The 229,451-nt window shown below is 62.6% G+C and carries 207 protein-coding genes and 2 pseudogenes (2 of these 209 running past the window's edge); 59 read left to right on the top strand and 150 right to left on the bottom strand.

Annotated elements, in window-relative coordinates:
• From Q6A48_RS01475 to Q6A48_RS01465, 3 genes are all read right to left on the bottom strand, one after another.
• Positions 1-571: the start of an aspartate aminotransferase family protein gene (locus Q6A48_RS01475; RefSeq protein ID WP_304551390.1), read on the bottom strand. The gene continues 842 nt to the left of window position 1, outside the view; the window shows 571 of its 1,413 coding nt (coding positions 1-571); its start codon is at positions 569-571; its stop codon lies beyond the left edge, outside the window.
• A 103-nt stretch (positions 572-674) separates the two neighbouring features.
• Positions 675-2,006, bottom strand: a complete 1,332-nt coding sequence (locus Q6A48_RS01470; protein WP_304551388.1) for a sensor histidine kinase — start codon at positions 2,004-2,006, stop codon at positions 675-677.
• Positions 2,003-2,683, bottom strand: coding sequence for a response regulator (locus Q6A48_RS01465; RefSeq protein WP_304551386.1), 681 nt, complete (start codon positions 2,681-2,683; stop codon positions 2,003-2,005). The genes Q6A48_RS01470 and Q6A48_RS01465 overlap by 4 nt, the downstream gene beginning before the upstream one ends.
• 171 nt (positions 2,684-2,854) lie before the next feature.
• Here Q6A48_RS01465 and dsbD point away from each other — a divergent pair, with 171 nt between their 5' ends.
• Genes dsbD through dsbG form a run of 3 tightly spaced genes read left to right on the top strand, consistent with a single transcriptional unit; the run spans position 2,855 to position 6,194 of the window.
• Positions 2,855-4,582, top strand: coding sequence for a protein-disulfide reductase DsbD (gene dsbD, locus Q6A48_RS01460; RefSeq protein WP_304551384.1), 1,728 nt, complete (start codon positions 2,855-2,857; stop codon positions 4,580-4,582).
• A complete protein-coding gene (locus tag Q6A48_RS01455; protein WP_304551382.1) occupies positions 4,582-5,451 on the top strand; it encodes a TlpA family protein disulfide reductase in 870 nt (289 codons plus the stop codon). The genes dsbD and Q6A48_RS01455 overlap by 1 nt, the downstream gene beginning before the upstream one ends.
• On the top strand, positions 5,427-6,194 hold the full coding sequence (dsbG, locus tag Q6A48_RS01450; RefSeq protein WP_304551379.1) for a thiol:disulfide interchange protein DsbG: 768 nt from the start codon (positions 5,427-5,429) through the stop codon (positions 6,192-6,194). Before Q6A48_RS01455 ends, dsbG begins: the two co-directional genes overlap by 25 nt.
• A 101-nt stretch (positions 6,195-6,295) precedes the next feature.
• On the opposite strand, the gene Q6A48_RS01445 is transcribed toward dsbG, so the two are convergent.
• Both Q6A48_RS01445 and Q6A48_RS01440 read right to left on the bottom strand, forming a co-directional pair.
• Positions 6,296-7,102 carry an alpha/beta fold hydrolase gene (locus Q6A48_RS01445; RefSeq protein WP_304551378.1) on the bottom strand — a complete coding sequence of 269 codons (807 nt, stop codon included), beginning with the start codon at positions 7,100-7,102 and terminating at the stop codon, positions 6,296-6,298.
• 215 nt (positions 7,103-7,317) lie between these two features.
• Positions 7,318-20,298 (bottom strand): non-ribosomal peptide synthetase, encoded by a 12,981-nt coding sequence (locus Q6A48_RS01440; RefSeq protein WP_304551376.1) that lies wholly within the window; start codon positions 20,296-20,298, stop codon positions 7,318-7,320.
• Positions 20,299-20,588: 290 nt separating this feature from the next.
• On the opposite strand from Q6A48_RS01440, the gene Q6A48_RS01435 reads away from it, so the two are divergent.
• Positions 20,589-21,137, top strand: a complete 549-nt coding sequence (locus Q6A48_RS01435) for an RNA polymerase factor sigma-70 (protein WP_304551374.1) — start codon at positions 20,589-20,591, stop codon at positions 21,135-21,137.
• Positions 21,138-21,216: 79 nt separating this feature from the next.
• Here the strand turns inward: Q6A48_RS01435 and Q6A48_RS01430 are convergent, their stop codons facing one another.
• From Q6A48_RS01430 to Q6A48_RS01420, 3 genes are all read right to left on the bottom strand, one after another.
• On the bottom strand, positions 21,217-22,230 hold the full coding sequence (locus Q6A48_RS01430) for a GNAT family N-acetyltransferase (RefSeq protein ID WP_304551371.1): 1,014 nt from the start codon (positions 22,228-22,230) through the stop codon (positions 21,217-21,219).
• 67 nt (positions 22,231-22,297) lie between these two features.
• On the bottom strand, positions 22,298-23,074 hold the full coding sequence (locus tag Q6A48_RS01425; protein WP_304551416.1) for a substrate-binding periplasmic protein: 777 nt from the start codon (positions 23,072-23,074) through the stop codon (positions 22,298-22,300).
• Between the two features lie 115 nt (positions 23,075-23,189).
• The gene (locus Q6A48_RS01420) at positions 23,190-23,816 is read right to left on the bottom strand and encodes a TetR/AcrR family transcriptional regulator (protein WP_304551369.1); all 627 of its coding nucleotides are present in this window, start codon (positions 23,814-23,816) and stop codon (positions 23,190-23,192) included.
• Positions 23,817-23,994: 178 nt separating this feature from the next.
• Here Q6A48_RS01420 and Q6A48_RS01415 point away from each other — a divergent pair, with 178 nt between their 5' ends.
• From Q6A48_RS01415 to ppnP, 6 genes are all read left to right on the top strand, one after another.
• Positions 23,995-25,785 (top strand): acyclic terpene utilization AtuA family protein, encoded by a 1,791-nt coding sequence (locus Q6A48_RS01415; protein ID WP_304551367.1) that lies wholly within the window; start codon positions 23,995-23,997, stop codon positions 25,783-25,785.
• A gap of 29 nt (positions 25,786-25,814) precedes the next feature.
• Positions 25,815-27,431: an acyl-CoA carboxylase subunit beta gene (locus Q6A48_RS01410; protein WP_304551366.1), complete on the top strand. Its 1,617-nt coding sequence runs from the start codon at positions 25,815-25,817 to the stop codon at positions 27,429-27,431.
• Between the two features lie 39 nt (positions 27,432-27,470).
• Positions 27,471-28,628, top strand: coding sequence for a citronellyl-CoA dehydrogenase (gene atuD / locus Q6A48_RS01405; protein WP_304551364.1), 1,158 nt, complete (start codon positions 27,471-27,473; stop codon positions 28,626-28,628).
• A gap of 119 nt (positions 28,629-28,747) precedes the next feature.
• Positions 28,748-30,718, top strand: a complete 1,971-nt coding sequence (locus Q6A48_RS01400) for an acetyl/propionyl/methylcrotonyl-CoA carboxylase subunit alpha (RefSeq protein ID WP_304551362.1) — start codon at positions 28,748-28,750, stop codon at positions 30,716-30,718.
• Between the two features lie 62 nt (positions 30,719-30,780).
• The gene (locus Q6A48_RS01395) at positions 30,781-31,323 is read left to right on the top strand and encodes a 3'-5' exonuclease (RefSeq protein ID WP_304551361.1); all 543 of its coding nucleotides are present in this window, start codon (positions 30,781-30,783) and stop codon (positions 31,321-31,323) included.
• Between the two features lie 93 nt (positions 31,324-31,416).
• Complete coding sequence (gene ppnP, locus Q6A48_RS01390) at positions 31,417-31,701, top strand: pyrimidine/purine nucleoside phosphorylase (protein ID WP_304551359.1); 285 nt, start codon at positions 31,417-31,419, stop codon at positions 31,699-31,701.
• Positions 31,702-31,790: 89 nt separating this feature from the next.
• Here ppnP and Q6A48_RS01385 read toward each other — a convergent pair whose 3' ends face one another.
• Both Q6A48_RS01385 and Q6A48_RS01380 read right to left on the bottom strand, forming a co-directional pair.
• Complete coding sequence (locus tag Q6A48_RS01385; RefSeq protein ID WP_304551356.1) at positions 31,791-32,600, bottom strand: MOSC domain-containing protein; 810 nt, start codon at positions 32,598-32,600, stop codon at positions 31,791-31,793.
• 71 nt (positions 32,601-32,671) lie between these two features.
• Complete coding sequence (locus tag Q6A48_RS01380) at positions 32,672-33,595, bottom strand: chemotaxis protein CheV (protein ID WP_304551355.1); 924 nt, start codon at positions 33,593-33,595, stop codon at positions 32,672-32,674.
• Between the two features lie 482 nt (positions 33,596-34,077).
• Between Q6A48_RS01380 and Q6A48_RS01375 the strand changes: the two genes are divergently transcribed.
• From Q6A48_RS01375 to Q6A48_RS01365, 3 genes are all read left to right on the top strand, one after another.
• On the top strand, positions 34,078-34,548 hold the full coding sequence (locus tag Q6A48_RS01375) for a hypothetical protein (RefSeq protein ID WP_304551352.1): 471 nt from the start codon (positions 34,078-34,080) through the stop codon (positions 34,546-34,548).
• Positions 34,549-34,744: 196 nt separating this feature from the next.
• On the top strand, positions 34,745-35,638 hold the full coding sequence (locus Q6A48_RS01370; RefSeq protein WP_304551414.1) for a sensor histidine kinase: 894 nt from the start codon (positions 34,745-34,747) through the stop codon (positions 35,636-35,638).
• A complete protein-coding gene (locus tag Q6A48_RS01365) occupies positions 35,635-36,294 on the top strand; it encodes a response regulator (protein WP_304551351.1) in 660 nt (219 codons plus the stop codon). Before Q6A48_RS01370 ends, Q6A48_RS01365 begins: the two co-directional genes overlap by 4 nt.
• Here the strand turns inward: Q6A48_RS01365 and yegS are convergent.
• Positions 36,278-37,195, bottom strand: a complete 918-nt coding sequence (gene yegS, locus Q6A48_RS01360; protein WP_304551350.1) for a lipid kinase YegS — start codon at positions 37,193-37,195, stop codon at positions 36,278-36,280. The two genes, Q6A48_RS01365 and yegS, sit on opposite strands and share 17 nt — an antisense overlap.
• 348 nt (positions 37,196-37,543) lie before the next feature.
• Between yegS and Q6A48_RS01355 the strand changes: the two genes are divergently transcribed.
• Entirely contained in the window at positions 37,544-37,852 is a 309-nt protein-coding gene (locus tag Q6A48_RS01355) for a hypothetical protein (RefSeq protein WP_304551347.1), read from the top strand.
• Positions 37,853-37,909: 57 nt separating this feature from the next.
• Here Q6A48_RS01355 and Q6A48_RS01350 read toward each other — a convergent pair whose 3' ends face one another.
• A complete protein-coding gene (locus Q6A48_RS01350; RefSeq protein ID WP_304551345.1) occupies positions 37,910-39,136 on the bottom strand; it encodes a molybdopterin molybdotransferase MoeA in 1,227 nt (408 codons plus the stop codon).
• On the bottom strand, positions 39,120-39,659 hold the full coding sequence (moaB, locus tag Q6A48_RS01345; protein WP_304551344.1) for a molybdenum cofactor biosynthesis protein B: 540 nt from the start codon (positions 39,657-39,659) through the stop codon (positions 39,120-39,122). The genes Q6A48_RS01350 and moaB overlap by 17 nt, the downstream gene beginning before the upstream one ends.
• Positions 39,660-39,737: 78 nt before the next feature.
• On the opposite strand from moaB, the gene mobA reads away from it, so the two are divergent.
• Positions 39,738-40,337 carry a molybdenum cofactor guanylyltransferase MobA gene (mobA, locus tag Q6A48_RS01340; protein ID WP_304551342.1) on the top strand — a complete coding sequence of 200 codons (600 nt, stop codon included), beginning with the start codon at positions 39,738-39,740 and terminating at the stop codon, positions 40,335-40,337.
• A gap of 75 nt (positions 40,338-40,412) precedes the next feature.
• Positions 40,413-40,634: a YgdI/YgdR family lipoprotein gene (locus Q6A48_RS01335; protein ID WP_025212647.1), complete on the top strand. Its 222-nt coding sequence runs from the start codon at positions 40,413-40,415 to the stop codon at positions 40,632-40,634.
• Between the two features lie 263 nt (positions 40,635-40,897).
• On the opposite strand, the gene Q6A48_RS01330 is transcribed toward Q6A48_RS01335, so the two are convergent.
• The 3 genes from Q6A48_RS01330 to Q6A48_RS01320 form a co-directional block, all read right to left on the bottom strand.
• Entirely contained in the window at positions 40,898-41,818 is a 921-nt protein-coding gene (locus tag Q6A48_RS01330; RefSeq protein ID WP_304551341.1) for a pseudouridine synthase, read from the bottom strand.
• A gap of 39 nt (positions 41,819-41,857) precedes the next feature.
• Entirely contained in the window at positions 41,858-42,178 is a 321-nt protein-coding gene (locus Q6A48_RS01325) for a transcriptional regulator (protein ID WP_304551340.1), read from the bottom strand.
• A 74-nt stretch (positions 42,179-42,252) separates the two neighbouring features.
• Complete coding sequence (locus Q6A48_RS01320; RefSeq protein WP_304551339.1) at positions 42,253-42,492, bottom strand: glutaredoxin family protein; 240 nt, start codon at positions 42,490-42,492, stop codon at positions 42,253-42,255.
• 189 nt (positions 42,493-42,681) lie between these two features.
• On the opposite strand from Q6A48_RS01320, the gene Q6A48_RS01315 reads away from it, so the two are divergent.
• Entirely contained in the window at positions 42,682-44,394 is a 1,713-nt protein-coding gene (locus Q6A48_RS01315; RefSeq protein WP_304551337.1) for a cation:proton antiporter, read from the top strand.
• A 2-nt stretch (positions 44,395-44,396) separates the two neighbouring features.
• Here Q6A48_RS01315 and Q6A48_RS01310 read toward each other — a convergent pair whose 3' ends face one another.
• Positions 44,397-45,605, bottom strand: a complete 1,209-nt coding sequence (locus tag Q6A48_RS01310) for an ammonium transporter (protein WP_304551336.1) — start codon at positions 45,603-45,605, stop codon at positions 44,397-44,399.
• Between the two features lie 339 nt (positions 45,606-45,944).
• Here Q6A48_RS01310 and Q6A48_RS01305 point away from each other — a divergent pair, with 339 nt between their 5' ends.
• From Q6A48_RS01305 to Q6A48_RS01275, 7 genes are all read left to right on the top strand, one after another.
• Entirely contained in the window at positions 45,945-46,259 is a 315-nt protein-coding gene (locus Q6A48_RS01305; RefSeq protein WP_304551335.1) for an ElaB/YgaM/YqjD family protein, read from the top strand.
• Positions 46,259-46,651: a phage holin family protein gene (locus tag Q6A48_RS01300; RefSeq protein WP_304551334.1), complete on the top strand. Its 393-nt coding sequence runs from the start codon at positions 46,259-46,261 to the stop codon at positions 46,649-46,651. Before Q6A48_RS01305 ends, Q6A48_RS01300 begins: the two co-directional genes overlap by 1 nt.
• Entirely contained in the window at positions 46,648-46,983 is a 336-nt protein-coding gene (locus Q6A48_RS01295; RefSeq protein WP_304551333.1) for a hypothetical protein, read from the top strand. The genes Q6A48_RS01300 and Q6A48_RS01295 overlap by 4 nt, the downstream gene beginning before the upstream one ends.
• A 172-nt stretch (positions 46,984-47,155) precedes the next feature.
• A complete protein-coding gene (locus Q6A48_RS01290; protein WP_304551332.1) occupies positions 47,156-48,484 on the top strand; it encodes a deoxyguanosinetriphosphate triphosphohydrolase in 1,329 nt (442 codons plus the stop codon).
• A gap of 356 nt (positions 48,485-48,840) precedes the next feature.
• Complete coding sequence (locus Q6A48_RS01285) at positions 48,841-49,467, top strand: response regulator transcription factor (protein ID WP_304551331.1); 627 nt, start codon at positions 48,841-48,843, stop codon at positions 49,465-49,467.
• 10 nt (positions 49,468-49,477) lie between these two features.
• Complete coding sequence (locus Q6A48_RS01280; RefSeq protein WP_304551329.1) at positions 49,478-53,095, top strand: transporter substrate-binding domain-containing protein; 3,618 nt, start codon at positions 49,478-49,480, stop codon at positions 53,093-53,095.
• A gap of 115 nt (positions 53,096-53,210) precedes the next feature.
• The gene (locus Q6A48_RS01275; protein WP_304551327.1) at positions 53,211-56,162 is read left to right on the top strand and encodes an HD domain-containing phosphohydrolase; all 2,952 of its coding nucleotides are present in this window, start codon (positions 53,211-53,213) and stop codon (positions 56,160-56,162) included.
• Positions 56,163-56,221: 59 nt separating this feature from the next.
• Here the strand turns inward: Q6A48_RS01275 and msrC are convergent, their stop codons facing one another.
• Both msrC and Q6A48_RS01265 read right to left on the bottom strand, forming a co-directional pair.
• On the bottom strand, positions 56,222-56,704 hold the full coding sequence (gene msrC / locus Q6A48_RS01270) for a free L-methionine (R)-S-oxide reductase MsrC (protein WP_304551325.1): 483 nt from the start codon (positions 56,702-56,704) through the stop codon (positions 56,222-56,224).
• Positions 56,701-57,591, bottom strand: coding sequence for an ATP-binding protein (locus Q6A48_RS01265; protein ID WP_304551322.1), 891 nt, complete (start codon positions 57,589-57,591; stop codon positions 56,701-56,703). The genes msrC and Q6A48_RS01265 overlap by 4 nt, the downstream gene beginning before the upstream one ends.
• Before the next feature lie 163 nt (positions 57,592-57,754).
• Here Q6A48_RS01265 and Q6A48_RS01260 point away from each other — a divergent pair, with 163 nt between their 5' ends.
• Positions 57,755-60,076, top strand: coding sequence for a hybrid sensor histidine kinase/response regulator (locus Q6A48_RS01260; protein ID WP_304551320.1), 2,322 nt, complete (start codon positions 57,755-57,757; stop codon positions 60,074-60,076).
• Here Q6A48_RS01260 and Q6A48_RS01255 read toward each other — a convergent pair.
• The 3 genes from Q6A48_RS01255 to msrB all read right to left on the bottom strand — a co-directional run bounded on the left by Q6A48_RS01255 (position 60,060) and on the right by msrB (position 61,581).
• On the bottom strand, positions 60,060-60,521 hold the full coding sequence (locus tag Q6A48_RS01255; protein WP_304551318.1) for a MarR family winged helix-turn-helix transcriptional regulator: 462 nt from the start codon (positions 60,519-60,521) through the stop codon (positions 60,060-60,062). The two genes, Q6A48_RS01260 and Q6A48_RS01255, sit on opposite strands and share 17 nt — an antisense overlap.
• Positions 60,518-61,003 (bottom strand): glutathione peroxidase, encoded by a 486-nt coding sequence (locus tag Q6A48_RS01250; protein WP_304551317.1) that lies wholly within the window; start codon positions 61,001-61,003, stop codon positions 60,518-60,520. The genes Q6A48_RS01255 and Q6A48_RS01250 overlap by 4 nt, the downstream gene beginning before the upstream one ends.
• Before the next feature lie 182 nt (positions 61,004-61,185).
• On the bottom strand, positions 61,186-61,581 hold the full coding sequence (gene msrB / locus Q6A48_RS01245) for a peptide-methionine (R)-S-oxide reductase MsrB (protein ID WP_304551315.1): 396 nt from the start codon (positions 61,579-61,581) through the stop codon (positions 61,186-61,188).
• A gap of 220 nt (positions 61,582-61,801) precedes the next feature.
• Here msrB and Q6A48_RS01240 point away from each other — a divergent pair, with 220 nt between their 5' ends.
• Both Q6A48_RS01240 and htpX read left to right on the top strand, forming a co-directional pair.
• On the top strand, positions 61,802-63,013 hold the full coding sequence (locus tag Q6A48_RS01240; protein WP_095963474.1) for a pyridoxal phosphate-dependent aminotransferase: 1,212 nt from the start codon (positions 61,802-61,804) through the stop codon (positions 63,011-63,013).
• Between the two features lie 299 nt (positions 63,014-63,312).
• Complete coding sequence (gene htpX / locus Q6A48_RS01235) at positions 63,313-64,200, top strand: protease HtpX (protein WP_042730445.1); 888 nt, start codon at positions 63,313-63,315, stop codon at positions 64,198-64,200.
• Between the two features lie 109 nt (positions 64,201-64,309).
• Here the strand turns inward: htpX and Q6A48_RS01230 are convergent, their stop codons facing one another.
• A complete protein-coding gene (locus tag Q6A48_RS01230) occupies positions 64,310-64,963 on the bottom strand; it encodes a thiopurine S-methyltransferase (protein ID WP_304551313.1) in 654 nt (217 codons plus the stop codon).
• Between the two features lie 103 nt (positions 64,964-65,066).
• Here Q6A48_RS01230 and Q6A48_RS01225 point away from each other — a divergent pair, with 103 nt between their 5' ends.
• Entirely contained in the window at positions 65,067-65,834 is a 768-nt protein-coding gene (locus tag Q6A48_RS01225; RefSeq protein WP_304551312.1) for a DODA-type extradiol aromatic ring-opening family dioxygenase, read from the top strand.
• Positions 65,835-66,050: 216 nt separating this feature from the next.
• Here Q6A48_RS01225 and Q6A48_RS01220 read toward each other — a convergent pair whose 3' ends face one another.
• Together Q6A48_RS01220 and Q6A48_RS01215 are read right to left on the bottom strand one after the other, a co-directional pair.
• On the bottom strand, positions 66,051-67,724 hold the full coding sequence (locus tag Q6A48_RS01220; RefSeq protein WP_501991670.1) for a DEAD/DEAH box helicase: 1,674 nt from the start codon (positions 67,722-67,724) through the stop codon (positions 66,051-66,053).
• 398 nt (positions 67,725-68,122) lie between these two features.
• Positions 68,123-68,878 (bottom strand): spermidine synthase, encoded by a 756-nt coding sequence (locus Q6A48_RS01215; protein ID WP_304551311.1) that lies wholly within the window; start codon positions 68,876-68,878, stop codon positions 68,123-68,125.
• 128 nt (positions 68,879-69,006) lie between these two features.
• Between Q6A48_RS01215 and Q6A48_RS01210 the strand changes: the two genes are divergently transcribed.
• Positions 69,007-70,353, top strand: coding sequence for a class II 3-deoxy-7-phosphoheptulonate synthase (locus Q6A48_RS01210; RefSeq protein WP_304551310.1), 1,347 nt, complete (start codon positions 69,007-69,009; stop codon positions 70,351-70,353).
• A gap of 135 nt (positions 70,354-70,488) precedes the next feature.
• Here the strand turns inward: Q6A48_RS01210 and Q6A48_RS01205 are convergent, their stop codons facing one another.
• Positions 70,489-71,718: a winged helix-turn-helix domain-containing protein gene (locus tag Q6A48_RS01205; RefSeq protein ID WP_304551309.1), complete on the bottom strand. Its 1,230-nt coding sequence runs from the start codon at positions 71,716-71,718 to the stop codon at positions 70,489-70,491.
• A 64-nt stretch (positions 71,719-71,782) separates the two neighbouring features.
• Positions 71,783-72,001 carry a DUF1127 domain-containing protein gene (locus tag Q6A48_RS01200; protein ID WP_304551308.1) on the bottom strand — a complete coding sequence of 73 codons (219 nt, stop codon included), beginning with the start codon at positions 71,999-72,001 and terminating at the stop codon, positions 71,783-71,785.
• Positions 72,002-72,098: 97 nt separating this feature from the next.
• Between Q6A48_RS01200 and Q6A48_RS01195 the strand changes: the two genes are divergently transcribed.
• A complete protein-coding gene (locus Q6A48_RS01195) occupies positions 72,099-72,953 on the top strand; it encodes a LysR substrate-binding domain-containing protein (protein ID WP_304551412.1) in 855 nt (284 codons plus the stop codon).
• Here the strand turns inward: Q6A48_RS01195 and Q6A48_RS01190 are convergent.
• Entirely contained in the window at positions 72,943-73,692 is a 750-nt protein-coding gene (locus Q6A48_RS01190; protein WP_304551307.1) for a sulfite exporter TauE/SafE family protein, read from the bottom strand. The genes Q6A48_RS01195 and Q6A48_RS01190 overlap by 11 nt on opposite strands.
• 145 nt (positions 73,693-73,837) lie before the next feature.
• On the opposite strand from Q6A48_RS01190, the gene Q6A48_RS01185 reads away from it, so the two are divergent.
• Both Q6A48_RS01185 and Q6A48_RS01180 read left to right on the top strand, forming a co-directional pair.
• Positions 73,838-74,299 carry a MarR family winged helix-turn-helix transcriptional regulator gene (locus tag Q6A48_RS01185; RefSeq protein ID WP_304551306.1) on the top strand — a complete coding sequence of 154 codons (462 nt, stop codon included), beginning with the start codon at positions 73,838-73,840 and terminating at the stop codon, positions 74,297-74,299.
• Between the two features lie 421 nt (positions 74,300-74,720).
• Positions 74,721-75,734, top strand: a complete 1,014-nt coding sequence (locus tag Q6A48_RS01180; protein WP_304551305.1) for an alpha/beta hydrolase — start codon at positions 74,721-74,723, stop codon at positions 75,732-75,734.
• Positions 75,735-75,823: 89 nt separating this feature from the next.
• Here the strand turns inward: Q6A48_RS01180 and Q6A48_RS01175 are convergent, their stop codons facing one another.
• Entirely contained in the window at positions 75,824-76,393 is a 570-nt protein-coding gene (locus tag Q6A48_RS01175; RefSeq protein WP_003226785.1) for an elongation factor P, read from the bottom strand.
• Positions 76,394-76,441: 48 nt separating this feature from the next.
• Positions 76,442-77,575: an elongation factor P maturation arginine rhamnosyltransferase EarP gene (gene earP / locus Q6A48_RS01170; RefSeq protein WP_304551304.1), complete on the bottom strand. Its 1,134-nt coding sequence runs from the start codon at positions 77,573-77,575 to the stop codon at positions 76,442-76,444.
• A 121-nt stretch (positions 77,576-77,696) separates the two neighbouring features.
• On the opposite strand from earP, the gene Q6A48_RS01165 reads away from it, so the two are divergent.
• Together Q6A48_RS01165 and Q6A48_RS01160 are read left to right on the top strand one after the other, a co-directional pair.
• On the top strand, positions 77,697-78,083 hold the full coding sequence (locus Q6A48_RS01165) for a cytochrome b/b6 domain-containing protein (protein WP_304551302.1): 387 nt from the start codon (positions 77,697-77,699) through the stop codon (positions 78,081-78,083).
• A gap of 2 nt (positions 78,084-78,085) precedes the next feature.
• Positions 78,086-78,568 (top strand): GreA/GreB family elongation factor, encoded by a 483-nt coding sequence (locus Q6A48_RS01160; RefSeq protein WP_304551300.1) that lies wholly within the window; start codon positions 78,086-78,088, stop codon positions 78,566-78,568.
• Here Q6A48_RS01160 and cysB read toward each other — a convergent pair.
• The 4 genes from cysB to Q6A48_RS01140 form a co-directional block, all read right to left on the bottom strand.
• Positions 78,565-79,539, bottom strand: coding sequence for an HTH-type transcriptional regulator CysB (gene cysB, locus Q6A48_RS01155; protein ID WP_003183769.1), 975 nt, complete (start codon positions 79,537-79,539; stop codon positions 78,565-78,567). The two genes, Q6A48_RS01160 and cysB, sit on opposite strands and share 4 nt — an antisense overlap.
• A gap of 110 nt (positions 79,540-79,649) precedes the next feature.
• Positions 79,650-80,150: a universal stress protein gene (locus tag Q6A48_RS01150; RefSeq protein WP_042728320.1), complete on the bottom strand. Its 501-nt coding sequence runs from the start codon at positions 80,148-80,150 to the stop codon at positions 79,650-79,652.
• 96 nt (positions 80,151-80,246) lie between these two features.
• Entirely contained in the window at positions 80,247-81,152 is a 906-nt protein-coding gene (locus Q6A48_RS01145) for a 5'-nucleotidase (protein ID WP_304551290.1), read from the bottom strand.
• 17 nt (positions 81,153-81,169) lie between these two features.
• Entirely contained in the window at positions 81,170-82,123 is a 954-nt protein-coding gene (locus Q6A48_RS01140; protein WP_304551289.1) for a putative 2-dehydropantoate 2-reductase, read from the bottom strand.
• A gap of 245 nt (positions 82,124-82,368) precedes the next feature.
• Between Q6A48_RS01140 and Q6A48_RS01135 the strand changes: the two genes are divergently transcribed.
• Entirely contained in the window at positions 82,369-83,445 is a 1,077-nt protein-coding gene (locus Q6A48_RS01135) for a 3-deoxy-7-phosphoheptulonate synthase (RefSeq protein WP_304551288.1), read from the top strand.
• A gap of 85 nt (positions 83,446-83,530) precedes the next feature.
• Here the strand turns inward: Q6A48_RS01135 and Q6A48_RS01130 are convergent, their stop codons facing one another.
• Entirely contained in the window at positions 83,531-83,812 is a 282-nt protein-coding gene (locus Q6A48_RS01130; protein ID WP_042728324.1) for a GNAT family N-acetyltransferase, read from the bottom strand.
• A gap of 635 nt (positions 83,813-84,447) precedes the next feature.
• Here Q6A48_RS01130 and oprI point away from each other — a divergent pair.
• Positions 84,448-84,699, top strand: coding sequence for an outer membrane lipoprotei OprI (oprI, locus tag Q6A48_RS01125; RefSeq protein WP_025113130.1), 252 nt, complete (start codon positions 84,448-84,450; stop codon positions 84,697-84,699).
• A 123-nt stretch (positions 84,700-84,822) separates the two neighbouring features.
• Here oprI and Q6A48_RS01120 read toward each other — a convergent pair whose 3' ends face one another.
• The 3 genes from Q6A48_RS01120 to Q6A48_RS01110 form a co-directional block, all read right to left on the bottom strand.
• A complete protein-coding gene (locus Q6A48_RS01120) occupies positions 84,823-85,794 on the bottom strand; it encodes a L,D-transpeptidase family protein (protein WP_304551277.1) in 972 nt (323 codons plus the stop codon).
• A gap of 154 nt (positions 85,795-85,948) precedes the next feature.
• The gene (locus Q6A48_RS01115) at positions 85,949-86,242 is read right to left on the bottom strand and encodes a hypothetical protein (RefSeq protein WP_042728326.1); all 294 of its coding nucleotides are present in this window, start codon (positions 86,240-86,242) and stop codon (positions 85,949-85,951) included.
• A 56-nt stretch (positions 86,243-86,298) separates the two neighbouring features.
• Positions 86,299-86,904 (bottom strand): arylesterase, encoded by a 606-nt coding sequence (locus Q6A48_RS01110; RefSeq protein ID WP_304551275.1) that lies wholly within the window; start codon positions 86,902-86,904, stop codon positions 86,299-86,301.
• A gap of 10 nt (positions 86,905-86,914) precedes the next feature.
• On the opposite strand from Q6A48_RS01110, the gene Q6A48_RS01105 reads away from it, so the two are divergent.
• The 3 genes from Q6A48_RS01105 to greB are packed head-to-tail and all read left to right on the top strand — an operon-like array spanning position 86,915 to position 90,634.
• Complete coding sequence (locus Q6A48_RS01105) at positions 86,915-87,598, top strand: ABC transporter ATP-binding protein (RefSeq protein WP_304551274.1); 684 nt, start codon at positions 86,915-86,917, stop codon at positions 87,596-87,598.
• Positions 87,598-90,102, top strand: coding sequence for an ABC transporter permease (locus Q6A48_RS01100; protein WP_304551273.1), 2,505 nt, complete (start codon positions 87,598-87,600; stop codon positions 90,100-90,102). The genes Q6A48_RS01105 and Q6A48_RS01100 overlap by 1 nt, the downstream gene beginning before the upstream one ends.
• A gap of 34 nt (positions 90,103-90,136) precedes the next feature.
• Entirely contained in the window at positions 90,137-90,634 is a 498-nt protein-coding gene (greB, locus tag Q6A48_RS01095) for a transcription elongation factor GreB (protein ID WP_215006990.1), read from the top strand.
• A 12-nt stretch (positions 90,635-90,646) separates the two neighbouring features.
• On the opposite strand, the gene Q6A48_RS01090 is transcribed toward greB, so the two are convergent.
• The 3 genes from Q6A48_RS01090 to Q6A48_RS01080 all read right to left on the bottom strand — a co-directional run bounded on the left by Q6A48_RS01090 (position 90,647) and on the right by Q6A48_RS01080 (position 93,261).
• Positions 90,647-90,955, bottom strand: coding sequence for a class I SAM-dependent methyltransferase (locus Q6A48_RS01090; RefSeq protein WP_304551269.1), 309 nt, complete (start codon positions 90,953-90,955; stop codon positions 90,647-90,649).
• A 353-nt stretch (positions 90,956-91,308) separates the two neighbouring features.
• Positions 91,309-91,743: a DoxX family protein gene (locus Q6A48_RS01085; protein WP_304551268.1), complete on the bottom strand. Its 435-nt coding sequence runs from the start codon at positions 91,741-91,743 to the stop codon at positions 91,309-91,311.
• A 99-nt stretch (positions 91,744-91,842) separates the two neighbouring features.
• A complete protein-coding gene (locus tag Q6A48_RS01080; RefSeq protein WP_304551267.1) occupies positions 91,843-93,261 on the bottom strand; it encodes an MltF family protein in 1,419 nt (472 codons plus the stop codon).
• Positions 93,262-93,491: 230 nt separating this feature from the next.
• On the opposite strand from Q6A48_RS01080, the gene Q6A48_RS01075 reads away from it, so the two are divergent.
• The 3 genes and pseudogenes from Q6A48_RS01075 to Q6A48_RS01065 all read left to right on the top strand — a co-directional run.
• Positions 93,492-94,301, top strand: coding sequence for a TatD family hydrolase (locus tag Q6A48_RS01075; protein ID WP_304551265.1), 810 nt, complete (start codon positions 93,492-93,494; stop codon positions 94,299-94,301).
• Between the two features lie 161 nt (positions 94,302-94,462).
• On the top strand, positions 94,463-95,944 hold the full coding sequence (locus Q6A48_RS01070; protein WP_304551263.1) for a methyl-accepting chemotaxis protein: 1,482 nt from the start codon (positions 94,463-94,465) through the stop codon (positions 95,942-95,944).
• Positions 95,945-96,044: 100 nt separating this feature from the next.
• Positions 96,045-96,257, top strand: a pseudogene (locus tag Q6A48_RS01065) (terminase); the annotation flags it as partial.
• A gap of 18 nt (positions 96,258-96,275) precedes the next feature.
• On the opposite strand, the gene Q6A48_RS01060 reads toward Q6A48_RS01065, so the two are convergent.
• From Q6A48_RS01060 to Q6A48_RS01050, 3 genes are all read right to left on the bottom strand, one after another.
• Positions 96,276-97,073 (bottom strand): acyl-CoA thioesterase, encoded by a 798-nt coding sequence (locus Q6A48_RS01060; RefSeq protein ID WP_304551261.1) that lies wholly within the window; start codon positions 97,071-97,073, stop codon positions 96,276-96,278.
• Positions 97,074-97,309: 236 nt separating this feature from the next.
• Positions 97,310-98,065, bottom strand: coding sequence for a CHAD domain-containing protein (locus tag Q6A48_RS01055; protein WP_304551260.1), 756 nt, complete (start codon positions 98,063-98,065; stop codon positions 97,310-97,312).
• Positions 98,066-98,179: 114 nt separating this feature from the next.
• Positions 98,180-98,470, bottom strand: coding sequence for a hypothetical protein (locus Q6A48_RS01050; protein WP_304551410.1), 291 nt, complete (start codon positions 98,468-98,470; stop codon positions 98,180-98,182).
• A 206-nt stretch (positions 98,471-98,676) separates the two neighbouring features.
• On the opposite strand from Q6A48_RS01050, the gene Q6A48_RS01045 reads away from it, so the two are divergent.
• Positions 98,677-99,714, top strand: a complete 1,038-nt coding sequence (locus Q6A48_RS01045) for a patatin-like phospholipase family protein (protein ID WP_304551258.1) — start codon at positions 98,677-98,679, stop codon at positions 99,712-99,714.
• 117 nt (positions 99,715-99,831) lie between these two features.
• Here the strand turns inward: Q6A48_RS01045 and Q6A48_RS01040 are convergent, their stop codons facing one another.
• The 6 genes from Q6A48_RS01040 to kdpF form a co-directional block, all read right to left on the bottom strand.
• The gene (locus Q6A48_RS01040) at positions 99,832-100,530 is read right to left on the bottom strand and encodes a response regulator (RefSeq protein WP_304551257.1); all 699 of its coding nucleotides are present in this window, start codon (positions 100,528-100,530) and stop codon (positions 99,832-99,834) included.
• Between the two features lie 54 nt (positions 100,531-100,584).
• Positions 100,585-103,236, bottom strand: coding sequence for a DUF4118 domain-containing protein (locus Q6A48_RS01035; protein ID WP_304551254.1), 2,652 nt, complete (start codon positions 103,234-103,236; stop codon positions 100,585-100,587).
• 130 nt (positions 103,237-103,366) lie between these two features.
• A complete protein-coding gene (gene kdpC, locus Q6A48_RS01030; RefSeq protein WP_304551252.1) occupies positions 103,367-103,912 on the bottom strand; it encodes a potassium-transporting ATPase subunit KdpC in 546 nt (181 codons plus the stop codon).
• A 159-nt stretch (positions 103,913-104,071) separates the two neighbouring features.
• Positions 104,072-106,126 (bottom strand): potassium-transporting ATPase subunit KdpB, encoded by a 2,055-nt coding sequence (gene kdpB / locus Q6A48_RS01025; protein WP_304551251.1) that lies wholly within the window; start codon positions 106,124-106,126, stop codon positions 104,072-104,074.
• A 10-nt stretch (positions 106,127-106,136) separates the two neighbouring features.
• The gene (gene kdpA / locus Q6A48_RS01020) at positions 106,137-107,831 is read right to left on the bottom strand and encodes a potassium-transporting ATPase subunit KdpA (RefSeq protein ID WP_304551250.1); all 1,695 of its coding nucleotides are present in this window, start codon (positions 107,829-107,831) and stop codon (positions 106,137-106,139) included.
• A gap of 8 nt (positions 107,832-107,839) precedes the next feature.
• Positions 107,840-107,929, bottom strand: coding sequence for a K(+)-transporting ATPase subunit F (gene kdpF / locus Q6A48_RS01015; protein ID WP_047701565.1), 90 nt, complete (start codon positions 107,927-107,929; stop codon positions 107,840-107,842).
• Between the two features lie 300 nt (positions 107,930-108,229).
• On the opposite strand from kdpF, the gene Q6A48_RS01010 reads away from it, so the two are divergent.
• Positions 108,230-108,397: a DUF2897 family protein gene (locus Q6A48_RS01010; RefSeq protein ID WP_003183831.1), complete on the top strand. Its 168-nt coding sequence runs from the start codon at positions 108,230-108,232 to the stop codon at positions 108,395-108,397.
• A 182-nt stretch (positions 108,398-108,579) separates the two neighbouring features.
• Here Q6A48_RS01010 and Q6A48_RS01005 read toward each other — a convergent pair whose 3' ends face one another.
• From Q6A48_RS01005 to mtnA, 36 genes are all read right to left on the bottom strand, one after another.
• Positions 108,580-109,431, bottom strand: coding sequence for an urea carboxylase-associated family protein (locus Q6A48_RS01005; protein WP_304551236.1), 852 nt, complete (start codon positions 109,429-109,431; stop codon positions 108,580-108,582).
• Between the two features lie 151 nt (positions 109,432-109,582).
• Positions 109,583-109,918 (bottom strand): ComEA family DNA-binding protein, encoded by a 336-nt coding sequence (locus tag Q6A48_RS01000; RefSeq protein WP_304551234.1) that lies wholly within the window; start codon positions 109,916-109,918, stop codon positions 109,583-109,585.
• 114 nt (positions 109,919-110,032) lie between these two features.
• Positions 110,033-112,027, bottom strand: a complete 1,995-nt coding sequence (locus Q6A48_RS00995; RefSeq protein WP_304551408.1) for a polysaccharide biosynthesis protein — start codon at positions 112,025-112,027, stop codon at positions 110,033-110,035.
• A gap of 145 nt (positions 112,028-112,172) precedes the next feature.
• Positions 112,173-114,182, bottom strand: a complete 2,010-nt coding sequence (locus Q6A48_RS00990) for a polysaccharide biosynthesis protein (protein WP_304551232.1) — start codon at positions 114,180-114,182, stop codon at positions 112,173-112,175.
• A gap of 98 nt (positions 114,183-114,280) precedes the next feature.
• The gene (locus Q6A48_RS00985; protein WP_304551230.1) at positions 114,281-115,297 is read right to left on the bottom strand and encodes an MraY family glycosyltransferase; all 1,017 of its coding nucleotides are present in this window, start codon (positions 115,295-115,297) and stop codon (positions 114,281-114,283) included.
• The gene (locus Q6A48_RS00980) at positions 115,294-116,259 is read right to left on the bottom strand and encodes a UDP-glucose 4-epimerase family protein (protein ID WP_304551229.1); all 966 of its coding nucleotides are present in this window, start codon (positions 116,257-116,259) and stop codon (positions 115,294-115,296) included. The genes Q6A48_RS00985 and Q6A48_RS00980 overlap by 4 nt, the downstream gene beginning before the upstream one ends.
• The gene (locus tag Q6A48_RS00975) at positions 116,259-117,512 is read right to left on the bottom strand and encodes a glycosyltransferase family 4 protein (RefSeq protein WP_304551228.1); all 1,254 of its coding nucleotides are present in this window, start codon (positions 117,510-117,512) and stop codon (positions 116,259-116,261) included. Before Q6A48_RS00975 ends, Q6A48_RS00980 begins: the two co-directional genes overlap by 1 nt.
• A 14-nt stretch (positions 117,513-117,526) precedes the next feature.
• A complete protein-coding gene (wecB, locus tag Q6A48_RS00970) occupies positions 117,527-118,657 on the bottom strand; it encodes a non-hydrolyzing UDP-N-acetylglucosamine 2-epimerase (protein ID WP_304551405.1) in 1,131 nt (376 codons plus the stop codon).
• A gap of 22 nt (positions 118,658-118,679) precedes the next feature.
• Complete coding sequence (gene wbjC, locus Q6A48_RS00965; RefSeq protein ID WP_304551227.1) at positions 118,680-119,798, bottom strand: UDP-2-acetamido-2,6-beta-L-arabino-hexul-4-ose reductase; 1,119 nt, start codon at positions 119,796-119,798, stop codon at positions 118,680-118,682.
• Between the two features lie 5 nt (positions 119,799-119,803).
• Positions 119,804-120,838 carry a polysaccharide biosynthesis protein gene (locus Q6A48_RS00960; protein WP_304551226.1) on the bottom strand — a complete coding sequence of 345 codons (1,035 nt, stop codon included), beginning with the start codon at positions 120,836-120,838 and terminating at the stop codon, positions 119,804-119,806.
• A 31-nt stretch (positions 120,839-120,869) separates the two neighbouring features.
• Complete coding sequence (locus tag Q6A48_RS00955; protein WP_304551225.1) at positions 120,870-121,652, bottom strand: AglZ/HisF2 family acetamidino modification protein; 783 nt, start codon at positions 121,650-121,652, stop codon at positions 120,870-120,872.
• A gap of 1 nt (position 121,653) precedes the next feature.
• Positions 121,654-122,268: an imidazole glycerol phosphate synthase subunit HisH gene (hisH, locus tag Q6A48_RS00950; RefSeq protein ID WP_304551224.1), complete on the bottom strand. Its 615-nt coding sequence runs from the start codon at positions 122,266-122,268 to the stop codon at positions 121,654-121,656.
• Positions 122,265-123,410 (bottom strand): N-acetyl sugar amidotransferase, encoded by a 1,146-nt coding sequence (locus Q6A48_RS00945; protein WP_304551221.1) that lies wholly within the window; start codon positions 123,408-123,410, stop codon positions 122,265-122,267. Before Q6A48_RS00945 ends, hisH begins: the two co-directional genes overlap by 4 nt.
• A 22-nt stretch (positions 123,411-123,432) precedes the next feature.
• Positions 123,433-124,695: a hypothetical protein gene (locus Q6A48_RS00940; RefSeq protein ID WP_304551220.1), complete on the bottom strand. Its 1,263-nt coding sequence runs from the start codon at positions 124,693-124,695 to the stop codon at positions 123,433-123,435.
• Entirely contained in the window at positions 124,688-125,872 is a 1,185-nt protein-coding gene (locus Q6A48_RS00935) for an O-antigen ligase family protein (protein WP_304551218.1), read from the bottom strand. Before Q6A48_RS00935 ends, Q6A48_RS00940 begins: the two co-directional genes overlap by 8 nt.
• Entirely contained in the window at positions 125,859-127,142 is a 1,284-nt protein-coding gene (locus Q6A48_RS00930) for an MATE family efflux transporter (RefSeq protein WP_304551216.1), read from the bottom strand. The genes Q6A48_RS00935 and Q6A48_RS00930 overlap by 14 nt, the downstream gene beginning before the upstream one ends.
• A gap of 113 nt (positions 127,143-127,255) precedes the next feature.
• The gene (locus Q6A48_RS00925) at positions 127,256-127,957 is read right to left on the bottom strand and encodes an acylneuraminate cytidylyltransferase family protein (protein WP_304551214.1); all 702 of its coding nucleotides are present in this window, start codon (positions 127,955-127,957) and stop codon (positions 127,256-127,258) included.
• Between the two features lie 48 nt (positions 127,958-128,005).
• Positions 128,006-129,052, bottom strand: coding sequence for a nucleotidyltransferase family protein (locus Q6A48_RS00920; protein ID WP_304551213.1), 1,047 nt, complete (start codon positions 129,050-129,052; stop codon positions 128,006-128,008).
• Positions 129,053-129,061: 9 nt separating this feature from the next.
• Entirely contained in the window at positions 129,062-129,727 is a 666-nt protein-coding gene (locus tag Q6A48_RS00915; RefSeq protein ID WP_304551212.1) for an acetyltransferase, read from the bottom strand.
• Positions 129,724-130,809: an N-acetylneuraminate synthase gene (gene neuB, locus Q6A48_RS00910; RefSeq protein WP_304551210.1), complete on the bottom strand. Its 1,086-nt coding sequence runs from the start codon at positions 130,807-130,809 to the stop codon at positions 129,724-129,726. The genes Q6A48_RS00915 and neuB overlap by 4 nt, the downstream gene beginning before the upstream one ends.
• Positions 130,806-131,966, bottom strand: a complete 1,161-nt coding sequence (neuC, locus tag Q6A48_RS00905; protein WP_304551208.1) for a UDP-N-acetylglucosamine 2-epimerase — start codon at positions 131,964-131,966, stop codon at positions 130,806-130,808. The genes neuB and neuC overlap by 4 nt, the downstream gene beginning before the upstream one ends.
• Entirely contained in the window at positions 131,956-133,113 is a 1,158-nt protein-coding gene (locus Q6A48_RS00900) for a LegC family aminotransferase (RefSeq protein ID WP_304551206.1), read from the bottom strand. Before Q6A48_RS00900 ends, neuC begins: the two co-directional genes overlap by 11 nt.
• 12 nt (positions 133,114-133,125) lie before the next feature.
• Positions 133,126-134,106: an NAD-dependent 4,6-dehydratase LegB gene (locus tag Q6A48_RS00895; protein WP_304551205.1), complete on the bottom strand. Its 981-nt coding sequence runs from the start codon at positions 134,104-134,106 to the stop codon at positions 133,126-133,128.
• A gap of 72 nt (positions 134,107-134,178) precedes the next feature.
• Positions 134,179-134,373 carry a hypothetical protein gene (locus Q6A48_RS00890; protein WP_304551204.1) on the bottom strand — a complete coding sequence of 65 codons (195 nt, stop codon included), beginning with the start codon at positions 134,371-134,373 and terminating at the stop codon, positions 134,179-134,181.
• Between the two features lie 537 nt (positions 134,374-134,910).
• Positions 134,911-135,948 carry an LPS O-antigen chain length determinant protein WzzB gene (locus Q6A48_RS00885; RefSeq protein ID WP_304551203.1) on the bottom strand — a complete coding sequence of 346 codons (1,038 nt, stop codon included), beginning with the start codon at positions 135,946-135,948 and terminating at the stop codon, positions 134,911-134,913.
• Between the two features lie 188 nt (positions 135,949-136,136).
• Positions 136,137-136,361 carry a lipopolysaccharide assembly protein LapA domain-containing protein gene (locus Q6A48_RS00880; protein WP_304551202.1) on the bottom strand — a complete coding sequence of 75 codons (225 nt, stop codon included), beginning with the start codon at positions 136,359-136,361 and terminating at the stop codon, positions 136,137-136,139.
• Between the two features lie 20 nt (positions 136,362-136,381).
• Positions 136,382-136,678 carry an integration host factor subunit beta gene (gene ihfB, locus Q6A48_RS00875; protein ID WP_003199243.1) on the bottom strand — a complete coding sequence of 99 codons (297 nt, stop codon included), beginning with the start codon at positions 136,676-136,678 and terminating at the stop codon, positions 136,382-136,384.
• Between the two features lie 142 nt (positions 136,679-136,820).
• Positions 136,821-137,099 (bottom strand): hypothetical protein, encoded by a 279-nt coding sequence (locus tag Q6A48_RS00870; RefSeq protein ID WP_304551196.1) that lies wholly within the window; start codon positions 137,097-137,099, stop codon positions 136,821-136,823.
• A 197-nt stretch (positions 137,100-137,296) separates the two neighbouring features.
• A complete protein-coding gene (rpsA, locus tag Q6A48_RS00865) occupies positions 137,297-138,991 on the bottom strand; it encodes a 30S ribosomal protein S1 (protein WP_304551194.1) in 1,695 nt (564 codons plus the stop codon).
• 120 nt (positions 138,992-139,111) lie between these two features.
• Complete coding sequence (gene cmk / locus Q6A48_RS00860) at positions 139,112-139,801, bottom strand: (d)CMP kinase (protein WP_304551192.1); 690 nt, start codon at positions 139,799-139,801, stop codon at positions 139,112-139,114.
• Positions 139,798-142,005, bottom strand: coding sequence for a bifunctional prephenate dehydrogenase/3-phosphoshikimate 1-carboxyvinyltransferase (locus Q6A48_RS00855; RefSeq protein WP_304551404.1), 2,208 nt, complete (start codon positions 142,003-142,005; stop codon positions 139,798-139,800). The genes cmk and Q6A48_RS00855 overlap by 4 nt, the downstream gene beginning before the upstream one ends.
• Positions 142,006-142,033: 28 nt before the next feature.
• A complete protein-coding gene (hisC, locus tag Q6A48_RS00850; RefSeq protein WP_304551191.1) occupies positions 142,034-143,146 on the bottom strand; it encodes a histidinol-phosphate transaminase in 1,113 nt (370 codons plus the stop codon).
• A gap of 13 nt (positions 143,147-143,159) precedes the next feature.
• Entirely contained in the window at positions 143,160-144,254 is a 1,095-nt protein-coding gene (gene pheA / locus Q6A48_RS00845) for a prephenate dehydratase (protein WP_053146538.1), read from the bottom strand.
• Positions 144,254-145,339, bottom strand: coding sequence for a 3-phosphoserine/phosphohydroxythreonine transaminase (gene serC, locus Q6A48_RS00840; RefSeq protein ID WP_304551188.1), 1,086 nt, complete (start codon positions 145,337-145,339; stop codon positions 144,254-144,256). The genes pheA and serC overlap by 1 nt, the downstream gene beginning before the upstream one ends.
• Positions 145,340-145,570: 231 nt before the next feature.
• A complete protein-coding gene (gene gyrA, locus Q6A48_RS00835) occupies positions 145,571-148,237 on the bottom strand; it encodes a DNA gyrase subunit A (protein ID WP_304551186.1) in 2,667 nt (888 codons plus the stop codon).
• A gap of 443 nt (positions 148,238-148,680) precedes the next feature.
• The gene (gene mtnA, locus Q6A48_RS00830; protein ID WP_304551185.1) at positions 148,681-149,757 is read right to left on the bottom strand and encodes an S-methyl-5-thioribose-1-phosphate isomerase; all 1,077 of its coding nucleotides are present in this window, start codon (positions 149,755-149,757) and stop codon (positions 148,681-148,683) included.
• Positions 149,758-149,863: 106 nt separating this feature from the next.
• On the opposite strand from mtnA, the gene Q6A48_RS00825 reads away from it, so the two are divergent.
• From Q6A48_RS00825 to Q6A48_RS00805, 5 genes are all read left to right on the top strand, one after another.
• Positions 149,864-151,195, top strand: coding sequence for a TRZ/ATZ family hydrolase (locus Q6A48_RS00825; protein WP_304551183.1), 1,332 nt, complete (start codon positions 149,864-149,866; stop codon positions 151,193-151,195).
• 62 nt (positions 151,196-151,257) lie between these two features.
• Positions 151,258-151,956, top strand: coding sequence for a bifunctional 2-polyprenyl-6-hydroxyphenol methylase/3-demethylubiquinol 3-O-methyltransferase UbiG (gene ubiG, locus Q6A48_RS00820; protein ID WP_304551181.1), 699 nt, complete (start codon positions 151,258-151,260; stop codon positions 151,954-151,956).
• Between the two features lie 4 nt (positions 151,957-151,960).
• A complete protein-coding gene (mupP, locus tag Q6A48_RS00815) occupies positions 151,961-152,632 on the top strand; it encodes an N-acetylmuramic acid 6-phosphate phosphatase MupP (RefSeq protein ID WP_304551179.1) in 672 nt (223 codons plus the stop codon).
• Between the two features lie 221 nt (positions 152,633-152,853).
• Complete coding sequence (locus Q6A48_RS00810) at positions 152,854-153,594, top strand: YciK family oxidoreductase (RefSeq protein ID WP_304551177.1); 741 nt, start codon at positions 152,854-152,856, stop codon at positions 153,592-153,594.
• A gap of 362 nt (positions 153,595-153,956) precedes the next feature.
• On the top strand, positions 153,957-154,883 hold the full coding sequence (locus tag Q6A48_RS00805) for a GGDEF domain-containing protein (RefSeq protein ID WP_304551176.1): 927 nt from the start codon (positions 153,957-153,959) through the stop codon (positions 154,881-154,883).
• A 201-nt stretch (positions 154,884-155,084) separates the two neighbouring features.
• On the opposite strand, the gene Q6A48_RS00800 is transcribed toward Q6A48_RS00805, so the two are convergent.
• From Q6A48_RS00800 to Q6A48_RS00770, 7 genes are all read right to left on the bottom strand, one after another.
• Positions 155,085-155,855, bottom strand: coding sequence for an iron-containing redox enzyme family protein (locus Q6A48_RS00800; RefSeq protein WP_369811644.1), 771 nt, complete (start codon positions 155,853-155,855; stop codon positions 155,085-155,087).
• Between the two features lie 77 nt (positions 155,856-155,932).
• A complete protein-coding gene (locus tag Q6A48_RS00795; protein ID WP_304551174.1) occupies positions 155,933-158,392 on the bottom strand; it encodes an EAL domain-containing protein in 2,460 nt (819 codons plus the stop codon).
• A gap of 190 nt (positions 158,393-158,582) precedes the next feature.
• Positions 158,583-160,409 (bottom strand): ABC transporter ATP-binding protein, encoded by a 1,827-nt coding sequence (locus Q6A48_RS00790; protein ID WP_304551172.1) that lies wholly within the window; start codon positions 160,407-160,409, stop codon positions 158,583-158,585.
• A complete protein-coding gene (locus tag Q6A48_RS00785; RefSeq protein ID WP_304551171.1) occupies positions 160,402-161,037 on the bottom strand; it encodes a DsbA family protein in 636 nt (211 codons plus the stop codon). The genes Q6A48_RS00790 and Q6A48_RS00785 overlap by 8 nt, the downstream gene beginning before the upstream one ends.
• 3 nt (positions 161,038-161,040) lie before the next feature.
• Positions 161,041-161,982, bottom strand: a complete 942-nt coding sequence (gene trhO, locus Q6A48_RS00780; RefSeq protein WP_304551170.1) for an oxygen-dependent tRNA uridine(34) hydroxylase TrhO — start codon at positions 161,980-161,982, stop codon at positions 161,041-161,043.
• A gap of 289 nt (positions 161,983-162,271) precedes the next feature.
• Positions 162,272-162,571, bottom strand: a complete 300-nt coding sequence (locus Q6A48_RS00775) for a BolA family protein (RefSeq protein ID WP_014337210.1) — start codon at positions 162,569-162,571, stop codon at positions 162,272-162,274.
• 12 nt (positions 162,572-162,583) lie between these two features.
• On the bottom strand, positions 162,584-163,102 hold the full coding sequence (locus Q6A48_RS00770; protein ID WP_304551165.1) for a DUF2059 domain-containing protein: 519 nt from the start codon (positions 163,100-163,102) through the stop codon (positions 162,584-162,586).
• A 191-nt stretch (positions 163,103-163,293) separates the two neighbouring features.
• Between Q6A48_RS00770 and Q6A48_RS00765 the strand changes: the two genes are divergently transcribed.
• The gene (locus Q6A48_RS00765) at positions 163,294-164,688 is read left to right on the top strand and encodes a class II fumarate hydratase (protein ID WP_304551163.1); all 1,395 of its coding nucleotides are present in this window, start codon (positions 163,294-163,296) and stop codon (positions 164,686-164,688) included.
• A gap of 132 nt (positions 164,689-164,820) precedes the next feature.
• On the opposite strand, the gene Q6A48_RS00760 is transcribed toward Q6A48_RS00765, so the two are convergent.
• The gene (locus Q6A48_RS00760; RefSeq protein ID WP_304551161.1) at positions 164,821-165,783 is read right to left on the bottom strand and encodes a DMT family transporter; all 963 of its coding nucleotides are present in this window, start codon (positions 165,781-165,783) and stop codon (positions 164,821-164,823) included.
• Between the two features lie 190 nt (positions 165,784-165,973).
• On the opposite strand from Q6A48_RS00760, the gene Q6A48_RS00755 reads away from it, so the two are divergent.
• A complete protein-coding gene (locus Q6A48_RS00755; RefSeq protein ID WP_304551159.1) occupies positions 165,974-166,171 on the top strand; it encodes a DUF6316 family protein in 198 nt (65 codons plus the stop codon).
• Between the two features lie 139 nt (positions 166,172-166,310).
• Here the strand turns inward: Q6A48_RS00755 and Q6A48_RS00750 are convergent, their stop codons facing one another.
• Positions 166,311-167,495, bottom strand: a complete 1,185-nt coding sequence (locus Q6A48_RS00750) for a thiolase family protein (RefSeq protein WP_304551158.1) — start codon at positions 167,493-167,495, stop codon at positions 166,311-166,313.
• Between the two features lie 103 nt (positions 167,496-167,598).
• On the bottom strand, positions 167,599-169,119 hold the full coding sequence (gene pap, locus Q6A48_RS00745; RefSeq protein WP_304551157.1) for a polyphosphate:AMP phosphotransferase: 1,521 nt from the start codon (positions 169,117-169,119) through the stop codon (positions 167,599-167,601).
• A 121-nt stretch (positions 169,120-169,240) separates the two neighbouring features.
• On the opposite strand from pap, the gene mnmC reads away from it, so the two are divergent.
• From mnmC to Q6A48_RS00720, 5 genes are all read left to right on the top strand, one after another.
• Positions 169,241-171,223 (top strand): bifunctional tRNA (5-methylaminomethyl-2-thiouridine)(34)-methyltransferase MnmC2/FAD-dependent 5-carboxymethylaminomethyl-2-thiouridine(34) oxidoreductase MnmC1, encoded by a 1,983-nt coding sequence (gene mnmC / locus Q6A48_RS00740; protein WP_304551156.1) that lies wholly within the window; start codon positions 169,241-169,243, stop codon positions 171,221-171,223.
• 278 nt (positions 171,224-171,501) lie between these two features.
• Positions 171,502-173,274 carry an N-acetylglutaminylglutamine amidotransferase gene (locus Q6A48_RS00735; protein ID WP_304551155.1) on the top strand — a complete coding sequence of 591 codons (1,773 nt, stop codon included), beginning with the start codon at positions 171,502-171,504 and terminating at the stop codon, positions 173,272-173,274.
• A 3-nt stretch (positions 173,275-173,277) separates the two neighbouring features.
• A complete protein-coding gene (gene ngg, locus Q6A48_RS00730) occupies positions 173,278-175,026 on the top strand; it encodes an N-acetylglutaminylglutamine synthetase (protein WP_304551154.1) in 1,749 nt (582 codons plus the stop codon).
• Between the two features lie 159 nt (positions 175,027-175,185).
• Positions 175,186-176,376 (top strand): osmoprotectant NAGGN system M42 family peptidase, encoded by a 1,191-nt coding sequence (locus Q6A48_RS00725; protein ID WP_369811643.1) that lies wholly within the window; start codon positions 175,186-175,188, stop codon positions 176,374-176,376.
• A 203-nt stretch (positions 176,377-176,579) separates the two neighbouring features.
• Entirely contained in the window at positions 176,580-176,807 is a 228-nt protein-coding gene (locus tag Q6A48_RS00720; RefSeq protein WP_024778700.1) for a YheU family protein, read from the top strand.
• Here Q6A48_RS00720 and csrA read toward each other — a convergent pair.
• From csrA to Q6A48_RS00705, 3 genes are all read right to left on the bottom strand, one after another.
• Complete coding sequence (gene csrA / locus Q6A48_RS00715) at positions 176,796-176,996, bottom strand: carbon storage regulator CsrA (protein ID WP_042730428.1); 201 nt, start codon at positions 176,994-176,996, stop codon at positions 176,796-176,798. The two genes, Q6A48_RS00720 and csrA, sit on opposite strands and share 12 nt — an antisense overlap.
• Before the next feature lie 150 nt (positions 176,997-177,146).
• Positions 177,147-177,479 carry a YnfA family protein gene (locus Q6A48_RS00710; protein WP_304551152.1) on the bottom strand — a complete coding sequence of 111 codons (333 nt, stop codon included), beginning with the start codon at positions 177,477-177,479 and terminating at the stop codon, positions 177,147-177,149.
• Positions 177,480-177,536: 57 nt separating this feature from the next.
• On the bottom strand, positions 177,537-178,352 hold the full coding sequence (locus Q6A48_RS00705; protein ID WP_304551150.1) for an SDR family oxidoreductase: 816 nt from the start codon (positions 178,350-178,352) through the stop codon (positions 177,537-177,539).
• A gap of 290 nt (positions 178,353-178,642) precedes the next feature.
• On the opposite strand from Q6A48_RS00705, the gene Q6A48_RS00700 reads away from it, so the two are divergent.
• The gene (locus tag Q6A48_RS00700; protein ID WP_003183939.1) at positions 178,643-178,795 is read left to right on the top strand and encodes a DUF3309 family protein; all 153 of its coding nucleotides are present in this window, start codon (positions 178,643-178,645) and stop codon (positions 178,793-178,795) included.
• A 58-nt stretch (positions 178,796-178,853) separates the two neighbouring features.
• Here the strand turns inward: Q6A48_RS00700 and Q6A48_RS00695 are convergent, their stop codons facing one another.
• The 11 genes from Q6A48_RS00695 to ccmA all read right to left on the bottom strand — a co-directional run bounded on the left by Q6A48_RS00695 (position 178,854) and on the right by ccmA (position 188,735).
• A complete protein-coding gene (locus tag Q6A48_RS00695) occupies positions 178,854-180,947 on the bottom strand; it encodes an LTA synthase family protein (protein WP_304551136.1) in 2,094 nt (697 codons plus the stop codon).
• 382 nt (positions 180,948-181,329) lie between these two features.
• On the bottom strand, positions 181,330-181,737 hold the full coding sequence (locus tag Q6A48_RS00690; protein ID WP_003183942.1) for a hypothetical protein: 408 nt from the start codon (positions 181,735-181,737) through the stop codon (positions 181,330-181,332).
• 14 nt (positions 181,738-181,751) lie between these two features.
• Positions 181,752-182,972 carry a c-type cytochrome biogenesis protein CcmI gene (ccmI, locus tag Q6A48_RS00685; RefSeq protein ID WP_304551135.1) on the bottom strand — a complete coding sequence of 407 codons (1,221 nt, stop codon included), beginning with the start codon at positions 182,970-182,972 and terminating at the stop codon, positions 181,752-181,754.
• Entirely contained in the window at positions 182,965-183,438 is a 474-nt protein-coding gene (locus Q6A48_RS00680; RefSeq protein ID WP_304551134.1) for a cytochrome c-type biogenesis protein, read from the bottom strand. Before Q6A48_RS00680 ends, ccmI begins: the two co-directional genes overlap by 8 nt.
• Complete coding sequence (locus Q6A48_RS00675; protein WP_304551133.1) at positions 183,435-183,971, bottom strand: DsbE family thiol:disulfide interchange protein; 537 nt, start codon at positions 183,969-183,971, stop codon at positions 183,435-183,437. The genes Q6A48_RS00680 and Q6A48_RS00675 overlap by 4 nt, the downstream gene beginning before the upstream one ends.
• Positions 183,968-185,956, bottom strand: coding sequence for a heme lyase CcmF/NrfE family subunit (locus Q6A48_RS00670; protein ID WP_304551132.1), 1,989 nt, complete (start codon positions 185,954-185,956; stop codon positions 183,968-183,970). Before Q6A48_RS00670 ends, Q6A48_RS00675 begins: the two co-directional genes overlap by 4 nt.
• A gap of 3 nt (positions 185,957-185,959) precedes the next feature.
• Positions 185,960-186,415: a cytochrome c maturation protein CcmE gene (gene ccmE / locus Q6A48_RS00665; protein ID WP_042729136.1), complete on the bottom strand. Its 456-nt coding sequence runs from the start codon at positions 186,413-186,415 to the stop codon at positions 185,960-185,962.
• Positions 186,412-186,588 (bottom strand): heme exporter protein CcmD, encoded by a 177-nt coding sequence (gene ccmD, locus Q6A48_RS00660; RefSeq protein ID WP_042729135.1) that lies wholly within the window; start codon positions 186,586-186,588, stop codon positions 186,412-186,414. The genes ccmE and ccmD overlap by 4 nt, the downstream gene beginning before the upstream one ends.
• Positions 186,585-187,340 (bottom strand): heme ABC transporter permease, encoded by a 756-nt coding sequence (locus tag Q6A48_RS00655; protein ID WP_304551131.1) that lies wholly within the window; start codon positions 187,338-187,340, stop codon positions 186,585-186,587. Before Q6A48_RS00655 ends, ccmD begins: the two co-directional genes overlap by 4 nt.
• 94 nt (positions 187,341-187,434) lie before the next feature.
• Positions 187,435-188,103 carry a heme exporter protein CcmB gene (gene ccmB / locus Q6A48_RS00650; protein WP_003183957.1) on the bottom strand — a complete coding sequence of 223 codons (669 nt, stop codon included), beginning with the start codon at positions 188,101-188,103 and terminating at the stop codon, positions 187,435-187,437.
• Positions 188,100-188,735 carry a cytochrome c biogenesis heme-transporting ATPase CcmA gene (gene ccmA / locus Q6A48_RS00645; protein ID WP_304551129.1) on the bottom strand — a complete coding sequence of 212 codons (636 nt, stop codon included), beginning with the start codon at positions 188,733-188,735 and terminating at the stop codon, positions 188,100-188,102. Before ccmA ends, ccmB begins: the two co-directional genes overlap by 4 nt.
• 197 nt (positions 188,736-188,932) lie before the next feature.
• On the opposite strand from ccmA, the gene fliK reads away from it, so the two are divergent.
• Both fliK and Q6A48_RS00635 read left to right on the top strand, forming a co-directional pair.
• The gene (gene fliK / locus Q6A48_RS00640) at positions 188,933-190,504 is read left to right on the top strand and encodes a flagellar hook-length control protein FliK (RefSeq protein WP_304551128.1); all 1,572 of its coding nucleotides are present in this window, start codon (positions 188,933-188,935) and stop codon (positions 190,502-190,504) included.
• The gene (locus Q6A48_RS00635) at positions 190,501-190,830 is read left to right on the top strand and encodes an EscU/YscU/HrcU family type III secretion system export apparatus switch protein (protein ID WP_304551127.1); all 330 of its coding nucleotides are present in this window, start codon (positions 190,501-190,503) and stop codon (positions 190,828-190,830) included. The genes fliK and Q6A48_RS00635 overlap by 4 nt, the downstream gene beginning before the upstream one ends.
• Positions 190,831-191,126: 296 nt before the next feature.
• Here Q6A48_RS00635 and Q6A48_RS00630 read toward each other — a convergent pair whose 3' ends face one another.
• The 40 genes and pseudogenes from Q6A48_RS00630 to Q6A48_RS00435 all read right to left on the bottom strand — a co-directional run.
• The gene (locus Q6A48_RS00630; RefSeq protein WP_304551125.1) at positions 191,127-191,522 is read right to left on the bottom strand and encodes a DUF2802 domain-containing protein; all 396 of its coding nucleotides are present in this window, start codon (positions 191,520-191,522) and stop codon (positions 191,127-191,129) included.
• 1 nt (position 191,523) lies between these two features.
• Positions 191,524-192,009 carry a chemotaxis protein CheW gene (locus Q6A48_RS00625; RefSeq protein WP_024778681.1) on the bottom strand — a complete coding sequence of 162 codons (486 nt, stop codon included), beginning with the start codon at positions 192,007-192,009 and terminating at the stop codon, positions 191,524-191,526.
• A gap of 72 nt (positions 192,010-192,081) precedes the next feature.
• Complete coding sequence (locus Q6A48_RS00620; protein WP_304551119.1) at positions 192,082-192,954, bottom strand: CheW domain-containing protein; 873 nt, start codon at positions 192,952-192,954, stop codon at positions 192,082-192,084.
• 96 nt (positions 192,955-193,050) lie between these two features.
• On the bottom strand, positions 193,051-193,842 hold the full coding sequence (locus Q6A48_RS00615) for a ParA family protein (protein WP_304551118.1): 792 nt from the start codon (positions 193,840-193,842) through the stop codon (positions 193,051-193,053).
• A 49-nt stretch (positions 193,843-193,891) separates the two neighbouring features.
• Positions 193,892-194,776 carry a flagellar motor protein MotD gene (gene motD / locus Q6A48_RS00610; protein WP_304551117.1) on the bottom strand — a complete coding sequence of 295 codons (885 nt, stop codon included), beginning with the start codon at positions 194,774-194,776 and terminating at the stop codon, positions 193,892-193,894.
• A 15-nt stretch (positions 194,777-194,791) separates the two neighbouring features.
• Positions 194,792-195,532 carry a flagellar motor protein gene (locus tag Q6A48_RS00605; protein ID WP_304551116.1) on the bottom strand — a complete coding sequence of 247 codons (741 nt, stop codon included), beginning with the start codon at positions 195,530-195,532 and terminating at the stop codon, positions 194,792-194,794.
• The gene (locus Q6A48_RS00600; protein ID WP_304551115.1) at positions 195,532-196,665 is read right to left on the bottom strand and encodes a protein-glutamate methylesterase/protein-glutamine glutaminase; all 1,134 of its coding nucleotides are present in this window, start codon (positions 196,663-196,665) and stop codon (positions 195,532-195,534) included. Before Q6A48_RS00600 ends, Q6A48_RS00605 begins: the two co-directional genes overlap by 1 nt.
• Before the next feature lie 48 nt (positions 196,666-196,713).
• Positions 196,714-198,993 (bottom strand): chemotaxis protein CheA, encoded by a 2,280-nt coding sequence (locus tag Q6A48_RS00595; RefSeq protein ID WP_304551112.1) that lies wholly within the window; start codon positions 198,991-198,993, stop codon positions 196,714-196,716.
• A 31-nt stretch (positions 198,994-199,024) separates the two neighbouring features.
• Positions 199,025-199,810, bottom strand: a complete 786-nt coding sequence (locus tag Q6A48_RS00590) for a protein phosphatase CheZ (RefSeq protein ID WP_304551111.1) — start codon at positions 199,808-199,810, stop codon at positions 199,025-199,027.
• Between the two features lie 19 nt (positions 199,811-199,829).
• The gene (locus Q6A48_RS00585) at positions 199,830-200,201 is read right to left on the bottom strand and encodes a chemotaxis response regulator CheY (protein WP_003199125.1); all 372 of its coding nucleotides are present in this window, start codon (positions 200,199-200,201) and stop codon (positions 199,830-199,832) included.
• A 160-nt stretch (positions 200,202-200,361) separates the two neighbouring features.
• Positions 200,362-201,105: an RNA polymerase sigma factor FliA gene (gene fliA / locus Q6A48_RS00580; protein ID WP_042729121.1), complete on the bottom strand. Its 744-nt coding sequence runs from the start codon at positions 201,103-201,105 to the stop codon at positions 200,362-200,364.
• On the bottom strand, positions 201,102-201,932 hold the full coding sequence (gene fleN / locus Q6A48_RS00575; RefSeq protein ID WP_042729120.1) for a flagellar synthesis regulator FleN: 831 nt from the start codon (positions 201,930-201,932) through the stop codon (positions 201,102-201,104). Before fleN ends, fliA begins: the two co-directional genes overlap by 4 nt.
• A gap of 114 nt (positions 201,933-202,046) precedes the next feature.
• A complete protein-coding gene (flhF, locus tag Q6A48_RS00570; protein ID WP_304551106.1) occupies positions 202,047-203,396 on the bottom strand; it encodes a flagellar biosynthesis GTPase FlhF in 1,350 nt (449 codons plus the stop codon).
• Between the two features lie 11 nt (positions 203,397-203,407).
• Positions 203,408-205,537, bottom strand: a complete 2,130-nt coding sequence (gene flhA / locus Q6A48_RS00565) for a flagellar biosynthesis protein FlhA (protein ID WP_304551104.1) — start codon at positions 205,535-205,537, stop codon at positions 203,408-203,410.
• Positions 205,538-205,981: 444 nt separating this feature from the next.
• A complete protein-coding gene (flhB, locus tag Q6A48_RS00560; protein WP_304551102.1) occupies positions 205,982-207,118 on the bottom strand; it encodes a flagellar biosynthesis protein FlhB in 1,137 nt (378 codons plus the stop codon).
• A gap of 2 nt (positions 207,119-207,120) precedes the next feature.
• On the bottom strand, positions 207,121-207,903 hold the full coding sequence (gene fliR / locus Q6A48_RS00555) for a flagellar biosynthetic protein FliR (RefSeq protein WP_304551100.1): 783 nt from the start codon (positions 207,901-207,903) through the stop codon (positions 207,121-207,123).
• Between the two features lie 4 nt (positions 207,904-207,907).
• Positions 207,908-208,177, bottom strand: a complete 270-nt coding sequence (gene fliQ, locus Q6A48_RS00550; protein WP_304551099.1) for a flagellar biosynthesis protein FliQ — start codon at positions 208,175-208,177, stop codon at positions 207,908-207,910.
• Positions 208,178-208,198: 21 nt separating this feature from the next.
• The gene (fliP, locus tag Q6A48_RS00545) at positions 208,199-208,948 is read right to left on the bottom strand and encodes a flagellar type III secretion system pore protein FliP (protein ID WP_304551098.1); all 750 of its coding nucleotides are present in this window, start codon (positions 208,946-208,948) and stop codon (positions 208,199-208,201) included.
• A complete protein-coding gene (fliO, locus tag Q6A48_RS00540) occupies positions 208,948-209,385 on the bottom strand; it encodes a flagellar biosynthetic protein FliO (RefSeq protein ID WP_304551097.1) in 438 nt (145 codons plus the stop codon). The genes fliP and fliO overlap by 1 nt, the downstream gene beginning before the upstream one ends.
• On the bottom strand, positions 209,386-209,844 hold the full coding sequence (gene fliN, locus Q6A48_RS00535; protein ID WP_304551096.1) for a flagellar motor switch protein FliN: 459 nt from the start codon (positions 209,842-209,844) through the stop codon (positions 209,386-209,388). It abuts the gene before it with no gap.
• A 74-nt stretch (positions 209,845-209,918) separates the two neighbouring features.
• Positions 209,919-210,887 carry a flagellar motor switch protein FliM gene (fliM, locus tag Q6A48_RS00530; RefSeq protein WP_003184019.1) on the bottom strand — a complete coding sequence of 323 codons (969 nt, stop codon included), beginning with the start codon at positions 210,885-210,887 and terminating at the stop codon, positions 209,919-209,921.
• Positions 210,888-210,897: 10 nt separating this feature from the next.
• Positions 210,898-211,401 carry a flagellar basal body-associated protein FliL gene (fliL, locus tag Q6A48_RS00525; RefSeq protein WP_304551086.1) on the bottom strand — a complete coding sequence of 168 codons (504 nt, stop codon included), beginning with the start codon at positions 211,399-211,401 and terminating at the stop codon, positions 210,898-210,900.
• Between the two features lie 222 nt (positions 211,402-211,623).
• Positions 211,624-212,988 (bottom strand): flagellar hook-length control protein FliK, encoded by a 1,365-nt coding sequence (locus Q6A48_RS00520; RefSeq protein WP_304551085.1) that lies wholly within the window; start codon positions 212,986-212,988, stop codon positions 211,624-211,626.
• Positions 212,989-213,075: 87 nt separating this feature from the next.
• Entirely contained in the window at positions 213,076-213,420 is a 345-nt protein-coding gene (locus Q6A48_RS00515; protein ID WP_304551083.1) for an Hpt domain-containing protein, read from the bottom strand.
• A gap of 30 nt (positions 213,421-213,450) precedes the next feature.
• The gene (locus tag Q6A48_RS00510) at positions 213,451-215,157 is read right to left on the bottom strand and encodes an ATP-binding SpoIIE family protein phosphatase (protein WP_304551081.1); all 1,707 of its coding nucleotides are present in this window, start codon (positions 215,155-215,157) and stop codon (positions 213,451-213,453) included.
• A 76-nt stretch (positions 215,158-215,233) separates the two neighbouring features.
• Positions 215,234-215,545 (bottom strand): annotated as a pseudogene (locus Q6A48_RS00505) (STAS domain-containing protein); the annotation flags it as partial.
• A 96-nt stretch (positions 215,546-215,641) separates the two neighbouring features.
• On the bottom strand, positions 215,642-216,091 hold the full coding sequence (gene fliJ / locus Q6A48_RS00500; protein ID WP_304551079.1) for a flagellar export protein FliJ: 450 nt from the start codon (positions 216,089-216,091) through the stop codon (positions 215,642-215,644).
• A gap of 6 nt (positions 216,092-216,097) precedes the next feature.
• The gene (fliI, locus tag Q6A48_RS00495; RefSeq protein WP_304551077.1) at positions 216,098-217,456 is read right to left on the bottom strand and encodes a flagellar protein export ATPase FliI; all 1,359 of its coding nucleotides are present in this window, start codon (positions 217,454-217,456) and stop codon (positions 216,098-216,100) included.
• Positions 217,446-218,276 (bottom strand): flagellar assembly protein FliH, encoded by an 831-nt coding sequence (fliH, locus tag Q6A48_RS00490; RefSeq protein WP_304551075.1) that lies wholly within the window; start codon positions 218,274-218,276, stop codon positions 217,446-217,448. Before fliH ends, fliI begins: the two co-directional genes overlap by 11 nt.
• A 7-nt stretch (positions 218,277-218,283) precedes the next feature.
• Positions 218,284-219,303: a flagellar motor switch protein FliG gene (fliG, locus tag Q6A48_RS00485; RefSeq protein WP_024778656.1), complete on the bottom strand. Its 1,020-nt coding sequence runs from the start codon at positions 219,301-219,303 to the stop codon at positions 218,284-218,286.
• A complete protein-coding gene (fliF, locus tag Q6A48_RS00480) occupies positions 219,296-221,080 on the bottom strand; it encodes a flagellar basal-body MS-ring/collar protein FliF (protein WP_304551065.1) in 1,785 nt (594 codons plus the stop codon). Before fliF ends, fliG begins: the two co-directional genes overlap by 8 nt.
• Positions 221,081-221,095: 15 nt before the next feature.
• On the bottom strand, positions 221,096-221,422 hold the full coding sequence (gene fliE, locus Q6A48_RS00475) for a flagellar hook-basal body complex protein FliE (RefSeq protein WP_003199082.1): 327 nt from the start codon (positions 221,420-221,422) through the stop codon (positions 221,096-221,098).
• 212 nt (positions 221,423-221,634) lie between these two features.
• Positions 221,635-223,026: a sigma-54-dependent transcriptional regulator gene (locus tag Q6A48_RS00470; protein WP_304551053.1), complete on the bottom strand. Its 1,392-nt coding sequence runs from the start codon at positions 223,024-223,026 to the stop codon at positions 221,635-221,637.
• A 5-nt stretch (positions 223,027-223,031) separates the two neighbouring features.
• Positions 223,032-224,222 (bottom strand): sensor histidine kinase, encoded by a 1,191-nt coding sequence (locus tag Q6A48_RS00465; RefSeq protein WP_304551402.1) that lies wholly within the window; start codon positions 224,220-224,222, stop codon positions 223,032-223,034.
• 134 nt (positions 224,223-224,356) lie between these two features.
• Positions 224,357-225,832: a sigma-54 dependent transcriptional regulator gene (locus tag Q6A48_RS00460; RefSeq protein ID WP_042732558.1), complete on the bottom strand. Its 1,476-nt coding sequence runs from the start codon at positions 225,830-225,832 to the stop codon at positions 224,357-224,359.
• Positions 225,833-226,001: 169 nt separating this feature from the next.
• Positions 226,002-226,298: a flagellar protein FliT gene (fliT, locus tag Q6A48_RS00455; protein ID WP_304551050.1), complete on the bottom strand. Its 297-nt coding sequence runs from the start codon at positions 226,296-226,298 to the stop codon at positions 226,002-226,004.
• Between the two features lie 24 nt (positions 226,299-226,322).
• On the bottom strand, positions 226,323-226,727 hold the full coding sequence (fliS, locus tag Q6A48_RS00450; RefSeq protein WP_304551049.1) for a flagellar export chaperone FliS: 405 nt from the start codon (positions 226,725-226,727) through the stop codon (positions 226,323-226,325).
• Between the two features lie 154 nt (positions 226,728-226,881).
• Positions 226,882-228,270, bottom strand: a complete 1,389-nt coding sequence (fliD, locus tag Q6A48_RS00445; RefSeq protein WP_304551048.1) for a flagellar filament capping protein FliD — start codon at positions 228,268-228,270, stop codon at positions 226,882-226,884.
• Between the two features lie 83 nt (positions 228,271-228,353).
• Positions 228,354-228,704, bottom strand: a complete 351-nt coding sequence (locus tag Q6A48_RS00440) for a flagellar protein FlaG (RefSeq protein WP_304551045.1) — start codon at positions 228,702-228,704, stop codon at positions 228,354-228,356.
• Positions 228,705-228,778: 74 nt separating this feature from the next.
• Positions 228,779-229,451 carry the 3' end of a flagellin N-terminal helical domain-containing protein gene (locus Q6A48_RS00435; protein ID WP_304551044.1) on the bottom strand. Its footprint extends 773 nt past the window's final position, so 673 of the gene's 1,446 nt are visible here — the last part of the coding sequence; its start codon lies off the right edge, out of view — the gene reads right to left on this strand; the stop codon is at positions 228,779-228,781.

Raw genomic sequence — 229,451 nt, 5'->3', positions numbered from 1 at the left:
GCAACGCGCCCAGGGGGCGTTTCGGCCCCAGGCTGCCCATCAGGCTCAGTGCGCCCTGGCTCATGCCGTGGTAGCCGCCCTGGAACGACAGCACCGTGCTGCGTCCGGTGGCGGTGCGCACCAGCTTGAGGGCCGCTTCCACCGCATCGGTGCCAGTGGGGCCGCAGAACTGGATCTTCGCCTCGGCCGCCAGGGCCGCCGGCAACAGGCCGAACAGGTCCTGGACGAAGCGGTCCTTGACCGGCGTGGTCAGGTCCAGGGTGTGCAGGGGCAGTTCATCGGCCAGCACCTGCTGGATCGCCTCGATCACCACCGGGTGGTTATGCCCCAGCGCCAGCGTGCCGGCGCCCGCCAGGCAGTCGATGAACGTGCGTCCTTCGACGTCTTCGACATACAAGCCCCGCGCCCGCTTGAGGGCCAGGGGTATGCGCCGGGGGTAGCTGCGGGCGTTGGACTCCTGGCGGCTCTGGCGGGCCAGCAGCGGCGACTCGGTGAATTGATAGAGCGTCTCGGCCGGTTCCGGGCCGGGCCCGGCCGGGGGTGCTTCGATAAGGCGGTTGGCGACTGGCATCTCTGGACCTCGCTGTGCACACATGTGCAGTTTCCTGAATGTGGAAACGCACCAGCGAGGCCGGGATTTAGCCCCGGGGGAAAAAGCTTCGCCGCCGCCGGGATCAACCTGGCAGCGATTGCACCGGCATCGTCAATTCGACCCGCAGCCCGTCCGCCCGGCTGTCGAAATGCAGGTCGCAGCCGCAGCGCTGGACGATGGCCTGGACAATCGCCAGGCCCAAACCGCAGCCCGTGCTCTGGCCGTTGCGCCAGAAACGTTGGGTCAGGTGCTGGATATCCTCGGCGGCAATGCCCGGCCCGTGGTCACGCACCTGGAAGCGAACCCGCTGGCCGATCATCTCCAGGTTCAGTTCCACCTCGGTATCGCCCGGGGTATGACGCAGGGCGTTATCCAGCAGGTTACGCACGGCAGCGATGGACAGCACCGCCGGCATCTGCACCGGCGCCTCGGACAGCCCGGGGGCCAGGTGCAGCTTGATCCGCCGGGAATCCTGGCTGGCCGCGTCCTGGATCGCCAGCCGTGCGACCTGCTCGGCGTTGCACTGCACGCCATCGTCGAACGACAGGCTGCCTTCCACCCGCGCCAGCAGCAACAATTGCTCCAGGGTGCGGTGCAGGCGATCGGCGCCCTCCTCGGCCCGGGCCAGGGACTGGTCGCGGGCGGCGCCTTCGGTCATGCGCGCCACTTGCAGGTGGGTCTTGATGGCCGTCAGCGGGCTGCGCAGTTCATGGGCGGCGTCGCCGGTCAGTCGCCGTTCGCGCTCGATGGTCTTGCCGATGCGCTGGAACAACTGGTTCTGGGTCTCCAGCAACGGCCGCAGCTCGCTGGGCAGCGGATGGATCTGCAACGGCTCCAGGGAGTCGGCGTTGCGTCGCATCAGCGCGTCGCGCATGCGATTGAGCGGCGCCAGGCCCTGGCCGATACCCAGCCACAACAGGCACAGGCAACCGAGCAGCGCCACGCCCACCGGCACCGAGGCCGCCAGGAGGATCGACATGTTCAGGGCTTCGCGTTCGATCTGGCGGTCAGCGGTGGTGATGCGCACATCGCCCCGGGCCAGGGTGAAGCTGCGCCAGGGTGCGCCGTCGATCATCTGGTCGTGGAAGCCCATCTTCTCCGCCTCCAGGGCCTGCTCGGGGGTGCCGTGGCTGCGGGCCAGGATTTCGCCACGCAAGGAGCTGACCTGGCAGGCCATGCCCCCGGGGATACTCAATTGCTCGGCGCTGAAATGCGTGCCGTCGCCCTTGCTGGGCAAGGGCGGCAACTGCTCCAGCAGGCCGGCGACCATCCGGGCCGACGCTACCAGGCGCTGGTCGAGGGAAAACATCATCTGGTTGCGCAGGTCGCTGAGCATCCACGCCGCCGCCAGGGCCCAGATCAGGGCGAAGGCCGCGCCGAGGGTCAGGCTCAGGCGCAATCGCAGGCTCATCACTTGGACGACTCCCCGCCATCGGCAGGCCCCAGGCGATAACCCAACCCGCGCACGGTCTCGACGATCCCGTTGCCCAGCTTGCGCCGCAGGTGATGGATATGGACGTTGAGGGCGTTGCTTTCCAGTTCGTCGTTGAAACCGTAGACGCTGTCCTTGAGTTGCTCGGTGGACAGCACCCGGCCACGGCTGTGCAGCAGCGCCTGCAACAACGATTGCTCGCGCCGGGACAGGTCAACCGGCTGGCCGTCCAGGGAGGTTTCCCGGCTGCTCGGGTCGTAAGTCAGCCGGCCATGCTCGATCAGGTTGACGCTGCGCCCCGCCACGCGGCGCAGCAAGGTATGCAGGCGCGCCGCGAGTTCGCGCAGGTCGAAGGGCTTGAGCAGGTAGTCATCGGCGCCTGCCTGCAAGCCGTCGACCCGGTCGGTCACCGAATCCCGCGCGGTGAGGATCAACACCGGGATCTCCAGGCCTTGCTGGCGCAGTTGCTTGAGCAGCTTCAGGCCGTCCTCGTCGGGCAGGCCGAGGTCCAGCACCATGACGTCGAACTCGGCCACGCCGACCATCGCCCGCGCCGCCGACGCCGTGGCGACGTGCTCGACGGCCAGGCCCTGGGCCGTGAGGCCGGCGACAATGCCGCTGGCGATCAACTCATCGTCTTCGCAGACCAGTACGCGCATGGTAAGCCTCGTGGAAAAAGGTACATTAGGCCGCCGGCCGATTAAGCCGACATTATGCGACGAGTCCGCCCGGTTTGGGCGATCATCGCTGCCCGGGTGCCACCGGTTAATCGACGGTTAATCGCCAGTCGCCATTGTGCGTTCCACTTGCTTCGTTCTAAGGCTTTATCCATGCGTCGATTGTTTTTGCTGTGGCTGCTGCTGATTTCGGGCCTGGCCCAGGCCGCCAATCCCTTCGAAACCAAACCCGATTTCCTGCCGGTGGAAAAGGCCTTCGTGTTCACTTCCGAACGCCTGGACTCCGGCGAGACGCAGCTGTTCTGGCAGATTGCCGATGGCTACTACCTGTATCGCCAGCGGCTCAGGTTCGATGGCCTGGCCGAGGCGCAGAAGCCCCGGTTGCCGGAGGGCGAGGCCCACAGCGACGAGTTCTTCGGCGACCAGCAGGTCTATCGCCAGGCGTTGGAACTGAAGATCCCGGCCGGCGCCACCGGCAAGGTCAAGGTCGGCTTCCAGGGTTGTGCCGACGCAGGCCTGTGCTATCCGCCCCAGACGCAAATCGTCGACCTGGGCGGTGCCGCACCTGCCGCTGCCAGCGGCCAGGCGCCGGACCAGGCCCTGGCCAGCGGCCTGCAACAACGAGCCTTGGGCTGGAGCCTGCTGGTGTTCTTCGGCCTGGGCCTGTTGCTGGCGTTCACCCCTTGCTCCCTGCCGATGCTGCCGATCCTGGCGGGCCTGGTGGTGGGCAGCGGCGCCGGAGCGCGGCGCGGCCTGGCGCTGGCCGGCAGCTACGTGATCAGCATGGCCCTGGTGTACGCCGCCATGGGTGTGTTGGCCGCGCTGCTGGGCGCCAACCTCCAGGCACTGCTGCAGCAACCGTGGTTGCTGGGCACGTTCGCGGCCATCTTCGTGCTGCTGGCGCTGCCGATGTTCGGCTTCTTCGAGTTGCAGTTGCCGGCCGCCCTGCGCGACCGCCTGGAGAACGCCGGGCGCGAGCGCCGCGGTGGCAGCCTGGTGGGTGCCGGCATCCTCGGCGCGCTGTCCGGCCTGTTGGTGGGGCCATGCATGACCGCGCCACTGGCCGGCGCGCTGTTGTACATCGCCCAGGGCGGCAATGCGCTGCACGGCGGGCTGATCCTGTTCGCCATGGGCCTGGGCATCGGCCTGCCGCTGTTGCTGCTGGTGACCGTGGGCAATCGCTTCCTGCCCAAGCCCGGCGCCTGGATGAATCTGCTCAAGGGCCTGTTCGGCTTCCTGTTCCTGGGCACGGCATTGTTGATGATTCGCCCGGTGATCGATGGCTCGCTGTGGATCGGGCTGTGGGGCGCGCTGCTGTTGATCGCCGCCTACAGCGCCTGGCGCCAGACCGAAGGGTTCGGCCACGCCGCCTATGCCTGCGGCAGCGCATCGCTGCTGTTTGGCCTGTGGGGCAGCGTCCTGGTGGTGGGTGCGGCCGGCGGTGGCGATGATTTCTTCCAGCCGCTCAAGGTCTACAGCGCCGCGTCGGGCAGTTCGGCCGTCGACGCCCATGACGCCTTCGTCACGGTCAGCGAGCCCGCCGCCCTGCAACAGCAGTTGGACGAGGCCAAGGCCCAGGGCCAGTGGGTGCTGCTGGACTACTACGCCGACTGGTGCGTGTCCTGCAAGATCATGGAAAAACAGGTGTTCGGCCGCACCGAAGTGCAGGACGCCCTGAAGGGCGTGCGCCTGCTGCGCCTGGACGTCACCGCTGACAATGCCGCCAGCCGTGCGTTGCTGGGCCGCTACCAGGTGCCCGGGCCACCGAGCCTGTTGTGGATCGGCGCCGACGGCGAAGAGCGCCGCAGCCAGCGGATCACCGGGGAAGTCGACGCCAAGGCGTTCCTGGCGCGCTGGAACACCACCCGGGACGCACGCTGATGCTGACACTCACCCTCGGCACCTTCGCCATCGCCCTTAACCACCTGCTGTTGATCAGCGCCCTGGCGCTGGCGACGTTTGTCGGCTGGCGGGTGGCCAAGCGCGGTGGCGAGAACCCCGAGTCGGTGCTGTTCGTGCTGTTTTTGCTGGGGCTGCTGGCCGCGCGGGTCGGCTTCGTCATCGCCTACTGGAGCCATTACCAGGACGATGCCTGGCAAGTCGTCGACCTGCGCGATGGCGGTTTCCTGGCCTGGCCGGGGATCGTCGCGGTGTCGATCGGCGCGTTGCTGTGGGCCCGCCGTCGCCCGGCCCTGCGCCGGCCATTGGGGTTCGGTGTCGGCAGTGGCTTGCTGTTCTGGCTGGTGGCGTCGCTGTCGCTGACGATCTATGAACAAGGCACGCGGTTGCCGGACATCGACCTGCGCACCGCCGACGGGCAGACCGTCAAGCTCACCGACTACCAGGGCGGCCCCCTGGTGATCAACCTCTGGGCCACCTGGTGCCCGCCCTGCCGGCGTGAAATGCCGGTGCTGGAAGAAGCCCAGCAGCAGCGGCCGGACTTGACGTTCCTGTTCGTCAACCAGGCCGAAAGCATGCAGAGCGTCAGCACCTACCTCGCCACCCAGGGCTTGAGCCTGGACAACGTGTTGTTCGACGGCAGCGGTCGCCTCGGCCAGGCCGTGGGCTCCATGGCGCTGCCGACGACCCTGTTCTACAGCGCCGACGGTCGCCTGCTGGGCAGTCACCTGGGGGAATTGTCGGAAGCGAGCCTGGCCCGCGCCCTGGAAAACTTCGAAGCGCCGGGTTCGTCCGTGGCGCCCCACCCTGCCACAAGGAAATCCCCATGCCCCGCCTCCGCCACCTGCTGACCCTGGGCTTCACCGCCGCCTTGTTGCAGGCGCCGCTGCTCCAGGCCGAAGAGCTGCCTGCGGCGATCAAGAAGATCGAAGCCAAGGGCGCGAAGATCGTCGGCACCTTCGAGGCGCCGGATGGCCTGCGCGGTTACGCGGCGCAATACCAGAACCGCGGCATGGCGCTGTATTTGACGCCGGACGGCCAGCATGTGCTGCTGGGCAACCTGTACGACGCCGATGGCAAGGACCTGAGCGTGGAACCGCTGCAAAAACTGGTCTACGCGCCGATGGCCAAGGCCATGTGGGCGAAGATGGCCGCCAGCCACTGGATCGCCGACGGCAGCCCGGACGCGCCGCGCACGGTGTACCTGTTCAGCGACCCGAACTGCCCGTACTGCAACATGTTCTGGGAACAGGCGCGGCCCTGGGTCAAGGCCGGCAAGGTGCAATTGCGGCACATCATGGTAGGCATCATCCGCGAGGACAGCCCGGGGAAAACCGCGGCATTGCTGGCCGCCAAGGACCCGGAGAAAGCCCTGGAAACCCACGAGAAGGCCGGCAAGGGCAGCGCCCTCAAGCCCCTCAAGGACATCCCGGCGGCGATCCAGGCCAAAATCGACGCCAACCAGCAGCTGATGGACGAACTGGAACTGACCGCGACCCCGGCGATTTTCTACCTGGATGACCAGGGCGAGCTGCAACAGCAGCAAGGCGCGCCGTCGCCGGACAAGTTGGTGAAGATTCTCGGGCCGAAATGATGTCGACTGGGCGGGCCTCTTCGCGAGCAGGCCCGCTCCCACACCCTGGCCGGTGAACACCGAACTGTTGTGGGAGCGAGCCTGCTCGCGAATGCCGAACGTCAGCCAGGCAGGAACTCCAGCAGCGCCTGCGTCACGAAGCCCGGGTTTTCCAGGTTGGAGATATGCCCCGCCTCCGGGACCAGCACGTGGGGGCAACCGATCCGCTCGGCCATCTCCAGCGCTTCGGACGGGGGCCGTGGCTTGTCCTGGTCGCCGCACATCACCAGGGTGCGCCCGGCGTCCAGTTCGCCCAGGCGCGGGAGGATGTCGTCGCGGCCGAAAATGATCCGGCCCAGCGGCGCGATGCTGTCGCGCAGGCGCTCGGTCGGCAGCGCCGCCAGGCTCGCGCGAAACTGTTGGTACAGCGAGGATTGCGGATCGATGCCCGGCCGGAAGAAGATCGGCACGATGATGTCCAGCAGCGCTTCGGGAATGCTGCCGCTGGCCTCGATCTTGTCGAACAGCGAGAAGTAATACTGGCGGGTCGGCTCCGGCTCGACGCCCACGTAGGTGTCCATCAGCACCAGCTTCCTGACCCGCTGCGGCGCCGCCAGCGCCAACCGCGCGCCCCACATCCCGCCCACCGACAAGCCCACCAGGTCGAAGCAGTCAATGTGCAGGTGGTCCAGCAACGCCAGTGCCTGGCGAGCCAGGTCATCCAGCGACGCCATGCCCTCGGGCATGCGCCCGGACTGGCCGTGGCCCCACAGGTCCAGGGCGACGACCCGGTAGTGCCGGGACAACGCCTCGATCTGTGGCGCCCACATGGTGTGGTCCCACAAATAGCTGCTGCCCAGCAGCACCACCGGGCCATGGCCCCGGTCCAGGTAATGAAGCGGTTGTCCGTCAACGGTTGCAAAGGGCATCGGTGACCTCCTTGTTGTGTCTGGAAAAAGCCTTGGGGAGACTGAGCCGTGCAGGCGGAGCAGTCAACCTTTGAGCCAGCTGTACCTGTGCGGCCCCCATCGCGGGCAAGCCTTGCTCCCACAGGGTTGATGCCCGAACACAAATGTTCTGTTCACAGCTGATCGCTGTGGGAGCAAGGCTTGCCCGCGATGAGGCCTTGATAGACGCCGCAAAACTACATGCCTTCCAACTCCGCCATCAAATCATTCAACCGATCCACCTTCTCCCCGGTGATTTCGCGACTCGCCAGCCCCTCGATGTAGGCGGCCAGTTCCTGCACCGTGCTGCATTCGAACATCGCCCGCAGCGGCACCTCCCGTTGCAGGGCCTTTTGCACCCGCGAAGCGATTTGCGTCGCCAGCAGGGAATGCCCGCCCAGTTCGAAGAAGTTGTCGCGTACCCCCACCCGTTCGACCTTGAGCACCTCGGCCCAGATGTCCGCCAGGGTCTGTTCCAGTTCGTTGCCCGGCGCCTGGTAGTCCTGGCTGTGCAACTGGCCGATCTCCAGGGCCGGCAAGGCCTTGCGGTCGAGCTTGCCGTTGGCGTTGAGCGGCAAGCGATCGAGCCACAGCCAGTGCAGCGGCACCATGTAGTCCGGCAGTTCGGCCCGCAGGCACTGCTGGATGCGTTCGAGGCGTTGGTGGGGGCTCAGCGCCGAGTCGGCGGCGACCAGGTAACCCACCAGATGCTTGCCCTGGACGCCTTCCTGCACGCCCACGGCGGCCTCGCGCACCTCGGGTTGCTCATGCAGGCGCGCCTCGATTTCCCCCAGCTCGATGCGGTAGCCGCGCACCTTCACCTGATGGTCGATGCGCCCGACGTATTCCAATACGCCGTCGCTGCGCCGCCGGGCCAGGTCGCCGGTGCGGTACAGGCGCTCGCCCGGTGCGCCGAACGGATTCGGCACGAACACTGGCGCGGTGCGCAACGGATCGCCGACATACCCGCGCCCGACCCCGGTGCCGGCCACGCTCAACTCGCCCACCGCCCCCAGCGGCACCAGGTCCAGCGCGCCGTCGAGCAGGTACAGGCGGTTATTGTCGGTGGGCGTGCCGATCGGCAAATAGGTGCCACGGGTGGAGGCCAGGTCTACTCGGAAGAACGCCACGTCATCGGAGCATTCCGCCGGACCGTAGGCATTCACCAGGCCGATGGCCGGGTAACGCAGCAACCATTGACGGGCCAGCTCCGGCGGCATCGCCTCGCCGGTGGGCAGCATCCAGCGCAGGCCATCCAGGCCGATGCGGTCCTGGGCGAGCATGCCCTGGATCAGCGACGGCACGCTTTCCAGCACCGTGATGCCCTGCCGTTGCACGTGGTGCAGCAAGCCTTGGGGGTCGTGGGCGATGGCGTTGGGCACAATGTCCACCCGGGCGCCGAACAGCGGCGCGGCGAGGAACTGCCACACCGAAATGTCGAAACTCTGGGACGCTGTCTGGGCGATCACATCGGCCTCGCCCAGGGCCAGGTACGGCACCTTGCTGAGCTGGTTGTTGAGCATGCCGCGCTGCTCCACCATCACGCCCTTGGGCTGCCCGGTGGAGCCGGAGGTGTAGATGACGTAGGCCAGGTGATCCGGCCCGCTGTAGACACCGGGGTTTTCCACCGACGCGTCGCTGCCCTGCACGTCTTCCCACACCAGCAGCTTCGGCCGCTCGGAACAGGCGAACGCGTCCAGCAGGGCCAGCGCCTGGGCCTGGCAGGCTTGGCTGCAAACCAGCAGCGGCGTGCGGCTCAGTTCGATGATCCGCTCCAGGCGCTGGCTCGGCAGGCCAGGGTCCAGGGGCAGGTAGCCGGCACCGGCCTTGAAGCTGCCGATGATCATGCCGAGCAGGTCGGCATTCCGTTCGGCCAGCAACGCCACCGGCTGGTCGAACCCGACGCCAGCGGCGAGCAGCGCATGGCCGAGGCGATTGCCGCGGGCGTTCAATTGCCCATAAGTGAGCGTCACATCCAGGCAACTGACGGCGATGCGCTGCGCATGGGCCGCCACCTGGGCCTCGAACAGTTCGGCGTAGCCCTGCTCCAGCGGGTAGGCACGTTCGCTCTGGTTGCAGCCGTTCACCAGGAAATCCCGCTCCTGGGCGCCAAGCAACGGCAGCTCGGCCATGTCACCGTGGAACCCGTCCACCAAGGCCAGCAACAAGCGCTTGAATTCCGCCAGCATGCCCTGGACGGTGGTTTCGTTGAAGTAGCGCTGGTCGTAGGAAAGGTGCAGCCCCAGGTCATCCCCCGGGTAGCAGACCGCCGTCAGCGGGAAGTTGGTGTGGGTGCGGCCCGAGTCCGAGGTGGCGTTGAGGCTCTGGGCGCGGTCCAGCACCGAGACTTCCACCGGTGCGTTCTCGAACACGAACAGGCTGTCGAACAGCGGCTGGCCCTTGGGCAGCTCACTGACCTCCTGGAGGCTCACCAACGGCAGGTATTCGTACTCGCGCAACTGCATGTTGCTGTCGAGCAAACCGCCCAGCCACTGGCGCACGCTGCACGGCTGATGGTCCTCGGGCATCCGCACGCGCAAGGCGATGCTGTTGATGAACAGACCCACCGTGCGTTGCATCTGCGGCAGTTCCACCGGGCGTCCGGCCACGGTGACGCCGAACAACACGTCGCGCTCGCCGCTCACGCGCCGCAGCACCAAGGCCCAGGCGGCCTGAGCGAAGGTGTTGACCGTCAGTTGATGGGCCTGGGCCAACTCCCGCAGTCGCGCACCGTCCCGGGCATCGAGGCGGGTGTAGCAGTCGCCGACCAGCATGCCGCCGCTGTCACCGGCGTGCTCGCGCAACAGCGGCCTGTCGGTGGGGATCGGCGTGGTCCGCTCGAAGCCTTGCAGGTTGCGCTTCCACCACTGCCGGGCCTCGGCCAGGCTCTGGCGCTGCAACCAGCCGATGTAGTCGCGATAGCGCGGCGGCACGGCCAGCCGGGGTTCACGGTGTTCACCGAGGGCGGTGTAGATCTCGAAGAAATCGTCCATCAACAGCGAGCGGCACCAGGCATCGATGAGGATGTGGTGGTTGCTCATCATGAACCAGTAGCGCCCCGCCCCGACCCGGATCAGTCGCAAGTGGAACGGCGCCTGGCTCAACAGATCGAAACCGGCCTCGCGTTCCTCCTTGAGCAGGGTCTGCAACCTGGCTTCCTGCTGCTCCTGCGGCACCTCGCACCAGTCGAGGTAGTCCACCGGCGTGCTGCCGGGCTTGTGGATGATTTGCAGCATGTCTTCGCCCACGTTCCAGCAGAACGATGCGCGCAGGGCTTCGTGCCGGGCGATGACCGCCTGCCAGGCCTGGGCGAAACGCGCCGGATCGAGTTCGCTGTCGATGCGGTAACGGTCCTGCATGTAGTACAGGCCGGTGCCCGGCTCCAGCAGGGTGTGCAGCAACATGCCTTCCTGCATCGGCGTCAGCGGGTAGACGTCCTCGATCTGCGCGGCCGGCACCGGCAAGCTGTCGAGCTGGCCCTGGGTCAGTTTCGCCAGGGGGAAATCCGATGGCGTCAGGCCGCCCGCCGCGTCCGAGAGGCAATGGGCGATCAGGCGCTGCAATTCTTCGAGGTAGGCCTCGGCCAGGTCGGTGATCACCCGTGGATCATGGCGTTCGCGACTGTAGGTCCAGCGCAGCAGCAACTCGCCGCCACTGACTTGGCCGTCGACGCTCAGTTCGTTGGGCAGCGGCGCGTCGGCGTCGTGGATGGCCCCCAGGGGCGCGTCCAGGGCCCGGAACAGCGCGTCGTGGCCGAGGGTCTGGTCGAGCTGGCCCAGGTAGTTGAAGGTGATCGAGGCCTGCGGCAAGGCCGCCATGGCGTTGCGCGTGGCCTCGTCGGCCAGGTAGCGCAGCACGCCATGACCGAGGCCCTTGTGGGGGACGGCGCGCAGTTGTTCCTTGATGGCCTTGATCGACGCCCCGAGGTCGTCGGATGCCGGGCGCAGGCGCAACGGATAGACATTGGTGAACCAGCCCACGGTACGGGTCAGGTCGAGGTCATCGAACAGGGCCTCGCGGCCGTGTCCTTCCAGTTGTACCAGCACCGACTCATGCCCGCTCCAGCGACACAGCACCCGGCTCAACGCGGTGAGCAGCAGGTCATTGACCTGGGTGCGGTAGGCACTCGGAGCCTGTTGCAGCAGTTGCCGGGTCCGCTCGCGGTCCAGGCGCACGCTGACGGTTTCCGCGTGACGCACCTGGCATCCGCCGTCAGGGTGCGCGCACGGCAGCACCCGCGCCGGACCGTCCAACCGGTCCCGCCAGCCGTCCAGTTCTTCGCGCAGGGACTCGCTGCCGGCGTAGGCCTGCAAGCGTGCCGCCCAATCGCGGAACGGGCTGGTCTTCGCCGGCAATTGCGGCGCCTGGCCGGCCGCGACCTGGCGATAGACGGTTTGCAGATCGTCCATCAGCACTCGCCATGACACTGCGTCCACCACTAGGTGATGGATGACGATCAACAGCCGCTGCTGCCCCTCGGGTGACTGCACCAGCAATGCTCGCAACAATGGTCCGGTGGACAGGTCCAGGCTGCGCTGACACTCGGCGAACAGGCACTCGCAGGCGTCCAGGGAAGCGACCTGGACCGTCTGCAGCCGGCAGGCATCGGACAGCGGCCGGTGTTCGGCGCGCCAGTGTCCGGCACTGGCGTCGAAGCCCAGGCGCAAGGCATCGTGCTGTTCGACCACGCGGCGCAGTGCCTGCTCCAGGCAGTGCGGGTCAAGGGCGGTCGCCGGTTCCAGCAACAGCGCCTGGTTCCAGTGATGACGGTTCGGCATGGGTGTCTCGAAGAACCACTGCTGGATCGGCGTCAATGCCGACTCGCCGCTGACCAGGCCCTGCTCGGCGCGCACCTGCTCGACCTGGCTGGCGACAGCCGCCAGGGTCTGCACGGTCTGGTGCTGGAACACGTCCCGGGGCGTGAAATGGAGGCCCTGCTGGCGGGCCCGACTGACCACCTGGATGGACAGGATCGAATCACCGCCCAGCTCGAAGAAGTTATCGTCGAGGCCGACCTGCGGGACGTTCAGCACCTCGCCCCAGATCGTCGCCAGGGTCTGCTCCAGGGCCGTGCGCGGCGCCACGTACTGCTGGCGATTGAGCGCAGGGTCGGGCATCGGCAAGGCGCGACGGTCGAGCTTGCCGTTGGTGGTCAGCGGCAGGCTCGCCAGCAGGATCAGGTGGGTGGGCACCATGTAGTCCGGCAGTTGTGCCTTGAGCCGGGCCCGCAAGGCGTCGCGCAGCGCCGTCTGTTGCGCGGCGTCCTGTTCGGCGACAGCGCTCACCAGATAAGCGGCCAATTGCTTGCCCCCCGGCAAGTCGAGGGCCAGTACCACCGCCTCGCGCACTGCCGGGTGTTCCAGCAGGCGGGTTTCGATTTCCCCCAGCTCGATGCGGAAGCCGCGGATCTTCACCTGGTGGTCGATCCGCCCGAGGTATTCCACCAGGCCATCGGCGCGCTGGCGCACCAGGTCGCCGGTGCGGTACAGGCGCCCGCCATCGCCGGTGAACGGGTCGGCGACGAAGCGCTCGGCCGTCATGCCCGGACGCTGGTGATAACCCTGGGCCAGGCCCGCGCCCCCCACATACAACTCGCCGGTGGCGCCCTGGGGCACCAGCGCCAGGTACGCATCGAGGATGTAGGCCACCCGCGCGCCGACCACGCTGCCGATCGGCACGCTGGCGGCGCCCTCTTCCAATCGCTCCGGGGCCAGGCTCGCCAATGGCATCACCACGGTTTCGGTCGGGCCATAGGCATTGAAGAACAGGCTCGGGCTGAACGCCGCCCGGATCCGTTGCAGATGCTCCCCCGTCAGCGCTTCGCCACCGGTGATGCACATGCGCACCGGCAGGGTCTGTCCGTGGCTCGCCAACCACTGCGCCAACTGGCTGCCATAGCTGGGGGTGAAGCCGAGGATGTTGATCCGATGCGTACGAATCAGCCCGCAGATTTGCTCGGCATCCCATTGCCCCTGGGCCCGCAAGACCACCTGGGCGCCGCTGAGCAGCGGCACCAGCAGGCGCTCGGTGGCAGCGTCGAAGTTGATCGAATAGAAATGCAGCTCGCAATCGTCCGGGCGCATGCCGAAGCGGCGGATCACCGCCTGGCAATGCATGGCGATTTCACCGTGGGACACCACCACGCCCTTGGGCTGGCCGGTGGAGCCGGAGGTGTAGATCAGGTAGGCCTGGTGTTGCGGCAGCGTGCGCGACGGTGGCGCCTGCTCCGGGTACTGCGCCAGCGCCGGGCTGTCGTCCTCCAGGCACCAACGCGCGACGCCATCGGGCAGCGCACCGAGGGCCTGGAACATGGCCCGGTCGCTGAGCAACAGGCCGACGCCGCTGTCCTCGATCATGTAGTGCAAGCGGTCCAGCGGATATTCCGGATCCAGCGGCACGTAGGCGCCACCCGCCTTGAGGATCGCCAACAAGCCGACGACCATGTCCAGCGACCGCTCCAGCGCCAGGCCCACCCGCACCTGCGGCCCCACGCCGCGCTCGCGCAGCGCCCAGGCCAGGCGATTGGCGCGGCGGTCGAGTTCGCCGTAGCTGAGGGTCTGCCCGGCGAACGTCAGGGCTGGCGCGTCGGGACGGGCCTGGGCCTGCTCGCCGAACAGCCCGTGGATGCACAGGTCGAGGCGCTGTTCACCGGGTTCGACGCCGAGGCTGTCGAGTATCTGCCGCTGTTCGTCGACCGCCAGCAACGGCAGTTCACCCAGGCGCCGGGACGGATTGGCCAGCAAGGCTTCCAGCAGGTTGCGCCAGTGCCCGGCCATGCGGGCGATGCGCGGCTCATCGAACAGGTCGGTGCTGTAGGTCAGGCAGCAGCCCAGGCGCTGGTCGAGGTCGGTGACCTCCAGGTTGAGGTCGAACTTGGTCGCCCGGGCATCGTTGGCCAGGTACTCGACAGTCATCCCGGCCAGCGTGCGGCTCTGCTGGAATTCCCAGCGCTGCACGTTGCACATCACCTGGAACAGCGGGTTGTAGGCGGCGCTTCGTGGCGGCTGCAAGGCTTCGACCAGGTGATCGAACGGCAAGTCCTGGTGGGACTGGCCTTCGATCACCGTGTGCCGCACCTGCGCGAACAACTCGCCCACCGTCATCTGCCCGTCGAGCCGGCAGCGCAGCACCTGGGTGTTGAGGAAGGCACCGATCAGCCCTTCGCTTTCCGGGCGGATGCGGTTGGCCACCGGGGCGCCGATGCGCAGGTCGGTCTGGCCGCTGTAGCGGTAGAGCAGCACCGCGAGGGCAGCGGTCATGGTCATGAACAGGGTCAGGCCCTGTTCGGCGTTGAACGCCCGGACCCGGGCCGCCAGCTCGTCGCTGAGGTCGAAGCGGAACAACTCGCCGCGATGGCTCTGCACCGGCGGCCGCGGACGATCGGCGGGCAGCTCCAGCAGCGGATGTTCGTCACCCAGTTGCGCGGTCCAGTAGTCCAGTTGCCGTTGCCGCTCGCCGGACTCCAGCCACTGGCGCTGCCAGACGCTGTAGTCCAGGTACTGCACTGGCAAGGGTTCCAGGGGCGACTCGCGGTCGTCGACGAACGCCTCGTACAGCGCGCTCAACTCCCGGGCGAAAATGTCCATCGCCCAGCCTTCGGTGACAATGTGGTGCAAGGTCAGCACCAGGTAGTGCTCGCGTTCGGCGGTCTTGACCAGGCACGCCCGCAGCAAGGGCCCGGTTTCCAGGTCGAAAGGCCGATGGGCCTCGCTGTCCGCCAGTTGCTGCACGCGCTGTTCACGCACGTCGACGGCCAGGGTCGAGAAATCCTTCCAGTCCATGCGCAGGCCCGTCTCGGCGTGCACCTGTTGCCGGGCGACACCGTCAACGCTCGGGAACGTGGTGCGCAAGGTTTCGTGACGCAGGATCAACGCCTGCAATGCCGCCTCAAAACGCCCCACATCCAGCAGTCCGCGCAGGCGCGCCATGCCGCCGACGTTGTAGGCCGGGCTGTCCGGTTCCATCTGCCAGAGGAACCACATGCGTTGCTGGGAGTAGGACAGCGGCACCGGTTGGCGGCGGTCGACCTTCTCGATGGGCGGCTGGCGGTTGGTCTGGCCGCTGGCCTGGATCAAGCGCACCTGCTCGGCGAAGGCGCCCAGTTCACTGGCCTCGAACAATGCCCGCAACGGCAGTTCGACGTCACAGGCCTGGCGGGTGCGGGAGATGATCTGGGTCGCCAGCAGCGAATGGCCGCCCAGGGCAAAGAAGTCATCCCGCAGGCCAATGCGCGCCAGCCCCAGGACATCGCGCCAGATCCCGGCGACCTGCTGTTCGAGGGCGCTGGCCGGCTCGACGTGTTCGCGCACCTGCCAGTGCGGTTCGGGCAAGGCGCGCCGGTCGAGCTTGCCGCTCGGGCCCAACGGCATGGCGTCCAGGCGCAGCAACTGGGCGGGCACCATGTAGTCCGGCAACTCGGCGGCCAGGGCGGCCCTGAGCCGGGCCTGGGTGACGTCCTGGTCTTCGGTGGCATCGGCAGCGGTGTAATAACCGATCAATTGCGGGCCGGCCGGGGTATCCCGCACCAGGACCACGGCCTGGGCGACACCGGCCTGGGCCAACAGCCGCGCTTCGATTTCCTGCGGCTCGACCCGGAAGCCCCGCAGCTTGACCTGTTGGTCGAGGCGGCCGAGGTACTCGATCACGCCCTCGGCGGTCCAGCGCGCCCGGTCGCCGGTGCGGTACAGCCGTGCGCCCGCCTCCCCCAGCGGGTCGGCGACAAAGCGCTCGGCGCTCAGGCCCGGACGCCCTAGATAACCCCGGGCCAGCCCCAGGCCGCCGATGCACAGTTCGCCCGGCACACCGGCCGGCAGCGGATTGAATTCGTCATCGAGGATGCGGCACAACACATTGCCCAGTGGCCGGCCGATTGGCGCGCGCTCGCCATCGGCCGCCGTGCAGTGCCAGTGGGTGACGTTGATGGCCGTTTCGGTCGGGCCGTAGCGGTTGTGCAATTGCGCCGCCGGCAACTGCGCCAGCACCCGGTTGCGCAGCTCGGCCGACAAGGCTTCACCGCCGCAGAAGAGCCGCCGCAGGCTGGTGCAGCGGGCGCTCAGGGGTTCGTCGATGAACAGGCTCAGCAACGGCGGCACAAAGTGCAGCGTGGTCACGCCAAACTGTTGCACCAACTGCGCGATGCGATGCGGGTCGCGGTGTTCGCCGGGGCCGGCGAGCACCAATCGGCTGCCGGTGAGCAACGGCAAGAAGCACTCCCACACCGACACGTCGAAGCTGATCGGTGCTTTTTGCATCAGCACGTCGGTGTCGTCCAACCCATAGGTGGCCTGCATCCATTGCAGGCGCTCCGCCAGGGCGGCGTGGGTGTTGCCGACGCCCTTGGGCTGGCCGGTGGAACCGGAGGTGTAGATCACGTAGGCCAGGTGATCGCCGTGCACGTGCAGGCCCGGCGGGTTGCTCGGCCATTGCTCCAGGTGCAGGGCGTCCATGGCGATGACGCTGACGCCCGCGCAAGTGGGCAAGCGGTCGAGCAAGGCGGTCTGGGTCAACAGCAACTCGACGCCGCTGTCCTTAAGCATGTAGGCCAGGCGCTCGGCCGGGTAATCGGCATCCAGCGGCACGTAGGCACCGCCAGCCTTGATGATCGCCAGTACGCCGATGAGCAACGACGCCGAGCGCTCGGCGGCGATCGCCACGCAGACATCCGGGCCCACGCCTTTGTCCCGCAGGTAGTGCGCCAGGCGATTGGCCTGGGCGTGCAGCTCGGCGTAGTCCAGGCGCCCACCGTCCCACAGCAGCGCCGGGTGCTGCGGCGTGCGCCGGGCCTGGTCGTTCAACAGTTCCGGCAACCATTGGCTGGCCGGCGTGCACGGCGCCGCGCTCCACTGCCGTTGCTGGTTGTATTCATCGGCACTCAGCAACGGCAGGTCGCCGACGGCCTGTTGCGGGTTGGCGCAGACCGCTCGCAGCAGGTTGGCGTAGTGCTCGGCCATTCGCGCGATGGTCGCGGCCTCGAACAGCTCGTCGGCGTAGTCGAACGACAGGGTCAGCCGTCCATGGCGATCTTCTTCGCTGTGCAGTTGCAGGTCGAACTTGGCTTGGCGACTGTGCCACAGCAACTCATCGGCCAATAGCCCCGGCAAGCGGCGCAAGGCGCCCAGGTCGCGCTGTTGATGGTTGAACATCACCTGGAACAGGCCTTGTTCCCGAGCCTGGGGGAACGCTTCCAGCAACTGCTCGAACGGCAGGTCCTGGTGGGCCTGGGCGCCCAGGGTGGTGTCCCGCGCCTGGGCCAGCAACGCGGCGAACGGCTGGCGCGAATCGACCTGCCCGCGCAGCACCTGGGTGTTGATGAAAAACCCGATCAGGCCCTGGGTTTCCAGGCGTGGCCGGTTGGCGTTGGGCACGCCGATGCGGATGTCGGCCTGGCCGGTATAGCGCTGCAACAGCACCTGGAACACCGCCAGCAACAGCATGAATGGCGTGGCGTCGTGGGCCTGGGCCGTTTGCCGCAGCGCTTCGCCCAGGCTTTTTTCCAGGCGCACACCATGCCGCGCGGCGCTGCGCCGCTGGTGGGCGCGGCGGGGATAATCCGTGCCCAGCTCAAGGGCCGGGTGCTCATCCCCCAGTTGTTGCCGCCAATAACTCAATTGGCGCTCGGCCTCGCCCTCGGCGAGCCACTGGCGCTGCCAGGTGCCGTAGTCGGCGTACTGCAACGGCAGCGGCGCCAACGCGGCGACCTGTCCCTGGCACGCTGCGGCGTACAACCGGGAGAACTCCTCCACCAGCACGTTCATCGACCAGCCATCGGCGATGATGTGGTGCAGCGTCACCAGCAGGTGATGCTCATCGTCATCGAGACGCACCAGGATGACCCGCAGCAACGGCCCCTGTTCCAGGTCGAACGGCGTGGTCGCCTGCTCTTCCCGGAGCTGCCGTGCACGGGCCTCGCGCGGGTCGTCCGGCAGGTCGCGCAGGTCGACCACTGGCAGCTGGAACGCTGGCGCCGGATCGATCTGTTGCAGGGCAACGCCATCACGTTCCAGGAACCGCGTACGCAGGGATTCGTGGCGCTCGACCAGTTGCTGGAAGCTGCTGCGCAGGGCGTCTTCATCCAACTCGCCGCGCAGGTGCAAGGCGCCGGGGATGTTGTAGGCGCAGCTCGTTGGATCGAGCTGCCAGGTAATCCACAAACGGTTCTGGGCCAGGGACTGCGGCACCGCCTGGTGACGCGGCAAGGCGTCAATCGGACGGCGGGCCTCGGCCCGTGGCTGGTTGGCCACTGCCGCGGCGAAGGCGGCCAGGGTCGGGGCTTCGAACAGCAACCGCAGGTTCAGCGCCAGCCCCAGGGTTTCACTCAACCGGGCGATCACCTGGGTCGCGGCGATGGAATTGCCGCCCAGCAGGAAGAAATGGTCGTCGGCCCGGACCTGTTCGACCTGCAATTGCTCGCACCAGGCTTGGCCGATCAAGGTTTGCAACGGCGTCGAGGGCCCGGCCTCGTCGACCAGCCCAACCGTCGGCGCCGGGAACCGTGCATAGCTGTCGAGGCTGCCATCGGCCAACCGGGCAGCGCAGGCCGAACGCTGCAACTTGCCGCTGGAGGTCTTGGGCAAGGCGCCAGGGTTGAGCAGCGCCACCACGCTCGGGGCTTGCTGGCAGCGCTCGGCCACGGCTTGGCGAATGGCCTTGATCAAGGTGTCGGCGGGCACCAGCTTCTGCACGCTGCGGCTGATTTCCACGGCAATGCCGATGCCTTCCTCGCCGTTGTCATTGACGGCGAATGCCGCCACCCGGCCCTTGCGCACCGCCTCCACTTCGCGCTCGATGGTTTGCTCGATGTCCTGGGGATACAGGTTGTGCCCGCGCACGATCAGCAAGTCCTTCAGACGACCGGTGATGAACAGCTCGCCGTCGCGCAGGAAACCCAGGTCGCCGGTGCGCAGCCAGGTGCGACCGGCGCGCTGGACAAACGTCTCGGCGCTGGCTCGCGGGTTGCGCCAATAGCCATGGGCGATGCTGGGCCCGGTGGCCCAGACTTCGCCCACCTGGTTGTCTTCGCGCGCCTGCAAGGTCGTGGGCTCGACGATCAGCAACCCATGGCCCGGCTGGCTGATACCGCAACTCATCACCGCACTGCCCTGCCCCGGCTCGACCCGGTTTTGCGCCAGCGCCGCGTCATCCACCCGCAGCGAAGCAATGCCCTGGCGACGAGGCGTGCCGGCCACGAACAAGGTCGCTTCCGCCAGGCCATAGGAGGCCATGAAACTGTCTTCGGTGAAGCCGCACGGGGCGAACTTCTCGGCAAAGCGTCGCAGCGTGTCGAGGCGAATCGGCTCGGAGCCCGAATAGGCCACGCGCCAACCCCTCAGGTCGAGACGCCCGAGGGCCGCCTCGCTGACCCGCTCGCTGCACAGCCGATAGGCGAAGTCCGGCCCTCCGCTGATGGTGCCGCCGTACTCGCTGATCGCTTCAAGCCAGCGCACTGGCCGGGCCAGGAAATAGGCAGGCGACATCAGCACGCACGGCACGCCGCTGAACACCGGCTGCAACAACCCGCCGATCAGGCCCATGTCGTGGTACAGCGGCAGCCAACTGACGATGACGTCATCAGGGTTCAGGTCGATGCCGAAGCCATGGCGGATCAACAGCTCGTTGGCCACCAGGTTGCCGTGGCTGACCTGTACACCCTTGGGCGATGCGGTGGAGCCAGAGGTGTATTGCAGGAAGGCGATGTCATCGTCCTGCAACGCTGGCGGCAGCCATTGCTCGGCGAGGCTCGGCGACAATGTATCGACACACAGCACCGGCGGCGCCGATTCGAGCGCCTGCAAGGGCTCGCGCAAGTCGCCGCTGGTGAGCAACAGGCGCGGTTCGGCGTCGGCGATAATCGACAACAAACGCTCCTGGTGATGACGCCGTGAGGACTCCGGTGGATAGGCCGGCACCGCGATCACCCCGGCGTACAGGCAACCAAAGAACGCCGCGACGTAATCCGGACCGCTGGGAAACAGCAGCACCGCACGCTCGCCGAACGCCGCTTCGGCCTGCAAGGCGGCGGCGATGGTCCGGGCACGCACGTCCAGGTCGCGATAACTCAACACCACACTCTGTTCCTGGGTATCGGCAAGGAAGCGCAAGGCCACCCGGTCCGGCGTCAACGCCGCGCGGCGCTGGAGGGCATGGGCCAGGGTGCTGGGGAGTTCGAACGCGTCGGTCATGAGGTTTCCTGCCTGAAATTCGGCTTGCGAGTGGTATCGGGTGTTCCATCCAACCAAGGGAACGGATGCCACTGGCAAAGAATTAGTCGGCCGGTCGCTTGCACTCGCCCCGTCGGGGGCACGAACTGGCTGCGGCAATGGGTCGCGCTTCAAGGGCTGGACTCACACTCTGCAATAATTCTTTTTCTCAATTGACAATAATTATCATTAAGCCTAATTTGGCGCTCGATGCGTAGGACAGGTCGGAAAGATCAGTCGTCCTGCTAACTTTTTGCAGCAAGGTGAATTCCATGACGGAACAAGTATCCACAAGCAGGTGTGAGTCACCGTTACTTCAGGCGTTCGTCGATAACCGCTTGATTCTGGTCAAGATTGCAGCGCGTATCACCGGGTGCCGGTCGCGCGCGGAAGACGTGGTGCAGGATGCGTTCTTCCGACTGCAATCGGCGCCGCAGATCACGTCGTCGTTCAAGGCCCAGCTCAGCTACCTGTTCCAGATCGTGCGCAACCTGGCGATCGACCATTACCGCAAGCAGGCGCTGGAGCAGAAATACGCCGGGCCGGAAGAGGAAGGGTTGAACGTGGTGATCCAGGGCGCTTCGCCGGAAACTTCCCACATCAACTTCTCCACCCTGGAACACATCGCCGACGCGCTGACCGAACTGCCCAGCCGAACCCGCTATGCCTTCGAGATGTACCGCCTGCACGGCGTGCCGCAAAAAGACATCGCCAAGGAATTGGGCGTCTCGCCGACCCTGGTGAACTTCATGATCCGCGACGCCCTGGTGCATTGCCGCAAGGTGTCCGGGGTGCGCGGGGATACCTACGCCCGGCGTTAGGTACTGCGCTGGATCAGCTACCGCTTTCGCGAGCCCGGCAGTCAGCGCTGGAACTGCCAGGCTCGCCGCGCACGAAGTCCTACATCAACGAACACCGGTCAAAAAACCGCTCCCGCCCGAGGATCATCAACGCCGCGCGCTTGTGCGGGAAATCGAATTCCTTTTCGCAGTGGAAACACTGGTTGTGCAAATGCCCGATCATCCGTGCGTTGTCGGCCCGGGGCTCGGCCACCACGCGCTGGGTGCGCGGGTCGTCGAGGAACAGGTAGTGCACCAGCGCCGACAACCAGCTCGCCACCTTGTGCGGCCCGCGGTGCTGTTCCTCCCCCACCAGCATGTGGATGCCGCGATCGTAGTTCCCCGCCTCGTAGAACGGCGCAATGCGGTCTTCCTTGGCCCAATAGGCCTCGAAATAGGCAAACGGCTGGTCGTCGAAACAACCGATCAGGGTCAGCACCCGGGGATCGCCCGCCAGCTTGTCCAGGTACTCGCGATGCTGCGCCAGGCTGCCCTCTTCCTGCCAGAAACTGGCGACCCGGGGGCTGTTCTGCCAACGGTTGAAACGCTCCAGGTCCTGCTCGATCTCCAGGGTGCGCAACGACACCCAGGCCCCCAGTCGCGCATCGAAGCGCCGATACACCTCGCCGCGCGGCTTGACGGGCCGACGAGGATGGCGCTGGCCGTCGGTGATGATCATCTGCTGCGGGTAGCTGCCATTGAACGACTCCCCGAGCCAGGGCTGTGGCAGTTGCCAGAACATCGTGCGCTCGCAGACGTATTCGCCGGCACGCCCGGCATCGGTCAACAGGCCGCTGAGCAGGGCTTCGCCGGGGCGCTCCTGGAGGTGCCAGACCAGGCGCCGGCAGTCCGCATCACGGGCAAACAACCAGTAGCAGGCCGCCCAGAGTGCCGGGCCCATGGGGCGGTCGTGGATTTCCTGCAAATGGACATGCAACTCGGGACCGCGCTCCAGGCGCAGCCGGATCAGCGGTGCGCCTTCGAGCATCAGGCTCAGGTGGCGTTCGGTTTCATCGGCGCCGAGACGGCGACCGCCCGGCAGGGGCAGCGCCATCGGCTGGTTTAGGTTGGACATGGAGGGGCTCGCGTTGTCGTCGGTAGTCAACGAGGGACGTGAGCCGGCAAAGGAAATTTAGGGCCCGTCAATGGGCGTGCGTGGGCACCAGCTCGATCTGGTAGGGCTTGAAGATCTTCAGCAACTGGCCGTTGTCCCGCAGCGTCTGCAACAGTTGCTCGAACGCCTCGCCGGTGATGGGCGCCTGGGGCCGGATCAGGGCGTAATGGTGGTAGACCTGGTCGATCCGCTCGGACACCAGCAATTGCGGCCCGACCTCGGGGTTGCGCAGCACATAATCGTTGAGGTACGAGCGGGTCACCAGGGCGATGTCGGCCCGTCCCCGCAGGACCATCAGCAGGTTGCTGTCGTGGGAGTACGTCAAGGTGGCGTTGTACTGGCCGGCGAGGAACTTGGGGTCGGCGTTGAATTCGGCGAAGGCATAGTGGTAACCGCTAAACAGCGCCAGGCGCTTGCCCCGCAGGTCGGCGAAATAATCCTGCCGGCGATCCGGCTGCTGCTGGGCGACGAAGACCTCGGCGTCTTCCAGGCCCATGTCGACGGCGGTATGCGGCACACCCTGCCAACCCCAGTCGGGGTTCTCGAAGATCGCCATGTCGACCCGGCCCTGCTTGAAGTCGTTGAAGCGGCGCGGAATCGAGGTCGGGACCAGGACGAACTGATAAGCCGCCTGCGATTGATTCAAGGCCTCCACCATTTGCGGCAACAGGCCGGTGTCGGCACCGTTCTCGGGGCGAACGGTGTAGGGTGGAAAGTGCGCCGCGCCGATCCGCACCAATTGCGCCGCCGAGGCCGGCAACGCCAGGAAAGCGGCCAGGGCAGCCAGCAGCACACGCGAAGTCATCCCCATCGGCGAAAACGTCAAGATCACCACTCCCCAAAAGTACCCATCAATACAATCAAAGCTAGGCGGTTTCAGCTGCTTAGCCAGCCACGCGGCGATTTAAAGCGCCGCCTGATTATTGTTTTTCTTCAAGCACCAGGATCAGCGCCTGTTCGGCCAGCTCATCGAGACTCAGGTTGCCTTCGGCGCGAAACCAGGTGGTGGTCCAGGACAATGCACCCGTGAGGAAACGCCGGGTAATGGCCACGTCACCGCGAATATACCCGGCCTCCTTGGCCTGGCCCAGCACCCCGAGCCACAAGTCCTCATAAATGTCCCGCAGGGCCAGCACTTGCCGTTGGCCGTCCTGGGACAGCGAGCGCCATTCGTAGACCAGCACGGCCATCGCCTCGCCGGTGCCGCCCATGATCGACTGCAATTCGCAGCGGATCAGCGCCAGCACCCGCTCACGCACGCTGCTTGCCTCGGCCAGCGCGGCACGCATCAAGGCGGTGTTGTAGCGGACGGTTTCTTCCATCACCGCCCGCAGGATCTCGTCCTTGCTCTTGAAGTGGTGAAAGATGCTCCCCGACTGGATCCCCACGGCGCTGGCCAGGTCACGCACGGTGGTGCGTTCGAAACCCTTGTTGCGAAACAGGTGGGCCGCACTCTGGAGCAGCTTGCCGCGCGCGCTCTGGGGATCGGTCAGTTGCCCGTTGTCGACCAGCGCGTGCATCACGTCCAGGGCTTTTTGCTCGTCCACCCATTCTCTCCTACAGTCGATCAACCGATGCGCGGCGGTGTCCCTATCAACAGCGCCGCGCGGGCAATTTAAGCCGACCCAGGCCCCCAAGCAAGCGCTTGGGCAGAAGAACCCGCGGGCGTTTACAGACCAAGCGCTTGCTTGGTAGTCTCGAACCACGTTTGCCGGAGAAAGCGCCATGCCAAGAACGATCCGAATCGGTTGCGCCAGCGCCTTCTGGGGCGACACCAGCAGCGCCGCCGCGCAACTGGTCGAAGGGGGCGCGCTGGACTACCTGGTGTTCGACTACCTGGCGGAAGTCACGATGTCGATCCTGGCCGGGGCGCGCCTCAAGGATCCCCAGGCAGGCTACGCCACGGACTTCATCGATGTGCTCGCGCCACTGCTGCCGCGCCTGCACAGCGACCGGATCCGCGTCATCAGCAATGCCGGCGGGGTCAATCCCCTGGCCTGTGCCGCGGCGCTGCAAGCGGCGTGCGACCAGGCGGGCGTGCCGTTGAAGATCGCCGTGCTGCTGGGCGACGACCTGCAAGGACAATCCGATCGACTCGCCGGCCAGGGCATCCGCGAGATGTTCAGCGGCGAGCCCCTGCCCCTCGCGTGCGTGTCCAGCAACGCCTACCTCGGCGCGCCGGGCATCGTCGAGGCCCTGCGCCTGGGCGCGGACATCGTGATCACCGGGCGGGTGGTGGACAGCGCCGTGGTCAGCGCGGCCCTGGTGCATGAGTTCGGCTGGGCCTGGCACGACTACGACAAGCTGGCCCAGGCCGCCCTGGCGGGCCACCTCATCGAATGCGCAGCGCAATGCACGGGGGGCAACTTCACTGACTGGCGCGAGGTGCCGGACTACGAGCACATCGGCTTTCCCATCGTCGACGTCAGCGCCGACGGCCAGTTCATCGTCACCAAGGCGCCCGGCACCGGCGGGCTGGTCACGCCGCTGACGGTGGGCGAGCAACTGCTGTACGAGATCGGCGACCCGCAAGGCTACCTGCTGCCGGACGTGATCTGCGACTTCAGCCAGGTCAGGCTGATCCAGCAAGGCAAGCACGCGGTGCGCGTCCACGGCGCCCGGGGCCTGCCGCCCAGCGATCAATACAAGGCCTGCGCCACCTGGCTGGATGGCTACCGCTGCACCGCTACCTGCCTGATCGCCGGCATCGATGCGGTGGCGAAGGCCGAACGGGTCAGCCAGGCGATCATCGCCAAGACCTCGGAGATGTTCAGCCAGCGTGGCTGGGCGCCCTACAGCGAGGTGAACGTCGAGCTGTTGGGCAGCGAAGCCACCTACGGTCAGCATGGCCAGCGCCAGGACACCCGCGAAGTGGTGCTCAAGCTGGCGGTTCGACACCCGGACCGACAGGCGCTGGTGTTGTTTTCCCGGGAAATCGCCCAGGCCGCCACCGGCATGGCGCCAGGGCTCACCGGCATGATCGGTGGAAGGCCGACGGTGTCGCCGTTGATTCGCCTGTTCTCGTTCCTGACCGACAAGGCCCGCTGCCCCCTCGAGATTGAGTTCCAGGGCCGCCGCCACCCATGCGCCCTGCCCCCACTCGACGCCCTGCACGCCGGCGACCTGCCGCTCGCCGCGGACGTGCCCAAGCCCCAGGGCCGGGCCGATGCCAGCGTGCCGCTGGTCAAGCTGGCGGTGGCGCGTTCCGGCGACAAGGGTAACCACGCCAACATCGGCGTAATGGCGCGCGAACCCGAGTATTTGCCGTGGATCGCCGAAGCACTGACGCCGGAGGTGTTGGTCGACTGGATGAGCCACGTCCTCGACCCGCTGCTGGGCCGCGTCGAACGCTGGTACCTGCCGGGCACCCACAGCCTGAATTTCCTGCTGGAAAACGCCCTCGGTGGCGGCGGCGCCGCCAGCCTGCGCAGCGACCCCCAAGGCAAGGCATTCGCCCAGCAGTTGCTCGACATCCAGATACCGGTGCCACAGCCCATCGCCGATCAACTCGACTAGCGTGTTCGCATCGAAGAGGAGGACGGCCCATGCCGGTCATCGAAACGCGGCTTGACCCTCACGGCACCGACTTCGCTCGCCATCATGCGGCGATGCTGGCGAGCGTCGAGCAACTGCGGGCGATCGAACAGGCGGTGCTGGAAAAAGCCGCCCAGGCCCAGGCCACCTTCGACAAGCGCGGCCAGCTGTTGCCGCGCCAGCGCCTGAACCTGCTGCTGGACCCCGGCGCGCCGTTCCTCGAACTGGCGAGCCTGGCGGGCTACAAGCTGCATGACGACAAGGATGGCAGCCAGGCCGGCGGCGGCCTGATCGCCGGGATCGGCCACGTGTCCGGCGTGCGCGTGCTGGTGGTGGTCAACAACAGCGCGATCAAGGGCGGGACCATTTCCCCCAGCGGCTTGCAGAAGACCCTGCGCCTGCAACAGATCGCCATGGAAAACAAACTGCCGGTCATCACCCTGGCCGAAAGCGGCGGCGCCAACCTCAACTACGCCGCGCAGATTTTCGTCGAGGGCGCCCGCTGCTTTGCCAACCAGGCGCGGATGTCGGCCATGGGCCTGCCGCAGATCACCGTGGTGCACGGTTCGGCCACCGCCGGCGGCGCTTATCAACCGGGGCTGTCGGACTACGTGGTGGTGGTGCGCGACAAGGCGCGGTTGTTCCTGGCCGGGCCGCCGCTGCTCAAGGCCGCCACTGGCGAAATCGCCACCGAGGAGGAACTGGGCGGTGCGCAGATGCATGCGCAGGTGGCCGGCACCGCCGAGTACCTGGCGCAGGACGATGCCGACGGCATCCGCGTGGCCCGGGAGATCATCGGCCTGCTGCCCTGGAACGCCCAACTCGCGCCCGCGCCCGAACGGACCTGGAGCGATCCGTTGTACCGCGCCGACGAACTGTTGGGGCTGGTGCCCGACGATCCGAAGAAGCCCTATGACGTGGCGGAAATCATCGCCCGCATCGCCGACGGCTCGACGTTCCTGGCGTTCAAGCAGGCGTTCGACCCGCAAACGGTGTGCGGTCATCTGCACATCCGTGGCCATGCCTGCGGCGTGATCGGCAACAACGGGCCGATCACCGCCAAGGGCGCCAGCAAGGCCGCGCAGTTCATCCAGCTGTGCGACCAGAGCCGCACGCCGCTGCTGTTCCTGCACAACACCACGGGGTTCATGGTCGGTACCGAGTCGGAGCGACAAGGCGTGATCAAGCATGGCGCCAAGATGATCCAGGCCGTGGCCAATGCCCGGGTGCCCAAGCTGACCGTCGTGGTGGGCGGCTCCTACGGCGCCGGCAACTACGCCATGTGCGGTCGTGGGCTGGACCCGCGGTTCATCTTCGCCTGGCCCAACAGCCGCACGGCCGTGATGGGCGGCGCCCAGGCCGGCAAGGTCCTGCGCATCGTCACCGAAGCCACGCAGATCAAGCAAGGCGTAAGCCCCGACCCGACGATGCTGGACCTGCTCGAACAGACCACCGCGCAGAAACTCGACAGCCAGTCCAGCGCCCTCTATGGCAGCGCCCACCTGTGGGACGACGGGCTCATCGACCCGCGCGACACCCGCACGCTACTGGGCTACCTGCTGGATACCTGCCACGAGGCCGAGCGGCGGTCGCTGCAGGCCAACAGTTTCGGCGTGGCCCGTTTCTGACCCCGGTGATGGACTTGCGAACACGGAGAACAATAACAAATGATCTTCAGCCAGGAACACGAAGCACTGCGGCGTAGCGTTTGCCAGTTCGTCGAACGCGACATCAACCCCTACGTCGACGAATGGGAGAAAGCCGGGCGGTTTCCCATCCACGAGATCTTCCGCAAGGCCGGCGAGCTGGGCCTGCTGGGGATTTCCAAGCCCGAGCAGTTCGGCGGCATGGGCCTGGACTACAGCTATTCGATCGTCGCCGCCGAAGCGTTCGGCACGATTCATTGCGGCGGGGTGCCGATGTCCATCGGCGTGCAGACCGACATGTGCACCCCGGCCCTGGCGCGCTTTGGCTCCGATGCGTTGCGCGAGGAGTTCCTGCGCCCGGCCATCCGTGGCGAACAGGTGGGTTGCATCGGCGTTTCCGAGGTCGGCGCCGGCTCCGACGTCGCCAGGCTCAAGACCACCGCCCGCAAGGATGGCGACGACTATGTCATCAACGGCAGCAAGATGTGGATCACCAACGCCCCGAGCGCCGACTTCATCTGCCTGCTGGCCAACACCTCCGACGACAAGCCCCACCGCAACAAGTCGCTGATCATGGTGCCCATGCACAGCCCCGGTATCCGCCTCGGCGCGCCGCTGGACAAACTCGGCATGCGCAGCTCGGAAACCGCCCAGGTGTTTTTCGATGACGTGCGCGTACCGCAACGCAATCGAATCGGCCAGGAAGGCGCCGGCTTCATGATGCAGATGCTGCAGTTCCAGGAAGAACGGCTGTTCGGCGCGGCGAACATGCTCAAGGGCCTGGAGCGCTGCATCGACAGCACTGTCGAGTATTGCCGCGAGCGCAAGACCTTCGGCACCGCCCTGATCGACAACCAGGTGATCCACTTCCGCCTGGCGGAACTGGTCAGCGAAATCGAATGCCTGCGGGCGCTGGTCTACCAGGCCACCGAGCAGTACATCAACGGCCAGGACGTGACCCGCCTGGCGTCCATGGCCAAGCTCAAGGCCGGCCGCCTGGCCCGGGAAGTCACCGACAGCTGCCTGCAATACTGGGGCGGCATGGGCTTCATGTGGGACAACCCGGTCGCCCGGGCGTACCGCGACGTACGGCTGGTGTCCATCGGTGCCGGGGCCGACGAGATCATGCTGGGCATCATTTGCAAGCTCATGGGCACGATGCCGGGGAAGCCGGCGTGAGCCGTTTGCCTGATAAGCCGCCGTCGCGCCCACATGGGGCCGTGTCAGTCCTCCAGGGTGGGAGCGAGCCCGCTCGCGAAGAGGCCGCCCCGGACACCGCAGCCCCCAGGACCTGACCCATGCCTGCCTTCCACAAGCTCCTCATCGCCAACCGCGGCGAAATCGCCTGTCGCATCCAACGCACCGCCCAGGCCCTGGGTTATCGCACGGTCGCGGTGTTCAGCGAGGCCGACGCCGATGCGCTGCATGTACGCCTGGCGGATGAAGCGGTGCTGATCGGTCCGGCCTCGGTCCAACAGTCCTACCTCGCTCCAGCGGCCATCCTGGAGGCCGCCCGGCGCACCGGGGCCGACGCGATCCACCCCGGCTACGGCTTCCTCGCCGAGCACGCCGGGTTCGCCCGGGCCTGCGCGGCGGCCGGTATCGTGTTCATCGGCCCCAGCCCCGAGGCGATCGAGCTGATGGGCAGCAAGCGTCGTTCGAAAATCGCCATGCTCGCCGCCGGCGTACCCTGCATCGCCGGCTACGAAGGCGACGCCCAGGACGATGACAGCCTGCACCGGGAAGCTGCGCGCATCGGCTACCCGCTCATGATCAAGGCCAGCGCCGGTGGCGGTGGCCGCGGTATGCGCCTGGTACGGCGAGCCGAGGACCTGGCGGAACAATTGCGCACCGCCCGCTCCGAGGCACTGCACGGTTTTGGCGACGACGAGCTGATTCTCGAACAGGCCCTGCCCGACCCGCGCCACGTGGAAGTACAGATTTTCGGCGACCATCACGGGCATCTGATCCACCTCGGCGAGCGGGACTGTTCGATCCAGCGGCGCCACCAGAAGATCATCGAGGAGGCGCCCTGCCCGGTCATGACCGCCGAACGGCGCCAGGCCATGGGCGAGGCGGCGCTCAAGGCCGGCCGCGCGGTGGACTACGTCGGTGCCGGGACCGTGGAATTCCTGTTGGCTGCGGATGGCCGGTTCTACTTTCTGGAGATGAACACGCGCTTGCAGGTCGAACACCCAGTCACCGAACTGGTCACCGGCCAGGACCTGGTGGCTTGGCAATTGGACGTCGCCGCAGGCCGACCCCTGCCGCTGCGCCAGGACCAGGTGCACCTGGACGGGCACGCCATGGAAGTACGCCTGTACGCCGAAGACCCGGCGGCGGATTTCCTGCCGCAGGCCGGTCGATTGATCGGCTGGGAGCCGCCCGCCCGCGAAGGCGTGCGCATCGACCACGGCCTGCGGGAAGGCCAGGCCATCACGCCGTTCTACGACCCCATGCTGGGCAAACTGATCGCCCACGGCGCCACCCGCGAGCAAGCCCGGCGCCGATTGCTCCGGGCGGTGGAGGATTGTGTATTGCTGGGCGTGCAGAGCAACCAGCGGCTGCTCGCGGGATTGTTGGCGCACCCACGGTTCATCGACGGCGACTTCGGCACCGGGTTCATCGAGCAGCATCTGTCCGAGCATGCCGCCCTCCAGGCCCAGGTGCCCACGACCGAACAACTCGCCATCGCCACGGCGCTGTTCTATCAACGCGACCGCGCTCGGCACGCCACCGACCTGGGTGGCTGGCGCAATAATGCCAGCACGCCGCTGCGCTACCGCATCGGCCAGGACGAACGCGACTGGACGCTGGACCTGCTGGCCGAACCCGACGGGACGCTGAAGGTCCACCACGCCGGACGCTCGATCGAATTGAAATGGCTCGACGTCGACCCGTCCGGCGCCGCGCTGATGCTGGACGGCGTCCGTCAACAACATCGCTGGCGCCTCAAGGGCAGCGACCTGTGGCTGTTCACCCGCCCCGGCGGCCTGCATTTGCAAGACCGCACCCGCGCCGCCGTCGCCCCCGCCGCCAGCACTGGCGACGGCCTGCTCCAGGCGCCCATGGACGGCGCGATTGTCGAGGTGCTGGTCAGCGAAGGCACGGTGGTCCGCCAGGGCCAACTGTTGATGGTGCTGGAGGCGATGAAAATGGAGCACCCCCTCAAGGCCGGCCTCGATGGCGTGGTCAGGCAGGTGCAGGTCAAGCGCGGCGAACAGGTCAGGCACCAGCAGGTTTTGTTGCGAGTCGAAGCGGGACACTAGGCGGATTCGCCGGGTTTGACTACGCTCAAAGCCATCAGCACGCCGATACCGGGAACCCTGCGATGCCTCAATGGCTGGTGATTGATCTGGAGGCCACCACCGATGAAGGTGGCTGGCCGGTAACCGAAATGGAAATTATCGAAATCGGCGCCACGCTGGTGAATCGTGACGGGCGCGAGGTGGACCATTTCCAGCGCTTCGTGCGCCCCGCGAGACGGCCATTGCTCACGGCCTTCTGCCGCGAACTGACCCACATCACCCAGGCCAACATCGACAGCGCCGCGCCGCTGAACGAGGTCTGGCCGGCATTCGAACGCTGGCTGGCGCCCTATCATTCGAACCTGGAAGGCTGGGTCAGCTGGGGCGACTATGACCGCCAGCAATTGCTCCAGGAGTGGCAACTCCAGCACCTGCACAGCGTGCTTGGCCAGCTGCCGCACATGAACCTCAAGCAGCGCTTCGCCAAGGCCCGGCGACTGGAACGACCACTGGGCCTCAATGCCGCACTGCAGCTGGCTGGCCTGCAATTCTGCGGTCAACAGCACCGCGCGCTGGAAGATGCGCGCAACACGGCGCGTCTGCTGCCCCTGGTGCTGCCGGGTTGATACGCAGGCATGACCCCGCCGGGCAGATGACGAACGCCAACGCCTTGTGCATACTGGCCGGCCTTTTTCAGCCCCTTTTTCGAGGAATCGCCCATGTTCAAAGTCAACGAGTACTTCGACGGCACCGTCAAGTCGATCGCTTTTGGCACTGCCGAAGGCCCTGCGACCATCGGCGTCATGGCACCGGGCGAATACGAATTCGGCACGGCCCAGCGGGAAATCATGCACGTCGTTTCCGGCGCCCTGACCGTCAAGCTGCCGGACAGCAACGATTGGGAAACCTTCGAGGCGGGCAGCCAGTTCAACGTACCGGCCAACAGCAAGTTCCAGCTCAAAGTGGCCGTCGACACGGCTTACCTGTGTGAATACCGCGGCTGAGGCTGCTGCCCGGGCTTGCCACCAAGCACCGGTGTGAGAAATGAAAATGCCCGTGTCCAACGACACGGGCATTTTTTCAAGCGCAGGGTTTACTCCAACACTTCAACCGGCATGCCGACTTCCAGCCGGCCATTGCCGTCGTTGACCAGGTTCTGGCCGAACATCGCGCCGTCCGGTGTCGAGCGGTATTGCTGCAGGGTCGCGAAGGGTTCGCGATGCGGGTCGCGATCGCCGGTTTGCGGATCGACCGTGGTCATGATGCAACGCGAGCACGGCTTGACCAGCCGGAACTCCACCTCGCCAATACGGATGCGCTTCCAGCCATCCTCGGCAAACGCCTCGCCCCCCTCCACCACCAGATTGGGACGAAAACGCAGCATTTCCAACGGACGGCCAACCCGATTCGACAAGTCCTGCAACGAGGCCTGGCCAATCAGCAGCAGCGGGAAACCGTCGGCGAAGGCGACCTGGTCGTCATCCTTGCCATAACCGGAGGCAGTGGTGCGCGCCAGTTCCACCGGTACATGCACCAGGCGGGTGGGATGGCCGATGAACGCGCTGACCCAGGCCGCCGCTTCGTCGCCGGCGTCCGGGACCCTCAACGTATCGCGCCAGATGATCACCCCGCGCAGTTGCTCCTCCAGCGTGGAAGGCAACGCCACGTCGATGGCGCCGTGGCCCGGTGCGCTGAGCGTCAGCCCGCCCGCCTCATTCCACAGGGCCGAAAGCTGGCTCATCCTGGCCACGGCCCGCTGGGTCAGGAACCGTCCCGTGCCTGCGTCCACCAGCATCCAGCGTCGATCACCGTCCAACCCGAGCTTGTCCAGGCCAATCCCTTGCAGGGGCTGGCCCTTGCCGGACTTCAACGGATAACGGTAAAGCGCGCTCAGCCGCAACATGATCAACTTCCCCGGGGGCGAAAAAGTGCCACCTTATACGAGCCGACCGGGGAAGCAAACCACCATCGAACTCAGCCAAGCGAGAGGCGTTGGCGCACCACATCCACCAGTTTGTCCGGCTGGAATTTGGAGAGGAAGTTGTCGCAACCCACCTTCTTGACCATCGAGTCGTTGAAGCTGCCGGACAGCGAGGTGTGCAGCACCACGTAGAGCCCGCGCAGACGGGGATCGTTGCGGATTTCGGTGGTCAGGCGATAACCGTCCATTTCCGGCATTTCCGCGTCGGTGAAGATCATCAGCAACTTGTCGGTCATCACCTCGCCAGTGTCGGCCCAGGCCTTGAGCATGTTCAGGGCTTTCAAGCCATCGCTGGCGATGTGCATCTTGATCCCCAGCTGGCCCAAAGTGTCGCGCAACTGCGAAAGCGCCACATTGGAGTCGTCCACCAGCAGCACTTCGCGTCCGCGAGCGCGTTCCAACACCGGGTCTTCGAGCTTGTCCCGGGAGACCTTGGCGTTGTAGGGCACGATTTCGGCCAGGACCTTTTCCACGTCGATGATTTCCACCAACTGGTCGTCCACCTTGCTGATGGCCGTCAGGTAATGCTCGCGCCCCGCGCTGCCCGGCGGCGGCAGAATGGCTTCCCAGTTCATGTTGACGATGCGGTCGACGCCGCCCACCAGGAACGCCTGGACCGAGCGGTTGTATTCGGTGACGATGATGGTGCTGTTCGCCCCCGGCACCAGCGGCCGCATGCCGATGGCCTGGGACAGGTCGATCACCGGCAGCGTCTGGCCCCGCAGGTTGACCACGCCGCAGACGAACGGGTGGCGCTGCGGCATCAGCGTCAACTTCGGCAGTTGCAACACTTCCTGGACCTTGAAAACGTTAATGGCGAACAGTTGCCGCCCTGCCAGGCGAAACATGAGAATTTCCAGGCGATTCTCACCCACCAGTTGGGTTCGTTGATCTACTGTGTCGAGAATGCCGGCCATCGATGACTCCTGGGCTTTTGTTCGGATGAATCCAATACACGGGATATCGGCTGGGTCGGCCGGATCTTGACCCCTTGATAAAATACCAGTGCGGGGCATTGATGTCACATTAACATCATGCTTTACTGGCGCTACATTTTTATCTGCTATTTCCTTCGCTGCGCGACCTCGGTTTGCGCATTAGGTTCCCCTGCCTAAGGGATTCCCCTAGGCACAATCAGGTCCAACCTGATATTCCCGCTATCCAATAGCCATTAATGTGACGCCATTCTCATTGCTGAACGGAGTCAGGCTTCTGTGCGCGACCCCAGGACATCGGATTCCGTCCCCGTGACCGATCCCCGCCGTGCAATCGTTTGCGAGTTCGTTGCCGTTGAACGGCCCGGACTGTTCGCTGCGCGTGCGTCCGACGTCGACCTTGAGATCCAGCCGTTCGCTGTACGCGGTTTTCTTTCGCCTGACATGATGTTGTGGAGATAAGCATGCCGAACGATCGCAGGAACTGGAATGTGCGCCTGCCCGAACTCCTGATCGAGGCCGAGACCCTGTTGGCCAAGTCGGAAGAGTGCCTGAGCCATTTGCAATTGATCAGCAATGACAAGGATGCGATCGACTGCATGCTCAGTACCTTGCTGAAACTGGCAGGCAAGGCCAACGCCCTCGCCCTGGAAGCCCTTTCCGAATTCTCGCTGCACATCCACGGCTTGCTCAGCCATGCCCAGAACCACATGGAGCTGCATGACCAGGCCCTGGGCGCGCTGAAGGATTGCTTCACCCTCATGGCCTGGCAACTGGAGCTGGTCGATCACACCACCGGCACGCTGGGCCTGGATCGCAGCGAACAGACGTCGCTGATCGAAGCCTTTGCCTTCCAGGTCGGCCAGAGCCCCTGCGAGGCGCTGGCCGCCTCGCGCCCGCTGGCATTGGTGCACTACGCCCAGAAACACGCCTGATTTCGGTGCCGGCGGCTCGATGCCGAACGCGACCTGGGTTGCACGAAGTGGTAGTATCTCTCGCGTCAGTCGCTTCACGACCGCGCCGTCAGGGTCGCCAACCGAAGCGGCCCTCGACCTGTAACGTTTACCCAACCCGGCCTGTCAGATGCACTGACCGGCCAGCCCGCAGCGACCATCATTGGCTCCATCCGCTATGTACGCCAGCCTCAAGTCATTCATCACCTGGCCTCCCTCCCGAGAAAATGCCCGCCGCTTCACTTTGTTGTTGTGCATCTGCTCGGCCCTGGGCTGCCTGCTGACGTACCTGTTCGCCGACACGCTGCCGCTGGGCGTGGTGATCCTGAACCTGGCGGCCATGACCTGTGTCTGGGTCGCTCATCGACTGTCGCGCAAATCCATCAAGTTCCAGCCCCAGGAACTGGCCGACCGCTTGCTGGAAGTCCAGGAAAACGAACGCCGTCGACTCAGCCGCGAATTGCACGACGACATCGGCCAACTGCTGACCGCCGCGAAACTGCAAAGCGAATGGCTCAAGCAGCGGATGCCCGAAGAACTGCAAGGCCAGTGCGCCATCCTCTGCGACACCCTGGCCGAAACCCTCGACAAGGTCCGCGACGTGTCGGCGATCCTCAATCCCAGGCAATTGGCCAGCCTGGGACTTGAGGCCAGCCTGCGGGCGCATCTGCTCAAGACACTGGCCAACGCCCCGGTGAAATGGAGCCTCGATTGCCAACAGCGCATGACCGGCATTCCCGAGGAAATGTCGGTGGCCGTGTTCCGGATCACCCAGGAGGCGGTCACCAACATCCTGCGCCATTCCCGCGCGTCCAACCTGCTGGTGCGCCTGCAACGCCTGCCCGACGGCCTGACCCTGCTGATCAGCGACGATGGCCAGGGGTTCGCCCCGGCGCGCCATCCCGGGCGCGAAGGCCAACGGGGCATGGCCGGCATGTCGGAGCGGGTCGAGCAATTGGGCGGCACGCTCAAGGTCACCAGCGAGGCCGGCAAAGGCACTCACATCGAAGCACGCTTTCCCTGGGCGCCCCGCGCCCTGGAACGGGCCAGCAAGAATAAGGTTCTCCATTGATCTGTAATTTGCTTCTGGTCGATGACCATTCGCTGATCAGGGCCGGCGTCCGCGCCCTGGTCATGGATATCCCGGGCTACGCGGTCATCGGCGAGGCCAGCGACGGCAAGCAGTTGGTGGAGCTGGTGGAGCGGCTCGATCCGGACATCGTGCTGCTGGACATTTCCATGAAGGACACCGGCGGCCTGGAGGCCTTGCAGCAACTCAAGCGGGTGCGCCCCCACAGCAAGGTGCTGATCCTGTCCATGCACACGGATCCGACGCTGATCATGCAGGCGCTGGAATCCGGTGCCCACGGCTACCTGCTCAAGGACACCACCGTCAATGAGCTGAAACACGCCCTGGAGGCGCTGCGCAAGAACGAGCGCTACCTGAGCCCGGCCATCGCCCATACCGTGATCAACCAGGCACTGACCCGCGTCCAGAAGCGTCAGCCCGAACCCGCCCAGACCCATAACCTGACGGCACGCCAGCTGGAAATACTGCGGCTGATCGTGCGCGGCAAGTCCACACGGGAAATTGCCAACGGCCTGAGCCTGAGCATCAAGACCGTGGAAACCCACCGGGCGCAGATCATGAAGCGCCTGCAGATCCATGATGTGGCCGGCCTGGTGTTGTTCGCGGTGCGCGAGCAGATCATCAGCCTGGACGATTGAGCGCCATCGAACGGCCCAGCAGCGGTGAATCGGATGGCAGGTGCACCCGAAGCGCCTTCGGGCGCACCTCGAAACGCAACGTGTCGAGCTGCAACGGCTCGCCATCCAGGTTCATGTCCAGGCCTTGGGCGACCTTGATTTCCACCCATGGCAAGCGGGCGCGCACGAACATGTTGTCGATGCCCAGTCCGCCCGCCAGCAAATCCTTCAACGTGCCGACCACTTCCTGGGGCGCCGGCAGGATGCTGATGTCCAGCAGCCCGTCGTCGGCCAACGCCTGCGGGCACAGCACATGGCCTCCCCCCGCCTGCCGGCCGTTGCCGATGCCCAGCGCCAGCAGGTCCCCCGCCCAGTGGAAGTCGGGCCCCTGCAGCTCGCCATAGGCGGCACTCAACTCACTGAATCGCGACAGGCCGGTGAACAGGTAGGCCGCACCGCCGAGGACTTTCTTGAGGTCTTCGGAGGTGTTGGCGGTGACCTGGCTGCCGAAGCCGCCCGTGGCCATGTTCAGGAAAATCCGCCCACCGACGTCGCCCAGGTCCACGGCTTGCGCGGCCACATCCAGTAAATCCAGGGCCTGTTCCGGCTCCAGCGGGACGCCGGCCGCCCGGGCAAAATCATTGGCGGTGCCCAGCGGCAACAGCACCAGGCTGGCATCGCTGGGGTTGAGGGCCATCGCTTCGGCGATGTCGCGCAAGGTCCCATCGCCTCCGCCGGCAATCAGCTGCGTATAGCCCGCTTCCAGGGCCTCATCCACGCACCGTCGGGCGTCCCCGGCCTCCCAGGTCAGCCGCACCGCCAGGTCCCAGCCTTGCTCGCGCTTGAGCATCACGGCCGCGCGAACCTCTTCGTTGAGCGCTTGCTTGCCATGCAGAATCAACAGCGCCTTGCCCTTGCTCATCGTCGTCTCCGTCATTGGAAGGTTCAGGAAATGGGACCACTGGTTGCGCCGAAAAAGCCCGGCCCGTCTCAATTAAATGGAAAAAAACCAAGTGGCCGCCCGGGAGACACCTGCACAGCGGGTGGCCAGGCCGAGACTTCGGCATTCGAAGAGTTTTCTTACAAGACCTGGCGAATCCGCTCAATTGACCCTCCAGCGGTATTGAGACAACTTGGCAGTCGGTTCTACCAGACCGGTAGAACGCCCATCACCACACAAGGAAGTGCCAGACCATGAAGAGATGTGTCATGCCCCGCAGGGGCTGGATCAAGGGTTCTGAACGTAATGGCCAGGGGGATGAACCGTCCCATGCATAGCCGTGAATACAAGCTGTCGCCCCCACAGCTCGCGTCTCTTGGGAGCGGACGGGCCGACCCTCAAAACGATTGCAAGCATTGCAGTCATCCCGCTGGAGGAGTTGATTTGGAACCGCGCGTCGTTGAACTGGAAACCCACCTCAAGTACATCCGCAAGGACATGGACGAGATTCGCACCGACGTCAGGGTGATCCGCCACCGGCTGGCCTATTCGGCTGGCGCAGCGGCGGTGGTCCTCGGTCTGTTGGGCTGGGTGGCGAACAGTCGTTTCGACCAACTGGTCACGCTGCTCACGGGGTAATGACCGTGCGGGCGAAGGCCCGGGCATCCGTCCCCGGGCCTGGACATCTCCCCAGCGCTAGCCCAGGACTTCGCTCAGCGGGATGAAACCCACTTCGTCGCCCTCGACCAGCGTCCGGCTTTCCAATACCTCGACCAGCCCTTCGGCCCAGGCCGCGCTGCGCAGGACACCGGAGCTCTGGTTGCGGTAGATGATCGCACGACCATTCTCCATGCGGCCTCGCAGGTATTCCCGTCGGCTGCCAGCCTTCGGCCAGGCGAAACCGGCCGGCACCTTGAACTTGAGTGGCGCCACCGCTTGCACGCCCTGGCGCCGGAGCAGATAGGGCCTTGCCAACAACGCGAACGTCACCAGGGTCGAAGCCGGGTTCCCCGGCAGGCCGATCACCGGCACGCCACGGTAGTGACCGAACGTCAACGGCTTTCCGGGCTTGATGGCAAGCTTCCAGAGCGCCAGCTCTCCCTCCTCGCGCAAGGCGATGCCGAGGAAGTCCGCCTCCCCCACCGATACGCCACCGGTGGACAGGATCAGGTCGACATCAGACAGTTGCGCCAGGCGTTCGCGGGTTGCCGGCAACTCGTCGGGCAGGATTCCCGCGTCGACCACGTCACAACCCAGGCTACGCAACCAGCCACACAGCAGCACGCGGTTACTGTTGTAGATCTGCCCAGGCCCCAGCTCCTGGCCGGGCTCGACCAGTTCGTCGCCGGTCGACAGGACAGCGACGCGGACCCTGCGTACCACATCCAGCGATGCGCGCCCCAGGGAGGCCGCCAACCCCAGCTCGACCGGTCCCAGGCGCGTACCGGCAGCGAGGACCTGCTCGCCGACAGTGGCTTCCTGGCCTTGAGGGCGAATGTTCTGGCCAATGACCATGGGCTCGCCGAACCGAACTCGCTCGTCGGCTTCGACCACGGCATTTTCCTGCATCTCGACGCAATCGGCGCCAGCCGGCACAGGTGCACCGGTGAAGATTCGCGCACAGGTCCCGGCCGCCAGCGGCTCCGGGGCCTGGCCGGCGAAAACCCGCTGGCTGACCAGCAGCGGCTCGCCTTTCCAGTCAGCCAGGCGCAAGGCATAGCCGTCCATGGCGCTGTTGGGCCATGGCGGCAAGTCAAGGGTCGACACCAGGTCCTGCGCGAGCACCCGCCCTTGCGCAGCGGCCAGGGGCACTGTCTCGTGCTGGGTGATCGGTGTGGCTGCGGCCATGTCGAGCAGGCGCTGCAAGGCCACCTCGACCGCCATCAAGGCCCCGGCCTTGCCTGGTTTACCCACGGGATTCACACGGCGCCGCCTGTTTCAGGTGAGGCACGAAATTACACGGCCGGTGCCGTGCATCCAGTTGCTCGGCCAGGATCCCGTCCCACCCGGTGCGCACTGCGTTGGTAGAGCCCGGCAGGCAGCACACCAGCGTGCCATTGGCCAGGCCGGCCAACGCCCGCGACTGGACGGTGGAGGTGCCGATGTCCGCCACGGAGATCTGGCGGAACAATTCGCCGAAACCATCGACCTGCTTGTCCAGCAGGCATGTGACCGCTTCCGGGGTGCTGTCACGCCCGGTGAACCCGGTCCCCCCGGTGATCAACACCACTTGCACCACGTCCTCGGCGATCCAGGTCGCGACTTGCGCACGGATCTTGTACAAATCATCCTTGAGCAGGACCCGCGCCGCCAGGTTGTGGCCGGCGGCCTTGAGCCGATCGACGAAGACCTGCCCAGAGGTATCGGTCTCCAGGGTACGGGTATCACTGACGGTCAGCACCGCGATATTGAGCGGCACGAAAGGTACATCAGCCTTGGCTTTCATAGGCTCGTCCAGTTGTAGGGGAAACAGGCCGGTGTTATATCACAGCGCTTCATTTATTCGCCCGTGCGGAGACACAACATGACGAACACGCCCCTGCCCCCCTGCTCCATCCTGCTGCTGGCAGGTGGACGCGGCCAACGCATGGGCGGCCAGGACAAAGGCCTGCTGGAGTGGCAAGGCGAGCCCTTGATTGCCCACCTGCACCGCCAGACCCGCGCAATGAGTGATGACCTGATCATTTCGTGCAATCGCAACCCGGCCCGCTACGCGGAGTACGCCGACCAGTTGGTGCACGACGACGAGGGTGATTTCCCCGGCCCGCTGGCCGGTATCCGTGCCGGCCTCAAGGCGGCCAGGCATGAACATTTGCTGGTGCTGCCATGCGATGTGCCGCAAATCGACGCCAACCTGCTCGACAGCATGCGCCGCACCGCCAGCCAGCACCCCGGCAAGCCGCTGATGGTGCGTCATGGCGAGCATTGGGAACCACTGCTATGCGTCATTCCATTGGCACTGGCCGCCACCTTCGAGAAGGCCTGGCACGATGGCGAACGCAGCCCGGGCCGCATCATGCGCATGCTGCACGCCGCAGCCCTGCAATGCCCCGCCGACGATCCCCGACTGGCCAACCTGAATACGCCGGAACTATTGGCCCGGTGTAAAGGCGTGTCAGATTGACACTAGCCAGGAACTTGCGCGCGTTGTATACGTCTGAAGGTTAGTAACTTGAAGAATCCATTTCGGAGAAACACCATGACTCAACGGACCCTCGCCACTTTCATGCTTGCTCTGGGCCTCGCTACCCTCGCCGGGTGTGCCTCGCCCACAGTGATCACCTTGAATGACGGTCGCGAAATCCAGGCCGTCGATACGCCCAAGTACGACGAAGACAGCGGTTTCTATGAATTCGAGCAGTTGGATGGCAAGCAGACTCGTGTGAACAAGGACCAGGTCCGCACCGTCAAGGATTTGTAATCCTCGACGCTAGTGTGCTGCGGTTGGTTTTGAAGAACGACGCTTTCCTTTTTGAGGGAGCGTCGTTTTTTTGTGTCTTGTGCATCCATTGCTGCGGTAGCCGTGGCTCAGGATCCCACTCTTCCAATGGCTCACTTCCTGGAAGAGCACCCATTCCCTTGTGGGGGCGAGCAGGCTCGCGAAGACGGTGGATCAGCCGCACTGATTGACCTGACACCTCGCTTTCGCAAGCAGGCTCGCTCCCACAAAGCCCTGCCCCAGGTTCACCACTGCAAGGTGATGCCGCTCTCGAACACACGCTCCCGGCCGCTCAGCGGATCGGTAAAGCGCAGCCCCTGGGCCAGTAGCTTGAGTGGGTTGGCATAGTCATCCTCTGCATCCCGAAGCACGTCGGGGTAGAACGGGTCGTTGCAGATTCCCGCCCCAAGGGCATTCATGTGCACGCGCAGTTGGTGCTTCTTGCCCGTGACCGGATACAGGCCATAGCGCCACAGTTCGCCGTTTCGTTCCAGCACCTCGATGGCCGTTTCGGTATTCGGCTCACCCGGCCCTTCCTGCATGCGAAAGAACGGCTCGCCGTCGATCATCCGGCTCTTGTGCACGCGTGGAAAACCCAGCCCCGGCAGCGCGCGGGCGATGGCTTGGTAGCGCTTTTCGATCTGTCGGGTGGGGAACAGCGATTGATACGCCGAACGACTGTGGGGGTTGGCGGAAAACAGCACCAGCCCGGCGGTGTGTCGATCGATACGGTGCAACGGCACCAGGTGGGGATTGTCCAGGCGTCGAATCAGCCGCCGCAACAAGGTTTGCTCGACATACTCGCCCGCCGGCGTGACGGGCAGGAAATGCGGTTTGTCTGCCACCACCAGGTGGTCGTCGGCGTACAGGATCGACTCCACCACCGGGATCGGCTTCTCGTCGGGCACTTCGCGGAAGTAGTGGATGCGCAGGCCTTCACGGTACGGCAGGTCGACACGGATGGCCTTGCCCTCCCCATCCAGCACTCGCCCCCGCTCGATCCGGTCCAGCCATTGTTCGCGGCTGATGGCGCTGAAATGTTCGCACAGGCACTCCAGCACCGTCGGCCAGGAGCCTGGGGGCAGGTACAACGTGCTGGCCTGGTGCTGTGCAGCGGAAAATGATGAAACCATGGAAAACCCTTGGGCCTTTTTACAGGGCGGCATTATCCGCCACTCCTGCAAGCCCGCCCAGCGATGATTGCTTCAGGCCGGGACCGACGCCGGCCTCGCCGCCGCCTCGGTGAACTCCTTCAGCCAGCGCAACACCTCCACCGCCTCCCAGCGACCGGGGTCGTACAACGCGTACAGCAAGCCCTGGTAACCCACCACATCCAGTTGCTTGTGATAGCCGGCACGCTGGAACAACGCCTCGATCTCGGCGAAACAGGTGTTGAAATGCAATTTATTGAAGGGCGTCTTGCCTTCGGTAACCAACCCATCCAGGCGCAGCTCCAGGACGGCCTCGCGTACAACGTCCGCGGACATCCTGTTTACGCTGCTTTTCAGTTGTTCGACATTGACCAAGGGACGCACTCCAGATAGCTGTATGGGCATACAGTAACCGAAGAATGCGTTCTTCGCCAATGACCGCGCGTGATTCAACGCAGGAACGCGGCCACCCGGTCGGGATCATCGAAAGGCCAGTCCAGCTCCGCACCGGTATCGACCCGACGCAGGACCGGGATCCGTAGCCCATAGGCTTCGGTCAATGCCTCGCTCTCGGCGATGTCCACCAGCTCCACCAGCAATCCATGCTCGACGAACGGCATCAGCACGCCCTCCGCGACTTCACACAGGTGACAACCCAGGGTGCCGAGCAGCTGGCATTCAGGAGACATGGCAGGTAGACCCAAAAAAGATAGACGGTCATTCTAGGCCCGCCCCGGGAAGCCGTCGAGCCGCGGCCTCGCTTCAGGGTGTTTCGGCAAAACGCTGATGCAAATCACTGAAGGTCGAGGCCTTTGCGGCGAGGCTGGGTGCTTTTCCCCCGCTACGCTGTCAGTTGTCATCTTGAAACGGAGTGCCCCTTGTTCGCCAATCTGCTGATCATTCTTGCCTCGTCCCTGGTGGTCATCGCCCTGTTCCGGCGGCTGCGACTGCCGCCCGTGCTGGGCTATCTCTGCGTCGGGCTCGCCGTGGGGCCGACCGCGCTGGACTGGGTGAACGACAGCGAGGAGCTGCCCGACCTGGCCGAGCTCGGGGTGGTGTTCCTGCTGTTCTCGTTGGGCCTGGAGTTTTCCCTGTCGAAAATGCTCGAGCTGCGCCGGGTCGTGTTCGGCCTCGGCAGCCTGCAGGTCTTGGCGACGGGCGCGATCCTGGCAACCTTGCTGGTTTTTTCTGCTGCGCCGCTGGTGGCCGCGCTGTTGCTGGGTGCGGGGCTGGCCTTGTCCTCCACGGCCATCGTCAGCAAGGAGCTGAGCAGCCTGGGCGAAATCTTCAGCAGCCATGGCCAGAACGCCATCGGCGTATTGCTGTTCCAGGATGTCATCGCGGTGCTGCTGTTGACCTTGGTGCCGGTGTTCGCCGGCAGCAGCGAGCACCCGTGGTATTGGGCGCTGCCGCTGACCCTCGGCAAGACACTGGTGTTGTTCGGTGGCTTGCTGCTGGCCAGCCGCCTGTTGCTGCCACGCCTGTTCCATGAAGTGGCTGCCTCGCGGTCCGCGGAACTGTTCGTGCTGCTGGCCCTGGTGATCGTGCTGCTGACGGCATGGCTGACCCACCTGCTCGGCCTGTCCCCTGCCCTCGGGGCATTCCTGGCGGGCATGTTGCTGGGGGAAAGCCACTATCGGCACCAGATCGAAGCCGACATCCGCCCGTTCCGCGACATCCTGCTGGGGCTGTTCTTCGTCAGCATCGGCATGCTGATCGACCTGCAGTTGTTCGTCGACGACGGCTTGCTGATCCTTGGGCTGACGCTCGGCCTGATGCTCATCAAGGGCTGCGTGGTCGCCGCTTTGGTGAAGTGGCGCGGCAGCGACGGTGAAACCGCCTGGCGCAGTGGCCTGGCCCTGGCCCAGGGTGGCGAATTCTGCTTTGCCCTGATGGCACTGATGCAACAGAACCGCCTCATGCCCGCCGATATCAGCGGCCTGCTGCTGGCCGCGACATTCTGCTCCATGCTGCTGACGCCGCTGTTGCTACGTGCCGCCCCCCACATCGCCGCCCGCTTGCATCGCAAACCCAACCAGGAGGCACAGCTGGACCAGATCAGCGCGCTCAATGCCGGGCTGTCAGGGCATGTGGTCATTTGCGGCTATGGCCGCGTCGGCCAGTCCATCGGCCGATTCCTGCGCCGCGAAGGCCTGGCGTTCGTCGCCCTGGACGACGACCCGGTGATCATCCAGGAAGCCAGCGTCGGCGAACGCTGCGTGCATTATGGCGATTCGCGACGGGGCGACCTGCTAGCGGCGGTCGGGCTCAATCGCGCCAGGTTGCTGGTGATTGCCGTGGACAAGACCGACATCGCCATCACCGTGCTCAAGGAGGCGCGGCGGATCAACCCGCAGGTGCCGATCCTGGTGCGCACCCGCGACGACAGTCAACTGGCCGAGCTGCAAGCGGCCGGGGCCAGCGAAGTGGTCCCGGAACTGCTCGAGTCGAGCCTGATGCTGGCCTCCCACGCCCTGATCATGCTCGGCCTGCCCGAACAGCAGGTCCGGCATCATGTGGACCAGGTCCGGCACGACCGCTATCGCCTGCTGCACGGCTTCTATCCTGGCGACCAGGACAAGGCGCCCTAGGCTCAGTCCTGGCTGATGGCGCCAATCTTGTGGATCGACAGGTCGGCACCGTAATACTCTTCTTCCTGGGTCAGGCGCAGCCCCAGCAGCCCCTTGATGACACCGTACACCGCGAATCCGCCGGCCAGGGCAATGCCAACGCCCAGCGCCGTGCCGATCAACTGGCTGGCCAGGCTGACGCCGCCCAGGCCACCGAGGGCGCCCTGGCCAAAGATGCCGCAGGCGATGCCGCCCCAGACACCGCACAACCCGTGCAGCGGCCAGACCCCGAGCACATCGTCGATCTTCCACTTGCCCTGCGCCGCGGTGAAACACCAGACGAACAGCGCCCCGGCGATGGCCCCGGTGGCCAGCGCGCCCACCGGATGCATCAGGTCGGAACCGGCGCAGACCGCCACCAACCCGGCGAGCGGGCCGTTATGCAGGAAGCCCGGGTCATTGCGCCCCACGAGCAAGGCCGCCACGGTACCGCCGACCATCGCCATCAACGAGTTGACCGCCACCAAGCCGCTCACCCCGGGCAGGGTCTGGGCGCTCATCACGTTGAAGCCGAACCAGCCGACAATCAGGATCCACGAGCCCAAGGCCAGGAACGGAATGCTCGACGGTGCGAACGCCACCAGGCGACCGTCCCGGTAGCGGCCATTGCGCGGCCCGAGCAGGAGCACGGCGGCCAGCGCCAGCCAGCCACCCATGGCATGTACCACCACGGAACCGGCGAAGTCATGGAAACTGGCGCCGAAACGCGCTTGCAGCCAGGCTTGCAAGCCAAAGTTGCCGTTCCAGACCAGGCCTTCGAAGAACGGATAGACGAACGCCACGATCAGCACCGTGGCGCACAGTTGCGGAGCGAACCGGGCGCGTTCGGCGATACCGCCGGAAATGATCGCCGGGATGGCGGCGGCGAAGGTCAGCAGGAAAAAGAACTTCACCAGGCTATAGCCATGGTCGGCGCTGAGCACCGCTGCCGGTTGCAGGAAGGTCACACCGTAGGAGATCCAATAGCCGATGAAAAAATAGGCCAGGGTCGAGACGGCGAAGTCGCTGAGGATCTTCGACAGCGCATTGACCTGGTTCTTTTGCCGGACCGTCCCCACCTCCAGGAACGCAAAACCGGCGTGCATGGCCAGGACCATGACCGCCCCCAGCAGGATGAACAGTGTGTTGGAGCTATGGACCAGACTGTCCACGGCACTTTGCATATTTTCCATGGTGATGGCAGACCTGAAAAAAGTGAGAAAGGCACCAAACCGGTTCGCTCTTGCCGGCCACGCACCAAGTTGAAACGCCTCACCGGCTTTGGCAGGGCCGACGAACCGCTTTGGTGCATCAGAACGGCTAGAACGAGGTCCCGCTTCGAGGCGCTTCGCGGATTTTGATTATTTGGGTTAAGGTTTTCGGGCTTTCGCCCAGCTTCAGCGCACCGGGCGGGACAGATGCACCAGTACATGGCAAAAGCCAGAGCAAAAGTTGTACCAGTCACTTTCACTGAACCTTCCGGCAAGGCTCATACTCGAACGCTTCAGACGTCATTCACGGAGATTCACCCTATGGCCAGAACCCAGGCACAGACTGCTCAAGAAATCCTGAAGGAAGATTTTCAGACGCTGGTCAACGACACGGAACGGTTGCTGGACCACACCGCGACACTGGCGGGTGACCAGGCTGACGTGCTGCGTAGCCAGATCAAGGAAACGCTCCAGCGCGCCCGAGAAACCCTCAAGCTGACCGAAGACTCCATGCGCGAACGTGGCGAGGCGGCTGTCGTTGCCACCGAGGAATATGTCCAGGCCAACCCTTGGCAATCCGTCGGCATCGCGGCAGGCGTGGGCTTCCTGATCGGCCTGCTGGCGACCCGACGCTGATGATCGGCCTCGACGAATCCGGCTCGCCCGAAGCGGCCACCGCACCTACGGCACGTCGCCTGGGGGCGGCATTCCTTGGCTTGCTGCACAGCCATGTCGAATTGTTCGGCATTGAACTGCAGGAGCAAAAAGCGCGCACCGTCAGCCTGCTGCTGTTTGCCGGCCTCGCCCTGGTGTTCGCGCTGCTCCTGTTGGTGGGATTGTCGGCCCTCGTGCTGATCCTGGTATGGGACACCTATCGCCTGGCAGGCATCATCGGCCTGTGCCTGTTCTACCTGCTGGCGGCGCTGTTCTGCGGCCTGCGGTTGCGGGCGGCGATCTTCGACGAATCGTCCCCCTTCCATGCCACCCTCGAAGAATTGGCCAATGATCGGGAGCGCCTGCTGCCATGAGCCTGCCTGATATCCCGCAAGCCCAGACCCGACAGGAAATGCGCAAGGCGCTGGTGCGCCTGCGCATGGAGATGCATCGCCAGGAGATCCGCCAGGAAACGCGCCAGCTCATGCTGCCTCTGCGCCGGGTGCGTGGCCTGTCGCAGAGCTGGCATGAAGGCTTCGGCATCAAGCACGCGCCATTGTGGGGCGTCGCGGCGGTGTCCCTGCTGGGTTTCTTCACCGGCAGGCGCACCCGCGCCGGACGCACCGGAGGCCTCGCTGGCCTGGTCCGACTGGCCACGACGCTGCTGCCGTTGATCAAACTGGCCAAGAGTGCACGCAAACCCTGAGGCCGGGGGCTGGGGGCCTGCTGCGCAGTCCGGCGGCAGCAGGCCTCCTCGCCACCAACGGCGTGCGCTCGCCGGTTTTTTGCCTGGGCATTCCTGTCCGGCCAGCGCTTGCGCGGCGCCTCATGAACCGGGAAGCTAGCGTCACAACCCCCATCAAACGGAGCAACCGGCCTTGGATTGGCATACCCTGCTGACACGCGAACGCCTTGGAAAACCCCTGCACAGTCCGCAGGAGCTGGGCCGCAGCCCCTTCCACAAGGACCATGACCGGATCATCTTCTCCGGGGCCTTCCGCCGCCTCGGGCGCAAGACCCAGGTGCATCCAGTGTCCAGCAACGACCACATCCACACGCGCCTGACCCACTCGCTGGAAGTCAGTTGCGTCGGACGCTCCCTGGGCATGCGCGTGGGCGAAACCATTCGCAGTGCCCTGCCCGACTGGTGTGAGCCGAGCGACCTGGGCATGGTGGTGCAATCGGCCTGCCTGGCCCACGACATCGGCAACCCGCCGTTCGGTCATTCGGGCGAGGATGCCATTCGCTATTGGTTCCAGCAGGCCGCCGGCCGAGGCTGGCTGGACGCCATGAGCGAAGCCGAGCGCGGCGACTTCCTGAACTTCGAGGGCAACGCCCAAGGGTTCCGCGTGCTCACCCAGCTTGAATACCATCAGTTCGACGGTGGTACGCGGTTGACCTACGCCACCCTCGGCACCTACTTGAAATACCCCTGGACCGCCCGCCACGCCGACTCCCTGGGCTACAAGAAGCACAAGTTCGGCTGCTACCAGAGCGAACTGCCGCTGCTGGAGCAGATCGCCAACAAGCTCGGCCTGCCGCAGATCGAGGACCAGCGCTGGGCCCGGCATCCACTGGTGTACCTGATGGAGGCCGCCGACGACATCTGCTACGCGCTGATCGACCTGGAAGACGGCGTGGAAATGGAACTGCTGGAATACCCGCAGGTGGAGTCGCTGCTCCTGGACCTGGTGGGGGACGATCTTCCCGACACCTATCGCCAACTCGGTCCGCAGGATTCCCGGCGACGCAAGCTGGCGATCTTGCGGGGCAAGGCCATCGAGCACCTGACCAACGCCGCCGCCCGGGCCTTCGTCGAACAGCAGGAGGCGTTGCTCGCCGGCGCGCTGCCGGGGGACCTGGTGGAACACATGCACGGCCCGGCCAAGCGCTGCGTGCTGAACGCCAAGGACATGGCCCGCAAGAAAATCTTCCAGGACAAGCGCAAGACCCTGCATGAGATCGGCGCGTACACCACCCTGGAAATCCTCCTCAATGGTTTCTGCGGCGCGGCCCTGGAACAGCACGGCGGCCGTACGCCGTCCTTCAAGAACCGCCGTATCCTCGACCTGCTGGGCAACAATGCCCCCGATCCGAATGGCTCGCTGCACGCGGCTTTCCTGCGCATGATCGACTTCATCGCCGGGATGACGGACAGCTACGCCAGCGACATGGCCCAGGAGATGACCGGCCGCGGCCGCCAGTAGGCTGGCGTCCTGCCGCTATGGGCAGGCCTGCTCGCGAAGGCGTTCCATCCGTCAACGCCTGATGGATTGCCCCACCGCTTTCGCGAGCCGGCTCGCTCCCACTGTATTGCGGTGTGGGGAATTCGCATTCGCACTCTCCAATTAACAACACACCCTGCAATATCCCTACACACACATTCAACAAACTGCCTCTTTCCTATTACATCCACCTACTAAAACCTAATTACACCGTAATATCCTGCCTCTTTTTTTGTAGGAACTTTCTGAAATTGAAGTTGGGTGCCCGTCTCTTCGTACGACCCTGGCTGTAACTGGGCTAAGGTGCGCGCTTTATTAAGCTCGCAGGGTATTTATTCATGAACTCCGTTTTCATTGTCGACGATCATCCGGTCATCCGCCTCGCCGTTCGCATGCTCCTGGAGCATGAGGGCTATAAGGTCGTAGGGGAAACTGACAACGGCGTCGATGCGATGCAAATGGTGCGCGAATGCATGCCGGACCTGGTCATCCTGGACATCAGCATTCCCAAACTGGACGGGCTGGAAATCCTCTCGCGCTTCAACGCCATGACCACGCCCCTCAAGACACTGGTGCTCACGGCCCAGTCGCCGACCCTGTTCGGTATCCGCTGCATGCAATCCGGCGCGTCCGGCTACGTGTGCAAACAGGAAGACCTCAGCGAGCTGGTCAGTGCGATCAAGGCCGTACTGTCCGGCTACAACTACTTTCCCAGCCAGGCATTGAACCCGATACGCCCGGACGATCCACGCAGTATGGAGCTGGATCTTTTCAAGAGCGTCAATGATCGGGAGTTGATGGTATTGCAACTTTTCGCCCAGGGCCGCACCAACAAGGAAATCGCCAAGGGCATGTTTCTCAGCAATAAGACCGTCAGCACCTACAAGAAAAGACTGATGCAGAAACTCAAGGTCAAGTCCCTCGTAGAACTGATCGAAATGGCGAAACGCAACGCACTCGTGTGAGAACAACAGGATGCTCAGATGCATAAAGGAATGCCTGCTGCTATTGAGCGCAGGGTTATATGCAAGCGTCCTCGCGGCGACGCCGGCCATGCCCGAGACGTTGACGCTGCTGGGTCGCTCCACGGCGGCCGCGTCGATCCAGCTCGACGACGCCCAGAAGGCCTGGCTCCAGGGCCGGCGGGAATGGGTCCTGGGCACCTCTGCGCCCGACTATCCCCCCTTTGACCTCTCCACCAGCGGTCGCGACTACGAAGGCATGACCGCCGACTATGCCGGCATCCTCGCCCAGGCGAGCGGCCTGCCGATGAAGGTGGTGCGTTTCCAATCCCGTGACGCCGCCCTGGCCGCGCTCAAGGAAGGGCAGATCGACCTGCTGGGCACCGCCAACGGCTTTGAAGCCCGCGACCCTGACATCCTGCTGTCGACGCCCTATGCCGTGGACCAACCAGTGCTGGTCACCCGCGCCAACGAGAGCCGCTCCCTGGCGCAAGGCCTCGAAGGGCTGCGGCTGAGCATGGTCTATCACTACCTGCCCCTGGAGGAAATCGAACACCTCTACCCCAAGGCCAACCTGACCACCTACCCCTCCTACCAGAACGCGATCAACGCCGTTGCCTTTGGCCAGGCCGACGTCTTCCTCGGCGACACCCTTTCCACCCACTACATGATCAGCAAGGGCTACCTGAGCAACATCCGCATGGCCAGCTTCGGCCAGCATGAAGCCTTTGGCTTCGGTTTCGCGGTACGCCGTGGCGACAGCCGCCTGCTGGAAATCATCAACGCCACGCTGAACCAGATTCCCGTCGCCGAACACGCCAGCATCGCCAAGCGCTGGAGCGCCGGCAGCGACGTGTACCTCGCCGATCACCGGATCCAACTGACCGACCGGGAACAGCGCTGGCTGGCGGCCCATCCGGTGGTGCGGGTGGTGGTGAATGAAAACTCCGCGCCTTTCACGTTCTTCGATTCCGACGGTGCCTTGCGTGGGATCAGCGCCGACCTGCTGGAGTTGATCCGCCTGCGCACCGGCCTGCGCCTGGATATCCAGCGCCGCCAGAACGACAGCGAGATGATCGCCGCGATCCAGGAAGGCCAGGCCGACCTCATCGCCGCGTTCCTGCCCAGCCGCGAACGGCAGCAGAAATTGAAATTCAGCCGGCCCTACCTCGACAGCTCATTCGTCCTGCTGACCCGCAAGCAGTCCGGCGCCCCTGCCACGCTCGACCAGTTCGGCAGCAGGAGCCTGGCGATCGCCAAGGGCAATCCGCTGGTCGAATGGCTGCGCGAACACTTTCCGGACATCCGCATCGTCGAGGCGGATGGCACCCTGGGGGCCATGGAGATGCTCGCCCAGGGCCAGGTCGACGGCGGGGTGAGTTCGCTGGTCATGGCCAACTACTTCATCTCCTCCCATTCCTGGCGGGACACGTTGCAAATCAACAGCACCGTCGGCACGCAACCGGCGCTGTTCGCCCTCGCCAGCGCCAAGGACGCCAGCGAGCTGAACGCCATCCTCGACAAGGCGCTGATCAGCATCGACCCCGACCAGCTGGGGGTGATCAACAACCGTTGGCGCGGCTACGTCTCGGCATCGCAACATACCTGGCGCACCTACAACCGGCTGTTCTTCCAGATTGTCGCCGGCGTTGGCCTGCTGTTGCTGTTGTCCCTGGCCTGGAACGCCTATATGCAGCGCCAGATCCGGCAACGCCAACGGGCCGAGCTCGCCCTCAACGACCAGCTGGAATTCATGCATGCCCTGCTCAACGGCACCCCGCACCCGATCTACGTGAGGGACCGCAACGGCTGCCTGCAAAGCTGCAACGACAGCTACCTGGAGACGTTCGGCGCCCGGCGCGAAGACGTCATTGGCAAGAACGTGATGCCAGGCGCCATGAGCAACGCCTTCGAGGCGCAGGAGTACCAGGCCGACTATCAACGCGTGATGGCCGAAGGCAACGCATTGATCGTCGACCGGCCGCTGCACATCGGCGATAGGCAACTGACGATCTATCACTGGATCCTTCCTTACCGGAACTCGGCCGCGCAGGTGCAAGGCATCATCGGCGGCTGGATCGACATCAGCGAGCGGCGGCAGCTGTTCGAGGAGCTGCGGGCCTCGAAGAAGCAGGCCGAAGACGCGAACCGCGCCAAGAGCACGTTCCTGGCGACCATGAGCCATGAGATTCGCACCCCCATGAACGCGGTGATCGGCATGCTCGAACTGGCCCTGAAACAGGCCGACAAGGGCCCCGTGGATCGCTCGACCATCGCGGTGGCCTACGAATCGGCCTCCGGCATGCTGGAGCTGATCGGCGATATCCTGGACATCGCCCGCATCGAATCGGGCCACCTGAGCCTGGCGCCCGAGCGCGTCAACCTGCGGGCCATGCTGCAATCGGTGATCCGGGTGTTCGAAGGCGTGGCGCGGCAAAAGAACCTGGCGTTGTCATTGCAGTTCGATGCCGCCGAAGGCAACCCGGACGTGTCGATGGACCCGTTGCGCTTCAAGCAGGTGCTCTCGAACCTGATCAGCAATGCGCTCAAGTTCACCGAACAAGGGCGGGTGCTGGTCAAGGTGCGGTTGTCGCCAACCGAGCGCGACGACGTCCTGAACCTGCACCTGGAGGTCAACGACAGCGGCATCGGCATCAGCCCGGCCGACCTCAAGCGGCTGTTCGAACCCTTTGCCCAGGTCGACAACGGCGGTCGGATGGCCCGCAAGGGCGCGGGGCTGGGGCTGGTGATCAGTCGCAACCTGTGCCGCATGATGGGCGGCAGCCTGCACATGAACAGCCAACCCGGCCTGGGCACCCAGGTCCAAGTCCGGCTGCGGCTGGACGTCCTGCCCACGGCGCCGGCCTGCGCGCCCACCGAACCGGTGATCGAAACGGCAGCCGGCGTGCTGAATGTGCTGGTGGTGGACGATCACCCGGCCAACCGCCTGCTGATGTCACAGCAACTGGAGTACCTCGGCTACCCCTACCAGGTCGCCCATGACGGTGCCCATGGGCTCGAAGTCTGGCAGCAGGGGGATTTCGACCTGGTCATCGCCGATTGCAACATGCCCATCATGAGCGGCTATGAGCTGGCGAGGGCGATTCGCCGCAATGAGTCGGAACAACGACGCCCCCCTTGCACCGTCCTGGGTTTCACCGCCAATGCGCAGCCCGAGGAAAAACAACGGTGCCAGGACGCCGGGATGGACGACTGCCTGTTCAAGCCGATCAGCCTCAGCGCCCTGAGCCAATGGATCAAGGCCGTGAAACCCAGTCGCCAGCCCAGTGTTTTCAGCCTGCAAAGCCTGCAAGCGTTGACCGGCGACGACCCCTCGTCCACCCGCCGCCTGCTGGCCGAGATGCTCAACAGCAATCGCCTGGATCGCCAGGAACTGCGCGATGTCGCCGAAGGCGGCGAGCACCAGGCCCTGGGCGAGACGGCGCACAAGATAAAAGGCGTCGCCCGAATCATGCAGGCGACGGCGCTGATCCAGCACTGCGAGGCACTGGAAGAGGCCTGTCACCCGGCCTCGGCACCGGGGCGGATTCGCGACTGCGTCGAAGCCCTCGACCAGGCCATGATCGACGTCGGGGTCGCCCTCGAAACGGCGCTCGCCAAGGCACGATAACCCAGCGTTTACTATGCTGTTCGCTCAGCAGTGCGTACTTGGGGTGTTCTCGATCAGCGTCCCCGTTACGCGAAAACACTCACTGAGAACGCCCCTTACACTTGGAGTGACTGCAATGCCCAGCGCACCGCGTACGGAAAAACGCCGGTTCCCCCTGCACGTCCATATCAGCGTGATGTTTACCCTGCTCTTGCTGCTGACCGGGGTGGTGCTGGGCATCTTCAACTATCAGCAGACCACGCGAATCATCCTTTCCAGCAGCGAGAAACTGTTCAACCGCATCGAACAGGACGTACGCCTGGACCTGTACGACACCTACGAGCCGATCCGCCATCTGCTCGGCCTGCTGGCCGACTACCCGGCCACGCGCTTGCCCCGGATGGACCAACGCCTGGACTTGCTCGGGCCCTTCAGCCAGGCGCTGCGGGACAACCCGAACCTCGCATCGCTGTACCTGGGCGATGCCCAGGGCAATTTCCTGATGGTCCGGCCGTTGCGCACCACGGCCCTGAAAACCGCCCTGGACGCACCCGCCGGCGCGGCCTATCAGGTCTGGACCGTGGAACGTCCGGCGGCTGGCGGCCCGGTACGCGCCCAATCGCTGTTCTACGACGAGCGCCTGGCACTCATCGATCGCCGGGAGATAGCCGGCGAAACCTTCGATCCGCGCGACCGCGGCTGGTTTCGCAGCGCCGCCGGCTCCGCCGAGCAGATCACCACCGAGCCCTATGTGTTCTTTTCCACCCACAACATCGGCACCACCCTGGCCCGGCGCAGCGGCGAGCGAGCGGTCATCGGCGCCGACCTGACGCTCGCGGCCCTGTCCCAGACCCTGGCCAAGCACAAGGTCACCGCCGGCACCGAGATCGTCCTGCTCGACCCCCAGGGCAACGCGGTGGCCTATCCCGACAGCAGCCGCCTGGTGGCCGACGCCCAATCGGCGCGCCGGATCCAGGCCCGCGACCTCAACCCGGCCATCGCCGCCACCCTCGACGACACCACCGGCACCTCGCGGCTGGAAGCGGCTGGGCGGCGCTGGATCGTGTCCCGCAGCCACATGCAGGAAGGCGGGCCGCAGGGCTTGCAGCTGGCGTTGCTGGTTCCCGAGGATGAACTGCTGGACGACGCCTATCGCCTGCGTTGGCAAGGCGCGCTGATCACCCTGGCGACCTTGCTGATGTGCCTGCCGCTGGGCTGGCTGACCTCCAGGATCCTGGTCAAGCCGTTGCGCGCGTTGGTGCAGGAGGCCGACGCCATTCGCAGCTTCGACTTCAACTACCCGGTCTCGCGACGCTCCCCGGTGCTGGAAATCGACCAATTGAGCGTGTCCATGGCACGCATGAAGGAGACCCTGGCCAGCTTCTTCAAGATCACCGCCAGCCTGCGCGCCGAAACCCGCTTCGCACCGTTGCTGGAACGCGTGCTGTTCGAGACCGTGGCGATCGGCCAGGCCCAGGCCGGGCTGATCTACCTGCGTGAAAACGATGACAATCGGGTCAAGCCGTATGGGTTGGTGATCGAGGGCGTGCCCCGGGACCTGGCGGCCTTCAAGCTGGACAGCCATGAACTCCAGGCCGAGCGCAGCCCCCAATGGCTCCAGCAACTGGCGGTCTCGGACAACCTGGTGACGTCCCTGGGCTTCGAACAGGCGGCCGACCTGCAAGGCGTGCTGCGGGCGATGGACGCGCCACGGGTCCACCTGATCGGCATCCGCTTGCGCAATCGGCACCAGGAAACCGTCGGCATCCTGGTGTTGCTGATCAACGACAGTGGCACCGAAGCCGACCTGGAAAAACTGCAGCCGGACCGCATCGCCTTCCTCCAGGCCGTGTCCGGGGCCGCCACCGTCAGCATCGAAGGCCAGCGCCTGCAAGCCCGGCAGAAGCAATTGCTCGATTCGTTCATCCAGTTGCTGGCCGGCGCGATCGACGCCAAGAGTCCCTACACCGGTGGCCATTGCCAGCGGGTGCCGGCGTTGACGTTGATGATCGCCAAGGCTGCGGCGGCGAGTCAGGCGGCGGCGTTCGAGGCGTACCAGCCAACGGAAGATGAATGGGAAGCGCTGCACATCGCCGCCTGGCTGCACGATTGCGGCAAGGTCACCACCCCCGAATACGTCGTCGACAAAGCCACCAAGCTGGAAACCCTGAATGACCGGATCCACGAGATACGCACGCGCTTCGAAGTGCTCAAGCGCGACGCCTGGGTCGATTACTGGCAGGCCGTGGCGACGGGCGGCGAACCGATCGCCCTGGCCCGGCAGCGCGACGCGACACTGGCGGGCCTCGATGACGACTTTGCCTTTGTCGCCCGCTGCAACCTGGGCTCCGAAGCCATGGCCGACGCCGACCTGCAACGCCTCAAAAGCATCGCCCAACGCTCGTGGCAGCGCACGCTGGATGACCGCCTGGGGGTGTCCTGGGGAGAAAACCGCCGCCAGGCACGCACGCCCAAGCCCACGCTGCCGGTCACCGAACCGCTGTTGGCGGACAAGCCCGAGCATCTGTTCGAGCGTCACGAAGCCGAGCTGATCCCGGCGGACAATCCGTGGGGCTTCAAGCTCGATGTGCCACGCTGGAAATACAATCGCGGCGAACTCTACAACCTGAGCATTACCCGAGGCACGCTGACCCGCGAGGAGCGCTACGTGATCAATCATCACATGGTGCAGACGATCCTGATGCTCAGCCAGCTGCCCTTCCCCAGCCACCTGGACAACGTGGCGGAAATTGCCGGCGGCCATCACGAGAAGATGGACGGCAGCGGCTACCCCAAGGGGCTCAAGCGCGAGGAGATGAGCTTGCCGGCCCGCATGATGGCGATCGCCGACATTTTCGAAGCACTGACGGCAGCCGACCGTCCCTACAAGAAAGCCAAGAAGCTCAGCGAAGCCCTGGGCATCATGGCCACCATGTGCCGTGACGCCCACATCGATCCGCAGCTGTTCGGCCTGTTCATCGAGGAACAGATCTACGCACGCTACGCCGAGCAGTTCCTCGACCCGCAGCAGGTCGATGAAGTCGACCGGGACGCGCTCCTGGCCCGGGCCGGATTGCGCCCATGCTGAACCGCCTCGTCGCCTCGCCTGTGCCTGCGCGCTTTTTGACGAAGCGCAGGGTCATGGGCTCAGCAGTCGGTCAGGCGCAGGAAGATCGCCGCCAGCGCTTCGATGCCGGCCTGATCGTGCTCGGTGAAGCGCGCCAGCTTCGGACTGTCCAGGTCGAGTACGCCAACCAGGCGCCCGTCCTTGACCAGCGGCACCACCAGCTCGCTGTTCGACGCGCTGTCGCAGGCGATGTGCCCGGGGAACGCGTGGACATCCTCGACGCGCTGGGTCAGGCGGCTCGCCGCCGCCGTGCCGCACACGCCCCGGCCGAAGGGGATCCGCACGCAGGCGATCTGGCCCTGGAACGGTCCCAGGACCAACTCGTCGTTGCGATTGAGGTAGAAACCGGCCCAGTTCAAATCGTCCAGCTGACTGAACAGGAACGCCGAGAACTGCGCCGCGTTGGCGATGAAATCACGCTCGTCGGCCAACAGGGATTCCAGCTGTGCCGATAACAGACCGTAGCCGTCGAGGCCCTGGCCCGTGCTCTTCAAATCGATCATGCCTTGTGCTCCAACAATTTCAGGCCCACCCAATAACGGGCGAACTGGTAGGCGCAACGTCCGTTGCGGTTGCCACGGCCTGTGGCCCAGCGCACCGCCTGCACGTCCAGCGCCTCGTCACGCTGCCAGGCCAACCCGGCCTTGGCGGCCAGCTCGCCGACCCAGTGCTCCACCACGTCGAGGAAATGCTCCTGGGTAAACGGATAGAACGACAACCACAAGCCGAACCGGTCGGACAACGCGATCTTGTCCTCGACGGCTTCGCTGGGGTGCAGCTCGCCATCGACGCGCTTCCAGTTCTCGTTGTCGCTCTCCTTTTCCGGCACCAGGTGGCGGCGGTTGGAGGTGGCGTACAGCAGCACGTTGTCCGGCGCCTGTTCGAGGGAGCCATCCAGTACGCTTTTCAGCACGCGGTAGTCGCCTTCGCCGGACTCGAACGACAGGTCATCGCAGAACAGCACGAACCGCTGCGGCAGCTTGGCCACCTGCTCGACCACCCGAGGCAGGTCGGCCAAGTGATCGCGCTCGATCTCGATCAACCGCAGGCCGTGGGGGGCATGTTCGGCCAGCAGCGCCCGCACCAGGGACGATTTTCCGGTGCCCCGCGAGCCCCAGAGCAGCGCATGGTTGGCCGGCATGCCGTCGATGAATTGCCGGGTGTTGCGACCCAGCTGTTCGACCTGGCGATCCACGCCGATCAGGTCCGACAGGCGCATGTCGAGGCTGACCTGAAGGGGCAGCAGGAAACCGCTGCGCCCGTCCCGTTGCCAGCGCGCGGCCAAGGTCTGGGTCCAATCGACGGTCGGGCGCGGCGCAGGCAGCAACGGTTCGATCCGGGCCAGCACGGCATCGGCGCGTTCAAGAAAAGCATTCAATCGAGCGTCCACGTCTTTTCCTCGGACTGGTTCACAGTAATGATGGCGCCGCGACGACGAAACGTCGTCGCCAATGGCGGGTCTACCCCGAATAACACGAGCCGGCCACGCCGGATTTCAGCGATGATCGGCTATGCTTGAGCGGCGAAGGGAAACGTAAGTGGTTCATCACTCAATGGACATCAGATTCACCCAGCGGCTGTCCTACAAGCAGGCCCGCCTGACCGTCCTGGTGGGTTTCGTGCTGGGCACCTTGTTGAGCCTGATGCAGATCGGCATCGATTATGCCAGCGAAGACGCCTCGATCAACCGGGAAATCCTGTCGCTGCTGGAAATCAGCCACAACCCGGCCTCGCGCATCGCCTACAACATCGACGCGGAACTGGCCCAGGAGCTGTCCCAGGGCCTGTTGCGTTCACCGGCCATCATCGGCGCCGAACTGGTGGACAACAACAAGACCGTGCTGGCCAGCGTCAAGCGGCCTGAACTGCAAAGCAGCTATCGATTCATCAGCGACTTCCTGTTCGGCGCCCAGCGTCAGTTCGAGGACCGCCTCTACCTCGACCACCTGCCGGGCGAATCCCTCGGCGTGCTGCGCCTGGACGTCGACACCTATTCCTTCGGCAGCCGTTTCCTGCGCCGCGCCGAAGTCACCCTGCTCAACGGCTTCGCCCGCAGCCTGATCCTGACCGGCCTGCTGCTGGCGCTGTTCTATGTGATGCTGACCAAGCCTCTGGTACGGGTCATTCGCGAGCTGAGCAGCCGCGACCCGGGCAGCAGCGAACAGAGTCGCCTGGAATGTCCCGCCGGCCACCAGTACGATGAAATCGGCGTGCTGGTGTCGGTCGCCAACCAGCAGTTCGAAAATATCTCCACTGAAATCCAGCAGCGGCGCACGGCCGAAAACCGCCTCACCGAATACCTGGCGCAACTGGAAAACATCGTCTCGGCACGCACCGCCGAACTCAAGGCCATCAACGCCCGCCTCAGCCAGTCCAACGAGGAACTGGAAGTGGCCCGGCGTACCGCGCTGGACATGGCCGAGGCCCGCTCCGCCTTCCTCGCCAACATGAGCCACGAGATCCGCACCCCGCTCAACGGCCTGCTGGGCATGATCGCGCTGTCCCTCGACGGCCCGCTGACAGCCGAGCAACAGCAGCAACTCTCGATCGCCCATGATTCGGGCAAGGTCCTGGTGGAGCTGCTCAACGACATCCTCGACCTGTCGAAATTCGACGCCGGCCAGTTGGAGCTCGAGCGCATCCCGTTCGACCTCGGCTCGCTGGTCGAAGACACCGCCAACCTGCTTTCGCAAAATGCCGCCCCCAGCGTCGAGCTGGCCTGCCTGATCGACCCGCAGTTTCCGGCCCAGGTCCTGGGCGACCCGACGCGGGTCCGCCAGATCGTCAGCAACCTGTTGTCCAACGCACTGAAATTCACCCGCTTCGGCCGGGTCGATGTGCGCTTGAGCGCGCACGAAGGTGGCGTGCGGATCGAGGTCTGCGACACCGGCATCGGCATTCCCCAGGAGGCCCAGGCGCGGATCCTGCAACCGTTCACCCAGGCTGGCGCCGGCATCACCCGTCAGTTCGGTGGCACCGGGCTGGGCCTGGCGTTGACCTACAACCTCTGCGAAGCCATGCAGGGCCGATTGACGATCAGTTCCGAGGCCGGCTTCGGCAGCCAGTTCTGCGCCGACCTGCCGCTGCCCTGCCACACCCCGGCGTCGCCGGTCGAACCCTTGCGCGGCAAGGTCGTGGCGATCACCGACAGCAACAGCGGACTGGCCGAGTTGCTTGGCATGCTGTTGCCCGGTTGGGGCGTGGATTATCTGCGGCGCTCGGTGGATGACGGGTTGCTGGGGCTCAAGCCCGATGTGCTGATCACCGACTGCCCCGAGTGCCTGTTCAACCTGCGGCCGACCTTCGACGCGCCGATCCTGCTGGTGACCGCCTACGGCAGCTTCATGCCCAGCGAACAGGCCGCCGCCCTCGCGCCGCTGCTGCAACAGGCCCGGCCATTGGCGCGCCATGCGCTGTACCAGATCCTGCGCCGGGCCTTGCAAAGCGAGGAAACCACCATCAACGACGCTCGGATCGAAGCCGTGGCGCCCTCCAGGCGCGGCCGGGTGTTGCTGGTGGAGGACAATCCGGTCAACCAGTTGGTGGCCAAGGGCATGCTCGGCAAACTGGGCTGCGAGGTCACCATCGCGGCCCACGGCGTCGAGGCCCTGGACCAGCTCGAACAGCGGGTGTTCGACCTGGTGCTGATGGACTGCAACATGCCGGTGATGGATGGCTACGAGGCCAGCCGGCAGATCCGGCGCAGCGGTCGCTGGTCGGAGCTGCCGATCGTCGCGCTGACGGCCAACGCCATGCCCGAGGAGCGCGAGCGCTGCCGCGCGGCGGGCATGAACGACTACCTGTCCAAACCGTTCCGCCGCGAAGAACTGGCGGCGATCCTGGACCAGTGGGTGCCGACTACGCCAGCGCTTTGATCTGCCCCAGCAGGCGGTCGAGACCGTCGCGCAGTTCCCCCAGGCGGTCCAGGTCAATCCCGCTGTCGCACAGCAGGCGCGCCTTGAGCGGCGCCACCTGCTCACGCAAGGCCCCGCCGGCCTGCGTCAGGCTCAAATGCACCTCGCGCTCATCGCGGGGCGAACGCTGGCGCTGGACCAGCGCCAATTGCTCCAGGCGCTTGAGCAGCGGCGTCAACGTGCCGGAATCCAGCGCCAAGCGCTCGCCCAGGGCCTTGACCGTGGGATATTGCGGCGCGTTTTCCTGCCATTCCCACAGCACCAGCATGACCAGGTACTGCGGGTACGTCAGGCCGAGCTGGTCGAGCATCGGCTTGTAGCCGCGGATCACCGCCCGCGAAGCGGCATACAACTTGAAGCACAACTGGCTGTCGAGCTTCAGCGCATCGGCTGGCAGTGGTTTCATTTGAGCAGCGCTTCGATCTCGCGGGTGAGGTCCTGGGGCTTGGTGGTCGGGGCGAACCGCTTGACCACCTGGCCGTCCTTGCCGATCAGGAACTTGGTGAAATTCCACTTGATGCCCTTGGATCCCAGCACGCCGGGCGCCCGCTGCTTGAGCTGGACGAACAGGGGGTGGGCATTGGCCCCGTTGACTTCGATTTTCTTGAACAGCGGGAAACTCACGCCAAAGTTCAGCTCGCAGAACTCGCTGATCGCGCCCTCGTTACCCGGTTCCTGCTTGCCGAACTGGTTGCAGGGGAAACCCAGGACCACCAGGCCCTGGTCCTTGTAGGCCTGCCACAAAGCCTCCAGGCCCTTGTACTGCGGGGTAAACCCGCACTGGCTCGCGGTATTGACGACCAGCACGGCCTTGCCGGCGAAGTCGGCCAGGGTCTTTTGCTCGCCCTTGATGGTGGTACAGGGGATGCTCAGCAGGTTGTCGCTCATGGCAAGGCTCCAAAGGAATGGGACTGGCGTGCAAGATAGCGAGCAATTCAATTGTGTGCAATTTAATAATCACCCATATCCACGTCCCACACTGTGGGAGCAAGGCTTGCCCGCGATGAAGGCGACAGGGTCTTTCGGAGATCGAGGTGCCTGTTTCGCGAGCAAGCTTTGCTCCCACAGCGTTACCCTCGGGGCACCAGATCCAGGCACACCGAGTTGATGCAGTAACGCAGGCCCGTGGGTGGCGGGCCGTCGGGGAAGACGTGGCCCAGGTGGGCGTCACATTTGGCGCAGACAACCTCGGTGCGGATCATGCCGTGGCTGACATCCCGCACTTCCACCACCGCGCTGCCTTCGATCGGCGCATAGAAGCTCGGCCAGCCGCAGCCGGAATCGAACTTGGTCTGCGAATCGAACAGCGGTTCGTTGCAGCAGATGCAGTGATAGACGCCGTCGGTCCTGGTGGCGTTGTATTTACCGGAAAACGGCCGCTCGGTGCCCTTCAACCGGCAGACGTTGTACTGCTCCGGGTCGAGCATGGCATGCCATTCCTCAAGGGTTTTTTCCAACTTTTCCATCGTCCTACCTCGGCAATTGAAAAAGCCCGATCCGACGCTTTTCCGCAGATCGGGCGGCACGTATGATTGCGCCTCGTCAGACGCCAGTCTGGCAGTCACGCCATGCGCATTCAAACGGATTGTGACGTCCATACCGCGCCAGGCCCGGGCACAGGCGCAGGATTCCCAGTACGGTAGTTCACACGCCGCCTGGATCGTTCATTTTCGGGAACACATCGCCATGCAGGTCAGCAAATCGAACAAGCTCGCCAACGTCTGCTACGACATTCGCGGCCCGGTGCTCAAGCACGCCAAACGCCTGGAAGAGGAAGGCCATCGCATCCTCAAGCTGAACATCGGCAACCCGGCCCCCTTTGGTTTCGAAGCGCCCGATGAAATCCTCCAGGACGTCATCCGCAACCTGCCGACCGCCCAAGGCTACAGCGATTCCAAGGGTCTGTTCAGCGCTCGCAAGGCCGTGATGCAGTACTACCAGCAGAAGCAGGTCGAAGGTGTCGGCATCGAAGACATCTACCTGGGCAACGGCGTCTCCGAACTGATCGTGATGTCGATGCAGGCCCTGCTCAACAATGGCGACGAAGTGCTGGTGCCGGCGCCGGACTATCCGCTGTGGACCGCCGCCGTGAGCCTCTCCGGGGGCAACCCGGTGCATTACCTCTGCGACGAGCAGGCCAACTGGTTCCCCGACCTGGCGGACATCAAGGCCAAGATCACGCCGAACACCAAGGCCCTGGTGATCATCAACCCGAACAACCCGACCGGCGCCGTGTATTCCAGGGAAGTGCTGCTGGGCATGCTGGAGCTGGCCCGCCAGCACAACCTGGTGGTGTTCTCCGACGAAATCTACGACAAGATCCTCTACGACGATGCCGTGCACGTCTGCACCGCGTCCCTGGCGCCGGACCTGCTGTGCCTGACCTTCAACGGCCTGTCCAAGTCCTACCGGGTGGCCGGTTTCCGCTCCGGCTGGATCGCCATCTCCGGGCCCAAGCATCACGCCCAGAGCTACATCGAAGGCATCGACATGCTGGCCAACATGCGCCTGTGCGCCAACGTGCCGAGCCAGCATGCGATCCAGACGGCGCTGGGTGGCTACCAGAGCATCAACGACCTGGTGCTGCCACAGGGCCGCCTGCTGGAACAGCGCAATCGCACCTGGGAACTGCTCAACGACATTCCCGGCGTCAGTTGCGTCAAGCCGATGGGCGCGCTCTATGCGTTCCCGCGGATCGACCCCAAGGTCTGCCCGATCCACAACGATGAAAAGTTCGTCCTCGACCTGCTGCTCTCGGAGAAGCTGCTGGTGGTCCAGGGCACGGCCTTCAACTGGCCATGGCCGGATCATTTCCGCGTCGTGACCCTGCCGCGGGTCGACGACCTCGACCAGGCCATTGGCCGGATCGGCAACTTCCTCAAGTCCTATCGCCAATAAGCTCCAGCGTGCGAGGCCCCTCGCCTCGCACGCTGTCTGATTCAGCAACATATCCGTTCCGATGACTCTGGCTGGCCTTCTACACTCAAGGCAAGGCGGCCGGCGCGCACCCGCGTCCAACGTTCACGGGGGGCCGGCACCCCATTTCTTTTCCGTGGTTACTTTCAGAAAAGTCTTTCAATCATTTAGGACGTCTGTAGGACACAGTTTGAAATAGTCGCTCAGTTGAATCGCCTGCGGCAGCACCTTATATACCCCGCATGACGCTACATCTTAAGCATGAGGAGAATTCCACCACCATGATGCGCATCCTGCTGTTCTTGGCCACTAACCTGGCGGTCGTGCTGATTGCCAGCATCACCCTGAGCCTTTTCGGCTTCAACGGGTTCATGGCGGCCAACGGGGTTGACCTCAACCTCAATCAGCTGCTGATCTTCTGTGCGGTGTTCGGTTTCGCCGGTTCCCTGTTCTCGCTGTTCATCTCCAAGTGGATGGCGAAGATGAGCACCGGTACCCAGATCATCACGCAGCCGCGCACTCGCCATGAACAATGGCTGCTGCAAACCGTCGAGCAACTGTCCCGCGAAGCCGGCATCAAGATGCCCGAGGTCGGGATCTTCCCGGCCTATGAGGCCAACGCCTTCGCCACCGGCTGGAACAAGAACGACGCGCTGGTCGCCGTCAGCCAGGGCCTGCTCGAACGGTTCACACCCGATGAAGTCCGGGCCGTGCTGGCCCACGAGATCGGCCACGTCGCCAACGGCGACATGGTGACCCTGGCGCTGATCCAGGGCGTGGTGAACACCTTCGTGATGTTCTTCGCGCGGATCATCGGCAACTTCGTCGACAAGGTGATCTTCAAGAACGAAGAAGGCCAGGGCATGGCCTACTACATTGCGACCATCTTTGCCGAACTGGTCCTGGGTATCCTCGCCAGTGCCATCGTCATGTGGTTCTCGCGCAAACGCGAGTTCCGCGCCGACGACGCCGGTGCACGCCTGGCCGGCACCGGTGCCATGATCGGCGCCCTGCAGCGCCTGCGCGCCGAGCAAGGCCTGCCGGTGCACATGCCCGACACCCTGAATGCCTTTGGCATCAACGGTGGCATCAAGCAAGGCCTGGCGCGCATGTTCATGAGCCACCCGCCGCTGGAAGAGCGGATCGAAGCCCTGCGCCGTCGCGGCTGATTACGGGAGCTTCAAGAAAAAGCCCGCAGCGATGCGGGCTTTTTCTTGTCTGGGGTTATGTGTCGTTGATCAGGGGCCTGCTCGCGATGGGCCCACCCCAATCACACCTTCAATCACTTGAAATCCGATACACCCGCTCATCCAGCCGGGTCACCCCGGCCTGGAGGAATTTCCAGCTTTCCCCCAGCACATCCTGTTCCTGCAACACCGCCAGGCGCCATTCGCTTCCCAGCAACGCCAGCACTTCGTCGTGACTCACCGAAAAAGGCGGGCCAGGCATTTCGGCCTGGTTGTAATCCAGCGTGATCAGCAATCCGGCGCAGGCCGGCAGGACGTTCTGCAAATGGGCCGCGTAGCGCTCGCGCATCGGCGCAGGCAAGGCGATCAACGCCGCCCGGTCGTACAACGCCGCGCAACCGGCCAGGTCCCCTGGTTCCAGAGCGAAGAAATCACCGCAACGAATCTCGATATCCCCCGCGGTGAAGACCTTGAACGCCCCCGCCTCGCTGATCTTCGGCTCCAAGTGGTGCTCCTGGAAAAAATCGACCACGGCCTTTTCCGACAACTCCACGCCCAATACCGGATACCCTTGCCGGGCCAGCCACAGCAGGTCCAGGCTCTTGCCGCACAACGGCACCAGCACCCGGCTGCCCTGGCTCAACCCCAATTGCGGCCAGAAACGTTGCAGGTAAGGGTTCACCTCCGGCAAATGAAAGCCGATCTGGTTCGATGCCCAACGCTTGTGCCAAAACTCCGCTTCCATGGTTCGCTCCAAAAAATCGATCAAAACGGGCTAAAACTTATATTAGATTTCGATCATTGACCTGACAGAAGATGGTGACATCTTAACGCTCAGGAGCCCGCTCATGCTGCCCAGCCTGTTTATCTCCCATGGTTCACCGATGCTTACGCTGGAGCCGGGCGACAGCGGCCCGGCCCTGGCTCGCCTCGCCGCGCAGTTGCCCCGGCCCAAGGCCATCGTGATCGTGTCCGCCCACTGGGAGAGCGATGACTTGCTGGTCAGTGCCAACCCTCGGCCTCGCACCTGGCATGACTTCGGCGGTTTTCCTCCGGCGTTGTACCAAGTGCAATACCCGGCGCCAGGCGATCCGACGCTGGCTGCCCAAGTGGCAAGCCTGCTCGATGCCGCGCACTTGCCGGCGCGCCTCGACACCCAGCGGCCAGCCGACCATGGCGTCTGGGTGCCCTTGTCGCTGATGTACCCCGAGGCCGACATTCCGGTGGTCCAGGTGTCCCTGCCCAGCCGCGAGGGCCCGATGCTGCAAACACAGGTCGGCCGGGCGCTGGCGAGCCTGCGCCAGCAAGACATCCTGCTGATCGGCTCCGGCAGCATTACCCACAACCTGCGCGACCTGGACTGGAACGCCGGGCCTGACAGCGTCGAGCCCTGGGCGAAAGCCTTCCGCGACTGGGTCGTCGACAAGCTGGCAAGCGACGACGAAGTCGCGCTGCATGACTATCGTCGCCAGGCGCCGAACGCCGTGCGCAGCCATCCCAGCGACGAACACCTGCTGCCGCTGTATTTCGCCCGGGGTGCCGGAGGCACGTTCAGCGTTGCCCATGCGGGGTTCACGATGGGCGCGCTGGGGATGGACATCTATCGGTTCGATTGACTGGGACACCGAGGTGCTCCCTTCGCGAGCAGGCCCGCTCCCACGGGGATCACGGTGAACAAAGAATTTGTGTATCACCGCGGTCCAGTGTGGGAGCGGGCTTGCTCGCCAAGGGAACACCACCGGTAAAACTGAAAAAACACTGAAAGATAGGCATAAAAAATCCCCGAACCAGTCGGGGATTTTTTATGTTCGATTATTCAGCCCAAGGGCCGATCAATCTTCGCGATAGCGACGCAGCTTGAGTTGCTTGCCGGCCACGCGAGTGTCCTTGAGCTTGGTCAGCAGTTTTTCCAGGCCATCTTCCGGCAGTTCCACCAGGCTGAAGCTGTCACGCACCTGGATGCGACCGATGGCTTCTCGGGCCAGGCCACCTTCGTTGAGGATCGCCCCCAGCAGGTTCTTGGCCGCGATGCCGTCACGGGCACCCAGGGCGGTACGGCAACGAGCGCGGCCTTCGGCCAGCGGGATCGGTGCACGACGCTCGCGGTCGCCACGGTCCGGACGATCGCCACTGCGCTCGGGACGGTCGCCACGCGGCGCGCTGTTCGGCACCAATGGACGTTCCTTCTCGATCGCAGCCAGGTTCAGCGCCTGGCCATTGGTGGCCTTGCGCAGCAGGGCGGCAGCCAGGGCACGCGGGGTGCAACCGATGTCAGCGGTCAGGCGATCGAGCAGATCGCCGTGGGTCGACTCGGCGTCGGCCACCAGTGGCGCCAGGCTGTTGGTGAGTTTCTTGATGCGGGCATCGAGAACAGCCTGGGCGTCCGGCAGGCGGACTTCAGCCACCTTCTGCCCGGTCACACGCTCGATCACTTGCAGCATGCGGCGCTCACGCGGGGTGACCAGCAGCAGGGCACGACCTTCGCGACCGGCACGGCCGGTACGGCCGATACGGTGGACGTAGGACTCCGGATCGTACGGCATGTCCACGTTGAACACGTGGGTGATGCGCGGAACGTCCAGGCCACGGGCCGCGACGTCGGTCGCCACGACGATGTCCAGGCGACCATCCTTGAGGGAGTCGATGACGCGCTCACGCTGGTTCTGGGCAATGTCACCGTTCAGCGCGGCGGCCTTGTAGCCTTTGGCTTCCAGGGCGCTGGCCAGGTCCAGGGTCGCTTGCTTGGTGCGCACGAACATGATCAGGGCGTCGAAATCCTCGACTTCCAGCAGGCTCAGCACGGCCGAGGTCTTCTGGTCGGCGTGAACCAGCAGGTGGGCCTGCTCGATCGCGGTGACGGTCTGGGTCTTGCTCTGGATCTTCACGTGCTTCGGATCGCGCAGATGGCGTTCGGCGATGGCACGGATCGATTGCGGCAAGGTGGCCGAGAACAGGACGGTCTGGCGGGACTCCGGCATGGCCTTGAAGATGACTTCCAGGTCGTCCATGAAGCCCAGCTTGAGCATTTCGTCAGCTTCGTCGAGAACCAGGTGATTCACGGTGGCGAGGACTTTTTCGTCGCGACGCAGGTGGTCGCACAGACGGCCCGGGGTGGCGACAACGATCTGCGCGCCATTACGGATTGCTTTCAGTTGTGGGCCCATCGGCGCGCCGCCGTAGACTGCCACGACCGTCACGCCCGGCATTTGCTTGGCGTAGGTTTCGAAAGCGGTTGCAACTTGCAGCGCCAACTCACGAGTTGGGGCCAGGATCAGAGCTTGCGGCTCGCGCTTGGACGGATCAATGCGGTGCAGGATCGGCAGGGCGAACGCGGCGGTCTTACCCGTACCGGTTTGCGCCTGGCCAATCATATCGTGACCGGCGAGGATGATCGGGATCGACTGCTGCTGAATGGCCGAAGGCTCTTCATAGCCGGTAGCGACTACTGCAGCGACAATATTGGGATGAAGTTCAAGAGCGGCGAAGCCGCCGATTTCCTGGGTCATGGGTCTGCCTCTAAGTGCATCCGCAAAGACCCATGCTCCAAAGCTGCGCATGCCGTGTTGAGACTCAAGAGTCGCCCTGGCAGCTTTGTCGGCGGGGATTTGCGAAAACGAATGAATGAAAAAGAACGTCGTGGGTGTGTCCGTTGTGCGGACATGCAACCGGAGCAGGCTCCGAAATTGCGCTACCTTGACGCGGCCCGGCTAAAGGCCGGCGCGCACTATACCGGAATTCGCCTGGAAAGGGAGAATTTTTTGAACTAGCTAAACCGTTTCACCCGAGTATTGTGGCGAGGGGATTTATCCCCGCTCGGCTGCAAAACAGGCGCCCGGCGCTAAGCAACCATGGGCCTGCTTCGCAGTCCAGCGGGGATAAATCCCCTCGCCACGGAATCCACGCCTCAAGTGGCCGGTCGAATCGCCTTGATCAAAGGCAGCAACGAGTAGCCCAGCCGTGGCGCCAGCCCCTCGGCGCGGGCAACCAGGCCGGGCATGTCCAGCGTCTGGTCCAGGTCCGCCGGGACGATCAGGATCACGTTGCCCTCCTTCACCGGCAGCTCCCAGTAATGGCGGTGGTACAGGCCACGCAACAGCGCCGCGCCCAAGGGCTTGCCGTCGTCGGTGGCCCATTGGTTGATCACCAGCCAGCCGCCCGGGTTGAGGCGCTTCTGGCAATTCTCCAGGAACCCCCAGGCCAGGTGCCCGACGCCCGGGCCGACGTCGGTATACAGGTCGACGAAAATCAGGTCCGCCGGCTCGGCGGTTTCCAGCAGTTCGAGGGCATCGCCGACGCGGATGTAAAGGCGCGGGTCGTCATCCAGCCCCAGGTATTCAATCGCCAGCCGTGGCACGTCGGGGCGCAGTTCGATGGCCTCGACGTCCTCCAGCGGCAGGAACTTGAGGCAGGCCTGGGTCAACGTACCGGCCCCCAGCCCGAGGAACAGGGCACTGTCGGGCTGTTCATGGCACAGCGCGCCGATCAGCATGGCCCGGGTGTAATCGTATTCGAGCCAACTGGGGTCGGCCGTGAACACGCAGCTTTGCTCGATGGCATCGCCGAACTCCAGAAACCGGTAGTCGGCGACTTCGAAGACCCGGATCATGCCGAACTCGTCATGCACCTCGGCGAGCAGATGCTCGACGCGTTCCTCTGTCATTTCATCTCCTGATGGTTGCCGGACGGGTTGCGGCAAAGGTGTGATTGTCCGCGAAGCCACGCAAACAGGTCACGCACTAATTTGCTGATAACATGGCCGTCCGAGCGTAAACCACCTTAGAGATCATGATGAGCCAACCCTGGAGCCCTGACAGCTGGCGCGCCCTGCCGATCCAGCAACAACCCCGCTACCCCGACGCCGCGCACCTGTTGCAGGTGGAGCAGACCCTGGCCAGCTATCCACCGCTGGTGTTTGCCGGTGAAGCGCGGGAGTTGCGCCGTCAGTTCGCCGAAGTGACCCAGGGCCGGGCCTTCCTGTTGCAAGGCGGCGACTGTGCCGAGAGTTTTGCCGAGTTCTCGGCGGCGAAGATCCGCGACACCTTCAAGGTCCTGTTGCAGATGGCGATCGTCATGACGTTTGCCGCCGGCTGCCCGGTGGTCAAGGTCGGGCGCATGGCCGGACAGTTCGCCAAGCCGCGCTCGGCCAACGATGAAACCATCGGCGGCATCACCCTGCCGGCGTACCGGGGCGACATCGTCAATGGCATCGGTTTCGATGAAAAAAGCCGCGTGCCGGACCCGGAGCGGCTGTTGCAGTCCTACCATCAGTCCACGGCCACCTTGAACCTGTTGCGCGCCTTCGCCCAGGGCGGTTTCGCCGATCTGCACCAGGTGCACAAGTGGAACCTGGACTTCATCGCCAACTCGGCCCTGGCGGAAAAATACAGCCACCTGGCCGACCGCATCGACGAAACCCTGGCCTTCATGCGCGCCTGCGGCATGGACAGCTCGCCGCAATTGCGCGAGACCAGTTTCTTCACCGCCCACGAGGCGCTGCTGCTCAACTACGAAGAAGCCTTCGTGCGCCGCGACAGCCTGACCAATGACTACTACGACTGCTCGGCGCACATGCTCTGGATCGGCGACCGCACCCGTCAGTTGGACGGTGCCCACGTCGAGTTCCTGCGCGGGGTGAACAACCCCATCGGCGTCAAGGTGGGGCCGAGCATGGACCCGGATGACCTGATCCGCCTGATCGACGTCCTCAACCCGGACAACGACCCCGGTCGCCTGAACCTGATCGCCCGGATGGGCGCCAACAAGGTCGGCGACCACCTGCCGCCGCTGTTGCGGGCCGTGCAGCGCGAAGGCCGGCAGGTGCTGTGGAGCTCCGACCCGATGCACGGCAACACCATCAAGGCCAGCAGCGGCTACAAGACGCGGGACTTCGCGCAGATCCTTGGCGAGGTGAAGCAGTTCTTCCAGGCCCACGAGGCGGAGGGCACCTATGCCGGCGGTATCCACATCGAAATGACCGGACAGAACGTCACCGAATGCATCGGCGGCGCCCGACCGATTACCGAAGATGGGCTCTCGGACCGCTACCACACCCACTGCGACCCGCGGATGAATGCCGACCAGTCGTTGGAACTGGCGTTTCTGATTGCCGAGACGTTGAAGCAGGTTCGGCGGTGAGTCGGTAAGGCATTTATCGCCTGTTGGATTGCTATCGCGAGCAAGCTCGCTCCCACACTGGATTGGCTGTGAACACAAAAACTGTGGTCGCCCCAAATTCCTTGTGGAAGCGAGCTTGCTCGCGATAGCGGTACATCAGTCACCATCAATCCGGGCCAATGCCCCCGCCAACCGAACCCCACCCGCCCGCTGGCAATTGAGCTGCACCTGCGGCAATCCCAACCAGCCCGCCATGCACCGCAGGTTCACCGCCAGGGCCTGCATGCCTTCCTCGTCCAACCCCGGCGCTTCCTCGTGCACGGCATGCACCGCCAGTCGGCCCAGGGCCCGCTCCGCCCGCAGGTCGACCCGTGCCGCGATGCGCTCGTGGTGCAGGAACGGCAGGACGTAGTAGCCATACACTCGCTTGTGCGCCGGGGTGTAGATCTCCAGCCGGTAACGAAAGTCGAACAACCGCTCGGTACGGCTGCGCTCCCAGACCAGCGAATCGAAGGGCGACAGCAAGGCACTGGCCGCCACGCTGCGAGGAATTTTCGTCAACGGCCGGCACCAGGCCGGTTGCTTCCAGCCCTGCACCTGGCAGCGCAACAATTCACCGGCCTCCTCCAGTTCGGCCAGGCGCTGACGAGAGTCCGCCGGGTCGAGCCGAAAGTAGTCCCGCAGGTCCTTCTCCGTGCCAACGCCCAGCGCCTGCGCGGCGTGCACTAGCAATGCCCGCTGGGCCTCGGCCTCGTCCGGCGGCGCCTGTTGCAGGACGTCGGCCGGCAACACCCGTTCCGGTAAGTCGTAGAGTCGCTCGAAACCCCGTCGCCCCGCCACCGTCACTTCGCCCGCGGCGAACAACCATTCCAGGGCATGCTTCTCCTCGCTCCAGTCCCACCAGGGCCCGGCCTTTTCCTGGCGCGTGGACAAACTGCCGGCTCCCAAGGCGCCCTGCTCGCGGACGGACGCCAGCACCCGGCGGATGACGTCCTGGCGCTCCTGCCCGAACCGCGCCAACTGCTGGTAGATCCCCTCGCCACGGGAGGCACGCTCCATGCGCCAGCGCATCAGCGGATGCAGCGACATCGGCAACAACGACGCTTCATGGCCCCAGTATTCGAACAACGTTCGCCGCCGGCCCTGGCTCCAGGCCGCCTGGTCGAGCAAATCGGGGTTGTAGGTTCCAAGACGGGAGAACAGCGGGAGGTAATGCGAGCGCACCAGCGCGTTGACGGAGTCGATCTGCAGCACGCCGAGGCGTTCGATCAAGCGATTGAGGCGCGAGGGTTGCACCGAAGCGGGCGCTGGCCGTCCATCGAATCCTTGGGCGGCCAACGCCAGGCGTCGGGCCTGTTTGAGGGTAAAGGACAGCGTCGCGGGCATGGAGATCTCCTTGTCTGCTCGCAACCTACCTCACCAATAAGGGGTTTGTGTAGGAAAGGATGGCTCATTTGTGCATGGGGTCATCCCAGAATGGCCGGACCACTTCCCGTTCTACGTCGGCACGACTGACGCCGATGTCCTTGAGTGCCTCGTCGCTCATGCCGGCCAGCAGTTCGCGCTCGTGGTGCAATTCGTACCAGCGGCTAAACTTGTGCAACAGCGCGCTGAGCGAGAAGCCATGGGACAGTTTGTCTACCAGTAGATAACCTTTTTGACCTTTCATCGTGATGTCCTCCGTTGGGGATGGCTCAAGTCTCGCCCCAGCGCTAAGATCAATCCAACGAATGTTTCTTATGCAACACATCTCGGAGATTGATCCATTGTCGAGTTACCCGAGCATCGATACGGACGTGCTGCGAACCTTCGTCGCCATCGCCGACCAGGGCGGTTTTACCCGCGCCGGTGAACTGGTCAATCGCACCCAATCCGCCGTCAGCATGCAGATGAAGCGGTTGGAAGAGGACGTGTTGCAGCGGCGGCTGTTCGAGCGGGATGGGCGCCAGGTCAAGCTCACCGCCGAAGGCCAGGTGTTGCTCGGCTATGCCCGGCGGATCCTCAAGCTGCACAGCGAGGTGTTCAACACCCTGCGCGAACCGCACATGGTCGGCACGGTGCGCATCGGCACGCCGGACGATTATGTGATGCGGTTCTTGCCGGGAATCCTGCAGCGCTTCGCCCAGTTCTATCCCCTGATCGAAATCGAGGTGCACTGCGAATCGTCCAAGCAACTGCTGTTGCGCCAGGACCTGGACCTGTCCATCGTCACCCGCAAACCGGGGGACGAAATCGGCCAGCTGCTGCGCAAGGAGCGCTTTGTATGGGCCGAAGCCGCGTGCTTCAACGTGCATGAACAAACGCCGTTGCCCCTGGCGATGTTCAACAGCGATTGCTTCTGCCGGCAATGGGCCTGCAATGCGCTGGATGCCATGGGCCGCGAGTATCGCGTGGCTTACAACAGTTCGAGCTTGTCGGCGCTCATGGCGGTCGTGGGCGCAGGCCTGGCCATCACCGCCCAGCTGGAAAGCCTGCTAACCCCGGACATGCGCGTGCTGGGCGAAGCCGAGGACCTGCCGGAACTGCCCGAGGCCAGCATCATGCTGATCCGCAACCTGAACAATCCGTCGCCGATCACCGAGTGCCTGGCCGAGCACATTGTCGAAGGCTTCAAACTTTAAGGGCGAGCAGCACCGCGCACAGCACCAGGAAACCGCAGAACAGCCCGCGCAGCAGCCGCTCCGGCAAGGCGTGGGCAACCTTCACGCCCCAGCTGATGCTCAGCAGGCCACCGACCGCCAGCGGCAAGCCGATGCCCCAGTCCACCTCGTGGTGAAACGCATACGTGGCGAGGGTCACGCCGGTGCTGGGCAAGGCCAGCGCCAGGGACAGCCCCTGGGCAACGACCTGGGTGGTACCGAACAGGCTGGTCAGGATCGGCGTGGCCACGACGGCCCCGCCGACACCGAACAAGCCCCCCATGGCGCCGGACGCCGCTCCCAATACACCGAGCCATGGCCAGCCATGGCGCATCTGCGCCGACGGCGGCACCGTCGCGGTGAACATGCGGGCAAGGTTATAGAGAGTCAGCGCGACCAGGAACGCCACGAAGCCGATCCGCATGCTCTGGGCGTCGATGCCGACGGCCCAGATCGAGCCGAGCCAGGCGAAGCAGAAGCCCATGGACGCCAACGGCAGGACATGGCGCAATTCGATACGATTGCGCTGGTGATAGCGCCACAACGCGAGCATGACATTGGGCACCACCATGACCAACGCCGTGCCTTGGGCAAGTTGCTGGTCGAGACCGAACCATACGCCCAGTACCGGAATTGCAATCAACCCGCCACCGATGCCGAACAATCCCCCCAAGGTGCCCAAGGCAGCACCGAACAGCAAAAACACCACGAACTCGATCACAGATGATTCCCCTTTCACCAAGGCGCCTATCCTACGCAGTCACCGCCGGCGTGGGAACGCAACATCTGATCAGGTCGTCAGAATTATCTGGCGCATTAAAGATTCGCCCGCTAGATTCACCGTATCTCTGTTTGAAGGTTCTGCCATGACCACCCGACGCGACACCCCCGAAGCTTGCGAAGCCCTGTTACTCGACAATCAGGTCTGCTTCGCCCTGCACTCCACCTCGTTGATGATGACCAAGGTCTACAAGCCGTTGCTCCAGGCACTGGGCCTGACCTACCCGCAGTACCTGGCGATGATGGTGCTGTGGGAAAAAGACGGGCTGACGGTCGGTGAAATCAGCAACCGCCTGCTCACCGATCCCGGTTCCCTCACACCCCTGCTCAAGCGCCTGGAAGGCGAAGGTCTGTTGAGCCGTACCCGCAGCCGCGAAGACGAACGCGTGGTGATCGTCGAACTGACCGAACAAGGCCGCGCGCTCCGCGAAAAAGCCCTCGACATCCCCCAATGCATCCTCGCTGCCAGCGGCCAGACCCTGGAACAATTGCAGAAGCTGCAACTCGACCTCCAGGCATTGCGCAGCCACCTGCAAGGCAGCCTGTAGCCACACTGCTCCCCTGTGGGAGCGAGCCTGCTCGCGAAAAGGCCAGCCCATTCAATACCCCTACCGCTGCTGGCTGGCACGCCGCTTTCGCGAGCAGGCTCGCTCCTACCCTGGATTTCGGGTAGCCGCAAATCCACTGCTCACCCTTCCATCCTTGATCCCAACGGCCGCCAACGCACTCACCTGTGGGAGCGAGCCTGCTCGCGAAGGGGCCAGCACAGCCACCCCCCCCTACCCTTCAGAAAAAATTCCACACACCACAAACGCCTCTAAATCGGCCCTTCCAGCTCGATGAAGTGTCCATTCCAAGAACTTCCCTAAAAATTTAACTTGCGCGCAAAATATTTGCGATATACATTCTCTCCACACCTACTTAGCGCGCAAACATTTAGCGCAAATAACCCACCAAGGAATGACACACATGAACACGCTCAGCAAAGTCTTGACCGGTACCCTGCTCGCCCTCAGCGTCAGCAACGCTTTCGCCGACGGCATCGTGGAACACAACACCCAGGCGTTCCTCGATGCGCTGAACGCCGGTACCGGCAAACCCCTGGAACAACTCTCGCCCAAGGACGCCCGTGCCGTGCTGGTCGGCGCCCAGGCCGGGGTCAAGCTGACCTTGCCCCAGGCCGACGTCAGTGAAAAAACCATCCAGGCCGACGGCCAGTCGATCAGCCTGACCATCGTTCGTCCGGCCGGGGTCAAGGGTGAGTTGCCGGTGTTCATGTTCTTCCACGGCGGCGGCTGGGTATTGGGCGACTTCCCGACCCACGAGCGACTGGTTCGGGACTTGGTAGCGGGCTCGGGCGCCGTCGCGGTGTTCGTCAACTACACGCCTTCCCCCGAGGCGCATTACCCAGTGGCGATCAACCAGGCCTACGCCGCGACAAAATGGGTGGCCGAGCACGGCAAGCAGATCAACGTCGACGGCAAGCGTTTGGCGGTGGTTGGCAACAGCGTGGGTGGCAACATGGCCGCCGTCGTGGCGCTGATGGCCAAGGACAAGGGCACGCCGGCAATTCGCTTCCAGGCCTTGTTGTGGCCGGTGACCGATGCCAGCTTCGAGACCGCGTCCTACAACCAGTTCGCTGAAGGGCATTTCCTCAGCAAGAACATGATGAAATGGTTCTGGGACAACTACACCACCGATGCCGGTCAACGCAGCGAGATCTATGCCTCGCCACTGAAGGCCAGCACCGCCCAGCTCAAGGGCCTGCCGCCAGCGCTGGTCCAGACCGCCGAGGCCGATGTGTTGCGCGATGAAGGTGAAGCCTATGCGCGCAAGCTGGACGCCGCCGGGGTGCCGGTCACGGCCGTGCGCTACAACGGCATGATCCACGACTACGGCCTGCTCAACGTGGTCAGCCAGGTGCCAGCGGTGCGTTCAGCGATGCTGCAGGTGTCGCAGGAGCTCAAGCAACACCTGAAATAAGAAGGGTTGGCTTAACCGGTCCAGGCCGGGTCACCTCCCACAAAAAAGCCCGACTCAATGGTCGGGCTTTTTTGTGCAAAGGCCTTCGCTTATTTAGCGCGGCCTTTGTAGGAACCGCCTTCGCGGGTATCGATCTCGATCATGTCGCCGATTTCGATGAAGTCAGCTACCGACAGCTCGGTACCGTTCTTCAGTTTGGCAGGCTTCATCACCTTACCGGAAGTGTCGCCGCGAGCGGAACCTTCGGTGTAGTCAACCTGACGCACGATGGTGGTCGGCAGCTCTACAGAGACCAGGCGCTCTTCGAAGAACACGGCTTCGCAGACGTCGGTCATGCCTTCTTCAACGAATGGCAGAACGCTTTCGATGTCTTCGGCGTTCAGCTCGTACATGGTGTAGTCAGTGGTGTCCATGAACGTGTAGGTGTCGCCGCTGATGAAGGACAGGGTCGCTTCCTTGCGGTCGAGGATCACGTCGTCCAGTTTGTCGTCCGCACCGTAAACGGTTTCGGTCTTGTAACCGGTCAGCAGGTTCTTCAGCTTGGTCTTCATGATCGCGCTGTTACGACCCGACTTGGTGAATTCAGCTTTCTGAACCAGCCAAGGATCGTTGTCGATACGAATCACGGTACCGGGTTTGAGTTCTTTACCAGTTTTCATTGCGAATATCCGAATTTGGATGGGATTGACAAAAATCTAGGCCGCGTATCATATCCAATTTCCATAAAACTTCACCAGCGCCGCGGCAAGATCGGGCCGCGAAGCCTGTTCCAGACACCACGCCTGGGCATGTTGGGCCAGTTCCTGCTGGTGTTCACGGGTCGATTTCCAGTGTTCGGCCATGTCCTGGCCGGCATTCCAGGCCCGCCACAAACCGCTGATCGCCTGTTCCGCCGGCGCCGAGAGCCCCTCGCTGTATAGCCGGAGGAAGGCTTCGAGCTTCTCCAGGTGCACGTCCTCTTCCTGCTGGTAGATGTGCCAGAGCATGGGCCGGCCGGCCCATTGGGCGCGAACGAAGGAGTCTTCGCCGCGCACGGCATTGAAATCGCAGCACCACAGCAGCAGGTCATACTGGTCCTGTCGGACGAACGGCAGCACTTGCACGGTCAGGGCACCCCGCCGATGCACCGCCCCCACCGTCAGCCCCTCGATACCCAGCCAACGCTCGACGTCGCCCAATACCCGCCCTTCGGGCACCAGCACATGGAAAGCCTCGCAGCCGGTCGCCATGGCTTCGAACCAACTGGCGAGCCCGGCGTTTTCATAGGCAAACAGCGAGATCAACGAAGCGCCTGGCACGCGATCGACACCCAACCCTTGCAGGAAAACCGCCTGCGCCTCGGCATCCTGCTGAAATTTGCGACGACGTTCCAGGAGCCCGGCTTCACGCAACAGCCCTCCCGTGCCCTCACGAAAGCCGGGGAAAAAGAAGTATTTCTGCACCTGCTTGTACTTGACCGAGGGCAAGCCATGACACCCCGTGACCCAATCCTCGGCGCTCAGGTAATCCAGGTTCATCCACAGCGGCGCACGCGGGCGCTCGGCCATTGCGTCCATATAGGCACTGGGCAGTTGGCAGGCAAACGCGGCAATCACCACATCCGCCGCATCCGTGGGCCGCCACTGTGAAGGCCAATGACGCACCTCGACGCCTTGCTGCCATTGCGCGGCCAGCGTGACGTCGATCTCCGGGCACAACCGTTCGAACGCCCGCAGGTCATCGACCCATAGCCGAACCGCGCATCGATGCTCGGCCACCAATTGCCGAGCCAGGCGCCAGGTGACGCCAATGTCGCCAAAGTTATCGACGACGGTGCAAAAAATATCCCAGCGCACGGTCATTCCCGATTCCCTGTGGCAAAGGCCCGATTGTCCCGAATAAACCAGGCATGCAGAAGAGCCGACGGCGATTAATCTTCATGCGACAATCACCCCCTGTCCATGCCCCTGCCAGGAAGCAGCCATGCCCGATTACCCGCCAGCCCCTCGTCTTTCAGCCTTGAAGTTGACCGTCAGCATCGCCCTCGGCCTGTGGCTGGGGTTCCTTGCCATCGTCCTGACGGGTTGGCTCATGTCGCGATTCCTCTTCGGTGAAGCATTGGCGCCGGTCGCCGCCGCCGTGCATCAACTGGCGCAACCACCGGCGATGCAACCGGCCCCGGAACCGGCCACGCCAATGTTCGAGCAGTACCAGCAGAACCTGCAGCGCAACGAACAGCGGCAAGCCCTGGACCAGGCCCGCAGCAACCCGCGCAACCTGTCCAACCCCAAGTGCCAGTTCTGGTTGCAACAGGACCAGAACGCGCCCAGCGAAAAAAGCCGCGCCAACGTGCTGCAATTCTGCGAATGACCATGAACAAACAGACCGTCCACCAATTGATCCTGGACAAGCTCAGGGTCGATCTCGACATCGCCGAACGCGCGGCCCGGACCGCCTATGAAACCGCGACCCATGAAGAAAACATCGCCGAGAACAAATACGACACCCTTGGCCTCGAAGCGTCCTACCTCGCCGCCGGCCAGGCCAGGCGCGTGGAAGAAATCCGCCAGGCCCTCGCCCTCTGCCAGAACCTGGTGCCCAGGTCCTACAGCGAACAGCGCGGCATCGAGGTCGGCAGCTTGATCGGCCTGGAAGATGACGACGGCCGCCAGCAATGGCTGTTCCTGGCACCGGACGCGGCGGGGTTGAAGGTCTTTCTGGTGGGACAGCCGATCACGGTCATCACCCCTCGCTCGCCCTTGGGCCGGGGCCTGCTGGGCAAGTTCGAAGGGGATGAAGTGGAGATAATCGTGGCGGGCGCCCGGCAACGATTCGCAGTCACCGAAGCGATTTAGTGCACGGGCAGTTCGACGCCGTCGAACAGCTCTTCGAGTTCCTGCTTGTTGTGGCACTGGATGGCCTTGGCCATGACTTCACGGGTCAGGTGGGGGGCGAACTTCTCGATGAAATCGCACATGAACCCCCGCAGGAACGTGCCCCGGCGGAAGCCGATCTTGGTCACGCTGGATTCGAACAACTCGCTGGCATCCAGCACCACCAGGTCATTGTCGAGCTTGGTGTCGACCGCCATCTTGGCCACGATGCCCACGCCCAGGCCGAGGCGCACGTACGTCTTGATCACGTCGGCGTCGGCGGCGGTGAACACCACCTTGGGGGTCAGGCCGCGATGACTGAAGGCTTCGTCGAGCTTCGAACGGCCGGTGAAACCGAACACGTAGGTCACGATCGGGTATTCGGCCAGGGCTTCGAGGGTCAGCTTCGGCAGCTTGGTCAGCGGGTGACCCTGGGGCACGACCACGCAACGGTTCCAGCGATAGCACGGCATCATCACCAGGTCCCCGAACAGCTCCAGGGCCTCGGTGGCAATGGCGAAATCCACCGTGCCGTCGGCGGCCATCTCGGCGATCTGCATCGGCGAACCCTGGTGCATGTGCAGCGCCACGTCCGGGTATTGCTTGATGAAATTGCTGATCACCGGCGGCAGGGCATAGCGGGCCTGGGTGTGGGTGGTGGCGATCGACAAGGTGCCCTTCTTCTCGTTGGAGAATTCCTGGGCGATCTGCTTGATGCTTTCGACCTTGCGCAAGATCTCGCCAGCCGTGGTGATGATGCGTTCACCGGCCGGGGTCACGCGGGTCAGGTGCTTGCCGCTGCGGGCGAAGACTTCCACGCCCAGTTCGTCTTCCAACAGGCGGATCTGCTTGCTGATGCCGGGTTGTGACGTGTAGAGGCTCTGGGCAGTAGCGGAAACGTTGAGGTCGTGGTGCGCCACTTCCCAGATGTAGCGCAGTTGTTGAAGCTTCATATGTATCCCTCAAAGCAGTTGGACGCCACGGGCATCAGCGACGGTATATAACTATATGAAAGGTTATGACAATAAATCTAGAACTTTTTATTAAAGGCCATCATTTAGCCTCAAGCCTCGCCCTGGCGACGACGCTGCACCAGGGGCACGAGGTAGACCGGTACCCGGGATAACTGCAATACCCGGGCAGCGGTCCTGCCCAGGGGGCTTTCACCGTTGGCCCCCTGGCAATGACTGCCAACGATCAGCAGATCGACCGAAAGCTTCGCCGCCTGCTCGAGAATGACCTGGGAAGGATCACCCTGGAAAACCCTGACCGACTTGATCAGTTGCAAGTCCTGCTGCCCTTCACCCAACTCCTCGCGAAAACTGTCGAGTACCCGTTGCTCGATGTTGGCCATCACCGTATTCAGACCCTGGCGATGGAATTCGTTCAGCGCCTGCTCGTCGAGATAGCTTTGCAACACCGATTCGGCGAACAGCCCCATCGGTTCCACCGCATGCACCACATACAACTCGGCTTTAAACGTCCGTGCCAACGCCAAGGCATGCTGCATCACATAAGGGGCGTAGAGCCCCAGGTCTGTGGCGTACAGCATCGAACGAATCATGTGACCTCCTCGCGTGCCAGAATGGCGGAGATGGATTGAGCTTAGCAGCGCCTTCGCCAGCACGACGTGCGGCTTGGCGCGCGGAACAACCGGTCGTCAGGGCTTCACCTCGTTGCTGATACCGTGGGGGACGTGCCCCGTGGCGACCACCTCGCGGGCGAGTTCACAGTGGCCGGTCTGGTCGTCGAAAAACACGTCGGCGGCGAAGGCTTCGAGGAATGCCGACTTGGTCAGGCCGCCGAGGAACAGCGATTCGTCCAGGCGGATATCCCATTCGCGCAAGGTGCGGATGACCCGCTCGTGGGCCGGCGCCGAACGGGCCGTCACCAGCGCCGTGCGGATGGGGCAGGCGTCCTCGGGAAACTCGCGCTGCAACACATTGAGCGCCGCCAGGAAGCCCTTGAACGGCCCGCCTCGCAACGGCTCGCGGGCCGCCTGGCGCTCGCTGGCCTGGAACGCTTCGAGGCCACCGGCCTGATAGATGCGCTCCGACTCATCGGAAAACAGCACCGCGTCGCCGTCGAACGCGATGCGCAATTCCTCGCTGGCGGCGCGGCTGGCACCGCCCGAAAGAATGGTCGCCGCGGCGAACCCGGCGTCCAGGGCGCTGCGCACATCTTCAGCGTGAGTGGACAAGAACAGGTCGCAGCCGAAGGCCTTGAGGTACGGATAAGGACTGCGGCCACCGACGAACGCGGCACGTGAGATCGCCAGGCCATAGTGATGAATCGAGTTGAAGACCCGAAGGCCGGTGTCGGCACTGTTGCGCGAGACCAGCACCACCTCGACCCGCGCGCGCCCCAGGTGTGCATTGAGGCTCAGCAGTTTCTGCACGAGGGCGAAGGCGTCCCCCGGCGCCAGGACTTCGTCCTCATGTTCGATCTGGTATTGCCGGTAGGCCTCGACCCCACTCGACAGGTACACCTTGTGGCTTTCGCTCAGGTCGAACAGCGCCCGCGAGGAAATCGCCAGCACCAACCGGTCGTCAATGTTGTTTGCCATCTCGCCTCCCCCTTATCTCAGCGGTTATGCCGGTCCAGGAACGCCAATGCCTGGTACAAGGCTTCGATTCTTGGCAACTCGCACCCCACCGCCTTCGCCGCCGCCAACGGCCGGGCATAGATCACGTCCAGTTCCAGTGCGCGTTTATGAAGGTGGTCATGGTGCATGCTCGGCCAATAGTCGGGCATCTTCTCGGTCATCATGAACAGATACTCGGCGTAGCCCGGCGCGATGTGATGACCGCAGGCCTCGGCCCCCTGCACCACCTCCCCCATCAGCGCCTGGATCAATTCGCGACTGGCGGGATCGGCCATCAGCGGTGTGGTGCTGGCCCCCAACAACACGGAGAGGCCGTTATAAGGCACGTTCCACACCAGCTTCTGCCAGCGAGCCTGTTGCAGGTCCGCCATGGCCTGGGCATCGATCCCGGCCTGGCGGAACAGCGTCGCGGCCTCCTCGACAATCTCCATGCGCTCGGCCTGATCGCCGCAAGGGCCACTGTGATAGCCGATATTGACCGCGCCAAGGGCTTGGTGGGTAATGACGCCGGGGCCGGCCCGATGCACGCAGATCAGGCAAAGCCCACCCAACAAGTGCAACGAATCGGGCAGCAATGGACGCAGGGCTTCTTCGACATCCAGGCCGTTCTGCAACAACAGGACTTTCGCACCGTCAGCGGCCGCCTGGCGGATGACCGGGGCCAGTTCGGCATTGCTGGTGGTCTTGGCACCGACCAGTAACCAGTCGCAGGGCGGCATGTCGGCCGCCGAGCGATAGGCCTGGACCGGATTGAGGGCCAGCGCGCCATGCACCGCACTGTCGACCTGCAATCCGCGTTCGGCCACCGCGGCAAATTCGCTGCGCAACAGGAAATGCACGTCAAGACCGGCACGCGCCAGCATCACGCCATAGAACCCGCCAATGGCCCCGGTGCCGATTATCCCGATCCGCGGTTTGACAACTGCCTGCATCTTTGCGACTCCTCTGGTAAACGGCCCTGCACATCATTGCACAGGCCCCGGGACAAGGGGACTTATCCCACGGGGGATAAACCCCCTTGTCCCACAGGGGATAAATCCCTTGAAACCCGCGCCTGCCCATTGTCGAGCCACCTCGTAACGCGATAAGGTTCGGCTCCCCGACGCGCTTAAATCCGCTGTGCACCGCCGCGCGGGGATCGCTGGCGGCCGGCACCCGTGACCTGACGAGTAACACGATGGCTGATTTACCGATCAATGACCTTAACGTCGCCTCCAACGAGACCCTCATCACGCCTGACCAGCTCAAGCGCGATATTCCCCTGAGCGACGCTGCCCTGCGCACCGTGACCAAGGGCCGGGAAGTCATCCGCAACATCCTCGACGGCAGCGACCATCGCCTGTTCGTGGTCATCGGGCCCTGCTCGATCCATGACATCAAGGCCGCCCACGAGTACGCCGAGCGCCTGAAGGTACTGGCTGCGGAAGTTTCCGACACCCTCTACCTGGTCATGCGGGTGTATTTCGAGAAGCCGCGGACCACCGTCGGCTGGAAAGGCCTGATCAACGACCCGTACCTGGATGATTCGTTCAAGATCCAGGACGGCCTGCACATCGGTCGTCAACTGTTGCTGGACCTGGCCGAAATGGGCCTGCCCACTGCCACCGAAGCGCTGGACCCGATCTCCCCGCAATACCTGCAGGACCTGATCAGCTGGTCTGCCATCGGCGCGCGCACCACCGAATCCCAGACTCACCGCGAGATGGCCTCGGGCCTGTCCTCGGCGGTGGGCTTCAAGAACGGCACCGACGGCGGCCTCACCGTGGCCATCAATGCCTTGCAGTCGGTTTCCAGCCCTCACCGCTTCCTCGGCATCAACCAGGAAGGCGGCGTGTCGATCGTCACCACCAAGGGCAACGCCTACGGCCACGTCGTGCTGCGCGGTGGCAACGGCAAGCCGAACTACGACTCGGTCAGCGTCGCACTGTGCGAGCAGGCCCTGAACAAGGCCGGGATCAAGCCGAACATCATGGTCGACTGCAGCCACGCCAACTCCAACAAGGACCCGGCCTTGCAACCGCTGGTGATGGAGAACGTGGCCAACCAGATCCTGGAAGGCAATCAGTCGATCATCGGCCTGATGGTCGAAAGCCACCTGAACTGGGGCTGCCAGGCGATCCCGAAAGACCTCGCCGACTTGCAGTACGGCGTCTCCATTACCGATGCCTGCATCGACTGGAGCGCGACCGAGAATACCTTGCGCAGCATGCACGCCAAGCTCAAGGACGTGTTGCCCAAGCGCCAGCGGGGCTGATCGGCTTCTTCGGCACGTAGAACGTCGACAAAAAAAATGCCGGGCTCTTCAGCCCGGCATTTTCTATCTGGTAATCCGTCTTGTGTCAGAGCTTCGCCGCGTGCCGCTGGTGACGCTCCATGTAGCGCTCCACGTAGGAGCAGGACGGGATCACCGTATAGCCCATCTCTTCGGCGTACTGCAGCGCCTTTTCGGTCAGCGCCGCCGCAATGCCCCGGCCACGCAGGGCGTTGGGCACGAAGGTGCGATAGATGTCCAGGGTCTGCTTGCCCAGGTCCATATAGGTCAGATAGGCACGATGACCGTCCACGGTGGTCTCGAATTGATGACCAGCCTGGTCATGGTGGATGGACAACGCCTCGCTCATCACTACTCCTCGCGGGTCTGAATGCTGACCCCTACCTTACCGATGTTTTTCCGGCGAAGGAACATCTACGCCACCCCGTGCCTTCCTGGTCACCGAGCGCCAAAACCGATCCGCTCAAACCCGAGCACGTCGTGAATAGTAGGCACCAATGACGCAAATGCTCAAGACACACCTGTCATCGAAGGGCCAACCTCGTCGGTTTTATCGACTGGGGGCCTTCCTCGCGCTGTAGTCGGTGTCGCGGTGCAATAGCTGAACATCGCCAGTTGTTGAGTCTTGAGACGAGCGCCGGTAGTTAAAGTCACCGCCAAGACCCAATAAAGATGCCTGGGGCATTGCACAAAAAATGAGCAAAAGTCTAGGCGAATCAATAAACAACGACGTTAGCGGAGTCACGAAGAGTTCATCCGGGCGCGGAACTTTTCTTCATCTAGGCACTCCAGTCAGGGGGTTGGCGCTGACGCTTCTTCTACCGCCCACAGAAAAGTTGCTCGAAAAAGAATCACCGCCTACAATTTTTTTGCTTCTTGCGTTACGTCAGTTTACTTACTACAAGTAATGGGTAGTATGTACGCCGGCTAACTCCCCAGTCTGGGGAGACAGTCACTAATAGAAAGTCCTTGAAGGGGAACACGATGAACAACGTTCTGAAATTCTCTGCTCTGGCCCTGGCCGCAGTTCTGGCTACCGGTTGCAGCAGCGCATCGAAAGAAACCGAAGCACGTCTGACTGCTACCGAAGACGCAGCCGCTCGCGCCCAAGCTCGTGCAGACGAAGCTTACCGTAAAGCTGATGAAGCTCTGGCTGCTGCTCAAAAAGCACAACAGACTGCTGACGAAGCTAACGAGCGTGCTCTGCGCATGCTGGACAAAGCTAGCCGCAAGTAATAGTCCTTCGGGATTGTTATCGAGCCGACCCATTCTTGGGTCGGCTTTTTTATTGCCCGGTGTTTGGCCAGGCAATAAAAAACCCGCCGACCTCGCGAGACGCCGGCGGGTTGCTTTCCAGGGTTACTGCTGCAAATCGATCGGCGCGCTGGAAACCATCGGGGCCGACGTGCTCGGCACGGCAATCTCCACCGGCAGGCCGTCCTCGGCCGCCACCACGTCCCGCACCACATCCCAGTCCATGCGCAGGTTGCTGGTGATGTCTTCGCGCTTGAGCATCGCGTTGATCACCGCGGTGTGCTTGTCCACGACCGACGGGTTGCCGTTGTCATCCAGCGGCGTATGGGCCTCCAGGTAGACCTTGCCGCCGCTCAGGCCGAGCTTGTAGGGGTCGTTGATGATCCGCACCGACGTCCCCACCGGCACCATGCCGGCCATCTCCAGGACGTTGTTGTTGAACATCCGGAAGCAACCGTGGCTGGTTCGCATGCCGATGCCGAACTTCTTGTTCGAACCATGGATCAGGTAGCCCGGGGTGCCCAGGGTGAACTTGAAGGGCCCCAGCGGGTTGTCCGGGCCGGCCGGCACCACGTTGGGCAACGGATCGCCGTCGGCGGCGTGCTCGGCCTTGATCGAGGCCGGCGGGGTCCATGTCGGGTTCGGGGTCTTGGCGATGATGCTGGTGTGGGCGATCGGCGAGCCCCATCCCTCACGACCGATCCCCAGCGGGAAGGTGTAGACCACGTTCCGGCCCTTGGGGAAATAGTAGAGGCGGTATTCGGCCAGGTTGATCACGATCCCTTCGCGCGGCCCCGGCGGCAGGATGAAGCGGGTCGGCAGCACGATCTCGGTGCCCGCGCCGGGCAGCCAGGGATCGACGCCCGGGTTGGCCGCGACCATCTCGGTGTAGCCCAGGTCATAGGTCGTGCCCAGGTCGGCGAAAGTGTCTTCGTACTTGGCCTTGATGACTTGCACCTGGCCGATGATGTCCTCGCCTGGCGGTGGCAGGGGCAGCTCCAATGCTGCAACGGGGCCGGCCACACACAGGGCGGCTAGAGACAGGCAGCGGGCGACGGCAGGCAAGCGCGGCAACATCCGGGAAATCCTTCGCAGGTCGAACAGAGGGTATGGAAGCGCCGATTGTACACCGCGGCCCGTTATTTCGGGGAGGGTGGTACAGCGGCGTCCGATGCGCAGCATTTTTCGGGCCAGGAATGACGGCATCGCAAATCCTCCCACAGTAATGGGATTACAACTCGAACCGCAGCTCCGGCCAGATCGGCGAGGTGCCGCGCTTCTGGGATTCGAGGATCGCCCGGCACAGGGAACATAGGCGATGGTCCTGGAAGATCCGCCGGTCGACGCTGGACCAGCGCGGCTGGGCCGGCAGCAGGCTGCCACAGAGCGTGCGGTCGGCGGAGCCGCCGAGTTCCAGCTGCCGAGTCACCAGATGCACCCGCACTTCCTGGCAGGCGAACAGGTCCAGCTGCTCGTCAGGCTCGATCAGTTGGTAGGCAAACAGGGACCAGGCGGGACGCGGCATCGGGGGCTCCAAATCGGGGGCGCCACATTAGCCGAAAGCCCGCCTCTAGAAAAGCGTCAAAGCAGCGGTTTCAGCGTCGGCCAGACATTTTCCAGCAACTGGCCCTGGGCGGCGACGGACGGGTGCAATCCGTCGCCCTGCATCATCCCTGCAACCCCACCGATGTCCTTGAGGAAAAACGGTACCAGGGGGACTTTCTTCTCTTCGGCCAGGGTGCTGTAGACCTGGGCAAACGCATCGGTGTAGCGCCGCCCATAGTTGGGCGGCAATTGCATGCCCAGCAACAGGACCTTGGCACCGCTGGCACGCGCGCTGTCGATCATCGCTGCAAGGTTTTGTTGCAATTGTGTTGGCGGTTGTCCGCGCAAGCCATCGTTGCCCCCCAGCTCCAGGACCACGACGTCCGGCTTATGGGCTGCAAGCAGCGCCGGCAGCCGCGCCTGGCCTCCCGCACTGGTATCGCCGCTGATCGACGCATTGACCACTTTGTCGTCAAAACCCTCGGCCTTGAGCCGTTGTTCGAGCAGCGACACCCAGCCTTGCCGGGTATCCAGGCCGAAAGCCGCGCTGATACTATCGCCAACGATCAGGACTGTACCCGCCGCTGCGTTCTGGACCATGCACATCAAGGCCAGGCCGGCACTCAAAAACCACACACGCATCGGATTCTCCATGGGCTCAAGCATTCTCACCGCGACGGACCTTAGCAAAGTGGTCTCCAGCGCGGAAGGTGAACTGACCATCCTGCACGAACTCAGCCTGGAACTGAACCAGGGCGACAGCCTGGCGATCGTCGGCGCGTCCGGCTCCGGCAAATCCACCCTGCTCGGCCTGCTGGCCGGCCTCGACCTGCCCAGCCACGGTGAGGTGACCCTCGCCGGCCAGGCCCTGAGCGCCCTCGACGAAGACCAGCGGGCGCGGATCCGTGCCGAGCATGTCGGCTTCGTCTTTCAGTCGTTCCAGTTGCTCGACAGCCTCAACGCCCTGGAAAACGTCATGCTGCCGCTGGAGCTGGACGGTCGCAAGGATGCTCGCGAACGTGCCACCGAACTGCTACAGCGCGTCGGCCTGGGCCAGCGCCTGACCCACTCGCCCCGCCAACTGTCCGGCGGCGAACAGCAACGCGTGGCGATTGCCCGCGCCTTCGCCGCCGAGCCCGACGTGCTGTTTGCCGACGAACCCACCGGCAACCTCGACAGCCACACCGGCGAGCGCATCAGCGACCTGCTGTTCGAGCTGAACAAGGAACGCGGCACGACCCTGGTGCTGGTCACCCACGATGAACGCCTGGCCCATCGCTGCCGGCGCCTGATCCGACTTGAAGCCGGCCAGATGGTCGCGCCCCTGGAGCCTTGATGGCACGCCTGCCGCTGTTGCGCCTGTTCAGTCTTGCTGTCCGTCAATTGCTGCGCGATGCCCGCGCCGGCGAGTTGCGGGTGTTGTTCTTCGCCCTGCTGGTGGCCGTGGCGGCGAGTACCGCCATCGGCTATTTCGGGGCCCGCCTCAACGGCGCGATGATGTTGCGCGCCACCGAATTTCTCGGCGCCGACCTGCTGCTCGAAGGCAGCTCGCCAGCCCGCCCGGAACAGATCCGCAGCGGCACCGAGCTGGGCCTGGAACACGCCCGGGTGGTGGAGTTCTCCAGCGTGGTCGCCACCGACAACGGCATCCAGTTGTCCAGCGTCAAGGCAGCCGATGACATCTACCCCCTGCGCGGCGAGCTGAAAAGCGCCGCCGCGCCGTTCGCCCCGGAAGACACCGGTGGGCGTCCGAACCCGGGCGAGGCCTGGGTCGAGGCGCGGTTGCTGACGGCCCTGGACCTGAAGATCGGCGACAGCATCGATGTCGGCAACAAGACCCTGCGCCTGAGCCGGGTGCTGACCTACGAGCCCGATCGTGCCGGTAATTTCTACAGCCTCACGCCGCGGGTCATGATCAACCTCAAGGACCTGGACGCCACCGGCGTGGTGCAACCCGGCAGCCGCGTCAGCTATCGCGACCTGTGGCGCGGCCCGGCACCGGCGCTGCAAACCTACCGCGACCTGGTCAAGCCCGGCCTGGAGCCCAACCAGCGCCTGCAGGATGCCCGCGACGGCAACCGGCAGATCGGCGGCGCGCTGGGCAAGGCCGAGCGCTACCTGAACATGGCCAGCCTGGTGGCGGTGCTGCTGTCCGGCGTCGCTGTCGCGCTGTCGGCGAACCGTTTTGCCACTCGCCGTTTCGATGCCAGTGCCCTGCTGCGCTGCCTGGGTTTGTCCCGCCGGGAAACCATGGTGCTGTTCAGCCTGCAACTGGCGGTGCTCGGCCTGCTGGCGAGCGTCAGCGGCGCCCTGCTCGGCTGGATCGCCCAACTGGGCCTGTTCGCGCTGCTGCACGACCTGCTGCCCACGGCGGTTCCGCCTGGAGGCCTGCTGCCGGCCATCGCCGGAATCGGCACCGGGCTGGTCGCCCTGGCGGGGTTTGCCTTGCCACCCCTGGCCGCCCTGGGCCGGGTGCCACCGCTGCGCGTACTGCGCCGGGACATGCTGCCGATCCCGTCCAGCACCTGGGTGGTCTATGGCGCCGCATTGGGTGCCCTGGGCCTGATCATGTGGCGCCTGAGCCTGGACCTGGTCCTCACGTTCGCCCTGCTCGGTGGCGGCGTCGTGGCGGCGCTGGTGCTCGGCGGGCTGCTGCTCCTGCTGCTCCAGAGCCTGCGTCGCTTGCTGGCCCGCGCCGCCCTGCCCTGGCGCCTCGGCCTCGGCCAACTGCTGCGCCACCCCCTGGCGGCGGCTGGCCAGGCCCTGGCATTTGGCTTGATCCTGTTGTCCATGGCGCTGATTGCGCTGCTGCGCGGCGAGTTGCTGGACACCTGGCAAAACCAGTTGCCGAAGAATGCCCCCAACTATTTCGCCCTGAACATCCTGCCCGACGACAAGCAGGCCTTCACCGACAAGCTGCTGGCGCTGTCAGCGCAATCGGCGCCGCTCTATCCCGTGGTGCCGGGACGGCTCATCAGCATCAATGGCGAACCGGCCAGTGAGTTCGTCACCAAGGACTCCGCCGGTGACCGGGCGCTGCAACGGGACCTGAGCCTGACCTGGGCCGCAGACCTGCCGGCGGGTAACGTCGTCACCGCAGGGACCTGGTGGCCGCAGCAGCCGCCGGACGATATCCCGGGGGTTTCGGTGGAAGGCAAAGTCGCCGACAACCTCAAGATCAAGCTGGGTGATCGCCTGGTGTTCAGCGTGGGCGGCGTCAACCGCGAGGCGAAGGTCACCAGCCTGCGGGAAATCAACTGGGACAACTTCCAGCCCAATTTCTTCATGATCTTCCAGCCTGGCACGCTGAAGGACCTGCCGGCCACCTACCTCACCAGCTTCTACCTGGCGGCGGGCCACGACGCACAAATCGTCGAGCTGTCCCGGGCCTTCCCGGCGGTGACGATCCTGCAAGTCGAGGCCCTGCTCGAACAGTTGCGCAGCATCCTGGCCCAGGTGACCCTGGCCGTGGAATACGTGTTGCTGTTCGTACTGGCGGCGGGGATGGCCGTGCTGTTCTCCGGCCTGCAAGCGACCCTCGACGAGCGGATTCGCCAGGGCGCGCTGCTGCGGGCCCTGGGTGCCGAACGGCACTTGTTGGTCAAGGCGCGACGCATCGAGTTCGGCCTGCTGGGCGCGGCCAGTGGCTTGCTCGCGGCCCTGGGCTCGGAACTGGTGAGCCTGGTGCTCTACCGCTACGCCTTCGACCTGCCGTGGCATCCGCATCCCTGGCTGCTGCTGTTGCCACTGGTGGGCGCCTTGTTGATCGGCGGCGCCGGGGTGTTCGGCACCCGACGAGCGCTCAATGCCAGCCCGCTGACAGTGTTGCGCGAGGGTTGATAGACTTCCGGCTTCGCAATGACAAGAAGTTGCCATGAGCCGTTATCGCCCACCCCGCACCGCCGGCACCGCGCTGATCACCCCCGAGGGTGAAGCGCGGATGCGCGCTGAATTCCATGAACTGTGGCATGTACGCCGACCCCAGGTGACCCAGGCGGTCAGCGAGGCGGCGGCCCAGGGTGACCGTTCGGAAAACGCCGAATACACCTACGGCAAGAAAATGCTGCGGGAAATCGACAGCCGCGTGCGCTTTCTCACCAAGCGCCTGGAAGCGCTGAAGGTGGTCAGTGAAAAACCCAGCGACCCGAACAAGGTGTACTTCGGCGCCTGGGTCACCGTCGAGGATGAGGACGGCAAGGAATCGCGCTATCGCATCGTTGGCCCGGACGAGCTGGACCTGAAACAGAACCTGATCAGCATCGATTCGCCGTTGGCCCGGGCCCTGATCGGCAAGGCCCTGGATGCTGAGGTCAAGGTTCAGACGCCCACGGGCGAGAAGCGGGTCTATATCGTCGACATCGCTTATCCGTAGGAACTGGACACCTTAGCGGCGAGTGATCAACCCCTGCCGCGCGACGCGGGTCAGTTGCCGGATCATCTCGGGCGCGTCCTCCGCGCTGGGGCATTGGATAACGGCCAGGTCGAAGCTGTCATTGGCGAAACGCGCCAGGGATTCACCGTCTTCGACGAACTGGATCAGGAAAGCGGCCGGCCCATGATTACGTCGCGGCCAGCCGTCTAGGTAGCGCAGCAAGGTAGGCTGGTGGGTGCCGCCCAGGAGGATTTTCGGGTTGCGTTGCACAAGATTCGCCGTGATGGGCGCAAGACGTACAAGGGGGCTGGGTGCATTCATCGTGTCGTGTCTCTGCCTCAAAAGTCTGCATGGCAGGTGAGAGGCAACACCGAACCAGCGCTTTAGCGGTATTTCGAAGCCGCGTAACCCGGCTTCTGTCGGCAACTGGAGAGTCACCTGGCGCCCCGCAAGTAGCTGTTTAAATCGGCGCATGGGCGGCATCCTAGAGAAGCTGACCGGGCGGTGTCAAGAATCGCTGTTCCCTGGTCGCCATGCCGTTGAGTGCCTGTGGGAGCAAGCCTGCTCGCGCCCACAGGGGGTGTTGATCCCGATGCAGTCCGCGAGCTGCCAGCCTTCCAAAAGAAAAAGGCGCTTCCCCGAAAGAGGAAGCGCCTTTTTGTCTTTATTGACCATCAGCCAGCGATGGCGCGATCCACCGACAGCTTGCCCGCGCCTTCGATCAGGACGGCGACACTGCCCGCCAGCAACGCCAGGGCGAATTCATAGCCGTTGTTGGCCATGAACAAACCGTTACCGATGTGCACCGAAAAAATCGCCACCAGCGACAGGAACGCCAGGCCCAGTGCTGCCGGACGGGTCAGCAGGCCGATGATCAACGCCAGCCCGGCGAAAAACTCGGTACCGCCCGCCAGCGTCGCCATCAGGTAGCCGGGGGTCAGGCCAATGCTTTCCATCCATTGCGCCGTGCCTGCCAGGCCGTAGCCGCCGAACAGGCCGAAGAGTTTTTGCGAACCGTGGGCGGCGAAGATGATGCCGACGACAATACGCAGGACGGTCAGGCCGTAGCCGGCGCGGGTGGACATTACTTTATTGATCAGCGAGCTCATGCGGGTGATTCCTGGGTGTGTGAGGGTTGGACGCCATATTAATCAATAAAACTTGTGTAAAAAGCGCAAAAATTGCGACAAAACAATCAATTTAATTGATCACTTCCGTAAAGCAACTTTTTGCCCTGCCGGTTCCAGGGATTCTCGCTCCCGGTCAAAGGCCAGGTAGTATTTGTTCACGCTATTGACGTAGCTGACGGCGCCCATGCCGACCTGCTCCATGGCGATGCGCTCGACCTGGAAGAACCACTGGTTGGGGTTCAGCCCCCGCCGCCGGGCTTCGGCGCGCATGCCCTGGACACGCTCCGGCCCCATGTTGTAGGCGGCCAGGACGAAGGCCATGCGTTCACGCTCATTGAGCTTGGGGCTGGCGAAGAATTTGCGGCGAATCATCGCCAGGTACTTGGCGCCTGCCTGTACGTTGGCGTCCAGGTTCTGGATGTTGTCCACCCCGACCCGCTGCGCCGCCGACGGGGTGATCTGCATCAGGCCAGTGGGGCCGCCGCCACCACGGGCGCTGGGTTGCAGGGCCGACTCCTTGAAGGCCAGGGCCGCCAGGTTGAGCCAGTCCATGCCCTGGGCCTCGGCGTGTTTCTGCAGGACCGGGCGCAGCTTCTCCAGGCGCTGGCGGTCGGCGCGGGCCAGTGGATAATGAACCTGGTAGAGGCGCCGGTAGATGCGCAGGAACGCCGCGTCCTGGTTGTCCGGCACCTTGTAGGTGGCCAGGAACCGGTCGATGCTCGCCCGCAGCATGGCGGCATCGCGACGGACGAACCAGTACTCATCGCCGGGCTCGCCGATGAGCACCTGGCGATCGAAGCGCAGCTTGGGAAGAATCTTGCCCCAGCGTTCGGCAATGGGTTGCTCGACGATGGTCAGGTGGAAAATCCCGCCCTGGACCATCTCCAGCACATCCTCCACGGCCAGGGTCGGGTCGACCCATTCGACCTTCACCGGTGGCAACTTGAGCAACGCCAGCTTCTGGTTGATCTGGCTCACCGCATCCCCGGCCGCGCTGCCGTTAGGCAGGGCGAGGGTCTTGCCGGAGAGTTGCTCCACGCGGCTGTAGCGCTTTTCACCCTTGATGCCCACCAGCAGCAACGGCACATCGCTGCGGATCGGGTCACTGGGACTGACCGCATGGCCGGCCTGGTCGAGCAACTCGCCGGGGGCCACCAGGTCGCCCTCCCCGCGTTGCAAGGCGCCGAGCAGTTGGTCCTTGGCCTTGGGAATGATCTTGAGGGTGATTTCCTGGCCGTCCCGGGCGTGACCGTTGAGGTATTGCTCGAAGGCCCGCAACCGGTGGTATTCGACGCCAATGGGCTGGCCCTGGACTTCGCCGGAGCTGTTGCGGCTTTGGTTGACCAACACCTTCAGCACCCGGCTGCTGCGGATCTGCGCCAGGTCGCGCACCGTGCCGGGCGCCACGACTTGCACCGGCCCGGGCAGCCGCGCGTCTGCCGGTATCGGCATGAGCAGCGAGCAACACAGCAGTAGCAACGCCTGGGGACGTGTCATCCACTCTCCGGAAGGAACACTGCCGGCCGTCTCGAAAACGAGGCTGGGTCGACAGGAACAGAGCGCTTGGGGCGCTGAAAAGTGCGAAAGACTGGCACAGTGGTGGCATTTATACCAATCCGACCTGTCTCGCGGCCTCAACAGACAGCCACAACTCTTTGTAGTTCTTGGCTTTTCTTATAAATCTACAGCTCTGATATGCTTTCCGGCCTTTGGGCCGAGGTAGCACCATGCAACTCATCGATATCGGCGTCAACCTGACCAACCCCAGTTTTGCCGATAAACACCAGGCCGTGCTCGACCGCGCCTATGAATCGGGGGTCTGCCAACTGGTCTTGACCGGCACCAGCCTCGAGGGCAGCGAACAGGCCCTGGCGCTGTGCGAAAGCCTGGATGGCAGCGGCGAGCGGTTGTTCGCCACCGCCGGCATCCACCCCCATAGTGCCAGCGATTGGACGGCCGACAGCGCCCGGCAGCTCAAGGAGCTGCTGGCCCAAGAGCGCGTCCGCGCGGTGGGTGAATGCGGGCTGGATTTCAACCGCGACTTCTCCCCCCGGCTACAGCAGGAGAAAGTGCTGCAAGAACACTTGGCCCTGGCCGTCCAGTTGCAATTGCCAGTGTTCCTGCATGAGCGTGACGCCAACCAGCGACTGCTGGACATCCTGCGGGACTTCCGGGACCACTTGCCCGCCGCCGTCGTGCACTGCTTCACCGGCGAAAAAAAGGCCCTGTTCAGCTACCTCGACCTGGACCTGCACATCGGTATCACGGGCTGGATCTGTGACGAACGCCGGGGCACCCACCTGCATCCACTGGTGCGCGACATTCCCCGCGGTCGCCTGATGCTCGAAAGCGACGCCCCGTACCTGCTGCCCCGCACGCTCCGGCCCAAGCCCAAGAACGGACGCAATGAACCTGCCTACCTGACTGAAGTGCTACGGGAGGTGGCATTGCACCGTGGCGAAACCGAGGAGGACCTGGCGGCCCACAGCACCGCCTGCGCCCGGACGTTTTTTGGGTTGCCTGCCCTTTCCGATTGAACACACATCCCCGCTCCCACAAGGGCATCTGCTTGTCTGTTGGTTCGCATTGCCTCCCAGGCGGTATTGTCTGTTGACCCACATCAACACCCCGCTCCCTGGATAGCAGCACAATAATGGCACCTTGCCAAAACTGTTTCCGCTATCAGAGAAGACCTACCATGGGTGCCTGGCTTAGCAATATTTCATTGAAGTACAAATTCTGGGCGGTCAATGCGGTCGCCTTTGTCACCACCCTGTTGCTGGTGCTCTACGCGGTGCACCTGGAACAGCAGGCGCGCAATCACGCGGCCCAGGCGAATGCACAGGCCCAGGCGTCGCTGTTGAGTGCCTGGCCGGCCGGGCAGCCGCTGCCCAAGGCCGACGCCGTGCTGGCGTTCCAGCGCGACCAGGTACCGGTGTTCAACGAGCAACCACTGCCGGCGCTGGCGCAAGCCAGCGGCTGGGTCGAACTGGACGTCAACCCGCTGTTGGGCGATGACCCGCTGCTGGGCGCCGAGGTGATCCGGCGCGGCGACAGCCAATCCCTTGCCGTCCTGGCCCATGGCCTTAGCCTGGGCCAGGTGTTCGGCGAACGCTTCAGCCAATACGCCGTGGCGGTGTTCGTGCTGATGCTGGCCATGCTGGGGGCGTCGCAACTGTTGATCCGCTTCCTGCTCAGCCAGCTCAATACGTTGAAGGACGTGATGCTGCACGTGGAGAAAACCGGCGACCTGTCCGCCCGCGTACCCCTGGCCTGCAAGGATGAGGTGGGTCAGATGGCGGCCGCGTTCAATGCCATGCAGGCCGGTTACCAACGGGTCGTGGACACCGTCGCCAGCACGGCTCGGCAGCTGGACACCGGCGCCGCGCGCCTGGCGTCGAGCATGACCGATGTGCGCCACGGCATGCTCGGCCAGCAGAGCGAGACCGACCAGGCGGCCACGGCGATCAACGAGATGTCGGCCACGGTCTATCACATCGCCCAACATGCCAGCGCCACCCGCGACCTGTCGAAAACCGCCGACACGCTGGCCGGCAATGGCCAGAACGTGGTGAGCCGCGTACAGCAGTCGATCACCGGGCTGTCCTCGGGGGTGCAACAGACCGCCGAAATGATCCAGCGCCTGGCCGAAGACAGCCACAAGATCAGCGGCGTGGTCAGTGTGATCCACAGCATTGCCGAACAGACCAACCTGCTGGCCCTGAACGCAGCCATCGAAGCGGCGCGGGCCGGCGAGATGGGCCGGGGCTTCGCCGTGGTGGCCGACGAGGTCCGCAACCTGGCCAAGCGGGTGCAGATTTCCACGGACGAGATCACCACCATGATCGTCGCCTTGCAAGCCGGTACGCGGGATGCCGTGGATTTCATGCAGGAAAGCTCGTACAAGGCTGACGATTGCGTGCAACAGGCCCGCGAGGCGGGCGATGCATTGGCGCAGATCACCGCCGCCGTGGCGCAGATGCGCGAAAGCAACACCCAGATCGCCGTCGCGGCCGAGCAGCAAAGCCAGGTCGCCGAGGACATGAACCGGGCGGTGGTGAGTATTCGCGACGTGACCGAAAACACAGTACGCCAGACCGTGGACTCGGCCACCACCAGTCATGAACTGGCGACGTTGGCGGGTGAGCTGAACAAAGCGATCGGGCAATTGAAACTTTAAGCGTTCGCCCTATCACGCCGATAGCCAAGGGCGATTCGCCGCTTCACCCCGCCGCGCCTATGCTTGGGTCATTCGATGGATGAACTCAAGGATACGCATCATGGGCAAACGTCACCCTCACCTTCCGGCCTGGCAATGGCGCGCCTGGCCTGGCCCGGATCGCCAACCGACCCACACGGTGCTGCACCTGATGGCGGTGCCACTGTTCATCGTCGCGTTCCTGCTGATCGTGTCCGGGGTGTTCAGTGCCGAAGCGGCAGACATCGCCATCGGCACCCTCGGCGTGGTCGCCGCACTGGAGTTGCAGCGCCACAGTCAATGAGCCGAGGCCTCAGGCGAAGATCGTCACCGTCTGCCGGCTCAAGGCGATCAGGCGGCCATCGGCGCTCCAGAACTTCGCGGCGACGTGGCCGTAGCCATCCTGGGCATGCTCGATCTCGGCCAGGTACTTGCACCAGTCCAGGGTCGTGAGCGCCAGCAGCGGCTGGACAAACTCAATGGTCCAGGTCAGCGTGCTGCCCGGGGCCATCTGCTTGAGGTGCGGCAACAATGCCGGTGGCCAGGCATCCACCAGGGCCAGGATATGGCTCTCGTTCAATGGCTCTTCTTTCACATCACCGCGCAGGCGCACCCAGCCGCCCATGCTGCGCGACGTGTTGCCCGTGAACGGCAAGCCACCCACGCTCCAGCGCATGGCCAGGTGGCGCATGAACTCGGGGGTCCCGCCCTTGATGTAGGGCAACTCCTGGCATTGCTCGACATCCTTGAACGCCGGCGCGGGATCGGCCTGGACCGCCACCACGGAAGCACGCGAGGCGCCAAAACTGCCCTGCACCACCGTCACCACCTGGCCGTTCTGCACGGCCCGACCCAGCACCTGGCTTACCGCCTTGCCTTCGCGTAACACGTCGACTTCGAAACTGACCGGCACATCCGGCTCGACCGGGCCGACAAAGGTGATCGCCAGTGAACGCACCGGGCGATCCGCCGGCACCCGGGCGCGCATCGCTTCATATTGCAGCGCCGCCACCAGCCCACCAAACGTGGCGCGCCCCTGGCCCCATTCAGCGGCGATGGTGACGGCCTCTGGTTGGCGGCGCACGGCATCGATCAAATCGGAAAAGCGCATGACGACCTCGAGAGCATGGGAAAGAGATGCAGGGATCTTAACCAGCCCCGGCAAGCGGCACAGCGCTCATTCCGGCCAAAGAGACCGGCAGAAAAGCCGAGGCTCCTGAATTCACACTCATCCCTTGTGGGAGCGAGCTTGCTCGCGATGGCGGCGGGTCAGTTGACATAGGGGCTGACTGATACACCGCTATCGCGAGCAAGCCCGCTCCCACAGCGTATGTGGTGAATTCAGGATTAGTCGAAACAGCTGGCGATCAGCTTGTCGAGCACCTTGTCGGACTTGGCCTCGGCCCGTTCCATCGTGCGCTGCCAGGTTGGCACGCAGGATCGCAGGTCGGCCTCTTCCTCGGCCCTGGCCAGCCATTGCCAGCAGTCGTGCCAGTCGCCCAGCGCCCCTTGGGCGGACTTGAGCCGTGGCATGGCCGCTTCGGGCAGGCGGTCGAGTTCAGGGTAGGCTTCGAGGGCGTAGCGCACGCGCTTGATCAGCAGGCGCAACCGATGACGGTCATGGGCCGGATCGCGCAGGGCCTGACCGAGTTTTTTCCACTGTTTGTCCAGGCGCTTTTCGATGCGCTTGCGCAACCCCTTGAGCAGTCCCTCACGCTGGGCTGCGCGAATGAAGCGCGGGAAAGCGTCGAGGATCATCAACAACTGGCCCAGCTCCGGGCTGGCAGCCACGGCGGGGTACGCGTTGGCCATCTGCGCCCGGCGACGTTGCGCAGCCTCGACCTGGCCGTGTTGTTCGAGGTACGCCGCCAGGACCTCCCGGTCGCGCAGGGGCGTGGTCAGGGTCCCGACCGCCGATGCCGCGGTTTCCAGCTGTTCGACCCCAGGCAGGCCACGCAGCGGACGCAGCAGGCTGCGCAGCCGGCGGACCGTGGTACGCAGGTCATGCAGCGCTTCGCTGTCGGTATGGGCATCGAGGCGGGCCTGGCAGGCCAGCAGGCGGACTTCCAGGCCCAGTATCCGGGCCACCAGCCGATCGATCATGGAACGTACTCCGTACGTAGCTTTCGAGGCTCAAGCTGCAAGCTGCAAGCAGGAGCGGGAGCGACATGTCTCTCTCTTGCAGCTTGAAGCTCGAAACTTGCAGCTGCAGTTATCCTATCGTCCTGCGCGGGATTCACGAATGTAAAAGCGCGCCTTCTCGGCTTTCCTGGAACAGCCTTCGAACGCTTCGAATTGCTGCTGGGTCTTGGCGCCGGTCAGCAGCGACAGCGCCTTGGAGTAGCTGACGGTGCCGGCAAAGCCTTCGGCCTTGGCCAGGTCCAGTTCACGCCAGGCGGCATCGAGCTGGGTGCCGCAGCTGTCGCGGTAGGCGGTCTTGGCCGCGCACCCCGTCAGCGCCAGAACCATCAGGGAAGCCACCAGGGGCAGGCAGATCCGGGCTTTCATCATTACACCTCGATTCAGGTAAACAGTCGTGCAGGTAAGACGGTTCCGCCGGCAAAAAGTGCCAGGGCCAGCCGCCTATATTCCCGTGTCGGCGAGCATACGCAAATGCCACGACGGCGTGTCAAAAAACGACGCCTGCGCCGCAACGATTGAGCCAGGCCGCTGATCAGTGCATTGTTGGAGCCTGTTCGACAAGAGGCCGGGTCATGACAAAACGTGTCGCATTGGTATTGGGGTCGGGCGGCGCCCGGGGCTACGCCCATATCGGGGTGATCGAAGAAATCGAACGACGTGGCTACGACATTGCCTGCATCGCCGGTTGTTCGATGGGCGCGGTGGTCGGCGGGATCTATGCCGCCGGCAAGCTCAAGGACTACCGCAGCTGGATCGAAAGCCTCGATTACCTGGACGTGCTGCGGCTGGTGGACGTGAGCTTTCGCCTGGGAGCGATCCGTGGCGAAAAAGTCTTCGGCCAGATCCGCAAGATCGTCGGCGAACTCAACATCGAAGACCTGCGCATCCCCTACACCGCCGTCGCCACCGACCTGACCAACCAGCAGGAAATCTGGTTCCAGGAAGGCTGCCTGCACCAGGCGATGCGCGCCTCGGCGGCGATCCCCAGCCTGTTCACCCCGGTGATGCAGGGCAACCGCATGCTGGTGGACGGCGGCCTGCTCAACCCGCTGCCGATCGTGCCGGTGGTGTCGAGCCATTGCGACCTGATCATCGCGGTCAACCTCAACGCCACCAACCAGAAACAGTACAAGCTGCCGGTCATCCAGCGCCCCGCCGCGTTCCGCCGACGCTTCGACACCCTCGTCAGCTCCCTGGGCTCGCGCCTGCCGTTTCGCCGCAAGCAAGCCGAGCAACTGTTACTGCTGGAGCAGGAGGCGCTGAAGGCCGAGGCGGCCGAGATCAACCCCTGGCTGGAGTCGGCCGAGCCCGAAGGCCAGCAACCGGCGGCGGCACCAGAAGCCGAAGGCGCACCGAAATCGGCCACCGGTTCGTTCATCATCGACAACGTCGGCCCGGCCTCGCTGCTGGACTTGATCAACCAGAGCTTCGAGGTGATGCAGACTTCGCTGGCCCAGTACAAGATTGCCGGTTATCCGCCGGATGTCCTGATCAACGTGCCGAAACGGGTGTGCCGCTTCTTCGAGTTCTACAAGGCGCCGGAGCTGATCGCGCTGGGGCGTGAGATCGCCAGCGATACCCTGGACCGGTATGAGAATGAGCAGAAGTGAGAGATCTCGAGCGGCTGCCCCGGCCTCTTCGCGAGCAAGCCCGCTCCCACATCGGTCTACGGTGAACCCTGTGGGAGCGGGCTTGCTCGCGAATGCGTCAGCCCGGACAACACAGGGCTAAAGCCCACCCTCCTCCAACAATCGATACCCCACCCCTGCCTCGGTCGCGATGAAGCGCGGCCGGGTCGGGTCGTCGGCGAGTTTCTGGCGCAGGTGGCCGACCACGATCCGCAGGTAGTGGCTGTCTTCGGTGTGGGTCGGGCCCCAGATGTCCTTGAGCAATTGCTGCTGGGTGATGACCCGTCCCGGGTGACGCGCCAGTTGCGCCAGTACCGCGTATTCCTTGCGAGTCAGGGCCACTTCGGCACCGTCCAGCAGCACTCGCCGGTACGCCAGGTCGACCGTCAGCGAGCCAAACCGCAACGCCGCTTCCTCGGCCGCGCCCGCCGGGGCCTGGCGCAACAGGGCGCGGATGCGGGCGAGGAACTCCTGGATTCCGAACGGCTTGGTCACGTAATCATTGGCGCCGTTGTCCAGCGCCTCGACCTTCTGCGCCTCGCTGGCGCGCACGGAAAGCACCAGCACCGGCACGCTCGACCATTGGCGAAGCTCGCGCAACACGTGTTGGCCGTCCATGTCCGGCAACCCCAGGTCGAGCACCAGCAGGTCGGGCTTGTTCAGCGCCGCCTGGGCGAGCCCTTCCACTCCGGTGCCGGCCTCCAGCACCTTGTAGCCCTGGGAAGCCAGGCTGATGCGCAGGAACTTGCGGATCTGCGGTTCGTCATCGATGACCAAAAGGGTCGCGGTCTGGCTCATGGGGCTCGTTCAATGCGGGATCAGTGGCAAGCGGCAAGCATATCGCAGCGCCGCTCAGGCTTCATCGTCCAGGTCCGGTTGCGCCTGCAACGGCAGGTGCAGGGTGATGCAGGTGCCGCGCCCGTCCAGGCCGTCGCCCACGCTGATGCGACCGCCATGGGCGCCGACCATGCCCTGACAGATCGCCAGCCCCAGCCCGGTGCCCTGTCCGCCGCGGTCGCCTCGGGCAGCGGTATAGAACATGTCGAAGATTTTCTCCCGTTCCTCTTCGGGAATGCCCGGCCCCTCATCAGCCACGGCAAAGAACACTTCGTTGTCCGTCGTCCCGGCGCTCAGCAGAAGCCGCCCATGGGCCGGCGAGAAACGCGCGGCGTTCTCCAGCACGTTCACCAAGGCCTGCTCGATCAGTGCCGCATGGACGTACAGCAAGGGCAGTTCGGGGGCGACTTCGACCGCCAGCGCCAGGGGCGCCAACACCGCACGCAGGCGATTCAGCGCACTGCCGACGATATCGGCCGGCGATACCCAGTCCCGCGCCAGTTTCAGCGCACCGTGCCCCAGGCGGGTCATGTCCAGCAGGTTCTGGATGTAGCGGTCCAGGCGCTCGGCCTCATCGCGCGTCCCTTCGAGCAGTTCGCGGCGGTCCGCCAGCGGGATCGCCTCCCCCAGCGCCAGCAGGCTGTCGATGCTGCCGCGCATGGCGGTCAGCGGCGTGCGCAGATCATGGGACACCGACGCCAACAAGGCGCTGCGCAATTGTTCGGTTTCGCCGTGCAGGCGCGCCGCTTCCAGGTCCTGGGCCAGTTGCGCCCGGGCCAGCGCCTGGGCCAAGGGTTGGCTGAGGGCCGCCAGCAACCGGCGGCGCTGGCCACTGAGTGGCGTGCCCTCTTTCGGACACACGCCCAGCAAGGCCAGCGGGCCGCCCTCCGCCGACAACGGCCACCACCACCAGCGCCCGGAGGGCAGCGTACCGGTGCCCGCGCCAGCCGGTTGGTCGTGTTGCCAGGACCAGTCGGCGGCCGCGCGCTCGGCCTCGGTGAACGCCAGTGGCTCGCCGCTCTCGATCTTCCAACCGCCTTGGCCGTCGCGGTTGAGCAGGCACAGTTGCAGGTCGTGCCAACCGCCGAGGTGCTGTGTGGCGGCGCTGATGACGGCCTGGCGATCCGTGGCGGCGGTGAGCTTGCGCGACAGGTCGAGCAGTTCGCCGGTTTCTTCCTGGGTGTCGCGCAACGCTTGCAACTGGCGGCGCTGGCGGGCGGCAAGGTTGCCCGTCAGCGCCGCCATCAACAGGAAGAACACCAGGGTCAGCACGTCCTCTTCGCGCTGGATGGTGAGGGAAAAATTGGGTGGGATGAACAAAAAGTCGTAGGCCAGGAACGACAACGCCGCGCAAGCCAGCGCCGGGCCAAGGCTGCTGCGCACCGCCACCAGCAGCACCGCCAGCAGGAACACCAGGGAGATATTGGGCAATGCCAACAGCCCCGAAATCACCCAGGCCAAGGCACTGGCCGCCGCTGTCGCGACCAGCGCCAGCGCGTAATCGAACCCGGTCTGTACGCTGCTGGAACGCACCCGGGCCGGACGTGGTTGTTCGTCGCCGTCCAGCACGTTGATTTCCAGGCCACGGGCATCGCGCAGCAACCGGGAGGCCAGGCCGCCACCCAACAACCGCCGTCGCAGCCGCGGACGGGACTGGCCCACCAGCAGCAGGGTGGCGCGACGCTCGCTGGCATGCTGGACCAGTGTCCGGGCCACTTCGCCGGCCCGCAGCAACACCACTTCGCCGCCCAGGCGTTCGGCCAGTTGCTGGGCGTTCTGCAAGCGCTGGCGCGAGGCCTCGTCCCGGGCACTGCCGTCGTCCACGTGCACCAGGCTCCAGGGCAAATGCCGGCGCTGGGCGACGCGACTGGCGTGGCGCACCAGGCGTTCGGCCTGGTCGTCGCCGTCCACCCCCACCAGCAATCGCCCGCGCACCGCCGGAGCGGCCTGGCCCAGTTGTCGATAGCCCTGGGCGAGGTCGTTATCGACCTGGGCGGCGGCGGTCTGCATGGCCAACTCGCGCAAGGCGGTCAGGTTGGTCTGGGTGAAGAAAGCGTCGATGGCTGCGCGAGCCTGTTCCGGTACGTAGACCTTGCCATCGCGCAGCCGCTCCAGCAGCTCGCGCGGCGGCAGGTCGATCAGCAGCAACTCGTCGGCCTCCTGCAGGACCCAGTCCGGCAGCGTCTCGCGAACCTGCACGCCGGTGATGCCGCGTACCTGGTCGTTGAGGCTTTCCAGGTGCTGGACGTTGACGGTGGTGTAGACATCGATGCCGGCCGCGAGCAGCTCCTGGATGTCCTGCCAGCGCTTGACGTGGCGGCTGCCCGGGGCATTGCTGTGGGCCAGCTCATCCACCAGCACCAGGGCGGGCCGGGCCGCGAGCAGGCCATCGAGGTCCATCTCCTCGAGCATCACCCCGCGATACTCCGAACGCACCAATGGCTGCTGCGGCAGGCCGCCGAGCAGCGCTTCGGTTTCAGTGCGGCCATGGGTCTCGACCACGCCGGCGATGACCTTCACGCCTTGACGTAGCTGGCTGTGGGCCGCTTGCAACATGGCGTAGGTCTTGCCGACACCAGGGGCCGCGCCCAGAAAGACCTTGAGCCGGCCCCGGCCGTTACGCGGAAGATGGGCTAGCAGTGCGTCGGCGCGGCCGGAATCGCTCATGTGCAGAGGTTCTCTTTTCAGCTGTTGATCCAATATTTCGTGGAAGCGAGCCTGCTCGCGAAAGCGGCGTGCCAGTCACTATCATGGCGACTGATCCACCGCGCTCGCGAGCAGGCTCGCTCCCACCCCGTCAGAGCTTTTCCAGCGCCAGGTTCAGCGCCAGCACATTCACCACCGGCGGCCCCACCAAGGGCTGCTCGACATGGGCGTCGAGCAGTTGCTCCAACGTCGAGACCGGCAGGTTGCGCGCCGCCGCGACACGCGCCAGTTGATAGGCAATCGCGCCCGGTGGCAAGTGCGGGTCCAGGCCGCTGCCGGACGTGGTCAGCAGCGCCAGCGGCACCGGCCCTTCCCCGGGAACCTGCCACTTGCCGGCGTCGGCGATCACCCGCGCAGCCAGGGCCGGATTGCTTGGCGAAAGATTGCTCGCGCCACTGGCGACGGTGGCGAAGGCCGCGGCCGAGGGGCGTGGATGAAACCAGGCATCGCCGGTGAAATCCTGGGCGATCAGCGTCGAGCCACGGACCTTGCCTGCGGCATCGACGATCAGGCTGCCGTTGGCCTGAAGGGGAAAGGCGACCTGCGCCACGCCGGTGACCACCAGCGGGTACGCGACACCGGTAATCAGGGTCATCAGCAATAGCAGGCTCAAGGCCGGGCGTATCAGAGTGGACATTTCAAAACCCTCGAGTTGAAGTAGATATCGTGCAAGCAATACCTGTGGGAATCACCTTGTGGGAGCAACGCTTGCGCGCGACGCAGACACCTCGATCTCAAGCAAGACCGCATCATCGTTCATCGCGGGCAAGCCTTGCTCCCACAGGGAAGGGTGAACTCAAACCAGGTGCAACGCCGTCAGCAACATATCGATCGCCTTGATCCCCACGAACGGCACCACGATCCCGCCCAGGCCATAGATCAGCAGGTTGCGCCGCAACAGGGCCGCGGCGTTCGCCGCTTGCACCCGCACGCCGCGCAAGGCCAGGGGGATCAACACCACGATGATCAAGGCGTTGAAGACGATGGCCGACAGGATCGCGCTCTGCGGGCTGCCCAGGTGCATCACGTTCAACACGCCGAGCTGTGGATAAATCGAAGCGAACAAGGCCGGCAGGATGGCAAAGTACTTGGCGATGTCGTTGGCAATGGAGAATGTCGTCAATGCGCCGCGAGTCACCAGCAACTCCTTGCCGATCTGCACCACATCCAGCAATTTGGTCGGGTCACTGTCGAGGTCGACCATGTTGGCCGCTTCCCGCGCCGCCTGGGTGCCATCGTTCATGGCCATGCCGACATCGGCCTGGGCCAGGGCCGGGGCATCGTTGGCGCCGTCGCCGCACATGGCCACCAGCCGACCGTCATTCTGCTCGTGGCGAATGCGCGCCAGCTTTTTCTCCGGCGTGGCCTCGGCCAGCACGTCGTCGACTCCCGCCTCGGCGGCAATCGCCGCGGCGGTCAGCGGGTTATCGCCGGTCACCATCACCGTGCGAATGCCCAACTGGCGCAACTCGGCGAAGCGCTCGCGAATGCCCGGCTTGACCACGTCCTTGAGATGAATGACGCCCAGCAGCCGGCCGTCCACGCCCACCAGCAATGGTGTACCGCCGCTCTGGGCGATCTTGTCGACCTCCCGGGCCAGCGCCGGCGGCAGGTCCTCGCGCGCCAGGCCAATGAAGGCCAACAACGAATCCACGGCGCCCTTGCGGTACGTGCGCCCCTGGTAGTCGACACCGGACAAACGGGTCTCGGCGCTGAACGGCACCGCCGTCAGCGTTTCGACGCCGGGTTCGGGCAGCGCCTGCAAACCCCGCAGGTACTCGACGATGGACTTGCCCTCGGCGGTGTCGTCGGCCAACGAAGCCAACAGCGCCCCTTCGGCCAGCTCGTGGGTGCCTACTCCCGGAGCGGCATGGACCGCCGCGCAACGGCGATTGCCAAAGGTGATGGTGCCGGTCTTGTCCAGCATCAGCACGTGCACATCCCCCGCCGCCTCCACCGCGCGACCGGACTTGGCGATCACGTTCAGGCGCACCAGCCGGTCCATCCCGGCGATGCCGATGGCCGACAGCAACCCACCGATGGTGGTGGGAATCAGGGTGACCAACAGCGCCACCAGGAACACCAGCGGCAGGCTGCCATTGGCGAAATGGGCGAAGGGTTGCAGCGTCACCACCACCAGCAGGAAGATCAGCGTCAGGCCAATCAGCAGGATGTCCAGCGCCACTTCGTTCGGCGTCTTCTGGCGCCTGGCGCCTTCCACCAGCGCGATCATGCGGTCCAGGGTGGACTCGCCGGGGTTGCTGGTAATGCGCACCAGCAACCAGTCGGAAACCAGCCGGGTGTTGCCGGTGACCGCGGAGCGATCGCCGCCGGACTCGCGAATCACCGGTGCCGACTCCCCGGTGATCGCCGCTTCGTTGACGGCAGCGATGCCTTCGATGACCTCGCCGTCACCCGGGATCATCTCCCCGGCCGCGACACGCACCACGTCGCCCTTGCGCAGGCGGGTGGCGGGCACCACTTCAAAACCGTTGGCGGTCCGACGACGCGCACTCAAGCCTTCGCTGCCGGCCTTGAGGCTATCGGCCCGAGCCTTGCCGCGTCCCTCGGCCAGGGCTTCGGCAAAGTTGGCGAACAGTACGGTGAACCACAGCCAGAGGGCGATCTGCACGGCGACGAACGTTGGCACCGTCGCGTCGGGAACGAAACACAGCACGGTGGTGAGCATGGCGGTCAGCTCCACCACCAGCATCACCGGGGCCCGGTGCAACTGGCGTGGGTCGAGCTTGACGAACGCTTGCACCAGCGCCGGCCGCCACAAGGACGCGAAGTTGGTTTTCAGGGGTTCCGGCGCCTTGGCGACGACGGCTTTGCTCATCGGCATATTCATCATCAGTTCCTCAGAAACCCATGCTCAAATGTTCGGCGATCGGCCCCAGGGCCAGGGTCGGCAGGAAGGTCAGGCCGCCCACCAGCAAAATGGTCACGGTCAACAAGGTGACGAACAGCGGACCGTGGGTGGGGAAGCTGTTCTGCCCGATCGGCGCGGTTTTCTTCAGCGCCAGGCTACCGGCCAGCGCCAGCACCGGCAGGATGTAGCCGAAGCGCCCGATCAACATGCCCAGCCCCAGCATCAGGTTGTGGAAAGGGGTATTGGCGCCGAACCCACCGAAGGCCGAGCCGTTGTTCGCTCCCGCCGAGGTGTAGGCGTACAGCAACTGGCTGAAACCATGGGCGCCCGGGTTGCTCACCGCGGCCGCCGGCCCGGGCAGGCTTGCGGCGATCGCCCCCAGTACCAGCACGCTCACCGGCATCACCAGCAGGGTGACCACCAGCAATTGCACCTCCCGGGCGCCGAGTTTCTTGCCCAGGTATTCCGGCGTACGACCGATCATCAACCCGGACAGGAACACCGCGATCAGCACGTTCAACAACATGCCGTAGAGCCCCGCGCCGACGCCGCCGAAAATCACCTCGCCGACCATCATGTTCACCAGCGCGACCATACCGCTGAGGGGGTTGAGGCTGTCGTGCATGGCGTTGACCGAGCCATTGGAAGCGGCCGTGGTGGTCACCGACCACAGCACCGTGGCGGTGGTGCCGAAACGCGCTTCCTTGCCTTCCAGCGGCGCGGTTTGCTCGATAGCTGGGTGGTTCAACGCCGGGTTCGGCTGGTATTCGGCCCACAGCGACGTGGCGCCGCCGATCAGGAACAGCGCCAGCATGCAGGCAATGATCGCCCGGCTCTGGCGCAGGTCCTTGACGTAGTGGCCAAAGGTGAACACCAGCGCAGCGGGAATCAGGATGATCGACGTGACTTCGAACAGATTGCTCCAGGCCGTCGGGTTCTCGAACGGGTGCGCCGAGTTGACACCGAAGAAGCCGCCGCCGTTGGTGCCCAGTTGCTTGATCGCAATCTGGCTGGCCGCCGGGCCCAACGGGATGACCTGGTCGGCGCCCTGCAAGGTCACCGCGTGCACATAGTGCGCGAACGTTTGCGGCACGCCCTGCCACACCAGGAACAGCGCCAGCAACAGGCACAACGGCAACAGCCCGTAAAGGGTGGCGCGGGTCATGTCGACCCAGAAATTGCCCAGCGTTGCCGCGGACTTGCGCCCGATCCCGCGACACAGCGCCACCAGCACAGCCAGGCCGGTGGCGGCGCTGACGAAGTTCTGCACCGTCAGGCCGATCATCTGGCTCAGGTAGCTCACCGACGCTTCGCCGCTGTAGGACTGCCAGTTGGTGTTGGTCATGAAACTCACGGCCGTGTTGAAGGCCTGGGTCCATTCCATGTCCGGCAGTTGCTCGGTGTTGAGCGGCAGGTGCCCTTGCAACAACAGGATCGCAAACAACAGCGCAAAACCCGCCAGGTTGAACGCGAGCAGGGCCAGGGCGTACTTCTGCCAGCTCTGCTCAGCGCCAGGGTCAACGCCTGCCAGCCGATAGCACCCCCGCTCCACCGGCCCGAGGACCGGAGAAAGCCAGGTCCGCTGACCCTCCATCACCCGGTAATAAAAACGCCCCAGGAACGGTGCCGGAATCAGCACCAGGGCGAAGAAGGCGAGGATCAGCCCGAAATCATAACCGTGCATAGCCGCTCCTAATTCCGATCCGTGCGCAACAGCGCGACCAGCAGGTAGATGAACAGTGCCACTGCCAACAGCAGCGACACCCCGTCCAGAACACTCATGGGATTTCTCCGTGGCACGGCGTCATGCCGTGGGTGGAGTGATTGTCCGTAGGGAGGGTGTAAAGGAACGAGATCGAGGAAGGGCTTGGGGGATAAAGAATGCGTAAAGAATGGCGGCGGCGGCGACAATGCAGCCCTGTTCGCGAGCAGGCTCGCCCCACGCCAGCTTAAAAGGTCATCCGGCTACCCAGGCCGAACGGGCGTAGTATGGAACCACCGCGAACGACTTTCGCTCATAAAGGGTAGGCACGGCAGATCGGCGAACAGACGCCCACTGGCCGCGCCTTCAAGGAGAACGCTATGCCCTGGTATGCCTGGTTGATTCTGATTGTTGCAATCGGCTCGATCGTTGGTGGTCTGATGATGCTGCGCGACACCGCCAACAAGGTCGAACTGACCGATGAGCAGCGCAAGCGTGTGGCCGAACGCAACGCCGAGATGGATGCGAAGGAGGCCAAGGATCGTTGAACGCGTGGATGACACAGCGCCTTTGTGGCGAGGGGATTTATCCCCGCTGGGCTGCGCAGCGGCCCTAAACTGGCCACCCGGGAGTATCTGATGAACTGGGTGGGCTTTTGAAAGGGCGCTGCGCGCCCAGCGGGGATAAATCCCCTCGCCACAAGTGACCGCGCCCTTTTCGCCAACGGGTGTTACTTCTCCCAATCCGCCTTGGCGATGTGCAAGCCATGCAACCCCTTGTACGCCGCCCGCTCAGGCTGGCTCCAGCCCTCGAGCAACGAATCCTCCAACCGATAGATCTCCACCCCCAGTGGACGGCAGACACTCAGCGGGTCCTGCGCATCGGGGCCCCACATCGCCACCGACAGGTCGCCACCGGGACATGTGGACAGCGCACAGAGCAGGTCGATCTCGGCAAAAAACTCCAGGTAATCGCCCTTCTGCGCCGGACAGGCCTTCATGAAATACATATCGTCATGATTAAGCCCGGTGCACTGGAAGATATTCAGCACGTCGTGTACATCGAACTCGGTCAGGCCGAAAGGCAACACCGCACGGGTCAGGTTCGAATGGCAGTGATGATGGAAATCCTCGCCGGTCAGCATCTTGTTGACGTACGGATCGCAACGCGTGCCCAGCAAATCGTGCAACCGCCCCCCATGCTCATCGATGCCATAGCCGGCGAGGCTGTCATCGGTGATGGTCACCAGCGGTCGCAGGAATGGCAGGTTCGACCACAACCGATCATGGGTGCTGACATGGGCGCCCTGGAGCTGGCGGGTACGCGCCGCCCACAAGCGCTCCCTTGGATCGTGGGCATTCCAAACGTTGAAATCCCCCACCTGCGGGCCGACCGGGGTGGTGACGCGGAACACGTGGCCAGCGGGTACGTGCCAGGCGCGGCCGGTGCGGATGGGGACTTCGAACTGTTCGATCAGGGTGCGCTTGTCGTGTTCAGCGCGGATACGGTCGTAGAAGGGCTTGTCGACCTGTAGGGCGGAACCTTTGCTGACCTGGTAGGCGGCTGGGTAGTTTTTGTGCATGGCGCGGGTCCTTGGTCGGGGTGAGTCGCAAGTGCAAGCGTTACGAGAGCATATCCTGTCCCTGAGGCTCTGGCTTGAGGCTGCCTTGGCTATTACCGGCTAGCACGTAAAAAGACCAGTCGTCACGACCGGCCTTTTTCCCTATTACTCGTCAGTTCACTTCCAGCTTGTCGCGATTGCGGTCCAGGATTGCCTTTCCTATCCCCTTGACCTCCAGCAGTTCATCAACCGATGAGAATGGCCCATTACTCTCACGGTACGCAACAATGGCCTTGGCCTTCGCCTCGCCTACTCCTGTCAGGTCACGTTGAAATGTCGCGGCATCCGCCGCGTTGAGGTCCACCTTGATGCCCTCTCGCTTTGTTGACAGTTCCGTTGCCTGCGGCGCGACCGTGGCCTCGTTTTTTACCGCAGGCGCAGCGATAGCTGCTACGGAAGCACCGGCCAGCAGGGAAAAAACCAGCGAGTAGAAATAGCCTTTACGCATTAGTGAAGCTCCATGACGTCGTTTAGAAAGAAGCAGCTTTTCCGAAGCTGCCTCTCAAACTTAGGCGTTCATGGAGCGATGTCAAAGACAGGCAAGTTACAGCATGTGTAACAATCAGGGCTCTAGGCGACGTTGTTGATAGATCCAGTCGACGATCTCACCGTCCGGGGCGTAACCACTGACCGTATCGCGAAGCAATTGGCGGACTCGCGCGTAGTCATCCCGCTCGATGGCCGCCAACAGCCCGGTGAGCCTGACCTTGAGCACATCCCAGGGTAGAAAATCCTCATTGGCGCTCATGATCATCGGATGTTGGGTCGAAACAACGTTGTCACCGATCAGTAACTCTTCGTAAAGCTTCTCGCCAGGACGCAGGCCCGTGAACTCGATTGAAATGTCGCCATGAGGGTTCTTTTCCGAACGCACGCTCAAGCCAGACAAGTGGATCATCTTTTCCGCCAGCTCGACAATCTTCACCGGCTCCCCCATGTCCAGCACGAAGACATCCCCGCCCAAGCCCATGGAACCTGCCTGGATCACCAGCTGGGCCGCTTCGGGAATGGTCATGAAATAGCGAGTGATCTTGGGGTGGGTGACGGTCAATGGACCGCCGGACTTGATCTGCTTGTGGAACAGAGGAATGACCGAACCGGACGAACCGAGTACGTTGCCAAACCTGACCATGGTGAAGCGGGTCTTGTTGACGCGTGAAACATTGGCCTGATCACCGAACAACACCGGCGCCAGCTCTCGGCTGAGGGCTTGCAAGGTCAACTCCGCAAGCCGCTTGGTGCTGCCCATCACGTTGGTCGGCCGCACGGCCTTGTCCGTCGAAATCAGGACGAAGTTCGCCACGCCCGCCTGCAGCGCGGCCTGCGCGGTATTAAGCGTACCGATCACATTGTTGAGGACGCCTTCAGCGATATTGTGCTCGACCATTGGCACATGTTTATAGGCGGCGGCGTGATAGACCGTGTCAACGTTCCACGTCTTCATCACATCCAGCAACTTGTTCTGGTCTCGTACCGACCCCAGGATAGGCAACAGGCGAACGGACAGCGACTCCCGCGCAATCCGGGGCTCCAGCTCGGACAGGATGCTATAGAGATTGAACTCGCTGTGCTCGAAAAGCAGCAGTGTCGTCGGCTTCAGCGCCAGGATCTGCCGGCACAGTTCTGAGCCGATCGATCCGCCCGCCCCGGTCACGAGTACCGATTGGCCCGCGATGCAATGCTCAAGCAAATCAGCTTGCGCAGGTACCGAGTCACGCCCCAGCAGGTCGGCGATATCCACCTCCTGGATATCATCGACCTTGACCCGGCCACTGGCCAGGTCCATGAAGCCGGGAACGCTGCGCACATGCAGAGGAAACCCCTCGAGCAGTGTCAATATTTCCCGGCGTCGCCCACGGGAGGAGGACGGAATAGCCAGCAAAATCTCCTGGGCACCGGTTGTATCGATCATCTTCTGGATATTGCTCGGCTCGTAGACCTGCAATCCGGCAATCACCCGGTCGGCAATGCTGCTGTCATCGTCGATGAACGCTACCGGCCGCATGACACGCCCCATGCGCAAGGCGGCCACGAGTTGGTTGCCGGCGGCACCGGCACCATAGATCGCGACCTTGGGCAGGCCATCGTCGCGGCTCGTAAAGGGGACATGCTGCGCCGCAGCGAACCAGTCGCCCAGGAAATACTGCCGCATCATCAGGCGCAGGCCGCCAATCATGATTAGGCTGAGCCACCAATAATTGAAAATGATGGAGCGCGGAACGACAGTCTTATGATTGCTGTACCAATACACCACGAGGGCCAGCAATAATGCAGACAGACTGACAGCCTTGCAGATCGTGATCAGGGCGTCGTTACCGAAATAACGCATGACGGCGCGATACATGCCAAAGCGGATGAAGATCGGTATGGCAACCAGCGGTGCTGAACCAAATAGCCACAGGTGCGTTTCGATCGGGCTCGCCAATGCCTCGACACCAAGCCGAACGACGAATGCAAGCCACAGGGCGAACCAGACAAGGACGATATCTGTCGCCACCTGGATCGCCCGCTTGTGGCGTCTTGGCAATCCAAGCAAAGCTATTCTTAGCTTATCCATGAATCCTTTACGCACCTTGGCCCACTCCCGTCGCGAATCCGCTCCTATCGAACGTATAAGCGCAGCGCATCCTCGATAAAACGATCATCAGAAACGCATCCGTCTCAATACGTGAGAATAGACCCCTTCCAGCGTCGTGGCCTGGTCAGCGGTCCTTAAGTTTCGGCACCATGCGTCGTTGCTGGAATATCCAATCGACAATTTCTCCCTCCGGGGTATAACCGCTGACCACTTCGCGCAACTGCATGCGCACCCGCGAATATTCGTCCTTGGCAACGGCCGCCATCAGTTCATCCAGTTTGGCCTTGAGTACCTCCCAGGGCAGGTGGTCCTCGTTGGCGCTCATGATCATCGGGTGCGGGGTCGCGACCACATTGTCCCCGATCAGCAGTTCCTCGTAGAGTTTTTCACCCGGCCGCAGCCCGGTAAATTCGATCGCGATATCTCCGTGAAGGTTCTTCTCGGAACGCACGCTCAAGCCTGACAGAAGGACCATCTTCTCCGCCAACTCGGCAATCTTCACCGGTTCCCCCATGTCCAACACGAAGACATCCCCTCCGCGTCCCATCGAACCCGCCTGGATCACCAACTGGGCGGCTTCTGGAATGGTCATGAAGTAACGGGTGATATTCGGATGGGTGACGGTGATGGGTCCGCCGGACTTGATCTGTTGCCGGAAGCGCGGGATAACCGAGCCGGATGATCCCAGCACATTACCGAAGCGCACCATGACGAAACGGGTCTTGTTGACCCGGGCGACATTCCCGCTGTCCGCGTACAGCACCGGGGCGACCTCCTGGCTCAGGGCCTGCAGCACCATTTCCGCCAGACGCTTGGTACTGCCCATGATGTTGGTCGGGCGCACGGCCTTGTCGGTGGAGATGAGCACGAAATTTTCGACCTGGGCCTTCAACGCCGCTTGTGCGGTGTTCAATGTACCGATGACATTATTGAGCATGCCTTCGGCGATGTTGTGCTCGACCAGGGGTACATGCTTGTAGGCGGCGGCGTGATACACCGTATCGACCTTCCAGGAAGCCATGGTGTCGAACAGTTTATTCGCGTTGCGCACGGATCCCAGGATCGGCAATACATTGACCGGGAGCGATTGCCGGGTGATGGTCTCCTCCAGTTCGCTCAAGATGCTGTAGAGGTTGAACTCACTGTGATCGAACAGCAGCAATGTGGTCGGTTGCAAGGCGAGAATCTGGCGGCAGAGCTCGGAACCGATCGAGCCGCCCGCGCCCGTGACCAGCACCACCTTGCCCTGGATGCAGCGCGACAGCAGCGCAGGTTGCGCAGGCACCGCATCGCGTCCCAGCAAGTCGGCGATATCCACCTCCTGGATGTCGTCGACCTTCACCCGGCCGCTGGCCAGGTCCATGAAACCCGGAACGCTGCGTACGTGCAGCGGATAACCTTCGAGATAGCCCAGGATTTCACGTCGACGCGCACGGCTCGCCGAGGGAACGGCCAGCAGCACTTCCTGGGCCCCGGTGAGTTCGATCATCTTCTGGATGTGTTTCGGCTTGAACACCTGCAGGCCGGAAATCATGCGGTTCGCGATACTGACGTCGTCATCGATGAACGCCACCGGTTGCATGTCTCGACCAATGCGCAACGCCGCCACCAGCTGATTACCGGCAGCACCGGCACCATAGATCGCGACCTTGGTGAGCCCCGTGGTGCGGTTCACGAAAGGCACGTGGTGGGCCGGGATGAACCAATCGCCCATGAAGTACTGGCGCATGAGCAGTCGCAGGCCGCCGATCATCACCAGACTGAGCCACCAATAGTTGAAAATGACGGAACGTGGCACGGGGGCCATGTAGGCGGCACCCCAATACACCACGAGCGCCAGTACCAGGGCACTGAGGCTGACCGCCTTGATGATCGCGATGAGGGCATCGTTCCCCAGGTAGCGCATGACCGCCCGATACATCCCGAATCGGATGAACATGGGGATGGCTATCAAGGAAGCGCTGAGCATCAGCCATGGATGATGGATGAACGGGTTGACCATATCGTCCAGGCCAAGGCGCACCACGAATGCCAGCCACAAGGCGAGCCAGACCAACAGCACATCGGTCATGACCTGAAGCAGGCGTTTCTGCCGACGTGGCAGCCCCAGCAGTGCGACGCGAAGTCTATCCATGAATGTTTCCAACACCTTGTCGTTCCTACCCATTCTCGTGAAGGCTGTACGGCTACCGCCTTCTCTTTTCACTCACCTGCTCTCTGTTACCCAACTGCTCAGGCGCTCTCCAATTGACCCGCCTTGAACTTGAAGGCCAGCACCACCAGCGGTACGTATGCCAGCAACAGGCCTGTCAGCCCGTCGAGCTTCAACATCACGACGCACCACGCCACGGGGAACAACCACAACACATTGATTGCGGCCACCGCCAGCGTGACCGGGCGATGGCGACCATAGCGCCGCGAGGCGAATTGATAAGCATGGCTGCGGTGTGCTTCGTAGACCTTGTCACCCCGCAGGAATCGACGAATCAGTGTGACCGTCGCGTCGACGATGAATACCCCCAACAGGATCAACCAGGCCCAGAACAAGGCCGGAGAGGCCCAGGCCGCTTGCAGCGACATGATTCCCAGCGCGATGCCCAGGAAACCGCTGCCCGCGTCCCCCATGAAAATCTTCGCCGGTGGGAAATTCCAGAACAGGAAGCCCAGTACCGCAGCCGCCAGTATCAACGGCGGCCAGATCAGGTCGGTGAAACCCGACAAGACGTAGAGTACGCTGGCTCCGACGCAGGCCAGCACCGCCTCCACACTGGCAATGCCGTCAATACCATCCATGAAGTTATACAGGTTGAGGAGCCAGACCAGATAGACAGCGGCCAGGGCGTGCCCGACCCAGGAGAGGTCGACGCTGAAGCCAAACAGACTCAGGGGCGCCAGCCCTTCGAGCCACGTCAGCGCCCAGGCAGCCGCACTGAAATGCCCGAGCAATCGCCACCGTGCGGCAATATGACCATGATCGTCCATGAACCCCACAATGGCGACCAGCGCACCCGCCCCTCCCAACGCCACCAAATACCCAAGCGGCACCAACCCCAGCTGGCCCAGCAACGGCAGTGTCGCCAGGAACGCAACCACGATTGCCACGCCCCCTCCCCGGGGAGTCGGGATGCTGTGCGAGCTGCGTGCGTTCGGAATATCGATGATGCTGCGTGCCAAGGCATAGCGACGAAGGCCTGCCGTCATGAGCAGCGAAGCCATCGCGACAGGGAAAAACAACCAGAAGTACATCATTTCGCTTGATTCATCCTGAAATGCCGGGCGGTCCTGGCCAGGGCGTCATCGACACTCACAGGCGGGGTCCAATTCAAAAGTGTCCGGGTTTTCTCGATATCGACTTGCAGCGAACCGCACAAGCGCTGGGACAGCGCTTTTTTACCCAACAGGCTGGCACCCCGCTCGAGCATCCAACTGGGGACCGGTATCAGTCGGGCCGACTTGCCCAGCGCACGGGCCATCCGGCTGAGCAACGCCGTCGTCGACAGATCCTCCCCGTCACTGACCAGGAACGTCTGGTTCGCGGCCGCCGGATGGTCGATGCACGTGACGATCAGGTCGACCAGGTTATCGATACTCACCAGGCTGCGACGGTTATCAATGGCACCGAAAGGCAACGGCACGCCTTTGTCCAGCCAACGCATCATGCTCAGGAAGTTCGCCTTCACCCCTGGGCCGTATACCAGGACAGGCCGGACGACGACCACGTCCATCCCCGTCGCTTGCGCGAGCTGGCGCAGGCCCTCCTCGGCCTCCTGCTTGGACACGCCATACGGATCGGCCGGAGCGGGCAGATCGTCCGCGCGGTAGGGACGGCCAGGTGAAGTGCCTTCCCCATTGACCTTGATGGAACTGATGAAAATGAAGCGGCGCACACCGGCTTCAGCCGCCTGCCGCGCGAAGTTGAGCGTGCCCTCCACGTTGACCTGCCGAAAAGCGGCCAGTGGATCCGCTTCCGTATCATTCATCACGTGCACGCGCGCAGCACAATGAATGACCGTGTCCACATTGGCCAGGTGCGGTTGCCACTGGGTCTGTGGGGAAAATGCCTCGACCCGAACCGTATTGGCCGGCACCGGTAGCGGCCTGTCGCCACGAACCACCGCAGTCACCGAGGTCCCGGCCTGCGCGTGCAAGCGCTCGAGCAATGCACCACCGACAAACCCACTCGCTCCGGTCATGAGAATACTGTGCTGCATCAGCGATCTACCTTCCGTAGCGTGGCGTTTCTGAAGATGTCTTCCAAGCGTGCCAGCAATCGCTGCTTGGAGTAGTGCTGGAGGTAATAGTTGCGGCCGCTTTCACCCATCACCTTGAGTTCAGGAGCCGCCGTCTCGGCCAAGGCCTGGGTGATGCGCGCCAGCCCCTGGGCGTCACCGGATGCGCACGTGAAACCGGCACCCGACTCATCGATGACACGCGCAGCTTCACCATTGATCATGCCCAGCAGGGGCCTGCCCGAAGCCAGGTAGGCCTGGACCTTGCCCGGAATGGTTTTTTCAAATACATCGTTGGTTTTCAGTGAAACCAGTAGCGCGTCGGCGTTGGCGAACAGCGCCGGCATGGCTTCCAACGGATGCCGCCCCAGCAGCAATACGTTATCCAGCCCACGTGCGCTGACCTGTTGCCCCAGCCACTCACTCATCCGGCCGTCACCCACGATGGCCCAGCGCACGGCCACTTTGCCGCGCAGTTGCTCAGCCGCGTCCAGCACCGCAGGGAAATCCTGGGCCTCGCCCAGGTTCCCGGCAAAGACTACGGTAAAGACCGACTCGTCGCGGGCCAGTATCGAGGTCGAAGGATCCACTGCCGTCGAGAAATCGTCTTCAGCCCAACTGGGGAAATAGACCAGGCGTTCCGGCGCCATGGGCCGCGTGCAGTAGCCCTTGACGTTCTCGACGAAGCCGTTGGATTGCAGCAGCAAATAGTCGGCGCGGTTGTAGATCCACGATACCATCCGCCCTACCAGGGCCAACAACGCCGGCTTTTTCAATACGCCGACCGCCCTCAGCGTTTCCGGCCACAGGTCCAGGACCCAGATGAATACGGGCGCTTCCTTCAGGCGACCGATGACCAAGGCAGGGATCGCCGCCATGATGGGGGATACGGCATAGACGAAGACGGCATCGAAGCTTCGACCCCGCAACGCGTAGGCACCGAGGGTCGAGGCGCTGGTAAAGAAGCTCAGGTAGTTGAGGATCAACTGGAGGCTGCGCTTTCCACGCGTAACCATGGGAACCCTGACAATGCTTGCACCGTGATAATCGGCAAACTGGTGCGGTGCGCGTTTGTAGGCTTCGAACACCTGACCTTCCGGATAATTGGGCACCCCGGTGAGCACCGTGACCGAATGTCCTTTTTCGGTGAAATCACGCACCAGATCATTGATCCGCATGTTCTCCGGCCAGAAATACTGCGTGACCACCAAAATGTTCAGCTTGCTCTCAGGCATATTCACAACTCGACTCAATACCGCTTCCAGACGACACGGTTCACGTAGTCGGTGTAGCTGTGCACGATCCTGGCGACCTTTTCGGAAACGTTGGGCATGCTGTAGTCCGCCACCAGGCGCAGGCTGCGCTCGGTTCCCGACAGTTGCGCCTGGAGGATATTGAGCCCCTGCAGGACGCGTTCGACTTCCAGGCCGACCATCATCACTGCCGCTTCCTCCATCCCTTCAGGCCGCTCATGGGCTTCACGCAGGTTCAAGGCCGGGAAATTGAGGATGGAAGACTCCTCATTGATGGTGCCACTGTCAGAAAGGACGGCACGGGACTCGAGTTGCAGCTTGTTGTAGTCCATGAAGCCCAGGGGCTTGAGCAAACGGACGTTCTCATGAAAGACGATGCCCATCGCGTCCACGCGTTTCTGAGTACGCGGATGGGTGGAGACGATCACGGGCTGGCCGAAGGTACTGGCGACGGTGTTGAGCACCTCGACCATCTTGAGGAAGTTCTTGTCCGAGTCGACGTTCTCTTCCCGGTGTGCGCTGACCACGAAGAACTTGCCCGCTTCCAGGCCAAGCCGCTCCAGGACATCCGACGCCACGATGCTGTCGCGGTAGTGATTGAGCACCTCGAACATCGGGCTGCCGGTCTTGATCACACGATCGGCTGGCAACCCCTCGCCCAACAGGTAATCACGGGCGATGGTGCTGTAGGTCAGGTTGATATCGGCCGTGTGGTCGACGATGCGCCGATTGATCTCCTCCGGGACGCGCATGTCAAAACAGCGGTTCCCCGCTTCCATGTGGAAAGTAGGGATCTTGCGGCGCTTGGCCGGGATGACCGCCATGCAACTGTTAGTATCGCCCAGGACCAGCAAGGCCTCCGGCTGAATGCTCGCCAATACCCGGTCCACCGCGATGATCACGTTACCGATGGTTTCGGCACCGGTACTGCCGGCGGCGTTCAGGAAGTGGTCAGGCTTGCGAATGCCCAGGTCCTGGAAAAAAATCTCGTTCAATTCGTAATCGTAGTTCTGCCCGGTATGCACCAATACGTGCTCACAGTACTTGTCCAACGCAGCCATTACCCGGGACAGGCGAATGATTTCCGGACGCGTTCCGACGACGGTGACGATTTTCAGCTTTTTCAGTGCAGTGTTCATTGCTAATCCTTCAGGCCTGGGTGCCAACTGCCATGGTGTAGGTGTCTGGCCGTTCACGATCGAAAATCTCGTTGGCCCACAGCATTACGATCATTTCGGTATCGCCAGTGTTGGTAATGTCATGGGTCCAACCCGGCACCGTTTCGACAACTCGCGGGGTGTCGCCGTCCGTGTGGAGCTCATAGAACTCACCGCTGACGATATGCCGGAAACGGAAGCAGGCCTGCCCCTTGATGACCAGGAATTTCTCGGTCTTGCTGTGATGGTAATGCCCTCCCCGCGTGATACCGGGATGGGCAGTGAAGTAGGAGAACTGCCCTGCATCCCGGGTCTTGAGCATTTCGACGAATACGCCCCGCGCATCACCATGCTTGGGCAATTCGTAGGTGAATACCTCAGGGGGGAAATAGCTGAGATAGGTTGAATACAGCGCACGGACCAAACCGGTTCCGACCCGTTCGGTCACCATCGTTTCCCGGCTGTGCTTGAACGCCTGCAATTGATCCGCCAGCGCCCCGACCGTAGTGTCGTAGACCGGCTGGACATCCTGATAGGTGCCTGGCGCGGCCTTGCCATCCATCACGTCGATGAAGCTCTTGACCACATCGTCGATGTAGACCAATTGCAATGGCGCAGCCCGGTTATTGATGGTGATCGGCAGGTCACGCACGATGTTATGGCAGAACGTCGCTACCGCGGAGTTGTAATCCGGTCGCGCCCACTTTCCGAAAACGTTGGGCAAGCGATACAGATAGACCGGTGAGCCTTGCTGTTCTGAAAGCTCCAGGAGCGCGCGTTCCGCGTCCCGCTTGCTCGTTCCGTAGGGATTATCCACCTCGGCTTGTATGGACGAGGTGTAGATCACGGGGATCGCCCGCCCACTGGTCTTGATGGCGGCGCACAACGACTCGGTCAGGCCGCTATTACCTTCACTGAACTCTTCCACGCGCTGCGGTCGATTGACGCCCGCCAAGTGAAACACGAAGTCCACACCTTCCAGTATCGACAACAAGTCGCCAGCTGCTTGTTCGCGACCAAATCGAACCACCTGGACATCTCGGCGCTCCTGCAGGTGGGCAACCAGGTTCTTGCCGACAAAACCGTTGGCGCCGGTAACAAGGACTTTCATAGGCCTCACTCCTCGGGAGTGGCATGCTCGCCACGCTGGATGGCCCGCATGAATTCCAACTTCAACAGCAACTTCTGCATGCCTTCGACGTCCAGGCGCTCGGTGTTATGCGAGTTGTAGTCCTCGGTGTGGGAAATCTTCTCCTCGCCCTGCTCGACGAACTTGCTGTAGTTCAAGTCGCGCAGGTCCGGCGGGACACGGAAATAGTCGCCCATGTCTTCGGCACAGGCCATTTCCTCACGGCTGAGCAACGCCTCGTAAAGCTTTTCGCCATGGCGCGTGCCAATGATCTGGATGGGGTGATCGGGCAGTCCGAGCATGGCGGTCAAGGCTTGCGCCAGGGTTTGCACGGTAGCCGCAGGCGCTTTCTGCACGAAAAGATCGCCATTGTTGCCATGTTCGAAAGCATAGAGCACCAGGTCCACGGCATCGGACAGGGTCATCATGAACCGGGTCATGTTCGGATCCGTGATCGACAGCGACTTGCCTTCCCGAATCTGCTCGACGAACAGGGGAATGACCGAACCCCGAGAAGCCATGACGTTGCCATAGCGTGTACCGCAGATAACCGTCTTGCTCTCGTCGACGTTACGCGACTTGGCGACCATGACCTTCTCCATCATGGCCTTGGAAATACCCATGGCATTGATGGGGTACACAGCCTTGTCGGTACTTAGGCAAACCACCCGTCGAACACCGTTCTGGATAGCCGCCTCGAGCACGTTATCAGTACCGATGACGTTGGTTTTCACCGCTTCCATGGGGTGGAATTCGCAGGACGGAACCTGCTTGAGCGCGGCGGCATGGAAGATATAGTCAACACCGCGGGTGGCGTTCAGCACGCTTTGGTAATCACGCACGTCACCGATGTAAAACTTCAGCTTGGCGTTACTGTAACGCTTGCGCATGTCGTCCTGTTTTTTCTCATCACGGCTGAAAATGCGTATCTCCGCGATGTCGGTATCCAGGAAACGCTTGAGCACTGCATTACCGAAAGAACCCGTACCGCCGGTAATAAGAAGTTTCTTGCCGTTGAACATATGATCTGACCCTTGCAGCGAACCCGGGGAATTACCGGGCTCGTAGAGCTGAATAAATGATGTCGTCTTTCTGCTGGGCGCTCGGGTAGCTGATCAACACCGCCCGGTATGCGCCCTTGAACACAAAGAAGCTGCCTGCCGCCACACCTACCACGCCACACGCCGCCACCACGCCACGCATGTCCTCAAGCGAACCGCCGCCGCCCAGGATGGTAATGGGGATGCGCACGGTTTCACGAAGCTTGACGGCCAACTCGACATTGTACCCTTTCATCCTGCCGTCGTTTTCGATGGAATTGAGCACGATTTCGCCAGCTCCGAGCCTTTCAAACTCTTGAGCCGCTTCCAGGACACCACGCTTGGTGTTGCGCGTGCCGTTGTGCGTCCAGACCTCCTGCTGCTTACTCAACAGACGGGCTTTATGGTCCAGGACCACAACGACGCTCTGGCTGCCGATTTCTTCAGCGATCTGACTGATCAACTGAGGCGTCTCGAAGGCGGCCGAACTGATAGCGACCTTTTCCACGCCCAGCGCAATAATCTCCTTGGCTTGTTGCGCGGTACGAATGCCCCCGCCATAGCACAATGGCATACGGCACTCCGCCGCCAATTTGGCAATCTGGGCGTAATTGGGCTCGACAGAATTCACCGTGGCATCGATGTCGATCACGATCAATTCGTCGGCTTCTTTCTCGTTGAAGATCTTCACCGCGTTGATCGGGTCCCCAACGTATTTGGGATCCTTGAACTTCACTGTCTTCACCAGCCCGCCGTCTTGAATCAGCAAGCAGGGAATAATCCTGGGTCTCAACATGTCATAGTTCCGCGAAGTTTTTCAGCAATCCGACGCCGAAATGGTGGCTTTTCTCAGGGTGAAACTGGGCGCCATACACATTCCCAGCACGTACGGCACAGCTGAACGCCAAGCCATAGGAGGATGTCGCCTCGCTGTGCCGGGCTTCTTCGCATTCAAAAAAGAAAGAATGCAGGAAGTAAAAGCGTGCTTCGTTCTCGAAGCCCTTGAACAACGCGGAGCCCTCAGCCGGGCTGACATCGTTCCAGCCCATGTGCGGAAGGGCTAGCTCAGTCAATCCTGGAACGGACTTGAAGGATCGAACGCAACCGGGCACCCAGCCAAGGCCAGGCATGGAACCCTCGTCGCTGCGGTTTGCCAGTATTTGCATCCCCACGCAAACGCCCAGCACCGGGACCTTGTGTTCCAGGACCATTTCTTCCAGGGTGGGACGCATGCCCGAGGCGTCAAGCCGCTGAACGGCATGGTCGAACGCGCCGACCCCAGGAAGGATCAACTTGGTCGCACCGTCCAATTGCGCAGCCGTCTGAGCGACGGCGACCGGAATGTGCAAACGTCTATAAACGTTCACGAAGGCCTGGATATTCCCCAGGCCGTAGTCAATGATGGTAATCATCTGAACAGTCGTCTTTCCAATCCGATTGCACTGAGTATTCGGGCACCTATTCCGATCAGGAAACGCTTGTTCTTGTAATCACGGAAGGTTTTATTTTCGCCGTCGAAAATGCGCTGAAGTTCAGGCACAGTCAAGTCCAGCTTGTGCGCGACATACTCAAATTCGGAGGTCAGGAAATTCTCATCCAGCTCAGGCTTGGCGATGCGCTCCAGGGCGGCTTCACGCGTCAGCTGTCCGGTCATGATGAGGCTGGAGAAATGAGCACGGCGCTTCTCATAGCCAAACTTGCGCGGCATCCAATAATCTTCGTAGAAGCGGGTGAACCTGGATTCGTGGTGTTTGTGTTGAAAACGTTTCCAGCCAAACAGTCGTTCCAACGTATCTTCCGCGTCGCTCTTTATATAGGGCAACAGATTCAACGGCCGTACAACCTGCATACCCAAAACGTAGCGATAGTAAATCTTATAAGACAATATATCGATCAGTGGGAATGTCTTGAGCTTGCGCGAGCCAAATTTACCGTGGATGTCATTGATCAGTATTTTATCGATTCCCGGATAGGCACCCCATTCCTCCGGCTCTCGGCAACACTCCGTAGAGTAGTTAGCGCCCGTCAGAACGTACTTTATCTTGTTGGCCTTTGCAAACCGATAAAGCCCTGAAAAAAAAGCAGCATCTTGTGGAATGTCCTGGTCTGGAATTTGCGCTTTAAGAAAAGCCACTTGCAAACTCTTCATTTCCTCCCAATTGACCACGTCGGTATAGAGCTCCAAGCCAAGACCATCAACCAGCTTTTCGATATTGCCGACGGCCTGGTCGGTATTCCAACCGGCATCGACATGAAACAGGAGCGGTCGCAAGCCCATGATTTCTTTAGCAACATAGCACAGATAAGAGCTGTCAAGACCGCCACTGAGGCCAATAATGCAGTCAAAATCCCGCCCTACGCCGTCAGCTTTAATCTTGTCAGCCAGCGCCTTTAGCTCAGCCTGGCCGCGCCCATCGGTGTGCCAACTGGGCTTGATAACTTTCTCGAAATTATTGCAGTACTCGCAAACACCCTGCTCGTCAAAGCTTATATTAGGATCACTGGTATCCATAATACATCTTGAACAAATGGTGTACTCCCCAGCGCTCCTCATCTCCCCCCCTCCCATTAAACCGTTACTTCGCTGACTGCAGCTTATTAATTATCTTCGACAAAACCGCTTCGTATTCTTCAGGCTTAATGGCCAACGGGTGCAAAATCGCCCCTATACCGCTCCCCTCATACTCAGCAACCAGCGTAGAAGGGTAGGATATTAACAAATCGACCTTGGGAAAGAAATCAGTCTGCTCGATCATGTGCCACCCCCTCGCCCGGACCTCCCGACTCGGAGACACCGTTGGGTGCGGCTTGTAAAAAAAATCGATGGCGGAATTCGACACCATCTGGTCATACAGAAACAAGTGAAAGTTTTCACATATTGCATGCCCCACTATTAATACGCTGAAATCAGACGACACAGGGGACAGCGAAATTCTCGGCTTGAAATATTCAATTTCAAGCCCCCGCTTTAGGCTACCACAAGCCAGAATGTGTTTGCGAAACACCTCAGCTGCCCCTTCATTATAAACATACAGCTTATTTACACTTCTCAACCGCGTAGGGATCTGTACGGAAAAAGTGGTTTCCATACTTGTCGAAGACAAGCCAACTAGCGAACCATGCTGAACAATTGTAAGGCTTGATTGCGCTTTTTTCTTTTCAGCGACCAAGCGATCGACAAGCACCGCCCACCGATCATAATGGTCAGTTATGACAAATTTGTGGGAGGGCAGTTTTTCGATAGCTAAATAAAATGCAATCCATTTGAACGCTGTATAACTTTGCAGCCGCCAAATTTCAAAAGTGGGTTTGCACTTCATTCGACTAGAAATAATAAGAGAAAGCCTCAGCGCCTCAGCGCAGTCCCGCCAGGTCAAAAGGGACGAATAATTCAGCACAGTCACTTCAGGCCCCGTGAGCAGCCCCCCGCCACCTGGACCTCTCACCAGACAGCTTGAATAGCTCAATGCATCAACCGCCTCAAGCACACCTAAGGCCCGCGGAGAAAAAGAAAGTGCTACAGGCTTTTCCGAAGATAACACCAAGAAGCCCGCATTAAATTTTTCCTTGCCAATCAACAACCTTATAAAATCAAACAAAAACCAGCACTTATCAAGCCCCATACGCCAGAGAAAACTTACAAACTTAATAATAAATCGAGCAGCCACAGAGCCTGCCCCGATGACACTCAATAGTTTTGCAGGACGCGGTGCATATGCAAGCACAACGGGATCACTAGCACACAGCGAGTAAATGCTTTGATCAACCGCAATTTCATTTTTTGTAGCGGCGAGGTAATGAGCAAGCAACCTCAACCGCCTGCGCGCTTGATTATCCACGCTTCTTTTTCTCCTTTGACTCCCTAAATACAAAAAACACTCCCATCGAGACAAAGAACATCTGATTGTTTGGAAAGGAATTCAGGGTATTTTCGAATAAAGCACAAACAAGGTAATACACAAAAACCATCTTGAAAGATACATCGACCTCACTGCTCGAGCGACTTTTGAAAATAAAAACCAAAAAGGCCAGGAAGCACGCAAAACCAAGTAGTCCCATTGAATTCATCAGGGTGAAGTAGGCACTTTCGCTTACGAGCCCCAGTCTTGCACCCTCGGAATCAGGTAGAAAATAGGTCACATCAAAACTCTGCACAAACTCAAAATAGCGCTCGAACCTAATAAGTGCGCTGTCAAAATTCAGCATCCGTTCGGGGGCATAAAACTCTCCTACAGCTATGAAATATATTCCACCGCAGAACAGCAGGAAAAACCCCGCCCCGAAGACTGCAACAAGCTTGAGATTTACTCGTCTTACTTCAGTCAGGCAATAAAACCCGAGGACTACAACCAGCGCCACCCATGCGGTTCGAGACCCGCTCATACAAAAGCCATAGAAAATTGGAACGAAGAAGACTACACGTAACGCTATCGACGCTCTGTAACCTGCAAGTAAAATCAGCGCCGCCCCCATATAAAGACCAAAATTATTGGGATTGAACAACGTGGATATCGATCTTATGGTTCCGGTTTGCGCCCAATAGGGGGTATACAAGTCTACAAGATAGTGCATCTCATAAAATGACATGATCCCCGCAAGGAAAGCACCGAGCAAAATCGCCCCCACCAACGTATGGCGCTGTTCCTCGGAACAATTTGCCAACAATAGCGCCATGCCAGACATGGAAAGAAAAACGATCAGCGCTTCAATCAGCCACTGAGAATCAGGAAAAATAAGATAAATAATGGAAACGCTGAACAACCCCATACCATAGATAATGATGGTGAGATAGCATCCGGATCTCAGCATCAACGCTATGGAAAGAGATAATACCACCAGGTACTTGGCCATCTTATGAAACAAATGATCACCGCGACTGGCCAGAATATCTCCGGAGAATAGAAACTCGACATAATATATCGCAGAAACCAGGAACCATAGCGCTACCAACGCAATAAGAAAAGACGATAGCCTTGTACCGCCTGTTTCATGTAACGCACGGTTAGGCACTAGCATTACCAGCATCCTTCTTAATCAAGCGAAAGCCAAAAACATAAGCCAAGGATTTCCATATGAATATTGTTGCAAAAGCATTGCACATCCCCCAAAGCACAGCTGCCACCCCATCAATGTCAACCATGCGCATTGCGAAGTAAGACACGAGAAAAACCCCCAGCCCGCCGACTTGACTAAAAAATATGTGTGAATCCTTATGAAGTGCATATAGCCCAACATGAGGAATCATGCTGAGGGAATACAATGCTATTGCTAAAATCAACCACTTCAAGATGTAGAAATATTCCACGTAGACAGCCTTCTCCAACCATACCACCATGCCCCAGCCAAACAAATAGCAAGCAGCAGACAAAAACGCGGTAAAGCCAATGACATTGAAATTAAGTCCGCGCATATTGATGGAGAATTGGTAGTAATCCTTGGCCTTGGCAGAGAGAATTAGCTTTGGATAATAAAACACTATTACCGCAGCGTCCAAAAATGAAAGCACAGCCGTCGCCATACCTATGTACAGCACATACGCCCCCAAGACATCCAAACCGGCCACTCGCTCTACCCAGTAGCGGTCGATGGTAAATATCCCACGTATACAGAGACTGGCAATTAGCAGTGGCCAAACCAGCCTAAGGCCCTTTTTTATCCACAACCAATTTACCGGTTTAAAAAAGGAACTTCCGTTGTACGACCTCAAACCCCAAAGACCTATAAACAATGCCAAAAGACACCCCAAGAACCACAGCGCGAATACGAAGTTCAGATTGCGTGTGGCGGGTGATAAATACATAAACAATATGATGAGTAGACACCATATACCACTACGGACGAATAGGACTACGCTGGCCAGCATCTGCTGCGAAACGGCGACTAGGATCCTATTGAGTTCTTGTGCCAGATGCTCAACAATTAAGAGAACACCGAACCAATAGATATACTCAAACGTGATAAATCCATGCGAAAAAAATATCACTACCAAGGGAAAAGCAAGCAGGTAAGCAACCGCATAAAGCACGAGTTGATCCTTTAGATAGCCGTACAGCAGATCTGGATCAGAACCAATGATCTCGCGCGTGGAATAGTTATAAAACTCGAACCCAACCAGATAAATTGCATACCCTATCGTAGCCGCTATCAGGCCATAGATGCCGACATCCCTAGCATCTAGATATTTAGCCATAAAAAAAATAAGAGCAAATTTACTAACTAGAGTAGCCGCCCTTATATTTAAATTGATGAGCCGCTTGATTTTTTCACGGCCCACCAAAGTCAACATTATATTTAACAACCGAATCAACGCTCCCAAGCAAAACGGCGATGCTACTTTTACACAGCATCAATCGCAAGCGGTGTATAGCCCATCTAAGAGGCAACACCTCCGCCTTGACATCAGGCGTCTAATTCTTTGTTCAGATTTTCATCATGGACAAACATCTCGGCCATCTTAAAATCGTAAATATCATCAACATCAACAGCGCGCATGCGTGGAATCACAACGGATTTCAATCGCCCCCCAAACAACCCAGTTGACGCCTTGATGTAGGACGGGCGCGCCACATAAGCAACCCCTGTCATATCGTAGGCAGCCGGAGCGTCCTGACGGCGCGTAATGGTGCCGTCTCCGCACACAAGCCTACTGAAGCCAGCGTCATCCCGAATCAGCATTGCAAAATATGGGTTTGTTGCCGCCGGAGTCACCGTCACGACGACATCGGCGTCCTCAATAGAATCCAGACATTTGCGCACGTCACTGGCATTTCGCAATGGGCTGGTAGCGGGAAGGCTCAAGAAAATATCAAATTGATCACCGCGCTGTTCCAACGTTTCAATCGCATGCTGCCAGGATTTCCATTCTGCTGATGTATCCGCCGCCAAGTGCTCAGGCCGCTCAATCACTTCTGCGCCGTACTCTTTCGCAACGGCCGCTATCTGAGGACAATCCGTTGAAACGAATACTTTATCTATGCGCTCTACCTGCTTAGCGACTTTTATTGAATAGGCAAGTAACGGCTGACCCGCCAATTCTCGGATGTTTTTACCAGGCAGGCCCTTGGAACCACCTCTGGCAAATATAAAAGCGTACGTTTTCATGAATGGGTCCCCAGCGATCAGACATTCGAAAATCAGAATTGCAGAAGTTTACAAACTTAGAAACTCGCTTTGCGCCCGCTGGAAATCTTCCATGCGACCTATGTCAAGCCAATACTCATGCACAGGAAACATATTTACATTTCGATTCAGCTCGATTTCTTTCTCCAGCAGCGTAGGCATATCTATGCGCTCACCGGCCGGAACGCTCTTCACCAGTTCGGGCGATAGCAAATAAATACCAGCGTTGATAAAGAAGTGCTGAATCGGCTTCTCAACCATCGAAATTATCCTGTGCCCTTCGCTCTGAATAACGCCATAGGGGACGCGATACTCGAACTCCCTTACGCACATCGTGGCGGAGCCGTTGTGCGTTTCATGAAACTCCAAGAGATTCTGAAAATTCAATGTGGTCAACAAATCACCGTTCATCATGAATAATGGCATATCTATCTCATCATGAGGAAGCAGACCTAGCGCTCCCCCTGTGCCAAGAGGTACTTCCTCATGGATATAGGTAATGCTAACGCCCCATTGGCTTCCGTTGCCAAAGTATTCTCGAATCATCTCTGGCATGTAATGAGTAGAAATGTAGAACCGATGAAAACCAGAACTTATGAAACGTTCCAAAATCAGCTCTAAAATCGGCTTATCCCCAACCTTGAGCAGGGGTTTCGGGCAATTATGGGTCAGTGGCCTCAGCCGCGTTCCAAAACCGCCAGCCATTAGAAATACAGGATTGTCACGACGTGGCTTATCGAGCAGGTCGTGCAAAGTTTCAAGGCCAATCACTTTACCCTGCTCATCCAATACCGGAAGCTGCAGAAGCTTGTACTGTTCCATTATGGAAAGGATACGCGCCTTGGTCCAACCCAGCCGAGCCGTTTTCGGCGACAAGCACATGATGTCCTTGATAGGACCATTAAGCGGCAGCTTTTTCAGTAGTGCCCGCCTGATATCTCCGTCGGTCACGGTGCCTAGGAGATTTTGTTGATCATCTACCACCAATACAATACGCATCGCCACGCGATCTAGTGTAGCGATAGCCTCTTCCATAGTGATGTCTGGACTAACAAGCGTCAACTGCCACTGTTTCATTCTTGCCTCTTAGTTCTTTAGTCGTTGGGTAATATGAGGTTTGGTACCTAACGATATACGATCAGCTGGTAACGAACTCACCAGTACCGACCCGGCTCCAACCACGGAATTCTCTCCCACGGTCAACGACTGGATGATGGTAGCACCGGCACCAACGAAAACACCTTCACATAAGGTCGAATCCCCGCAAACCACGGCACCGGGCGCAACGTGCACATTGGCATGAACATGACAGTCGTGATCAATGCTTGCACGGGTATTGATGATCGTATTCTCACCGATCTTACAGTCAGCCTGTATGACAGCCCCCGACATGACCTGTACGCCTTGACCAAGGCTTGCAGTTGAATCGATCCACGCATTGGGATGAATCAGCACGGGAAATTCGAATCCCTTGTCTCGGTAGCGTCTGAAAATCGTCTTTCGAATACTGTTGTGGATGACTTGACCAATCCCGTTTATCAGACCTACTTCCTTGGGATCTAATTGCTCAATAAAACTATCGTCTCCCAGTACGTCAACGCCTCGCCACGTTTTTACTTCTCTTGATCTGAATTCTGGAGCGCATACACCCATGACATTAAAACCAGCGGACGTTGCTAGCGATAAAAGGACCTTGGCATGCCCCCCCGCACCGATTATTACCACTGATTTTATAGCCGCCGCTACGTTCACTTCTCTAAAGCCTCGCCCATGGCATATTCGCGAGGGCTGACTTTACCGATCAAACCCCACAGTTCAACAGCCGGTAACCCCCCGCCACTGCGTGCTGTGGTAAGGTCTTCACGCGACAAGACAGCCCCTTTTGCTATTGGACGATTTGCCACGACCTGTTGCCGAGCGGCCTTGCGCGTGTCCCACTCGCTAGCTTGCGGCGCTTTGCAGGCACTGCCGATAGCCTGCTCCAAGGCCCGGATGTCATCGATCATGCCTTTGAGCTCATTCGGCTCAAGGGATGCCTTGTGATCAGGTCCTGGCAGGGCCCGATCAAGCGTAAAATGCTTTTCAATGATTTTGGCTCCCCTTGCAACAGCGGCAATGGAGACCAACGCACCTTCCGTATGATCCGAATATCCAATTTCAAGGCCAAACGCATGCGCGAGCGTATCCATCGCTCTTAAATTAACCTCGGCCCAGGGGGTGGGGTACTGCGATGTGCAGTGAAGCAGGGTTACGTGTCCGAGCAATCTTTGCCTGTTTTGCGCAACGCTCCAGGAACGCCAAACCTCATCCATGTTCTCTGGCTCACGCTCATGCACCAAGGCATGGCTCACAATAGCCAAACCCTGTTCGACCTCACTGAGCGTAGCCATTCCAGTCGACAGGATCAGGGGCTTTCGTGTCCGCGCAAATTGCCAAAGCAACGGACCATTGGTCAATTCGCCGGAGGGCACCTTGAAGAATGGCATCCCCAGGTGGCTCAGGAAATCCAGGCTCTCTACATCGAAGGCGGTGGAGAGAAACTCGATTCCTAGTTGTCGAGCATGTCGTTGAATATCCTGATGCCACTCCTTTGGCAACTCGAGCTTCTTCAACATCGCCAACTGAGATTCAGTATTATCAGTATTCGTGACTTGGTAGGCGGCCTTGGGGGCGCTCTTGGAAGCCAACTTGGCAGCGTCGAACGTCTGGAACTTTACGGCATCAGCACCCGAGGCAGCAGCTGCCTCGACGAGAGCCAGAGCCATGTCCCGCTGACCGTTATGATTAACACCTGCTTCTGCAATTACGTACACACCTTGCGAGTTACTTTTCATAGTAAATCCAGGTCATAGAATTTTTTTGATGTGCCGCCGTTAAAGTTCATTAACTGCTGCACGATTTTCTGACTGGCATCACCCTTTCCATAAGGATTCTCCGCATGCCTGCACAGGCTGGAAAATTCCTTCGACAATGCGAGGGAAATAGCTTGGCGAATCGCGTCGGTGTCAGGTTCGCAGGAAATAACGGTTTCAGCAGCCAGTCTGCCTTTTTGACGTGAGCCGATATTGACCGTCGGTAGACCAAAAGAAGGCACCTCGATCACACCGCTTGAAGAGTTACCGACGACGACACTCGCATATTGCAGGATACTTAAATACCGCTTAAACCCAAGCGATGGAATCGCAAGCACCCTGCCAGGATGAGCCGCCGCATATTTTTCAATCAGCGATATTATGCTGCGACCACCATTGTCTGCATTAGGATAAGTAATGACCAGCTGGTAATCTGGAAATGTATCCAGCGCCGCCAGCAATGCACAAAAGCTTCGCTCAGGATCTTCCTCGGCAAGGGTAACTGGATGATAAGTTACCAACATGAACGGGCCTACAATATTGAAGTCCAGGCTTTGAGACAGCGCTTCGAGGGACAAAAAATCCCCACGTTTCACATGATCCAAGCCAACTGCGCCAACATTAAATACGCGCGCGGGATCTTCGCCCATCTGAATGACACGTTGCCTGTAAGGTTCAGCTGCTACAAAGTGCAGCATTGACAGCTTGCTTATGGCATGCCGAATAGCGTCGTCATAGGCCCCTTCCGTTATTTCTCCACCATGGATATGAGCCACCGGAATTTTCATGACAAGTGCGGCTTGGACCACCGCCAGCGCTTCGAACCGGTCTCCGAGCACCACCAGCACATCGGGAGACAGTCGCTGCAGGGCCTCGGCAAATCCTAACAGGCCCAGGCCCATGGATTTGACAACACCAACCGCCGTATCGGAAGACAACAGCATCTCGACCTTGGCATCAATCTCAAATCCATCATGGACGATCTGCTTCCAAGTCTCACCAAATTCAGGAGAGAGGTGCATGCCACTCACGAGAATCTGAAGATCCAGAGCGGGATTGTCCTTTATATCCCTCATCAACCAATATAAAAGGCCATACTCAGCCCTTGTACCGGTGAAAACCGCTATTTTACTGGCCACGCTGAAACTCCGGCAGCACGCTACTCGGCAAATTCACCACCCGCGACTCCAGCCATAGCGAATTGGTCAGATCTCCCTTCATACAGTTATGGTAAAGCGGCAGATGGCACATCAGTTTCCAAATCGGACGAGTCATCACGCCTTTATCGTTGGTCGCTTTGAGAAGAGCATCACGGCGCTCTACAGATTCACAAATTACGGTATTCAGCCAGTAATTTGAGCGGCATTCAGGCGGTTCGGAAAAAAATGTCAACTCACTGTTAGCCAGCAACGACGCGTAGCGAGACGCCAGCTCTCGCTTGGCAGAAACAAATAGGTCAAGCTGCTCAAGCTGAGCGCAACCCAAGGCGGCATTCAGGTTAGGCAACCTGTAATTAAAACCCAACTCGTCATGAACGTACTCGTAGGCATGAGGTTGTTTTGCGGTGGTCGTCAGGTGTTTCGCTTTGGCGCCAAGTGTCTCATTCGAGAGAATAGCCCCCCCGCCTCCTGTGGTAATGATTTTATTACCATTAAAGCTGAGTACCCCCAAGGCACCGAACGTTCCAGTATGCTGCCCTTTATAGAAACTCCCGAGCGATTCCGCCGCATCCTCCACCAAGGTAATGTTCCAGAGCTGACACACTTTGACTAGCTGATCAATGTCTACAGGGTGCCCAAACGTGTGCATGGGTAGGCAGGCCCTGATAACCTGATGAGTCGCTTTATGGCGACAAAATCCCTGGTCATCAAGATAGGCGTGCTCTTGAAGCCACGCACTCATGGCCGACGGTGAAAAACCCAAGGTATTTAAATCAACGTCAATGAAAACCGGCATGGCACCGCAGTAAGCAATTGCATTGCATGTAGCGACGAAGGTCAACGCTTGGGTCAAGACCAGGTCGCCTTGCTTGACCTCGGCCAAAACAAGCGCCGTGTGGAGAGCTGCCGTTCCGTTCATCGTGGCGGTCGCCCGAGGGCTCCCCGTATACGAGGCAAGGTCTTCTTCGAAACGATTAACAAAGGCACCTACGCTCGACACAAAGGTTGATTCAATTGTTTCCACTACATAATCACGCTCATGACCTTTAAAGACCGGCGCATGCAGCGGAATAAAATCATTGGTGGCGTACTCGTCACGCACGAACTTAATCAATGAATCGAACATGGTGCCCCCCCCTCAAACGTTATATATATCAGCTTTATACTTAGCCAAATTTTCGGGAATGAGAAGCCAGTCGATTGTTCGCTGCAAGCCTTCAGAAATAGAATGACTCGGCACGAAGCCGGTCAGCTTATTTATCTTGCTATTGTCGCACCACAACCTGAAAACTTCCGACTTACCTGGACGCATGCGCTGATCATCAGTCAAAAACTCTACATCACTGTTCATCAGCTTCTTTATGAGTTCAAGCGTGTCACGTACGGATATTTCATAATTTGAACCAATATTTACCGTCTCACCAATGGCCTCTTGACACCGCGCCAACTGCAGAAAACCCTGACATGTATCGGCCACGTAGTTGAAGTCTCGTGTTGGTGAGACATCGCCTAACTTGATCTGCTTCTGGCCACTTGCAATTTGAGTGATGATGGTAGGGATAACCGCCCTGGCCGACTGCCTAGGTCCATAGGTATTGAACGGCCTGGCAATAGTCAATGGTAAGTCGAAGGCATTGAAGAAACTCATGGCCATCGCGTCGGCACCGATTTTCGAAGCGCTGTAGGGCGACTGGGCTTGCAGAGGATGCTTTTCGTCGATAGGCACGTACTGAGCCGTACCATAAACCTCACTCGTAGAAGTATGGATCACCCGCTTGACATTATTTTCGAGGGCAGCCTGGCAGATATTCAATGTCCCCTTTACATTGGTATCTACATAACTGTCGGGAGCAACGTAGGAATATGGAATAGCGATCAATGCCGCAAGATGGAAGACAATATCAACATCTTTAGTGATGTGCTTGCAGAAATGCGGATCCCTGACATCACCACTAACAACTTCAACCTTATTGAGGCAATTTATATCCTCCAACCATCCCCAATAATTAAATGAATTATACTGCGACAGTGCTTTTACCTGATAGCCTTCCCGCACCAACAACTCAACCAAATGGGAGCCAATAAATCCGTCGGCACCCGTTACTAAAACTCTATTCACTTTCCACCTCAGTATTGGTTGAGTATTTAAATCAGCATGGGCGGTTTTAGACTCGCCAGCTTTTCAAATGCGTTAGTCCAGGATCAATCTATTAGGAACGTCAACGCTCCCGAAATTTACATTTTTTCCAAGCGGAAGATCGCCGAAGCGATTTGCATCGCCCGTAACATTGGGAATTTTGACAGCACCTAGCGAATCGGAGGACAGAGTAAAAATACAGCCTTTTTGCTGTGCAAGAACAGCTGCACGAATTTTTTCAGTGTTCATAATGCAACTCCCTCCGCTTCATAGCTCATCCGTCGCTTTGAAAAAATTTGTTACCTAATGAACATCCGTCCCGGGGATTACCTCAGTACCGGTGGATGGCGTCCACACCACAGGCTTTCAGCTAATGCAAAAATTCCAACCAGGCCCTTCAGCGCCAAAAACTCTCCCTGGCAACGATGAAATCCCTGCGAGACATGCGCCTCCTTGAGCCATTAGGGTGCCGCCGGGCTAGTTGCGCTGTTACTCGGTGCCGCATTGCTCGCCGGCAGGCGCAATGATAGCGAGGCCAAGCCATCGGGGAAAATGGTTTTTACCAATGCAGTCAAGGCGAGAACACCCGCGAGGTGATCAAGGCAGTATTTCAACACAAACTTAACCTTAGGCGAAGCTTGGTAGGATCAACAGGAAATGCCATCACTAAGCCACCACCAAAGCGAACGAATGCCAATTATTCTTCCCGCGATGATGAAAAAAGCCTGCGCATCATCTGCAACAGGCTTTCCGACAGCTGAAGCCCTGGCCAGAATATCAGGACCGTTATGAATTCCGCTTCAAGAAGAACCGAACCAGCGCTGTAAAGCAGCCCAAGATAAGTCCCGCGATGGCGCCTAATACCAGGATCAGGGCCTTATTTGGCTTGATCGGACTTTCAGGCACCTCTACGCTGCCATCTTGTCGATAAATGGAAATACTTTCAGGGTCGATATTCAATTTCCGATAAAAACTATATCGCATCTGCAATGATCGCAAATCGGATATGAATGCATCATCAGAGGGCCTGGACTCCAACGCTTCAACCTCTGCCATCAAGGCCTTGCTGCCACGCTGGTAATCCATCTTATTACCCGTATCCACAGTTATATCAACGGCAGCTGTCGAGTTGACAGTCGGGGTGGTCAGACCAATCGCCCTAGCAATCTTCAGTGCCTCACGGAGCTGCTGGATTCTGTCTTCGCGCACCCGCTGCGCTGTTTCGCGCAGACTGATAATGCGCTGTTCCAGGTTACGAGCTCTTACAGAGGCCTCCGAAGTGACGTTTTTAATCAACTCCGACTCAGCGGTTTCACTGGCACGCTGGACATAAGCCTTTGCCCACGCAGTAGCGCGAGCCGGATCGTCACCTTGGACAGTAATCGAAAAACGGTCCGGCGCATCCTTGCCAGGCCCTCTTATCGTCAGTTCCCGGGAGAAGCGTTCATACAGGCGATCAAGCGGCGCTTTACGCTGGGACTCGTCAAGCGAAGGAAGGTAAACCTCATTGAAGAATTTCTGACGAAGTGACTCACCTTGGAGATTCCGAGCGAATACATCATATACATATTGGATCGAGTAGGGTTCCAGCTCAGTGCTTTTCCCACGTCCATAGTTCAACTCAGCAATACCGTTCTGAGTAGGAGGAATGATGAACAGTTTTACTTCATAGACGGGTTTGCTAAGGAACGCAAAGGCCGCCGCACTGAGAAACACCAGGAGCGCAATGCTAACAATCAGCCACCTCTGCGCCAACACTCCCCGCACCAGCTCGATCAAGTCAACCTCATCGACCCCCTGCGTATTGATGGAATTATTTTGCATGCAGAACCTCGCCTCCTTTCTTTGACGTCCCATTCGCAAACGAACTCACTAAATGCAAAGGCAAGCCAAATGAGGTCCTGGCGGATACAGCCCTAAACTGATTTATATTAAATACGAACAAAACGCACCCAAAGTCAGAAAAATTGTAGACAGCGATCCTTACCAAGACTACTGGGCTCACGCATCCCTTACTTCAACCGTCGACGCACTCCCGCACACCAGGCGAGCAACGGCCCCAGCATCATACCAGCGAGCAGCGCGAGGAGCACGTAAACCGAAACAGGTAGCTGTGGGGCAGACCAGCCCAGAAACAGCAGCGTGGCAGGCTGAGTATTTTCCAGCATGAACAGGATAATTGCCGAGGCCACGAGCAGAGCACCTACGACAAGCGCCAGACGCTTAAAGTTCCGCATCTACCACCCTCCGATCCACGTCAAAGCTCATCCCCCTCCTCCTCGTTCACCCGATCCCTGAGCTCCTTGCCCGGCTTGAAGTGAGGGACGAATTTACCGTCGAGGCTGACGGATTGACCGGTCTTGGGATTGCGCCCAACCCGTGGAGCACGGTAATGCAGGGAAAAGCTGCCGAAGCCACGGATCTCGATACGATCACCAGTCGCCAGGCATTGGGACATTTGTTCAAGCATTGTCTTGATGGCCAGCTCTACATCCTTGGACGAGAGTAGCCCTTGATGGGTGACAATTCGTTCGATCAACTCCGACTTCGTCATATTTTTCCCTTCTTTTTCAAGCAGCTAGATCAGCGCTTCAAAGGTTTTAGCATGCCCGGAGGATTTTGAACAGCCCAAGTATTGACATATCGCCTACAAGCCCTGCCTGCCCCTTTTTCGGGCAGATGGACGTCATTTCATGCTACCGGCACATGACCAGCATGGTACGGGTCAGGTACCCTGCCGGATTGAAGCCAAAGGGGTATTGGTCCTCATCCTTGGCGTCGTCGGATCGGGTGATGACCTTGTAGCCGGCACCCTTGCATTCCTTCGCCGCGCGCTTCTGGCACTTCTCCCAGCCGGAACCCAGCCCCGAGCAATCGACCTCGATACCGCTGACGCCACGTACGGCATGAGTCTTCGCACTGGTAGAACAACCTGCCAGGATCACGACCAACAGCATGGGTAAGAGCCTGCTCATTCAAATTCCTCTATCACCCCAACTTCAAGGCAACCTTAGTCGTTATATAGATGATTGATCCGTATAACAAAACAGACAGCCTTGCCAAGGGATAGGTTTCATGACGCAACGTGAAGGCCCGCATTGAGCAACCGAGGCAAATCGCAGCCACAAAAAAGGGCGACCGAAGTCGCCCTTTTTCTATGGTCTGACAGAACTCAGTTCTGTTTTTCCATTTGTGCACGCAGCAGGTCGCCCAGAGTGGTAGGACCAGCAGCGACGCTGTCCGAAGCTGGCTTGTCGCGCAGGCTCTGGATAGCTTCTTTCTCGTCTTCAACGTCTTTCGACTTGATCGAGAGCTGGATTACGCGGCTCTTACGGTCAACGCTGATGATCTTGGCTTCTACTTCTTCGCCTTCTTTCAGGACGTTGCGCGCGTCTTCAACGCGGTCACGGCTGATTTCGGAGGCTTTCAGAGTCGCTTCGATATCGTCGGCCAGGGTGATGATGGCGCCTTTGGCGTCAACTTCTTTCACAGTGCCCTTGACGATTGCGCCTTTGTCGTTCTCCTGGACGTACTCGGAGAACGGATCGCTTTCCAGTTGCTTGATACCCAGGGAGATACGCTCGCGCTCTGGGTCAACCGACAGGATAACGGTGTCCAGCTCGTCGCCCTTCTTGAAGCGGCGTACGGCTTCTTCGCCCACTTCGTTCCAGGAGATGTCGGACAGGTGAACCAGGCCGTCGATGCCGCCGTCCAGACCAATGAAGATACCGAAATCGGTGATCGACTTGATGGTGCCGGAGATCTTGTCGCCCTTGTTGAACTGGCCAGAGAAGTCTTCCCATGGGTTGGACTTGCACTGCTTGATGCCCAGGGAGATACGACGACGCTCTTCGTCGATGTCCAGAACCATGACTTCCACTTCGTCGCCGACTTGTACGACTTTCGAAGGGTGGATGTTCTTGTTGGTCCAGTCCATTTCGGAAACGTGCACCAGGCCTTCAACGCCTTCTTCCAGCTCAGCGAAGCAGCCGTAGTCGGTCAGGTTGGTGACACGAGCGGTGACGCGGGTGCCTTCTGGGTAACGGGCCTTGATGGCGACCCATGGATCTTCACCCAGTTGCTTCAGGCCCAGGGAAACGCGATTGCGCTCGCGATCGTACTTCAGAACCTTGACATCGATCTCGTCGCCAACGTTGACGATTTCCGAAGGATGCTTGATACGCTTCCAGGCCATGTCGGTGATGTGCAGCAGGCCATCGACGCCACCCAGGTCGACGAATGCGCCGTAGTCGGTGAGGTTCTTGACGATACCCTTGACCTGCTGGCCTTCCTGCAGCGATTCCAGCAGAGCTTCACGCTCGGCGGAGTTCTCGGCTTCCAGGACACTGCGACGGGAAACGACAACGTTGTTGCGCTTCTGGTCCAGCTTGATGACCTTGAATTCCAGCTCTTTGCCTTCCAGGTGCGTGGTGTCGCGCACTGGACGGACGTCAACCAGGGAACCTGGCAGGAACGCACGGATGCCGTTAACGTCGACAGTGAAGCCGCCTTTAACCTTACCGTTGATAACGCCCTTGACCACTTCCTCAGCTGCGAAAGCCGCTTCCAGAACGATCCAGCATTCAGCACGCTTGGCTTTTTCACGGGACAGCTTGGTCTCGCCAAAACCGTCTTCAACCGAGTCCAGCGCAACGTGAACTTCGTCACCGACGTTGATGTTCAGTTCGCCAGCGTCGTTGTAGAACTGCTCAAGCGGGATGAGTGCTTCAGACTTCAGACCGGCATGAACGGTTACCCAGCGAGCCTGGTAATCGATATCGACGATAACACCGGTGATGATGGAGCCAGCCTGAAGGTTCAGGGTTTTTAGGCTTTCTTCAAAGAGTTCCGCAAAGCTTTCGCTCATTTTAATTCCTGATGATTGGGGCGAAGAATACGCCCGGCTCCACACCCCAGACGGTGTGGGTTAGTTTCATATGTAAGAAGCGCCGCAGGACTATGACTGGTCCCCTGCAGAGCTTCCTGGTCACCCGGCGAGATCGCGCAGTGCGATTTCGCTCATGATGCGTTGCAACACCTGGTCGATGGACAACTCCGTGGAATCCAGCTGTATCGCATCGGCCGCCGGTTTGAGCGGGGCCACTGCGCGCTGGGTATCACGCTCATCGCGTGCACGGATCTCATCTAGCAGACTCGACAGACTAACATCCTCACCTTTGCCCTTCAACTGCAAATATCGGCGACGAGCCCGCTCCTCCGCGCTGGCGGTGAGGAAAATCTTCAAGGGCGCATCGGGAAACACCACCGTGCCCATGTCGCGGCCATCAGCGACCAGCCCCGGCGCCTCCTGGAATGCACGCTGGCGTTGCAGCAACGCTTCGCGCACCGCCGGCAGCGCGGCCACTTGGGAAGCCCCGGCGCCAACGCTTTCGGTACGGATGACATCGCTGACTTCATCGCCTTCGAGGATGATGCGCTGCAACTGGCCATCGGTGGCCGCGATGAACTGCACGTCCAGGTGCGCGGCCAGCGCCTTGAGCAACTCTTCGTTGGTCAGGTCGACGCCATGGTTCGCAGCGGCGAACGCCAGCAGGCGATACAAGGCACCCGAATCGAGCAGGTTCCAGCCCAACTGCCTGGCCAGGATCCCGGCGACGGTACCCTTGCCCGAACCGCTTGGGCCATCGATGGTGATGACCGGTGCCTTGATGATCACGACTGCGCCTCTTGTGCTACTCGAATACCGACCTGCGCGCACAGCGCCAGGAAGTTCGGGAACGACGTGGCGACGTTGGCGCAGTCATGGATGCGGATCGGCGCGCTGGCGCGCAACGATGCAACACTGAAGGCCATGGCAATGCGATGGTCGCCATGACCATGGACTTCGCCGCCGCCGATCTGGCCGCCGTCGATGATGATGCCGTCCGGCGTCGGCTGGCACTTCACGCCCAAGGCCAACAGGCCATCAGCCATCACCTGGATACGATCCGACTCCTTGACCCGCAGCTCTTCGGCGCCGGTCAATACGGTGCGACCCTGCGCACAGGCGGCCGCCACGAACAGCACCGGGAACTCGTCGATGGCCAGCGGGACCAGCTCCTCCGGAATCTCGATACCCTTGAGTTTAGCTGCTCTGACGCGAAGATCCGCCACCGGCTCGCCGCCTACTTCACGTTGGTTTTCCAGGGTGATGTCGGCGCCCATCAGGCGCAGGATGTCGATCACGCCGGTGCGGGTCGGGTTGATGCCAACGTGCTCGAGCACCAGTTCGGAGCCCTCGGCGATGGACGCCGCCACCAGGAAGAACGCCGACGAAGAGATATCGCCCGGCACTTCGATGTGGGTCGCGGTCAACTTGCTGCCGGACTCCACCGACGCCGTGGCACCGTCAACGGTAACCGGGTAGCCGAAGCCACGCAGCATGCGCTCGGTGTGGTCACGGGTAGGCGCCGGCTCGGTCACGGTGGTCTTGCCTTCGGCATAGAGACCGGCCAGCAGCAGGCAGGATTTCACCTGCGCACTGGCCATCGGCATGGTATAGGTCAGCCCCTTGAGCTTGTTGCCGCCGCGGATGGTCATCGGTGGACGACCGTCGGCAGCCGTCTCGATGACCGCGCCCATTTCCCGCAACGGATTGGCGACACGGTTCATCGGGCGCTTGGACAGCGAGGCATCACCGGTCAGCGTACTGTCGAAATCCTGCGCGGCCAGCAGGCCGGACAACAAGCGCATCGAGGTCCCGGAGTTGCCCAGGTAGATCGGCCCCGGGGCCGGCTTGAGGCCATGCAGGCCGACACCGTGAATGGTCACGCGACCGTGGTGCGGGCCTTCGATGACCACCCCCATGTCGCGAAACGCCTGCAGCGTCGCCAGGGCGTCTTCGCCCTCGAGGAAACCTTCCACTTCGGTCACGCCTTCGGCCAGGGAGCCAAGCATGATCGAGCGATGGGAAATCGATTTATCGCCCGGTACACGAATACGCCCACTCAGGGAGCCACCAGGTTGTGCCAGGAAAATCAGATCGTTGGAGTTCATAGCGTCCACATAGGCCCGACGGGCCAGGATTTTACTGAAATGCTCGCGGGCCACCCTGGCGCGTGTGAAAACGCCCAGCAATTGGTGCCCGTCCCCTGCATCGACCGCGTCGCGCAAGGCGTCGAGGTCGCTGCGAAATGTATCGAGTGTGCGCAGGACAGCTTCGCGGTTGGCGAGGAAGATGTCGTGCCACATGACCGGGTCGCTTCCAGCGATTCTCGTGAAATCGCGGAAACCGCCCGCAGCGTAACGGAAGATCTCGAGATTTTCATTGCGTTTGGCCAACGAATCCACCAACCCGAACGCCAACAGGTGCGGCAAATGACTGGTGGCGGCCAGGACTTCATCGTGGCGCTCGACCTGCATGTGCTCGACGTCGGCACCCAGCTCGCGCCACAGCCGATCCACCACTGCCAGCGCCGCCGCATCGGTCTGCTCCAGCGGCGTCAGGATCACCTTGTGACGGCGGAACAGCTCGGCGTTGGAGGCTTCCACCCCGCTCTGCTCGGAGCCGGCAATCGGATGGCCAGGGACGAAACGCCCCGGCATCCCGCCGAAAGCCCGGGTCGCCGCGCGCACGACATTGCCCTTGGCACTGCCGACATCCGTCAGGATGGCACGCCCCAGGTCCATGGTCGCCAGGCGCGCCAGCAGTTTTTCCATGGCCAGGATCGGCACCGCCAACTGAATCACGTCCGCGCCCTGGCAGGCTATCGCCAGGTCGTCTTCGCAGCGATCCACCACACCCAGGTCAACCGCCAGCTTGCGTGACTGCGGGTCCAGGTCGACGCCGACCACCTCCCGGCACAGGCCGCTTTCACGCAGGCCCTTGGCGAACGAACCGCCAATCAGCCCCAGGCCGACCACCACCAGGCGACCGATCATAGGGACAGCAGGTTGCAGTGGAGTGACATCAACCACGAGCCAGGACCTTGCGCAACGCCTCGAGGAAACGGCTGTTTTCCGCCGCCAGACCAACGGTGACGCGCAGGTGGTTCGGCATGCCGTAATTGGCCACCGGACGCACGATCACGCCTTCGCGCAACAGGCCCTGGAACACCGGGGCGGCAACGCGCCCGAGGTCGACGCAGATGAAATTGCCTTTCGAAGGGATCCAGTCCAGGCCCAGCTCACGGAAACCGGCTTCCAGCTGTTGCATGCCGGCCTCGTTGAGGCGCCGGCTCTCGGCCAGGTATTGCTCGTCCTGCAAGGCGGCGCAAGCTGCCGCCAGGGCGAAGCTATTGACGTTGAACGGCTGGCGCACGCGGTTCAGCACATCGGCGACCACCGCGGTGGACAGGCCATAGCCGACCCGCAACGACGCCAGGCCATAGGCCTTGGAAAACGTGCGCGAGACCAGCAGGTTCGGGTAGGCGGCCAGGAAATCCAGGCCATCGGGCAGGTCACTGCCTTCGGCGTACTCGATGTAGGCTTCGTCCAGCACCACCAGCACGTGCTCCGGCACGTCCTGCAGGAAATCGTCCAGGGCCTGGGCGTCGAACCAGGTGCCGGTCGGGTTGTTCGGGTTGGCGATGAAGACCACCCGGGTGTTGGCGTCGATGGCTGCCAGCATGGCCGGCAGATCGTGCCCCCAGGCCTTGGCCGGCACTACATGGGCGTCGGCACCGACGGCCTGGGTCGCGATCGGGTAGACCGCGAACGCGTGCTCGCTGAACACGGCATTGAGGCCCGGCGCCAGGTAGGCACGGGCCACCAACTCGAGGATGTCGTTGGAGCCATTGCCCAGGGTCACCTGGTTCAGCTCGACGCCACACCGCTCGGCCAGCAGGCTTTTCAAGGCAAACCCGTTGCCATCGGGGTAACGGGTCAGCTCGGCCAGTTCGTCACGGATCGCCGCCAGCGCCTTGGGGCTTGCACCCAGCGGGTTCTCGTTGCTCGCCAGCTTGACGATGCTGGCCGGGTCCAGGTCCAGCTCACGGGCCAATTCGTCCACAGGCTTGCCCGGAACGTAAGGCGAGAGTTGTTGCACGCCTGGCTGTGCCAGCGCGAGGAAGTTGCCACTCATTTGCTATCCGCCCTTAAAGAACTGCCTTGGGGTAGGAACCCAGCACCTTGAGTGCCACTGCTTCCTGACTGATTTTCTCGAGCACACCCTTGACCAGCGGATCGCGGTGGTGGCCGACGAAATCGATGAAGAACACGTAGGTCCATTTACCGCTGCGCGACGGACGCGTCTCGATCCGGGTCAGGTCGATGCCGTTGTCATGGAAAGGCACCAGCAGCTCATGGAGCGCGCCGGGCTTGTTGCTCATGGACACGATGATCGAGGTCTTGTCGTCGCCGGTCGGCGGGACTTCCTGGTTGCCGATCATCAGGAATCGCGTGGAGTTATCCGGGCGATCCTCGATTTTCTCGGCCAGGCGAGTCAGCCCATAGAGGCCGGCCGCCATATCGCCAGCAATCGCCGCCGAGTTCCATTCGCCCTTGACCCGCTTGGCCGCCTCGGCGTTGCTCGAGACCGCCACGCGCTCGACGTTCGGGTAGTGGGCGTCCAGCCACTTGCGGCACTGGGCCAGGGACTGGGCATGGGAATAGATCCGGCTGATGCTGTCGGTCTTGGTGTTCTCACCCACCAGCAGGTGATGGTGGATGCGCAGTTCGACTTCGCCGCAGATCACCATGTCGTGTTCGAGGAAGCTGTCCAGCGTGTGGTTGACCGCGCCTTCGGTGGAGTTCTCCACCGGCACCACGCCGAAATTCACCGCGCCGGCCGCCACTTCGCGGAAGACTTCGTCGATGGCCGCCATGGGCTTGCTGATCACCGCGTGGCCGAAATGCTTCAGCGCCGCGGCCTGGGTGAAGGTACCTTCAGGCCCCAGGTAGGCGACTTTCAGTGGTTGCTCCAGGGCCAGGCACGACGACATGACTTCGCGGAACAGCCGCGCCATCTCTTCGTTGCTCAACGGGCCCTTGTTGCGCTCCATGACCCGCTTGAGCACCTGCGCTTCACGCTCGGGGCGATAGAAAACCGGCACTTCGCCTTCAGCCAGCGAGGCCATTTTCACCCGGGCGACTTCCTGGGCACAGCGGGCGCGCTCGCTGATCAACTCCAGGACCTTTTCGTCCAGGGCGTCGATGCGCAGGCGCAGCGCCTTGAGTTCCTGTTCAGACATCAGCCATGTTCCTTCTCGAACTCCGCCATGTAGGCGATCAGCGCGTTGACGGCGTCGATGTCCACGGCGTTGTAGATGGAGGCGCGCATACCACCCACCGAGCGGTGACCCTTGAGGTTTAGCAGGCCACGCTCGTCGGCACCGGCCAGGAATGGCTTGTCGAGACGGTCGTCGGCCAGGCGGAACGGCACGTTCATCCAGGACCGATCGGTCTTGTTGATCGGGTTGCTGTACAGGCCGCTGGCGTCGATGAATTCATACAGCGTGCGCTGCTTCACTTCGTTGAGCTTGCCGATGGCCTCGACACCGCCCTGCTCCTTCAGCCATTCGAACACCAGACCGGAGAGGTACCAGGCCAGGGTCGGCGGCGTGTTGTACATCGAGCCGTTGTCCGCGGCGACCTTGTAGTTGAGCATGGTCGGGCACAGGGAACGGGCGCGGCCCAACAGGTCTTCGCGGATGATGCTGACCAGGATGCCGCTCGGGCCGATGTTCTTCTGGGCGCCGGCGTAGATCATGCCGAAACGGGAAATATCCACCGGGCGCGAGAGGATGTCCGAGGACATGTCGGCAACCAGCGGCACGTCGCCGGTTTCCGGGATCCAGTTGAATTCCAGGCCGCCGATGGTTTCGTTCGGCGCGTAATGCACATACGCCGCGTCCTTGGACAGGTTCCACTCGTTCTGGCCGGGAATGGCGAAATAGTCGTAGGGCTTGGCGGTGGCCGCGACGTTGACGTGACCATAGCGCGAAGCCTCCTCGATGGCTTTCTGCGACCAGATACCGGTGTCGATGTAGTCGGCCTTGCCGTTTTCCGGCAGCAGGTTCAGCGGCACCTGGGCGAATTGCTGGCTGGCGCCGCCCTGCAGGAACAGCACCTTGTAGTTGGACGGGATGTTCAGCAGATCACGCAAGTCCTGCTCGGCCTTGGTGGCGATGGACACGAATTCATCGCTGCGATGGCTCATCTCCATGACCGACAGGCCCTTGCCGTGCCAGTCGAGAAGTTCGCCCTGGGCACGCTTCAGGACCGCTTCAGGAAGCGCCGCCGGGCCGGCACAGAAGTTATAGGCTCTCTTGCTCACATCCAATCTCGCTCTGATCTGGTGGTCACATAAATCTTGTTCAACACATCTTTTTCAATGTGGGAGCGGGCTTGCTCGCGAATGCGGTGTATCAGTCAACACCTGATTGGCTGATACACCGCATTCGCGAGCAAGCCCGCTCCCACAAGGGGGGAATGCGCAGTGTCGCAAATTTTCAAAAGGGACAAACAACAAGGGGCGAATCTTCATCCGCCCCCCTTGCGTGCCCGCTTAGTCCTGCGGTTCTTCTTCGTCTGCAGCCGCGTCGAGCGAGGGTTCGTCGCCCGCCAGGTCGCCTGCATCGGCACCCAGGGTGCCGTCGAACGTCGCGTCGTCTTCGCCTTCCAGTTCCTCGCCTTCGACTTCCGATGGCTCCTGGACCCGCTCGAGGCCCACCAGCGTCTCGTCGCTGGCCAGCTTGATCAGCGTCACGCCCTGGGTGTTACGGCCCAGGCTCGACACTTCGTCGACCCGCGTACGTACCAGGGTGCCCTGGTCGGAGATCAGCATGATCTCCTCGCCGTCCAGTACCTGGACCGCGCCGACCAGGCGGCCGTTACGCTCGTTGCTGACCATGGCGATCACGCCCTGGCCGCCACGCTTGTACTCGGGGAACTCGCTGATGGCGGTGCGCTTGCCATAGCCACGCTCCGAAGCGGTGAGGATCTGGCTGCCTTCTTCCGGGATCAGCATGGAAATCAGCTTCTGCCCTTCGGGCAGGCGCATGCCGCGCACACCGCGGGCGGTACGGCCCATGGCACGAACATCGGATTCCTTGAAGCGGGTCACCTTGCCACCGTCGGAGAACAGCATGACTTCACGCTCGCCGTCGGTGATGGCCGCGGAAATCAGCACGTCGCCTTCGTCCAGTTCCAGGGCGATCAGGCCGACGCTGCGCTGGCGGCTGAAGGATTCCAGCGGGGTCTTCTTGACGGTGCCGTTGGCGGTCGCCATGAAGATGTAGTGGCCTTCGGTGTACTCCTCGACCGGCAGCATGGTGGTGATGTATTCACCATCGTCCAGCGGCAGCAGGTTGACCAGCGGCCGGCCGCGGGCGGCACGGGAGGCCTCGGGGATCTCGTAGGTCTTGAGCCAGTACACCTTGCCCTTGCTGGAGAACAGCAACAGCGTGGTGTGGCTGTTGGCGACCAGCAGGTGGGCGATGTAGTCCTCGTCCTTGACGCCGGTCGCCGACTTGCCCTTGCCGCCGCGACGCTGGGCCTGGTAGGCAGCCAGCGGCTGGGTCTTGGCGTAGCCGCCGTGGGAAATGGTCACCACGCGGTCTTCTTCCGGGATCATGTCGCCCAGGGTCAGGTCCAGGCGCGCATCGAGGATCTCGGTGCGGCGCACGTCGCCATACTCGGCGCGGATCACTTCCAGTTCTTCGCGGATCACTTCCATCAGGCGCGTGGCGCTGTTGAGGATGCGGATCAGCTCGCCGATCTGGTTGAGGATCTCCTGGTACTCGGCCAGCAGCTTCTCGTGCTCCAGGCCGGTCAGGCGGTGCAGGCGCAGTTCCAGGATGGCTTGCGCCTGCTCCGGGGACAGGAAGTACTTGCCGTCGCGCAGGCCGTATTGCGGATCGAGGTTTTCCGGGCGGCAGGAATCGGCGCCAGCGCGCTCGACCATGGTCATCACCGCGCTGGATTCCCACGGCGTGCTGACCAGCGCTTCCTTGGCTTCCGACGGGGTCGGCGACGCCTTGATCAGGGCGATCACCGGGTCGATGTTCGACAGGGCGACGGCCTGGCCTTCGAGGATGTGACCACGCTCGCGGGCCTTGCGCAGCTCGAACACGGTACGACGGGTAACCACTTCGCGACGATGGCGCACGAAGGCTTCCAGCAGGTCCTTGAGGTTCAGGATCCGCGGACGGCCGTCGATCAGCGCGACGATGTTGATGCCGAACACGCTTTGCAGCTGGGTCTGGGCGTAGAGGTTGTTGAGGATCACCTCGGGCACTTCGCCACGGCGCAGCTCGATCACGACGCGCATGCCGTCCTTGTCGGACTCGTCACGCAGCTCGGTGATGCCTTCGAGTTTCTTTTCCTTGACCAGCTCGGCGATTTTCTCGATCAGGCGGGCCTTGTTCAGCTGGTAGGGCAGCTCGGTGATGACGATCTGCTGGCGACCACCGACCTTGTCGATGTCCTCGACGGTGGAGCGGGCGCGCATGTAGATGCGGCCGCGGCCGGTGCGGTAGGCCTCGATGATGCCGGCGCGACCGTTGATGATCGCCGCGGTCGGGAAGTCGGGACCGGGGATGTACTGCATCAGCTCATCGACGCTCAGCTCGGGATTGTCGATGAGGGCCAGGCAACCGTCGATGACTTCACCGAGGTTGTGCGGCGGGATGTTGGTCGCCATGCCCACGGCGATACCGCTGGAACCGTTGACCAGCAGGTTGGGGATGCGGGTCGGCATGACTGCCGGGATCATCTCGGTGCCGTCGTAGTTCGGCACCCAGTCCACGGTTTCCTTGTGCAGGTCGGCCAGCAGCTCGTGGGCCAGCTTGGTCATGCGCACTTCGGTGTATCGCATGGCCGCGGCGTTGTCGCCGTCCACCGAACCGAAGTTGCCCTGGCCGTCTACCAGCAGGTAGCGCAGGGAAAATGGCTGGGCCATCCGGACGATGGTGTCGTACACGGCGGTATCGCCGTGGGGGTGATACTTACCGATCACGTCACCGACGACACGGGCGGATTTCTTGTACGGCTTGTTGAAGTCGTTGCCCAGCTCGCTCATCGCGAACAGCACGCGCCGGTGCACGGGCTTCAAGCCATCGCGCGCATCGGGCAGCGCCCGCCCGACGATTACGCTCATTGCGTAGTCGAGGTAGGACTGTTTCAGCTCGTCTTCGATATTGACCGGGAGGATTTCTTTGGCCAGTTCGCCCATGAGAAGCCTGATTCCTTTTTCTGGTGAAACCTCGTCACATCCAGATGGGACGAACGAAGCTCGCCGCTGCAGAACAAATGCCGTGCAACGACTTACGACAAATCAACGAGTTATGCCATGGATCTGCGCAGTAAAGGCCACCTCGCGAGGCAGCCTTGGAAACCGCCGGATGTTATCACAAGAGCCGCCACGCACCTATCCCCCTGATGCGCATGGTGCGTAGTTAGTTGACCGGTGACAGGCTGATATGGGATCAGAGGGGCTTAGAGGCTCTGTGAATGGAGATTAAGGGGCCAAATGCAAGATATTTGTTGCCTGTAAGGCCTCTTCGCGAGCAAGCCCGCTCCCACAGGTTTTTATATGCCCCAGATTTCGGACATAACACGAATCCAGTGTGGGAGCGGGCTTGCTCGCGAAAGCAATGGATCAGACACCCAAAATCTTCAATGCAACCGCTTGCGGCACATCAACTGTGCCAGCTTCGCCGTGTCGGGGCGCTCGACGATGCCCTTTTCCGTGACGATGACATCGATCAGGTCCGCCGGGGTGACATCGAACAGCGGGTTGAAGGCCTCGACCCCGGCGCCGATGCGCTTGCCGTCGATCTCCAGCAATCCGCGCCCGTCGCCCTCCTCGACCGGGATGTCCTCGCCGCTGGCCAGGCTCATGTCGATGGCGGAGCTGGGCGCCACGACCATGAAGCGCACGCCGTGGTGCATCGCGCACACAGCCAGTTGATAGGTGCCGATCCGGTTGGCCACGTCACCGTTGGCGGTAATGCAATCGGCCCCGACGATCAACCAGGTCACGCCCTTGGTCTTCATGATGTGGGCGGCGGCGGAATCGACGTTGACGGTCACCGGGATGCCTTCTTCGGCCAGCTCCCACGCGGTCAGGCGCGAACCCTGCAGGCACGGGCGGCTTTCGTTGGCATAGACCCGCTCGACCATGCCCTCGATGAACGCGCCTCGAATCACCCCCAGGGCGGTCCCGAAACCGCCGGTGGCCAGGGCCCCGGTGTTGCAATGGGTCAGGATGGCCTGGGCATTGCCCTGGTGCTTGCGGATCAGGTCGACGCCGAGCTGGGCCATGGTCAGGTTGGCCTCGCGGTCGCTCTCATGGATCGCGACGGCCTCGGCCTCGAGCACCGCCAGTGGTTCGGCATGGTCCTTCAACCGGGCCAACCGATCACGCATCCGGTCCAGCGCCCAGAACAGGTTCGCCGCCGTCGGCCGGGTGGCGGCGAGCAGGGCAAAGTCGGCCTCCAGCGCGGCTTGCCAGTCACCGCCCTGGGCGATCCGGGTGCGGGCGGCGAGCACCACGCCATAGGCCGCGCAGATGCCAATCACGGGGGCGCCGCGCACCACTCGCGAACCAATGGCCTCGGCCACCTCGGCGGCGCTGGCGCAGGCGATCCAGTTCTGCTCGAACGGCAGCGTGCGCAGATCCTGCAGGTACAGGACGCCGTCGCGCCAATCGATGGCCTTCACCTTCTCCGCAGCCAACAGACGATCGCGCATCCTTCACCCCGCACTCATGAACAAAAGCCGCCGATTATAGCGATCCCTCCGCGAAGACGCTCGGGTATACTTCGCCCTCCTTTATACCCCATGGAACCGCTCCACGATGCCCAAGCCTGCCGTTGCGCTCGACTTATTACTGCTGCCGAGCTGGTTGGTGCCTGTCGAACCTGCCGGCGTAGTCTTCCAGAACCATGGCCTGGGCATTCGCGACGGCTGCATCGTGTTCATCGGCCCGCGGGCGGAAGCCCTCAAGTGTGACGCCGCGCAAATCCGCGAACTGCCCGGCATGCTCCTGGCCCCCGGCCTGATCAACGCCCATGGGCACGCGGCCATGACGCTGTTTCGCGGCCTGGCCGACGACCTGCCCCTGATGACCTGGCTCGAACAGCACATCTGGCCGGCCGAGGCCAAGTGGGTCGACGAGGACTTCGTCCGCGACGGCACCGACCTGGCGATCGCCGAGCAGATCAAGGGCGGCATCACCTGCTTCTCCGACATGTATTTCTACCCCAAGGTGGCCAGCGAGCGCGTGCACAACAGTGGCATCCGCGCACAACTCGCCATTCCCATCCTCGACTTCCCGATTCCCGGCGCGGCCAGTGCCGACGATGCCATTCGTCAGGGCATCGAGCTGTTTGGCGACCTCAAGCACCATCCACGGATCAAAATCGCATTCGGTCCCCATGCGCCCTACACCGTGGGCGACGAGAACCTGGAGAAAATCCGCGTGATCGCCGAGGAATTGGACGCCCCGATCCACATGCATGTCCATGAAACCGCCTTCGAAGTGCAGCAGGCCCTGGAAAGCAAAGGCGAACGCCCGCTGGCGCGCCTGGGGCGGCTTGGCCTGCTGGGGCCGCGATTCCAGGCGGTACACGTGACCCAGGTCAGCGATGAAGACCAGGCTTTGCTGGTAGAAAGCAACTGCAGCGTGATCCACTGCCCGGAATCGAACCTGAAACTGGCCAGCGGTTTCTGCCCGGTGGAGCGTTTGTGGCAAGCCGGGGTCAATGTCGCCATCGGCACCGATGGCGCGGCCAGCAACAACGACCTGGACTTGCTGGGGGAAACCCGCACCGCCGCCCTGCTGGCCAAGGCCGTGGCCGGTTCCGCCACGGCCCTGGACGCCCACCGGGCCTTGCGCATGGCCACGCTCAACGGTGCGCGGGCGCTGGGGATCGAATCGACCGTGGGCTCGCTGGAAGTCGGCAAGGCGGCCGACCTGGTGGCCTTCGACCTGTCGGGCCTGGCGCAGCAGCCGATCTACGACCCGGTGTCGCAACTGATTTATGCCACGGGGCGCGACTGCGTGAAGCACCTCTGGGTGGCCGGCAAGCCGCTACTGGAAGACGGCCGACTGACCCGCCTCGACGAATCGCAACTGACCGCCATGGCCCAGGCCTGGGGGCGCCGCATCAGCGGCCACGACGAATAACCACGCCCCTTGAGCCACCGGCTCGGGGCACCTGACTTTCCCAGCTTTTCGAGGATCTGCACATGAGCAACGTCGACCACGCCGAAATCGCCAAGTTCGAAGCCCTGGCCCATCGCTGGTGGGACCGTGAAAGCGAATTCAAGCCGCTGCACGACATCAACCCGTTGCGGGTCAACTGGATCGATGAGCGGGTCAACCTGGCCGGCAAGCAGGTGCTCGACGTCGGTTGCGGCGGCGGCATCCTCAGCGAAGCCATGGCCCAGCGCGGGGCGACGGTGATGGGCATCGACATGGGCGAAGCGCCGCTGGCGGTGGCCCAGTTGCATCAACTGGAATCGGGGGTCAACGTGGAGTACCGGCAGATCACCGCCGAAGCCCTGGCCGAGGAAATGCCCGCCCGCTTCGACGTGGTGACGTGCCTGGAAATGCTCGAACACGTGCCCGATCCGTCCTCGGTCATTCGCGCCTGCTTCCGCATGGTCAAGCCGGGCGGCCAGGTGTTCTTCTCCACCATCAACCGCAACCCGAAGGCCTACCTGTTCGCCATCGTTGGCGCCGAATACATCATGAAGCTGCTGCCGCGCGGCACCCATGACTTCAAGAAATTCATCCGCCCGTCCGAACTCGGCGCCTGGAGCCGCATGGCCGGGTTGACCGTCAAGGACATCATCGGCCTGACCTACAACCCGCTGACCAAGCACTACAAGCTGGCCGCCGATGTCGACGTCAACTACATGATCCAGACCCTGCGCGAGGAGTAAGGCGATGCGTCTCAAAGCGGTTCTTTTCGACATGGACGGCACGCTGCTCGACACCGCGCCGGACTTCATCGCCATCTGCCAGGCGATGCGCGCCGACCGCGGCCTGCCGCCGATGAACTCGCAGCACATCCGCGACGAGATCTCCGGCGGCGCCCGGGCGATGGTGGCGGTGACCTTTTCCATGGACCCGGAATCGCCCGGGTTCGAGGAACTGCGCCAGGAATTCCTCGACCGCTACCTCAAGGGGTGCGTGGTGCACAGCCACCTCTTCGACGGCATGGAACAGGTACTGGCCGACATCGAGGCAGCCAACCTGATCTGGGGCGTGGTCACCAACAAGCCAGTACGCTTCGCCGAACCGATCATGCAGCAGCTGGGCCTGGCGGAGCGCTCGAAAGTGCTGATCTGCCCCGACCACGTGACCCACAGCAAGCCAGACCCCGAGCCGCTGACCCTGGCCTGCAAGCTGCTCGGCCTGGACCCGGCCAGCGTGCTGTTCGTGGGCGACGACCTGCGGGACATCGAGTCCGGCCGTAGCGCCGGCACCAAGACCTGCGCCGTGACCTACGGCTATATCCACCCGGACGACAACCCCAGGCACTGGGGGGCGGACGTGGTGATCGATCACCCGTTGGCGCTGCGCGAAGTGCTGGATAACGCGTTGTGCGGTTGTTGATGCCGTTGATGTCACCTGTGTGACATCGCCTTTGTGGCGAGGAAGCTTGCTGTGGCGAGGGGATTTATCCCCGCTGGGTCGCGAAGCGGCCCCCTGCTTTCCCATTTAATGCACCTTGGTGACCGATATTTCTTGGGGGCGCTTCGCACCCTAACGGGGATATATCCCCTCGCCACAATTGCGCATCACCACGTATTTTTTATCTTTCGTGAGGTTCTTTCATGTTTGATTATTCCGCCCGCCCCGACCTGCTCCAGGGCCGGGTCATCCTCGTCACCGGTGCCGGTCGCGGCATCGGCGCCGCCGCCGCCAAGGCCTACGCCGCCCACGGCGCCACCGTGCTGCTGTTGGGCAAGACCGAAGCCAACCTGACCCAGGTCTATGACGAAATCGAAGCGGCGGGCCATCCGCAGCCGGCGGTCATCCCGTTCAACCTCGAAACCGCCCTGCCCCATCAATACGATGAACTGGCGGCCATGATCGAGACCGAGTTCGGTCACCTGGACGGCCTGCTGCACAACGCTTCCATCATCGGCCCACGCACGCCGCTGGAGCAGTTGTCCGGCGAGAATTTCATGCGGGTGATGCACATCAACGTCAACGCCATGTTCATGCTCACCAGCACCTTGCTGCCGCTGCTCAAGCTGTCGAAGGATGCGTCCGTGGTGTTCACCTCCAGCAGCGTCGGCCGCAAGGGCCGGGCCTACTGGGGCGCCTATGGCGTGTCCAAGTTCGCCACCGAAGGGCTGATGCAGACCCTGGCCGACGAAGTCGACAGCGTCGCCGCCGTGCGCTCCAACAGCATCAACCCCGGCGCCACTCGCACCAGCATGCGCGCCCAGGCCTACCCAGGGGAAAACCCGCTCGACAACCCGACACCCGAAGCGATCATGCCGGTCTACCTCTACCTGATGGGGCCGGACAGTACCGGTGTCAACGGCCAGGCGTTCAACGCCCAGTAAGCACACAGGTGCGTCGCGACGACTTCCCGTCGCGACGCGCCTTTGCCTGACCCACAGCCAGACGAACCGCCAAACCCTCGTCGCCCCACCTCCCCCCGGCAGGCTGACACGCATCCCCAAGACCTTGATTCCTAATCGGTTTTCATTGAAATGAACCGAATGGCACGACTTTCGCTCTAAATATCCTCAAAACACGCCATGTCTGGCGGGTAACGGACGTTGAGACGAGGTTTAGCCGGCCAGGTAAAGCGGACTAGACTTCTATTATCAGAGTCCTACGGGACTGAAGGACCAGTACGACGCGCAGCCCAAAGCCGCCACCCAACCTGCCGGGACAGATTTAGCTTAGGGGCTAACGCCATATGAAAACGCCCACGCAGATGAACGCGATTGATTTCGACAGCGCCAAGTTGCAGCGCCTGGGCCTTGGCCATCCGTCGCCGCTCGCGACACGCACGGTCAGCCTTTCGCAATTGCGCCAGCAACTGGGCCAGCAATTGCAGACCAGCCTGGAGCCGCAACGCATCCTGGGCCTGTTCTTTCGCGAAGTTCAGCGACTGGTGCCCCTGGATGCGCTGGCGTATCAACACAAGCCGAGCGATCTGCGCCTGGAGTTCGGCCAGCGCGGGCACCACACCGTCAGCTACAACCTCAGCCACGAAGGCGAACACCTGGGCGAACTGGTGTTTCGCCGCAACCAGCGCTTCACCGACGCCGAACAGGCCGACCTGGAAGCGATGCTCTCCACCCTGCTATATCCCCTGCGCAACGCCTTGCTCTACCGCGCGGCGACCCAGAGCGCCCTGCGCGACCCACTGACCGGCACCGGCAATCGCATCGCGATGGACCAGACGCTGACCCGTGAAATCGACATGGCCAAGCGCCATTCGCAGCCCCTGTCGCTGCTGATGCTGGACATCGACCATTTCAAGCGCATCAACGACAGTCACGGTCACAGCGTCGGCGACGAAGTGCTCAAGGCCGTGGCCGAATCGATCAAGAATCAACTGCGCAATGTGGACATGGTGTTCCGGTACGGTGGCGAGGAGTTCCTGATCCTGCTGGCCAACACCAGCCGGGACGCCGCGGCCATGGTCGGCGAGCGCCTGCGGCATGCCGCCCAGGTCCAGGATTACTTTGCCGGGGGCACCCGGATCGAACTGACGGTCAGCCTGGGTTGCGCGACCCTGCTGCCGGGTGAATCGGCCGAGAGCTTGCTGCGGCGGGCCGACGGCGCGCTGTACGTGGCCAAGCGCGAGGGACGCAATCGGTTGGCGATGGCGGGTTGAGTCCGCCGGGTTTCCTGAACATCCAGCCCGGGCTTTTCGCGAGCAGGCTCGCTTCCACGGGATCGTGACCCAGTCGTGAAAGAACAGTGGGAGCGAGCCTGCTCGCGATGAGGACCTGGCCGTCAACCTCCCCGTTGACTGTCCGACTCCATCGCAAGCAGGCGCGCTCCCACCTGGGTTCAGCTATGGGTGGAGAATGTATCAGCTCCCGGCCAGCGCGAGGCGCTCACGGGTGACTGGCGCCTTGCCCACCGACTCCGACTGCTCCAACTGCATACAGCGTTCCAGGAACAGGTACATGTAGTCATAGCTCTTGCACACGGCCTGGCGCAGCTCCATTTGCAGGGCTTTGCTCGGGTTCATGCCCGCCAGTGTGCAGATGATCTCCAGGGCTTCCCACGGATGGGCATCGTCGTACTGGGCGTGCATCTTCAGCCACTTCATGGCCCGCTTGCGTTCTTCTTCAGGGAACGCCGCCGCGTAGACGCCACTGGAGCACACCACGGCCGACCACTCCCCGGTGGCGCCCTCGATGGCATAGTTGGTCGCGGCGATCGCCACGATCAACGCGTCCGACGAACTGGTGTGCCAGCACCAGTGGCTCAGCGCATGTAGCTCCGGAGGCACTTGCTGGGCCTGCAGGTCTTCCAGGGTCACGCCGTGGGCGGCGCTCCAGTTGACCCAGTAGTCGGCATGGTTGAGTTCGACACGGATATTGCGCATCAGCCAACGACGGGCCATGTCCTCGCCGGGATGGCGGGCAAAGCGAGTCTTGGTGAGGTTCTGTGCCATGTATAAAGCGAACTGTTCAACGACCGGCCAACCACCGATGAGGTAGTGGCGCATGGTCTTGGCGCTGAGCTTGTTGTCGCGCATGCGTTGATACAGCTCGTGTTCGACAACCCGGCGCTTGCTCTCGCTGCAATCGAGAATGAGCTGCTGCGCCCATTTCGGATAGCTTTGGGGCTCCATGAGCGGGCCTGTTCGGTTGAATGTGTCGATCACTGTCTGGCTCCTTTTGATTGTGATTTTCCGGATCAACAAGAGGTTCAGCGGAACGTGCCGGGGGCCTTGAATAACAACGGCTGGGGCCGGGCCGGCCTACATTGCAACGTGTCGCAGGTAAACAATTGCGGGCGTTCAATCACATACCCTTGGGCGAAATCCACCCCGATTTCCAGCAATGCCTGCTCGATCTGGGCGGTTTCGACAAACTCGGCAATCGTGCGCTTACCCATGACGTGGCCGATGTGGTTGATCACTTCGACCATTGCACGGTTAATCGGGTCGTCCAGCATATCCTTTACGAAACTCCCGTCGATCTTCAGGAAGTCTACAGGTAAATGTTTCAGGTAAGCGAATGAAGACATTCCGGCGCAAAAGTCGTCCAGCGAGAAGTAACAACCCAAGCTCTTGAGTTCATTGATAAAGCGGATCGCACTGCCCAAATTCGAAATAGCGCTGGTCTCGGTAATTTCAAAACAAATCATTTCCGGGGGGATCGAGTAGGCCGCGAATTGTTTACGCAGGAAGTCGAGGAACGCCTGATCTCCGATAGTAGTACCTGACAGATTAATCGCACACATCGCCATCGGCCCCTGTCGCGAATCATTCAGGCACTGGCGAATGACCTTGAACACGTTCTCCACCACCCAACGGTCCAGCGAGGTCATCAAACCATAACGTTCCGCGGCGGGAATGAAGCTGTCGGGCAGGATCATCCGCCCCGCCTCGTCGTGCAGCCGCAGCAGGATCTCGATATGCCCGCCACCCTGGTCGCCCGGCCCCAGCGCGGCGATTTCCTGGGCATAGAGACAGAAACGGTTTTCCTCCAGGGCCATGTGCAGGCGTTGCACCCAGGCCATCTCGCCAAAGCGCAGGGACAACTCCGAGTCGTCGGCATGATAGACCTGGACCCGGTTGCGGCCCTTCTCCTTGGCCATGTAGCAGGCCATGTCGGCGGCCCGTAGGGACGCCTCCAGGGTCGTCGGGGTGTGCGCGATGTGCACCAGGCCGATGCTCACCGTGGTCACGAATGGCCGCCCCTTCCAGACGAAATGCAGGTTCTGCACGGTCTGGCGCAGCCCTTCGGCAATTTTTTCCGCGGCCTCGGGCGAGCAGTTTTCCAGCAGGATCCCAAACTCGTCCCCGCCCAGCCGGGCCAGGGTGTCGTTTTCCCGTAGCCCCGATTGCAGCAAAGCGCAGATGTGTCGCAACAATTCGTCGCCCGCGGCGTGGCCGCAGGTGTCGTTGACCAGTTTGAATTGGTCCAGGTCGAGGAACATCAAGGCATGGCGCCCGACCTGGCGCGTGAGGTTGTGCAAGGCCTGTTCGAGTCGATATTCGAACTCCCGGCGGTTGGCCAGCCCGGTCAGTGCGTCATGGGTGGCCTGCCATGACAGGTTGGCGATGTATTGGCGCTCCTGGGTCATGTCGTGCAACACCAGCACGGCGCCGCTGACTTTGCCTGCGTGGCGGATCGGCGCGCCCACCAGCGTGACCGACACCGTGCTGCCGTCCAGGCGCTGGATCAGCTTGGAGTGCTCGCTGGCGCCGCTGAGCCGACCGCTGAGGATGTGCTCGATCAGGGTCAGCCCTTCCGCCTGGGCGTTGTCATCGAGCAAATTGAACAGCGCCGCCAGGGGCAGCCCCATGGCGTGCTCGGCTTTCCAATGGGTCATCGCCTCGGCGGCGGGGTTCATGTAGGCGATGGCCCCTTCGACATCGGTGGTGATCACCCCGTCGCCGATGGATTGCAGGGTGATCTGCGCCCGTTCCTTCTCCAGCTGCAGCGCATTGGCGAAGACCTGCCGCTGGGCCAGCAGTTTATGGGTGCGCAATAGCGCCAGGACGATCAGCCCCAGCGCCGTGGCGAAGTTGGTCACCAGCAACAGCCGCAGGATGAAGCGCGAGCCCTCGCCCAGCGCATCGCTGAACGCCTTGGCCGCCGGGGTGACGGAATCGTTGATGGCGAAGATCCGCGCCTTCCAGCCCCGGACGTCGACCTCCGATGCCTGGCCCGCGCTGATGCTGGCGTGCATCTGCCGGGCGACGTTATCCAGCTCGATCAGGTAGCCGTCGCCCACGGTCCACAGGTCGATGGCCTCTTCCAGGTAGCTGAAGTGCCGAAAATTCAGGTAGAGCCAGATCAGGCTCGCCACGTCGTCCGGGTGGTTGCCGCCCTTGAGGATGGCCGCCCTGGCCGCTTCCAGGTCCGGTGGACGGCGGTCCAGCGCCACCCGCAGCTCATGGCCGCCCTCGGGAACGGCAATGGCCTGCTGGTACTTGAGGAAAATGGTTTCGTCGCGACTGTCGGCGTAGAGATTGAGGTAATAGATGGCGTCTTTCTGGCCCTTGGACCAGAGACTCTCCCCCGCCACGTAGCCGCGAACCGCCGACAATACATAGAGACTCACGCCGCCAAGCAATGCCTGAAATAGCACAACGGCAATAAAGGGCCAGACGATGCCCAACAACCGAGGCGTTCCGAGAGTCTGCTTTTGCTTCATGAGGTCCCTTGCACAGGCGTTGCCGATAAGCACCCGCGAGAAATCCGCTGCTAATCCCAGAGCCTAGGCTAGTTTTCGATCCTTGGAACGCCGGTTTGGACGAATCGAGGGGCTTTGGCTGGAAATTCAGTGACGTCGGAGTGTCTGGCTGATTTTTTTTGGATACTAAGCACAGAAAAGTGCCGGAAACTCAAGGCTGCTGTATCTGCTGCAAATGACCGTAGAGCCGAGCGTACAAGCCACCTTCGGCAATCAACTGCAAATGGTCGCCGTCCTCGGCGATCTGCCCCCCATCGAACACCAGGACACGGTCGGCCTGTTTTACCGCCGAGAGCCGGTGGGCGATGATCAGCGTGGTGCGTCCACTGAGGAAACGCGCCAGGGCCTGGTGAAGGTTGTACTCGGTGGCCGCGTCCAGCGCCGAAGTGGCTTCATCGAGGATCACCACTCGCGGATCCGCCAAGACCATGCGGGCGATGGCCAGCCGTTGCCGCTGGCCACCCGACAGCCGTACCCCGGAACGCCCGACGACACTGTCCAGGCCCTGGGGCAGTGCGCGCACGGTGGCGTCGAGCTGGGCGATTTCCAACGCACGCCAGCAGGCATCGTCGCTGCACGCGCGGCCCATGGTGAGGTTGGCGCGCACCGTGTCGTTGAACAGTGCCGGATGCTGCAACACCACCGCGACGTTTTCGCGGATGGTTTCCAGGCCGATCGCCTGCTGGGTCGCACCGCCGAAACGGATGGTGCCCGATTGCGGCGTGTACAAGCCCAACAACAGTTGCACCAGGGTGCTCTTGCCGCCACCGCTGGCCCCGACGATGGCGACTTTCTCGCCAGGCCGGATGGACAGGTTCAGCTGGTTGAGCACCCGTTCCTCGCCGTAGCCGAAAACCAGCCCGTGGATGTCGATGCCCACCGTATCACGGCCCTTGAACGGGTCAGTACCGCCGGGGTACTGCGGCTCGTCGGCCCGGGCCAGCAGTTCATTGATCCGCGACAACGCGCCGCCCGCCGCATAGAAGGCGTACTGCAGATTGAGCAACTGCTCCACCGGGCCGATCATGAACCACAGGTAGCTGAACACCGCGAGCATCTGCCCGATCGACAAGTCCGAAAACAATACGGTGAGCATGGCCGCTGCGCGAAAGATATCGATGCCGAACTGGAACAGCAGGCCCGTCGCGCGGCTGGAGGCATCGGTTTTCCACTGCGAACTCACGGCATAGTCGCGAACTTCCCTGGCCCGCAGGCCCAGGCGTCCGAGGAAAAAGCCCTGACGATTGCCGGCCCGCACCTCCTGGATGGCGTCCAGGGTTTCGGTCAGGGCCTGGGTGAAACGCGACGTGCTGTCGTTCTCCAGTTTCTTGAGGTGCTTGACCCTTTTCCCCAGTTGCACCGTGGCGTAGATCACCAGCGGGTTGAACAACAGGATCAGCAGCGCCAGCTTCCAGTGCATCCACACCAGGATCCCGGCGGTGCCCACCAGGGTCAGCATCGCCACCAGGAAACGGCTGAGGGTTTCACCGACGAATTTGTCGACGGTGTCCAGGTCGGTGACCAGGTGGGCCGCCACGGTGCCGCTGCCCAGGCTTTCGTACTCGCCGAGGGAAATCCGCTTGAGCCGTTCGATCAAGCGGATGCGGATGCGATAGACGATGTCCTTGGCCAACCGGGCGAACAATCGCGCCTGCAATACGTTGAAGAGCAACGCACCGCAACGCAGGGCCAGGGTCACCAGCAACATCAAGCCGATATAACCGGCCGCCTGCCGCCATCCCGCCGGCAAGACCTGGTTCATCACCTTCAAGGCCGCATCGCCGCGCCCCAACAGCACTTCATCCACCAACAGCGGCAAAAGCAAGGGAATCGGCACGCTGCACAGGGTCGCCAGCACCGCCACGGCGTTGGCGATCCACAGGGCTTTCTTGTGCTTGAGGGCCAGGCGCCGGATTTCGGCCCAGCTCAACCGATCGATGCGTTGTGCGGCCGACGACTGCTCCGGCCGGTCAGGCACAGGCGGCGCGCTCCAACCAGCGGCCCAGCAACGGCGAGAGCAGCTCCAGGGGCTGGTAGCCGTTGGTCAACAGCGCCAGTTGGCCGTCGCGCTCGGCCAGCAGTGTAGGGAACCCGGCGATCCCCAAGTCCTGCACCCAGGTGAAATCGGCGGCAGTGGCCGCGTGCTGCTCGGCCCGGTCGAAGGCCGCGGCGAACTCGATGCGCGGCAGCCCGGCCTGTTCGGCCAGCTCCACCAGGACACTGGCGTGGGTGACGTCGCGACCCTGCACATAAAACGCCTGCTGGATCAGCTTCAGCAGGTTGAAGGCCAGGTCCGGCGCCAGGGTGCGGGCGGTGACCACGGCGCGGCAGGCCGGCTCGGTGTCGTAGACAAAGCCGTCCGGCAGCGCGCCTTCCAGCTTGAACGGCTGGCCGGTGGCCTGGGTGACGGCCTGCCAGTGTTCGAGAATGTAGCGCCGGGTCGTCGGCTCCAGCGCCGACCCGCTGCCGGTGCGCAAGCCGCCCACCACCAGGTGCAACTCCACCCCGGCTGCCTGCGCCTGCTCCACCAGCGCCTCGGCCACCGGTGCAAACCCCCAGCACCAGGAACACATCGGGTCCATCACGTAGAGCAGGCGTGGCGCCATGGTTCAAGCCTCGGAAGATGACTGCTTGTAGTTGTAGCCGATCGGGTGCGGCAGGTTGCGGGCCTTGGCCAGCTCGATCTGCTTTTGCCGGTCGATGGCGCTGCGACGGGTTTTCTCGCTCAGCGTGTCCCAGCAATGCGGGCAACTGATACCCGGCACATAGTGCTCCGAGGCACGGTCCTCGACGCTCACCGGTGTACGACAGGCATGACATTGATCGTAGTCGCCTTCGCTGAGGTCGTGGCGAACGGTGACGCGGTTATCGAACACGAAGCAGTCGCCACGCCACTTGGACTGCTCCTGGGGCACTTCCTCCAGGTATTTGAGGATGCCGCCCTTGAGGTGGTAGACCTCGTCGAAACCCTGGCCGAGCATGTAGCTGGAGGCCTTTTCGCAGCGAATGCCGCCGGTGCAGAACATCGCGACCTTCTTGTGGCGGGCCGGGTCGAAGTTGGCCTTGATGTAGTCGGGGAACTCGCGAAAGCTGGTGGTCTTGGGGTCGATCGCCCCTTCAAAGGTGCCGATGGACACTTCGTAGTCGTTACGGGTATCGATCAACAGTACCTCCGGATCGCTGATCAGCGCGTTCCAGTCCTGGGGCTCGACGTAGGTGCCGACCTGCTTGTTCGGGTCCACGCCTTCGACGCCGAGGGTGACGATTTCCTTCTTGAGCTTGACCTTGGTGCGATAGAACGGCTGCTCGTCGCAATACGACTCTTTGTGGTCGATGTCGATCATGCGCGGATCGTTCCTGAGCCAGGCCAGCAGCCCGTCGATGCCTTCACGGGAGCCGGAGACAGTGCCATTGATGCCTTCCTCGGCGATCAACAACGTGCCTTTGATGCCGTTATCGAGCATGGCCTTGAGCAGCGGCTCGCGCAGCTCGACGTAGTCTTCAAGGGTGACGAACTTATACAGTGCCGCCACGACAATGGGTTGTGTCATGGGTATTTCTCCAGGTGGCTACCCTCGCAAAGGGTGAACCGGATACGAAAAAAAACGCGCCGGGTGAGCGGCGCGTGGCGGATTCTAGCAAAAACAGGGGGGTTGCAGACAGCGATTGCTGTGGGCAACAGTGCTGTGAGGATCACTTGGTTGGGGGCAAAGCCTGAATCTGTGGGAGCAAAGCTTGCTCGCGATGCAGACACCTCAGTTTCTGAGAGACCGCATCAACTTCATCGCGGGCAAGCCTTGCTCCCACAGACTCAAGGCTTTGCCATCCACAGCAGACCGATCAGTGCTTGCTGCCACCGGCACAGGTCGGCGAAGCCGGGGCCGCGTCGATCTGCGCCCACTCCTCGGGGGTGTAGGTGTGCAGCGCCAACGCGTGGAACTCGCCCATCAGCTCGCCCAGCGTGCCGTAGACCTTCTGGTGTCGTTTGACGCGATTGAGCCCTTCGAACTGCTGGCTGACCACCACGGCCTTGAAGTGGGTCTGTAGCCCACGGCTGTGCATGTGGCTTTCATCCAGCACTTGCAGGTGCTCGGGCTGCAACAGCCCGAGCGTCGATTCGATGCGTTGCTGCATGCTCATACCGGGCTCCGACTACTTTTTCTTGGCCGGCGCGGCGGCTTTCGGCTCGAGCTCGGCGGTCATGTCCGCCAGCAGCTTGTTGACCACCGGCACGGCGCTTTCAAGCTTGGCCTGGGTCAGCTGGGCCGATTGCTGGGTCAGCTGCGGCATTTTCTCCAGGACTTTCTTGCCCAGCGGAGACTGGTAGAACGCCACCAGGTCCTTGAGCTCCGATTCGCTGAAGTTGCTGGTGTAGAGCTTGACCATGTCCGGCTTGAGCTTGTTCCAGCCGATGGCCTGGTCCAGCGCGGCGTTGGCCTTGGCCTGGTAGGTTTCCAGGGTGGCTTTCTTAGACTCGGGGGCCTTGGTCTGTTCGAAGCGCTGGGCAAACATCTGCTGCACTTGCATGTACACCGGGGTGCCCAGTTTGTCAGCGTGCGCCAGGGTCAGGAACGCTTCGGCGCTGGCGTTGTGGCTGGCGGTATCGGCGAAAACAGGGCCGCTGGCACATACCAGAGCAACTGCGGTACAGATGGCACGAAGACGGGTCATCGAGTTTCCTTTCATTACAGGCGAGGTAAAACCCCAAGGGCGACCATTCTGCGCCTAATAAACGCCGGGCCTCAACCCCGACGCACCGGGGCGCCGATTGACGGGCCGCGACCGCCGCCTCTAGATTGAGGGAACCGGCGCCGCCCATCCGGGCCTAAACTGCGCATTCAGCCTTAAAGGAGTTTGACCCGATGAGCCGTACCGAAACCGACAGCCTGGGCCAGGTTGAAGTCCCCGACGACGCCTATTGGGGCGCCCAGACACAGCGGTCCATGATCAACTTCGCCATCGGCAACGAGCGCATGCCGCTGTCGGTGCTGCATGCCCTGGCGCTGATCAAGAAAGCCGCCGCCCGGGTCAATGACCGTAACGGCGACTTGCCCGCCGACATCGCCCGGCTGATCGAACAGGCCGCCGACGAAGTGCTGGACGGCCAGCACGACGACCAGTTCCCGCTGGTGGTCTGGCAGACCGGCAGCGGTACCCAGAGCAACATGAACGTCAACGAGGTGATCGCCGGGCGCGCCAACGAGCTGGCGGGCAACCCCCGCGGCGGCAAGACCCCGGTCCACCCGAACGATCACGTCAACCGCTCCCAGAGCTCCAACGACTGTTTCCCCACGGCGATGCACATCGCCGCCGTCCAGGCTGTCCACAAGCAACTGTTGCCGGCCATCAGCGAATTGTCTGGCGGGCTGGCGGAGCTGGCGGCTCGCCACCTGAAGCTGGTCAAGACCGGTCGCACCCACATGATGGACGCCACGCCCATCACGTTCGGCCAGGAGCTGTCGGCGTTCATCGCCCAGCTCGACTATGCCGAGCGCGCGATCCGCGCCGCGTTGCCAGCGGTCTGCGAACTGGCCCAGGGCGGCACGGCGGTGGGCACCGGGCTCAATTCACCCCATGGCTTTGGCGAAGCCATCGCCGCCGAGCTCGCGGCGCTTTCCGGCCTGCCGTTCGTCACCGCGCCGAACAAGTTTGCCGCGCTGGCGGGCCACGAGCCGCTGACAGCCTTGTCCGGCGCGCTGAAAACCCTGGCGGTGACCCTGATGAAAATCGCCAACGACCTGCGCCTGCTGGGCTCCGGGCCACGGGCCGGATTCGCCGAGGTGAAATTGCCGGCCAACGAACCGGGCAGCTCGATCATGCCGGGCAAGGTCAACCCGACCCAGTGCGAGGCCCTGTCGATGCTGGCTTGCCAGGTGCTGGGCAACGACGTGACCATCGGTTTCGCCGCCAGCCAGGGGCATTTGCAGTTGAACGTGTTCAAGCCGGTGATCATCCACAACCTGTTGCAGTCGATCCGGCTGCTGGCCGATGGCTGCAGCAACTTCCAGCAGCATTGCATCGCCGGCCTCGAACCGGACGCCGAGCAGATGGCCGCGCACCTGGAGCGCGGGCTGATGCTGGTGACCGCATTGAACCCGCACATCGGCTACGACAAGTCCGCCGAAATCGCCAAGAAAGCCTACGGCGAAGGGCTGACCCTGCGTGAAGCGGCGTTGCAGCTGGGGTACCTGACCGACGAAGAGTTCGACACCTGGGTCAGGCCGGAGAACATGCTGGAAGCCGGTAGCCAGGGCTGAGCCTTGTATTGACTGAGCGTCAGCTTTCGCGAGCAAGCCCGCTCCCACATTCGATTTCCTCGAGCACAAATTGCGTGCTCGACACAAATCCCCTGTGGGAGCGGGCTTGCTCGCGAAGAACGGTAACGCGGACTACCGCTCTACAGCCAAACGCTCGCGCCGCGCCCTCAGCCCGGCGACCAGCGAAGGCCCCAGCGCCACCAGCGCCGACCCCAACACCACCAGCACCGCCCCGCCATACCCCAGCAGGTTGATCTGCTCGGCGTGCACGTAGTCGGGCCACCACCAGGCCGCCAACGCCACGGCAGCGAAGGTCACCAGCGGGGTGATCGCCAGCGTCGCGCTGACCCGCGACGCCTCCCAATGGGCCAGGGCCTCGGCAAACGCGCCATAGGCGATCAGGGTGTTGAGGCAGCAGGCCAGCAGCAGCCAACCTTGCAGCGGGCTCAGTTGCAGCGCTTCCAGGGGGTGCACCCACGGCGTGAGCAGCAACGCGCAAAACAGGTAGATCACCATCATCACCTGCAGCGAATTCCACACCGTCAGCAGTTGCTTCTGCCCCAGGGCATAGAAGGTCCAGACCGTGGACGCCAGCAACACCAGCAGGACCCCGGCGGTGTATTCGCTCAGCGAGGTGAGCAGCTCGACCAGGCGCTGGTTGAAAAACAGCGCGAAGCCGATCAGCAGCACCGCCAGGCCAATGCCCTGGCCGATGCTGAAGCGCTCCTTGAAGACGAACAGGCTGGCCACCAGCAACATGATCGGGCCCATCTGCACCACCAGCTGCGCGGTGCCGGGGCTCAGGCGGTTCAGGCCCATTAGGTACAACACGTAATTGCCTACCAGCCCCAGCACCGCCATCGCCACCAGCCAACCGCCCCGGGGCCCGAGCACCCGGCGGCTTGGCAGGCGGCGGGTGGCGCCGAGGTAGATGAACAGCAGGCCGCCGGACACCAGCAGGCGAAACCAGGTCACGGTGACCGGGTCCATCACTTGCAGCACTTGCTTGAGCTTGATCGGCAGGATTCCCCACAACAGGGCGGTCAGCAAGGCGAGGAACAGGCCATAGACCCAGCGACCGGACGAAATATGCATGCAATCCTCGAAGCCCAGGACAAAAGAGCGTCTATTCTAGACATGGATCACAGGTCAACACAGGGACAGTTGGTCACTAACAGTTCATGATGACGCATGGCACATTGCCGCCTATCGGCTATCCAAGCGCCCATCGATGGCAACACATAAACTTCACTCCATCAGCTTTCGCCTTCCCCTGGAGCCTCTCATGCTTGGCAAACGTGCCGAAGACGTCGTCCCCGCGATGGTCTTCCCCAGTGACCGAATTTGCCGGGTGAACGGCCAATTCTATTTCAGTACGCGGGAAGGTACCCATGAGGGACCCTTCGCCGACCGTGAGACAGCGGAACGCGAAGTGGCGGAGTACATCAAGCGAATGTTGCAACTGACCCAGGTGGCCAGCTAGTGGCCTGGGGGCGCTCGCCCACGCTGGGGCGCGCAGCCCCGGCCCGTCAGTAAACCGAATCGACCGTTGGCGCCTGCCTCGCAGCCGAGCGGGAGCAAGCGCCCTCGCCACAAAAGCCGCTCATGCCATAAGCCCGAGACTATTTCACCACCTCGAACAACCCCGTCGCCCCCATCCCGCCGCCGACGCACATGGTCACTACGCCATAGCGCAGGCCGCGCCGCTGCAGTTCACGCACCAGGTGCCCCACTTGTCGCGAGCCGGTCATGCCGAACGGGTGGCCAATGGAGATGGAGCCACCGTTGACGTTGTACTTCTCGTTATCGATTTCCAGCCGGTCGCGGCTGTACAGGCACTGGGAGGCGAAGGCCTCGTTGAGTTCCCACAAGTCGATATCGGCCACCTGCAAACCCTTGGCCTTGAGCAGCTTGGGCACCGAGAACACCGGGCCGATGCCCATTTCGTCCGGTTCGCAACCGGCCACGGTGAAGCCCCGGAAGAACGCCTTGGGCTTGAGCCCCAGCGCCAGGGCTTTTTCCAGGCTCATGACCAGGGTCATCGACGCGCCGTCGGACAATTGCGACGAATTGCCCGCCGTGACCGAACCGTCCTCGGCGAAGACCGGTTTCAGCCCGGCGAGGCTTTCATAGGTGGTGTCCGGGCGGTTGCAGTCGTCGTGATCGACCACGCCCTCGAGGATCTGCACCGCACCGGTGTGCTTGTCCTCGACCCGGTACTTGACCTGCATGGGAACGATTTCGTCAGTGAACAGCCCGGCAGCCTGGGCCTTGGCGGTGCGCTGCTGGCTCTGCAAGGCGTAGCGGTCCTGTTGCTCGCGGCTGACCTGGTAGCGCCGGGCGACCACCTCGGCCGTCTGGCCCATGGGGAAATAGATGCCCGGCACCTGTTCCTTGAGCAACGGGTTGATCAGGTTGTCGGTGTTGACGCTTTTCATCGTCAGGCTGATGGACTCCACGCCACCGGCCACGATGATGTCGCTGCAACCGGATGCGATCTGGTTGGCCGCGATGGCGATGGCTTGCAGGCCCGAGGAGCAAAAGCGGTTGAGAGTCATGCCGGCGGTGCCGGTGCCCAGCCGTGAGAGCACCGCGACGTTGCGGCCGATGTTGTAGCCCTGGGCGCCTTCATTGGAACCGGCGCCGACGATGCAGTCCTCGACGCTGGCCGGGTCGATGTCATTGCGCGTCAGCAACGCGTTGACGCAATGTGCCGCCATGTCGTCCGGGCGGGTCATGTTGAACTTGCCCCGGAAAGACTTGGCCAGGCCGGTTCGTACGCTATCGACGATCACCACTTCACGCATGGCGCTTCCCCATTGTTGTTGTCGGTTGAGAGTGGATCGAGCATAGATCCACTGCATAACCAACCGCGACGATCATTCACCTCGCGTATGCGCCGCCATCGGCCTATTTCCTGGACTTCCTCTTCCGCGCCTGTTTATCGGCGCGTTCGAAGGCCTCTTCCAAGGCGTGGTTCAAGGTGCGCAATACCTTGACCCGCGCCCAGCGCTTATCGTTGGCCTCCACCAACGTCCAGGGGGAAATCTCGGTGCTGGTGCGGTCCACCATGTCACACACCGCGGCCCGGTACGCGTCCCACTTGTCGCGGTTGCGCCAATCATCCTCGGTGATCTTGAAGCGCTTGAACGGGATGTCCTCGCGGGCCTGGAAGCGCTCCAGCTGGGTCTGCTTGTCGATGGCCAGCCAGAACTTGACCACCACCACGCCGGCATCGGCGATCTGCTCTTCGAAATCGTTGATCTCGCCATAGGCCCTCAACCAATCGGCCCGGCTGCAGAACCCCTCGACCCGCTCCACCAGCACCCGGCCATACCAGGAACGATCGAACACAGTGAACTTGCCCCGCGCCGGCAGGTGCCGCCAGAACCGCCACATGTAGGGATGGGCGCGCTCTTCCTCGGTGGGCGCGGCGATCGGCACGATGCTGTACTGGCGCGGGTCGAGCGCCGCCGCGACCCGCCGGATCGCACCGCCCTTGCCGGCTGCGTCGTTGCCTTCGAACACCGCCACCAGGGCATGCCGGCGCATGCGTTTGTCCCGCAGCAGGCCGGCGAAGCGCGCCTGTTCGGTAATCAGCTGTTCTTCGTAGTCGTCCTTGTCCAGGCTCAGGGTCATGTCCAGGCTGTCGATCAGCGTGACCTGGTCGTCCAGCGCCGGCAGCGGCGCCACGCTGACCTTTTCCGGCTTGACCTTCGGCCGGTCCAGCGCCTGGCGCAAGCCTTCCAGCAGGATCCGCCCGACCGTGAGGCTGCGATAACAGCTGTCCACGCCCTCGATCACATGCCAGGGCGCGTAGTCGCGGCTGGTGCGGCGCAACACCCGCTCGCCGTACTTGACGAACTTGTCGTAGGTCTGCGATTGCTGCCAGTCCAGCGGGCTGATGCGCCAGCTGTGCAGCGGGTCATCCTTGAGGCTCTTGAGCCGGGCTTTCATCTGTTTCTTGGACAGGTGGAACCAGAACTTGAAGATCAACGCGCCTTCGTCGCAGAGCATCTTTTCCAGGCGCTCGGCGGCGTTGATCGCCTGGTCGAGCCGTGGATCCTTGAATTCGCCATGGACCCGCCCCTGCAGCATCTGGCTGTACCAGTTGCCGAAGAAGATCCCCATGCGCCCCTTGGCCGGCAGCATCCGCCAGTAGCGCCAGGCGGGTGGATGCGCCAGTTCCTCATCGGTCTGCTGGTCGAAGGTGCGCACTTCGATCAACCGCGGGTCCATCCACTCGTTGAGCAGCTTCACCGTCTCGCCCTTGCCCGCGCCTTCGATGCCATTGATCAGCACGATGACCGGAAAGCGACCCTGCTGCTGCAACTCGAATTGCGCTTCGAGCAACGCTTCGCGCAGGGCCGGCACCTCGGCCTCGAAGGTGTCTTTGTCGATGACGTGACCGATTTCAGCGGATTCAAACATGGGCAACTCCTTCCAGGGATGGACCAAGACTAGCGGATTGAAGGCCCTGCGGTGTAGCGCCGCGTAGGGCCCGGCCCACGGCATCGGCTAGAATGGTCTCCCCGTTTTCACCGAGCCTGCCATGACGTCTATCCAGCAACACGCCCAACTCGACTGGGACGACCAGGGTCGCCCGCGTTCGCGGGTGTTCGACGATGTGTATTTTTCCGACCAGTCGGGGCTGGATGAAACGCGCTACGTGTTCCTCGAACAGAACCGGTTGGCCGAGCGTTTCGCCGCGCTGCCCCACGACGGGCGCCTGGTGATCGGCGAAACCGGTTTCGGCACCGGCCTGAACTTCCTCTGCGCCTGGCAGTTGTTCGAGCAGTGCGCACCGGCCCGTGCGCGACTGCATTTCGTCAGTGTCGAGAAGTACCCCTTGAGCCCCGAGGACCTGCGTCGCGCCCTGGCCCTCTGGCCATCGCTCCAAGTGCAGGCAGAGCAATTGCTGGGGCAGTACGTGGCCATCCACCAGGGTTTCCAACGGCTGGTCCTGGCCAACGGACGGGTGACGCTGACCTTGCTGATCGGCGATGCCCTGGAGCAGTTGCCGCAACTGGATGCCCAGATCGACGCCTGGTTCCTCGACGGATTTGCCCCCGCCAAGAACCCCGAAATGTGGACGGCCGAACTGTTCGCCGAACTGGCACGCCTGGCGGCCCCCGGATCAACCCTCAGCACCTTCACCAGCACCGGTTGGGTGCGGCGGTTGCTGAATGCCGCAGGCTTCAAGATGAAGCGCACGCCGGGCATCGGCCACAAATGGGAGATCCTGCGCGGCGCCTTCCTGGGCTGGCCGCAGCAGACGCCGGCGCCGTCCCCGGTGAAGCCCTGGTATGCCCGCCCCGCTGCGCGGGTTGGCGAACGGCGGGCCCTGGTGATCGGCGGCGGCCTGGCCGGTTGTGCCAGCGCCGCCAGCCTTGCGGCACGTGGCTGGCAGGTGACGCTGTTGGAGCGCCATGCCGGCTTGGCCGAGGAAGCGTCGGGCAATCCCCAGGGCGTGCTGTACCTCAAGTTGTCGGCCCACGGCACCGCGCTGTCGCAGATGATCCTCAGTGGCTTCGGCTATACCCGACGCCTGCTGGAGCACCTGCAACGCGGCGTGGACTGGGACGGTTGCGGCGTCCTGCAACTGGCGTTCAACCACAAGGAAGCCGAGCGCCAGGCGCAACTGGCCGAGGCATTCCCCGTAGATTTGCTGCGGCCCCTGGCGCAAGCCGAAGCCCGGTCGCGGTCGGGCATCGGCCTGGCCTGCGGCGGCTTGTTCTACCCCGAAGGCGGCTGGGTGCACCCGCCGGCGCTGTGCCGCTGGCAGGCCGCGAGCCCGGCAATCGAGGTGCAGGCCCATCATGAAGTGCTGGAGCTGCGCCGCGTGGACGGCCAGTGGCAAGCGTGGGACGGTGAACGATGCCTGGCCAGCGCGCCGGTGGTGATCCTCGCCAGCGCCGCCGAAATCAAGCGTTTCGAACCGGCCGCCGGGCTGCCCCTCAAGCGCATTCGCGGACAAATCACCCGGTTGCCGCAAACCGCACGCAGCCAGGACCTGGCCACCGTGGTCTGCGCCGAAGGCTATGTGGCGCCGCCACGGCTGGGCGAACACACCCTGGGCGCCAGTTTCGATTTCAGCAGCGACGACCTCACCCCCACCGCCGCCGAACATGCCGGCAACCTGCAGATGCTCAAGGAAATCTCCGAGGACCTGCTGGACCGCCTGGACGCCGGCGCCCTGGACCCGCAACGGCTCGAAGGCCGCGCGGCGTTCCGCTGCACCAGCCCGGACTACCTGCCGATCGTGGGCCCCCTGGCTGACAGCCAGGCGTTCAACGAGGCCTACCACGCCCTGGCCAGGGACGCCCGCCAGGTGCCAGACATTCCCTGCCCCTGGCTCGACGGCCTGTACGTCAACAGCGGCCACGGCTCCCGCGGCCTGATCACCGCGCCCTTGTCGGGGGAACTGATCGCCGCCTGGCTGGACAACGAACCGCTGCCGTTGCCCAGAAGCGTGGCCGAGGCCTGTCACCCGAACCGGTTCGCGTTGCGGGCCTTGATTCGGGGCAAGGCCTGACACGCATTTAATGGTGCACCCCAATCCCTGTGGGAGCGAGCTTGCTCACGATAGCGGTGGATCAGTTGGCATCTGAGCTGACTGACACACTGCCATCGCGAGCAAGCTCGCTCCCACAGGTTCTTCTTATCCCTGAGTCGTAAGACAGCTCCAACCCCGCCGGCTTATAACGGATCGATCTAAAACTCACAGCAATCCCCCCGGTCAGTTTCAGAGTACCCGCCCTTTCGGCGGACGTTGCCTGACCCCCTCCCCAACGGAAAAACCGGTAAGGACTTATGTGCGGATTAGCTGGAGAGTTACGTTTCGATCAACAACCTGCGGACCTCGCGGCCGTAGAGCGAATCACCCATCACTTGGCCCCGCGTGGCCCTGACGCCTGGGGTTTCCATAGCCAGGGGCCGATTGCCCTGGGCCATCGTCGCCTGAAGATCATGGACCTGTCGGACGGCTCGGCGCAGCCGATGATCGACAATCAGTTGGGCCTGTCCCTGGCCTTCAACGGCGCGATCTACAACTTCCCGGAACTGCGCGCCGAGCTCGAAGCGCTGGGCTATGCCTTTTATTCCGGCGGCGACACCGAGGTGCTGCTCAAGGGCTACCATGCCTGGGGCGAGGCCCTGCTGCCCAAGCTCAACGGCATGTTTGCCTTCGCCATCTGGGAGCGCGACGCCAAGCGGCTGTTCATCGCCCGTGACCGTCTCGGCGTCAAGCCGTTGTACCTGTCGCGTACCGGCCAGCGCTTGCGCTTCGCCTCGGCATTGCCAGCCTTGCTCAAGGGCGGTGACATCAGTCCGATGCTCGACCCGGTGGCCCTGAACCACTACCTGAATTTCCATGCGGTGGTCCCGGCCCCGCGCACCTTGCTGGCCGGCGTTGAAAAACTGCCGCCCGCCACCTGGATGCGGATCGACGCCGACGGCACCACCGAGCAGAAAACCTGGTGGACCCTGCCCTACGGCCCCCGTGCCGATGAACAGCACCTGGACCTGGAAGACTGGGTCGACCGTGTGCTCGACAGCACCCGCGAAGCGGTGGCCATCCGCCAACGCGCCGCCGTGGATGTGGGCGTGCTGCTGTCCGGCGGCGTCGATTCGAGCATGCTGGTGGGCTTGCTGCGGGAAGTCGGCGTGGACGACCTGTCCACCTTTTCCATCGGTTTCCAGGATGCCGGCGGCGAGCGCGGCGACGAATTCCAGTACTCGGACCTGATCGCCAAGCACTACGGCACCCGCCACCACCAACTGCGCATCGACGAAAAAGAGATCATCGAACAGTTGCCTGCCGCGTTCCGCGCCATGAGCGAACCGATGGTCAGCCACGACTGCATCGCGTTCTACCTGCTGTCGCGGGAAGTGGCCAAGCACTGCAAGGTGGTGCAGAGCGGCCAGGGTGCCGACGAGCTGTTCGCCGGTTACCACTGGTACCCGCAGGTGGACGGTGCCAGCGATCCCTACGCGGCCTACCGCGCGGCGTTCTTCGATCGCAGCTACGAGGAATACGCCGACACGGTGCAGCCCAAGTGGCTGACGGCCAACGACGCCGCCGGTGACTTCGTCAAGGAGCATTTCGCTCAACCGGGTGCCGACGCCGCCGTGGACAAGGCCCTGCGCCTGGACAGCACGGTGATGCTGGTGGACGACCCGGTCAAGCGCGTCGACAACATGACCATGGCCTGGGGCCTGGAAGCGCGCACGCCGTTCCTCGACTACCGGCTGGTGGAGCTTTCGGCCCGGGTGCCGGCCAAATTCAAGCTGCCCGACGGCGGCAAGCAGGTGCTCAAGGAAGCCGCCCGGCGCGTGATCCCCAGCGAGGTGATCGATCGCAAGAAAGGCTATTTCCCGGTGCCGGGCCTCAAGCACCTGGAAGGCGACACGCTGGCCTGGGTACGCGAACTGCTGCTGGATCCGAGCCAGGATCGCGGGCTGTTCAAGCCGGCCATGCTCGACCGCCTGCTCACCGACCCCAATGGCCAATTGACCCCGCTGCGCGGCTCGCGACTGTGGCAACTGGCGGCGCTGAACCTGTGGCTCAGCGAGCAAGGAATCTGATTGATGAAACCCCACCCTACCGTTCACAACCAACGCCTCTTGCGCGGCCAGGCGCCTTCCTACGAACGCTTGCAGGCACGCCTGGCCGAAGATGGCAGCGCAATGGGCGCCGAGCCGATCGCCGTGCACTGCGGCTGGGGCCGGCTGCTGATCGGCCATACCTTCCCGGACCCGGCGTGCCTGGCCCAGGAACTGCTCAATGAACAACCCGGCGAACGCGACATCGCCCTGTACGTCGCCGCGCCCCAGCAAGTCCTGGGGCTGGAACCGGCGCATCTGTTCCTCGATCCGTCCGACACCTTGCGCCTGTGGTTCAGCGATTATCGCCAGGCCACGCGGGTGTTCCGCGGGTTCCGCATCCGCCGGGCCCAGGGGGACGCCGACTGGCAAGCCATCAACCAGCTTTACCAGGCCCGGGGCATGCTGCCCATCGACCCGCGGCGCCTGACCCCGCGCCACGAAGGTGGCCCGGTCTACTGGCTGGCCGAGGACGACGACACCGGCGCGGTGATTGGCAGCGTCATGGGCCTGAATCACCAGAAAGCCTTCAACGACCCGGAAAACGGCAGCAGCCTCTGGTGCCTCGCCGTGGACCCGCAATGCTCCCGGCCCGGCGTTGGCGAAGTGCTGGTGCGCCACCTGGTCGAGCATTTCATGAGCCGCGGCCTGAGCTACCTCGACCTGTCGGTGCTGCACGACAATCGCCAGGCGAAGAACCTCTACGCCAAGCTTGGCTTTCGCAACCTCTCGACCTTCGCCATCAAGCGCAAGAATGGCATCAACCAGCCGCTGTTCCTCGGCCCGGGCCCCGAGGCGCAGTTCAATCCCTATGCGCGGATCATCGTCGAGGAAGCCCGGCGCCGCGGCATCGAGGTCCAGGTGGACGATGCCGAGGCCGGCTTGTTCACCCTGGTCCACGGCAGCCGCCGGGTGCGGTGCCGCGAGTCCCTGAGCGATCTGACCAGCGCCATCAGCATGACGCTGTGCCAGAACAAGAGCCTGACCCACAAGGTCCTGAAAAATGCCGGCCTGAACCTGCCGGCGCAACAACTGGCGGGCAATGCCGACGACAACCTGGCGTTTCTCGACGAGCACGAACGCATCGTGGTCAAGCCGCTGGACGGTGAACAGGGCCAAGGCGTGGCGGTGGACCTGCGCACCATCGAAGAGGTGCAAGCCGCCATCGAAGCCGCCCGGCAATTCGACAGCCGGGTCTTGCTGGAAAGCTTCCATGAAGGGCTGGACCTGCGGATCCTGGTGATCGGCTTCGAAGTGGTGGCGGCGGCCATCCGCCGGCCAGCGGAAGTGATCGGCGATGGACAGCACACCATCGGCGCCCTGATCGAAGCCCAGAGCCGCCGGCGCCAGGCCGCCACCGGCGGCGAAAGCAAAATCCCGATGGATGCCGAGACCGAGCGCACGCTCAGCGCGGCGGGGTTCGACTACGACAGCGTGCTGCCGGCGGGAGAACACCTGTTCGTCCGGCGCACGGCGAACCTTCACACCGGCGGAGTCCTGGAAGACGTCACCGGCATCCTCCACCCGACCCTGGCCGACGCGGCGGTACGCGCCGCCCGGGCACTGGACATTCCCATGGTCGGCCTCGACCTGCTGGTGCCGGCCGCCGACCAGCCCGACTACGTGTTCATCGAAGCCAACGAACGCGCCGGGCTGGCCAACCACGAACCGCAACCCACCGCCGAACGCTTTGTGGACCTGTTGTTCCCCCATAGCCAGGCGGTGGCCTGCTAGAGCGGTGCCTGGCCTGGCGCCATCGCGGGCCAGCTCGCTCCCACGAATGCTCTATTGAACAGTGTGGGAACGAGCAGGGCCGCGATCAACGGTTCCACGTCAGGCACGCGCTTTTTTCTCATCGAAACCATCGATGCGCTCAATCCATCAGGAGTTTCCATGATCAGCAAAATTCCCGAACCGAATCTCGAATACCTGCAAAAAGTCCTGCTGGAAATGCTCGCCATTCCCAGCCCGACCGGCTTCACCGACACCATCGTGCGCTACGTCGCCGAACGGCTCGAAGAACTGGGTATCCCGTTTGAAATGACCCGCCGTGGCACCATCCGCGCCACCCTCAAGGGCCGCAAGAGCAGCCCTGACCGCGCCGTGTCGGCGCACCTGGACACCATCGGCGCCTCGGTGCGGGCCATCAAGGACAACGGCCGGCTGACCCTGGCCCCGGTGGGCTGCTGGTCGAGCCGGTTTGCCGAGGGCAGCCGGGTCAGCCTGTTCACCGACACCGGCGTGATCCGCGGTAGCGTGCTGCCCCTGATGGCCTCGGGGCATGCGTTCAATACCGCCGTGGATGAAATGCCCATCAGTTGGGACCACATCGAACTGCGCCTGGACGCCTACTGCGCCACCCGCGCCGACTGCGAGACCCTAGGAGTTGGCATCGGCGACTACGTGGCCTTCGACCCATTGCCGGAGTTCACCGAAAGCGGCCACATCAGCGCCCGCCACCTGGACGACAAGGCCGGTGTCGCCGCGTTGCTGGCGGCGCTCAAGGCCATCGTCGACAGCGGTGAAGAACTGCTGATCGATTGCCACCCGCTGTTCACCATCACCGAGGAAACCGGCAGCGGTGCCGCCGCCGCATTGCCCTGGGACGTCAGCGAATTCGTCGGCATCGACATTGCCCCGGTCGCCCCCGGCCAGCATTCCAGCGAACACGCGGTGAGCGTGGCCATGCAGGACTCCGGTGGCCCCTACGACTATCACCTGTCGCGGCACCTGCTGAAGCTGGCCAAGGAGAATGAGCTGCCGGCCCGCCGGGACCTGTTCCGCTACTACTTCAGCGACGCCCATTCGGCCATCACCGCCGGCCATGACATCCGCACCGCGCTGCTGGCCTTCGGCTGCGACGCCACCCACGGCTACGAACGCACCCACATCGACAGCCTCGCCGCCCTCAGCCGCCTGCTCGGTGCCTACATCCTCAGCCCACCGGTATTCGCCAGCGACGCGCAACCGGCCCAGGGTTCACTGGACCGCTTCAGCCACCAGATCGAACACGATGCGCAGATGGAAAGCGACACCCGGGTGCCGTCGGTGGACAGCTTGCTGGGGCAGCGCTCCGATAGCTGAGCAAATCGCGGGGCGCATTTCACACCCGTGGTGGGAGCGGGCTTGCTCGCGAAGACAGAGGCACATTCGGTATGGATGCAAGCTGACCCGCCGCTTTCGCGAGCAAGCCCGCTCCCACCAGGATCTGCAGCGACCGAAGCCATAGGCTAGCCGCAAACGCCCATTGGTCGTAGCATCGCCCCATTGTCTAGCCGAGGTACCCCATGCTCATCCCCCACGACCAACTCGAAGTCGACACGCTCACTCGCCTGATCGAGGATTTCGTGACCCGCGACGGCACCGACAATGGCGACGACACGCCCCTCGAAACCCGCGTACTGCGGGTGCGACAGGCGCTGACCAAGGGCCAGGCGATGATCGTCTTCGATCCCGAGAGCGAGCAGTGCCAACTGATGCTCAAGCACGACGTGCCCAAGCACCTATTCGACTGAGCAGGCCTTGCGCTGGGCGTGGGCCTTTTTCTTCTGGATCTTTTCGTAGATTTCGGAGCGATGGACATCGATGTGCCGTGGCGCCTCGACGCCAAAACGCACGGTGCCGCCGGTAACCGACAGCACGCGCACGGAAATGTCGTCACCGATGGAAATCAATTCGCCCACAGCGCGGCTTAGTACGAGCATGGTTCTTGTCCTTAAGAATGACTGGACCTTGACCATGCCCGGCCTGATTCAGGTTCTCAAGGCTCCCACGACAAATCAGTAAGGCCCTACAAGCAAAGCTCTGCGAGCTGAAGGAAATGTCCTGCAAAAACCTGTATAGCGGCGTTTATTTCAGCTCGCCGTAAACCGTGGACCGAACAGGATCACGCTCGCCCCCAGCACGCACAGTGCCACGCCGATCCAGTCCGAACCCAGCGGCCGGACCCGCTCCACCACCGCCAGCCAGCCGATCGAGGCGATGATGTAGATGCCGCCATAGGCGGCGTAGGCACGACCGGCATAGGTGGCTTCGATGCGTGTGAGCAACAGGGCGAACAGGGTCAGGCTGAGCAACGCCGGCGCGATCCACCAGGCGCTCTTGCCCTGGCGCAGCCACATCCAGAAGGCGTAGCAGCCGGCGATTTCAAACAGCGCGGCGAGAAAGAACCACAGGTAATTGAGCATGCAGGTGTCCGTCAGGAAGGCCGAATGGCGCCATCCTGAGGACACCGGGTCGCCAGGTCAACTCGGGTTCTGCCGGGCCTTGGCGCGCATCTTGTCGGCCATGACGGTCATTTCGTCATACAACTTCTGCGGGGCTTGCTGCTTGAGCGCCCAGGCCGCCCGCCCCTGTTCGTGGGGCAGGATCATGAACTGGCCCTGGGCGACTTGCTGATAGATGTAGTCGGCAATATCGGCGGCGCTGATGGGCGAGCTTTCCAGCAGTTTGCCGACCTGGGCCTTCATGGCCGGCGTCGGGCCGCGGAAGGAATCGAGCAAATTGGTCTGGAAGAACGACGGGCATACCACGTGCACGCCGATTTCCTGCTGGGCCAATTCCACCAGCAGGCTTTCCGACAAGGCCACCACGCCGGCCTTGGCCACGTTGTAGTTGCTCATGGCCGGCCCTTGCATCAAGGCCGCCATGGAGGCGATGTTGATGATCTTGCCACGGCTTTGTTCCAGCAACGGCAGGAACGCCTTGCAGCCCTTGACCACGCCCATGAGGTTGATTGCGATCTGCCAGTCCCAATCCTCCAGGGACAGTTCGCTGAAGAATCCGCCCGAGGCCACGCCCGCGTTGTTGACGATGATGTCGATGCCGCCGAGCTTCTCTTCGCAGGCCTGGGCGAACGCGGTCAATTGGCTGTAGTCGCGCACATCACAACGCTGGATGAAACCGTCGCCGCCTGCCTCGCGCACCCCGCGCAGGGTTTCCACCAGGCCGGGTTCGCTGACATCCGACAAGGCCAGCCGCCAGCCTTCGCGAGCCCAGCGCAGCGCGATTTCGCGACCCAGGCCAGAGCCGGCACCAGTGATCATCATGCGATTTTGCATAGCAGACAGCCTTGTTGTTCCGGGAGAGATAGGCCGAGTGTAGCGAAGGACCCCGCCGGACCCACGCTCCATCAGATTGCTGAATGCCGAGGGCAAACTGTAAGGGGTTTTGATCGAGGCGCCCATTAGTGGCGTCGAGCTGCACAACCGCGCCTTCATGGGCCAATAAAAAACATTGAATTTTTTACAGGACGTTACGGTCGGACTTGTTAAGCCGCCCGGATTTATTGCATGCGTGCTGGCAGTTAAAAGTTGCATCAACCCGGAACTGACCAATAAGGAAATCTACAATGGGCACGATTCTTATCATCATCCTGATCCTCCTGCTGATCGGTGGCCTGCCGGTCTTCCCGCACTCCAGAAGTTGGGGTTACGGCCCGTCCGGTATTATCGGCGTCGTGTTGGTGGTGCTGTTGGTCCTGCTCCTACTGGGCAAGATATGAACCACTAGGCGCAAAAAAAAAGAGGCCCTTGCGGCCTCTTTTTTTTTGCTTGCCGAGATCAGTCCGGCTTGCCGTCGACCACACCGGCGGTGTTATCCAACAGGCTCTTGGTGGCCGTCTGCAAAAACGACTCGAGCTTGAGTTTCATCTGCGCAGTGTCCGGTGCATCCGGGACGATCTCCGCACGGGGATTGGCGCCCAGTTCATAGCGGTACATCTTCGGCGGCATTTCCTTTTCCTTCGGCAGGACCAGGATCTGGTCGTCGCGGATGATTGCGGTGGTCTGCTCGCTGCCCGACGGCTTGATCACGCCAAAACCGGTATCGCCCTGCGGCAGGTTCAGCAGGTCGCGTCCCCAGCACTGGTTGCGCACCTGGCCGCCGATGCGGCCCATGATGGTCGGCACGATATCGACCTGGGTGCCCACGGTGTGGTTGCGCTGGCCGAATTTTTCCTGGACACCGGGGCCGATCAACAGCAACGGGACGTTGAAGCGACCCAGGTCCATTTCGGTGATCTGGCGCTCATTGCCGAAGCCATGGTCGCCCACCACCACGAACAGGGTTTCCTTGAAGTACGGCTCCTTGCGGGCCTTCTCGAAGAACTGGCCCAGGGCCCAGTCGGCATAGCGCATGGCGGTCAGGTGTTCGTTCAGGCTGCCGCGGTCGGTGACCCGCTCCACCGGCAACGGCGTCGGCAACGCATACGGCGTGTGGTTCGACAGGGTTTGCAGCAAGGCGTAGAACGGCTTGCCGTTTTCCCGCGCCTTGAGCTCGATCAGGCCACGGTCGAACATGTCCTGGTCGGACACGCCCCAGGTCGGATCGGAGAACACCGGGTTGACGAAATCGTTACGCCCAATGAAGTTGGTCATGCCCTGGCTGCTGAAGAAACCCGACTGGTTGTCCCAGGCGAAATCGCCGTTGTAGACATACACGTCGTCGTAGTCGCGGGCACTGAGCAGTTGCGGCAGGCCCGACAGCTTGTGGCTGCCTTCCGGGGTCTGCATCAGGTATTCGAAGCCGGGCAGGTTCGGGAAGCACGCCATGGTGGCGAACATGCCCTGGTGGGTGTGGGTGCCGTTGGAGAAGAAGCGGTCGAACAGCAGGCCTTCCTTGGACAGTTTGTCCAGGTAAGGCGTGATGTTACCCGGCGCGCCCAGGGCGCCCACCGAGTGACCGGCCATGCTTTCCATGAGGATCACCACCACATTCTTGATGGGCAGCGTCTTGTCGGCCGGCGGCGTGTAGTCGCGGCGCACGGCGGCGGTCTCGGTGTCCACCAGCTTGTCGTCGGGCATCACCAGCATGTCGCGCACGGTCTGTTGGGCCAACGGTTGTTCCAGGGTGGCTTTCCAGATGTTGTCGCGGTCTTCGGACATCCGGCTCTTGGCCGCCGCCACCAGCGACAACGTGCCATTGAGGCCCAGCTGGTTGGCGAAGTTGGAGTCGGTGGTGTACACGTCGCCCCAACGCAGGGGCGGGCCCTGGCGCAGGGTGCCACGGGCGGCGACCACGGCCACCAGCAGGCAGACCATGAACACTGCCACGCGTGCGTACCACGGGGCGACCTGGCGGGTGCCGATGCTGCCGCCACTGAACGGCCCACGGGGACGGGTCGCCCGGTCGGCGCCCTTGAACGCCAGCGCCAGGATGACCGTGCCGCCGACCCAGGCCAGCAGGTAGCGCACCACGGGGAAACCGTACCAGAGCATGCTCATCACGGTCTTCGGATCTTCCTTGACGTACTGGAAGACCAGGCCGTTGAGGCGCTGGTGGAACTCACGGTAGAAGTCCATCTCCATCAGGCCCAGGAACAAGGCGATGCTGGAGGTGACCGTCAGCCAGAAACGGAAGAACCCGCGCGCCGCCATGGCCCTGGCGCTGAACAACGCCAGCAGTAATGGGATGCAGAGGTAGACCACCAGGCGCAGGTCGAATCGCAAGCCGTTGATGAACGCTTCAACGAAGGTCGAGGCCGGGGTGTCGAGGATCATCTCGCGGTTGTAGACCAGCAGCGCGACGCGCAGCAGGCTGAACATGACCATCATCACCAGGGCGCAAAGCAGGGTGTAGGCCAGGTGTGATTTGACGGTCGGTTGCAGCAGGCGATGCGTAGTGCGCTGCTGACTCAGGGCGTCCGGAATTGCCATGTCGTTTTAGGACCTATTGGAGTTTAAGTGACAAAAAGAACAACGGCGCGCCCTCTGTTGGCCAATGCCTGGCCCCGGGGCTTGCGCAAGTGCGCAAATGTTTGCACGAACGGCCATGGCATTGCCATTAAATAACCGGCGGCGATAAAGCGCGGGGGATTGTCCGCAAGATTTTGTGAAAATTTTGTTCAATGAATATTCGGAAACACAAATCCCCGGAGTGCCCGAGACTAAGTGACGAGTCTTATTGTGGCGAGGGGATTTATCCCCGCTGGGCTGCGAAGCAGCCCTAAAACCTGCTGCCTCGGTATGTAAGTCCACTGGATGGGGCCGCTTCGCGACCCAACGGGGATAAATCCCCCCGCCACAGGGCGCTTCGTGTTTAGTGGAACTGGCGCCCAAGCCCCGCCGGCACGCCTTCGATGGTGGTGTCTTCCCACGGGCCGTTCGGGCTGACGGAGCGACTCCAGCCGTTATTCCAGCGGTAGTACGTGCGTTGGCGATAGAAGGTGTTGGTCTGGTTATCCAGCACGTAGACCCCCAGCTTGGCGTCCCAATGACTGTTGCCCCCCGGCGGCGGGGCAAAACTGGCGGAGGTGCGCGGCACGGGCTTGGCCGGTTTGTTCGGGGTCACCGGCTTGCCCGGCGGCGTAGAGGGGCCGGGCTTGGTGGTGGGGGTCGAGGGCGGGATCGGCGGCAGCGGCGTCGAAGGCTCCGGCGGACGCTGGACCGCACAAGCGCTCAGGCCCAGGACCAGCGTGAGCAGGGTAATGCGAGCGATGGCGGTCATGGTGCGAATTCCTGTTATTGATCCGGGCTGTCGATGGTCAGGTGCTGCGCCGCGGTGGTGCTGCTGGCCAGGGGCTGGCTGCGACCGATCCATTCGCCGGCGGTGGGTTGACCGGCACGGGAGATGCGCGCCACCAGTTGGACTTCAGGGAAGTTCGACAGTTTCAGTTGCGGCATCATCGCGTCCGCGTCCCCCAGCTCCACGGTCACTGGCAGGTCGGCGACCGTCAGGCGCTTGGCCGCCAGCGGCGCCGGCGGGCCGGAGGCGGCGCGGGCGAAGATGAACACGCTGTCGCCGGGCTGCACCTTGGCCTTAAGCGCCGGGGCCAGGTCGACACGCACCTTGAGCGCGGCGGCTGCCTTCGCGGCGGGAGCCGGGGCCTGGGCCTGGATCGGCGCGACCTGGCCGCCAGCGGCCTGGAGTTTCTCGGTGGCGCGGGCAATACCGCCCTGCAACGCCTCGCGGGACTTGTCACCTTCCGGCAGTTCCACCAACAAGCGGCCCCAGTAGTCGATCGCGTCCTGGTAGCGCTCGCCCTCGAACGCGGCAATGCCCAGCAGGCCGAGGCTGGTGACCTCCTTCGGATCGAGCTTCAGCGCTTCGTCAGTCAGGGCCTGGACTTGCCCGGACCATTTCTTGCCATCGGCGAAATACTGCGCCTGGGCCCATTGGCCCAGCAGCTCGGGCTGGCGGCCGGCCACCGCCACGGTGCGCTGGAAGATCTTCGCCGCGTCCGCCGGCCGGTCCTGGGCCATGTAGGTACGGCCAAGGAAATACAAGCCCTCGGCGTTGTCCGGTTGCGCCGCCACCGCACGCTCCAGGCGCTGGGTCATTTCTTCCATCGACTGCGGCGCCTGGGCGAATTCGCGGGTCAGCTCGACCTTGTCGCTGGCGCCGAAATGCAGGTACAGGCCCAGACCCAGCAACGGCACCAGCACGGCGGCGAGCAACGGCAGCGGCCGGCCCAGGCGCGATTCGCGCGGCACCTCGGCGCCCTCGGTGTCGGCGAGCAGTTCACGGGCGGCCTCGGCGCGCCCGGTGTCCAGTTGCGCGGCGTTGAGCACGCCCTCCTCCCGCTCGGCCTGCAATTCGGCGATGCGCTCCTGGTACAGCGCCACGTTGAGCGCGGTACGGTCCTCCTCCCGCTGGGCGCGGCGCCCGCGCAACACAGGGATCAACAGGAAACTCAGGGCGACCAGGAGAAGCAGACCTGCGGCGAGCCAGAAATCAATCATGCGTGGTTTTATCCAACAGTTGGTCGAGGCGCTGGCGCTCTTCGACGGAAAGCGTGTCCGGGGCGGCCGTGCGTTGCACCCGACGACGGCGCACGATCACGGCGATGACCACGAAGCCACCGAGCAACAGGCCGGCTGGGCCGAACCAGAGCAGCGCGGTCTTGGAGGACAGGGCGGGGTTGTAGCGCACGAACTCACCGTAGCGATCGACCATGAAATCGATGATCTGCTGGTTGTCCTTGCCCTCGCCGAGCATGCGGAAGATTTCCTTGCGCAGGTCGGCGGCAATCGGCGCGTTGGAGTCGGCGATGTCCTGGTTCTGGCACTTGGGGCAGCGCAGTTCCTTGGTCAGTTCGCGGAACCGCTCGCGCTCGCCTTCGTTGGCGAATTCGTAAGTGTCGATGGCGGCGTGGGCCACCCCCACCAGGCTCAATCCGAGCAAGGCGGCTGCCAACCAACGCTTCATGGCTTGGCCTCGTCTACCAGCGCCTGGTACTTGGCGGCCAGCTTCTCGCGCCAGACCTGCTCGTCGATCACCCCGACGTACTTGTCGCGGATGACGCCCTTGGCGTCGATGAAGAAGGTTTCCGGCGCGCCATAGACACCCAGGTTCAGGCCCAGGGAGCCCTCCTCGTCGCGGATGTCCAGTTGATACGGGTTGTGGAACTCGGCGAGCCACTTCAGCGCATCGGCGTTGACGTCCTTGTAATTGACGCCGTAGATCACCACGCCGTTCTGCGCCAGCTTGTTCAACACCGGGTGCTCGACCCGGCAGGAGATGCACCAGGTGCCCCACACGTTGACCAGCGCCGGCTTGCCCAGCAGGTCGGCGCGGGTCAGGGTCTTGTCGCCCTGCACCGACGGCAGGGAAAACTCCGGGAACGGCTTGCCGATCATCGCCGAGGGCAACTCGGCCGGGTTCAGGTAAAGCCCCCGGTACAAAAAGACCGCCACCACCAGGAACAGCGCCAGCGGCAACACCATCAACCAACGTTTCATGCAGCGGCTCCCGTCACGCCCAGGGCTTCACGCACCCGGGTCTTCACCTTGACCCGATAACGCCGGTCCAGCGCCGCCAGCACCCCACCCAGGCCAGTGAGCAGGCCACCGAACCAGATCCAGCGCACGAACGGCTTGACGTGCACCCGCACGGCCCAGGCGCCGTCGCCCAGGGACTCGCCCAGGGCCACATAGAGATCGCGGGTGAAACCGGCATCGATGCCGGCTTCGGTCATCACCGAGTTCTGCACCGTGTACAGGCGTTTTTCCGGGTGCAGGACCGTCACTTCCTGACCGTCGCGGATGACCCGCACGGTGCCTTTGTCGGACGTGAAGTTCGGCCCTTCGAAATGCTTGGCGCCTTCGAACACGAACTGATAGCCGGCCAGCTCCATGGACTCTCCCGGGGCCAGGCGCAGGTCGCGCTCGGCACTGTTCTGGCTCGACAGGACCACGCCGAGGGCGCAGACGGCGATGCCCAGGTGGGCGACCTGCATGCCCCAGTAGCTGCGGGTCAGGGTCGGCAGGCCCTTGAGCAGGCCTTTGTGCCGGGTCTTGTCGAAGATGTCCCGTACACCGGCCAGCAGTACCCAGGCCGCCAGCACGAACGTGGCCAGCACCGCCCAGTTGAAATCGCCATAGGCCACGCCGGCCACCACGGCCAGGGCCGCCGTGCCCAGCAGCACGGGCGTCAACATGCCCAGCAGCCACTTGAGCGGGGTGTCTTTCCAGCGCACCAGTACGCCGATGGCCATCACCACCATCAGGATCGCCATCAACGGGATGAACAGGGCATTGAAGTACGGCGGTCCGACCGACAGCTTGGCCCCGGACAACGCATCGAGCACCAACGGGTACAGCGTCCCCAGCAGGATCATCGAGGCGGCCACCACCAGCACCAGGTTATTGCCCAGCAACAGGGTTTCCCGCGACCAGAGGTTGAAGCCGACCTGGCTTTTCACCACCGGCGCGCGCAGGGCGAACAAGGTCAACGAACCGCCGACCACGCACAGCAGGAATAGCAGGATGAACACGCCGCGCTCGGGGTCGGAGGCGAAGGCATGCACCGAGGTCAGGACGCCGGAACGCACCAGGAAGGTCCCGAGCAGGCTGAGGGAGAACGCCGCGATGGCCAGCAGCACGGTCCAGCTCTTGAACACCCCGCGCTTTTCGGTGACCGCCAGGGAGTGGATCAGCGCCGTGCCCACCAGCCAGGGCATGAACGAGGCGTTTTCCACCGGGTCCCAGAACCACCAGCCGCCCCAGCCGAGTTCGTAGTAGGCCCACCACGAACCGAGGGTGATGCCGATGCCGAGGAACGCCCAGGCGACGATGGTCCAGGGTCGCGACCAGCGGGCCCAGGCGGCGTCCAGGCGTCCGCCCAGCAACGCCGCGATGGCGAAGGCGAAGGCCACGGAGAAGCCGACGTAGCCCATGTACAGCATCGGCGGGTGGACGATCAGGCCAATGTCCTGCAACAGCGGATTGAGGTCGCGCCCATCGGTGGGCATCTGCGGCAGCAGGCGGGCGAACGGGTTGGAGGTGACGATCAGGAACAGCAGGAAGCCAGTGCTGATCATGCCCATCACCGCCAGCACCCGGGCCAGCATCACCTGGGGCAACTGCCGGGAGAACACCGAGACGGCGAAGGTCCAGCCGCCCAGGATCAACGCCCAGAGCAGCAGCGACCCCTCATGGGCACCCCACACCGCACTGAACTTGTAGTACCAGGGCAAGGCGCTGTTGGAGTTGCTGGCGACGTAGGCCACGGAAAAGTCGTCGGTCATGAAGGCGTAGGTCAGGCAACCGAAGGCGAACACCATGAAGGCGAACTGTCCCCACGCCGCCGGCTGGGCCAGGCTCATCCACAAACGGTCGCCCCGCCAGGCACCCAGTAGCGGGACCACGGCCTGCACCAGGGCAAAGCACAGGGCCAGGATCATCGCCAGATGGCCCAACTCGGGAATGAAGATACCGGTACTCATCGATCAGCCCTCCTTCACGGGAGCAGGCGCCGACTGACCGCTGTCCTTCAGGGCCTTGGTCACTTCCGGCGGCATGTATTTTTCATCGTGCTTGGCCAGAACTTCGTCGGCGACCACCACGCCACTGGCGTTGAGCTTGCCCAGGGCGACGATGCCCTGCCCCTCGCGGAACAGGTCCGGGAGGATGCCGCGGTAGGTGATGGTGACGGTCTTGTTGAAGTCGGTGACGTTGAAGGTCACGTCCAGCGAATCCCCGGAACGTACCAGCGAGCCCTTCTCCACCATGCCGCCGGCGCGGATGCGCGTGTCATGGGGCGCTTCGCCGTTGGCGATCTGGGTCGGGGTGTAGAACAGGTTGATGTTCTGCTGCAAGGCGCTGAGGGCCAGGCCGACCGCGGCACCGACACCCACCAGGATCGCCAGGATGATGACAAGACGTTTTTTGCGCAGCGGATTCACTGACCGTTCTCCCGGCGCAGACGACGCGCCTCCTGTTGCAGATACCGCTTGCGGGCCAGGATCGGCACCGCCACGTTGAGGGCCAGCACCGCCAGGCAGATGCCGTAGGCCGACCAGACATACAGGCCATGATGGCCCATGGCGAGGAAATCGCCGAATGAAGCGAAACTCATCGAGCGGCCTCCAGGCTGTTCTGTATTTCGGCCTTCACCCAACTGGCGCGGGCTTCGCGCTTGAGCACTTCGAGGCGCATGCGCAGCAGCAGCACCGCGCCGAAGAAACAATAGAAACCCAGCACCGTCAGCAGCAGCGGCAGCCACATCTCCACCGGCATCGCCGGTTTTTCGGTGAGGGTGAACGTCGCGCCCTGGTGCAGGGTGTTCCACCACTCCACCGAGTACTTGATGATCGGGATATTGATCACCCCGACGATCGCCAGCACCGCGCACGCCTTGGCGGCGCTGTCACGATTGCTGATGGCGTTGCCCAGCGCAATGAGACCGAAGTACAGGAAAAGCAGGATCAGCATCGACGTCAGTCGGGCATCCCAGACCCACCACGAACCCCAGGTCGGCTTGCCCCAGATGGCGCCGGTGACCAGCGCCACGGCGGTCATCCACGCGCCGATGGGGGCCGCGCATTGCAGGGCCACGTCGGCCAGCTTCATCTTCCACACCAGCCCGACCACCCCGCACACCGCCAGCATCACGTAGACGGACTGGGCCAGCATCGCCGTGGGCACATGGATGTAGATGATGCGGAAACTGTTGCCCTGCTGGTAGTCCGGCGGGGCGAAGGCCAGGCCCCAGACGAGGCCGGAGCCGATCAACAGCAGCGCGAAGACGCTCAGCCAGGGCAGCAGCCTGCCGCTGATGCCATAGAACCACTTGGGTGAGCCGAGCTTGTGAAACCAGGTCCAGTTCATTGCTGTTTCCATCACGGTTGCGGCTCGCCATCACGAACCGCCGGGGCGGCCTTTACTTCCGGGGAAGTGGTCAATGCTTGACCAGGCCTGATTATTATTCGCCGACGCTGATCTTCAGGCCAGCGGCTATTGCAAAGGGTGTCAGGGTTATCGCCAGGGCGGTCAGGCTCCCAAGCCACAGCAGATAACCGGTCGCCGGCATGCCCTGCAAGGCAGCCTGCAAGGCGCCACTGCCGAGGATCAACACCGGGATGTACAGCGGCAGGATCAACAAGGCCAGCAGCAGGCCGCCGCGCTTGAGACCCACCGTCAACGCCGCGCCCACCGCACCCAGCAAGCTGAGCACCGGCGTGCCCAACAGCAGCGACACCAGCAGCACCGGCATGCACGCGGCGGGCAAGCCCAGCATCATGGCCAGCAGCGGCGAGAGCAGCACCAGCGCCAATCCGGAAAAAACCCAGTGTGCCAGTACCTTGGCCAAAACCAGAAGGGCCAGGGGGTGCGACGAAAGGACCCACTGTTCCAGGGAACCATCTTCGAAATCACTGCGGAAAAGCCCGTCCAGCGAGAGCAGGACCGACAAAAGTGCCGCCACCCAGACCAGTCCTGGCGACAAGGTTTGCAACAATTGAGTCTCCGGTCCGACGGCCAGCGGGAACAACGCGATGACGATCGCGAAGAACACCAGCGGATTGGCCAACTCGGCCGGACGACGAAACAACAGGCGCGCCTCGCGGGCCAACAACAACCCAAACACACTCATACCGCCCAGGTCCCCAGGTCAATGCTGCGATAACCGGACGGCATGCGCGCCAGCGTGTGGTGGGTGGTCAACAGCACCGTGCCACCGCGCTCGCAATGCCCGGCCAGGTGCTCCTCGAGCTGCGCCACGCCCTGCTTGTCCAGAGCGGTGAAGGGCTCGTCGAGAATCCACAGCGGCGGGCTGTCCAGGTACAACCGGGCCAGGGCCACGCGGCGCTGCTGGCCGGCGGACAGGGTGTGGCACGGTACGTCTTCGAAACCGCGCAGGCCCACTGTGGCCAGCGCCTGCCAGATCGCCTCGCGGGCGGCCGGTCGATGCAATGCGCAGAGCCAGCTGAGGTTTTCTTCCGGGGTCAGCAGGTCCTTGATCCCGGCGGCATGGCCGATCCAGAGCAGGTTGCGCGCCAGTTCGCTGCGCTGGCTCTGCAACGGCTGGCCATTGAGCAGCACTTGGCCCGCGGTGGGCTGCATCAACCCGGCCAGCAGGCGCAGCAAGCTGGTCTTGCCACTGCCGTTGGGGCCACTGACCTGCACCATATCGCCGGGCGAGAGTCTCAATTCGAGATGTTCGAACAGCAGCCGCAGGTCTCGCTCACAGGCGAGGCCGACGGTTTGCAAAAGAGGGCTGGTCAAGGGATCGCGGGCCTTATACGGTTCAAGTCGGCGGTGCAGCGGCCGTTAAAGAGATGCAGCATAGATGCATTGATGGCCTGTTCCACAGAGCTGCGTCAAACAATCGCAAGGTTTTCGCCACTCCCTGTAGGACGGGCGGCATTATACATGCCGTGCCCTGCGCGAAAGAGGGCTATTTTCCCAAGGTAAGACTGCTGATGACAGGTGACATGAACATTCAGCCGCTGCCTCAGCCCACGGCGACGACGCGTACGCCCGTGGTCAGTGGCGAGCTGCTCAAACTGCTGACGCCGGTCGAAGGCCTGATCGGCGCCGGCCAGACGGCGAGTGCCGAAGTCCTTTCCCTCAAGCAGGCCGACCAGACTTTCCAGCTGTTGCTCAAGGTCACCCTGGAGAGCGGCCGCCAGACCACGGTGCAGGCCACCAGCACGCAGCCGTTGCCCCAGGGCACGAGCCTGGCGGTGACCCAACCCTCGGCCACCAACCTGGCCGTTACGGTGCAGCAGGCCATTGCCTCCAGCGTCGCCACCCTGACCCGCATCGACACCACGCAAATGCCGGTCGGGACCCTGCTGCAGGGCAAGGTGCTGACCAGCCAGCCCTTGCCGCAATTACCGGGGCAACCGGCGGTCTACCGATCATTGGTGAGCCTGCTCAACACCGCCCAGGCGGGGGCCACCCTGGACATCGACAGCCCGCAGCCGCTGCGCATCGGCACGTTGTTGAGCGCCCAGGTGCAGGATGCCCAGACCCTGAAATTCGTACCCTTGAGCAATCGCCAGGAGCAACTGGCGGTGAGCCAGCAACTGGCCACCCAAGTGAGCCGCCAAGGCTCCCTGGACAGCCTGCTCAACGCCCTGCAGAACCTTGTACCCAGTGACGACACCGGGGCCGAACTGCGCGCCGCCGTGACGCGGTTGTTGGCGGGCCTGCCGGATGTCGAGCAATTGAGCACGCCCAAGGGCTTGGCCCAGGCCGTGGTGGCCAGCGGGGTATTCCTTGAAAGCAAACTGGTTGCCGGACTGCCGTCGGGCCCGGCTGCGGACATGAAAAGCGACCTGTTGAAACTGATCGCCCAACTGACCCCGGCCCTGCCCGCGTCTACCAATCTGGGCGCCATCATCGCCGCCAATACCCTGGCCCAGGCGCTGCCGACCTTCGTACGCAGCGCCCTGGGGATGCTCGGCCAGGTCAGCGCCAAGCCGCAACCGACCAATTTTCCCCTGCCCTCGCGACTGTTGAAGGAGCAGGACGACGAAGGCGACCTGGAGCACCTGCTGCGCCTGGCCGCCGCGGCCGTGTCGCGCCTGCAGAGCCATCAGTTGTCGAGCCTGGAGCAGACGGGCCTGACCCCCGACGGCCGGCTGATGAGCACCTGGCAACTGGAGATCCCCATGCGCAACCTGCAGGACATCGTGCCCTTGCAGGTCAAGTTCCAGCGCGAGGAAACCCCGCCTCGGGAGCACCCCGACGAGCGCCGGGAAGAACGTGAGCCGAAACAGCAACTCTGGCGGATGGAACTGGCCTTCGACATGGAGCCGCTGGGCCCCTTGCAGATCCAGGCCCAACTGCTCAGTGGCAGCCTGTCGAGCCAGCTGTGGGCGCAGCGGCCCTACACCGCGAGCCTGATCGAGCGCAACCTCGCCGCACTGCGTGAGCGGCTACTGGACTGCGGCCTGAACGTCGGCGACCTGGACTGCCACCTCGGCATCCCACCCCAAGGCCCCAAGACCCGACTCGAACAACGCTGGGTGGATGAAACCGCATGACAACCCACACCGAACCGCGCCAGGCCATCGCCCTCAAGTACGACGGCCAGCACGCCCCGACCCTCACCGCCAAGGGCGACGAAGCCCTGGCCGAGGAAATCCTGCGGATCGCCCGGGACAGCGAAGTACCGATATATGAGAACGCCGAGCTGGTGAAGCTGCTGGCCAGGCTGGAACTGGGCGACAGCATCCCGGAAGAGCTGTACCGCACGATTGCCGAAATCATCGCATTCGCCTGGAACTTGAAGGGCAAGTTCCCCAAGGGCTACGACCCAAACGCACCGGCACAGGAAAAGGACGTGACGGAACGCGGGGACGACTACTGAAACGAGCCCTGGCCAAGGCCAGTGTCCGGCAGGAGGGTGCGTTGATAACGCTTTTTTGTGGCGAGGGGATTTATCCCCGCTGGGGCGCGCAGCGGCCCCTGGAGCTGGGACTCGGTGTGTCAGTTGGACTGAGGATGTGATCGGGGGTCGCTGCGCAACCCAGCGGGGATAAATCCCCTCGCCACAGGGACAGCGATAGGCAGCGATCTGTGTCGAGAACCGGGTTTCGGATTTCAACCTGCACCGTGGCGAGGGAGCGAGCTCCCTCGCCACAGGTTGCGTTGGGCCTGACGGAATCAACCGCCCCGGTGCAATTTGCTCATCAACTCCGCCTCGGCCTGGGTCAGGCCGCAGGCTTGGGTCAGTTCGTCGATGCTGGCGCCCATGCCCACCAGGCGCGCGGCCTGGGCGAATGAAAGGGTGGAAGGGTCTCGCTGTTCCAGCTGGGCGAGCTTGTCCGGCAACGGCCCGACGACGGCACGCAGCTCATGGAGCGCTTCGCCCATGCGCACGGTGCCGTTCTGATAGTCGTCGACGCGCTTGGCCAGTTCCTTGATGCGCTGATCGCGCAGCGCATCGCCCTGGGCCTGCTGAGCGGCCACTTGCCGCTGGTCGCGTATGTACGCCACGAACATCGCCAGCGTGCCTGCCCAGAACAGGAACAGGACAATGACTGCTACCTCAAGGATCAAATCAGATACTCTCCAGTTCCGACCACTCTTCTTCGCTCATCATTTTTTCCAGCTCGACCAGGATCAGCAACTCGTTGTTCTTGTTGCAGACGCCCTGGATGAACTTGGCCGATTCTTCGTTACCGACGTTAGGCGCGGTTTCGATTTCCGACTGACGCAAGTAAACCACTTCGGCCACGCTGTCGACCAGGATACCGACCACTTGCTTGTCGGCCTCGATGATCACGATACGGGTGTTGTCGTTGACCTCGGTGGAGTTCAGGCCGAAACGCTGGCGAGTGTCGATCACCGTGACCACGTTGCCGCGCAGGTTGATGATCCCCAGCACGTAGCTTGGCGCACCCGGCACCGGAGCGATCTCGGTGTAGCGCAGCACTTCCTGCACCCGCATCACGTTGATGCCGTAGGTTTCGTTATCGAGCTTGAAGGTCACCCATTGCAAGATCGGATCTTCGGAACCCTTGAGAGACGACGCCTTATCATTCATACCCTGACCCCTCGAAAAACCGCCTGTGGCGGCGTGTGTTCTGTCCCGCGACGTTGTGCGCCGCCGGTTGTGTTATTTCGGTTTCTGGACCGGCTTGCGGCCATCCAGGTGTTTTGCCCCCCCGCTGGCGATCAGCTCCGCCAGTTCGGAAACGTCCAGCAAGGCGCACATGTGTTCGATCACCGTACCGGCCAGCCATGGCCGTTGCCCTCGATGGCTGCGCCATTTGATTTCGTTCGGATCCAGGCGCAGCGAACGGCTGACCTGATGCACCGCCAACCCCCACTCGTACCCCTGTACCGAAATCACGTATTGCAGGCCCTGGCGAAAATCATCGCGATAGCGGTCCGGCATCACCCAACGCGCGGTATCGAGTACCTTCAGGTTGCCGGCCTGGCTCGGCAGGATCCCGAGAAACCATTCCGGCTGGCCGAACAACGGCGTCAATTCATGCCCGGCCAGGGGATAGATCGATCCCAGGCACACCAGCGGCACCGCCAGGGTCAACCCAGCCACATCGAACAACAAGCACTCGAATGCCTCGGCGGCCCAGGCCGGACGGTCGTCGGTCGGCACCGGCGGTGGCGGGCTGCTCGGCGGCAAGTGGACTTCCGCCACCGGCGTCACCAGGCCCTGCAACAGCGGTGCAACCGTCGACACCGGCGCGAGGATCGGCGCGGGCGCGTCCATGACCTTCACCGATGGCTTGACGAACGGTGCCTCGACCGCTGCCGCCACCACTGACGTCCGGGCATCACGGGCCTGCTCTTCGAGCACGGCCGCTTGAAACTCATCCAGCACACCTTCGGCTTCGACAGGCTCGGGCAACGCCTCGATCACGCTCGGCGGCGGTGGCAATTCTTCGGTGGCTTCCTGCAACAGCCCATCCAGATAGGACTGCAAGGCCAGTTGAGGTCGCGAGGTTGTCTTTATCGGGCGGTTCATTGGAAACGTCCGCCACTTGAAAAGGTTATCGGCATGAATGCTGTAGGACTTGAGCGCCCGCGAGTGGACGCAATGCCTGTAGGAGACCTCGTCACGTTAAGCCACCTGCTGTGAAACGAGTTGCTGGGCCAACAAGTGCTTGAGCAGCGCCCGGTAGGCCAGCACACCACGGCTCTTGCCATCGAATTGCGACGGGGTCACGCCGACCCGGCTCGCGTCGCGCAAGCGCGTATCAACGGGGATGTAGCCTTGCCAGATGTCATCCGGGTACTTGTCCCGTAGCACGCGCAACGTGCCCAGGGACGCCTGGGTACGGCGGTCGAACAGGGTCGGCACGATGTTGAACGTCAGCGACTGCTTGCGCGAACGGTTGACCATTGCCAGCGTATTGACCATCCGCTCCAGGCCCTTGACCGCCAGGTGTTCGGTCTGCACCGGGATCACCAACTGCTGGCTCGCGGCCAGGGCGTTGACCATCAACAGGCCCAGCAACGGCGGGCTGTCGATGATGGCGTAATCGAAATCCTGCCACAGCTGCGCCAGACTCTTGGCGATTACCAGGCCCAGGCCACTCTGGCCCGGCGACTGGCGCTCGAGGGTCGCCAGTGCGGTGCTCGACGGCAGCAGGGAGATGCTCTCGTGGCTGGTGGACAACAGCAACTGCCCCGGCAGGCCCTCGGGCACGGTGCCCTTGTGCAGGAACAAGTCGAAGTTGCTGTGCTCCAGGCTATCGGGGTCGTAGCCGAAATAGCTGGTCATCGAGCCATGGGGGTCCAGGTCGACGATGACCACGCGCTTGCCCGCCTCGGCCAGCAACCCGGCTAGAGCGATGGAAGATGTGGTCTTACCCACACCACCTTTTTGATTGGCGACTGCCCAGACTCTCATTCGGATCGTTCCTCCCGGCCGAAACAGGCTCGACCGAGAAATAGCTCGGTTATAAAGCGGGTGACGGAGAATTGACGGCGCTCCGCTGTCCCGGCGACTTGACCGGAGCCGGTGCAGTTTGTGTGCCAGCACGCTTCAATGCCGCATCCGGCGTTGCATTGGCCGTTCCCGTGCCGGTCAGGCTGCGCCGCACATCGAGGTTGCGCGACACCACCAGGACCACGCGGCGATTGCGCGCGCGGCCTTCGGCGGTGGCGTTGTTGGCCACCGGCTGGAATTCGCCGTAGCCCACCGACGCCAGGCGGCCGGGGTTCACGCCCTGCATCGCCAGCATGCGGACAATGCTCGCCGAACGGGCCGAAGACAGCTCCCAGTTGGTCGGGTACTGCGCGGTCCGGATCGGCTGGTCGTCCGTAAAGCCTTCGACATGGATCGGGTTGTCGAACGGCCTCAGGATCGCTGCCACCTTGTCGATGATGTTGAAGGCCATGTCGCTGGGCATCGCGTCGCCGCTGCCGAACAGCAGGCTGGAGTTGAGTTCGATCTCCACCCAAAGCTCGTTGCCGCGCACGGTCATCTGGTTGGACTTGATCAGGTCGCCGAATGCCGCGCTGATGTCGTCGGCGATGCTTTTCAACGGATCGCTACCGCCGGCGATGCCGGCATCGACCTGTTCGGAGTCCTTGACCAGCGGCTGGGCCGGGGTCGTGCTCTTGGGCCGTTCTTCGCCAATGGGAATCGGCTTGAGGGCGCGATCGGAGTCGGTGAAGACGCCGATCAGCGCCTCGGAAATGACCTTGTACTTGCCTTCGTTGACCGAGGAAATCGAGTACATGACCACGAAAAAGGCAAACAGCAGGGTAATGAAGTCGGCGTAGGAAACCAGCCAGCGTTCATGGTTGACGTGTTCTTCAGTGTGCCTGCGACGGGCCATTTTCCCTGTCTCCCATCAGTCCATGAAGCCCTGGAGCTTCAACTCAATGGAGCGTGGGTTTTCACCTTCGGCGATCGACAGGATCCCTTCCAGCAACATTTCGCGATAGCGCGACTGGCGCAAGGCGATCGACTTGAGCTTGGCGGCAATCGGCAGCAACACCAGGTTGGCGCTCGCCACGCCGTAGATCGTGGCCACGAAGGCCACGGCGATGCCGCTGCCCAGTTGCGACGGATCGGCCAGGTTGCCCATCACGTGGATCAAGCCCATCACCGCGCCGATGATGCCAATGGTCGGCGCGTAGCCGCCCATGCTTTCGAACACCTTGGCCGCTTCGATATCACGGGCCTCCTGGGTGTAGAAATCCACCTCCAGGATGCTGCGGATGGCTTCCGGCTCGGCACCGTCGACCAGCAATTGCAGGCCTTTGCGCGAATAGCTGTCGGGTTCGGCATCGGCCACCCCTTCCAGGCCGAGCAAGCCTTCCTTGCGTGCGGTCAGGCTCCAGTTCACCACCCGGTCGATACCGCCGGCCAGGTCTACCCGCGGCGGGAACAGGATCCAGCCCAGCACCTGGATGGCCCGCTTGAATGCGCTCATGGGCGACTGCAACAAGGCCGCGCCGATGGTGCCACCGAGCACGATCAACGCGGCCGGACCGTTGGCCAGGGCACCGAGATGCCCGCCTTCCAGGTAATTGCCGCCGATAATGGCGACGAACGCCATGATGATGCCGATCAGGCTGAGTACATCCATTACAGGCATGCCTCGACCAGGTGCCGGCCGATGTCATCCAGGCTGTACACGGCATCGGCGAGGTCGGCCTTGACGATGGCCATCGGCATGCCATAGATCACGCAGCTGGCTTCGTCCTGGGCCCAGATCGCACTGCCGCCCTGCTTGAGCAGGCGCGCGCCTTCGCGACCGTCGGCGCCCATGCCGGTGAGCACCACCGCCAGAACTTTGTCACCGTAGGATTTGGCCGCCGAACCGAAGGTAATGTCCACGCACGGCTTGTAGTTCAAGCGCTCGTCGCCCGGCAGGATCTTCACCGCGCCACGGCCGTCGACCATCATCTGCTTGCCACCCGGTGCCAGCAATGCCAGGCCCGGACGCAGGATGTCGCCATCCTCGGCTTCCTTGACGCTGATGTTGCACAGCTTGTCCAGGCGCTCGGCGAACGCCTTGGTGAAGGCGGCAGGCATGTGCTGGATCAGCACGATGGGGGCCGGGAAATTGCCCGGCAACTGGGTCAGGACCCGTTGCAGCGCTACCGGGCCACCGGTGGAGGTGCCGATCGCGACCAGCTTGTAGGCCTTGCGCTTGGGCGCCGCCGACGGTGCGCTGGCCGGGGCCGAGCGCGCAGGCGCCGGGGCCGGCGCACTGCGCACCGGCGGCGGGTTGAAGCTGCTCGAAGCACTTGGCGCCGGCGCAGGGCTTGGCGCCGCGACAGGGGCTGGCGCCGGGGCGCTGTAGCCGCCGACACGCCGGTTGCTGCGGGAAATGCTATGGACCTTTTCGCACAGCAACTGCCGGACCTTGTCGGGGTTGCGCGAAATGTCTTCGAAGTTCTTCGGCAGGAAATCCACCGCCCCGGCGTCCAGCGCATCGAGGGTCACCCGGGCGCCTTCGTGGGTCAGGGAAGAGAACATCAATACCGGGGTCGGGCAGCGCTGCATGATGTGGCGCACGGCCGTGATGCCATCCATCATCGGCATCTCGTAGTCCATGGTGATCACATCCGGCTTGAGGGCCAGGGCCTGATCGATCGCCTCTTTGCCGTTGGTTGCCGTACCGACAACCTGGATACTCGTATCAGCCGAAAGAATTTCCGAGACGCGGCGGCGAAAAAAACCCGAGTCGTCCACCACCAGGACTTTAACTACCATAAACACTCCGTAAGACGAGGCGCGGCCGCGGGCCGCCCTCCTCCAGAATCAAATACGCCGGGCGGCGTAGCGCTTGAGCATGCTGGGCACATCGAGAATCAACGCGATGCGGCCGTCGCCGGTGATGGTGGCGCCGGACATGCCCGGGGTGCCCTGGAGCATCTTGCCCAACGGCTTGATGACCACTTCTTCCTGGCCCACCAACTGATCGACGACGAAGCCGATCCGCTGGGTGCCCACCGAAAGGATCACCACGTGACCTTCGCCCTGCTCCTCGTGCGCCGCGGAACTGACCAGCCAGCGCTTGAGGTAGAACAGCGGCAAGGCCTTGTCCCGTACGATCACCACTTCCTGGCCGTCCACCACGTTGGTGCGCGACAGGTCGAGGTGGAAGATCTCGTTGACGTTCACCAGCGGGAAGGCGAACGCCTGGTTGCCCAGCATCACCATCAGGGTTGGCATGATCGCCAGGGTCAATGGGACCTTGATGACGATCTTCGAGCCCTGGCCCTTGGTCGAGTAAATGTTGATCGAACCGTTGAGCTGGGAAATCTTGGTTTTCACCACGTCCATGCCCACGCCACGGCCCGAGACGTCGGAGATCTCGGTCTTGGTGGAGAAGCCCGGGGCGAAGATCAGGTTGTAGCACTCGGTGTCGCTGAGACGGTCGGCGGCATCCTTGTCCATCACGCCGCGTTTCACCGCGATCGCGCGCAACACGTTCGGGTCCATGCCCTTGCCATCGTCGGAGATCGACAACAGGATGTGGTCGCCCTCCTGCTCGGCCGCCAGGATCACCTTGCCGCTGCGGACCTTGCCCGCCTCCTCGCGCTCCTGCGGCGACTCGATACCGTGGTCGACCGCGTTGCGCACCAAGTGGACCAATGGGTCGGCCAGGGCCTCGACGAGGTTCTTGTCGAGGTCGGTTTCTTCACCCACCAGTTCCAGGTTGATTTCTTTCTTGAGCTGGCGAGCCAGGTCGCGAACCAGGCGCGGGAAGCGCCCGAAGACTTTCTTGATCGGCTGCATCCGGGTCTTCATGACCGCGGTCTGCAGGTCGGCCGTGACCACGTCGAGGTTCGACACGGCCTTGGACATGGCTTCGTCCTGGCTGTTGAGGCCCAGGCGCACCAGGCGGTTACGCACCAGCACCAGCTCGCCGACCATGTTCATGATCTCGTCCAGGCGCGCGGTGTCGACCCGCACGGTGGTCTCGGCTTCACTGGCCGGTTTTTCCGCCGGCGGTGCCGACGCGGCACGGGCTGGCGCTGGCGCAGCGGCGGCGGCAGGCTTGGGCGTCTCGGCCTTCGCCTCCGGCGCCTTGGCAGCCGGCTTCGGCGCGGCCTTGGCCACTGGCGCGGCGGCAGCCGCAGCACCCGTGGCGGCGGCCGGCTTGGCGGCCGCCGTACCGACTTCGCTGAACTTGCCCTTGCCGTGCAGTTCGTCCAGCAGCGATTCGAATTCGTGGTCGCTGATCAGGTCGCTGCCGGCCGCAGCGGCGGCAGGTTGCGCCGGGCTCGGCGCCGAAGCGATGGCCGAATCCAGCGCATCGACGGCAAAGGTGCCCTTGCCGTGCAGTTGATCGAGCAAGGCTTCGAATTCGTCGTCGGTGATGTCGGAGTTGTCGCCGGCCGCTTTCGGGGCGGCCGGGGCCGCCGCAGGCGCGACGGCATCGACGGCGAACTGCCCCTTGCCATGCAGCTGGTCGAGCAACGACTCGAACTCGGCGTCGGTGATCTCATCGCTGGCAGCGGCATCGCCTGCCGGCGCGGCAGCCGGTGCGGCCGGCGCCTCGGCCTGGGCCTTGGCGGCGCTCAGGGAGTCCAGCAGTTGTTCGAATTCATTATCGGTGATGTCACCCGATTCCTCGGCGACAGGTTCCTCGACCACCGGTTCTTCAATGGCCGGCTCGGCCTCGGCAACGGCCTCGTCGGCCGACTGAGGCTCGGCCAGGCGCGACAGCGCGGCGAGCAGCTCAGGCGTGGCGGGGGTGATCGGCGAGCGCTCGCGCACTTCGCTGAACATGCTGTTGACCGCATCCAGCGCTTCAAGCACCACGTCCATCAACTCCGAATCGACGCGACGCTCACCCTTGCGCAGGATGTCGAACACGTTTTCGGCAATGTGACAGCACTCCACCAGCTCGTTGAGCTGGAGGAAGCCGGCGCCTCCTTTTACAGTGTGGAAACCGCGAAAGATTGCGTTGAGCAGATCCGCATCATCCGGCCGGCTTTCCAGCTCGACCAATTGCTCGGACAGTTGCTCGAGAATCTCGCCAGCCTCAACCAGGAAATCCTGAAGGATCTCTTCATCGGCGCCGAAGCTCATTAATGGGGTGCTCCTAAAACAGGGCTAAAACTCAGAATCCAAGGCTGGACAGCAAATCGTCCACATCGTCCTGACCGGACACAACGTCTTCTCTTTTATCGGCATGAATCTGCGGACCTTCACCCTGAGAGAGATGTTTTTGTGGATCTTTTTCAGCAAGCATCGCTTCACGGTCGTGTTCGATGCCCGCAAAGCGGTCGACCTGGCTGGCCATCAACACCAGTTTGAGCAAATTGCTTTCCACTTCGGTGACCAGTTGGGTCACGCGCTTGATTACCTGGCCGGTCAGGTCCTGATAGTCCTGGGCCAAGAGGATGTCGTTGAGGTTGCTGGCGACGGCGCGGTTCTCGCTGCTGCTGCGCGCCAGGAAACCGTCGACCCGGCGGGCCAGTTCCCGAAACTCCTCGGCCCCGACCTCGCGACGCATGAACCGACCCCAGTCGGCGCTCAAGGCCTGGGCTTCCTCGCTCAGGCCATTGACCAGCGGCGTGGCGCTCTCCACCAGGTCCATGGTGCGGTTGGCCGCGGCCTCGGTCAGCTTGACCACATACCCCAGGCGCTCGGTGGCGTCGGTGATCTGCGAGACTTCCTCGGCCTGCGGCATGCGCGGGTCGATCTGGAAATTGACAATCGCGCTGTGCAATTCACGCGTGAGCTTGCCCACTTCCAGATACAGCCCCCGGTCACGGGTCTGGTTGAGCTCATGGATCATTTGAACCGCATCGCCAAAACGGCCTTTTTCGAGGCTTTCGACCAGTTCACGGGCATGTTTTTTCAGGGTCGATTCGAAATCGCCCATTGAAGATTCGTTATCCATAGCTCCCCCCGGGGCGCCGTTAGCCGATGCGTTCGAAGATTTTTTCGATCTTCTCTTTCAACGCCTGGGCCGTGAAGGGTTTGACCACGTAGCCGTTCACGCCGGCCTGGGCCGCTTCGATGATCTGCTCGCGCTTGGCTTCGGCGGTGACCATCAGCACGGGAAGGTGCTTGAGTTTTTCGTCGGCGCGCACCTGGCGCAGCAGGTCGATGCCGGTCATCCCGGGCATGTTCCAGTCGGTGACCAGAAAATCGAAGTTGCCACTGTGCAACATCGGGAGCGCAGTGGTCCCGTCATCTGCTTCGGCCGTGTTGGTGAACCCAAGGTCACGCAACAGGTTTTTAATGATCCGCCGCATCGTTGAGAAGTCATCAACGATGAGGATTTTCATGTTCTTGTCCAATTCGACCTCCAAGCAGTCTTAAACGCGTCCAGCACCTGGGCGCGCCATTTCAATCAATCCGGCACAACGCTCGACAACAGCCCGGAGCACAACGGATGAGACCGTGCAGTACCTGCCGGCCTCGCTCGCAGTGCCCCCGCACTGCGTGTCAGCGCGCTCGCCATTCCCCCAAACGCCCCCGCAAACGGGCTGCGCACTGGCTGTGTAACTGGCTGACCCGCGATTCGCTGACTCCCAGGACCTCACCGATTTCCTTGAGGTTCAGCTCTTCGTCGTAGTACAGCGCCAAGACCAGTCGCTCACGCTCCGGCAAATTGGCAATCGCTTCCGCCAGGGCGCTCTGGAAGCGTTCATCTTCCAGGTCGCGCGATGGCTCCATGTGAGCACTTGCGCCATCCTCATGCAGCCCTTCGTGTTCGCCGTCCTGCAACAGGTCGTCGAAACTGAACAGGCGGCTGCCCAAGGTATCGTTCAAAATCCCGTAATAATCATCGAGACTCAACTGGAGTTCGGCCGCAACCTCGTGATCTTTAGCGTCGCGCCCGGTTTTAGCTTCAATCGCACGGATCGCATCGCTGACCATGCGGGTATTGCGGTGCACCGAACGCGGCGCCCAATCGCCCTTGCGGACTTCATCGAGCATCGCCCCGCGGATGCGGATACCGGCGTAGGTCTCGAAACTGGCGCCCTTGCTCGCGTCGTATTTGTTCGACACTTCGAGCAGGCCGATCATGCCGGCCTGGATCAGGTCCTCGACCTGCACACTGGCCGGCAACCGCGCCAGCAAGTGATAGGCGATACGCTTGACCAGGGGCGCGTAACGCTCGATCAACTCGTACTGGGCGTCCCGTGCCGATTTTTTGTAGAGGTGGTTGTAACTGCTGGCTGTCATAGCACGGGCCCTGCTGTCTGTTGCACGAGACGCTCGACGAAAAATTCCAGGTGCCCGCGAGGGTTGGCCGGCAGCGGCCAACTATCGACTTTCTGGGCGATTGCCTTGAACGCCAGCGCACATTTGGAACGTGGAAAAGCTTCATAGACGGCACGTTGCTTCTGGACGGCCTTGCGGACACTTTCGTCGTAGGGCACGGCGCCGACATATTGTAGGGCGACATCCAGGAAGCGATCAGTGACCTTGGTCAGCTTGGCGAACAGGTTGCGGCCCTCTTGCGGGCTCTGCGCCATGTTGGCCAGCACGCGGAAGCGGTTCATGCCGTAGTCGCGGTTCAGCAGCTTGATCAGGGCGTAGGCGTCGGTGATGGACGTTGGTTCGTCGCAGACCACCAGCAGCACTTCCTGGGCAGCGCGGACGAAACTGACGACCGAGTCGCCGATGCCGGCCGCGGTGTCGATCACCAGCACATCGAGGTTGTCGCCGATGTCGCTGAATGCCTGGATCAGGCCCGCGTGCTGGGCCGGGGTCAGGTGGACCATGCTCTGGGTGCCGGAAGCGGCCGGCACGATGCGGATCCCGCCCGGCCCCTGCAACAGTACGTCGCGCAGCTCGCAGCGACCCTCGATCACATCCGCCAGCGTGCGCTTGGGGGTGAGCCCCAGCAGCACGTCGACGTTCGCCAGGCCCAGGTCGGCGTCCAGCAGCATGACCCGTCGGCCAAGCTCTGCCAGAGCCAGGGACAAGTTCACTGACACGTTAGTCTTCCCGACGCCACCTTTGCCGCCGGTCACCGCGATCACCTGTACGGGATGCATGCTGCCCATGTTCGTTCTTTACCTTGTCTTACTTAGACGGAGGCCACATTACTGGCTGCGCGTTCACACGGAACAATGCATGGCAGACCATCGATGTAGGTACAAAAAATACTCATGATAACCTCAGCCGACCTGTTTGGATGGGCTGTGGTAGATATCAGCGAACATGTCAGCCATGGCTTCTTCGCTGGGTTCTTCCTGCATTTGCACACTTACGGCACGACTGACCAGTTGATGACGGCGCGGCAGATGCAGGTCATCCGGGATCCGCGGCCCGTCGGTCAGGTAGGCCACCGGCAATTCATGACCGATCGCCAGGCTCAACACCTCGCCCAGGCTCGCCGTTTCGTCCAGCTTAGTCAGGATGCAGCCGGCCAGCCCGCAGCGCTTGTAGCTGTGGTAGGCGGCGGTTAGAACCTGTTTCTGGCTGGTGGTTGCCAACACGAGATAATTTTTTGACTTGATACCGCGCCCGGCCAGGCTTTCGAGTTGCAGGCGCAGGGCCGGATCGCTGGCTTGCAGGCCGGCGGTGTCGATCAGCACGACGCGCTTGCGCAGCAGGGGCTCCAGCGCCTGGGCCAGGGACTGACCCGGGTCCACATGGGTCACCGACACATTGAGGATGCGGCCGAGGGTCTTGAGTTGCTCCTGGGCACCGATGCGGAAACTGTCCATGCTCACCAGCGCAATGCTCTGGGCACCGTACTTGAGGACATAACGGGCGGCGAGCTTGGCCAGGGTGGTGGTCTTGCCCATGCCGGCAGGACCGACCATGGCGATCACCCCGCCCTCTTCCAGTGGCTCGACTTCCGGCGTGGCGATCATCCGCGCCAGGTGCGCCAACAACATGCGCCAGGCCTGGCGAGGCTCTTCGATACCCTTGATCAGCGCCAGCAGGTCGCGGGACAACGGACCGGACAAGCCGATGCGTTGCAGGCGGCGCCACAGGTTGGCCTGGGCCGGATGGCTGCCTTGCAGCTGGTTCCAGGCCAGGGAGCCGAGCTGCACTTCCATCAGCTCGCGCAGGCTGTTGAGCTCGAAGCGCATCGAGTCCAGGGCACGCGGGTCGACCCCACGGGCCGGCGCGGCGGGAGCAGGCGCCGGGCGCCGCGGCTCGGCCGGGGTGGGCTCGATCAGCGGTTCGGCGGCGGTCAACGGCAGGCCGGCGGTCAGTGGCTGACCGGCGAACAATTGACGATTGGTACCCGGCGCGGCCTCGCCTTCGCTGCTGCGCAGGCTCAACTCGGCCTGGGCACTGGCAATGCGCGACTGGGTCTTGCGCAGCTCGTCCTCGAGTTCCATGTTCGGAACACGCGGGGCCAGCGCCGACAATTTGTAGTCCAGAGCCGCTGTCAGCTCGACACCGCCGGCGATCCGGCGATTACCGATGATGGCTGCCTCGGCGCCCAGCTCGTCACGAACCAGCTTCATGGCCTGACGCATATCGGCGGCGAAAAAACGCTTCACTTGCATAAACCACTACCTCAGCCGTTGGGCCCTACTGTCGCAACGATGGTCACTTGCTTGTTGTCCGGTATTTCCTGGTAAGCCAGCACATGCAGCCCCGGGACCGCGAGGCGTCCGAACCGCGAGAGCATCGCGCGAATCGGACCGGCCACCAGCAGGATCACCGGTTGCCCTTGCATCTCTTGCCGCTGGGCTGCCTCGATCAGCGAACGCTGCAGCTTCTCGGCCATGCTTGGCTCCAGCAGGACACCCTCTTCCGAGCCTTGCCCTGCCTTCTGCAAACTATTGAGCAATATCTGTTCCAACCTTGGCTCCAAGGTGATCACAGGCAGCTCGGACTCAGTGCCTACAATGCTTTGGACGATTGCACGGGATACGCCAACCCGCACCGCGGCCACCATCGCGGCGGTATCTTGACTCTTGGAAGCGTTGTTGGCGATGGCTTCGGCAATGCTGCGGATGTCACGTACCGGCACCTGCTCGGCCAGGAGCGCCTGCAGGATCTTGAGCAGTTGCGACAGCGAAACCACCCCTGGCACCAATTCTTCAGCCAGCTTCGGCGAGCCTTTGGCCAGGACTTGCAGCAATTGCTGGACTTCCTCGTGGCCGATCAGCTCGCTGGAATGCTTGTACAGGATCTGGTTCAAGTGGGTCGCGACCACGGTACTGGCGTCCACCACGGTATAGCCGAGGGACTGGGCCTGCGCCCGCTGGCTGATCTCGATCCACACCGCCTCCAGGCCGAAAGCCGGATCTTTGGCGGTGATGCCGTTGAGCGTACCGTAGACCTGCCCCGGGTTGATCGCCAGCTCGCGGTCCGGGTAGATCTCGGCCTCGGCCAGGATGACCCCCATCAGCGTCAGGCGATAGGCGCTCGGCGCCAGGTCGAGGTTGTCGCGGATGTGCACGGTCGGCATCAGGAAGCCCAGGTCCTGGGACAGCTTCTTGCGCACGCCCTTGATCCGCGCCAGCAACTGGCCGCCCTGGTTGCGATCGACCAAGGGAATCAGGCGGTAGCCGACTTCCAGGCCGATCATGTCGATCGGGGTCACGTCGTCCCAGCCCAGCTCCTTGGTTTCCAGGGCCCGCGCCGGGGATGGCAGCAGTTCCTGCTGGCGCTTGACCTCTTGCAGGGCCTGGAGCTTCTGGACGTTCTGCTTTTTCCAGAACAGGTAGGCGCCACCGGCCGCCAGCGCCGCCATGGTCAGGAAGGAAATGTGGGGCATCCCCGGCACCAGGCCCATGACCGCCATCAGGCCGGCGGCCACGGCGAGGGCCTTGGGCGAGGCGAACATCTGCCGCCCGATCTGCTTGCCCATGTCTTCGGAGCCCGACGCACGGGTCACCATGATCGCCGCCGCTGTGGATAACAACAGTGATGGCAATTGCGCCACCAAACCGTCACCAATGGTCAGCAAGGCGTAGACCCGGCCCGCATCGCCGAAGCTCATGCCGTGCTGGAAGATACCGACGGCCATGCCGCCGATCAGGTTGATGAACAGGATCAGCAGGCCGGCGATGGCGTCGCCGCGGACGAATTTACTGGCGCCGTCCATGGAACCGTAGAACTCGGCTTCCTGGGCCACTTCCAGGCGGCGCGTCTTGGCCTGGTTCTGATCGATCAGGCCGGCGTTGAGGTCGGCGTCGATCGCCATTTGCTTGCCGGGCATCGCATCGAGGGTAAAACGCGCGCTCACCTCGGAAATCCGCCCGGCACCCTTGGTTACCACGACGAAGTTGATGATCATCAAAATGGCGAAGACCACGATACCGACCACGTAGTTACCGCCTATCACCACCTCGCCGAAGGCCTGGATCACTTTACCGGCGGCGGCGTGACCATCCTGGCCGTGGAGCATGACCACGCGGGTGGACGCCACGTTCAGCGCCAGGCGCAACAGGGTCGCCACCAACAGGATGGTGGGGAACACCGCGAAATCCAGGGGGCGCAGGGCGTAGACGCAGACCAGCAGCACCACGATCGACAGGGCGATGTTGAACGTGAAGAACACGTCCAGCAGGAACGGCGGCACGGGCAGCATCATCATGGCGAGCATGACCATCAGCAACACCGGCACCCCGAGGTTGCCTTGGCCGAGCGTCACTGCGCTGCTGCGCGCGGTGCTGAGTAACTGAGAGCGATCCACCGAGATTCCCCGTTCCTGTGAAGCAAAGTTTTGACGCCATGAGCGTCACGGGAGGTGCTTTTGCAAAAAGCCGTCCAACTTTGCCGAGACTGAAGAAATCACTGGGGGCATAGGCGTTTAGGTGTGATAGGGAGACCCGAGCGGCAGCCCGCAAATGAGAACTCATCTGACAGTTCTGACAGTAGCTGACGCGCGCAAGGAGGTATCAAATAGATCCTCGCGTGGCGCTGGTACCGCGAGATAGCCAGCTGCGGCATTCCACGGAGACCGACCATGACCGATAGAATCGCCCTTGCCGAACAGATGGGCGTCCACCCCGACGACCTGGACGACCACGGCGCCTTGAAACCTCATGCAGCGCCAGCGCTTGCCCCTTACCCTCCCTCATGTTCAGGTACATCGCCAACACCGGCAAATGGCGCTCTTCGAACTAGCGATAGCCTGTCAGGAATCGCGACGCAAATCCGGCGGAATCGGCAGGTCCTTCAGCGGTTCGGGGCGCTTGCCCTTGCCGGCGCGATGCTGGCGGATCTGATAGACATAGGCCAACACCTGGGCCACGGCCAGGTACAGGCCGCCAGGGATCTCTTCTTCAAGCTCGGTGGAGTAGTAGATCGACCGCGCCAGGGCCGGGGATTCGAGGAGCATCACCTCGTTGGCGACGGCGATCTCGCGGATCTTCAACGCCAGGAAATCGCTGCCCTTGGCCAGCAGCATCGGCGCATTGCCTTTTTCGGGGTCGTACTTGAGCGCCACGGCGTAGTGGGTCGGGTTGGTGATGACCACATCGGCTTCCGGGATGGCCGACATCATCCGGCGCTGGGAAATTTCGCGCTGCAATTGGCGCACGCGCTGCTTGACCTCCGGCTTGCCCTCCTGCTCCTTGTATTCGTCGCGCACCTCCTGCTTGGTCATCATCAGCTTCTGCTTGCTCTGATAAAGCTGGATCGGAACGTCGATGGCCGCGATCAGGATCAGCCCGCAAGCCATCCACAAAGTGCTCCAGCCCACCAGTTGCACGCTGTGGATGATGGCCTGTTCCAATGGCTCGTGGGCAATGCTCAACAAGTCATCGATATCGCCTTGCAACACCGTCAACGCCACGGACAGGACCAGCAGGAACTTGCCGAGGGCCTTGAGCAACTCCATCAGCGCCGACGTGGAAAACATCCGCTTGAGGCCCGACAACAGGTTCATTCGGCTGAACTTGGGCGCCAGGCTGCCGGCCGCGAACAGCCACCCGCCCAGGGAAATCGGGCCGATGAAGGCCGCCAGCAACAGGAAGATCAGGATCGGTTGCAACGCCAGGATCGCGATCTTGCCCGAGTGCAACAGGTACTGCGTCATCGCGCCTGGGGTGAGCAGCACGTCGCGAGGCAGGGAAAAATTCAGCCGCATGATTTCCAGCAGGTCCTGGGCCAACCCGCCACCGTAGATCAACAGGCTACCCGCCCCGGCCAGCATGATCGCCAGGGTGTTGAGCTCTTTGGAACGGGCGATCTCGCCCTTCTCCCGGGATTCGCGCCTGCGCTTTTCCGTGGGATCTTCTGTCTTGTCCTGGCCACTCTCGCTTTCAGCCATGGTCAGCGCGCCTGTGCCATGTCACGTAGCAACTGCAGGGCCTCGGTCGCCAGCGGCTGATACTGGTTGAGAATATCTCCGAGGCTGATCCAGAAGATCACCATGCCCAACACCAGGGTCAACGGGAAACCGATCGAGAAGATATTCAATTGCGGCGCCGCCCGGGTCATCACGCCGAAGGCGATGTTGACCACCAGCAGCGCGGTGATCGCCGGCAATACCAGCACCATCGCCGCGCCCAGGACCCAGCCGAGCTTGCCGGCGATCTCCCAGAAATGATTGACCAGCAACGCGCTGCCCACCGGCAGGGTCGTGAAGCTTTCGGTCAGCACCTCGAACACCACCAGATGCCCGTTCATGGCCAGGAACAACAAGGTCACCAGCATCGTCAGGAACTGCCCGATCACTGCGCTGTTGACGCCGTTGGTGGGATCGATCATGGATGCGAAGGCCATGCCCATCTGGATCGAAATGATTTGCCCGGCCACCACGAACGCCTGGAAGAACAACTGCAGGGAAAACCCCATCAAGGTGCCGATGAGGATCTGTTCGGCCACCAGCATCAGCGCACTGAGGTCCAACGCGTGGACCGGCGGCATCGGCGGCAAGCCGGGGGCGATGACCACGGTGATCGCCAGGGCGAAATACAGGCGCACGCGGCGTGGCAGCAGGGTCGTGCCGAAGACCGGCATGCTCATCAGCACGGCGGTGACGCGAAACAGTGGTAGGACGAACGCCGCCACCCAGGAACTGATCTGGGTGTCGGTCAGCGCGAGCATCGACATCGGGTCAGCCGATCAACTGCGGAATACTGCCGTACAGATGCAGGATGTATTCCATGAAGGTTTGCACGATCCAGGGGCCGGCGACGATCAGCGTCACCAGCATGACCAGCAGGCGCGGCAGGAAGCTCAGGGTCTGCTCGTTGATCTGGGTCGCGGCCTGGAACATCGCCACCAGCAGGCCCACCAGCAGGCTGGGAACCACCAGGATGGCGACCATCATGGTGGTCAGCCAGAGCGCTTCGCGAAACAGGTCTACCGCAACTTCAGGCGTCATATCTTGATCCGCAGGGAAGGTCTAAACACCGCCGAAACTGCCCGCCAGGGTGCCGATGATCAGCGCCCAGCCATCCACCAGCACGAACAGCATGATCTTGAACGGCAGGGAAATGATCAGCGGCGACAGCATCATCATACCCATGGCCATCAACACGCTGGCGACCACCAGGTCGATGATCAGGAACGGGATGAAGATCATGAAGCCGATCTGGAACGCGGTCTTCAGCTCGGAGGTGACGAACGCCGGCACCAGGATGGTCAGCGGCGCCTGGTCGGGGCTGGCGATGTCGGTGCGCTTGGACAGGCGCATGAACAGCTCCAGGTCGCTGCTGCGCGTCTGGGCCAGCATGAAGTCCTTGATCGGCACCTCGGCCTTGGCGACCGCGTCCTGGGCGCTGAGCTTCTCCGCCAGGTAGGGTTGCAGCGCGTCCTGGTTCACCCGGTCGAATACCGGGGCCATGATGAACATCGTCAGGAACAGCGCCATGCCGGTGAGGATCTGGTTCGACGGCGTCTGTTGCAGGCCCAGGGCCTGGCGCAGGATCGAGAAGACGATGATGATCCGGGTGAAGCTGGTCATCAGCATGACGAACGCCGGGATGAAACTCAGCGCGGTCATGATCAGCAGGATCTGCAGGCTGACCGAATATTCCTGGGCCCCGTCGGCGTTGGTGCCCAGGGTAATCGCCGGGATCGACAGCGGATCGGCGGCAAAGACCGACGGCGCGGCCAGCATCAGGGCCAGCGCCAACAGAATGCGCAACGGCATTACTTCTTATCCTTCTGGTCTTTGCCCAGCAATTCCATGAGGCGCTGGGCAAATTCGGGGGAAGCCTGCTCGGCGGAAGCCACCTGGACCGGCTCCTTGAGGACGTGCAACGCGGTAATGCTGCCCGGGCTCAGGCCGAGCAGGATCTGCTCGTTGCCGACCTGCACCAGCACCAGCCGGTCCCGCGGGCCCAGCGCACGCGTGCCGACGATATCGATGACCTGGCCCTTGCCGGCGGGCCCGGCCTGCTGCACGCGGCGCAACAACCAGGCGAGGAAGAAGATCAGGCCCAGCACCAGCAACAGGCCGATCACCAGTTGCGCCAGTTGCCCGGCCACACCAGTGCCACTCACCGACGAAGCCGCAGCCGAGGCCACCGGCTCGGCCGCCAGCACGCTGAACGGCAGCATCAGGGCTGCGCCAAGGAACCCTTTCACTCAGCGCAGCTTCTTGATGCGTTCGCTCGGACTGATCACGTCCGTCAGGCGAATGCCAAACTTCTCGTTGACCACCACCACTTCGCCATGGGCGATCAACGTGCCATTGACCAGGACATCCAGCGGCTCACCCGCCAGGCGATCCAGCTCGATCACCGAGCCCTGGTTGAGTTGCAGCAGGTTACGAATGTTGATGTCGGTACTGCCCACTTCCATGGAGATCGATACTGGAATGTCGAGGATCACGTCCAGGTTCGGACCGTCCAGGGTCACCGGGTCATTGTTCTTCGGCATGCTGCCGAATTCTTCCATCGGCAAGCGATTGGAAGCATGGGCACCCGTATCGGCCGCCAGCAGCGCATCGATATCGGCCTGCCCGGCGTTGCCGGTTTCTTCCAGGGCCGCAGCCCATTCGTCGGCCAGCGCCTGGTCATCCTGGGTATTCATATCGTCAGCCATCATGTGTCCTCGGCGGGCAAAAATCAGTTCAAAACTTAAAAGTCAGTAAAAAAGCTCTGGAGCTTCGACACCGGTCAGCGGCGTTCGATCGGCTCGATCACCTGCAACGCCAGGTTGCCCTTGTGGGAACCCATCTTGACCTTGAAGGCCGGTACGCCGTTGGCACGCATGATCATGTCTTCCGGCATCTCGACGGGAATGATGTCCCCCGGCTGCATGTGCAGGATGTCCCGCAGGCGCAGTTGGCGACGGGCGACCGTCGCGCCGATCGGCACGTCGACATCCAGCACGTCCTGGCGCAACGCGTTGATCCAGCGCTCGTCCTGGTCGTCGAGGTCCGACTGGAAGCCGGCGTCGAGCATTTCACGCACCGGCTCGATCATCGAGTACGGCATGGTCACGTGCAGGTCGCCGCCACCGCCATCGAGCTCGATGTGGAAGGTCGAGACCACGATGGCTTCGCTCGGGCCAACGATGTTGGCCATGGCCGGGTTCACTTCCGAGTTGATGTACTCGAAGTTCACTTCCATGATCGCCTGCCAGGCTTCCTTCAGGTCGACGAAGGCCTGTTCCAGCACCATGCGCACGACCCGCAGCTCGGTCGGGGTGAATTCACGTCCCTCGATCTTGGCATGACGGCCGTCGCCACCGAAGAAGTTGTCCACCAGCTTGAACACCAGCTTGGCGTCGAGGATGAACAAGGCGGTGCCGCGCAACGGCTTGATCTTCACCAGGTTGAGGCTGGTAGGTACGTACAGCGAGTGCACGTACTCACCGAACTTCATCACCTGCACGCCACCGACGGCCACATCGGCCGAGCGGCGCAGCATGTTGAACATGCTGATGCGGGTGTAGCGGGCGAAGCGCTCGTTGATCATTTCCAGGGTCGGCATGCGTCCGCGAACGATGCGATCCTGGCTGGTCAGGTCGTAGCTTTTGACGCTGCCCGGTTCAGCAGCGTTCTCGGTCTGCACCAGGCCATCGTCGACACCATGCAACAGCGCGTCGATTTCGTCCTGGGACAACAGGTCCTGCACGGCCATGTCGTGTTCCCTATTGCAATACGAAGTTAGTGAAGAGCAACTGTTCGATCACCACTTTGCCCAGCTCTTTCTGAGCCACTTCCTGGACGCTGGCCGTGGCTTTCTGGCGCAGCATTTCCTGGCCGACCGGGGTGGCCAGGGTGTCGAAATTCTGTCCGGAGAACAGCATCACCAGGTTGTTGCGGATCAGCGGCATGTGCACCCGCAAGGCCTCCAGGTCGGCCTGGTTTCGGCCCATCAGGGTGATGCTGACCTGCATGTAGCGCTGGCGACCATTCTGGGTGTAGTTGGCCACGAAGGCCGGCGCCATGGGTTCGAAAATGGCCGGTTGCTTGCCCACGGGCGCAGCCTCGGCCACTGGGGCCGGCTTGCTCTGGGCGCCGTGCATGAAATACCAGGTCGCCCCCACGGACACCCCGATCGCCAGCAGCAGGCCCACCACGATCAGGATGATCATCTTGAGCTTGCCTTTGGTTGCAGGGTCTTTTACAGCTGCTGCTTCACTCTTCGCCATGCCAATAATCCGTCACTCATCGGGGTTTTCACGATTGCCTGGCAAGGCAGGAGCAAGTGTTATGCCAGAAGTGTCGAGCACTTGCTCATAGGAAACCACAGCGGGGCTGAAAGCACTGTGGGAGCGAACCCGCTCGCGAAAACGTCAGGCCAGGCACCTTGCGGTGATCTGTTCCGGCGTGTTCGCGAGCAGGCTCGCTCCCACAGGAGGTTGCGATCTTGTTCAGGCGTAGTAATCGACCGCACTGGTGCCGATCACGCTGGTGGTCGTGGCGGCCACCTCGGCGACGCTGGCCGGCAGGTGCTCATCCACCGAGGCATCCACGCGACCGCCCGATGAGGTGGTCCGTCCGGCCTGGGCCTGTTGCTGGGCCTGCTGCTCCTGGTTCGGCGAACCGCGGGATTGATCAGACACGTTGACGTCGACCTGCCCCATGCCCTGCTGGGTGAAACTGTCCCGCAGGCGATGCAGCTGGCCTTCGAGGGCTTCGCGGACGCCGGGGTGGGCGCTCATGAACGTGACCTGGGTCTGCTGGTCCGGAACCATGTTCACCCGGATATCCAGGCGCCCGAGTTCGGCGGGCTGCAACTGGATATCGGCCGCCTTGAGATTGGCGCTCGACAGGTACATCACCCGGTTGACCACCTCTTCGGTCCAGCCATTCTGGTTCATGGCGATGGGCTGGTTGACCGGCACCGCGTTGGCTGTCTTCGGCGTCGCCGCCTGGGTCAGGGCCGCCAGGCGGTTGGCGAAGTCATCCACGCGGGTGTCGCTGGCCGCGCTGGTGAGGTCCTTGAGGCCCTCGCTGATCAGCCCGCCAAAGGCCTTTTCACCGCCCTGGCTGCCGGGGCTGGTGCTGTCCTGGTCGGCCTGCACGGTGAGCATGCTCGCCATGCCGGCGGCGAAGGTTTGCGCCGAGGTCGGCTCGGCATCAAGTGCGGCCGGAGCGGCTGCCTTGGGCTGCGCCTGGCTGGCGGCGGAAACATGCCCCCCCTGCTCCATGGCCAGGCGCAAGGCCGGCATCGCGTCGAGCGGGTCGGCTTGAGGATCGAAGGCGGGGTCCGTCACCGGGTCCGCAGGCGGGGTGGACAAGGCCTGCGAAACGACTGGCGCCGCCACTGCGGCGGCGACCTGTGGATCCGGCGTCACCACCACTGGCGCAGGTTCCGGCGTGATCGTCACGACGGGCGCGGTGATATCTGGCAGCAATGTGGGATCGACCGGCGCAGCGTCCACCACCGGTGCCTCGGTTGAACCGTCGGCATCATCGCTGGCCGCCTTGTCGTCGGCACTGGCGGGCTTGTCCGCGGGCAAGGGTTTGCCGCTATCGGCAACCGTCTGCTCGGGGGCGGCAGCGGTTTCGGCGCCAGCTTCGTTTTTGACGGTATTGTCGGAAGACGTATCGCGCATGGGTTTCATCGCTGGCTCAGGGGTTGCCGATGACTTGGCAGGGGCCTGGCGGGCGAACACTTGAGCGAAACTGGAGGCTCTATCCCCATGGTCCGGGGTCGCCGCCGGTGAATTGACGGCGGCCTGGGGCTTGGCCGGGGCAGCGGCCTGGAGCAGCGTATTAGGGGTGACGGGCATTGAATATTTCTCCGCTGCACTGGATTCATAGGTACAGTCGGACAAGACAATGCAAGGGGCGGGCCAAAGGCTGCGGGGCGGCAGGTTTCAGCAGTGGAAGCCTTCGCGCTCTTCCTGGCAAAGATCGCGGACATGGGCGAATTCACTGTCGATTTCGCTGACCAGTTTTTCGATTCCCCCCAGCGACGGCTGCTTGGCGCGCTGCTCCAGTTCGCCACACAGTTCGGCCAGGCGGATGGCACCCATGTTACTGCTGCTGCCCTTGAAGCTGTGGGCGGTGGCGCTCAGTTTTTCAGCGTCCCGGGCTTCGTGCAGCACGCGCAGGCGCGCCTCGGAGTCGTTGAGGAAGGTATCCAGCAATTCCAGATAGCCCTCTTCCATGACTTCCTTCAACGTGCTGAGCACGTCGCGGTCCAGATGAATCTCACTCACTTGTTCGCTCCCTGATCAAGAATGGCCCGATTATGCCAGAGCCTCCCAGAAAAACTCCACGCGTACACTACGACCATCGTCTGACCAACGGGCCTGATGGCTCAGTTGGCGCACCAGGCTCACACCGCGTCCGGACAATCGATCGCTGTCCACCGGCCGCGCCAGCACCCGGGCCACATCGAAGCCCTCGCCGCTGTCCTCGACCTCGATGACCAGGCGACCGCCGTCGCCATTGGGTGTGACGTGCAGATGAACCCGCACATAACCGTCGCTCAGTTCGTCGAGGCGCGCATTGCGGTCGCTGTAATAGCGCGCAAAACCCGATGCATCGCGCTTGAGGTCCGAGTCGAGCCCCAGCACCCCATGGTCCAAGGCGTTGGAATAGAGCTCCGAAAGGACACTGTAGAGGGCGCCACTCTGCGCCCTGAGCCCATGAACCTCAAGCAGTAACTGCAACAGGTACGGCATCGGGTTGAAGCGCTTGAGCGTCTGCGCCCGGAATTCGAAACTCACCGACCAGTCCAGCGGGCTCGATTGACCGCTGTCGGAATAGACCGGCGGCGGTGGGTTGAGTTGCGTCGCGGCGACCAGGCGCACTTCGACCATGCTGAAGTCGTCCCGGGCCTCACCGCGAAAGTCCCGCAGGGCTTGCTGGATGTCTTCGAACAGGAGGTCGGGCTCGCGATTGGCCGCGAACACCTGTTGCAAACGCTCCACGCCAAACAGCTGCTCGTCGTCGTTGGCCGTGTCGATCACCCCGTCGGACAGCAGGAATACCCGATCGCCGAGGGACATGGGGTGCACTTCGGTGCGATCGTCGAACAACTGCGGCGACAGCACGCCCAGTGGCAGGTGCCGCGCCGGCAACGGCGTGCGCGCCCCGCTGAGGCTGTCGTGCAGGTAGCCATCGGGCATGCCGCCGTTCCAGACCTCCACCGTGCAGCGCTGGAAGCTCAGGCACAGCAAGGTTGCGCAACAGAACATGTCCACCGGCAGGATGCGCTTGAGCTTGGCGTTCATCTCCCGCAGGATCTGCGCCAGGCCGTAGCCCTTGGCGGTCATGCCGTAGAACACTTCCGCCAGCGGCATTGCACCGACTGCCGCGGGCAAGCCGTGGCCGGTGAAATCCCCGAGCAGGATGTGCATGTCGCCGGCCGGGTTGAACGCGGCCAGCAACAGGTCGCCATTGAACAAGGCATAGGGCGATTGCAGGTAACGGATGTTCGGCGCGCTCAGGCAGCCGGAATGGGCGATCTTGTCGAACACCGCCTTGGCGACGCGCTGCTCGTTGAGCAGGTAGTCATGGTGACGGGCAATCTGGTCGCGCTGCTCAACCACCGTGGCCTGCAACCGTCGCAGGCGGTCCATGGCCTTGATCTTGGCGGCCAGGATCACTTGGTTGTAGGGCTTGGCGAGAAAGTCGTCGCCACCGGCCTCCAGGCAACGTGCCAGGCCTTCGCTTTCGGTCAACGAGGTCAGGAAGATGATCGGGACCAACTGATCCCCGGCCAGCTGCTTGATCTTTTGCGCGGCCTCGAAGCCATCCATGACCGGCATCATCGCGTCCATCAACACCAGGTGCGGACGCTGCTGCAGATAGACCTCGACCGCTTCGGCGCCATCGGCGGCCGTGAGCACCTGGTGCCCCTGGCGACGGACAATGGTCGACAACAGCAGTCGGTCAGCGGCACTGTCCTCGGCAATCAGGACCGTCAGCGATTCGGAAGTGGACAACATGGCCGTATCAGGCTTTGCCCGAAGACTGCCCTGCCTGCTGCCTGCCCGCCTCTGCCGATTTTTCCTCTTTCGGGCTGTTGATATCGAACAGTTTCTCGAAGTTGGAGATCGCGAGAATCTTGCGCACATCGGCGCCGCAGTTGATGACGCTCACGTCGGCATCCTCGCCGCCCGCGTAATCGCGAAGCAACAGCAGCATGCCCAGCGCGGAGCTGTCGAGGTAGGTGGTGTCCTTCAGGTCCACGACGTAGGTATCAACCGGCGTATTGAGCGTCTCGTACTTCTCGTAGGACTGGCGAAACTCCTGGTGGAGGTTGAAATCGAACCGCCCCTGAACCGAAATCGTCAGCTTTTTGCCATTGTTGGATACTTCGGTAACGACTTGCATAGCTGGCTTCCCTGTCATGGACATACGTGTACAAGGTTTAGCACCTGGTCGAAGGCTGAGCAAGGTTTTGCAGCATTCATCGAAAAATTCCCATGATCAATACGGATTTTGCCGCGGCAGGCGCTGGGACAGTTCATCCAGCAGTTTTTGCTCGCGCTTGTCTTCCAGTTGCCGCGCTTCATCGATATAGCGTTGCACCAGCTTGCGCAGGCCTTCGACCCGGGCAAACGCCTCTTGCCAGCTCTGGCGGGCCTTCTCCAGGTTGTTCTGGTGCCAGACCAAGCTTTGCCGCTGCTGGTCGATCGCGGTGCCCAACTGCGCGAGAAAGCCCTGGTAGCCCAGCAACCACTGCCCGGAAACCCCATGGCTGCCGCGAGTGATCCACTGCTGCTGGTATTCGAGGCGAAAGTTTTCCAGGTCTGCCAGCTTGCTCTCGGCAACGGCCACCTGGCCCTGGAAATAAGCCAGTCGCTGGACCGCGGTTTTCTCGGCCTTCTCCGCCATCTCGACCACAGGCGCCAGGCGCGCCGCACGACTCGTGGCCATGATGGGTTACCCGCCGGCGATCGGCGTGAAGATACTTTCCAGGTGCGCTTCGCTGGCACCCAGGCCGATGTTGTCGTTCAGGCTCTGGCGCAGGTAGACGGACATCGCCGGGTACAGATTGATGGCGATGTCGGTCTCGCGGTCACCGCCGGGCACGTAGGCGCCCACGCTGATCAGGTCCCGGCTCTGCTGGTAGCGCGACCAGTACTGCTTGAACTGCTGGGCGCGCTTGAGGTGTTCGCTGCTGATGACCGACGGCATGACCCGGCTGATGGACGCCTCGATGTCGATGGCCGGGTAGTGACCTTCTTCAGCCAGGCGCCGGGACAGCACGATGTGGCCGTCGAGCACGCCCCGCGCCGAGTCGGCGATCGGGTCTTGCTGGTCGTCGCCCTCGGACAAGACGGTGTAGAAGGCCGTGATCGAACCGCCGCCCTTCTCCGCATTGCCGGCGCGCTCCACCAGTTTCGGCAGCTTGGCGAACACCGAGGGCGGATAGCCCTTGGTGGCCGGCGGCTCACCGATGGCCAGGGCGATTTCCCGCTGGGCCTGGGCGAAACGGGTCAGCGAATCCATCAGCAACAGGACGTTCTTGCCCTTGTCGCGAAAATACTCGGCGATGCGCGTGCAATACATGGCCGCCCGCAGGCGCATCAATGGCGCATCGTCCGCTGGCGAGGCCACGACCACCGAGCGCTTGAGGCCCTCTTCGCCAAGGATGTGCTCGATGAATTCCTTCACCTCGCGGCCCCGTTCACCGATCAGCCCCACCACGATGATGTCGGCTTCGGTGAAACGGGTCATCATGCCCAGCAGCACGCTCTTGCCCACGCCGGTACCGGCGAACAGGCCCAGGCGCTGCCCGCGGCCGACCGTCAATAAACCGTTGATGCAGCGAATGCCCACGTCCAGCGGGACGCTGATGGGGTCGCGCTTGAGCGGGTTGATCGTCGGGCCGTCCATCGGCACCCAGTCTTCAGCCTTCATGCCGCCCTTGCCGTCCAGGGCCCGCCCGGCGCCGTCCAGCACGCGCCCGAGCATGCTCATGCCCATGGGCAGGCGACCGGTATCGGCCAGCGGCACCACGCGGGCGCCCGGGGCGATCCCGGCCACGCTGCCCACCGGCATCAGGAATACCTTGCTGCCGGCAAAGCCCATGACTTCGGCTTCGACCTGCACCGGGTGGTAGCTGTCGTCATTGATGACCAGGCAGCGACTGCCCATGGCCGCACGCAGGCCCTCGGCTTCGAGGGTCAGGCCGACCATGCGCAACAGACGCCCTTCGAGGATCGGCTGGCCGGCCAGTTCGGTCGCCTCGGCGTAACTGCCCAGGCGCTTGGCGAAGCTGGTTCGTTCAAGGCGCATCGCGGTCGTCCGCGGTCGACGCCACCGACTCGACGCCTTCCAGCTCGAGGCTGGCGGCGGCCCTCGGTTCGTCCGGCAGCTCCAGGCTCAGATCGCTGGGCGCCGGGTGCAAGGCTTGTTCGTGCAGTTGGTCGAGGAGCTTGGCCATGACCTGGTCGATGCGGGTCTCGACGGTCGCGTCGATGCGACTGTGCTCGGTTTCCACCCGGCAACCGCCCGGCAGCAACGACGCGTCCTCGACGATGCGCCAGGTTTCTTCATGGCGCTCGCGCAAGGCCTTGACCAGCTCGAAATCCTGGGGGTTGATGTACAGCCGCACGTTGCCCACGCCCAGCGGCAACAGCTTGAGGGCTTCGCGCATGACGTGTTCGATCTGGCTCGAGTCAATGGCCAGTTCGCGCTGGATGACCTGCCGCGAGATGTGCTGCACCAGGCTTACCAGGGACTTCTCGATCTGGGTGTCCTGCTCGGCGATCGGTTCGAACAGGTTGACCATCAACGATTCCAGCGCCCGGAGCTTGGCCGTCAACGCCACGTCGGCTTCCTGGCGGACCTTGAGGGTGGTGCTGTGGAAGCCTTCCTTCTCGCCCACGGCAAAGCCTTCGTTATAGGCCTCCTGGCGGATGCTCTCGACTTCCTCGAGGGTCAGCGGCTGGACTTCCTCCAGCGGCACTTCCTCGACTTCCGGCAACTCCTCCACCGGCTCCGGTTCGGGCTCCGGTACATGAGGGTCGAAGCTGGGCAGCGACCAGACGTCGAAACCACCGACGTCCCGGGCGCGAATCAGGTCGCTGGGTGACTCATCGCTCTTGGCAGACATAACGACCTTAGATCATCTCTTCGCCGCCCTTGCCACCGAGCACGATTTCTCCGGCTTCGGCCATGCGGCGGGCGATGGTAAGGATTTCCTTCTGCGCGGTTTCCACGTCGCTGACGCGCACCGGGCCCTTGGCCTCGAGGTCGTCGCGCAACAGTTCCGCCGCCCGTTTGGACATGTTCTTGAAAATCTTTTCCTTGACGCCTTCGTCCGAACCCTTGAGGGCCAGGACCAGCACGTCGGAGGACACTTCGCGCAACAGGGCCTGGATACCACGATCGTCGACGTCGGCCAGGTTGTTGAACACGAACATGAGGTCTTCGATCTGGCCGGACAGGTCTTCGTCGAACTCGCGGATCGAGTCCATCAGCTGGCCTTCGATCGAGCTGTCGAGGAAGTTCATGATGTCCGCCGCACGCTTGATACCGCCCAGGGTGGTGCGCGAGGCATTGGAGTTGCCCGAGAACTGCTTCTCGAGAATCTGGTTCAGCTCCTTCAGGGCCGCCGGCTGCACGGTATTGAGCGACGACACCCGCAGGATGATGTCCAGGCGGACCTTGTGGTCGAAGTTGCCCAGCACTTCACCGGCCTGGTCCGGGTCGAGGTAAGCCACCACAATCGCCTGGATCTGCGGGTGCTCGTAGCGGATCACGTCGGCCACGGCCCGTGGCTCCATCCACTTGAGGCTGTCCAGGCCGCTGGTGTTGCCACCCAGCAGGATGCGGTCGATCAGGCCGTTGGCCTTGTCCTCGCCGAGGGCCTGGGTCAGCATCTTGCGCACATAGTCGTCGGAGCCGACGCCCAGGCTGGTCTGGTCGCCGACGATGTCGACGAACTCGCTCATCACCTGTTCGACCTGCTCGCGGTGCACATTGCCCATCTGCGCCATGGCCACGCCAACGCGCTGGACCTCCTTGGGCCCCATATGGCGCAGCACCTGGGCAGCGTCGGTCGAACCCAGGGACAGCAGCAGGATCGCGGCTTTGTCGACCCGGGACAATTTGGCAACAGCGGCTCGATTATCACTCATCTGCGTTAATCCACTCTTTCACGACCTGGGCCACACGACCCGGGTCTTCTGCCACCAGACTCTTGATGGCGTTCAACTGTGCGTCATAGCCTTCGCTCGGGCTTGGCAGCAGGATGCTCTGCGGCCCGCCGAGGCTGACGCGATCGTTGGCCAATTCGCCATCCAGGCCGCCCATGCCTCCCAGCTCTACATCACCCAGGCCCGCCAGCTGCTTGCTCTTGCCGCCGCCGGTGATGTTATTGAGTACCGGACGCAGCACGCCGAACACCAGGATCAGGATGAACAACACGCCCAATATCTGCTTGACCACATCCCAGAACCAGGGTTGCGAATAAAACGGAATATCGGCGATCACTTCCCCGCGCTCCGAGGAGAACGGCACGTTGATCACGCTGACGCTGTCGCCGCGGCTGGCGTCGAAACCGACGGCGTCCTGCACCAGGCGAGTGAAGCGCGCCAATTCGTCGGCGCTCCACGGCGCACGGCTGGTTTCGCCGTTGGCCGGGTTGACCTTGACCTGGTCGTCCACCACCACGGCAACCGACAGGCGATTCAAGCGACCCTGCTGTTGCTTGGTGTGGCTGATGGAACGGTCGAGCTCGAAGTTCTTGGTCGACTGCTGGCGCTTGTCGGCCGGGTACGGTGCCAGCATGGGTTGGCCGGTGGCCGGGTCCATGATCTGCTGACCGTTGGCGTCCACCAGTGGCTGGCCTGGCTGCACCATGCCCGCGGCACCCGCGGCGCCACCGGTGGTTTGCGGCGCACTGGCCGGCGATGGTGGCTGGTTGCTCAAGGCACCCGGCACGCCTTGCGGGCCATTGCTGGCGGTACGCTGTTCATTCACCGACTGCTCGCTGCGCAGCGCCGGTTGGTCCGGGTTGAACTGTTCGGAGGTCGACTCGACCGCGCTGAAGTCCACATCGGCCGACACTTCCGCCTTGTAGCGGTCATTACCCAGGATCGGTTGCAGGATGTTGTGCACCCGCTGGGTCAACATGCCCTCCATCCGGCGGCTGTAGTCGAACTGCTTGCCGGCCATGGTCAGTTCGGAGTTCTCCGCCTGGTCGGACAGCAGGTTGCCTTTCTGGTCGACCACAGTGATCTGCGACTTGCTCAGCTCGGGGACGCTGGTCGCCACCAGGTTGACGATGGCCAGGACCTGACCAGGCTCGAGGGAGCGGCCAGCGTAGAGCTCCACCAGTACCGAGGCACTCGGCTTGCGCTCGTCGCGCACGAACACCGAGCTTTTCGGGATTGCCAGGTGCACGCGGGCGGCCTTGACGTTGTTCAGGCTGGAAATGGTCCGCGCCAGTTCACCTTCCAGGCCGCGACGATAGCGGGTCGCTTCCATGAACTGGCTGGTGCCCAGGCCCTGGTCCTTGTCGAGGATCTCGAAACCGATGTTGCCATCTTTTGGCGTCACGCCCGCCGCGGCGAGCTTGAGGCGCGCACGGGCGACGTCATCGGCCTTGACCAGCAAGGCGCCGGAATTGGGTTCGACGGTATAAGGAATGTCGGCGGAAGACAGCGTCTCCATGACTTGCTTGGCATCCATGCCCTCCAGACTGCCGTAGAGAGGACGGTAGTCCGGTTGCTGGGACCACAACACCACGGCAAAACCAATCGCCACGCTGGCAGCCAGCCCGACCAACAGGCCAACCTGACGCAACATGGTCATCTCGGAGAGATTTTCCAGGAAGGACAAGCCGAACAGCGGCGGTTTGCCGTCTGGCGGGGTGGCCTTGGCTGGAACGTTATCTACGGCTGCTTCTGCCATGACTCAATAGTTTCCTTAAACCGGCATCTGCATGATGTCTTGATAGGCTTGAACCAGTTTGTTGCGAACCTGGGTCAACGCCTGGAACGAGACACTGGCTTTCTGCGAAGAGATCATCACGTCGGTGAGGTCGACACCACTCTTGCCAATTTCGAAAGCACTGGCTAATTGGTTCGACGCTTGCTGGGTATCGTTCACTTTATTGACGGCCTGACCGAGCATGTCGGAAAAGCTGCTGCCACCCACCTGGGGGACCGCGACCGACTTGGGCTGGGCCATGGCGTCCATTTGCATGGCCCGCATGTCCAACATCAATCGATTAAATTCAATACCTTGGCTCATGGTCTACTCTCATTGGCGGCCCGCGTTTTTTTGACACTTACTCAGCGGGTACCCAGGGAGTAGCAACAAGGGTGCCAGCTCCATGACCGTCAGAATAAATGCGCGTGGGAGCGGGCCCGTTCGCCAAAGCGGTGGTTCAGTCCACGCGACGGCGACTGGTCAAACGCTTCGCGAGCAAGCCCGCTCCCACAGGGGTATCAGGTACACGTCATTCAACTGGCGAACAGGTACGCCTCGACATCCATACCGGCGTCGCGCATCTGCGCCAACTTGTAGCGCAGGGTGCGAGGGCTGATGCCCAGGCGCTCGGCCGCTTCCTTGCGCCGGCCGCGCTCGGCCCGCAGGGTGTCGATGATCATCTGGAATTCACGACGACGCAGATCATCCCCCAAGGCGCCAGCCGATTCGCCCTCGACCTCGCTCGCAGGCACAGCCATCACGGGCGACACCGTCGACAATGCAGGCAATGGCGCGCAGGCCACCGGGCCGGCCAGGCAGAAATCCTCCGGCTGGATCACGCCGCCCTGTTGCAGGATCAGCGCCCGCTGAATGGCGTTGTCCAGCTCCCGGACGTTACCCGGCCATGGGTAGGCAATCAGGCAGGCCTGGGCCTGAGGGGAAAACCTGGCGGCGGCGTGCTTCATTTTGTTGACGTGACGGGCCAGGAGGCGTTCGGCCAGCGGCAGGATATCGGCAGTGCGCTCGCGCAGCGGTCGCCAGGCCAGCGGGAAGACCGACAGGCGGTAATACAGGTCCTCACGGAAACGCCCCGCCGCCACTTCGCCGGCCAGGTCGCGGTTGGTGGTCGCCACCACGCGGATATCCAGGCTGATGGGCTTGCGCGCACCGACCCGCTCCACTTCCCGTTCCTGCAGGACCCGCAGCAGCTTGGCTTGCAGCCCCATAGGCATTTCGGAGATTTCATCGAGCAGGATGGTGCCGCCGTCGGCCTGCTCGAACTTGCCCGCCTGGGCGGCGATGGCGCCGGTGAACGAGCCTTTTTCGTGGCCGAACAAAGTGGCTTCGAGCATGTTGTCGGGAATTGCCGCGCAGTTTATGGCGATGAACGGTTCGTTGGCGCGGCGCGATTGCTGGTGAATGTAGCGCGCCAGCACCTCCTTGCCGGTACCCGATTCACCGGAAATCAACACGGTCGAATCACTGCGCGCCACTCGCGCGGCCAACTCCAGCAACTGGGCACTGGCCGGCTCGATGGCCACCGGCCCTTCGCCTTCGGCACCCAGACTGCCCAACGCGTGGCGAGCCACGAGGTCCATCAGCGCCTTGGGTTCGAACGGCTTGACCAGGTAATCGGCCGCACCCTGGCGCATCGCATCCACCGCCCGCTCGACGGCACCGTGGGCCGTCATCAGCAGCACCGGCAGTTGCGGCTGGCGGGCACGCAACAGGCCCAGCAACTGATGGCCGTCCATGCCCGGCATGTTGACGTCGCTGACCACCAGGCTGAACGCCTCCCGGCCCACGGCCAGCAACGCTTCTTCCGCCGAACCGACGGCGATGTAGTCGTGCCCGGCCAGCATCAGCGTATCGGCCAGCGCTTCGCGCAGGGCCCGATCATCCTCCACCAGCAGTACCTTAGTCATTACCTTCACTCCATTCCTGGCGCGCTGGCAAACAGCGGCAGGAGCACCGTTGCACAGGTGCCACGCCCCAACCGCGAGCGCAGTTGCAATTCTCCCTGGTGAGCACGGGCCACGGCCTTGACCACGGTCAGCCCGAGGCCCGTTCCAGTGGTCTTGGTGGTAAAGAACGGCTCGCCCAGTCGTGCCAGCACGGTCGGCTCGATGCCACTGCCGCTGTCACTGATGCACAGGCGCAAGGTGTTGTCGCGGGTATAGAGATGCACTTTCAGCCGGATCTCGTCGCCACTGGCCTGGACCGCATTCTCGATGAGATTCAACACCGCGCCCACCAGGGTGTCGCGATTGCACAGCACCTCACCGGCGTGGCTGTCGCATTGCCAACGAATCGACAGGCCCTGTACATGGGTCGATGCGGCCGCCTGCAAGGCTTGCAGCAAGGCCTTGGGGGTCACGCGGTCAGTCAACGGCAGCTCGCCGCGGGCGAACACCAGCATGTCTCGCACCTGGTGCTCCAGCTCGTGCAAACGCTCCTTCAAGCGCCCGGCGAACCGCTGCTGGGTTTCCATCGGCAAAGACTGCTCGGTCAGATGGCTGGCGTAGAGCAATGCGGCGGAGAGCGGCGTACGGATCTGGTGAGCCAGGGATGCGACCATCCGCCCCAGGGAAGACAGGCGCTCATGGCGAGCCAACTGGTCTTGCAGGTGACGGGTTTCAGTCAGGTCGTTGAGCAACACCAGTTGCCCCGGCTCGGCATCCAGCGAACGGGTCGAGATGGACAACCGCCGGCCATTCTTGAGGGACACTTCGTGACCGTCGTCCTCGCGAGGGGCGAAGCAGCGGGCGATGACGTGCCGCCACAGTTCGCCCTCCAGCGGCAGCCCCAGCAACTGGCAAGCGGCCGGGTTGGCTTCGCGCACGCGACCGTGGGCATCGATGACGATGATCCCGCCTGGCAGCAAATCGAGAAGGTTCTGCAGGCGATTGGCCAAGCGCTCCTTTTCCGCCAGTTCCTGCATGCGCTGGGCACTGACCACAGCCAGCTCGCCCTTGAGCTCGGTCACCCGGGCTTCCAGCAAGCTGTAGGAGTCGGTCAGTTGGCTGGACATCTGGTCGAACAGCGAAAAGGCCTGCTCGAGTCCAAGCCGGCCAGCCTGTTCGGCGGACGGCAGGTGTCCCGAATCGGGGACAGGAGACATCTGGGCTTGGGCGGCTTGGCTCATCGGGCTCTCTCGCTTGGCTGACCGTCAGTTAAACGGAACGTTGCGAGGGGCGTAGCAATACCCGTGCCGAAAAAAAACCGCCTGAAAATCAGGCGGTTGGAAAACAGGCGTCAATCATCCGCCTGTTCATCTCCTTCGCGACGGCTCATGCCGTACTTGCGCATCTTCTCCACCAGGGTGGTGCGACGGATGCGCAAGCGCTCTGCGGCGCGGGCCACGATCCCGTTGGCATCGTCCAACGCCTGCTGGATCAACCCTTGCTCCAGGCCGCCGAGGTAATCCTTGAGATCCAGGCCCTCGGGTGGCAACAAGGCGTTGGCGGTGAAGTCCGGCGTGTGGCCATTGATCGCCACCCGCTCTTCCAGGTCGCTGCGCAGGCTGTCGACCATCTGCTCGTCTTCATCGTCGACGTAGCGGAATTTCTTCGGCAGCTCGTTCACCCCGATCACGCCGTACGGATGCATGATCGCCATGCGCTCCACCAGGTTGGCCAGCTCACGGACGTTGCCCGGCCAGCCATGGCGGCACAGGGACATGATCGCGGCCGAGTTGAAGCGGATCGAACCGCGCTTCTCATGCTCCATGCGCGAGATCAACTCGTTCATCAGCAACGGAATGTCTTCGACCCGTTCACGCAGCGGCGCCATTTCGATCGGGAATACGTTGAGGCGGTAGTAGAGGTCTTCGCGGAAGCTGCCGATCTCGATCATGCTCTCGAGATTCTTGTGGGTCGCGGCAATGATCCGCACGTCGACGCTCTGGGTCTTGTTGCTGCCCACGCGCTCGAAGGTGCGCTCTTGAAGGACCCGCAGCAGCTTGACCTGCATCGGCAGGGGCATGTCGCCGATCTCATCGAGAAACAGCGTGCCGCCATTGGCCAGTTCGAAACGCCCGGCGCGGCTGGTGATCGCGCCGGTGAAGGCGCCCTTCTCATGGCCGAACAGCTCGCTTTCCAGCAACTCGGCCGGAATCGCCCCGCAGTTGACCGGCACGAACGGCGCTTCACGGCGCTTGGAGTGATAGTGCAGGTTGCGCGCGACCACTTCCTTGCCAGTGCCCGACTCACCCAGGATCAGCACGCTGGCGTCCGTATCGGCGACCTGCTGCATCATCTGGCGCACATGCTGGATCGCCCGGCTGGTGCCGACCAGGCTGCGGAAAAGATTGGGCTCGCGATGCCGACCGCGCTCGCGGGCCTGGTCGTACATCTCGCGATAGACCTGCGCACGGTGCAGCGAGTCCAGCAACTTGCTGTAGCTGGGCGGCATTTCGAGGGTGGAAAGCACCCGGCGACGCTGGTCTTCTGGCAAGTCAAGGGAAGAATTTTCGCCCATTAACAAAACCGGAAGGAACTCATCCCAGGTCGAGAGTGTCTTTAGCAAGCCCAAGAGCGTAGCAGGAGCATTGACGGTCCCGATAAGGACACAAATGACTTCACGGCTGGACGACAAGGAGCCGACGGCCTGCTGCCAGTCGTGGCTTCCACAGGGCAGATTTTCTTCGCCAAGAAAATTCAGGATCACCGCCAGGTCACGGCGGCGAACGCTATCGTCATCGATCAGGAGAATTTTGGTTTCACGCCACATGCAATAGCAACTTCCCTAGTCAACCCAATGCCCGAAATTAGGGGGCAAGCTAGACGCTTGCAGACTTGTCATGCCTGTAGACGCCTCAAATCTGTAATTAGCTACTAGTTAAGTCAAAAAACCGTGCACAGTCAAATTTATGGCGCAGCGGACTTGGATTAACTGAGCGTTAACCGAACAGATGGTAAACCTTTGCGGCGTTCTGTGCTTGTTGGACTTGCGACATCTCGTCGACGATCGCCTGGCGCTCCCCCGTCGCCGCCTCGAGCAATTGCTTGTACACCCCCAGCAACTGCTCAAGATTCATCCGCAACGCAGCCTCGTCCACTTGAGCCTCGCTCAGGACGTCCTCCATGCAAGAACGGCACGCCAGGTCCAACTGGCTGATCGCCTCCCAGTTGCGCTCGGCGAGGGCATCGACCAGCGCATCACGGGTTTGTTCTATTCGCTGCAGTGCTTGGCTCATCACGTGATCCTCAGGCCCAACGGCCTATTGATTGGCAGCCGCATGGTCTGCGATGGCATCCCAGCCACTCTTCAAGGTTTCGAGCAGGCCCGAGACTTCGTCGATAATCGCGACATCGTTGTTGCGATTGGCTTCCATCAGGCGCGTCATCATGTAGGCGTACAAATTGTCGAGCTGCTGGAGCGAAGCCGGATCTTCGGTCTTTTCCGGATTCAGGCCGTCACGCAGGCCAATGATGATGTCCACCGCCTTGCCCAGCATCAACCCCTTGAGAGCGATGTCACCGCGAGCCATCGCGCCCTTGGCTTGCGCCATGCGATCCAGCCCACCTTCCATCAGCATCTGGACCAGCCGGTGGGGTGAGGCTTCAGAGATCTGGGCATGGGAATTGACCTTCTGGTACTGGCGAAGGGCTCTCATGGGATTCATGTTTCTACCTCGTAGCAGACAACTAATGAAAATGGATTGCTCTAGTCTTTATGTCGACTGAGCACCGCATAACTTTAACGCCGAGCGCCCCTCATGAAAAAACCCAGGCGGCTGTCATTACAGCCTGCCTGGGTTTTTTCACGCTTGATTTCAATCAATCGTCTGAGGACGACGATTTGTTCAAGGCATTGAGCGTGGCCATGATGTTGTCACCCTGAGCCCTCAGCTTGGCCACCAGGGAGTCCATGGCCGTGTACTTGGCCATCAGGCTCGTTTGCAGGCTTGCCATCCGTGAATCCAAGGTGTCCTGCTGCTTTTTCAGATCAGTCAGACTTTCGCTGAGGCTGGCCGAACGTGCCGCAAAGACCCCCGTCTTGCTCTGGGCAAAACTTTCGGTGGCTGTCTTCAGACGCGCCAGCAGGCCGGTATCGCCGGAGAAGATCCCATTGATGTCCGCCGCATTGGTCAATGCCGCAGCGTCGAACAGCTTGTCGTTGATCGACAGCATGCCGGTCTTCTGGTCGGTCTGGACGCCGAACTGCGAAAGCGCCTTCAGCTGGCCGGTGCCCGACATTGCATTGAGTTCGGTACGCACCGCCGACAACAGCGAACGCAGCGAAGCATCGCCCGTCAGCGCACCGGAGGTCACGGTACCGTCGGCATTGGTGGTGACCTGCGTCTCGGCGTTGGCTGCCTTGATCAGTGCGTTGTAGGAATCGACAAAGCCCTTGACCGAAGACTTCAGCGTCGAGCTGCTGGCGGCCACCGAGATAGTGGTCGGCGTCGCGGTACCGCCAGACGGCACCACGGACACCCCTGTCAGCTTGAGGGTTACACCGCTCACAGCGTCCGCGATGGTGTTGGTCTTGGATTCCATGGCCAGCCCATCGAGGCGATACTGGGCGTTCTGGGGTGTTCCCAGGACCGAAGTACCGGTTTCCAGACCCGAGTCTCCGGTCAGGGTCAAGTCCGAGCCGACACCCGTCGTCGTCGACGTCAATACCATTCGAGAACCGCTGGCATCCGTCACGATGTTGGCGCTCAGGCCCTGGTTGGCGTACTGGGAGTTGATGGAGTCACGGACCTGTTGCAGGGTCGCGCCAGCGGGAACGCTGACTGCGAAGGTATTGGTACCCTGCTTGATGTTCAATGTGGTCGGCGTGGAACCGCCGTTGACCACGGAAGAAGCGCCTCCGGCGAAGACCTTGCTGGCGATCTTCGAGGCCGTGGCCAGCTTGTCGACCACCAGGGAAAAACTGCCGGCAGCCGCGCCGTTGCCCGTGGTGACCGTAGCGACTTTTTCGTCGGAGGAAGTACCGCTCAAGCCAGAGAAGCTGGAGGCCGTCTTCATGTTGTCCAACGCACCACGAAACGCGTCCAAAGCTGCCTGGATCTTGCCGATAGACGACAGCGAGGTAGTCGCTTTCAGCGTCTGGTTGTTGATCTGGGTCTGTTTCGGCGCCTTCTCGGCGGCGACCAGGGACGCCACGATCGACTGAGTATCGATGTTCGAACCAATACCGCTAACCGTTGTACCCGCCATCATATTTCTCCATTAATCTGGTGGCTGCCGTTTTCTTGACTGCAAGCGCCTTGGAAAACGATAGCAACAATATTCGTGCCAGCTCAGACCCTGTCATTGAACAACAGGTTGCTGGCGTCCGATAGGCTTTGCGCCAACTTCAATGCAGCTTCCGAAGGAATCTGACGAATCACGGTACCGTTTTCAGTCGCAATGACCTTGACCACGACTCGACCGGTAGAATCATCGATAGAGAAATCCAGCTTGCGCTGGGCCGCCTGTACGAACTCCTGGATATCGGTCACCGCCTTTTCCAGGTCTTCGCGCTTAGGCTCGGCGTCCAACGACTTCACGGCTTCGACCTTGGGCGCATCCTGCTTGGCAGCCGCCGCGGGGGTTACGGCCTGAGGGGCGACGGTAGGATAAGACAGGTTCAATTTAACGCTCATGTCCATGCTGAATCTCCTCTTCACGGAAAAGACGAAAGGGCACGTAAACGCGCCCTTCCGTCAGTCACCAAGCGCCGGGATTACTGAAGCAGCTTCAGTACAGCGTTTGGCAGCTGGTTAGCCTGGGACAGGATCGCGGTGGAAGCCTGTTGCAGGGTTTGTTGCTTGGTCAGCTGAGCAGTTTCCGACGCGAAGTCGACGTCCTGGACCACACCACGAGCAGCGGTGGAGTTGTCCGAGATGCTGCGCAGGTTGGCCACGGTGCTGTCGAAACGGTTTTGAACGGCACCGAGGTCAGCACGCTGGGAGTCGATGTTGGCAATGGCCTGGGTGATCACGTCAACCGCGTTTTGCGCGTTGGTTGCAGTGGTCACGTCGGTGTTGCTCACTACGGTCTTGACCGAGCTGACGGTAGTACCGGCGGCTACGAACAGACCGGTAGCACCAGCGCCGTTCATCGAGTAGCTGTTGGTGGAGTTCAGGGACACAGCACCGGTCACCTGGATAGCGGTAGCGGCGGCGGCTACAGCGGCACCGTAGTTACCAGCACCATCTTTGGCAGCTACAGTGATACCGGCGATGGCGCTGGCGTCACCTGCGTTCAGGGTGATGTTCTCACCGGTGTCCGACTTGATTTCCAGGTTGTTGGTGGTGGCGTTGAAGTTAACGCTGATACCCAGCTTGGCAGCGTTGGACTTCAGTTGGTCAGCCAGGCCAGCAGTGTCGGTTACACCAACCATGCTGACTGCGGTG

Origin of the sequence: Pseudomonas citrullilanati, from assembly GCF_030580855.1 — a bacterium.
Lineage (GTDB): Bacteria > Pseudomonadota > Gammaproteobacteria > Pseudomonadales > Pseudomonadaceae > Aquipseudomonas > Aquipseudomonas citrulli.
The sequence above is the reverse complement of the archived record's forward strand: the minus strand, read 5'-3'. Positions and strand labels throughout refer to the sequence as shown.

What these genes read in the sequence shown, in the direction of transcription:
- Q6A48_RS01135 (WP_304551288.1), top strand. Translation starts at nt 82,369, where the DNA reads ATGGCTGATTTACCGATCAATGACCTTAACGTCGCCTCCAACGAGACC.
- Q6A48_RS00765 (WP_304551163.1), top strand. Translation starts at nt 163,294, where the DNA reads ATGAGCCGTACCGAAACCGACAGCCTGGGCCAGGTTGAAGTCCCCGAC.
- Q6A48_RS01285 (WP_304551331.1), top strand. Translation starts at nt 48,841, where the DNA reads ATGAACTCCGTTTTCATTGTCGACGATCATCCGGTCATCCGCCTCGCC.
- Q6A48_RS00925 (WP_304551214.1), bottom strand. Translation starts at nt 127,957, where the DNA reads ATGAAAACGTACGCTTTTATATTTGCCAGAGGTGGTTCCAAGGGCCTG.
- Q6A48_RS01220 (WP_501991670.1), bottom strand. Translation starts at nt 67,724, where the DNA reads ATGACCCAGGAAATCGGCGGCTTCGCCGCTCTTGAACTTCATCCCAAT.
- Q6A48_RS00675 (WP_304551133.1), bottom strand. Translation starts at nt 183,971, where the DNA reads ATGAAACGTTGGTTGATGGTGTTGCCGCTGGCGCTGTTCCTGGTGGTG.
- Q6A48_RS01005 (WP_304551236.1), bottom strand. Translation starts at nt 109,431, where the DNA reads ATGCACAAAAACTACCCAGCCGCCTACCAGGTCAGCAAAGGTTCCGCC.
- Q6A48_RS01260 (WP_304551320.1), top strand. Translation starts at nt 57,755, where the DNA reads ATGGACATCAGATTCACCCAGCGGCTGTCCTACAAGCAGGCCCGCCTG.
- Q6A48_RS00590 (WP_304551111.1), bottom strand. Translation starts at nt 199,810, where the DNA reads ATGGATAACGAATCTTCAATGGGCGATTTCGAATCGACCCTGAAAAAA.
- kdpA (WP_304551250.1), bottom strand. Translation starts at nt 107,831, where the DNA reads ATGCACGGTTATGATTTCGGGCTGATCCTCGCCTTCTTCGCCCTGGTG.
- Q6A48_RS01145 (WP_304551290.1), bottom strand. Translation starts at nt 81,152, where the DNA reads ATGGCAAACAACATTGACGACCGGTTGGTGCTGGCGATTTCCTCGCGG.
- Q6A48_RS01075 (WP_304551265.1), top strand. Translation starts at nt 93,492, where the DNA reads ATGCAACTCATCGATATCGGCGTCAACCTGACCAACCCCAGTTTTGCC.
- Q6A48_RS01000 (WP_304551234.1), bottom strand. Translation starts at nt 109,918, where the DNA reads ATGCGTAAAGGCTATTTCTACTCGCTGGTTTTTTCCCTGCTGGCCGGT.
- Q6A48_RS00760 (WP_304551161.1), bottom strand. Translation starts at nt 165,783, where the DNA reads ATGCATATTTCGTCCGGTCGCTGGGTCTATGGCCTGTTCCTCGCCTTG.
- Q6A48_RS01180 (WP_304551305.1), top strand. Translation starts at nt 74,721, where the DNA reads ATGAACACGCTCAGCAAAGTCTTGACCGGTACCCTGCTCGCCCTCAGC.
- Q6A48_RS01435 (WP_304551374.1), top strand. Translation starts at nt 20,589, where the DNA reads ATGACGGAACAAGTATCCACAAGCAGGTGTGAGTCACCGTTACTTCAG.
- mnmC (WP_304551156.1), top strand. Translation starts at nt 169,241, where the DNA reads ATGACGTCTATCCAGCAACACGCCCAACTCGACTGGGACGACCAGGGT.
- Q6A48_RS00750 (WP_304551158.1), bottom strand. Translation starts at nt 167,495, where the DNA reads ATGCGTGAAGTGGTGATCGTCGATAGCGTACGAACCGGCCTGGCCAAG.
- Q6A48_RS01090 (WP_304551269.1), bottom strand. Translation starts at nt 90,955, where the DNA reads ATGAATGCACCCAGCCCCCTTGTACGTCTTGCGCCCATCACGGCGAAT.
- Q6A48_RS00615 (WP_304551118.1), bottom strand. Translation starts at nt 193,842, where the DNA reads ATGAGAGTCTGGGCAGTCGCCAATCAAAAAGGTGGTGTGGGTAAGACC.
- Q6A48_RS01380 (WP_304551355.1), bottom strand. Translation starts at nt 33,595, where the DNA reads ATGGCCGGCATTCTCGACACAGTAGATCAACGAACCCAACTGGTGGGT.
- Q6A48_RS00605 (WP_304551116.1), bottom strand. Translation starts at nt 195,532, where the DNA reads ATGGATGTACTCAGCCTGATCGGCATCATCATGGCGTTCGTCGCCATT.
- Q6A48_RS00520 (WP_304551085.1), bottom strand. Translation starts at nt 212,988, where the DNA reads ATGCCCGTCACCCCTAATACGCTGCTCCAGGCCGCTGCCCCGGCCAAG.
- Q6A48_RS01280 (WP_304551329.1), top strand. Translation starts at nt 49,478, where the DNA reads ATGCTCAGATGCATAAAGGAATGCCTGCTGCTATTGAGCGCAGGGTTA.
- ccmB (WP_003183957.1), bottom strand. Translation starts at nt 188,103, where the DNA reads ATGAGTGTGTTTGGGTTGTTGTTGGCCCGCGAGGCGCGCCTGTTGTTT.
- Q6A48_RS00695 (WP_304551136.1), bottom strand. Translation starts at nt 180,947, where the DNA reads ATGGCAATTCCGGACGCCCTGAGTCAGCAGCGCACTACGCATCGCCTG.
- kdpF (WP_047701565.1), bottom strand. Translation starts at nt 107,929, where the DNA reads ATGAGTGTTCTGGACGGGGTGTCGCTGCTGTTGGCAGTGGCACTGTTC.
- Q6A48_RS01355 (WP_304551347.1), top strand. Translation starts at nt 37,544, where the DNA reads ATGCATAGCCGTGAATACAAGCTGTCGCCCCCACAGCTCGCGTCTCTT.
- fliQ (WP_304551099.1), bottom strand. Translation starts at nt 208,177, where the DNA reads ATGACGCCTGAAGTTGCGGTAGACCTGTTTCGCGAAGCGCTCTGGCTG.
- Q6A48_RS01395 (WP_304551361.1), top strand. Translation starts at nt 30,781, where the DNA reads ATGCCTCAATGGCTGGTGATTGATCTGGAGGCCACCACCGATGAAGGT.
- Q6A48_RS01105 (WP_304551274.1), top strand. Translation starts at nt 86,915, where the DNA reads ATGGGCTCAAGCATTCTCACCGCGACGGACCTTAGCAAAGTGGTCTCC.
- Q6A48_RS00885 (WP_304551203.1), bottom strand. Translation starts at nt 135,948, where the DNA reads ATGCAAAATAATTCCATCAATACGCAGGGGGTCGATGAGGTTGACTTG.
- Q6A48_RS01100 (WP_304551273.1), top strand. Translation starts at nt 87,598, where the DNA reads ATGGCACGCCTGCCGCTGTTGCGCCTGTTCAGTCTTGCTGTCCGTCAA.
- Q6A48_RS00655 (WP_304551131.1), bottom strand. Translation starts at nt 187,340, where the DNA reads ATGAACTGGACCTGGTTTCACAAGCTCGGCTCACCCAAGTGGTTCTAT.
- flhF (WP_304551106.1), bottom strand. Translation starts at nt 203,396, where the DNA reads ATGCAAGTGAAGCGTTTTTTCGCCGCCGATATGCGTCAGGCCATGAAG.
- Q6A48_RS01165 (WP_304551302.1), top strand. Translation starts at nt 77,697, where the DNA reads ATGCCCGATTACCCGCCAGCCCCTCGTCTTTCAGCCTTGAAGTTGACC.
- Q6A48_RS01070 (WP_304551263.1), top strand. Translation starts at nt 94,463, where the DNA reads ATGGGTGCCTGGCTTAGCAATATTTCATTGAAGTACAAATTCTGGGCG.
- ccmD (WP_042729135.1), bottom strand. Translation starts at nt 186,588, where the DNA reads ATGAGTTTCGCTTCATTCGGCGATTTCCTCGCCATGGGCCATCATGGC.
- msrC (WP_304551325.1), bottom strand. Translation starts at nt 56,704, where the DNA reads ATGATCGATTTGAAGAGCACGGGCCAGGGCCTCGACGGCTACGGTCTG.
- Q6A48_RS00690 (WP_003183942.1), bottom strand. Translation starts at nt 181,737, where the DNA reads ATGACCGCCATCGCTCGCATTACCCTGCTCACGCTGGTCCTGGGCCTG.
- Q6A48_RS01300 (WP_304551334.1), top strand. Translation starts at nt 46,259, where the DNA reads ATGATCGGCCTCGACGAATCCGGCTCGCCCGAAGCGGCCACCGCACCT.
- Q6A48_RS01055 (WP_304551260.1), bottom strand. Translation starts at nt 98,065, where the DNA reads ATGATCGATCGGCTGGTGGCCCGGATACTGGGCCTGGAAGTCCGCCTG.
- hisH (WP_304551224.1), bottom strand. Translation starts at nt 122,268, where the DNA reads ATGATTACCATCATTGACTACGGCCTGGGGAATATCCAGGCCTTCGTG.
- fliT (WP_304551050.1), bottom strand. Translation starts at nt 226,298, where the DNA reads ATGAGCCAAGCACTGCAGCGAATAGAACAAACCCGTGATGCGCTGGTC.
- mobA (WP_304551342.1), top strand. Translation starts at nt 39,738, where the DNA reads ATGACGAACACGCCCCTGCCCCCCTGCTCCATCCTGCTGCTGGCAGGT.
- gyrA (WP_304551186.1), bottom strand. Translation starts at nt 148,237, where the DNA reads ATGGGCGAACTGGCCAAAGAAATCCTCCCGGTCAATATCGAAGACGAG.
- mtnA (WP_304551185.1), bottom strand. Translation starts at nt 149,757, where the DNA reads ATGCGCGATCGTCTGTTGGCTGCGGAGAAGGTGAAGGCCATCGATTGG.
- Q6A48_RS00460 (WP_042732558.1), bottom strand. Translation starts at nt 225,832, where the DNA reads ATGTGGCGTGAAACCAAAATTCTCCTGATCGATGACGATAGCGTTCGC.
- Q6A48_RS00920 (WP_304551213.1), bottom strand. Translation starts at nt 129,052, where the DNA reads ATGAAACAGTGGCAGTTGACGCTTGTTAGTCCAGACATCACTATGGAA.
- kdpC (WP_304551252.1), bottom strand. Translation starts at nt 103,912, where the DNA reads ATGTCCACTCTGATACGCCCGGCCTTGAGCCTGCTATTGCTGATGACC.
- Q6A48_RS01250 (WP_304551317.1), bottom strand. Translation starts at nt 61,003, where the DNA reads ATGAGCGACAACCTGCTGAGCATCCCCTGTACCACCATCAAGGGCGAG.
- Q6A48_RS01160 (WP_304551300.1), top strand. Translation starts at nt 78,086, where the DNA reads ATGAACAAACAGACCGTCCACCAATTGATCCTGGACAAGCTCAGGGTC.
- fliK (WP_304551128.1), top strand. Translation starts at nt 188,933, where the DNA reads ATGACAGGTGACATGAACATTCAGCCGCTGCCTCAGCCCACGGCGACG.
- cysB (WP_003183769.1), bottom strand. Translation starts at nt 79,539, where the DNA reads ATGAAGCTTCAACAACTGCGCTACATCTGGGAAGTGGCGCACCACGAC.
- kdpB (WP_304551251.1), bottom strand. Translation starts at nt 106,126, where the DNA reads ATGAATATGCCGATGAGCAAAGCCGTCGTCGCCAAGGCGCCGGAACCC.
- yegS (WP_304551350.1), bottom strand. Translation starts at nt 37,195, where the DNA reads ATGAGCAAGGGCAAGGCGCTGTTGATTCTGCATGGCAAGCAAGCGCTC.
- atuD (WP_304551364.1), top strand. Translation starts at nt 27,471, where the DNA reads ATGATCTTCAGCCAGGAACACGAAGCACTGCGGCGTAGCGTTTGCCAG.
- fliN (WP_304551096.1), bottom strand. Translation starts at nt 209,844, where the DNA reads ATGGCTGACGATATGAATACCCAGGATGACCAGGCGCTGGCCGACGAA.
- Q6A48_RS00900 (WP_304551206.1), bottom strand. Translation starts at nt 133,113, where the DNA reads ATGTTCGATTCATTGATTAAGTTCGTGCGTGACGAGTACGCCACCAAT.
- Q6A48_RS00585 (WP_003199125.1), bottom strand. Translation starts at nt 200,201, where the DNA reads ATGAAAATCCTCATCGTTGATGACTTCTCAACGATGCGGCGGATCATT.
- Q6A48_RS00440 (WP_304551045.1), bottom strand. Translation starts at nt 228,704, where the DNA reads ATGGACATGAGCGTTAAATTGAACCTGTCTTATCCTACCGTCGCCCCT.
- fliS (WP_304551049.1), bottom strand. Translation starts at nt 226,727, where the DNA reads ATGAATCCCATGAGAGCCCTTCGCCAGTACCAGAAGGTCAATTCCCAT.
- Q6A48_RS01200 (WP_304551308.1), bottom strand. Translation starts at nt 72,001, where the DNA reads ATGAAAGGTCAAAAAGGTTATCTACTGGTAGACAAACTGTCCCATGGC.
- Q6A48_RS01120 (WP_304551277.1), bottom strand. Translation starts at nt 85,794, where the DNA reads ATGTTGCCGCGCTTGCCTGCCGTCGCCCGCTGCCTGTCTCTAGCCGCC.
- Q6A48_RS00985 (WP_304551230.1), bottom strand. Translation starts at nt 115,297, where the DNA reads ATGATGTACTTCTGGTTGTTTTTCCCTGTCGCGATGGCTTCGCTGCTC.
- Q6A48_RS00880 (WP_304551202.1), bottom strand. Translation starts at nt 136,361, where the DNA reads ATGCGGAACTTTAAGCGTCTGGCGCTTGTCGTAGGTGCTCTGCTCGTG.
- Q6A48_RS01085 (WP_304551268.1), bottom strand. Translation starts at nt 91,743, where the DNA reads ATGAGCTCGCTGATCAATAAAGTAATGTCCACCCGCGCCGGCTACGGC.
- Q6A48_RS00960 (WP_304551226.1), bottom strand. Translation starts at nt 120,838, where the DNA reads ATGTTCAACGGCAAGAAACTTCTTATTACCGGCGGTACGGGTTCTTTC.
- fliF (WP_304551065.1), bottom strand. Translation starts at nt 221,080, where the DNA reads ATGGCAGAAGCAGCCGTAGATAACGTTCCAGCCAAGGCCACCCCGCCA.
- Q6A48_RS01045 (WP_304551258.1), top strand. Translation starts at nt 98,677, where the DNA reads ATGACAAAACGTGTCGCATTGGTATTGGGGTCGGGCGGCGCCCGGGGC.
- Q6A48_RS01330 (WP_304551341.1), bottom strand. Translation starts at nt 41,818, where the DNA reads ATGCCGCCCTGTAAAAAGGCCCAAGGGTTTTCCATGGTTTCATCATTT.
- Q6A48_RS00775 (WP_014337210.1), bottom strand. Translation starts at nt 162,571, where the DNA reads ATGAGCATGCAGCAACGCATCGAATCGACGCTCGGGCTGTTGCAGCCC.
- Q6A48_RS00510 (WP_304551081.1), bottom strand. Translation starts at nt 215,157, where the DNA reads ATGTTGTCCACTTCCGAATCGCTGACGGTCCTGATTGCCGAGGACAGT.
- Q6A48_RS00705 (WP_304551150.1), bottom strand. Translation starts at nt 178,352, where the DNA reads ATGCAAAATCGCATGATGATCACTGGTGCCGGCTCTGGCCTGGGTCGC.
- Q6A48_RS01445 (WP_304551378.1), bottom strand. Translation starts at nt 7,102, where the DNA reads ATGCCCTTTGCAACCGTTGACGGACAACCGCTTCATTACCTGGACCGG.
- fliR (WP_304551100.1), bottom strand. Translation starts at nt 207,903, where the DNA reads ATGTCGATGCTCGCGCTGACCGACACCCAGATCAGTTCCTGGGTGGCG.
- Q6A48_RS00935 (WP_304551218.1), bottom strand. Translation starts at nt 125,872, where the DNA reads ATGCTAGTGCCTAACCGTGCGTTACATGAAACAGGCGGTACAAGGCTA.
- Q6A48_RS01375 (WP_304551352.1), top strand. Translation starts at nt 34,078, where the DNA reads ATGCCGAACGATCGCAGGAACTGGAATGTGCGCCTGCCCGAACTCCTG.
- Q6A48_RS00755 (WP_304551159.1), top strand. Translation starts at nt 165,974, where the DNA reads ATGCTTGGCAAACGTGCCGAAGACGTCGTCCCCGCGATGGTCTTCCCC.
- fliA (WP_042729121.1), bottom strand. Translation starts at nt 201,105, where the DNA reads ATGACAGCCAGCAGTTACAACCACCTCTACAAAAAATCGGCACGGGAC.
- Q6A48_RS01295 (WP_304551333.1), top strand. Translation starts at nt 46,648, where the DNA reads ATGAGCCTGCCTGATATCCCGCAAGCCCAGACCCGACAGGAAATGCGC.
- pap (WP_304551157.1), bottom strand. Translation starts at nt 169,119, where the DNA reads ATGTTTGAATCCGCTGAAATCGGTCACGTCATCGACAAAGACACCTTC.
- Q6A48_RS01225 (WP_304551312.1), top strand. Translation starts at nt 65,067, where the DNA reads ATGCTGCCCAGCCTGTTTATCTCCCATGGTTCACCGATGCTTACGCTG.
- Q6A48_RS00735 (WP_304551155.1), top strand. Translation starts at nt 171,502, where the DNA reads ATGTGCGGATTAGCTGGAGAGTTACGTTTCGATCAACAACCTGCGGAC.
- dsbG (WP_304551379.1), top strand. Translation starts at nt 5,427, where the DNA reads ATGCCCCGCCTCCGCCACCTGCTGACCCTGGGCTTCACCGCCGCCTTG.
- Q6A48_RS01210 (WP_304551310.1), top strand. Translation starts at nt 69,007, where the DNA reads ATGAGCCAACCCTGGAGCCCTGACAGCTGGCGCGCCCTGCCGATCCAG.
- Q6A48_RS00785 (WP_304551171.1), bottom strand. Translation starts at nt 161,037, where the DNA reads ATGGCGCCACGCCTGCTCTACGTGATGGACCCGATGTGTTCCTGGTGC.
- Q6A48_RS00700 (WP_003183939.1), top strand. Translation starts at nt 178,643, where the DNA reads ATGGGCACGATTCTTATCATCATCCTGATCCTCCTGCTGATCGGTGGC.
- Q6A48_RS00795 (WP_304551174.1), bottom strand. Translation starts at nt 158,392, where the DNA reads ATGAAGCAAAAGCAGACTCTCGGAACGCCTCGGTTGTTGGGCATCGTC.
- fliI (WP_304551077.1), bottom strand. Translation starts at nt 217,456, where the DNA reads ATGCGCCTTGAACGAACCAGCTTCGCCAAGCGCCTGGGCAGTTACGCC.
- Q6A48_RS00635 (WP_304551127.1), top strand. Translation starts at nt 190,501, where the DNA reads ATGACAACCCACACCGAACCGCGCCAGGCCATCGCCCTCAAGTACGAC.
- Q6A48_RS01215 (WP_304551311.1), bottom strand. Translation starts at nt 68,878, where the DNA reads ATGACAGAGGAACGCGTCGAGCATCTGCTCGCCGAGGTGCATGACGAG.
- Q6A48_RS00890 (WP_304551204.1), bottom strand. Translation starts at nt 134,373, where the DNA reads ATGAACACTGAAAAAATTCGTGCAGCTGTTCTTGCACAGCAAAAAGGC.
- ppnP (WP_304551359.1), top strand. Translation starts at nt 31,417, where the DNA reads ATGTTCAAAGTCAACGAGTACTTCGACGGCACCGTCAAGTCGATCGCT.
- Q6A48_RS01035 (WP_304551254.1), bottom strand. Translation starts at nt 103,236, where the DNA reads ATGAGCGATTCCGGCCGCGCCGACGCACTGCTAGCCCATCTTCCGCGT.
- mupP (WP_304551179.1), top strand. Translation starts at nt 151,961, where the DNA reads ATGCGTCTCAAAGCGGTTCTTTTCGACATGGACGGCACGCTGCTCGAC.
- Q6A48_RS01060 (WP_304551261.1), bottom strand. Translation starts at nt 97,073, where the DNA reads ATGCGCTTTTCCGATTTGATCGATGCCGTGCGCCGCCAACCAGAGGCC.
- neuB (WP_304551210.1), bottom strand. Translation starts at nt 130,809, where the DNA reads ATGAAAAGTAACTCGCAAGGTGTGTACGTAATTGCAGAAGCAGGTGTT.
- trhO (WP_304551170.1), bottom strand. Translation starts at nt 161,982, where the DNA reads ATGACACAACCCATTGTCGTGGCGGCACTGTATAAGTTCGTCACCCTT.
- htpX (WP_042730445.1), top strand. Translation starts at nt 63,313, where the DNA reads ATGATGCGCATCCTGCTGTTCTTGGCCACTAACCTGGCGGTCGTGCTG.
- fliL (WP_304551086.1), bottom strand. Translation starts at nt 211,401, where the DNA reads ATGGCGAAGAGTGAAGCAGCAGCTGTAAAAGACCCTGCAACCAAAGGC.
- Q6A48_RS01240 (WP_095963474.1), top strand. Translation starts at nt 61,802, where the DNA reads ATGCAGGTCAGCAAATCGAACAAGCTCGCCAACGTCTGCTACGACATT.
- Q6A48_RS01370 (WP_304551414.1), top strand. Translation starts at nt 34,745, where the DNA reads ATGTACGCCAGCCTCAAGTCATTCATCACCTGGCCTCCCTCCCGAGAA.
- Q6A48_RS01050 (WP_304551410.1), bottom strand. Translation starts at nt 98,470, where the DNA reads ATGAAAGCCCGGATCTGCCTGCCCCTGGTGGCTTCCCTGATGGTTCTG.
- Q6A48_RS01185 (WP_304551306.1), top strand. Translation starts at nt 73,838, where the DNA reads ATGACCACCCGACGCGACACCCCCGAAGCTTGCGAAGCCCTGTTACTC.
- Q6A48_RS01335 (WP_025212647.1), top strand. Translation starts at nt 40,413, where the DNA reads ATGACTCAACGGACCCTCGCCACTTTCATGCTTGCTCTGGGCCTCGCT.
- Q6A48_RS00930 (WP_304551216.1), bottom strand. Translation starts at nt 127,142, where the DNA reads ATGTTGACTTTGGTGGGCCGTGAAAAAATCAAGCGGCTCATCAATTTA.
- ccmI (WP_304551135.1), bottom strand. Translation starts at nt 182,972, where the DNA reads ATGATTGATTTCTGGCTCGCCGCAGGTCTGCTTCTCCTGGTCGCCCTG.
- flhB (WP_304551102.1), bottom strand. Translation starts at nt 207,118, where the DNA reads ATGGCTGAAAGCGAGAGTGGCCAGGACAAGACAGAAGATCCCACGGAA.
- Q6A48_RS01410 (WP_304551366.1), top strand. Translation starts at nt 25,815, where the DNA reads ATGCCGGTCATCGAAACGCGGCTTGACCCTCACGGCACCGACTTCGCT.
- moaB (WP_304551344.1), bottom strand. Translation starts at nt 39,659, where the DNA reads ATGAAAGCCAAGGCTGATGTACCTTTCGTGCCGCTCAATATCGCGGTG.
- fliE (WP_003199082.1), bottom strand. Translation starts at nt 221,422, where the DNA reads ATGAGCCAAGGTATTGAATTTAATCGATTGATGTTGGACATGCGGGCC.
- Q6A48_RS00595 (WP_304551112.1), bottom strand. Translation starts at nt 198,993, where the DNA reads ATGAGCTTCGGCGCCGATGAAGAGATCCTTCAGGATTTCCTGGTTGAG.
- Q6A48_RS00870 (WP_304551196.1), bottom strand. Translation starts at nt 137,099, where the DNA reads ATGAGCAGGCTCTTACCCATGCTGTTGGTCGTGATCCTGGCAGGTTGT.
- Q6A48_RS01010 (WP_003183831.1), top strand. Translation starts at nt 108,230, where the DNA reads ATGCCCTGGTATGCCTGGTTGATTCTGATTGTTGCAATCGGCTCGATC.
- Q6A48_RS00990 (WP_304551232.1), bottom strand. Translation starts at nt 114,182, where the DNA reads ATGGATAGACTTCGCGTCGCACTGCTGGGGCTGCCACGTCGGCAGAAA.
- Q6A48_RS00810 (WP_304551177.1), top strand. Translation starts at nt 152,854, where the DNA reads ATGTTTGATTATTCCGCCCGCCCCGACCTGCTCCAGGGCCGGGTCATC.
- Q6A48_RS01255 (WP_304551318.1), bottom strand. Translation starts at nt 60,521, where the DNA reads ATGAAACCACTGCCAGCCGATGCGCTGAAGCTCGACAGCCAGTTGTGC.
- csrA (WP_042730428.1), bottom strand. Translation starts at nt 176,996, where the DNA reads ATGCTCGTACTAAGCCGCGCTGTGGGCGAATTGATTTCCATCGGTGAC.
- Q6A48_RS01175 (WP_003226785.1), bottom strand. Translation starts at nt 76,393, where the DNA reads ATGAAAACTGGTAAAGAACTCAAACCCGGTACCGTGATTCGTATCGAC.
- Q6A48_RS00680 (WP_304551134.1), bottom strand. Translation starts at nt 183,438, where the DNA reads ATGAAGCGTTGGTTGGCAGCCGCCTTGCTCGGATTGAGCCTGGTGGGG.
- rpsA (WP_304551194.1), bottom strand. Translation starts at nt 138,991, where the DNA reads ATGAGCGAAAGCTTTGCGGAACTCTTTGAAGAAAGCCTAAAAACCCTG.
- Q6A48_RS01465 (WP_304551386.1), bottom strand. Translation starts at nt 2,683, where the DNA reads ATGCGCGTACTGGTCTGCGAAGACGATGAGTTGATCGCCAGCGGCATT.
- fliJ (WP_304551079.1), bottom strand. Translation starts at nt 216,091, where the DNA reads ATGGCCACGAGTCGTGCGGCGCGCCTGGCGCCTGTGGTCGAGATGGCG.
- Q6A48_RS00670 (WP_304551132.1), bottom strand. Translation starts at nt 185,956, where the DNA reads ATGAGTACCGGTATCTTCATTCCCGAGTTGGGCCATCTGGCGATGATC.
- Q6A48_RS00955 (WP_304551225.1), bottom strand. Translation starts at nt 121,652, where the DNA reads ATGTTGAGACCCAGGATTATTCCCTGCTTGCTGATTCAAGACGGCGGG.
- Q6A48_RS01400 (WP_304551362.1), top strand. Translation starts at nt 28,748, where the DNA reads ATGCCTGCCTTCCACAAGCTCCTCATCGCCAACCGCGGCGAAATCGCC.
- Q6A48_RS01040 (WP_304551257.1), bottom strand. Translation starts at nt 100,530, where the DNA reads ATGAGCCAGACCGCGACCCTTTTGGTCATCGATGACGAACCGCAGATC.
- ubiG (WP_304551181.1), top strand. Translation starts at nt 151,258, where the DNA reads ATGAGCAACGTCGACCACGCCGAAATCGCCAAGTTCGAAGCCCTGGCC.
- Q6A48_RS00720 (WP_024778700.1), top strand. Translation starts at nt 176,580, where the DNA reads ATGCTCATCCCCCACGACCAACTCGAAGTCGACACGCTCACTCGCCTG.
- Q6A48_RS00805 (WP_304551176.1), top strand. Translation starts at nt 153,957, where the DNA reads ATGAAAACGCCCACGCAGATGAACGCGATTGATTTCGACAGCGCCAAG.
- Q6A48_RS00620 (WP_304551119.1), bottom strand. Translation starts at nt 192,954, where the DNA reads ATGAACCGCCCGATAAAGACAACCTCGCGACCTCAACTGGCCTTGCAG.
- fliH (WP_304551075.1), bottom strand. Translation starts at nt 218,276, where the DNA reads ATGTCTGCCAAGAGCGATGAGTCACCCAGCGACCTGATTCGCGCCCGG.
- msrB (WP_304551315.1), bottom strand. Translation starts at nt 61,581, where the DNA reads ATGGAAAAGTTGGAAAAAACCCTTGAGGAATGGCATGCCATGCTCGAC.
- Q6A48_RS01430 (WP_304551371.1), bottom strand. Translation starts at nt 22,230, where the DNA reads ATGTCCAACCTAAACCAGCCGATGGCGCTGCCCCTGCCGGGCGGTCGC.
- Q6A48_RS00855 (WP_304551404.1), bottom strand. Translation starts at nt 142,005, where the DNA reads ATGATCGGTCGCCTGGTGGTGGTCGGCCTGGGGCTGATTGGCGGTTCG.
- Q6A48_RS00710 (WP_304551152.1), bottom strand. Translation starts at nt 177,479, where the DNA reads ATGCTCAATTACCTGTGGTTCTTTCTCGCCGCGCTGTTTGAAATCGCC.
- Q6A48_RS01415 (WP_304551367.1), top strand. Translation starts at nt 23,995, where the DNA reads ATGCCAAGAACGATCCGAATCGGTTGCGCCAGCGCCTTCTGGGGCGAC.
- fliP (WP_304551098.1), bottom strand. Translation starts at nt 208,948, where the DNA reads ATGCCGTTGCGCATTCTGTTGGCGCTGGCCCTGATGCTGGCCGCGCCG.
- Q6A48_RS01110 (WP_304551275.1), bottom strand. Translation starts at nt 86,904, where the DNA reads ATGCGTGTGTGGTTTTTGAGTGCCGGCCTGGCCTTGATGTGCATGGTC.
- Q6A48_RS01440 (WP_304551376.1), bottom strand. Translation starts at nt 20,298, where the DNA reads ATGACCGACGCGTTCGAACTCCCCAGCACCCTGGCCCATGCCCTCCAG.
- Q6A48_RS01150 (WP_042728320.1), bottom strand. Translation starts at nt 80,150, where the DNA reads ATGATTCGTTCGATGCTGTACGCCACAGACCTGGGGCTCTACGCCCCT.
- Q6A48_RS01130 (WP_042728324.1), bottom strand. Translation starts at nt 83,812, where the DNA reads ATGAGCGAGGCGTTGTCCATCCACCATGACCAGGCTGGTCATCAATTC.
- Q6A48_RS00995 (WP_304551408.1), bottom strand. Translation starts at nt 112,027, where the DNA reads ATGGATAAGCTAAGAATAGCTTTGCTTGGATTGCCAAGACGCCACAAG.
- Q6A48_RS01080 (WP_304551267.1), bottom strand. Translation starts at nt 93,261, where the DNA reads ATGACACGTCCCCAGGCGTTGCTACTGCTGTGTTGCTCGCTGCTCATG.
- Q6A48_RS00980 (WP_304551229.1), bottom strand. Translation starts at nt 116,259, where the DNA reads ATGCAGCACAGTATTCTCATGACCGGAGCGAGTGGGTTTGTCGGTGGT.
- hisC (WP_304551191.1), bottom strand. Translation starts at nt 143,146, where the DNA reads ATGAGTGGCAACTTCCTCGCGCTGGCACAGCCAGGCGTGCAACAACTC.
- Q6A48_RS01310 (WP_304551336.1), bottom strand. Translation starts at nt 45,605, where the DNA reads ATGGAAAATATGCAAAGTGCCGTGGACAGTCTGGTCCATAGCTCCAAC.
- Q6A48_RS00725 (WP_369811643.1), top strand. Translation starts at nt 175,186, where the DNA reads ATGATCAGCAAAATTCCCGAACCGAATCTCGAATACCTGCAAAAAGTC.
- motD (WP_304551117.1), bottom strand. Translation starts at nt 194,776, where the DNA reads ATGGCCCGTCGCAGGCACACTGAAGAACACGTCAACCATGAACGCTGG.
- Q6A48_RS00770 (WP_304551165.1), bottom strand. Translation starts at nt 163,102, where the DNA reads ATGACCCGTCTTCGTGCCATCTGTACCGCAGTTGCTCTGGTATGTGCC.
- Q6A48_RS00825 (WP_304551183.1), top strand. Translation starts at nt 149,864, where the DNA reads ATGCCCAAGCCTGCCGTTGCGCTCGACTTATTACTGCTGCCGAGCTGG.
- Q6A48_RS01115 (WP_042728326.1), bottom strand. Translation starts at nt 86,242, where the DNA reads ATGCCGCGTCCCGCCTGGTCCCTGTTTGCCTACCAACTGATCGAGCCT.
- fleN (WP_042729120.1), bottom strand. Translation starts at nt 201,932, where the DNA reads ATGGGCAGCATGCATCCCGTACAGGTGATCGCGGTGACCGGCGGCAAA.
- ihfB (WP_003199243.1), bottom strand. Translation starts at nt 136,678, where the DNA reads ATGACGAAGTCGGAGTTGATCGAACGAATTGTCACCCATCAAGGGCTA.
- Q6A48_RS01205 (WP_304551309.1), bottom strand. Translation starts at nt 71,718, where the DNA reads ATGCCCGCGACGCTGTCCTTTACCCTCAAACAGGCCCGACGCCTGGCG.
- greB (WP_215006990.1), top strand. Translation starts at nt 90,137, where the DNA reads ATGAGCCGTTATCGCCCACCCCGCACCGCCGGCACCGCGCTGATCACC.
- wbjC (WP_304551227.1), bottom strand. Translation starts at nt 119,798, where the DNA reads ATGAAAGTCCTTGTTACCGGCGCCAACGGTTTTGTCGGCAAGAACCTG.
- Q6A48_RS00465 (WP_304551402.1), bottom strand. Translation starts at nt 224,222, where the DNA reads ATGTCTCCTGTCCCCGATTCGGGACACCTGCCGTCCGCCGAACAGGCT.
- Q6A48_RS00625 (WP_024778681.1), bottom strand. Translation starts at nt 192,009, where the DNA reads ATGAATGATAAGGCGTCGTCTCTCAAGGGTTCCGAAGATCCGATCTTG.
- Q6A48_RS00600 (WP_304551115.1), bottom strand. Translation starts at nt 196,665, where the DNA reads ATGGTAGTTAAAGTCCTGGTGGTGGACGACTCGGGTTTTTTTCGCCGC.
- Q6A48_RS01140 (WP_304551289.1), bottom strand. Translation starts at nt 82,123, where the DNA reads ATGCAGGCAGTTGTCAAACCGCGGATCGGGATAATCGGCACCGGGGCC.
- Q6A48_RS00945 (WP_304551221.1), bottom strand. Translation starts at nt 123,410, where the DNA reads ATGAGGAGCGCTGGGGAGTACACCATTTGTTCAAGATGTATTATGGAT.
- Q6A48_RS01455 (WP_304551382.1), top strand. Translation starts at nt 4,582, where the DNA reads ATGCTGACACTCACCCTCGGCACCTTCGCCATCGCCCTTAACCACCTG.
- Q6A48_RS00470 (WP_304551053.1), bottom strand. Translation starts at nt 223,026, where the DNA reads ATGACTAAGGTACTGCTGGTGGAGGATGATCGGGCCCTGCGCGAAGCG.
- dsbD (WP_304551384.1), top strand. Translation starts at nt 2,855, where the DNA reads ATGCGTCGATTGTTTTTGCTGTGGCTGCTGCTGATTTCGGGCCTGGCC.
- Q6A48_RS01275 (WP_304551327.1), top strand. Translation starts at nt 53,211, where the DNA reads ATGCCCAGCGCACCGCGTACGGAAAAACGCCGGTTCCCCCTGCACGTC.
- Q6A48_RS01320 (WP_304551339.1), bottom strand. Translation starts at nt 42,492, where the DNA reads ATGTCTCCTGAATGCCAGCTGCTCGGCACCCTGGGTTGTCACCTGTGT.
- ngg (WP_304551154.1), top strand. Translation starts at nt 173,278, where the DNA reads ATGAAACCCCACCCTACCGTTCACAACCAACGCCTCTTGCGCGGCCAG.
- earP (WP_304551304.1), bottom strand. Translation starts at nt 77,575, where the DNA reads ATGACCGTGCGCTGGGATATTTTTTGCACCGTCGTCGATAACTTTGGC.
- fliM (WP_003184019.1), bottom strand. Translation starts at nt 210,887, where the DNA reads ATGGCCGTGCAGGACCTGTTGTCCCAGGACGAAATCGACGCGCTGTTG.
- fliD (WP_304551048.1), bottom strand. Translation starts at nt 228,270, where the DNA reads ATGGCGGGTACAACGGTTAGCGGTATTGGTTCGAACATCGATACTCAG.
- fliG (WP_024778656.1), bottom strand. Translation starts at nt 219,303, where the DNA reads ATGAGTGATAATCGAGCCGCTGTTGCCAAATTGTCCCGGGTCGACAAA.
- pheA (WP_053146538.1), bottom strand. Translation starts at nt 144,254, where the DNA reads ATGTCTGAACAGGAACTCAAGGCGCTGCGCCTGCGCATCGACGCCCTG.
- Q6A48_RS01385 (WP_304551356.1), bottom strand. Translation starts at nt 32,600, where the DNA reads ATGTTGCGGCTGAGCGCGCTTTACCGTTATCCGTTGAAGTCCGGCAAG.
- Q6A48_RS01425 (WP_304551416.1), bottom strand. Translation starts at nt 23,074, where the DNA reads ATGACTTCGCGTGTGCTGCTGGCTGCCCTGGCCGCTTTCCTGGCGTTG.
- Q6A48_RS00975 (WP_304551228.1), bottom strand. Translation starts at nt 117,512, where the DNA reads ATGCCTGAGAGCAAGCTGAACATTTTGGTGGTCACGCAGTATTTCTGG.
- oprI (WP_025113130.1), top strand. Translation starts at nt 84,448, where the DNA reads ATGAACAACGTTCTGAAATTCTCTGCTCTGGCCCTGGCCGCAGTTCTG.
- Q6A48_RS01305 (WP_304551335.1), top strand. Translation starts at nt 45,945, where the DNA reads ATGGCCAGAACCCAGGCACAGACTGCTCAAGAAATCCTGAAGGAAGAT.
- Q6A48_RS01230 (WP_304551313.1), bottom strand. Translation starts at nt 64,963, where the DNA reads ATGGAAGCGGAGTTTTGGCACAAGCGTTGGGCATCGAACCAGATCGGC.
- Q6A48_RS00800 (WP_369811644.1), bottom strand. Translation starts at nt 155,855, where the DNA reads ATGGAGCCCCAAAGCTATCCGAAATGGGCGCAGCAGCTCATTCTCGAT.